Source organism: Arcticibacterium sp. GJ41-1, assembly GCF_055808875.1.
This window is the reverse complement of sequence record NZ_CM147888.1, coordinates 2,889,998-3,120,683: the sequence shown is the minus strand read 5'-3', so window position 1 is coordinate 3,120,683 and position 230,686 is coordinate 2,889,998. Positions and strand designations below refer to the sequence as shown.

Below are 230,686 nucleotides of genomic sequence, written 5' to 3'. Positions count from 1 at the left end.
TCAGGAAAATTTGCACGTTAGGGTCACCAACGATTTCTTCAAATATTAATCTCACTCAAAAAAAATCTTTGTACTTTAATATAAGCATTCAAAAATAGTAAATTTCATCAATTAGTCTAGGAAATAGTGCGAGCCATTACGTGAAAAGTTTATTATATGGTCAATACTTTATTCTATTATCCTCTTTCTAATGAAGATTGCAGGATTTCCTGACCATATCTCATTTGCTGGAACGTTTTTGCTTAATAAGGAAGCTGCTCCTAAAACAGCGTTTACTTGACAAATAACACCTGGTGCAACTAGACTTTTTGCACCAATCCACACACCATCAGCTAATGTTATTTTACCAACCATTAGGTCAAATGTTTGACTTTTATAGTCATGATTTCCAGTCAATAACATAACGCCTTGAGATAGACAAACGTTGGCTCCAATCTTAACATAATCCAAATTATCAATCCAGACCTGTTCTCCAATCCATGTATTATCACCCACTTCTAATAACCAAGGGTATTTGATATTTACCTTTGGTTTTATCATAATGTTATTACCAAGCTTGGCTCCAAAAAGCCTTAAAATACTCACCTTAAACTTTGCAGGAATAGGGAGATAGGTATTTATAATAATGCGACCAATGATAAGCCAAACAAGTCTTCTTAAAAATGGACCATGGTCATACCAAGAGTTGTCATATTTTGCTAAATCAACTTTACTCATTATTTAGTCTTTCAATTAACATACCACTTTTTAAACGACCCTCCTCTAATTTATCAGCCAAAAATGTTTTTGTTCTTTCAAAATGGCTTTCATAACCCACTTTGTCACCAATTTCTATAATGTGTGCCCATTCCTGAACAGAGGTGTGAAAAGCCAAATCGTCTTTTCTTATCGTTTTATCATAAAGAGCCGTTTGAATCGACTCTTCTAACAAATCCTCATTCATGAAAAGGTATTCTGCCATACCTACTCTTAGTTTAAACGGTGGGGTCTGAATTACAGTATTTTTATATGGATTAGTTCCTAATTTAGCCCATGTCAAAACCATGGAAGTAAGACTAAGGTGTGAATTAGGCTTATATTCGTCAGATTGATGTAGCGAGTATTCGTTCATCAGTGAATCGTTTAACATTAAATTTCCATCAAAATCAGCAAATACTTTTTCTTTTGCATCTTGAATTAAAGCTCTAAATGCTTCTTCTTCTTCAGAAATCATTAGACCAAAAAGCTGACTTTGAGATTCCGCATAAGCTCTTACATGATTTTTTCCGTAAGGATTCATGAGTGCCATACCTGCATAAACATGGTGCTTATAACTGTAAATACGAAGGGTCATTAACATCTTTAAGGTGTCTAAACCTCCAGAAAGAAGTGGATTTAACCACGGATAAACGCCTCTATGCATAAATGAGGTACCTATACTTTCAAAACCAATGTGCGTGACAACCTGCACATCGGCCATCATTTTGTCATGTTCTTCCGCGGAACTAAGGATTTCGATTTTTGAACCTGTATGATTTAGAAGGCTTAAGAGTTCTTTAAACTTTTCAGTATCGCACCTATGGTTAATGGCTATTAGTGTTTGCCCTTTAGGATTGACCGCAGGCCCATGCAGTGGATGAATAGTGGCAATATTTGTTTCAGGTTTTAAATATTTCTCAAACGCAGCTATTTCAGGAGCCTTAATAGAAGTTTGACCAGCTACTAGGGCTGTTTCGCTTATTGCAGGGGCTATTTGTTTAACTACGGAATCAATGTTTTCAGTTTCTACACAAAACAATATGAAGTCGGATTGCTGAGCAACCGAAAGACCATATTGTAACAATTCAATGTTGCTATCCTTTAGTTTCTCCTTAAGAATAGAGAAATTCTGTGGTAAGTCACATCCAGAAACTTGATAGGAGGCCTCAGAGAAAATTCTAGCATAAAGCAAGCCCATATCCCCCAAACCAATTATTCCTATTCTCATGTACTACATTTTGTGCTACAAAAGTATTGAATATAAAGAAACGGACTAAAGACTAATGAAAGAAAAGATAAATAGACCTAAAATTATCAGTCCACTTAAAATGGTGGCGGTTTTTGAATATAAGAAGCCACGCTTTGACGAATTAGAGTAGTAGTTATACTTGTTCATTATGAATTATTATTTATGGAAAGCATTAAGTATCACAAGTATATCGATAGAAATTGAATTTTCAAAAATAATTGAAACTTATTATTATTCTAATTAGAAAAAACTTTTGGCATAGGTCGATGGCTGCGTTACCTTTGTGGCACAAAACAGCAAGAGAAAATCTTAAATGAAAAAACTTAAAATTGCCATTCAAAAATCAGGAAGGCTGAGCGACGATTCTGTTAAACTTTTTAAAGCTTGTGGAATTAAGTTTGAAGTAGGAAAATCAAAGTTAATGTCGGAGTCTAAAAACTTTCCAGCAGAATTCCTTTTCTTAAGGGATGATGATATTCCTGGATATGTAGCTGATGGCGTAGCAGATGTAGGAATAGTAGGGGACAATGTTCTGGTGGAGCATGAATGTCATGTGAACAGGGTTAAAAGCTTAGGTTTTTCAAAATGTAGACTTTCTTTGGCGGTGGCTAGAGATGTAGACTATCCTGGTGTTTCTTATTTTGAGGGAAAGAGTATTGCTACATCTTATCCGAATATTTTAGGCAAGTTTTTGAAAGAGAACGGCGTTGATGCTCAAGTTCATTTCATTAGTGGTTCTGTGGAGATTGCTCCAGGAATTGGTTTGGCGGAAGGTGTTTGTGATATAGTAAGTACTGGTGGAACATTATTAAGCAATGGATTAAAGGAGGTAGAGCCTATTTTTAATTCTGAAGCGATACTAATTTCTAATAACTCGCTTTCTGAAGAGAAGCTAGAATTATTGGATAGAATTGTTTTCAGAATGAATGCTGTTCAAACTGCTGATACGCATAAATATGTTTTGTTGAATGCTCCAAATGATAAAATTGAGGCTATTATCAACATCATGCCAGGTATGAAAAGCCCTACCATTACGCCATTGGCTAAAGAAGGTTGGAGCTCTATTCACTCTGTTTTAAAGGAAAATGATTTTTGGGAGAATATTGAAGCTATGCGTAAAATGGGTGCTGAGGGAATCTTAGTGATACCTATTGAGAAAATGATATTCTAGATTTTCGGGTATTTTAAATACCAAATGAAAGCACAAATTATACTTGGTTATGAAGTTATTTGATAGACCAGAAAGGAAAGATTGGCAGGCTATTTTGGCTAGGCCAACAGCCGATATTTCTGAAATTGAGGGTAGGGTACAACCTATTTTAGAAGAAGTTAGAAATAATGGCGATGAGGCTTTGAGAAAGTTTGCTTTGGCATTTGACAATATACTTCTAAATGAATTTGAAGTTAGTTCTAGTGATTTAGATTCAGCTGAGGGAGAATTAAGTGAGGAATTAAAAGATGCTATCAAACTAGCTTATGCTAATGTTTATAAGTTTCATGAAGCTCAAAAATCAGAACCTGAGGTCATAGAAACTATGCCTGGCGTACAATGCTGGCGTAAATCTGTAGGGATAGAAAAAGTAGGAATCTATATTCCTGGTGGTACAGCCCCTTTGTTTTCTACGGTTTTAATGTTGGGAATTCCTGCTAAAATAGCTGGCTGTAAAGAGATTGTTCTTTGCTCGCCAAGTAATCACCCTGCCATACTTTTTGCGGCCAAATTGGTTGGCGTCACTAAAGTTTTTAGAATAGGTGGAGCTCAGGCTGTTGCTGCTTTAGCTTATGGTACGGAGTCTGTTCCGCAAGTTTCAAAGATTTTTGGGCCAGGAAATCAATATGTAACTGCTGCTAAGCAATTGGTTAGTAAAGAGGGTGTGGCTATTGATATGCCAGCTGGGCCTTCAGAAGTTGCGGTTTTTGCAGATGATTCGGCTGAGCCTTCATTTGTAGCGGCAGATTTGCTTTCTCAGGCAGAACATGGAATTGATAGCCAAGTTATTTTGGTTTCAACTTCATCAGAAATGATAGCTTCGGTACAAAAAGAGGTTTATAAACAACTGGAAGAACTTCCAAGGAAAGAATTGGCGGCAGCATCATTAGAAAATTCGAAATGTATTTTGGTGGCTTCTCAGGAAGAAGCCATTGATATTTTAAATGAATATGCGGCCGAACATTTGATTTTAGCGATAGAAAATGCGGAAGAAGTAGGAGAGCAGATAGTGAATGCAGGTTCAATATTCTTAGGTAATTATACGCCAGAATCATGTGGAGACTATGCTTCTGGTACAAATCATACACTGCCTACTAATGGTTTTGCAAAAGCTTACTCTGGTGTTTCTTTAGATAGTTTCGTAAAGAAAATTACTTTTCAGAAAATCACGAAGGCTGGTTTAGAAAAGCTCGGACCAGCGGTTCAGATTATGGCAGAAGCGGAATCGCTTCAAGGTCACTCAAACGCAGTAAAAGTTAGATTGAAATAGATATTAGCCTACATAATAGGGCATAAAAAAGTGCATCTGAATTATTTCGGATGCACTTTCTGATTTAATAGACTCTAATTTTCTTCCTTTAAGAAAGTTTTGAGTTTGTTTACCATATTACTACTACCTGTGAAAAAAGGTACTCTTTCATGAAGTTCTTTTGGCTTTATTTCCAATACGGACTGAAAGCCATCTGTCTCTTCTCCGCCGGCTTGTTTTGCCAGAAATGCTATTGGATTACACTCGTATAGTAAACGAAGTTTTCCTTTTGTGTCAATTTTAGTTTGTGGGTACATATAGATGCCACCTTTGATAAGGTTTCTGTGAAAATCGGCAACCAAAGAGCCTACATACCTTGCCTTATAGGCTGGCTTGTTATTTTGAGGTTGCTTACAGAAATCCAAATATTCATTTAGTCCTTTTGAGAAAAAGGCACTATTTCCTTCATTGATGGAATATATCTCGCCATCTTTTGGCTGTTGCATATTGGGATGTGACAGATAAAATGTCCCTATAGCTGGATTGAGGGTAAAACCATTTACTCCTTGCCCAGTGGTAAGAACTAGCATGGTAGAACTACCAAAAATGATGTAACCTGCGGCAATTTGTTTATTACCTTCTTGAAGAAAATCTTTCAATTCGACTGGCGTTCCAACAGGTGTAATTCGCTTATAAATAGAGAATATAGTACCTACTGAAACATTGACATCAATATTGCTAGAACCATCAAGTGGGTCAATTAATAGGACGTATTTGTTCTTGTTTTTTAAGTCGAGGCTATTGATATTGATAAAGCTTTCTTCTTCTTCTGAAGCTATACCACACACTATTTCACGCTTTGTTAAGGTGTCAATAAACGTTTGATTGGCCATTAAATCCAACTTTTGTTGGGCTTCGCCTTGAACATTAAAGTCACCTACGCCACCTAAAATGTCTACCAAACCAGCCTTGTTCACTTCATGGTTTACTAGCTTGGTTGCTAGCCCTATTCCGTTAAGGAGTTTTGACAGTTCGCCAGAGGAATAATTAGAATTCTTTTGATTTTCAATGATGAATTCTCCTAATGTTTGATGTTTAAGGTTCATTTGTAAGTTTTTGAAGTGCTGCGACTATCTTTTTATTCTTCCTGAAATATCTCCAGAAACTAAATTCTCTATTTCTTCTATGCTTGCCAGGTTAAAATCTCCTTCAATGGTATGCTTTAAGGCAGAAGCTGCTGTTCCAAAATTGATGGAATCTTGGTCGTTTTGAAGCACAATTTGACCGTAAATAAAGCCTCCTAAAAAGGCATCTCCCGCTCCAATTCTATCTACAATAAAGGTTATATCCTGTTTCTGAGATTTTATAAGTTTCTTGCCATTAAAGAGTTTTGAGCTAATGACATTATGATGACTGCTGTATTGTTTTCTCTTTGTGTCAACAACTTTCTTAATGTTTGGCATCAATTCCATGGTATTTTCAGATGCTTCTATAAAAGCATTGTCTCCCTCGGCATATTGTACGCCTAAAATGTCTTTCATATTGGCTTCATTTGCCAAAAGAATGGTGGAATAGGAGGCTATTTCTGGTAAAATGTCTTGTGGTGTTTTACCATATTTCCACTGGTCTTGTCGGTAATAAATATCTGATGAAACCGTAATCCCCATTTTGTGAGCTACTTTGACTGCTTCTAGACATGCTGTAGCTGCACTTTGGCTTAATGCTGCCGTAATACCACTCCAATGAAACCAGTTGGCATCTTTTAAGATTTCTTCCCAATTAAACCATGCTGGGTCTAAGTTTTGAAAAGCGGAGTCTTTTCTATCATAAATGATTTGACTTGCTCTCATAGAAGCTCCTTTTTCAAAGAGGTAAAGCCCCATTCGGTCACCAGAAAGGGTTATACCTGAAGTGTCAAGACCTAAAAGCCTCATATAAGCTGTTGCTTTTTTCCCCAATCTGTTTTTTGGAAAAACGGAAACATGTTTTGCCTCCAATCCAAAATTCCTTAGTGAAGCCGCCACATTCATTTCGGAACCTCCAAACGACACTTCTAAACTATTAACCTGTTCTATTTTTTGATAGTTTGGAGAAGATAATCTCATCATCACCTCTCCGAACGTAACTACTTTTTTAGTATCCATTTCCTCAATTTATTGCTTTAAACTAAGCAATACTATGTCGTTTTTTTGACTCTTCCTAAAAACTATTATAGTTCAATATCAATAAAGCCGTTAATTTAAAACATTGGAAATAAATGGTTTTATTTATGTAAGAAACCAATTTAGTTTTGACAAAGGCAGGTATAAAGAATGTCAATTACTGATAAGAGCGTTTCTTGTTTTTCCAATGCTTAATTCACGTAAGTGAAACTCTATTTAACTAAAGTTTCACTTACGATCTTATAGGTTTCTTATATTCCTAATGCTTGTCCGCCGCCAATTTGAACTGTTTCGGCAGTCATAAAAGAAGCGTCTTTGCTTGCTAAAAATGAAACTACAGAAGCCACTTCTTCAGGTTGACCTAATCTTCCTAACATGATGTTGTTTTTCCAAGAAGCAAAAACCTCAGGTTTGGTCGATTTGATTTGGGCGTGAAAAGGAGTATCAATAGTTCCGGGAGATACAGCATTTACTCTAATGCCATATTCCGCTAAATCTTTTGCTAAAGCTCGGGTAATAGCATGAACTCCAGCTTTAGAAGTGCCATATATTCCTGCACCTGGTCCACCAGCATTCCATCCTGCATTAGAGGTATAGTTTATGATGGTAGAGTTTTCTCCTTTTTTAAGGAAAGGTATAGCAGCTCTAGATGCAAAAAATACCGAGTCAAGATTTAAGGCCATTACTTTTCTGTAAAAGTCAGTAGTCATTTCTTCAAACCTAGCCCTTCCGCCAAGCCCACCGGCATTATTAACAAGAGCATCTATTCTTCCGTATTTCTCACCTATTTTGTTAATGTTTGAAGTTACTTCTTCTTCATTAGTAACATCAAAACCATAATATTCGGCTGTGATTCCTTCCTCTGTAAGTTGTTTTACTCGTGCAGCACCATCTTCATCGGAAATACCATTTAGAATGACGGTATAACCATCTTTTCCTAGTCTCTTTGCTACCTCAAATCCAATTCCACCGGTTGCTCCGGTTATTACTGCTACTTGTTTTTCTGATTTACTCATCTTGTATCTTAAAAATTTATTCTTCTTTAATTAAAGTATTCTTTTCAGTCGTTTAATATTTGGTATCAATACCCAAACACTTAACATTGTAATTAATGCGAGAGCTGCACCTATGATAAAAGCTGGTGTATAATTTCCACCACTGGTTAGCCAGGGTACTAAGTAGGTTAAGGCCGCCGCTCCCAATTTGGCCGCCATACCCGAAAATCCAGATAAAGTACCAACTGTTTTTCCGCTAAAAATGTCGCTAGGTATTGTTTGGATGTTTCCAATTGCGGTCTGGAATCCAAATAATATAACCGCCATTATTATTACTGCTGTAGTAGGTCCACCAGGGTTAGCCATGGCTAACAAAGCTGGCAACATGATAATACAACCTAGGGTTATTACCATTTTCCTTGTCTTATTAACTGTCCAGCCTTTCTTTAGTCTGTTTTGAGCTAATAAGCCTCCAAACCATGCACCGAGCATTGCACCTGCGTAAGGTACCCAACCATATAAACCTATTGATTTTACGTCCATTCCGTATACCTCATTTAGGTAAATGGGTATCCAGAATACAAATAACCACCAAATAGGGTCAAGGGCTGCCGATGCTAAGATTACGCCCCAGCTTTCTTTATGAGCTAATAATTCTTTTGTATTTGGATTATACTCATCAGTGTCAGTTTCAGGGTCTTTGTCATCATTGACTTGTCCGCTTAAAATATATTGTCTCTCACTTTCAGTTAACCAAGAGTGATTTTTTGGTGGTGCTTTTACCAAAATAAACCACGGGATTAACCAAAGCAATCCAACTAGACCTACTAAGATAAAAATATACTGCCAGCTAAAATAGATAGTCAGAACAGCAATTAAGGGTAAGGAAATGATACCACCAATGGCCGCACCAGAGTTAAATAAACCCTGTGCAAATGCCCGCTCATTAGTTGGAAACCATTCGGAATTGGCTTTTGCGGCTCCTGGCCAGTTTCCTGCTTCCGCTACACCCAAGATAGACCTGAATAATGCGAATAAGCCAAAAGAGGTAGCCAGAGCGTGAAGAGCAGTAGCCAATGACCAAACGCCAATGGACAGTGCAAAACCTAAACGGGTTCCTATCCAGTCAAATATTTTACCGAAAATAGCCTGTCCGAAAGCGTAAGAGAATACAAAAATTATTGAGATATAAGAGTAAATCTCTTTTCTTTCGTCGCTTGACTTATCAGGATATAATTCATCTGCAATATCGGGCCAAAGCACACTTAGTGTTTGTCTATCGATATAGTTAATTATTGTTGCAAATGCGATAAGGCCTATAACCCACCAGCGTAATCCTTTTAATTTCATGTTTTTCTGTTTAGAGACAATGTTTTCCTATTATAAGGAGAGAGAATAAAGGAGGAATTTATAAAAAATCTTCCCTCACTGGAGAGAAAAAGTCTAATAAAACCCCTTCTTCAACACAAACTGCACCATGTGGAGCATGTGGTTTGATATAAAAAACATCACCTGTTTTAAGAAGAGAGGTTTCGCCATCAATGGTTACTTCAAAAGCTCCACTTTCTACATACGTAGTTTGGCTATGGAAATGGTCATGAATAGGGCCTATTCCACCTTTTTTAAAGTGAACTTTAACTAACATAAGACTTTCGTCATATGACATTATTTTTCTTTTAACAGAGTCGTTTAAAACGTCCCACTCCATTGAATTGTCTTTAACAAATGCTTCCTGCAATTTTTTTATCATTGTATTATATGTTTATTTATTTTGAAAAGGTCATACCTCCGTTGATGTCAATATTGTTATAAAAGAAGAAGCCTTGGAGCTAGATATGTTACTTCTTTCGGTCTTCTTAATGGCGATCTAATCGCTACTTTACTTTTTAAATCTGTCATTCTTACTTTTCTATTAAATTGAAATTGAACGGCCCTTCCCATATAAGATTGGAGCCCTCAAAATTGATTGTATGTTTACTGTTAAAATCTGTATTAGCTATGGCTAGAATGCCTTCTTTTCTGTCAGTCTTAATTTTAAGTACTGTGTATTCTTCAGTGTCTAATTCAATATTGATAGACCTTATGTTTCCGTAAGGATTTATTGATTTCTCATTTATGGGAGAGTATGAACCATGTGTTTCGGTAACACTAGCAAAAGAAGTGGTCTTGCTACTTTTTCTTCTTTGAATTAACATTGGGTCTCTTCTCAAATTGAAATTTGGGTCGGTAGCACCTAATCTTCCGGCTATAACTTCATCACCTTTATAACTGGCAGCTGTATACGTATAAAACGTACCGTGGTTTAACCAAGTGAATTGGATATTAGAACCATCTAGATCAGCCTCTGCTTCTTTCCATATATGTTGATACCCATTTGACGAACCTAGCTTGACTAAATTTTCAGGAGTTTGGTATTCAAAATTTGTCGATATCCATTGACCTTTATAGTAGAGTGGTAGGTCGTATTGATTTGGTTTCTCACTGTTTACTTTGAACAAATCGATGGTAATAGGATTGTCAAAAAACGAATCGTCAAGCATAAATAGCGTTCTGGTCATTTTAATACCATCATATGCATTGCTGTCAGATGCTGAAATAACCTGAATTTTAGCATCAGAAATGTTTTTGAAATTAAGATAGGGGGCATGTAATTCACCTTTGTCGGTACTTCCTCCGAAATGTGACGTTTCATTAATTACCAGCGTATTATGAGCTATGCTTTGCTTCGCAAACGTTGTGTTTTCTTTGAGATAACCACCACCATGCTTCTGTTCAATGTTTACAAAACGAGCCATGCCGTAGTCTTGAACAATCTCATTTCCATTGTTATAGAAAGAATAGGAGAGCTTGTCAAAATGACCATGTCCCATACCTTGCGAGCCAAATTTGAAAACGAGTTCTTTTCCATTGCCTGACCTCAGTATTCCCAAGGCTCCCATATCTCCGTTTTTACCATCCTTAATTACCATGGATTGACGAATCATTGGTTCAGCTTTTGACAGATTTAAAGCTACCGCCATACCTGAAGCATCTAGCTTGATAGCATCTTGGGTTTTAGCTATGGAAAGTAAACCTGGATTTTTATTCCCATAATAGTAAGAAATGTCTACTGCTGAAATTAGTGAGGAATTATAAATGGACATTCCTTTCTGAGCATCGTTTAAAGGGAAAAAATCACCTTTTTCATTACTTTCTCCCAATAAAGTATTGACAGACTTTAATAATGAACCGACTCTATATTTGAAGATTTCTAACTCTGGTTTTGCGTTTTCAATCCCAACGGCAAACAGCAAAAAAGGATAAATGGCATAGCGGTGATAGTAAGGACCTTCAGAGTATAAACCATCAGGAGAAAACAAACCATCAATTTGAGCTAAGAAACCTTTTGTTTCAGATTTGATAAGTGCACCATCGTTATCATAAGCATTAGCCTTTATACCATCATTTTCTAAACCGTAAAGAGCATTCTTGACTAATTGCTCATCGCCAATAGCAAGACCTGTTAGCCCTACAGCGGCACAAGCCCAAGTGCTATGGTTATGAATTCTGTTAAAAAACTGCGGGTTCCCGGTGGAAAGGAACTCTGCATAAGGTTTTAAAAGTTGTGCTTCAATTAGTAAACGATCACCATTATTCAACCATTCATAAATATTATCATAGGCTTGGCTAACACTTACTAGCCAGTTTGCGTCATTTAGACATTGCCAAAAAAGTTTTCCTCTTGAGTAAGATTTTGTGGCTGGATGCAGCCCTAAAGTAGGGAAGAGCTCTACATATTTTAACAACATGTCTCTAACAAATGAGGCATATTTTTCATCTTCCGTAATTCTATATACCGCACCGGCTTGCTCCATTAAGACGTAATTCTTCTTATGGGTTTCGTGCGTGTAACCACCGGCTAAATCTTTAGGAACAGGTACATCAAAACCAGCGGCTATTTCCGCATCTAGATTCGCTTTAACTTCTGCTAAAGTTTTATCAAATAATGGAGCTTTCCCCAAGTTCTCTTTGATAAAAGAAAGCTGTGCCTTATTAATAATGATGTGCTCATGATTATTTTGACCTATGGCTTTGCAACTAGCCAATAGGAAAAGAAGAGAAATGTTATATATGAGTTTTTTTATCATCGTAATTCTAGTTGAATTTTAGATTTGAACTAGAGTAACCTTCTCCAGTGATGTTGATTTCCTGCGTTTTTTCAATCACACAGTCATGAATCATATTATGAGGCTCACCTACTGTTAGATTGATATTAAAAGCTCCAGTGTTCTTGAAAACACAGTTTTTAATATCCGCTACCTGAACACCGAATAGGTTTATAGACCCTTTTTTTAGACCTACATTTTCAAAAAATGACTTGTTAACTGTAAGAACTCCTGCTGTGGTACTTTCGTCTCTTCCACCACGGTACATGTTAATAGCAGAGCCTTTTACATCTTTAAAGCTGCAGTTTTCTATAATTACAGCCTCGGCATTGTAAATTCCGATGTCGTCTGTTTCTTTATTTAGGGCAAGTACATCGCCTGAGATAGTCCTGAAAGTAGAGTTTGTAAATGCGATGCTATCTGCAAAAGTGGAAGGTGCTACATAAAGCACGTTAAAGAAATTATTTACATCAAGGTTATGGAAGTCACAGTTGTCAACTATCAGTTTATAGTTTTTATTCATCGAATATTTGCTAGTAGCTATCACCGCGTTTAATGGGCCATCAGGGGCTTCTTCACCATCAATAGAAAGACCTTCCAATTTAAGGCTACCACCATTTTCTATTTTGAATAGATACTTTGTTTCAAAAAGTAAATTAGCTTTTTCAGCTCCGTTACTTTTGATGGTTATAGGGTGATGAATAAGGATGTTTTTAGATGTGTTGTAAGCTTTAGATGATTCTAATAAGAGTATGTCACCAGGAGCTGAATTTTCAATGGCTTCTTGAAGTGAATTAAGACCAATGCTAACGGGTATTACTTTTCCTGAATTAAAAGCAACGTCCACAGTTTCTGTTTTATACCAATTAGCACCAGTATTTATTCTATTTGCGAAGTCGTGGGTGATATTGGCTCCTATATTGGTAGTTCCGTTTTGCGGTACTAGTAAACCATTTTTGGCTCTTTCGAACTGTAGTTTCTTGGCTTCAAAGCCTTTTTTGGTAGGTTTCTTTACTTCTGGAGAAACAAGATTATTTCTGAAATCTATGCCTGAGATATCATCAAAAATTCCGAAAATATCAGAAGATTTAGAGGAGATGATATTATTAGAAAATGAGGTGGTAGTAGGAATGGCACTTCTTTCAGAATCACTTCCTGCACATAGTTCTATATGCTCGCAGTTGATAACAGTATTGTTAGAGACCTTTGACTCTTTTACAGAAACATACCTGTTTAGTGGAGAATTCGGCACTCCGTTCATTATAGTAAGAGACCCTCTAAACCTGTTTCCTGTAAGACCTTCTAGGTAATTGTTTATTACGGTTTGTTTCTCATTGATAACTCTAATGCCACCGGTGTTGGCTACGCCATTACCAATTAAAACATTTCCTTCTACGAGTGTTTCATTACCATGACGGATGGTTAAAGTACCTTTGCTTTCAAAAAAAGTGTTGTATCGGTACGTGTTTTGACCAGATTTATTTGAAATAATTTCAATCTCACCATCGCATCTGTCAAAGTGGTTGTATTCCACAATTGACCTTGAGTTCATCATTGAAAAGTGGCTTGTCCCTATTCTCAAGGTTTCGCCACCATTAGAACCTAAGTTTTGACGTGGTCCAAAATAGTTATGGTCAATCTGATGGTTGTTTTCTACACTTTCGGGTGTATTTAATCTTACTATAAGCGTTACGCCTTGTGTTCTTTTATTTATAAAACTGCAATGGTCTACTCTATTGTTTTTGCCATAAAGTACAGTCCATGCTTGTACATCATACCTTTCAGAACCATTAAAATTGTCAATTACTACTTCGGTAAGGCGACAGTTATTTGCTAATGTTTTGGAGTCTTTTTTAAACGAAATTACTTCAGAAGTAGGGGAGAACCCGTTTTTGAAAACTAAACCTTCTACCAATAAATATTCACCAGCAATGCGAAGGTTTGATTTTCCTGTTAGTATTACTTTTCCTTTTTCTTCTGCATTAAGAGTAATGTGTTTTTCTGAAGTTCCTGATGTTTCAAAAAGGATTTCAGTGTTATCCCAAGTACCATTTGCCATAGTTATGACGGAACCTGGTTTGGCCGCGGCTATAGCTAGCTGTAACTCCGATGGATTATTTACCATTTGAGCAGTGCCAACACAACTTGTCATTAGACCTATAAAGACCAATAGGGAAGTTTGAATGGCTTTTTTGCAAGCTAAGCTTGTCTCCATTATGTGATTACCCACTAGTTTGGTTTCTGAATTAACAAAGTCAATAGCTTTAATTAAATTTACTTTCTTCATGTTAGGGTTTTGTGATTGCATTATGTGTTTTTAGCCATTCTTCACCTTTTTTATCTAAAAAGAAATCCATCCATATGTAGTACATTTCTTTACCTTCGTCCACTTTTACTGAGTGGCTAGAACCTAATGGAATATGCAATAATGAATAAGATGGAAGGTTTGTTTGAGCCTCATCGGCGTAAACAACAATATCGTTTCCTTCAAGTCCTAAAAACAATTGCTCTAGCATTCCATGCTCATGTGGAGCTACTTTGTCTGGGCCTGAGGCTTGTACTGTCCCCATGGCTATTCTTGGTATATATTTGTTAGGGAAAATTGTTCTACTTACGGTGTTAGGGCTTTTAATAGGTTCTGTATAAGCTTGGCAGTCTGTGAATTTTTTAAAGTAAACTTCTTGTGTGTTTTCTTTTGGGAATTCTAACAAGTCTAGCTTGTCTTGTTTTGTTAAAAGGCTCGATATTTTTAAAAAATGGAGTGTATCGTTTTTTTCTGCCTTTAAGGCTATGTCTTTTATTGCGTTTTGAACAAGTACTGTTTCTGGTACTATGTCAAAGCTTTTTTCTTTGGCTATTAGCTTTCCGTTTCCTTTTACAAAAACGTATATGTCTCTGTAGTTTTCATCTTGAAGTTCCTTCTTTGTTACATCCCCAGTAATAGAGAATTGAGTAACTGTAATTCCACCAATTTCATTCTCAAGTATCGTTTTACTGTATTCTTTGGTGCTTGCTGGTAAAGTAGTGACTAGGTTTTCTACTTGAATTTCCTGAGCTGAACAAAACGCAGAAGACAAAAGGGCTATGGAAATAGCGATTAAAGTTATTTTACTTTTCATTGATTCCGATTTCTTGATTTTGGTTTCCTTTTGGAACTCTAGAAGCTTTTTTCATCCATTCCTTGGTGGGACTCGCATTGTATCTTTTCAAATACTTTGAAAGCCCCACCTTAGGTATGGATTTCGTTAAAATTAATTATCCAATATTAATCCTTTAAAAAACTTAGTACCCTGGGTTTTGAGTTAGATTAGGGTTTCTTTCTATCTCATCTGCAGGTAATGGTAATAAGTAATCATCTGCACTAAAGTTTGGTTTTTCTCCTTCTAAACCAGAAGCACTAAATACCTCTCCACCTATTTTTCTTCTTGCAATGTCGTACCATCTTTTACACTCAAAAGCAAGTTCTAATCTACGTTCTTCTAAAACATCAGAAACAGTAACGGTTCCTGTAATGTTGGCAGGAACATCACTAGGAGCAACGGTAACTGAAGTACCAGCACCAGTTCCAACAGAACCACCCATTCTAGCTCTAGCTCTTACTTGATTTAAATATGAAGAAGCTGAAGCATTGTCTCCAATTTCTACTGCTGCTTCTGCCGCAATTAATAATACCTCTGCATAACGTAACATAGAGTAGTTATGACTAGTGGCTCTAGCGTTTCCACGAGCAAATGCACCAGGGAAACGTGTATACTTGGCATTGTAAGGTCTGTTCTTAGCAAACTGATGTCCACTGATATCAAAGTTTTCGTAAGTAACTACAGTGCCGCCAATTGATGCTTGGTCGTCTAAGCTAACTGCTCTTCTATAATCGCCAGCAGCCCATGTCTCATATACTGCAAGAGAGGGAACCGTTACAGACCAACCGCCACCTGAATTTCTATCGTCTCCTCTGATACCAGTCATTGGAGCAATTTGGTCATAAGCATTATTAGGAGCTTCAAAATTATTATAGTCTAATGCAAATATTGGTTCTTTAGAAGCATCAATTTTAGTCGCATTGAATAAGTTTTGAAAATTCGACTCTAAAGCTAAATCATAAGTTCCAGCATTGTCAATTACCTCTTTTGCTTCGTTAAAAGCATTTTGATAATTACCCATAGTTAAATGTACCAGTGCTAAATACGAACTAGCTGCTGATTTAGCAGGTATAGCCCTAGAAGGTTGTGTATTTGGCAACCATTTTTTTGCATATTCTAGGTCTTTAATTATGTTGGCATACACTTCTGAAGCTGGAGTTCTACTGATACTTGCTGCTGCAGCTGCATCGCTTATAGGTGCATCAATGTATGGTACATCTCCAAAAAGTCTTACTAAATGGAAGTAATAAAATGCTCTGATGAAATGAGCTTGAGCAGTCACGGCGTTTTTAACATCTTCCGCTGCATTTACAGATTCAGCACCTGCTATTGCTTGGTTAGCTGCTGCAATTCCTTGATATGTTTTTGGCCAAAACTCGCTTATCATTCCATTACTAGCCAAGGTAGTGAAGTCGTTATTTTCAACTCTTCTTGTCTCGTTAGAGGCAAGATCTACCATGTCAGAGCGTAACATCAGGGCTATTGAAAGCTTTCTTCCCCAAAACTTTTCATTGATAGCATGTGTAAATGCACCGTCTACTGCAGTTTGGATATCGTTTGTGGTTTTAAAGAAACCATCTGGAGCTAATAAACCTACAGGATCTTCTTTTAAGTCTGAACATCCTACCATCGAAACTCCTATTACAAGGAGTATATATTTTAAGTTTTTCATATTTCTAATTAAATTTTCACATTAAGGTTAAAGCTGAATGATTTTACTGTTGGATAGTTACCAAAGTCAAATCCTTGAATTGTATTACTAGAGGTGTTATTATCACCATCAGCTCCGAAGTAGTTAACCTCAGGATCTAAACCAGAATACTTTGTAAACGTTAATAGATTTTGAGCACTGAATGATAATCTAACTCCACCAACTTTTAACTTATCAGTAATTCTTGTAGGTAAATTATATCCTAAGGCCACGTTCTTCAATCTTAGGTAGCTACCATCTTCTACAAATCGAGAAGAAATTTCTCTGTTAGAGTTATTTCCTACACGCGGTTGGTCTGTGTCTGTATTTGAACTTGACCAAGCATTATTAAAATAGTCTCTAGTGGTATTTGCATCACCATTGTTCAATTGAACATTAGTCATATTGAAAATATCTCCGCCTTGAGAACCTTGGAAAAAGACGTTTAAATCAAAGTTTTTATAAGAGAAGTTATTTGTAAATCCGTAAGTGAAGTTTGCATTAGGATTACCTATAATTGTTCTGTCTGCTTCAGTGATTTCACCATTACCATCTGTATCAGTAAATAATGGGTCACCAGCTACACCGCCTGTTAAAGTTTGTGTACCTGCTGGTAAGTCACCACCTTGGTAAACACCTGCATATTGATATCCCCAGAAAAGACCAACTTCTTCACCTACTCTTAAGACATAGCTACGGTCATGACTAAAATAACTTGGAGCTGCATTACCAAATAGGTCAGCATCATTAATTAAGCTTACAACTTTGTTTTTGTTTTTAGACAAGTTAAAGTCTGTACTCCATGTAAAGTCACCTTCAACTATGTTTCTTGAGTTTAAGGAAATTTCAAATCCTCTGTTGTTAATCTCTCCAAGGTTGGTTAAGATTTCATCATTTGAAAATCCAAAGTATTCAGGAATACCATTGTTACCTAGAATTAAGTCTTTGGTGTCAATGTTATAATAATCTAAAGATAGATTGATTCTATTATTAATTAGACCCATATCCAAACCTACGTTTGCTTGATAAGAAGACTCCCATTTTAAGTCTGGGTTAGCAGGTTGGTCTGGCGTAATTGCAAAAACTGTTTGTCCATTTCTAGAAGCGTAAAGACTTGCAACCCTAGCTAAAGACTGGTAAGGGCTAATTGATGGATTACCTGTTACACCATAACTAGCTCTTAGTTTCAAATTAGAAATTTTGCTGTCTGGGTTAAAAAAGCCTTCATTAGAAATTCTCCAACCAATAGCCGCTGAAGGGAAAATTGCATATTTTCTATTTGCCGCAAAATTTGATGCTCCATCTCTTCTTACAGTGGCAGTTAATAAGTATCTGTCGTCAAAATCGTAATTCACTCTACCAAATTGAGATTGAATTTCTACTACTGATAATGATGAAGAAGGTTGTAAAATACCTGTAGCAGTTCCTAAAGCATAGTAAGAAAAAGCATCTGAAAGAAAACCTGTACCAGCTGAAGAAAATGCTTTTGTTGTATTTTTTTGATATGAATAACCAGCTAATAAAGTTAAATCTCCTTTTCCTATTTCGTTAGTATAAGTCAAGTAGTTTTCACTCAAAATAGTAGCTCTTTGAGCATCTGTAATTCTCGCTCTTCCGCCTACTCCTGAAGCTGTGATTTTCAATGTTGAAGGTTGATAAACTCCTCTGGTCAAGTTTTGACTACTTAAACCTAAAGTAGTTTTGAAAGTAAGGTTGTCTAAAATGTCATAATTGGCATAAACATTTGACCTAAAGTTATTAATAGTAGTTTCGTCTACCCTTGCTGTAGCTACAGCGAACGGATTATCTACTTCATCTCCAATAGCATCATTTGTAGTAAAATTACCATTTGAATCTTGAACAGGTTTGTCTGGTGCAAATCTCATAGCTAAAGAAATTACATCATCTCCACCTACTGTTACAGAACCATCTGATTGCGTTGTAACACCATCTTTAGTACCTCTGCTTCCAAAAAGATTAACTCCTAGTTTTAATTTTTTGGTAGCTTGTGCGTCAATATTTGTTAAGAAGGTAGCTCTTTCGAAACCAGAATTAACTACAATACCATCTTGGTTAAAATAGTTACCAGAAGCATAAAAATTCATTTTATCAGAACCTCCAGAAAATGAAACCTGATGATTCTGTGTGCTACCTGATTTATAGATTTGGTCTTGCCAGTCTGTATCTGCTGTTCCTTGAGGATAAGGTGTAGAGATATCATTGTTAGCTCTTATCTGATTTTGATAACTTGCAAATTCGTCTGCGTTTAACAAATCAAGTCTGTTTGCTACATCTTGAATAGAATAAGTAGAATTAAGTTCAACAGTTAGTTTACCGTTTCTCCCTTTCTTAGTTGTAACCAATACAACACCATTTGAACCTCTTGAACCATAAATGGCCGTTGCAGATGCATCTTTAAGAACTTCTAAAGATTGAATATCATTAGGTTGTGGCATTGTTCCACCCACAAAACCGTCTACTACTATAAGCGGGGAACTATTTGCACTAATAGATGTATTACCTCTAATTTTTATATTAATAGGTGCTCCAGGCTCCCCACCATTATTAGATTGAACTACTACTCCAGCTGCACGACCTTGAAGTGCTTGTGCTGCGTCTAATACAGGAAATGCAGTTAACTCTTCAGACTTAACAGATGATACAGCCCCGGTAATGTCACTTTTTCTTCGGGCACCATAACCAACAACTACAATTTCGTCTAAAGCTTCAGAATCTGAGTCAAGACTTACATTAATCAAAGTTTGATTTCCAATGGCTACTTCTTTAGTAGTGTAACCAATAAAACTAAAAACCAATGTACCATTGTCAGGAGAGTTAAGGCTGTACTTACCGTCAATATCTGTTATTGTACCGTTAGTAGTACCTTTTATGGTTACACTTACCCCAACCATTGGAGTGTTATCTTCAGACGCAGTAACTACTCCAGTTATACTTCGGTCAAACGCAAGCGATACCGTAGAAATCCCGAGAGCCAGAAAAAGCAGTGCTGCCTGCTTTAGTCCTTTCTTTCTCTTTTGTAAAAATGTTAATTTCATAGAGTTAATATTTAGGTTTTGATATTAGAATATTACTAGTTTTTGTAAGTTTTTAGGTTTGTTGTTTCCCTCGATTACATCATAAAGTTAGGAGGCTAAATGATAATTGCGATAAAAAAACTCAAAGAAAAACACGATAAAATGCAATAAAAGCTATGAAAACGTTTCCGGTAACGTTTGTATTTTTAAATAAATTTATTGGAAGTAATATTGAAAAATTGCAATTATGTTTCTAATATTGAAAAGAATCACCAAATCACTAAAACTGGCATTATTCTATGATTAGGTAATACAGTTTCCTGATTCTGTTAATAATACAATTTTTCATTTTCCTTTTAGACTAGTCCAATGAAAAGCAAAGCACCCACTATCAAGCTTATAGCCAAAGAGCTTGGTGTTTCTATATCTACTGTTTCAAGAGCACTTAGAGATATGCCTGAGGTAAATCCTGAAACACGAGAGCGTATAATTAAGTATGCAGAAGAGGTGGATTACCAGCCAAACATGGTGGCTACAAGTTTGGTGAAACAAAATTCTCACTTGATAGGCGTGGTGGTACCAAACATGGATTACTTCTTTGCTTCTGCCGTGAAAGGTATTGACGAGGCTGCCATGGAAGCTGGCTATACAGTAGTAATAAGTCAATCAAATGAATCTTATGGGAGAGAGCTGGCTAACACGCAGCGAATAATGAATAGCCAGGTGGAAGGCTTAATAGTTTCATTAAGTAGTGAAACTCAAAATATAGATCATATTAAGAAGATTCTTAAAAGGAATATGCCCGTTGTGTTTTTTGACAGGGATACTCCAGACATAAAAGCTTCTAAAGTAGTTTTGGATAATGAGCTCGGTGCTTATAAAGCCGTAAAGCATTTGATAAGCAAGGGTTGTAAAAGAATAGCTTATTTAGGTGCAGAAAAAAACCTTGAAATAAGTAACTCTAGAGAGAATGGATACTTAAAGGCTCTAAAAGAAGCTGGAATGAGTTTAGACGAGTCTTTAATAGTGCATGGTAAATTTGATAAAGACAATGCCTATTTGAAAACTATGGAATTGCTGAGGTTGAAAAATCTTCCTGACGCTATTTTTGCCATTAGCGACAGATTGGCTCTGGGAGCCTATATGGCAATTAAAGATAAAGGATTAAGAATGCCAGAAGACATTGCTTTAGTTGGTTTTAATGATGAGCCTATTATGAGTTTGCTTTCTCCTTCTATTTCAAGTGTATCTCAACCTGCATTTGAAATGGGGAAAATGGCAGCTAGGCTGTTTATTGAGGAGTTAAATGCTGAGGGAGAATATGAGCCACGAACCGAGGTTTTTCAACCTGAACTTAAGATTCGTGACTCATCTACTTTTTAAAATAATTATTGTTGGCTTGCTAGCCTATAAACTTTAGCGTCGTTCATTGAGAATAAATAGATGTCTCCATTGGCATCTATTCCTAGTCTTAACTTTGCATGCCCGTTGTTAGTCATTTCTAACAAAGTCGTTTCTTTTCCATCTAATGCAATTCTCATTTCTTGGAAATCGATGGCTTTCCCAGCCTCCATTTTGCTTTCGTCAGCAAAGAATAGGCGACCTTTTAAAATATCGCCAAATATATACTTTCCAGTTAAAGAAGGAATATCTGTGCCATAGTATACAAAACCACCACATACTGCATTGCCTTCGTCATGGTCATATTCTAAAGTAGGGTAGGTAACTCCGTCTTGCATTTCTTCTTCACTTAGTTTATAAAGCTTATGCATACTTTCTTGACTGTTTATACCAAAAGAACCCTCCCTTCTTGGCCACCCGTGATTGGCTCCAGGCTTAACTACATAGACGTCTTCCATGTTATGTTGACCTATATTAGCACTTAGCATTTTACCTTCTTTGGTCCACGTAAATCTATGTGGATTTCTAAAACCATTGGCGTAAACTTCTTTCACTACTTTCTCACCAGTGATGTTCACAAAAGGATTATCAGACGGAATGCCATATTTTCCATTAGCACTGTTATTTCCCGATGGGTCAATTCTTAAGATACTTCCCCATGGTGAATGTTTACCATTAGCCACATAAGGGAATTTTCTTTCTACCGAACCACCATCTCCAATACCTATATATAGATTACCATAGTCTTTATCTCCCTTTTTGGCAGTGGGGTTGAAAGAAATATTTTGCATCCCATGAGCTCGCGTAGCCATGTCCATTCTAAAAAGTTCTCGGTTGGTACCATTGAAAGGCATTCCTTTCGGATTGTTTGTTTTCCATTCTTGAACAATCCACTGAAGCTGTGATGAGACCTCTTCAGGAAGTGGAAAATCTGCTTTTTGAGTATCCGTTGGCTCAGTGTGCGAAGTATACATCAAACCATTGTTTTCGAAATCAGGATGAAAAGCATAGCTTCCAAAACCTGTAGCCCAGCCAGATTTCTGTTTGAAGTTAGGCATCAGAGCCTGAACGTCCATATATAATTCAGGCTTATTATTCTTCACACGATAGAGTTTTCCATTGATATCACAAACATAAACATCACCCGTATTAGGGTGCGGCTCCATTTTAGTGATTCTGGTAAGAGGTAATTCCTCACTAGAGGCGGGTATTTGAAAGGCATATTCAAGATTGACCACAAAATCAGCTTTTTCAATCTTCTTTGGAATTGGGTCTTCAATAATTCCTTCTTCATCAATTTCAAAAGGTTTCACCAAATCTCTGTAAGTATCTAGGTAAGCCACTAAACTGGCAATTTTTTCCTTACCTAGAATAAAGTAAGAAGGCATTACCGATTTGTACTTTTTCTGTAGTTTAACTGCTCTTTCATTACCGGAGTCAATGACTTTTTTCGGATTTGAAATAAAAGCTATGACCTCATCTCTGCTGAGTTCTCTTGTAACTCCAGCCAAACTTGGACCAATGCCGTTACTTTCAAAATTATGACAAGCGGCACAGCTATTTTCAAATACACTTTTTCCCTGTGCTATTGCAGCTGCTGTTGATGTTACTTTATCAGATGTATTACTTTTTGGTCCTGTTTTACAAGCTTGAAAAACGAGTGTACTTGCTGTTAAAAGACCGAAACTTAATAGGATTGTTTTTTTCAAGGGTATTTTCTTTTTACTATTTTATTATTTCAGGCTTCATTCCATGTTTGAATTTATCGCCCATCCCAGAATTATTAGGTTCATACGTATCTACAAACTCGGCATTAACTCCATTCTCTGGAATATTTGCTTCTTTTCCTAAAGCCCAATAAATACCATTAAGAGCAAGTTTTCGCATAGACTCATTTTTGAAATCATAAGGATGCCCTAAAGTGGTGAAAAATACTCTAGCAGGCGTACTAGTCTGTCCTGCGTAAGTTTTAGTCCAGGCCACAGGATTAGTTAGTGGAAATTTATCCAATTGTCCTTTGGCTTCGTGATTTGATTTTAACGAAAGACCTTCCAATAAAGGTTTACTGTCACCATATAATTTCCAATCTCCTCCATCTACATGGTAAAGCCATGAAAATGCGTCAAAAGGTTTAACACCATTAAGAATAGGTGATTCAACATCTGGTAATAAACTTACAGATGTAAGTTCCCCATGACCATCAGCAAAATGCCCATGATGGGTTATCCATTGTTGGCCAAAAACTTTTGTAGTCCATTCATTATTAAGATGCTGCATGGTAGAATCTGTCTTATACATAAACGCATGCGTAGCAGTTCTAAAGCCCACCATTGGTTTTCCTGATTCCGCGTAGTCTGTAATGTATTTTGCCTCTTCTTTCGGCAAAGCCCTAAATCTGGTAAACATTACCATTAAATCGGCAGTTTCTAATGCTTCTAAACCTTCAATATGGTCTAGTCTGTTAGGGTCTATGGTACCCGTGCTGTCCACAGAATAACATAGGCTAATATCAGCATTTAACTCTCTTTTAAGAATTTTAGCCAACATAGGCATTGATTCTTCTGAGCGATATTCTTCATCACCAATGACAAAAACGATATGCGGTGGTTTTTCCGTTTTAGTTTCGGTGCTAGTACATGAGCTGACACCTATAAATAGGAGTGCAGCAAAACTTAAAATTCTTGAAAACATGTTTTATTCGGTTATAGGGTGTTCTTTCAGTAATTCTTCTGGCGTGTAAAAGCCTTCTTTAGATGCTATTTTCTTACGAATAGCGGCTACATGTTCTGGGTAAATGGCTTCTGCATTGTTTCCAAAAGACTTTCTTACATAGGTAAGTACCGAAGCTAGTTCATCATCAGTAAGCATTCCTCCAAAAGGCGTCATAGGAACTTGACCAGGATATTTTTTGCCACTGACTGTAATAGGCCCATAAATTCCTTTCATCACTAATTTAACTAAACGTTCCGGACTTCCAGAAACCCATTCGTTTTTAGTTAAAGGAGGGAAACCAGAAGATTCTAAACCTTTTCCATCCGTTTGATGACAGGTAGCACAGAATCCGTCTCTTTCAAAAATCTCTTTTCCGTTAAGAATCACTTCTCTTTTTATCACGCTCTCCACCAAAGGTGCTACATCATCAGGGTTGGCTACTGGGTCAAAAGGTATCATATGAGCTAAAGCTGCATCATATGTTTTTTGCATCCAGTCGTCTAAAGGATTTTGTCCTACTATGGCTAAAACTTCTTTAGCAGAAGCATCATCAAGCCAAGTTCCAGCCGCCAAAGCCTCCAAACGCACTCTGCCATGTGGGTCGGCTGCCGCTACTTTTAATAGAGCTAGTTGGTCTGGTATTTCTTGTCCTACATACCTAAGTACTTTGACAGCTGCTGCTCTTACTTTATGGTCATTGGCCGATAGGCACTGCTTAAGTAAGTTCTCATCTATATTATTTAGTCCCCAAGATGTCCAAAGAGCCTCTAATAAATTATGTTCATATCGCTCATCAGCTTTATCTAAGTCGCTTACCCATTTAGATAGTGCGGTAAGCACTTCTTGACTGTTTCTTTCTCTTAGCTCTCTTCTTGTTCTGTATCTAGTACGGTATTCCGGAAGTTTAAGATTATCTAAAAGCTCCGTGATACTTGCTCCAGCTACTTTGGCAGGTGTTAGCAATGGTCTAGATGGATAAGTTATTCTGTAAATTTTTCCATGAACATGGTCACGCAATGGGTCTCTAGCATTATGCTGCATATGGCCTACTAGCACATTATGCCAGTCTGCAAGATATAAAGAGCCATCAGGAGCAAACTCCATGTCTACTGGTCTGAAATTAGTATCAGTACTCTTCACCAAGTCCATTCTATGTTTTGATGTGTAGCCAGTACCGTCATCTACCATAGTGTGCATTTTGGTTCCCAAGAAACCAATGGTATTATTGATAAGGAAGTCTCCCTGCACATTGTCTGGGAAATGTCTGCTATGAATAAATTCTAAACCAGAAGTTGGTCTAACACGGTGTGCATCTTCAATCAAGTTTCTGGACCCAGGATTTGATAATCCGTATTTAGATTTGATAGTACCTGGCATCATCCAGTTCATGTCAGGACCGGAGGTATGTGCAAAGAAGTTTTGTCCCCATTCGTCAAACGCTATTCCCCAAGGATTTGGAATTGACAGCTGAGCTGTTCTTTCTAGTTTATGTTTTTGAGGTGAATATCTGTAAAAGCCACCGTTAGTAGCTCTAACTGTTCCGTAAGGAGTTTCCACATTAGTATGTAAGAAAACACCTTCACCCATATATAATGCACCAGATGGGTCTGCACAGAAAGCACTGATTACGTGGTGTGTGTCATGGTCGTCAAAACCGCTTAATACTATTTCAGACTTATCGGCTACATCGTCACCATCAGTATCAGTATATAGTTTAAGGTTAGTTCCTTGAGAAATGTAAACACCTTCCGGTGCAAATTCAAATCCAGCAGGAATATGAAGTTTATCCGCAAAAACGGTCAATTTATCAGCCTTAAAATCACCATCTGTATCTTCTAAAATTATCAATTTGTCATTTGGCTTTGCATCGCCTGGCTTATAATGTGGGTAGGTAGGCATTACTGCTACCCAAAGTCTACCTTTATTGTCAAATGCTATTTGAGAAGGATTAGCTAATTCAGGAAACTCTGCTTCGGAAGCAAAAAGGTCAATTTTATAACCTGGAGCCATGGTAAAGGCGTCCATTATTTCGTCTTGGTTAAGGTAACGGGTCTTATCCTTTAATTTAAAATTTGTTTCAATAGGGTGTAAGTCTTGTGTTTTAGCATCTGCAGCAGCTAAATCATAAGGTTTCTCATTGACAGTATTCCATATCAAAGTGTCTCTGATAACCGTCATTTGACGCACTTTGATTAATTCTTCAGGATAGTTGTCGTTTCCAAAAGGATTATACCTTCTACCAAAAACGTGAACACCATTCGGAATTTTATAGTCATTGTGCCAAAACCAATTTTTCTCTAAAACGGCTTCTTTGACTTCTGCTCGTAAATCTTCATTTTTTACAGAAGATTCTCCAAAAACGCCATCAACTAGTAATTCAGAGAATTTTTGATATCCAGCATCATTCAGCTGCTGCCCGTTGGTTGTAAATTGTAATCCAGTGTCAAACCAATCTTTGCTCGGTCCGAAGGCATCAAGAAAAAGAACTTCATATTTAGCAGCGACTTCTTCAATGGCAGATGCGTATAAAGCTAAATTCTCGTTTTCGGTTTTGCCATTTGGCAAATCAAGTTTATCAGAAAGGTCTTGAAATGCGATAGGTGAGACCAAAGCTAGCTGAGGAGCCAAGGTGTCGTTATATTTTTGAGCTAAGGTATGTTCAATGAAAGCAGAAAGCTCTCCCTTGAAATTATCTAAGCCAGCTGGGCCAGCATAAGATTCAGAAAAACCGAAGCATGCAATTATAATATCTGTTTTATGTTTTCCAATCCACTCGTCAGGTGTTTCAAAATGCCCTTGGCTATTAGACTTTTGAGCTAAATCTGTTTGAAACTTTTCGGCTCCGGGAAATGCCCATGGAGAAACTCTACCAGAATGTGGTCTGAAACCTGGCGTGTCGCCACCATCGCACATATTTCTTATGTACAGATTTTTTTCAGGGTTTCTGAGATGCATTTCTGTCTCAAAATAGCCATAGTTCATCATGCTAGAACATAGGTTATTTCCTATAAGTGTAATGTGACTGTTTTGGGAAAGTTTAAGATAGTTTTTGTCTGGCTTACAGCCAATAAAAACAGTAGCCGCTAAGAGGCAAAGGCTAAGGTTTCGAATGAAAGAATTTAACATTCAGGTTTAAGTATTTATAAGGTTGGTTGAAATTTTGAATCAATTTATAATTTTTTTTAACAAATAAAGATTCTTGAATACGCCAATTTACATTTAAACGACATAATTGGGCTATTTATAGTTTATAGGGCGACGTTAGGGCTTTTTGGTTCTTGATTTTTAGCTTTTAATGAATATTTGATTAATGTAACTAAAGACCATTTGAAGAAGCCGAAAAGGAGAATTATATTCATAGAATCATTTAGAATAAGGTATTCGCTTTTATAACAAAGAATTCTGTTTTAGGAAAATGAGTGATAAGTTTCAAAACAGATATAGGATACCTTCAGCAAGGTTAGAAGGCTGGAATTATTCAAATAATGCCGCATATTTCATTACAATTTGTACGGAGAATATGGAGCATCATTTTGGTGAGGTTGTTAATGGTGAGATGGAGTTAAATAAGATTGGGAAACTAGCTTATAATTTTGGGAAGAAATTCCGCAACACTTCCCGTTTGTGGTATTGGATGAATTTATAGTTATGCCGAACCATGTACAGGGAATTTTGCTAATTGAAAACAACAAAGGTGGAGATAACATGCACGGAAAAGTAGTTTCTAAAAAGAAGGAGATGATATCAAATGATTTTGAAAAACCATCACTTGGGTTTATTCAAAAGAGGATGGGTGAAATTTCGCCGAAGGCAGGGTCAATTTCTGTGGTTATTAGGTCTTTTAAATCTATAACCACCAAAATGGCAAGAAAAATCAATGCAGATTTTAAATGGCAATCCCGATTTTATGACCATATCATTCGGAATGATGAGTCATTCTATCGAATAGCGGAATACATCAAAAATAACCCCAAGAAATGGCAGGAGGATAGGTTTTATGAATAATTGACCAATGAACGACGTAGAGACGTTGCATCGCAACGTCTTATTACTAGTTGCATCGCAACGTCTTATTACTAAAAGGAAAACCAAAAATAACAAATAGCACAACGTTGAAATTCGCGGTGTAGAGACGTAGCATTGCTACGTCTCTACGATTACGCGGCGAATAATCATCAATTACATCCTCTTAGTTAATTTAATATTAGCTATTGCCAATAAATAGAGGATTCCAATACGGGAATGTCTATAATTTGCGGAATAATTATACTTCTAAACAATATTGTTTCATTGTGAAAGTGAAACCTATGAAATGGTGGTATAATATTGTTATGTTCAAGGCTTTTGCATTAAAGTGCTGGGTGTTTGATTCAAATCATGAGTTATAAATTCTATTGAAATAAAAATATGAGCAAATTTAATTCAGTTTTTCGGGGTTTAAGTTTAGCGTTAGCATTTTGCTGCTATGCCTTAATTGGATTAGGTCAAAAGAAACCTAATATCATTTATATAATGAGCGACGACCACACCAGTCAGGCTATTGGAATTTATGGTGGGGCATTAGCTTCTGTTAATCCTACGCCTGTAATTGACGAGTTTGCTAAAGAGGGAATGGTGTTTGAAAACGCCTTCTGTACCAATTCCATTTGTACGCCAAGTAGGGCAAATGTGATGACTGGGCAATACAGCCAAACCAACGGAGTACTAGATTTAGATGGGGATTTGCCACCAGACAGGCAGTATTTACCTATTGAAATGAAAAAGCTAGGCTACCAAACGGCTATGATTGGTAAGTGGCATTTAAAGGAGGAGCCAGCGGCATTTGATTATTATAATGTTTTGCCTGGTCAAGGAAATTACTTTGACCCAAGTTTTAGAGTCAGTACTGTAGGAACTTGGCCAAATAATATGGAGTCTTATAAAGGTTACGTTTCTGATATTATTACGGATGTTACTTTAGAATACCTTGAAAAAAGAGATAAAAACAAGCCTTTCTTTTTGATGCACCATCACAAAGCACCACATGATGATTTTGAATATCCTGAAAGATATCAACCATACTTAGCCGATGTCGATATTCCAGAACCTGCGAGCATGTATTCACAGCCATTTTTTGGTTCAGAAGGTACTTTGGGTAGAAATAACACATTAAGAGATAGAATAGGAACTTCAGTATCTTCAAGGCATCCATATAGAAATTATTCGCACCAATATGGTTTAGACAGCATTGCAGATAAAGATGAACGTACACATCAAGCCTATCAGGAGTACACAAAACGTTATTTGAGATGCGTAAAAGGCGTTGATGATAATTTGGGAAGGCTTTTCAAATATTTGAAGGAAAACGGACTTTGGGATAATACCATTATAGTATATACGAGTGACCAAGGCATGATGCTGGGAGAGCATGATTATATGGATAAAAGATGGATGTATGAGGAGTCTATGAGAATGCCATTTATTATTAAGTATCCTAAATTAATTAAGCCAAATAGCAGAACCAAGGCTATTATCAATAACACCGATTATGCTCCTACATTGATAGAATTAGCAGGCGGGAAAGTTCCTGCTTATATGCAAGGTGAAAGTTTTAAGAGTGTGCTGTCAAAACCATCGGAGGAGTTTAGAGAGTCTACTTATTATAGATATTGGATGCATTTAACGCACCATGATATTCCTGCTCATTTTGGTGTAAGAACAGCTAAATCTAAACTTATATTTTATTATGGCGAGCATTATAATACGGAGCTTTATGGTAAGAATACTTTTACATGGGTAAATGACCCTAGTGATTCATATCATTTTGAACCAACACCAGTGGCGTGGGAATTCTATGATTTAACAATAGACCCTAAAGAAGTGGTTAATAGGTACAAAGACCCAAGATATAAGGCTGAAATAGAGAAATTAAAGGCAGAGATTTTGGCTCAAAGAGAAAAGTACAATGAAGGTGATAGTGATTATCCTAATATTCAAGGTGCTATAGATGCACACTGGAACGATTGATTTCTATTTCGGATTTTGTTGTCAAATCATTTAAAATAACAAAATTTAGAGTATCTAGCGTCAAAATCTAAATTATAGCTATGAGAAAAATACTTGTTTTACTTTCTGTTTTGTCTCTTGTTTCCTGCAAAAATGTATCGGAAAGTTCGCTGGAGCGTGAAAAGCCTAATGTGGTCTTTATTCTCACAGATGACCAAGGTTACGGTGATTTAGGCTGTAATGGAAACGAATGGATTCAAACACCAAATATTGACTCCTTATATAATGAAAGCGTGTCATTTTCAGATTACCATGTAGGTACCACTTGTGCTCCTAGTCGTGGTGGTTTAATGACAGGTAAATTCAGCAATAACGTAGGTGTGTGGCATACCATTATGGGTAGAGAGATATTGAACGAGGGTGAAGCTACCATGGCCGAATTCTTTAAAGCGAATGCTTATAGAACGTCGATGTTTGGTAAGTGGCATTTAGGAGACAATTATCCTTTCAGGCCACAGGATAGAGGTTTTGATGAATCTGTGATTCACAAAGGTGGTGGCGTAGGTCAGCAGCCAGATTACTGGAATAATGACTATTTCTCTGATACATATTTTAGAAATGGCGTGGCTGAAAAGTTTGATGGTTACTGCACGGATGTTTGGTTTTCCGAAGCTCAAAAGTTCATTGAAAAAAGTAAAGACGAACCATTTTTCTGCTACATAGCTCTAAATGCTCCTCATAGCCCTTATAATGTACCTTCAAAGTATAGTGATTTATATAAAAGACAAGAAAATATTCCCAATCCTGAGTTTTATGGAATGATTACTAACATTGATGAAAATGTGGGTAAACTCAGAGCATTTTTGGCAGAAAAAGGCTTGGCAGAGAATACTATTTTCATTTATATGTCGGATAATGGAACTGCTGCGGGAGTTTCATTTGATAAAAACGGTGATGTGAAAAAGGGTTTTAATGCCGGAATGAGAGGGACTAAAGGCTCAGAATATGAAGGAGGGCATCGTGTACCTTTTATTATGCACTGGCCTCAAGGCGAACTTAGCCAAAGAAGGGATATTGACGTATTAACTTCTTATGTAGATTTCTTTCCAACATTGGCAGATTTATGTGGTTTATCTGCTCCATCTAACAAATTAGACGGTATTTCGCTTAAAAATGTAATTTATAACAATGAGAATCCTGATAGGGTTTTGGTGGTAGATACTCAGCGAGAAGACGATTTAATTAAGTGGAAACAGCCATCTATTATGAAGGATAAATGGAGAATGATAGGTGGAAACGAGCTGTATAATATTAAAAGTGACCCAGGACAAAGAGACAATTTAGCAGAGCAGCATCCAGCATTGATGGATAGCCTGAAAGCAGCTTATGAATTATGGTGGAAAGGTACAGAGGCAGCAGCTGCACACATGACTTATATTCCTGTTGGTAATGATATTCCAGAATTGGTGCAATTAAATAGCCATGATTTACATACTCCAGTAGGGCATCCAACCTGGAATCAAGCTCAGGTTAGAAGTGGTAGCGGAGCCATGGGTTATTGGCCAATTGAAGTTAAAAATGATGGTAAATACGAAGTAGAACTTTGTAGATGGCCAAAAGAATCAGGCTTGGGTTTAAGAGATGCGGCTCCAGTAGGAGATGAAATTCCAGGAAAAAATCAATATAAAGAAGGCGAGCAATGGCTCATTAATGGTGCCGAGCTAATTATTGATGAAAATACGCACGTTTTAGTTGCTCCTAAAATGGGAGAAAGGGCGGTGTTTACGCTCGATTTGAAAAAGGGAAAACAAATAATGAAGGCCTCGTTTAAGGTTGATTCTGGTGATAAAAGACAAGTTTTTTATGCTTATGTCAAACCTTTAAATCAATAAAAAACGTTAAGCACTAAACGGCGTGTGCGGCAGACTTTTTATTCGCATTCTTTAGGTATTCGGTTGGTGTCTTTTGGACAAACTTCTTAAAATACCTATTGAAATTTGAGAGGTTGTTGAAGCCACATTCAAAGCATATTTGAGAGATGTTTAAATCTGTTTCTAACAATAGTTTGCAGGCGTGACCTATCCTTATTTCTAGTAAGAAATTGGTGAAGGTTTTGTTAGTCTTTGTCTTGAAATATCTGCAAAATGAATTGACGCTTAGGTTCGCCACATTCGAAATTTCTTCTAAGCTAATCTCTCTGTCAAAGTTACTTAAAACGTATTGGTAAATATTGTCAAGTCGCTCACTATCAATAGAGTCATAGGTTTGAGAAAAGCCCAGAGAACTTAACAAAGTATTGTCGTCATTCTCCGTAATGTGAGACATTACATTGAATAATTTGATAATTCTGTGAAAGCCTTCTGATTCATGAAGTGATTCAAAAAGGAAGTTATTTTGAATAGGGTCGTTGTTCTTTATTTGAATGCCTCTAGTCGCTTTTGAAATAATTTCTTTTACAGATTTCATCTCAGGAAAAGAAAGGAATTCGGAGCTAAAAAATGTAGGCAAAAAGTGAATCACATAAGCATCTGAATAGTTCTGTTCTTCAGTGGTGTCATACCTAAAAAGATGTGGCAAATTAGAGCCGAGCATGAAAATGTCGTTTTCTTCAAAAGGAGCCACGGCATCTCCAATAATAAAAGTGCCTTTACCTTTTCGTATTAGTATAATCTCTATTTCAGGATGATAATGCCAGCGATTATGATACACAGGTACTTCATCATGTCTTATGCTAAAAGACTGCTCTATTTTGTTCGAAATCTTGAGTAATTGAGCTTTCATATTTCAGTTTTTTACGACTTGCTTATATAGTATTACCTATTGCTAAAATTTTTACGATTTGTTGTCTTTTTCTGTGGTTATTTTGTTTATATCTAATAGCGAGACAAATAAAGTAATATTTAATTGTAATTCTAGAAGATGTGATAAATTTTCTTAGTTAAAGGAAGTTTTCAGAATTAATGAGCAGTTTAAGACATAAAAATATACCACATTGAGAGCAATCATTCTTAAGGAACCAGGACAGTTTGACTTTATAGAACAGGAAGATATTAAAGCCGAAAAAGGTAAGGCAATTGTAAAAATAAAAAGAATAGGAATCTGCGGAACAGACTATCATGCATTCAAAGGAGATCAGCCTTTTTTTACATACCCTAGAGTTTTAGGCCATGAATTAGGCGGCGAAATAGTTTCGATATCAGAAAATGGCATAAAGCATAGTTTAAAAATAGGAGATAAGGTGGCTATAGAGCCTTATTTGAACTGTGGGGCTTGTCAAGCCTGCGATGCGGGTCATATAAATTGCTGTGAAAATATCCAGGTAATTGGGGTTCATTCGGATGGTGGAATGGCAGAGTATATCTCTATTCCTATAAACAAAATTCATAAATCTGAGCGTCTAAGTTTTGACCAATTAGCTTTGGTAGAAACACTAGGAATAGGCCTGCATGCAGTAAATAGAGCCAATGTAAAATCAGGCGAAAAAGTACTTATAATAGGAGCAGGGCCTATTGGTCTTGGTGTAGCTCAGTTTTCAAAGCTAAAAGGTGCTACGGTTTGCATGGCAGATATTTCAAAAAGTCGTTTAGATTTTATTGAGAAAATAGGTCTTTCAGATAAAAGTATTCAGGTAACTGGTAAATTAGAAGAAGCCGATTTGAAAAACGTTTTGGATGGAGATTTGCCAAGTGTAGTGATTGACGCTACCGGAAATAAAAACTCCATGCTAAATACTTTTAATCTACTAGCTCATGGTGGTAGATTGGTTTTTGTTGGTCTTTTTCAAGGCGATGTGACGTTTTTTGACCCTAATTTCCATAAAAGAGAGCTTACGCTTTTGGCAAGTAGAAATTGTCTTCCAGGTGATTTTAAAGAGATAATTTCACTCATAGAAGAAGGTGTAATTGATACTAATCCATGGCTGTCTCACAGAACTAGTTTTGAAGATATGCCAAATAAATTTGAGACTTTTTTAGAGCCTGGTCAAGAGGTTATAAAAGCTATTATTGAACTTTAATCTTTGATTTTATGCGGTTTAAACTTAACTCGTTTTTCATTCTCCTAACTTGTCTTTTGGCAGGCTGGGGCTGTAGTGATAAAAGTAAAACGGGTGAGTTAAGATTTACGCAAATTGACACTAGTCATTCAGGCATTGACTTTAATAATGAAATTATAGAAGACGATTCGCTCAATTTTTACCACAATGAGTACATCTATATTGGCTCCGGTGTAGGAGTTGGCGATTTTAATAAAGATGGGCTTCAAGATGTGTTTTTTGGAGGAAGTCAGGTAGAAAGTAAGCTGTATATCAATAAGGGAAATTTTGAGTTTGAAGATGTAACGCTGGCCGCTGGAATTACCAATACCGAATGGATAACCGGAGTCACGGTAGAAGATGTCAATCAAGATGGTTGGGATGATATTTATCTATGTGTTTCACACTTCAGGAATCCTAATCAAAGGAAAAACCTCCTTTTCATAAATCAAGGCACTTCAGAACTAAAGTTTGAAGAAAGTGCAGAAGCATATGGTTTAGCTGATACTGGTTTTTCTACCAATGCAGCATTTTTTGACTACGATAAAGATGGCGACTTGGATATGTATTTGCTTAATCATAAGCTTTTTGACCCACAGCCTAATAGAATAGTTAGAATTGATACTTCAGGGCTCGCTTCCTCTTCAGATAAGCTTTTCCGGAACGAAGGCGGAGCAGTGCATCCTGTTTTTAAAGACGTTTCTTTGGAGGCTGGTATTAGGGAAGATGGCTATGGTTTAGGTATAGTAATTTCGGATATCAATCAAGACAACTTTCCTGATATTTATGTTGCCAACGATTATTTGAGCAATGATTACCTCTGGATAAATAATGGTAAAGGAGGTTTTGAAAACCAAATTGCTGCTGCCACCCGACATCAAAGTTTTAGCAGCATGGGCGTAGATATTGCTGATATTAACAACGATTTACTACCCGATATTGGCGTCTTAGATATGATGCCAAACACCAACGAACGCAAAAAGATGATGACTTTGGGCTTTAGCCCAGACAAATATGACATGCAAAGAAGGGCTGGCTATCATCATCAATACAGTAGAAATGTGTTGCAGGTAAACCAAGGAAGCCCTACGGGCAATAATCCTGTTTTTTCGGAGATAGGGCAATTGGCCAATATTTCAGAAACAGATTGGAGTTGGAGTATCCTTTTTGCTGATTTTGACAATGACCGCTGGAAAGACATTCATATTTCAAACGGTTTAGGGAAAGATTTGACTAATAGCGACTTTATTTCTTTCACCAGTGAAGAGCTTTCTAAACAATCTTTTTTTGGTGGTTCTTTTGAAAATAGTGTGTCTCAAGAAGAGGTGGTCAACTGGACCAAAGAGTTAGATAAGTTTGGTTCTGTAAGCAAAGAGAACTTCCTCTTTGTCAATGATAAAAACTTAAACTTTTTAGACAAGTCTGACCTGTTAGGGAATGGTGAAAAATCTGTTTCGCAGGGAGCTGCTTATGCCGATTTTGATAATGATGGCGACCTAGATTTGGTGGTAAATAACATGAATCAAAAGGCCTTTATCTACAGAAATGAACTGCGAGGAAGTGCCCAAGATTCTACCAATAATTTCCTTAAAGTTAGCTTAGAAGGCTTGGAGGGTAATGTTAATGGAGTTGGTGCCAAAATAGTGGTATTCTCTGGCGATGATACGCAGATTTTTGAAGAAACATCTACCAGGGGTTATGCTTCTAGTGTAGATAAAAGGGTTCATGTCGGGCTAGGAGAGCTTCAAATGGTAGATTCTCTAAAAGTGCTTTGGAGTTCTGGTAAAGTAAGTGTTTTGACAGCTATTAAAGCGAATCAGGAATTACACATCAAAGAAAAAGAGGCAATTGACATAGAATTTGGACAAATATTAAAAGCGGCTTCGCCAATATTTAAGGCAATACCTTCGGAGCAATTTCAAGCACATCAAGAGAGCATATTTTCTGATTTCTCACGTAGAAGAATGCAACCACAGAAATATTCCCAGTTGGGACCAGCGATGGCAAAAGCCGATGTAAATGGAGATGGTTTAGACGATATATTTATTGGCGGAGCTAAAGGGCAGGAGTCTGCTATTTATATTCAAAATAGCAACAATGGATTTACCAAGAGTTCGCTGAGTGATAGTCAAGAAAACGAGGATTTAGATGCTGTCTTTATGGATATTGATAAAGATGGCGACCAAGACTTAATTACCGTAGGTGGCAGTACCGAATTACCAGCTTCTGGTCAGCAGTCGGTATTGGTTTATTTAAATGATGGGAATGGCAAATTTGAAATCTCTGAAAATCATTTTCCTAAAGATTTTAAGATATTCTCTTCCAGCATTACCGCGAATGACTTTGACAATGATGGCGACTACGACCTCTTTGTTGGTGGACGTTTAGATAATACTATTTTCCCGAGCAGTCCAGAGAGTTTTTTGTTTGAAAATGTAGATGGCAAATTTAAAGATGTAACCCCTGCTGACTTAAGCCGAATAGGTATGGTTACAGATGCAGTTTTTTTAGATTTTGACGAAGATGGTTTGCAAGACTTAGTAATCTGTGGGGATTATATGGAGCTTGAGTTTTTCAAAAACACAAAGGATGGCTTTAAGCGTTTTACCAAGGAAACAGAACTAACAGGAAATCATGGCTGGTGGCGTAGTTTAAAGCTTGCAGATATTGACCAAGACGGAGATTTGGATATAGTGGCAGGTAATTTTGGAGAGAACTCAAAGTATCATGTTACGGCAGAAAGACCAGCCTATTTGTTCGCTAAAGATTTAGATAATAACGGAACTCAGGAACTGATGCCAGCATATTTTATCAAAAATTTGAAAGGTGATTTTAAGCTTTTTCCAGATTTAAGTAGAGACCAGTTTGCGGAGCAAACACCCAAAATAAGGCAATACTACGCCAAGTATGCGGCATACTCTAATGCAAGTATGTCTGATATTATAGACCATTTTGGTAGAAATGAAATGCTAGAACTACGCTGCGATTATTTAGGTACAGCTTGGTTTGAAAATTTAGGTTCTGGCAAGTTTATTAGGCATGAATTGCCTAAAGAGGCACAGTTTGCACCTGTAAACGCCATAGAAATAGCTGATATTAATTTAGATGGTTTTCCAGATTTGATTTTAGCAGGAAACGAATACCATACAGAGGTGAGTACAGGCAGGTCTGATGCCTCTTATGGTACTGTATTGTTAAATGAAAATGGTAAAAGCTGGAATGCTGTTCCCTCTGGTTTGTATCTAATGGGAGATGTGCGGTCTATGCTCCTTCTAAATAATGGGAGCAATTTACTCTTTGGCGTCAATAATGTCTCACCTGCATACTTTTGTCTACCTGCTAATAAGTAAAGCTTGTTTCTGACCAAGTAGTCTATTATGGCATGCTAAAATCGTATTATGTTATGCTTAAATTGAGGTTTTGTGCTGCATCCTAATAGTATAATTTTGTTATAGTTTAATAATCAGCAAAGAAAATGTAGTGGCACTTTAGTTTTGGTGGTACTATCTTATAAGGCTGAAAGGGTTAAAGGAATGGTTTAGTAAATTTTAGTAAAAGATTACAAAAAGAGAGAATTTCTCTCTTTTTGTGTCTTAAGTTTTTAAAGAAAAGTATGAAAAAAATAACATTGACTCTTTTATTGGTGACGGGTTTTCTGTCGGCATTTTCACAAGAAAGATATCGTGAAGACTGGGACCAAATAGCTACAAAGTATGAGATTCCAGAATGGTTTAAAGATGCCAAATTCGGTATTTTCATTCATTGGGGGGTATATTCTGTACCTGGGTATGGTTCAGAGTGGTATGCTCGTAATATGTATATAGATGAAAACTCTAGCACTTCTTATCATGGAAATAAGGGCAAGCAGGGGCCATCAAATGATTATCTATATCATGTAAAGACTTTTGGACATCCTAGTAAGTTTGGTTACAAAGATTTTATACCCATGTTTAAGGCTGAGCATTTTGATGCTGCCGAATGGTTAGATGTTTTTGAGAAGTCTGGTGCAAAATATATTGTTCCTGTGGCTGAGCATCATGATGCTTTTGCCATGTATAATTCTTCATATACCATTTGGAATTCGGTGGATATGGGTCCTAAAAGAGATATTATAGGCGAGCTTAAAAAAGAGACAGCCAAGAGAGGAATGAAGTTTGGCGTATCGTCGCATTTGGCCTTTAATCAAGACTTTTTTACTAAGAAGCCAGAATTGGGAAATACTGCTCCAAAGTATTCACAACTTTACGGCCCAATAATGAAAAGTAGCAATGAGGCTCCCACTGCCGAGTTTAAGGATATGTGGATGAAAAGAACTACCGAATTGATTGATAATTATCAGCCAGATATTTTATGGTTTGACTTTGGTTGGGACAGACCAGAGTATGCTCCTGAGCATTTGAAATTGACAACTCACTATTATAATAAAGCCCTTGACTGGAACAAAGAAGTAGTATTACAAGGGAAAAATCATAAGTATGAGTCGCTGGCAGAAGGGGCCTATGTGCACGACATGGAAAGAAGTAAATCTGCGGTAATTAGAGACTTTTTCTGGCAAACAGACACTTCAGTTGGTAAAAACTCATGGGGTTATGTGAGTAACTGGGAGTCAAAAGAAACTAATACGCTGATAGACGATTTAGTGGACATAGTAAGTAAAAACGGAAGTATGCTTTTAAATGTTGGACCAAAATCAGACGGAACTATTCCTTATGACCAGCAAAAGGTTTTACTTGAAATGGGCGACTGGTTGAAAATTAACGGAGAAGCCATTTACGGTAGCCGACCATTCAGTATCTACGGCGAAGGCCCTACTAAAATAGTAGAAGGACACCTTTCTGAAGGAAACAACAAAGACTTAGGAGCTGAAGATATCAGATACACCATGCAAGGGGAGCAGCTTTATGCTTTCTTAATGGAGTGGCCAAAAAGCAACGAAATTCTTATTAAAACTTTAGCAAAAGGCAACCCTAACTATACTGCAAAAATCAACACAATCACCATGATGGGTTCTGATGAAGTTATCAAGTTTAAGCAAACTAAGGAAGGATTAAAAGTGATTTTACCTTCTTACAGACCATGTAACTTTGCTTACGGTCTTAAGATTAATTAAAGAAACTTAGGAGTGAAAGAATTGATTGAATAATAATTTTCTCCGAGTAATGTGGGTTAAGTTGAAGAGGTTGTTTCACACTAGTGAAACAGCCTCTTTTTTATTTAAAGGCTATTCCAGTTTACGTTTTTCAATATCGTTTCCGCAATAACCCTATGCCCTGCTGGCAAAGGATGAATGCGGTCTTGGCCGAAAGAAATGGTGGCGTTTTCTAAAACTGGATGGTAGGTGTCTATTGTTTTGAGGACATTCTTATTGGTATAGGTAGAAATAAACGCCGCATAGCGACTAATCACCTCAGAATTATATTTGTAATAAGGCTCTTTATAGCTGTAACTATCCAATGGCAACCCGCCATTGGGTTTCATGTCAGTTTCCATAAAAGGAGTAGGAGTGAGCAGAATTACTTTGGCTCCTGTTTTGGCAATGATTTTAACAGCTTTCGCAATTCCCTTTTTGTAGGCTTTAAAGCGTTTCTTGTCAAATGGGCTATAAATAGCGTCATTTATACCGTAATAAAGAAAGCAAACATCAAAATGGTCTTCTGCTAAAATGCTGTCTAATCTATCAAAAAGATAAGGTCTTTTAGGGTCATGAAATGCTTCCGAAAGTCCAGAAACAGTTTCGCTGCTTTTCCCAAAGTTTACTAAATCAAAATGAGCTGAGATTTGAGGGTTTTCCCTCAAGAAATCTATATAGCCACCACTGGCAGTTATGCTATCGCCAATAAAGGCAATTTTCTTTTTATTTGAATTAGCGAAAGCAGGAATGCTAAGAGCAGCCAAACTGGCTAAAAGAAAGTCTCTTCTTTTCATAATTGTAGTTTACTTCCGTTTTAATGTATTGAAAAACAAGAGAAGTGATTTTTCATAATCTCAAAACGCAGATTACCTTTTTACTACGCTCACTTTCCACCTGCCTGTCGGCAGACTGGGTGGGAACTTCATTTTTGCGGGTCGCCGCACCGTTCGAAAAAAAACGAACGGCAGCGGCCGACCGTCAAAAAGAACCACACCCTGTAAACTCACACCAACAAAATTCTAAAATTGAGCAATTGTGAAATTACATTTGTCTTAAGAATTTTGTTGGTGCTCAAACAGTACAGGGCAATATTAGGAATAAAATTATTCTATTCATTTCTGCGAAATCCCATAAAATAGTTTACAAAACCACCTCTATGGTAGGGTTCTCTTCTGTAAATTTAGCAGCTTCCGCTTTATTTACTTGGCTACGCCAAACATAAATATGTTTTAGGTTTTCATGGCCTTTAAAAGAGCTTAAGCCTTTATTGGAAATTGGGGTGTCATTTAAATTAACGGCATTCAAGTATTTGAGCGAAGCCAATTTTGGTAGAAAAGCGTCTTCAATCTTGTTTCCATTCAGTTTGACTTTTTCTAGGTTCTCTAATTGGTTAATATCTTGAATCTCTGAACTTGAAAGGGCTGCATCTGCCAGGTTAAGCCAAACAATATTTTTGGCTAAAGGTAAAAGTCCTTTTACATCTATTTTATCAATCTGTCTGTTTCTGTCAATCGCAATATCAAGCATTAAAGGCTCGTGATTCATAACCCTAAAAGTAAAGCCACCTTTTTCGATTTCCGGTAATAAACTCAGGTCTGCATTTGCAGGAATATTAGGATTGTAGCTTTCTTGGCTAGCCAAATTGTTTTCACCACCATGAGTAGCTTTTTTAAAGCCTAAGTACACTTCCACATTGTCCAGCACTTCTTTATGGCTTTCTAGGCCTAAAAAGGCTACTTCTTTGTTCACAGCGTCATTTGTAATCCACCATTTTAAAATGGCTAGTTCTTCTTTAGTTAGTGGCGTTTTGCCATCCGTTGGCATAAATTCCTCATGCTCTTTCTCTAAAGTTACCCTTCTGATTATTTCGCTTTCGTCTATATTTCCTTGGCTGAGTATCGCACCATTCTTGCCGCCTTTGATGATGTCATCATAAGAGGTCAATACCAATTCACCTTTTTTCTTACCAGACTGGTGACATTGCGTACATTTTTTGTCCAAAATGGGCTGAACTAAATCTTCAAAAACCAACACATCTTCTAGCTTCTCTGGTATCTCTCTTTTGGTTTCGGTTAAAGTAGCTAAAGTCAAGTATTCCGTACCATGCGTAAGGTTTCCACCCTGATGTCCAGCATAACTCATTAGTCCAATAATAGAGAGGAAAAGAGCAGTTAATGCCGTTTTGGGCAAATCGAGGATAGTCTTTCCTTTATCCGTCATAAAGAAATATAGTAGTAAACTTAGAGCCGTTAGGCCTATTCCGCTGAGTTTATGGTTCTCTAATAATTGGTAAGAATAGTCTCCTGTATTTGACAAAAGCCAGCCTAAAACACAAGCGGCTACGCCCGAAAGTCCACCTAAAAGCAAGGCCAGTTCCGTGGCTTTGCCAAGATTATCATATTTAGGTAAGTAAGATGCTAAATGGAAAATACCGGCAATTAATAAAAAACCAATAGGCAAATGCACCACCAGTGGATGCATTCTACCAAGAAATGTACTTAAATCTAACAATACCATATTACACGCGAGTTAATTTCACTGGAGCCGTGTGTCTGGCATTCCATTGACAAACATAAATACTGTTGTCCTCATCTATGCACACGTCATGTCCATGAGCAAAAACAGGATTTTTCAAATTCGTGGTGGCTTGTAATTTACCTCCAGTGTATTTGGGTGCTTGCCCGCCAGGGTTACTAATGACCTTATTGTTTTGGTCTAGTATGGTTACAAATCCAGAGTCGCCCCAGTTGGTTTTACTTTCTTCGTCTTTGCTCCAACATACGCCAGCGTAAATGTTTTGATTATGTAAAACAGGTCTACAAACGTGCATCCCAGGCAAGTCAATTCTTTCAATAAATTGACCATCTAAAGTGAAAATCTTAAAGCAGTTTTCGTTTCTTGAGGTACAAATCAAAGTTGGCTTTGCAGGGTTTCTTGAGTCTATAGCCACACCATGTGCATTAGATAAATTATGCTCTTTGTTTTCATTATTATGACCACCAAAATGCCTGATGTATTGTCCTTTGCTGTCGTACTGAATAATGTAATCGCTGCCATATCCGTCTGCCACATAAATGTCTCCATTTGGTGCTACGGCGGTTTCTGTAGGCATAAAAGGTTCGTCTTCTCGGTAAATACCAATGGTTTTAGGATGCCCTAGAGCAAATTTAAGGCGGCCTTCTAAATCTGTTTTGACTACTTGACCGGCTTGTTTTTCATAGCCACCCGTTTTGTTTTGAAACCATCCGCAGTCCGTAATTAGCAAAAAATCTTCTCCTTGGTCTTTGCCTATAGAAAGTCCGTGACCACCAGGATATGCATGTCCCCAAGAGTCTAAGAGTTTACCAGATTTATCAAAAATCAAGATGTTATTATTGGTATGGTCGCCTATCATGATTAGACGGCCTTGGCTGTCTTGCACCATCTCATGGCAGTTTAAAAGAGGGTTATAGCTAACGCTCAATTTTGCCCAGCCTTTATCTACTTTATACTTATAATCGCCATGGCCTATAATGGTTTCATCTTCCAAATTTTGGTGTAAAATACCAAAGCTTTTTATAGGTGAACCTATGGCGGCTATTGCTCCTAGAAGCGTGGTGTTTTTTATGAAATTTCGTCTCTTTTGCATAGGGTTTAAATATTAGCTGAGTATGTCGTTAACTATTTTTCCGTGTACGTCGGTTAGTCTAAAACGCCTTCCTTGAGATTTGAAGGTCAGTCTTTCGTGGTCCATTCCGGTCAGCTTCATGAGCGTAGCATGGAAATCATGCACATGTACGGGGTCTTTGGTGATGTTATAACTAAAGTCGTCTGTTTCTCCGTAGGTGAAGCCTTTTTTGACACCCGCACCTGCCATCCACATGGTAAAGCATCTTGGGTGGTGGTCTCTACCGTAGTTGGTTTTTGTTAGTTTTCCCTGCGAGTAAGCCGTTCTGCCAAATTCGCCACCCCAAATCACTAAGGTATCTTCTAACAATCCTCGCTGCTTAAGGTCTTTGATAAATGCTGCCGTAGCTTGGTCTGTGTTTTTACATTGATGGGTCATTCCACCAGGAAGTCCGCCATGATGGTCCCAACCTTGGTGGTATAATTGAATAAACTTAACGTCCTTTTCTAAGAGTTTTCTGGCCAAAAGGCAATTGGCCGCATAAGAACCGGAGTCTCTACTGTCTGGTCCGTACATTTCAAAAGTTTCATCACTTTCTCCTGCGGTATCCATTACCTCGGGCACGGATGTTTGCATTCTAAATGCCATTTCGTACTGTGCTATTCTAGCATCAATCTCAGGGTCGTTTATGGCTTCGTTTTGAAAATTGTTTAGTTTTTTCAAGTAACCCAGCATTTCTTCTCTGTCTTTTCCGTCATAACCTTCAGGGTTGTTCAAGAATAAAACGGGGTCTTTTCCTGCTCTAAATTGCACGCCTTGGTGCTCGGTAGGTAAAAAGCCATTTCCCCACAATCTAGAATAAAGCGGTTGGTCTTTCCCTCCGTTTTTAGAAACCAAAACTATAAAAGAAGGTAGGTTCTCATTATCAGAACCTAAGCCATAACTCATCCAAGAGCCTATAGAAGGCCTTCCTGGTAGCTGATGCCCTGTTTGGAAAAAGGTGATGGCAGGGTCATGATTAATATGCTCAGTGTAAACAGATTTGACAATACAAAGCTCATCTACTATTTGTGCAGTATGTGGCAGCAAATCGCTCACCCAAGTTTGAGACTCTCCGTATTTATTAAAACCAGTGAAAGAAGGTGCCAAAGGCAAACTACTCTGAGAGGCACTCATGCCCGTAAGTCGCTGCCCACCTCTAACAGATTCAGGCAGGTCTTGCCCCATCATATCCACCAGTTTTGGTTTATAGTCAAAGGTTTCAAACTGTGAAGGTCCTCCGCTCATAAACATATAAACCACACGTTTTGCCTTTGGAGCAAAATGCGGAATACTGGCGAGAATCTGCTGCTGCATTTCTTCGTCGGAAATCACACCAGAACTAGCTTGTGGTTTTGAATTTAACTTATCAAAGCCGAATAAGGAGCCTAAAGCAAGCGTACCTAAGCCTAAGGAGGTTTTATTCAGGAAGTTTCTCCTGTCAATTTTTTTGTTCAATTCACCAAAATCTGGCGAATCAATTCTGAAATCTTTGTGATGATGATGACTCATTTTATCTTTTCATTAAGGTGGCGTCAGAATTCATTATAAGGTTTGCCACTACGGCATTAGAAGCTACTAAATAAGGAGCCACTGTTTTGTCAATTTGATAATATCCCGCTTCTAGCCAGCCTTTGGTTTTGGCAGGATTCTTCTTAAAGTTTGCTATTTCTTTAGTCCTTACGTCCAATAGGATTTCTAATTCTTCTGGCTGCGGCGTTTTGCCTGTTAGTTTTCTATAAGCACTAATAATCGCCTTTTTTGGGTCTGCTATTTTCGCCATTTCTTCGCCTAAAACTTTAGACGCTTCCACATAAGTAGGGTCGTTTAGGGTAACCAAAGCTTGTAAAGGCGTATTGGTTTTTTGACGTCTTATGACGCAATAGCTTCTGGAGTTTCCGTCAAAAGTAGCGAGCGTAGGATTAGGTACAGAACGTTTTATTAACACATACAAACTTCTTCGATACACCTCATCTGAAGTGTCGGCAGTGTAAGTAGTATTGTTTATTTCCCACAGTCCGGGCGGCTGATAAGGTTTTACACTTTTTCCGCCAATATCCTCTTTCAATAATCCAGATGCCGCTAAAGCATTGTCTCTCATCATTTCTGCGGTTAATCTGTTTGCTGGACCTCTGGCTAAAAATCTATTCTCTAAGTCTTTTTCTCTGTGCTCTTCTGTGGCTGTAGAGTTTTGCTGATAGGTGGCCGTCATCACCATGTCTTTCATTAGTTTTTTTACATCCCAGCCAGATTCCATGAAGTCTATCGCCAAATAATCTAGCAATTTAGGATGAGAGGGCATCTCCCCTTGGTTACCGAAATCTTCAGCTGTTCTTACTAAACCCGTACCGTAAATATTCTGCCACATTCTATTCACCGCTACTCTGGCAGTGAGTGGATGCTCAGGATGTGTAAGCCATTGGGCCAAACCATATCTGTTTTTAGGCAGGTTTTCAGGCATTGGCAATATGCTTTCAGGTGTATTCGGGAATACGTCTTCGCCTCTGGCATCATAGCTTCCACGTTCCATGATGAAACTCTGGCGTGGTTCTGCCATTTCTTTCATCACCATAAGTTCTTCCACGTTTTCTGTAGAGTCGGTCAATGCTCTTCTTTCACGCTGAATCTTAGCCAACTGCTCTAAAGCCGGTTTGTGAATAGCACCAAAAAAGTATTGACGCAATGTTTCTTTTTCTTGTTTAGAAAGGCTTGCATGGCTTTTACTGGCTATGCTAGCCCATTGATTAGTTTTGGAAATTACGCCAACTTCAAAAGGAATTAAAGCTCTTTTATAAACCAAGATGTCATCCACAAAACCATTCTTTAAACCATAACCTCTTCCCCAAGCACCAATTTGCAAAGGAGGTTCTTTACTGAAATCTTTAGTATTAAAAAGGATGCCTTTGGTGAGTTCATCCGTTTCAGTCTTCATATCTAGCTCCTTTCCGTCTAGAAAAACACGAAGCCCTTTAGCCTTTGATGAACCATCATAAGTCATGGTCAGGTTAATCCATTGCCCTTTAGGAATGAGCATTTTGCTCGACTTCATTATGGCGTTAGAAGGTGCTGTATGAGCAATGTTGGCTTCCAAAAGTCCATCTTTTCTAATGTAAATATGATAGCCACGGAAGTTATAAAGTCGCTCCGAAATGCCTTTATGAAAAATGACACCTTCTGTAAATTCTTTGGGAATAAGTGTATTTAAAGAAACAGTAAAAGCATCTGATTTTTCAAAAACACCCGCCCCACCTGTATTTAACCAAGTGTCGCCATTCATTTTTAAGCCCATACCATTGGGAGCTTTAGCAAAGCTAGGTTTTTCTCTGGCTCCCGACTCTATGCTCATAAAACCTTTTTGACTAGAATTGATGCTATTGTTCAGGTTTTGTTGGTCAAAAGTGTATTTGGCAGTAAGGCCCTTTAAAGGGATAGATTCATTTTTGAGTACTTTGTACTGCTCTTTTTCTATCCAATTATTAAAGTCTTTTTGACCTGCACTTATAACTTCCTTAAGTTTCGATTCCTCCGAGGTTAATTGGTTAGTAATAAAGCTAATAACCTTTTCTTGTTGTTCCGTAGGGAGTAACAATGTAGGTGTTGGCAGGGCGTCGTCCCATGATATTTGACCAGCCTCTTTTACATTATTAAAGAAGCTGAAAAGTTCGAAGTAGTTTTTCTGAGAAAATGGGTCGTATTTATGGTCATGGCATTTGGCACAGCCTACAGAAAGACCCAAAAAGGCATCTCCAAGGGTATTTGTTCTGTCCATTACATATTCAGCCTTAAACTCTTCTTCTATAATTCCGCCCTCCATATTTTGCTGATGGTTACGGTTAAATGCTGTTGCAATAAGCATTTCCTTCGTCGGGTTTGGCATTAAATCACCTGCCAGCTGCCAATGGACAAACTCGTCGTAAGCCTGATTTTTATTGAAAGCATTTATAACCCAATCTCTATAGGGAGACATATCTCTAACGCGGTCTACTGTATAGCCATGCGTGTCGGCAAATCTGGCTAGGTCAAGCCAATCGGTCGCCATTCTTTCACCATAATGTGGCGAATCAAGAAGCCTATCCACTACTTTTTCAAAAGCTTCGGGGCTTTCGTCTTTTTTGAAATTCTCAATTTCCTTTAAAGTAGGAGGTAAGCCCGTCAGGTCAAAAGTGACTCTTCTTATCAGTGTTTCTTTATCTGCAGGTGCAGAAGGTGTGAGTTTCTTTTCTTCTATTTTACTTAGAATGAAATTGTCAATTGGTGATTTTACCCAGTCATCATTTTTGACCGAAGGTACCTTATGCATTTCTGGTTTCACAAAAGCCCAATGCTCTTTGTATTCCGCTCCCTCATCTATCCACTTTATAAGCACAGCTTTTTCATAATCGGAGAGCGAAAGGTGAGAATCTGGCGTAGGCATAACCACATCAGGGTCTGTAGAGGTGATTCTATAGAAAATCTCACTTCCTTTTAAGCTGCCTGGGTTTATAGCCACTTTACCGGGGTTCTCAGGTAATTCACCATAAGAAGCTTCCGAGACATCTAATCTTAATCCGGCTTTTTGTTTGGCTTTATCTGGTCCATGACATGCAAAACACTTGTCGGAGAGTATAGGCTTTACATGTATATTATAGTCTAAATCTTCAGGCAGCTCGGCTATGGCTTGCTCCAGTTCCGGAGGAAGCTCCGGACCGCAGGCTACTAAAGTGCATAAGGATAATACTTTACACGTATTTTTAATATGCCGAATAAACATTTCAGTCATTCAAATAACAGTTTTACAATAGGTTTCAGAATTCAAGAATAAAGGTAGAAGCATTAAGATTAATGTAGTTTATCAAAAGAGACTTTGTAGTTAACAAATCCGACTTTTGTATTATTTTTATAAAAATTATACTCGACAAAGAAAAGCTTATTGAATTATGAATGAGTTAGTTTTATTAAACACAGCAAAGGTTAGTCTAGACCATAACTGGAATTATGTAAATGTAATAAGTCCATTTTACCGACTTTACTATATAAGTGAAGGGAATGCTGAAGTTACTTTTGATAATAAGGTAAGACCTTTGAGAGAAGGCTATATGTACCTAATACCGAGTTTTACGCTTTCTAACTATAGCTGCGATTTTTTCTTTGTGCAGCAGTATGTTCATATAGAAGAAATTTTGAAATCTGAGGCTTCTTTGAAGCAAAGGAATAAGCTACTTTTTGAAGTGAAAGTAACTAGTCTAGAGGTGGCATTATTTGAAAGATTACTGGGCATGAATCCAGATATGGCTTTGGTTAACTCTAATCCTAAAGTTGGGCTTGATTTAACTTTAAGTAGGCCTACAGCTCAATCTTTAGAGTCACGCTTAATGGAAACCAATGGCATTATTTTGCAGCTTATGTCTAGGTTTATTGACACGGAAAATAGGGTAGAGCGTACTGAGCTTAGCGGAATAAATAAGCTATCGGAAGTGTTGCTTTTTATTCATGAAAACTATGACAAAGACCTATCCGTAAAAAAACTGGCAGCCATAGTAAGTCACAATGAAGATTATTTTAGCCGACTTTTTCTCAAATATATTGGAGCTAGACCATTGGTTTATATTAATAGAATACGCATAGAGAAAGCCCAGCATTTATTATTGTTTTCAGACCTCACGGTCAATGAAATTGGCTATAAAGTTGGTTTTGAAAATAGAACCTACTTTTCTAAGGTTTTCAAAAAGTTATCAGGAAAATCTGCCACTGAATATAGGTTGGAGTCGAATCTGGTTTAGTTTTAATTTCTTTTAATGGGTTTATTATTATATAGTTAACTCTATTTTATTCTCACTTTGCTGATTTCTTTTTCTTGAAAAATAGATATCCCAAAATAATATCTATTAATGCCAAATATGCTGCAATTCACCTTTCCGAGGCTTTATAATTTTGCATTACCCTAAATAGTCTTGAATTAGGGTATACCTATTATATAATAAGAAAAGGGTCTATTTCGTAGGCTCATATTAGACAATATTGAATAATGACACCTACCTATTTAAAGGATATTAACGAAGAAAATTTCAATTTCACCCATGGCTCTAGATTAGTTTACGGCTGCTCAGGGCTTGGTGGCGTTTGGGGAGAAACTAATTATGACGAGTCTGTTGACTGTCTTTTATATGCTTTCGAGAACGGTATAAAATCGCTCGATACTTCTCCTTCTTATAACCAATCTGAAACGGTAGTGGGTAAAGCTTTGAAAGAATGGAAGGGTGAAAGGCCGTTTATTTCAACCAAAGTGGGCAGACTAAAAAGTGAAAGTGCTCATGATACTGTGGTAGATTATAGTGTATCCAGAATGAAGCAAAGTGTAGAAGAGAGTCTTGAAACTTTAGGGGTAGATTATGTAGACCTTTTATTTCTTCATGAGCCACATTTGGTGCCAATGGATAAGATTGAAGAAGTTTTGGACACATTGAAAAGCTTTGTAGCCGCAGGCTATGCACGTTCTTTAGGTGTTGGAGGAAACCCTACAGATGCGTTCAGACCTTATATTACTAGTAATAATTTCCAGGCAGTTTCAGGCTTTTTAAAGGTTGATGCTTGTAACCTAAATGGTTTTAAGAAGGATTTGCCACATAATCATGCCGAAGGTGTGGCTTATTATGCGGCTTCGGCTTTGCACTTTTCTTTACTAGGGAACAGATATGAACAGTACGTTTCAAATCCTCCAAATGACGAGTGGATTTCTGAGCAGGATGTAAAAAATGCTATAAAGGTGAAGGCTATTGCCGATAGAGAAGGCATGAAGATATCATCACTAGCCCAACGCTTTTTGTTTTCTATGGCAGAAGCCAATAGGGTAGTGATGGGTGCTAGAAAAATAGAGCAGATTAAATCAACAATTTCAGACTGGAAGTCCGGCGTTTTACCAGAATCACTTTTTAATGAAATTGTAAGTGTGATAGATTAAGGCTATAAAAGTATTTTAACTCAAAGAGTGAATCTCCAATGGGGCTTCGCTCTTTTTTTTGGTTTGGAGAATGGCTCACTTGTTTGATAAAAGTAAGGTCACGTGAATAAAGGATTTGACTAGTAAACTAGTTAGGATATTGAACCAAATGAGTAAAATCTAATACTAAATTGGCTCATACTGTTTCAGTTGATTTATAACTGGTACTATTTTATGAGGTAAAGGAGCTGAAAGGTGTCAAATTAATATTACCATTTTTTGTATTTTGAATTCAATATAATTCTACCCATTTTATAGACGGTTTAAGAATAAAGCATACTTTTTGCTATTTATGATATTTTTATAACGGTAAATAGTATAAAATTAACTTCTATGTGCCTTTTGGTCACTTTGACTAATAATAAAGGAGTTTTTCCTCCATTCCATGCCTACAGCAATGTACATATATAATGTACATTAACTTCTAGTTTAAGTTCAATTTGTCCTTCATCTACCTTGATGACAAAATAGTATTGCCTTATGCTTTTTCATGAATAGACTGATTCTTATAAATAATAGAATTTTGTATAGTTGATTCTTCTCCATAATACTGTATCTGCTTCTCATGCTTTGAGACAGATGATAAACAGTAGGAGAGTTGACTCAGATTTAAAAAACAACCAAAATATTCTTTACTATGCGTAGAAAATTACATGAATTTCGAAAGCTCTGGATGAAAGTGGTACCATTGACCGCTATTCTCATGAGTTTATTTATTGGACAGTCTTACGGGCAGTCTAGACAAGTTACTGGTAAGATTACATCTGCTACTGATAAGTCTGGTTTGCCTAGTGCTAGTGTGCTTCAGAGCGGAACTAGTAATGGTGTAATGACAGATTTAGAAGGGAACTTTAAAATTAGTGTGAGTGGCTCTGATGCCAAATTGATTTTTAGCTACATCGGTTTTATAGACCAAGAAATAGCGGTAGGAAATCAATCTATCATAAATGTAGTTCTTGCAGAAGATGCTAACGCTCTTAATGAAGTAGTAGTAATTGGTTATGGTAGTCAGAAAAAAAGTGACATGACCGGTTCTGTGAGTTCTGTAGATGCAGAGGAATTGGGCAAGTTTGCTACTTCAAACGCCGCAGGAACACTTCAAGGTAGAATGGCGGGTGTACAAGTTTCGCCTCAAGGTGGTTCTCCTGATTCTCCTATGAAAATTACGATTAGAGGTTCTGGAACACTTTCAGATGCAGGTCCTTTATATGTAATTGATGGAATGCTTACGGGCGGAATGGGTTCTTTGAATCCTCAGGATATAGAAAGTGTATCTGTACTTAAAGATGCCTCTGCTACAGCTATTTATGGTTCTAGAGCCGCTAATGGTGTTATAATCATTACTACTAAAAAGGGGAGAAGTGGCGATATGACTATCAATTTTAACGCAAGCACTGGCATTCAGAAAGCGGCTAATTTGATAGATTGGGCAAATGCTAGAGAGTATGCAGACATTGTAAATAGAGCTAGAGATAATGATGGAAATCCAAGATTCCCTTCAAATGATGCTCAGTTTAACCCTAATGTTGATTCTGATATTCAGCGTGAAAGCTTAAGAACTGCTCCAATGTCTAATATTGGTTTAAGTATAGGTGGTGGTTCTGAAAACACAACCATGAATTTCTCTATTAATCATATGGAGCAAGTGGGTATAGTAAAGGAGTCCGATTTTTCACGTACAAACCTTAGAGTTAACTCAAGTTATACAAAAGGAAGGTTCAAACTACAGCAAACGCTTGGTGTGAATCGTTCGGTAAATAACCCTAACAACTATTTCTCTCGTGAAAGAGACCAAATTCCTACTGTTCCTATTTATGATGAGAACGGCGAGTTCACTGGAACTAACGTACCAGCAGGACAAACTATAAGTTTAGGTAACTTTTCTGGAGTAGGAAATTTGATTAATTCATTAGGGCTAGCCACTATTGAAGATAGAACGGTAACAAGTAATGGTCTATTGGGTAACTTAGATGCTACTTTAGAAATAATAGATGGGCTTAAGTACAGGTTTAATGTAGGTGTAGATATGTCTAATTCAAACAATTATACATTTACACCGAAGTATAAATTCAATGAAACGCCATTAGGAAATAAGCCTTTTGCAGAGCTAAGCGAGAGTAATTCTAACTATTTATCTCTTTTGACAGAGCATACTTTAAATTACTTTAAGAATGTAGGTAAAGCTCAAGTTGACCTTCTGGCTGGTTATTCTTCGCAAGTAAGTAAAGGCCGTTCTCTAGGAATTGTGGCTAGAAATTTCCCAAGTAATGATATTCGCGTGGCATCTGCAGCATCTGACAGAGCTCAGGCTCCTTCTAATGCTTATGAAACCGGTCTTCTATCTTATTTTGGACGTGCCAACGTAACTATTGATGATAAGTATCTGCTTACTGCTACTTTAAGAAGAGATGGTTCTTCTTTATTTAGAGAAGATTTAAGATGGGGTACTTTCCCTTCTGCCGCATTAGGTTGGAATATTAGCAATGAGTCTTTCATGCAAAATGTAACGGCTATCAGTAATCTGAAATTAAGAGCTAGTTATGGTGCTATTGGTTCAAATAACGTGAATGCGTACGCTATTGACCCAGAATTAAACCTTAACTCTGACTATATCATTGGTGCAGGTCAAACACGTTATCAAGGATACTCTATCACAAAAGGTGTGAATCCAAATATTACCTGGGAAACTACGAAGACTACAGATATTGGTTTAGACTTTAATATGCTTCAAAACAAGCTTCAGTTTACAATGGATTATTTCATTAAGAACTCTGAAGACGTTTTAGTAGCTCTTTCTTTACCACTTTATACAGGTTTTGGAAATGCAGTTCCGTTTAATACAGCAAGTATTAAAAACAATGGTTTTGAATTTCAGGCTAATTATTATGACAACTTTGGTAAAGACTTTAAATACTCTGTAAGTGCCAACTTTACTACGCTGAAAAATGAGGTTACGGCTTTAGGTAGAGCTACGCCAATTATTCAAGGTCAGTTTACTTCAAATGGTTTAAAATCTACTAAAACAGACGTAGGACATCCTATTGGAGCGTTTTTTGGATTTTTAACGGATGGTATTTATCAGACAGATGAGGAAGCCTTAGCGGCCAATGATTTTAACCAGCCAAGAGCAGGAGATTTGAAGTTCCAAGACATTAACGGTGATGGCAAAGTGGATAATGATGACCAAACTTATATTGGAAATCCTTCACCAGGTGTGATATATGGTTTGAACTTTAATGGGGAGTATAAAAACTTTGACATGACGTTCCTTTTTGACGGTGTAGCCGGAAACGAAATATTGAATGGAACAAGATACAGAGGTTATTTTGATACAGAAGGTAACTATTTGGCAAATGCCTTAAACGGATGGACACCATCAAATACCAATACTGATATACCAAGAAATACGCAAACTGACCCAGGTTTTAACAGAAGATTTTCTGACTACTATTTAGAGGATGGTTCTTTCTTTAGACTTAAAAATGTTCAAGTAGGTTATAGAATTTCTAATGATGCATTGGCAAAAATAGGAATGACAAGTGCCAGACTTTATGTAACAGCTCAAAACCTATTTACTCTAACGAAATACACCGGATATTATCCTGAGGTTGGTAGTAACTCTAGAAGTAACCCAAGGTTATTTAATGCAGGAGTAGATGAAGGAGCCTATCCTATGCCGAAAAATTATCAAATAGGACTACAGGTTAATTTTTAATAAAGAATTGAAAAATAAGATTATGAAAATAAATTGGAAAATAACATCAGCAATGTTTATGCTGCTCAGTACGGGAATTTTCTACTCCTGTAATGAAGATATATTAGAGCAAAGTAACCCTAACGCCATTACGCCAAAGTCGTTTTGGAAAACATCAGAAGATGCTACAAAGGGGATTTTAGGAGCGTATAGCCCATTTACACACATTTGGAACTACTCACGATTTGAGATTTTTGTTTCAGATTATCGTGATGATGTGGTAAACGCATACGGAACTTCAGAAAGAACTGCTGTAGGTGCATTTAATGGTGTGTCTACTAGTAATGGTACTTTTTGGGTGTGGAGTACACATTATCAGGCCATAACTAGAGCAAATGAGGTAATTTTTAATGTGCCAAACATAGAAATGGACCAGTCAATGAAGGATGCTATCATAGGGGAGGCTCATTTTTTAAGAGGATATCATTATTTCCAATTGGTTAATAATTGGAGAAATGTACCTTTAATTACACTTCCTTTCTCAGAAATAGCAGACCCAGAAGCTATTTCTCAAGCGGCTCCAGAAGAAACTTGGAATCAAGTAGTTTCTGATTTTAAAGCAGCACAAGGTTTGTTACCAAAGGATTGGGATTCGGCTAATTTAGGAAGAGCTACTTGGGGTGCAGCTACATCTTTCTTAGGCAAAGCTTATTTGTACCTAGAAGATTATAATAATGCCAAAGTAGAACTTAAAAAAGTGATAGACAGTGGTGAATATACACTAACAGAAGACTATGGAGATAACTTTTCAGAAGATACAGAGAATAATTCTGAGTCAATTTTTGAAATTCAGTTTATAGCAGACGGAAACCAAGGTTGGGGTGGAGATGCAGCTGGAACAGGTAAAGGAGCAGCCTTTCATCCAGATTTATCGCCAGCAGGATTTACTGGTCAAGATGGAATGCAAATCAACAAATGGACATTGGACCTTTTCTTAGATGAGAAAACAGTGGATGGGCAAGTAGACCCACGTGCGTTTGAAACTTTGTTTTGGGATACAGACGAAACCACTACATATAGAGGTAGAGAGTTAAAGTCAAGCACTTATTTGGACAAATCTTATAAGGATGTTTATAATGATGGTAGAAACACCATTTATGCTAGCAAGCACCTTGATGTGAAAAAAGGTTATACTGGTTCTCAAGCTGAAGGATGGCACCAGTCTGGAAACAATTTAAGATTAATGCGTTACGCGGATGTTCTTCTAATGTATGCAGAGGCAGAAATAGGTGGCTGGAATGGTGGAGCAGCTACGCAAGCGGCTGTAGATGCAGTGAATTTGGTAAGAGCACGTGCAAATATGCCAGCACTTGACTTGTCAATGACCATGAAAGACATAGAAGATGAGCGTGTAAAAGAGCTTTCTTTAGAAAGAACTAGATATCACGATTTATTAAGATGGGGATTAGTCAAAGAAAGACTAGTAGACCATCCAGAACTTAAATCTTCTAGCAGTGGAACTGGTGCATATCAGCCAGGTAGAGAATACATTGATGTTCCTCAAAATGAAATTGATGCTAATCCGAATTTTAAACACAATCCGGGTTACAACTAAAAAATAGGTTTACCTAACCTATCTAAATGGCCTTAGAATCCATCTCTTTTCGAGATGGATTCTTTTTTTGTTTTAATAGCTTATTAATCAGTTTTTTGATATGCTCAAACCTTTGATTTTGCCAGCACTTGGTAAATCATTCTAACGCTAAAACTGGTATTTAGGCAAAAGCGACTTTAAAGAAAATAAATCCAGAGCAGCCGAATTTTCGTTCTTTTAGTTCCAGCAAGCCGAAAGTGATTCACTTTTTGTTGTACCGCTAAATTTCGGTATTATGGGTAACATTAATTTTATAGACATGAAAAAAGTAAAACTCTGCCTTTTAAGCGATTTGACCGATAGAACGCCCGTTCATAAAGAGGTCAATGGTTTAGACCTAGTGCTAACCAAATTCGACGATAAAATTTCATTATTATATGGACGTTGCCTTCACAGAGGTGCTTTAATGTCAGATGGTTATGTGGACGGTCATAACTTAATGTGTGGGCTTCATGGCTGGGATTATAGATTAGATACAGGAGTTAGTGAGTATAATAATGAAGAAGCCCTTCATAGTTTTCAAACAGAAATAAGCGAAGGTTGGGTATGTGCAGATGAAGGAGAAATCAATGATTATTTAACCAAATATCCTCAACCTTTTAATAGAGATGCCTATTTAGGAGAGTATGCCGATACGCATCCAGAATCCACCGAGCCCTATACTGGCTACATACAAGACCTAGCTAAAAACGGACTTTCAAAACATGGACATCATGGGCCGTCGGCCTCAATGGGCGTTGATAGAAATCTGTTGCCTAAATGGGAGAATATTCAGTTTCTTCCTGCTCAATTGGCTAAGAGACCACTTCTTGACGAAGAGGACGTGCGTACCAAAGTAGTGATAGGAAAAAAAGCAAAGAAACCTTTAAGGCTTGATAAGCCCATTTTTGTTTCTGATATGAGTTTTGGAGCCTTGTCAAAGGAAGCAAAAATTGCCTTAGCAAAAGGTGCAGAAATGGCAGGAACGGGAATCTGTAGTGGTGAAGGTGGAATGCTGGAAGAGGAGCAAGAAAGCAATTCTAGATACTTTTATGAGTTAGCCTCGGCCAAATTTGGTTTTTCATGGGAAAAGGTCAAAAAAGCCCAAGCTTTCCACTTTAAAGGTGGTCAGGGTGCTAAAACAGGCACAGGAGGTCATTTGCCAGGAAATAAAGTGACCAAAGATATAGCAAGAGTGAGAGGGCTAAAAGAAGGAGAAACGGCTATTTCTCCAGCGGCATTTCCAGATATGTTTACCGTACAAGATTTTAGAGATTTTGCCAATGAAGTTCGCGTTAGAACGGGCGGCATTCCAGTAGGTTTTAAAATAGCGGCTAGTAGGGTAGAAGAGGACATTAAATTTGCTCTAGATGTAGGTGTTGATTACATCATTTTGGACGGACGAGGTGGTGGAACGGGTTCTGCCCCCAAAGTTCTTCGAGATAATATTAATGTGCCTACCATCCCTGCATTGGCTAGGGCTAGAAAGTTTTTAGATGAGTCTGGTGCTACCGATGTGACCTTAATAATAACAGGCGGTTTGCGTGTGGCGGAAGACTTTGCCAAGGCATTAATGATGGGGGCCGATGCTGTGGCTGTTTCAAATTCTGCTCTTCAAGCCATTGGTTGTTTGGGTATGAGAGCTTGCGGTACTAATAATTGTCCCGTAGGTATAGCTACGCAAAAAGAGAATCTTAGAAGTAGGCTAATTATTCAAAGTTCAGCCAAGCAACTTTATAACTTCTTTACAGCCACAAACGACCTCATGAAGGTGATAGCTCGCTCTTGTGGTCATGATGATATTGGGAAGTTTGAAAAAGAGGATTTGAGCACCTTAGATTATGAAATGCACAAGTTAACAGGTATTAAATATGCTGGTTTAGGATAAAAATAACTTGTTATATCGAAAAATAGCCTAGATTTTAAAAATTAGAATGATGAAAGAAAGTATTAAGAATATTCATTTAGCAGCTCAGTATTTATCTGCCGCTGGCAAGAGTTTTTTACCAACTAAAGATGATGATAGCCAATCTAATTTAGCTTGGAATGAGGAAAGGAATAGCTTGGAGACGAGAGATTTGGGCAGTGGGAGTACGCTAACGCTCAATTTTGAGACAGGCAATTTGACATGGGATGGAACCCCAGAAATAATTGATGTGAGAAAGCATACGCATCAAGAAATATTGATGTGGCTTACAGCCACAAGCAAGAAGATAGGTTTGGCGAAGCCTTATGTTTTCTCTTACAGCTATGAGTTGGATTATCCGCAAATAGAACCTAGTTATCAATATGTCTTTGATTTGAACGAAATGAAAGAGGTTGCTGCCAAGTTTACTTTGGCTCAAAATGCTATGAGTTCATTTTTGAAGGAGAATCAATTGACCTCTGAAATTAGAGTCTGGCCACATCACTTTGATATTGGTATTTATACTAAACTAAGCGACGCTCTCTTTTTGGGAGCAGGTTTGGCTATTCCAGATTCCTTGGAAAATGAGCTTTACTTTTATGTGGCTGGCTATAAAGATGGAAGTGCCATTGAGGCTAAAAACTTACCAAAATTGACAGTAGGTTCATGGCATTCAGATTGGAATGGAGGTACATTGAAATCAACTGGTGTTGCAGAAGAGGATGTAGAAAGTTTCCTTAATCAAGCTAAAACTGCATTTAAAGAGAATGTTTAGGTTCAATGTCAGTATAGATTGAAGTCTTTAAAATCCTAGTGTAGCGTAAATGCGTTTATTAGGGAAACTAAAAGAAACAGCAAAATGAAAACAGCTAAATGGAATAATGTGGTCATAGCAGAAAGCGATGAAACGGTAGTAATAGAAGGAAACCATTATTTTCCGCCGAGCTCCATCAAAAAAGAGTTTTTCAAAGAAAATGAAACGCACACCACATGTCACTGGAAAGGTGTAGCTTCTTATTACGATTTGGAAGTAAACGGAAAAACGAATAATGACGCCGCTTGGTATTACCCAGAAACTTCAGAATTGGCCAAAGGCATAAAAGGCTATGTGGCTTTTTGGAGAGGAGTAGAGGTCGTTTAAAATAAGAAAAACCGCCCGAAAGGCGGTTTTTCTTAAAATCTAGAAAGCCTAAAATAGCTTATTCGAAATCACATGGTTTACCTAAGCTTTCAAACTTAGCTAACTCTGCTATTAAGCCGTTATTCACATTCCCGAAAACATCATAAGCTATTTTCCCTAATGGTAAATGCACAGGAGCCTCTTCTAGCTGAGCTAATTTATAAATAGCCGCTGCTGCTTTAGCTGGGTCGCCAGGCTGATTTCCATTCAAACCTTGTAAACCTCTTATACGCTCGCCTACCGTGCTTTCGTAATCTTCAATCTTAGTATTATCATAAGCAGCTGAACTTCCTGCCCATTCTGTTCTAAACGGACCAGGCTCTACATTGGTTACCTTAATGTTTAGTGGCTTTAACTCTGCTGCCAAAGCTTCACCAATACCTTCTAAAGCAAACTTAGAACCGTTGTAAATTCCTAAACCTTGAGAGCCTATACGCCCTGCTATAGAAGTTATATTGATAATATGACCAGAACGTTGCTTACGCATTTCAGGCAATACCGCTCTAATAGTGGTTAAAACACCAAAAACGTTTACTTCAAATTGTCTTCTAACTTCTTCGTCAGAAATCTCTTCAATACTGCCCATAACGCCATAACCGGCATTATTGACCACTACATCAATCTTCCCAAATTTGTCAAAAATGGTTTTAACACCATCAATAATCATTTCTGTAGAAGCCACATCTATAAGTACTCCAAAAGAACTTCCTGGGTTTTCATTATTAAACGCCTCTACTTGAGCTTGTTTTCTAAAAGTTCCTACCACAATTTGCCCTTGTGATAACACCTCTTTAGCCAACTGTTTTCCTAATCCTGATGATACACCAGTAATAAACCATACTTTTTTTTCTGTACTCATTTTTGTTTTATTGATATCGTGTAAAAGAAACTGAAACATTTGTTTTTACAAGTTACTAAAAGATTTGCTCTTATTTGGGGCATTAGAGCCCTATAAAGGGGCTAAATCTATATAAAATGATAGCTTTAATTTATTTTGTTCTTTTCTTAAATTTAAACTATACCTAATAATAAGGTTCTAATGAAACAATTAAGCCCGTCGTTAAAACCTAAAATTGATCATTATCAATAGGAATAACGAAAATTATCCTGTTTGCGATCAAGCAGCTTCTATCGATATTAAACATTTGAATGTTGCTTCCGAGTAAACCTACCTACAAGTCACGGATATTTGCACTGATTTACGCCAAAACAAAATCTCTGAGAATATACTGGCAAGAAAATATCCACAATTTACACTCATGTTTCTGCTATATGATTTTAAGGCAATTAAAAATCTCTTAGCTTAGAGTCACGCAAAAACGTGATATTTTAAATTCAACCATATTGAAGCATTAAAAACAAATTGTAAATGAAACTCAAATTCTTTTTATCAGTATTATTAGCACTAGCATTTTATAGTCATGCAGATGCACAACCCCGTGAACAACTAGTTAAGGTAATTGTAACACCGAACCATGCCGACTGGACCTATGAAGTGGGAGAAAGGGCAGAATTTACCATTACGGCTTTAAGAAATAACGTGCCACTTGAGGGAGTTGAAATTAAGTATACAGTACAACCCGACCCAGGCTATCGGATAGTTGAGATATGGGATGAAGGGAGTTTTGTACTTAGTAATAAAACAACCAAAATAAAGGCCAAAAAATTTAAAGAACCCGGCTTTCTTCGCTGCACGGCAACTGTAGAAGTTGATGGAAAGACGTACTCCTCTTTTGCAACGGCGGGTTTTTCTCCAGAGAAAATTCAACCAACCACTACCTTGCCTGCAGACTTTGAAGCGTTTTGGAATAAAGGAAAAAAAGACTTGGCAAACGTACCTGTTAATCCAATATTGACATTAATGCCAGAAAGGTGTACCGCCAAAGTCAATGTTTACCACGTAGAATTAGACAACATTCATGGCAAAATTTATGGTATTTTATGTACTCCGAAAAGGGAAGGTAAATATCCAGCAATCTTGCATGTTCCTGGTGCTGGAGTTCGTCCATATTATGGTGTGGTATCAGAAGCAGAGAAAGGCTTCATTTCCTTTACTATTGGTATTCATGGCATACCGGTAAATCTTGACCCGAGTGTTTATGATAATCTAAAGCAAGGTGCATTGAAAGACTATTGGGGCATCAATCTGGATGATAAAGATAAAGCCTATTACAAGCGTGTTTATCTTGGCTGTGTAAGGGCGGTAGATTTCATGTTTGGGCTTGATAGTTTTGATGGGGTAAATATTGGGGTTACTGGAGGAAGCCAAGGCGGAGCACTTTCAATCATTACTGCAAGTTTAGACAGTCGCATCAGTTATTTGGCAGCTTTTTACCCTGCACTGTCAGATATGACAGGCTTTTTGCACAATAGAGCGGGAGGTTGGCCACAAATATTCACAGACGATTTCACCAATAGACCAGAAAAGGTAGAGACATCAAAATACTTTGATGTGGTAAATTTCGCTCGATTTGTGAAAGTGCCAGGATGGTACAGCTGGGGCTATAACGACAATGTTTGCCCTCCAACTTCAACTTATTCTGCATATAATGTCCTCAAGTCTGAAAAAGAACTTCATGTATTTCAAGAAACATTGCATTGGACATTTCCAGAACAAAATGAAATGAGAGACAAATGGCTTTTCGGAAAACTCAAGCTGGTAAAATAGTATAAAGTGAATATATGTTATCCGCTCACTTAGCCATTTATCTAACCGCCGTTGAGAATATATTTATCGAGACGGCGGTTTTTCTTTATGCGTTCTAGCCTGTTAAGTTGTACACTAAGGCTCTACGGGAGGAGAGATTGTTACCTCATTGCTGTATAAGAAGTGCGTTTGCTGTTTTTTAGAGAGCGATATTTGTAGCTAATCAGCTACCCTTAATGTTGAGTATGGTAATTTTTTTTAAGCTCTTGGTTTTCTTTAAAAGGCTTAGTCATTATCATTTATGGGCTAAATACGGGCTAAATAGCAAATAAAAAACCTCAACTACTTAGTAATAAGTTAATTGAGGTTTTATCTTGTGGAGCTGCAGGGATTCGAACCCTGGTCCGAACATGGCCGATGTCGAGCCTTCTACATGTTTATTCGGTCTTGTTTTTCGAGATTGAGAAGCCGTCCGACATACCAAATTCAATCCTTATTTCCTCCGATACTATTTAATGGTAAGAAAACCGCCATTAAACGCCTCTACGTGTCGACACCTCTGATTCCCCCGCGGCAGAGGTTAGCAGGAGAGAGATGTGGCGAATGGTTAATCTATACTAGATTAAGCAGCCATGGCATACTGAGTATTGCCTCTTGTTGTTTAGAAGAATTTTTAAATGGAGGTTCTACCAACTCCATACATGCTTATACTCGCATGAGCTTCACGCCGTCAAAACCAGTCAGCCCCATTGCGTTGCAACCTATTAACGATAAAACGCTTTTAAAGTTCCCACTTATAAAGAAATTATTAAATAGTGGGCTAATATTCCTAAAAGGATAATAGGAGTGATGCTCACAATTGTACCTATTAGTACATATTCCATTTACTTGGTTTCGGTGTCTTTGAATTGTAAGGATAGCCTTATTCATACTGCTGATGTATTTTCTGAATAATTTGTACAGCTATTTGAGGATTCCTTTTTCATTTAGGGCACTGCTTTAGGACTAGTTGTGTTGAAATGTTTATTTTTATAATTCTCTACAATCATTAAACATTCTTAAAGATTAAAACCCAATTCAACCATGAATCTATCAATATTCAATACTCCAGAAGAAATGGGAGTATCAGCTGGAAAAAGAGCCGCAGAAATCCTTAGAAATACAATTGCCGAACGGGGTGAAGCAAATATTATCCTGGCAACTGGTGCAAGTCAGTTTGATGTGCTTAAGCAAGTACTTTCAGAAAAAGATATTGCTTGGGATAAAGTAACCATGTTCCATCTTGATGAATATTTAGGTTTGCCACTTTCACACCCAGCAAGTTTTAGAAAGTACCTTTTAGATAGAGTTATTAATGTGATTAAACCAAGCTTTAAAAAAGTAGTATTAATTGATGGAGAAGTGGATGGTGAAAAAGAATGTCAGCGACTTGGTGAATTAATTGAACAACATCCTATTGATTTAGCATTCGTAGGCTTTGGTGAAAATGGACATTTGGCCTTTAATGATCCCCCAGCTGACTTTGAGACAGAAGAGTCTTACATCGTTGTCGATTTGGACGATGCTTGTCGTCAGCAGCAGTTTGGCGAAGGTTGGTTTGAAAGCTTTGATGCTGTGCCAAAACAAGCAATTAGTATGTCTATTAAGCAAATAATGAAAACGAAGCATCTAATTTGTTCCGTTCCTGATACTAGAAAAGCAGAAGCAGTTAAAGATTGCTTGAATGGAGAAGTTAGTAATCTTCATCCCGCTAGCATTTTACTCACTCACGCTAATTGTGAGTATTTCTTAGATAAGAATGCTGCGAGTCTTTTGCCTGAAAGTATTTTAGCAAAATCAAAAATAGCATAGCATGTCGTCAAGAATAAAAATAGTTAACGGCAAAGTAATCACGCCAGAAGCAATTTTAGAACAAGCATCTGTTCTTGTTTCTGATGGTAAAATAATTGGAATAGAACAGGGCAATCCAGAATTTCCAGAGGCCATGGAAATTGATGCCAAAGGCCAATACATTTCTCCTGGATTTATTGATATACACGTCCATGGTGGCGGTGGCAGTGACTTTATGGATGGTACGCCAGAAGCCTTTTTAACTGTTGCCGAAACCCATGCCAGATTTGGCACAACAGCCATGTTCCCAACTACCTTGACTGCTGAGCCAGAAGACTTGGAAGCTACTTTAAATTCATTTGAAAAAGCGAAGGAGCAAAACAAGAAAGGAGCATCTCTATTGGGAATCCATTTAGAAGGGCCATATTTCGCTATGAGTCAAAGGGGAGCTCAAGACCCACGATTTATCCGAAATCCTGATGAAAAAGAGTACAAAGAACTTATTGCAAACTATAAGAGTATCAAAAGATGGAGTGCTGCTCCTGAATTACCTGGTGCAATGGAGTTTGGGAAATACTTGACAGAAAACAATATTCTTGCGGCTATAGCACATACAGATGCCATTTATGAAGAAGCTGAAGAAGCATTTCATAATGGTTATACGTTGGCAACTCACTTTTATTCTGCCATGCTTGGGGTTACACGTCGTAATACATACCGCTATGCTGGTGTGGTAGAAGCTGGATACCTAATAGATGATATGGATGTGGAGATTATTGCTGATGGCTCACATTTACCGGCTCCACTACTTAAGCTTATTTACAAGATTAAAGGCCCAAAAAGAACAGCACTTATAACAGACAGTATGCGTGCTGCAGCTATGCCTGAGGGTAATTCTTTACTAGGCGGTTACAAAAACGGTGTCGAAGTTCTGGTAGAGGAAGGCGTGGCCAAAATGCCCGATAGAAGTTCATTTGCAGGTAGTGTGTCTACGTTTGATAGATTGGTAAGAACAATGCTCAACATGGCTGAAGTACCTATGCTGGAAACCATAGAAATGGCAAGCCTTACCCCAGCAAGAATTATGAAAGTTAATGCTCAAAAAGGCTCTTTAGAAGTTGGTAAAGATGCCGATATTCTAATTTTTGATGAAGAAATTAATATCAAAATGACCATGGTAGAAGGAAGCGTGGTTTATAGTTTATAAACCAACTTCTTTCAAACTAACCGCTGCTCCTCCTTTTTTCTTGCTTTCGTCTGCCGCCATCATGAATGCACACATTTCAAGTGTCTCATTTTTGTCTACAGGAGATATTCCAGTTTCGAAGAAATTAATAATTTCTATTAAAAGTGGGTCATAACCGTTATACGGCCCAAGTGGGCTTATGCCAGTTTCGCCAAAGGCGGTACCACCATAACTTTGTTTCCCTTTTTTTATGCCTCTAAATGTACCTATACGGCCATCTTTCCAGATTCCGGTAACTACTTCTTGGTCTTCGCCAATGGTTCTTTGTACGCTTTTACAGCCAGTTCCCATGACCGTAAATAGCATTTCTACCCCATGTATTCCATACCAAAATAAGTCTGGGTGAGTCTTCTCAAACTTCATTGGACTAAAGGTATCTGCTCCAGAAATCTTACCAATTGACCCATTTTTTATTTCCATCATTCCTGTGGCAAACCTTAATGATGATGCCGAAAAAGTAGGAACACCATATTTGTCAGCAGCCTTAAAAATTGCCTGTGCATCTTTTAATGATGCCGCAATTGGTTTGTCAATAAATGTTCTTTTTCCACTTTTGAATACTTCTACAGCTTGCTCCAAGTGCCTTCTTCCATCGTTTGTTTCTAACAAAACTACGTCGACTTTTTTCAATAGTTCGCTTATTGAGCTTACAATTTCAACGCCCATTTTCTTGACATCTTCTATGTAGCCAGGGATTCTTTCTGTGCTAGAAACTATATCCAAACTACCTTGTGGATAGGCCGCAACCACTTTATAGCCCTTAAAAGCTGTATCTCCTCTATGTAGTGATTTGGTAAACGCCACCGAATGAGAAGTGTCAAGACCAATAATTCCGACACGCTTACTCTTCATACTAGTATTGGCCTTTTTTACAAATGATAAGCCAACACTTGCAGCTAAAACAGGTGCAAAAAAATCACGTCTTGTAAGTTTATTCATTTTGAAATTTTCCATGTTCTAAATTGATGCCCTTTTATAGCGTAAAAAACTAAGTAAAGATAAGCAGGGAAGAGTACCCAATAGGCTGACTTCACATCATAAATATCAGCGAAATGCCCGTAAACCAGTGGCATAATAGCATTTCCGCAAAGCATCATTATTAAAATTGACGAGCCAAGTTTGGTGAATTTACCTAAACCATCTAATGCTAGTGGCCAAATACCTGCCCAAATTAAAGAATTGGCTAAGCCCATTAAAACCAAAAACCAGATAGATATATCAGCGTTCATTCCTAAAAAACTAACCTCACCATGAGTAAAAATCACTAAAAGCGTTAAAATCAAGCCTAATACAGTACAAAACCTAAGTGCAGTAACTTGAGATATAATTTTGGGCATTAATACTATTCCTAAAAGGTAACCACATATAGTGGTAGCCAGGGTATAAGATGGAAACACTTTGGCCTCCATTAATTGAATGTTCATGGACGCTGCATAACCAATAATAGTGTCTATTGCGATTACTTGTGTACCCACGTGCATGAAAATTGCGACCGCTCCAAGTATCAAATGCGGGAATTGGAAAATACTTGTTTTAGCCGTTTTGTTATCATTAGGTTCATCTGTGTCTCCATCGGTGTCAATCTCCGGTAAAGGTGAAAAACGAATACCCAAACCCAGTAAAAAGAGCACAATTCCCACTATCAAATAAGGCGTAACTACACGTTGAATGAGTTCGTCTAATGCCGTAGCTTTATCTATCTCATTCATGCTCGCCAAATTTTGAAATAGGTCGCTATCGGTTGCTCTTAAAACTACAGCAGCAAAGATTAAAGGTGCAAGTATACCTGCTGCTTTATTACAAATCCCCATAATACTAATTCGCTGAGCAGCTCGTTCTTTTGGACCTAAAATAGTGATATAAGGGTTTGCGGCAGTTTGTAAAATGGCCAAACCGGCACCAAGGGTAAATAAACCAATCAAAAAGATATAATAAGTACGACTATAAGCGGCAGGAATAAAGATGAATGCTCCTATCGACATGATCCAAAAACCGAGCATTATCCCTTTTTTAAACCCGACTCTTTGTAATAAAAAAGAAGCGGGAACTGAGATTAAGAAATAAGAGATATAAAATGCAAATGCTACAAGGTATGCCTGAAAATTAGTGAGTTCGCAAGCTATTTTAAAATAGGGAATCAAAATAGCATTAATCCAAGAAACAAATCCAAATATGAAAAACATTACTGCGACTATTGCAATAGATATACGGGTTTCGTTTTTGCTCAAAGAGCTTACTGCAACGGCTTCAGGCATTTATTAAGATTTACATGGTTAAATAATAAGTTTAAATATAGCCTAAAATGTTTAGTTTATTATCGGATATTCTTTAGCTATCCTGCTTTAACAGTTAATTAAGGCAGTATTTAATTTTAGACTTCTCTTTTTCAAAGAGAGAAAAAGTTTCTATGAAGAGGGGATTTAGGACTAATTATAGGATGAAGTTCGAATCTCAATTATTTAGTAAGTCAATTGAGGATTTACTCTGTGGATTATATGGTAAAATGCTTATAAAGAAATAATTAAATAGTGAGCTAATATTCCTAAAAGAATGGTAGGAGTGATGCTCATTAATGTACCTATGAGTACATATTCCATTTGTTTAGTTTCGGTGTCTTTAAACCTCAAAATGGCCTTTGTCGCTATCAAGAAGCCCATTGCCGAAAACTGATTGGTTAATATAAAAGTCAAAATAAGCACACGTTCAAAAACACCAATCCATAATCCTGCTTTCTGCAAAGATTCTTGTCTATCGGGGTCTAATTGCGACCGCCATCTGTCTGTGAAAATATTGATAACCACACTTAACGGAAAAGTGATGACGCCATAGGCAAAAACAAGAATCCAAGTTTGTGGTGTATCTACCAGCCAAATAGTAGATTCTTTTAGCCAATGCCAGCCATCAATTAATAATAGCCAGGTTATAAGGAGAATTAAGGTATGCAGTGCTTGGTCAATAATGAATAGGACAAACCTGTTCATTTTGAGGTAGATTTTACCAAGGTCTATGAGGTAGTGCGTTACACCTATAAATAGAGCGGCCCAAAAGCTTCCAGAAAAGAGCAAAGCAGCTAAGAATGTGATTAGAATATGTAAATAGAGCTTTTTAGAGCGTATTTTGTTGATTTCTTTGTCTTTACTCCATGAGCTGAACTGCAAGAAATAGTCAGACACCATGTGGGCTGTAAACAGTTTTAGCAATAGACTTATTTCTGAATTCGTGAGACTCATAAAGTTTGATTAAAATGACTTACAATGTTTTCAATCAAATTCCAACCAGAGTTTTTTATACGTCGGTTTACCGAGGACTGGCGAATACCTATTTCTTCAGCTATTTCTTGCTGCGTATTATCCAGCAATAGCCAGTAATGCACCTCTATTTGGTTTAGCGTATTCGTCTTTTCCAAATAGTCTAAAGTGGCAGAATGAAGCTTCCATTCAGCATTTTTGGTATCATCAGATGTATGAATGCTAATGAGTGTCTTTTCCTCTTTCATGGCATCTAAACCCTGTCCAGATAGCCAAAAAGCAGGTCCATCAGAATTTGAGAGGCGTTCTTCTAAAATGTTAACTTCTCCTATGCCTATAGAAATTCTGACAGAAAAACCAGTTTTCAACTTTAAAAGGTACTTGATTTTTAAAGCCTCCGTGAGTCCATCGGTTTCTAACATTACTTGAAAAGAGTCGCCACGTATAAAGAAATCATATTGCCCTTTGGAGCTTTGGGCAAGGCTTTCCAGAATAGCGGCTATAGCCTTCCTTTCAGCATTGCTGAGCTTTGTAGAATCTATAATGTCGCCTGTTAAAACCTGCATTTATTTAAATTATGTACAAATATATACATAATTATCAATTATGCACTCCTGTGTGCATATTTATGATTTATGCACTCTCGTATGCATATTTTGAATTTATACAATTGAAAGTGCATAATTGCCACATATTACGCTTTAAGGGGCAAGTGAATTTCCGCCAACATACACCTCGCCGAGCCACCACCAAGGGTTTCTATTAGGCCTAATTCTGCTCTTAAAATAGAAGTACTTTCTTCTAAAAATGCAATTTGACTCTTATTTAAACTTTGATATGCTCTTTCGGACATTACCAAAATACGTTCTCCGTCTATGTTTTCCACCTGCAGCATATTTCCAGCAAATTCATTCATTTGTGTCAGACTGATTTCTAAAGGTTCTTTTCCGCTTTCTTTGAGCTTGTTCAGAACATGATTTCTCTGTGTGACATCTCTTATGCTTTCAGCACAAATTACAGAGAAATCGGCTCCTATATTCATCATAACATTGGTATGGTAAATAGAAACCCCAGCATCATCAAGTGCATCAAAAGTCACTATTTCATAGTCCGGAAAATGCGTAGCCCAGTCCTTAATTACCATTTCATGCGTTCTGCTAGAAAGGCAAGCATAAGTTACTTTTTTAGACCTATCTAAAACCAAACTACCCGTGCCTTCTAAGTAATGTCCATTATTTTCATGCTTCTCTAAGTGGTTGATACTTTCGATATGGAAATTATTTTTAAGCAAATTGAGAAACTTTACTTCTCGCTCAACTCTTCTGTTTTTAGCTTCCATAGGGTAGAGGAATACTCTGCCATCGGAATGGAAGGAGACCCAGTTATTTGGAAAAATACTGTCTGGGGTACGCGGTTCGGGAGTATCGTCTATTACCGTAACATTAACTTTAGCCTTTCTTAGCTTTGCCACAAATTCATCAAAGTGCTTTAAAGCATCTTCTTGCGGATGCTGATTTGGCTCCGCCTCGTGCATAAATGCATTACTCTCCGCTGTTTGTTCGTTAAAACCGAAGCAAACAGGACGCACCATCATTAGGTGAGAACAACATTGTTTTCCCATCAAACAGAAGCTCTTAAGATAGGTAAACTCATACAATGTGAGCCACCTCTGGCTCTTGAAAGTTCTGCCGAAGGCAAAAGAATAATGGTGTTTTCTAATGTTTCGGGAGATTTGATATTCTTCTCAAAGTCTAATAATAGGTCTTTGACATTTACCACTTCAAAACCAGCATTTTCAAAAGCTTCCGAAGTCTTATTGTTTCTATCGTAGCCTACTGCCACACCTTCTTTTAAAACTAAAAGATTACATGAATCAGTCCATTGCTCACGAGCTCCATAGGGAAATACATTGTTTCCAGAATAAACAAATTTGACTGGTTCTTTACATTTTAGGTCAACCTCCGAGATATCGATTAGTAAGTCTTCTAAGTTTTCAAATGACCTTGACTTCTCTAAGCCATTTTCCACATAAAACTGCTTAATCATCAGTTCTTCAGCCTTATTTCTTTGACCCAACTCTTCCCAAATTAAATCTCTTTTATGTTTTTCCGCCGCACGGCCAATGGAAGCTAAAAGCACCCACACATTCTTTTTGATTTGTGTAAAAACAGTGTCAATGTGCATATAATCACGTTTGGCAGGTATTTTTACCAAAGTCACTTTAGTCAAAACTTTTTTGTCAAAAAGCTTACGCATGACCTGTCTGGCAGCTTCTACACTTGTTCGCTCACTAATTCCTATTAATAGATGATTTGGAGCCACCATCATCACATCGCCACCTTCTAGCGTCTCTTCTTTGTCACCTTGCTCATTTTCTGGCATCAGAAACTGCTCATCATTTTCTTCTATTTCAACTAGCTTGCTTCTTAAATCTTTGAACATAGCATGATTGAAGAAAACATACTTTGCTAATAACGATTCTCTTCTTCTTGCCAGTTTTGCTGGTTTATTAAGTAGAAAGTGGTCATTAATCATTATGCCAATATCTCTAGTAAAAATAAGGTTGGGAATAGGGGAGAAGTACATATCTCCAGTACTCGTCATTCCTGTAATTAACAGTCGGGTTAGCTCTAGGTCAGAAAAGGAAAGAAATAGCTCCATTTCTCTGAATGAGCACTCCTCTATAGCACAAACTGCGGCTAAAAGCTGACTTTTGATAGCGATATTCGCCAAAACTTCTTTTAAAAGTACTTCAAACTCTATGACTTTGTCAGACTTAAAATAGTCTTTATGCCCAGGAATAAAGAAACCTCTATCGGCAGCATTGTCAATGCTGTTTAGCTTGCCTTTTATCTTATCTGTATCTAAAAAGTAGAGTAAAAGTTTCACATAGTAATCATACTCATCTTTACGCATTGTTTCTAGATGTACAATGTCCTCAAAAAGCCAATCTTGAGCTTTAGAAGGTACTACTTTGCCCAAACCGCTGTCTGGGCTGTGAATGATGAGTTTTTGTAAGGAAGCCACCTCACTATTTACTTGAAAGTCCATTTTGTTGATTTTAGTATGTAATACACAATTTTAACTAGCGAAGTCAAAAGTGCATTACATAAAACCAAAGTTAGCAATGTAATAGAGTATCAAACTCTTAATTTTTAAAAAAAAGGACGTCATAATTGATGAAGATTTCGTTACAAGAAACCAATGGATTCAAAGTTAATAATAAGTTTCTAATGATTAATTACATTTTCTCGAACGGATTTTCCTGAATCTAGGTTTATAAGGTGAAATATGATATTGCAAAGAAAAAAGCTATCTTTGCAGCCCAATTTAAGACCAAATAATTGTTTAGAATGCTGAAAATCAGTAACTTACACGCTAGTATTGAAGATAAAGAGATTTTAAGAGGTATAAACCTTGAGGTTAAACCAGGCGAAGTGCACGCTATCATGGGTCCCAATGGCTCAGGAAAAAGCACGCTTGCATCTGTTTTAGCTGGTAGAGAGGATTATGAAGTCACAGAAGGTTCTGTGGAGTTCATGAATAAAGACCTACTTGATTTAGCTCCTGAAGAAAGAGCGGCAGAAGGTATCTTCTTGGCGTTCCAATACCCAGTAGAGATTCCAGGTGTTACTACCATCAACTTCTTAAAAACAGCCATAAATCAAATCAAGAAATATAGAGGGGAAGAGCCAATGAACGCGGCTACCTTTTTGAAATTGATGAAAGAGAAGGCTAAATTGGTTAAGATTGACGACCAATTACTTAGACGTTCTCTTAACGAAGGTTTTTCTGGAGGAGAAAAGAAAAGGAACGAAATATTCCAAATGGCTATGTTAGAGCCTGTTTTGGGTCTTTTAGATGAAACAGATTCTGGTTTAGATATTGACGCCCTTAGAATTGTAGCTGATGGAGTAAATCAGTTGAAAAACAAGAACCGTTCATTTGTGGTTATTACCCACTATCAGCGTTTGCTTGATTATATTGTACCTGATTACGTACACGTATTATACAAGGGTAGAATAGTGAAGTCTGGAACTAAAGAGTTAGCTCTAGAATTAGAAGAAAAAGGGTACGATTGGATTACTGAGTCTATTGACGCCAACGAAACAGTAGCATAAATTATCAAAGAGTTTCCGAATGTCTGAAAATAACTTACAAAGTCAGTTAACAGAAGTATATAATGATTTGCAGTCCTCTTTAAATGGGAGTGCGTCAGAAGCATATAATCAAAGGCGTATTACCGCTATTGATAGCTTCAATAAATTAGGGTTTCCTACTACTAAACACGAGGAATGGAAATATTCCAATGTGAAAAACTTGGTCAAAGGAACCTATAACTTAAAGGCAAAGAAAAGCCTGCAATCTGAAGATTTGAAAAGCCTTGAGATACCTGGTTTAAAAGGTATTATACTATATTTTGTGAATGGTTACTTTCAGAAAGAACTTTCAGATTTAAGTTTGGCCGAAGGCAAAATTTCAGTAGAAACTTTTCAAGAGGCTCAAGCCAATAATCCTGAGATTCTTAATAAGCACTTCTCAAAATATTCAAAGGATAATGAAGAAGCTTTCACTGCTATAAACACTGCTTTAGCTAATGATGGCGTGGTGGTAAATGTAGAAGCTAATGCTACTATAGAACATCCAATTATTTTAAGAATGATTACGGATGTTACACAAGAAAATGTGGGTAGCAATATCAGAAACTTGGTAGTAGTAGGAGAAAACGCTGAAGTTAAGATTGCTGAAGTTTTTAGAACTTTAGGTGAGCACTCTTCTTTTGTCAATGCTGTAACAGAAATAGTGGTAGCAAAATCTGCAAGAGCAGATTACTATAAGATTCAAGATGACAATGATGCATCTTATCATGTAGGAACTACCAATGTTTACCAAGAAGATAAAAGTTATTTCTATGCCGCTACCATTACTTTAAATGGTGGTTTTACTAGAAATAATTTAAACCTTGATTTAAACGGAGAGTATTTAGAAAGCTTCATGTATGGTCTTTATATTCCAAATGAGAAGCAGCACGTTGATAATCATACCGTAGCAGACCACAGAAAACCTAATTCAGTTTCAAACGAGCTTTATAAAGGTGTTTTGATGGATAAATCTACAGGGGTTTTTAATGGTAAAATCTTTGTAAGACAAGAAGCTCAGCAAACCAACGCATATCAAAACTGCAGAAACGTCATAACTTCTGACAGTGCTACCATGAATACCAAGCCTCAATTAGAAATTTGGGCTGACGATGTAAAATGTTCTCACGGAGCTACCACGGGTATGCTTAATGATGAAGCTATTTTTTACATGCAGTCTAGGGGTATTCCTAAAGAAGAAGCTATTAAAATGCAGCTTTTAGCTTTTGCTGATGATGTAGTTTCACAAATTAAAATTGAAACAATCAAAGAATACCTAACAGAGATTATTCACGAGAAATTAGGCTAATTAAAGCATCAATTGGTAAAAAACGCAGTCTAACCATTCTCCGTTTTTAAAGCCAATCTCTTTGAAAGTTCCTACTTCTCGGAATCCAAATCTTATGTGAAAGTCAATACTTCCTTGATTACGAGTGTCAATACCGGCCGTCATACTATGATGGCCGTCTTTTTTTGCCCTTTCTATTAAAGTGGTCATCAGTTTCTTACCAAATCCCTTTCCTTGTAAATTAGGATAAAGGTAAACTCCGTGTTCCAAACTGTGTTTATAACCAGAACGGGCTCTAAATTGACCATAAGTGGCATAACCTACTACTTTTCCATCATCTTCTGCCACAAAAATGGGATAAGCGTTTTTCTCTTTTTCAAGAAAGAAATCCTCAAAGAAAGCCATGTCTTTAGGCTCATTATCGTAATTATATGAGCTATTGATGATGTAATGATTCCAGATTTCTGAAATAGGAATTAAGTCTTGTTGAGTAGCCTCTCTAATCATTTTTTTAATAGATGTCTAATGCTTACTAAATGGGAAAATAATACTGTTGGAACTATAAAACATGGTAGCCATATGAAAGGGAAAAGTAAAACACCCTTATTTGGGATATGAAAAGACATCGTTTGAAATGGACCTTCTACTGATAAGATAGCCATCACCACAATGTTAAGGAGCAAGAATAGACAAAGGACATTCCATAAAAGGAGTCTGTTTTTATCAATTATAGGTTTCCTTATCCCGTAAAATATAATCAATGGGACCGTTAAGCCCGCTATAATGTCATAATTACGCCCTTCGAAGGTCATTATTTGCGGAATGAGTGAAGAAGCGAAAAGCATCCATAAAACTATTTCAACAGGAACTCTAACGGTATGAATCCAGTATAGGGATTCTGGGTCTAGTTTATCCATAAACTTTTTACCCTTGGCAGAAAGGAATATATAGGCAATTAAGATAAGTGCGGGAATAAGTGCTAAACCAAATTTAGGAGGTAAGGAGGTGGTATCTTGATAGAATCCGGAACTTGCTAAATAGCCCTGTAAACCCAGCCATGCATATAAAATGACTAGAGTAGTTTGACTTGGTTTAAACGCACGTTTAAAAAGCCAAATAGTGGTTAAAGTGGTTAGTATAAAAAGTATACTGATATATTGAGGTATTTCTGGGCTCATATTCTTAAAGTTTTGCTAAAGATACTGCTCAATCAGTTTCATTTTTAACATTTAAGTCTATATCATCATAAAACCCTAATGGCTGGTCTTTTATCATTTTTGTATAAAAAGCTATTTGACCAGTATGGTAAGAAAGATGCTCTACTACATGAATAATAATCCCAACTCCAGTAAAACTAAAACCCTGTATGCTTCTTGTTTTTAGCCAATCCGAGTCATTTGTCTCCTGAATTGTAGTTTTTGCCTCGTCAATGGTTTTATTAAATAAGACAAGCAGCTCTTCTTTAGTATAACCACCTATTGCCTCAAATTCTTCATTTCTTTGTCTAATATCAGGTAAGTTCCCTAAAGATGAAATAGCATATTGTCTCACATTGCCGCACAGGTGTAGTATGAGATTACCAATACTGTTAGAAGAGTCGCCTGGCTTTTGCCACACTTCAGATTCGGTTAATAAATCCAGACACTTTTTTATTCTTGGTGGGTTTTCATCTATTCGGAAAATACTTTGGGAAATAAATTCGGATTGAAAAGAGGTCATGGTTTCTAAAGTCAATAATTAGATACAAGCAGTAAATTATTTAGATTTTTTCCAAACTAATTAATATCTATGCTTGTTGGAACATAGAATAATAGAATAGAAGCTTTGAATACGTTAAATATAGATAAAATACGGGCAGATTTTCCAATTTTAGACCAAGATGTGAATGGTAAAAAGTTGGTGTATTTTGACAATGCCGCTACTACCCAAAAACCTAATGTGGTTATTGACGCTGTCAGTAATTATTATAAAGGTTACAATTCCAATATTCACAGAGGAATTCATCATTTGGCAGAAAAAGCTACATCAGCTTTTGAGTTATCCAGAACTACCATTAAGGATTTTATTAATGCTGAGAGCACTGATGAAGTGATTTTTACTTACGGTACTACAGATGGTATAAACTTAGTAGCTCAAACATACGGAAGGAGTTTTTTGACCGAAGGTGACGAAATTATCATCAGTACCATGGAGCATCACTCTAACATTGTGCCTTGGCAAATGTTATGTGAAGAAAAAGGCTGTGTGCTGAAAGTTATTCCTATCAATGATGATGGTGATATTCTATTTGACGAATACAAAAAACTGCTTTCAGAGAAAACGAAGATAGTTTCGGTGGTTTATGCTTCTAATGCTTTAGGAACAGTAAATCCGATAGCCGAGATTATAGAAGAAGCTCACAAAGTAGGAGCTGTTACACTAGTAGATGCGGCTCAGGCCATGTCTCATATTGATATTGATGTGCAAGCTCTAGATGTTGATTTCTTATGTTTTTCTGCTCATAAGCTTTACGGACCTACTGGAATGGGAGCTTTATATGGCAAAAGAGAGCTATTAGATAAAATGCCGCCGTGGCGTGGGGGAGGAGAAATGATTAAGGATGTTACATTTGAAAAGACAACCTATAATGAGCTTCCGTATAAATTTGAGGCAGGTACACCAAACATTGCTGACGTAATCGGAATTACTACCGCCATTGAGTATGTAAATACACTAGGTAAAAAGAATATAGCGGATTATGAAAACGAGCTTTTAGAATACGCTACAGAGCGTTTTGAAGCTATTTCTGGTTTGAAAATTATAGGAAAGGCTAAAGAAAAGGTGAGTGTACTTTCTTTTGTGATGGATGGTATTCATCCTCAAGATATTGGCGTTTTACTAGACCAGCAAGGTATAGCCATTAGAACAGGACATCACTGTACGCAGCCGCTCATGCAGCGTTTGGGTCTGGTAGGAACTTCTAGGGCCTCTTTTGCCGTTTATAATACTAAAGAAGAGATTGACAGGATGGTAGAGGGAATTGAAAAAGCTAAGCGGTTTTTATTGTAAATTGCCATCTGAAAGACAAAAAAGAATGACGATAAAAGAATTACAGGAAGAAATAATAGAGGATTTTGGACTCTTTGACGATTGGGAAGGCAAATATGAGTATATCATAGACTTAGGAAAGAGCTTACCAAAAATGGCGGATGAGCATAAGACAGAGGAGAATGTTATAAAGGGATGTCAATCATTAGTTTGGTTAAACGCTTATACAAAAGAAGGTAAAGTTTATTTTGAGGCAGACAGTGAAGCTATCATTGTAAAAGGATTAGTAAGTATGCTTTTGAAAGTTTTATCAGGACATAAAGCTGATGAAATATTAAATGCAGACCTTTATTTTATTGAAAAAGTAGGTCTTGCTGGGCATTTAGCTCAAACTAGATCAAATGGACTGGCCTCTATGGTTAAACAAATGAAAATGTACGCCCTGGCGTTTACAAGTCAAGAATTGAAGATATGACAGTAGAAGAAACAGAATTAAAAGATAAAGTGGTAGCGGCTATAAAGGAAGTTTATGACCCGGAAATACCAGTAGATGTTTTTGAGTTAGGATTGATTTACGAAGTAAAGATTTTCCCAGTCAATAACGTTTATATTTTAATGACACTTACTTCGCCATCTTGTCCATCTGCTGAGGCTATACCAGCCGAAATAGAGCAAAAGGCAAGGGAAGTGGAAGGTGTAAGTGATGTAACGGTCGAACTAACATTTGACCCACCTTATAGCCAAGATATGATGTCTGAAGAGGCAAAGTTGGAACTTGGTTTTATGTAATTTATTAATAATTGAACAGAATAATTTAAACAAATAAAGATATGTATCCTCCTCATTTAGTGGCACCTATGAAAGCTCAGTTAACCGATGCTGGTTTTACCGAACTTCTTACGGCTGCTGACGTAGATAATTTTATGGAAAACCAAAAAGGTACGGCCGTAATAGTGATAAACTCTGTTTGTGGTTGTGCTGCAGGTACATGCCGCCCAGGCGTTTTAGCTTCTTTAGCAAATGCTGAAAATAAGCCTGACCAGTTGGTAACCGTTTTTGCTGGTGTAGACACTGAAGCTACGCAGCGTATGCGTGAGCATATACCAATGCCTCCATCTTCACCATCTATCGCATTGTATAAAAATGGTGAGCTAGCTCATTTTGTAGAAAGACATCATATTGAGGGTCGTTCTGCTGAGATGATTGCTCAGCATTTAGGAATGGTCTATGACGAACTTTGTGCTGCTGAAGCATAAATTCACTTAAGATCATATACTGATACACGGTATTTTGGAGGCTATCTCAATATGAGGTAGCCTCTTTTTTTTGTTTTTTTTCTAAATAGGGAAGTTTAAAGTTTGTTCATATATCTAATACTTAAACTTGTCCCGAATAAGCTTCTAGGTCTCATTTATGGCTTAGGATGGCATAAAGTTTGCCTAAAAGTATATGGGTAAGTAGCTCAAATGATTCATCGTTTATTAAGAGTCCCACTCTAATGACCGATTTATTACTTCGGTGCTTTACAGTTTAGAAAAACTCGATATGTCAGAAAGAAAAAACAAATTTCAACATGGTATTGATAAAATACTTCGTGATATTTCACAAGAAATACCATGCGAAGCTTTATTATTATGTTCAAATCTTACTGGTTATAAAAACTGTCAAGTTTTTAAGGAGAACTTCAATAAAAAAGATTTTAGAGGTATTGATTTAAAAGAATTACAGCAATTTAACTCATGTCAAAAGAAAGAAATAAGCTTTTTAGAATCTAAAAAACTGTTCAAACCTTTTTCATTTCTATCAAAATATAACTCTATTAAAAATACTTTATTAATAAATATTTTTAATGAAGAGTCTAGTCAAGTAGGGCAATTATTAATATTTACAAGTACCGTAGAAATAGATTTAGTTAAGATAAAAACGCATTTAGCTCTTTTAGCTTTGGAGTTGGAAGGTTGTCATAAGACTTCCAACCTTTCTTCATATGAAAATATTTTTAAGATATCATCAGACATGGTGGTGGTGTTAGGTATGGATGGTTTTTTTAAAAAAGTTAATCCTGCTTTTAGGAGAGCTTTGTTATGGTCGGAAGAGGAACTTCTTAAGATTTCAGCAAGTGAACTAATCCATACAGATGACCTAGAACTTTTAACGAACAAAATAAAGGAGTTAAATAAGAAGAGCCATAATTTCAGTTTAAATACTAGGTTAAAGGTTAAGAATGGAGATTATAAAAAAATGGAATGGGTTATTTCTTTAGACCATTCCAATCAACTTGTTTATGGAATTGGACGTGATATAACGAAAGCTGAAGAAACTAACTTTGAGCTTCTGAGGGCAAAAGAAATGCTGGAGGGAACCAATAGAGTAGCCAAGATAGGTGGTTGGGAGTATAAAGTTAGTACGCAAGAACTTTACTGGACGTCTATTACAAAAGAGATTCATGAAGTTGGTCAGGATTATGACGTAAATGTAAACCAAGGAATTTCTTTTTATAAGGAAGGCGAAAGTCTAGAAAAAATATCTAAAGCCTTTGGACTCGCTTTAGAGCAAGGGATTTCTTTTGATATAGAAGCGGAAATATGCACCCTTAAGGGGAATGATAAATGGGTAAGAGCTATTGGTAATCCAATTTTTGTCAATGGAAATTGTGTTAAAGTAAGCGGTACTTTTCAGGATATTTCAAAAGAAAAGAATACTCGATTAGCTCTAGAAGCCATTAATAATAAGATGGAGGCCGTACTAAATGCAAGTACGGAAACTTGTATAATAGCGACCGACTTAAGTGGTAGAATTACCCATTTTAACTCAGGCTCTGAAATTTTATTAGGCTATACTGCTAATGAGATTGTAGGAATTTATACTCCCATTGTTTTTTATGATCCTAAAGAACTTGAACATCAAGCTCAGCAGCTATCAAAGGATTATGGTCTTAATGTAAACTCAGGAATTGATGCTTTTAGGCTAAAATCTAAACTAGGCTTACCTGATAATGGTGAGTTTACATACATTACAAGAGATAATGAGCGAGTAGACGTTAAAATTTCTGTCACACCAATTCGAGATAAAAAAGAGGAGATAGTAGGGTATTTAAGTGTAGCTGATGACATAACGGAGAAAAAACTTTGGGAAAAGAAGATTCTTGAGAGTGAAAAGAGGTATCGAATATTTTTCGATAACTCCGAGGTTATTATGTATACACACGATTTAAAAGGAAACTTCAGTTCAATAAATTCTAGAGGTGCTCATATTCTTGGGATTTCGAATGAAGAAATTCGTCATAAGAGTATACTTGATATTGTCCCTTTTAAATCAAAAGCAAGCTTTCCTTACTACATAAAGGAACTGGAAGAAAAAGGTAAGTCTAAAGGACTTATGCAGGTTATTAATAACTCTGGTAGGGAAGTAACCTGGATGTATAATAATGTGGTGGTAGAATCTGCAAAGGGCCATAAGTACGTCTTAGGAAGTGTAATGGATATTACGGACAGAATAGAGCTAGAAAGAGATCTAAATGAATCAAAGAAATTGGCAGAATATAATGCTAAAATGAAGGATTTATTCTTGGCTAATATGAGCCATGAAATTAGAACTCCTATGAATGCTATAACTGGGTTCACCAAACTATTAAGTGACACTCGACTAGATTTAGAACAAGATGATTATTTAAAATCCATAGCAACAGCATCTTCAAATTTATTAAATATTATAAACGATATTTTAGATTTCTCTAAGATTGAATCTGGGCAAGTTAATATTGAAAGTATTCGTTTTGACTTAAAGGAGAATATATCAAATGTTGAGCGTCTTTTAATTGCAAATGCTACGGATAAACATTTGCACCTATCATTCAATATTGAACCTAATGTACCAAGATTCTTAGTAGGTGACCCTACTAGGCTAAATCAGATTTTGACCAACTTAATTAGTAACGCCATTAAGTTTACAGAGAAAGGATTTGTAAAGGTGGAAGTCAAACTAGTAAATGATGATGATGACACTACGGAATTACAATTTGATATAACAGACTCTGGAATAGGGATTCCGAAAGATAAGATTCAAGTAATTTTTGAAAGGTTTACTCAGGCTAATACTAATACTACAAGAAAATATGGGGGTACTGGATTAGGCTTAAGTATTTCTAAATCATTAGTAGAACTTCAGAAAGGCATTTTCTTAGTAGAAAGTGAAGTAGGTATAGGCTCTTGTTTTGGTTTTAGAATTCCATTTAAAAAGGCTGTGGAGCGTTCAGAACGAAGTTCTATTGTTGAAAAATCTATTTTTAAGCATTCAGGTTTAAAGATTCTTTTGGTTGAGGATAATATTTTGAATCAAAAGCTGGCAATGAAAGTGCTAGAGAAACAAGGTTTTGAAGCCAAAATGGCAGAGAATGGCAAAGTTGCAGTAGACATCCTTTCCCGTGAAATTTTTGATTTGGTTTTGATGGATTTACAGATGCCAGAAATGGATGGATATCAAGCCACGGAGTATATAAGAAATACACTCAAATTAAATGTACCTATAATTTCAATGACCGCCCATTCTTTGGTGGGAGAGAAAGAGAAATGTATTAAGATAGGAATGAATGATTACCTCCCGAAACCTTTTAGCCAAGAAGAACTATATGAAAAGATTATTACACTAACAGAAAACAGAGAAATGGAAGAAGAAAATAAGCCTTCAAAGCCTACATATGATTTAAACTATCTCAGAACCATGGCTGAAGGAAACAAGGAGTTTGAAAAAGAGATTATAAATACGTCTTTAATTCATATTCCTGATAATTTAAAACTGCTCCTTAATGCTATAAGGCTTTTAGATTTAAAGGAAATCAGTGCTGTAGCACATCGTTTGAAATCTTCTTTTAATGTAATGGGAATAGATGACCAGTCTCTTCTAAAAGATTTTGAATTGAGCGGTATTACCGATTTAAGTACACTTGAAAACATGTATTTAAAACTTGATGGAATCTTTAATGAAACCAGAGAGTGTCTAGAATTAGAGTTAGAGGAGCATTACGCTTAAAAAAAAGAAAACCCCTTAATGAATATATTTTTAATTGAAGATGATGAACTGTTACTGAAAACAGTGGAGTATAAACTCAAGAAAAATGGCTTTTCCGTGGAAACAGCAAAAAATGGCTATGATGCTATTGAATATTTAAAAGTTAATAAACCAGACCTTATTGTAACCGATATTATGATGCCGTTTATTAATGGTTTAGAGATTGTCAGTCATGTCCGGAATGTTCTGAAAAGTAATACACCTATCATAATGCTAAGTTGTGCAGGTTTAGAAAAAACTGTTTTAGAGGCGTTTGAACTAGGTGCTGATGATTTTATAACAAAGCCATTTAGCCCAAATGAATTGATTATTAGGATAAATAAAAACTTAGCTAGTAGAAAAATAACTGCCAATACATAAGTAATGAACTGGGCCAATATCATATTGTTAAGTTTAGAATTCCAAGGTATTCCTACCTTGGAAACGCTTTATGGTATGAGCTTTTTCCTAGTCCTTTTAAGCTTGTTTTTCTTCTGGGTTGTGATGTCTAGCAGGAAATCTAAAGAACGCTTGGCACATGAAAAGAGTATTTTGGTGGAAAGATGCCGAGAGTTTATTTCAGAATTAGTTTTCGAAGAAAGTCTTTGTAAAGAGTCTAAAAAACTGGAGCATTATCTTTTGTCATCAGAGTTTAGAAGCCAGATTCTACTGGAAGAACTAATTACTCTTCATAAAAGCCTTAAAGGAGAGTTGGCATATTTTTTAGAAGGTTATTTTATAAATAAGAAACTATATAAGCTTAGTTTTTCAAAAGTTAAGAGTCAGAATAATTATGACATTATAGAAGGTTTGTACGAATTATCTGAGCTAAACGCCAAGGTAGCAATACCAATGGTAATTAAGATTTATAAAAAGCAGCAGGAGTCAGAAATGAAGAATTACTTCTTAGAGTTTTTAATAAATCAAAGCCCTAAAGAAGGTATTGAAGAACTTATAAAAGCATCTACATTTTTATCAGACTGGTTTCAAATTAAGGTTATCAATATACTTAAAGATAGAAACTTTATAGACGTACCAAAATTATCAAAGTGGTTAGAAAGGGGAGGAAGCCACGCTATTTTTGGATGTAGGTTAATTGCTTATGCAAAGAAACATTCAGAAGAAGAAGAGCTGATAGGAATTCTTTCCTCTAGTAATGAAAGTTTGAAAATTGAAGCTTTAAAGACTTTGGTGGCTTTAGAAGCAAAACAAACTGATGAACTCTTAATTCAAAATTATTTTAACCAGTCGGACTTGGTGCAAAGGGAAATATTAATGACTTTAATGCAGTTTGAGTCTGACTTGAATATATCCTTTCTAAATAAATGTAAAGTTTCAAAAGAAAGCGATATTAGGTTATTCGCTAAAAACGCCATTAGAAAACTAAACAAAGCAAAGAAATACTTTGAAGTACAGCCGCAGCCTACTTTAGCATATAACATGAGTAAGGGTTTAAAAAGAGTATCATAATCATGGAGGCTTTTTTAGAATACCTTTCTTATTTTGCTCAAAGGATACTTTTCACCTATTCAGTGGTTTTGATGTCTTCGTATATCATACTGGGTTATATCTCTATTAAAGCTCTGAAGAAATATCTTTTAGTCAATAGAAATACTGATTATCATGAGCTTCTTCCTTCAAATCAAGTTCCAGCTATTTCGCTAATTGCTCCAGCTTATAATGAAGGCTTAACTATCGTTGAAAATATTCGTTCATTGGTTTCACTTCACTATTCTAATTTTGAGGTAATTATTGTGAACGATGGAAGTAAGGATGACACGCTTCAGAAAGCTATTATTGCTTATGACATGGAGCCAATAGATTATAAGTTCAAACAGCACATAGATACTAAAAAGATTCGCCAAATATATCGTTCTAGTTTACCAGCCTTTAAAAACCTGATTCTTATTGATAAGGAAAACGGGGGTAAATCAGATGCATTAAACACTGGTGTTAATATTTCAAATAGCAAATATGTAGCTTGTATTGATGTTGACTGTATTTTGGAGCAAGACTCTCTTTTAAAGCTAGTTAAACCATTTTTAGATTCAGAAGAACGGGTGATAGCTACAGGTGGTGTCATTAGAATTATCAATTCATGTAAAATTAAAAATGGCTCTATTACTGAGGTAAAAGTTCCTGAATCCTGGATAGCCAGAATGCAAGTGCTAGAGTATTTAAGGGCATTTCTTTTAGGAAGAATGGCTTGGGGTAAAATAACGGGATTGCTAATTATTTCTGGTGCTTTCGGTATGTTTGACAAAGAAGTGGTAATAGCCTGCGGTGGTTATAAAACTACTACGGTAGGAGAAGACATGGAATTACTGGTTAGAATGAGGCGATATATGGCAGAGCGTAAGATTCCGTATAGCGTAAAATTTATTCCAGATCCACTTTGCTGGACAGAAGCTCCGGAAGATACTCAGATATTGGGTAGACAAAGAAATCGTTGGACCAGAGGTACTATAGAAACTTTATGGATTCATAGAGTTATGTTCTTTAACCCCAAATATGGGGTTGTAGGCATGCTTAGTTTCCCTTATTGGTTCTTTTTTGAGCTATTAGCACCCATAGTTGAAACTTTAGGTCTGCTTTTCTGCATTTTGGCAGGCTTTATGGGATGGATTAACTGGCAGTTCTTTTTTGCCATAAGTTTAATGGTTTATGCTTTTGTCATAATGATTAGCATGTTGGCCATTTTTGCCGAAGAGTACAGCTACAGTCAGTACAAAGACCGGCAAGATATTATGAAATTAATAGGTAGTGCTTTGATAGAGCCTTTTGTCTATCACCCATTCTTAGTGTATTCTGCTTTGCTTGGTTATGTTGACAAAATAAAGGGGAAACACACTTGGGGCGAAATGACAAGGAAAGGGCTTAAAACGACTTAATTGAGATAGAATGGAAAAAATGATAAGCAAGTACAATCTAAAATACCTTATTCAAGTAAGTTTCACTTTGAGTTTTTTGTTAATTCTCAATGACACGCTTACTGTATTACTATCTGGCTATAATGTCTCTGGGGCTTCCAATATCATAATTGATATTGTTCAAACTATTATTATAGATTTAGCTGTAGGTGGTATTTTCGCTTTAATTTTTGCTATTCCTTATGTGCTAATAAAAAGACTCAGCCGTCTGATCGCTGAGCTTTCTATTATATTTTTCGGACTGATAATATTATTGGCCAATTTAGGTCTGAATCGATATTTTGATACCACACACTTATCGCTTGGAAGTGATTTATTTGGATATTCTTTTTCAGATATTCTTATGGTGATTAATACTTCCACGGAGTTTAGCTTGATGGGTTTAATGCCGTTTTTAGTATTTCCAACAGTTTTCGTTTTGTTAAACCATTATATGGTTTTTATGAATCTAAACAGAAAGGTCATAGTATGGTCTTTCTTAGGAAGCATTATCTGTTTATTCACAGGAAAGGCCTTTAATGCTAAAATGGATACGAATTTAACCTATTTCATTTCTGACAGTATTAATTATAAACTAGATAATAGAGAGCTAGCCAGTCAAGACTGGGATATAGATAAAAAAGAATACCCTTTACTTCATAAGGTTAATCTTGAAAAAGACGTATTGGGGCAATACCTTAACTTAAATCAAAAGAAACCAAACATTGTAATGGTGGTGGTAGAGGGTTTAGGAAGTGATTTTACTGGCGACGGTGCTCAGTACCCCGGTTTCACACCCTATTTAGATTCACTTGCTAAGCAATCCCTCTATTGGTCAAATTTTCTTAGTAACACGGGGCGTTCTTTTGGAGCTTTGCCATCTATTATAGGTTCCGCTCCTTTCGGAGATAAAGGCTTTCTAGATATAGAGGACACACCAAATCATTTATCCTTAATATCCATTTTAAAACAAAATGGATATAAGACGTCTTATTACGAAGGTGGAAATTCCAACTTCGATAATAAACTGAAGTATTTGAAAAATGAGGGAATTGATTTTGTTTTAGACGACGCCAATTTTGGCCCAGGTTATAATAAATTTTCAGAAGATGAAGGTGGTTTTAGTTGGGGTTATCCTGACGGCGAAATTTATAGAAAAACCTTATCTCTTTTAAAGCTTGAAGAAAAGCCAAGACTAGACTTGATTTTAACAATATCTAATCATGAACCTTTCAATTTTCCTAATAGAGACGAATATCAAACGAAAGCAGAAAGAATAAAAAATGCTTCTAATTTCAGTGAGTCGAGAAAAAACACCATAGCTGAGCATATCAATGTTTTCTCCAGTCTTCTTTATACGGACGCTACTTTGAAAGAATTTATGGAAGCTTATAAAAATAAGGCTGATTATGAGAATACTATTTTCATCATTACCGGCGACCATAGATTGATTCCTGTTCCACAAAAAGATGTGATGTGTAGGTATCATGTTCCTTTGATTGTTTACAGCCCTATGCAGAAAATAGCTCAAGAATTTAAAGGTATAAGCTCACACATGGATATTACTCCAAGTATTATGACCATGCTTAAGAATAGCTATCAAGCAACAGTGCCAGACCAAGTTCCGTGGTTAGGGCAAAGTCTTAGTGCATCTACCACGTTTATGAATGACCGCGAAATTCCATTGATGCAATACAAAGGCGGCTTTAAAGATTACATAGTGAATGACCTTTATCTGGCTGGCGACTCATTCTTTAAAATTGGAGATAATCTTAGCCTAAGTTCCTTAAATAAGGAGGAACAAAAGACGCTATTAAAAGAGAGGTTTAATCAGCATAGAAAACTGAATGCTTATGTTACGGCAGAGAATAAGATATTTCCAGGTGAAATGAATCTCAATAAGGCTACTAAACCAAGCTTCACCTTAGCTCAGCAAAATATAATAGATAAAAACACGAAGGGGTTAAACCTTAGTTTGGAGCAAATTTATTTTATAGCAAGAGAAATGGCTTTTGATAAAAATTATGAAGACGCACACACATTAATTTCTTATATAGAATCAAAAAGCCCTTTGCATTTTGACGCTTTAACTTTGAGGGGTAGAATTTATGGTTGGAATGGAGAATTTGAAAAGGCTCAAAAACAATTACTTTTTATAATCAATAGAGCACCCTTATATTCAGATGCTTATAGTGCTATTCTTGACCTCTATTGGTGGAATGATAAACCAACAATGGCTGCTGGAATTGCAAAAAAAATTGAGAAGAATTTTGCTGACGATGAGAAATTTATGTTCCAAAGCAGAATTTCTATGTCCAGATTTGATTCAGAAGAATTAAAAGCGGGCTTGACCGAAGAAGATGAACGTTTGTTAGAAAATGAGTTTCTATCTATAATGGAGGAAAGAAATGAATAAAATTATTTTACTTCTTTCTTTTCTATTTCTAAGCCAATTTTCCATGGCTCAAGAAGGTAGCTTTGACCCTGACGATGAATTTGCCAAGGCAAGAGAAATGGCATTTAATGGAAAGAGAAACGAGGCTATTGAAACCTTGAAAAAGGTAGTTGCTAAATACCCTACTTATGGTGATGTTAGATTATTCTTAGCATCCGTTTATGGATGGGAAGATAAATATAAATTAGCCCGAGAAGAATATGAGATTTTGCTAGAACAAGATAATGCTGACAGAAATTACTGGATAGGTTATATAAAAAATGAGCTTTATTCTGAGCAGGCCATGTCGGCTCTTGATTTGGCAAGGCAAGCTTTAATACTTTTACCAAATGATGTAGATTTGGTTTTACTCAAAGCGAGAGCAGAAAAAAATAATAACAATTTAAGCGAAGCTAGCGAGACTGTTAAAGAGTTTTTAAAAATTGAACCTGATAATGTAGCTGCTAAAGAGTTCCTTTCTTCTTTAAAAGAAGACATGGCTACTAACACCATTAGTATTAGTTTTTCAGGAAATCACTTCAGCGAAATTTACGACCCAATGCTTTATTCGAGTCTTTCTTACAGTAAAGACACTAAAATAGGTGGAATAGTAGGTCGTTTAAATGTCAATAGGAAATTTGATACCTATGGTTCTCAAATTGAAATAGATGCCTATCCAAGCATTACAGAAGGACTTTATGCCTATTTAAATGTGGGATATTCTAAATCTACCATTTTTCCAACTTTTCGCTATGGTGCACAGCTTTATAAGTCCTTACCTAAAAGTTTTGAGGTATCTGTGGGTATAAGAAGTTTAAAATATACGGAGTATACTAACATTTATACGGGGTCGATTGGCAAGTACTTTGGCAACTCATTTATCACATTTGTACCTTATTTTATACCTTCTGATGAAGGCTGGAGTAAATCAGGAACTTTGACATATAGAAGCTATGGTGCCAATGGCGACCAATTTTTAGCGGTATCAGTTGGTTTAGGTTTTTCTCCCGAAATCAATCGTTTTGGATTAGATCCCTTAAATGAGCCAACGATTGACCTGAAATCTCAAAAATTAGGAATAAGCAAGAGCTTTAGAATTAAGAATAACAATAATGTAGCGGGAATAGGCATTTCTGCATCACGTCAAGAGAGTATTTTTGACCCCGGAGAATTTATCTTTATTACCTCTTTAACGCTCAGTTATTCACTGAGCTACTAAAAGAAAAGTTCAGAAGCCACATAATCAGCCTTGAGCTTTCCGGCTTTTGTCAATCTTAAAATACCTTGTTCCTCTCTAATCAGTTCGCCTTTTCTAAACCTAATTAAAGTCTCTCTAAAAGCTTTTGATGATAGAGGTAGTATCTTATTCAGTTTCCCTAAATCTACGCCCCATTTGGTACGTAAACCCGTCATCAAGTATTCGTTTGCTTTGTCTGTTTGACTTAAAGTTTCAAATTCATTAGGAACGCTATCGAGTGCAATAGCTTTAAGATACTTTGCATTATTAGAGACGTTCCAAAATCGCTTATTTCCATCAAAAGAATGGGCAGACGGACCTAAACCTAAATATTGGTCTCCTTGCCAGTAAGAAGTATTATGAACGGCATAAGCTGTGTTTTTGGCAAAATTAGAAATCTCATATTGTTCAAAGCTGTTCTTTGACATTTCTTCCAGAAGAATATCAAATTGATTAGAAGCAAAATCGTCATCAATAGGTTTCATCACCTTTTCTTTTAGACGATGTCCAAAAACAGTCTTTTCTTCAATAGTAAGACAGTAAGACGATATGTGGTTTACATCAAAAGAGAATGCCTTTTCAAGGTCAGCCTTCCATATTTCATTAGATATTGACGGAATTGCGTAAATAAGGTCAATGCTTAAATTGTCAAAACCAGTTTTCTGAGCATCTGAAATACATTGCATAGAGTGACTAGCAGAATGTGCTCTATTGAGAAATTTAAGATGATTTTCATCAAAACTCTGCACACCAATACTAAGTCGGTTTATACCCAAACTTCGCCATTCGGTCAATCTTTGAATAGTGATATCATCTGGATTACACTCAAAGGTTATTTCAGCCTTAGGCTGGATAGTGAAATGCTGAGCTATTTTGTCAAGAATTTGACCAATCTGTTCAAAAGAAAGTAGGGAAGGGGTTCCGCCGCCAAAGTAGATAGTTTCCAGATTATTCGTATCTAAAAAGCCCTTTTGTAATTCTATTTCCTTGCAAATAGCTCGTACCATAGCATGACTCTGACTGCTGTTAGTAGAGAAATGAAAATCGCAATAATGACAAGCTTGTTTACAAAAAGGAATATGAAGGTATAGGTGCATTATTTAGTGCCTACAAAATAGAAATCAATGCACTTATCTGGTTCAACGCATAAAAAATGGTCGTCCCAGTTAATTTCTGCCGCTAAGCCTCCCGTTACATTCATTAGCTTTTCACGGTTTCTTCGGTTCATAAATTCATAAGGAATTCTTAGCATCCAAGCCGGTAATCTATGTTGAAGGTTTAGAACATCCCATTTCATGGTTTTATTCACCGAAACTTTATTCTCTTCATAATATTCCCAGACTTTTTCATTACCACCTACACCCATGGTGTCAACAGTTTTGAAGTATTTAGCCATTAAATCTTTCAATTCTTTGGTATAATACTCGCGAATGTGCCACGGATTTCTGCTTAAGGAATAAGTTTTATTTACCGTAGTAAGAATGATTTTTCCGCCAGGTTTAAGAACTCTATGAGCTTCTTCTAGAAATTTATGATCGTCTTGAATATGCTCTATTACCTGAAATGTAATTACAAAGTCAAAAGTATTATCCTCAAACTCTGATAAATCTGGAAAATCAGCTGTATTAAAGTAATGCTCAGGGTATTTTTCTTGAAGTGCTTTAATTAGGCCTTCATTTTTGTCTAAACCTGTGTAATGTTCAGATGCTGATATGAGCTTCTCTACGCCACGTCCCCAGCCACAGCCTAGTTCCAAAACCTTACCACTAATGACCTTTGCAGCCTCTTCATAAGGGAAATACAATCTTTGGTGCACCGGATTATCGGATACTATTTCGGCACTGGTTATTTCAGTAGTAGCGTATGACATTCTTTTTATCAGGAAATTTTAGTAAAAATAAAGCTTTGAAAGGGATTAATCCAAAATAATGCCACTCTATACCAGTTTCGGGCTAAAGCCAAAAGAAAAACCCACATCTTGCGATGCGGGTTTTCAAAATTTAATCGAAACTTCTATTTAAGCAGTTTCAGAGTTCATTACTTCAGTCTGTTTTCTAATAGACTCCATATGAATCAATTTGAAAAGCTCTTCAACTGTTTCAGGATATAAGTTCAACGCCTTACCCCATTTAGCACGAGAATCATGAACCTGATTCCATCTGTCTAACTGAAGTACTGCAGTGTTGTTTTCTCTTTTATAATCTCCTAATTGCTCTACCACAGCCATTCTAGAAGCTAATACTTCTAAAAGTTCTCTGTCAATATTATCTAATCTACCTCTAAGAGCTTCCAATTGGTCTTGAAAATCTGCACCGTAAGTAGCATTTCTGAATTCAATACCTTTAAGCATTTCTCCTAGAGCTGCTGGTGTAAGCTGCTGCGACGCATCAGACCATGCTTCATCAGGATTTCTATGAGACTCAATGATTAAGCCATCATAGTTAAGATCCATAGAACGCTGCGTTATTTCAGCTAATAAGTCACGCTTACCTGCGATGTGACTTGGGTCACCTATCATAGGAATAGTAGGGAAGATAGACTTAAATTCTACCGCTATTTGCCACATTGGAGAGTTTCTATACTTAGTTTCCTGAGCATTAGAAAAACCTCTGTGAATAGCACCTAATTTAGTAATACCAGCACCAGCAATACGCTCAAATGCTCCAACCCATAAAGCTAAATCTGGGTTTATTGGGTTTTTGATTAATACTGGAACATCAACTCCTTTTAAAGCATCAGCTAAAGCCTGTACGTTAAATGGGTTTACTGTAGTTCTGGCACCTAACCATAAAATATCTACATCATATTTAAGAGCTAACTCAATGTGCTCAGGTGTAGCTACCTCAATAGCGGTTTTCATTCCAGTTTCTTTCTTGGCTTGTTGTAACCAAGGCAAAGCCGGCTCACCAACACCTTCAAAAGAACCAGGACGCGTACGTGGTTTCCATACCCCAGCTCTTAAAACGTGGGCATATCCTTCTTTAGCTATTTCTCTAGCCGTCTGAAGATACTGCTCTTCGGTTTCTGCACTACAAGGTCCAGCAATGATTAATGGTTTTCCTCCAGTGTCAATCCAACTTTCTAGAGGCTCGGTGTTTAATTTTACGTTCATTTTGTTAAAAGCTTTCGCTTATCTAGATTCCTATAACGATGCGACAGGGTTGTTTTTCGCCACTGTCAATTTTGAGGTCGTAAAGATAGGCTATTAAAACCAAAATAAATCCTATTGCAATTCAAAAAACTATGTTCCTAGCAGGAAAAACATTTATTTTGCATCAGATTTTAAATAAAACGGTGATTTTTTTGATAATTAGCATTTAATGAAGACAGCTTTAAAATATTTTCTGTTCGCAATTTTTCTAATAATCATAGATCAGGCCATTAAATTATGGATGCATTTCGAGGTTATTCCAAATCACTTTGGAGAAATTGACCTTATTCCAGGCTTTTTCAAACTACATTATATTACTAATAAAGGCATGGCTTTTGGAATGGAGCTTGGAGGAGATTATGGAAAATTAATCCTTACTTTATTTAGGTTAGTAGCTATGGGCGTTATAGCTTGGTATTTGACCAAACTATCAAAAAGGGGAGCTCATCAAGGTTTATTATGGTGCTTAGCTGCCATACTTGCAGGAGCTATAGGAAATGTAATTGACAGTACTTTTTATGGTGTTTTCTTAAACAATGCACCTTTTGATTCTAGTACACCTTGGTTTCACGGTCAAGTAATTGACATGTTTTATGCCTATGGATTGGATGGCTACTGGCCAGACTGGGTTCCCGTTTTAGGTGGAACTTATAATAATACACCTATCTTTAATTTTGCCGATGCTTGTATTTTCTGTGGTGTAGTTGCCATATTGATTTTCCAAAAGTCTTTCATTGATGAAAGGGTAGAAGGTGGTTTAGAAGAAAGCACGAGTGAGGTAGAAGACCCAGATATTGATAATTCTGAAATAGTAGATTCTTTAACAGATAAGTAATGACATTAGAAAAAAGAACCAAGGTACTTAGTGCCGCCATTGTAATATTAACTTTCGTGATGGTTTTTTTACCAGCACAAATAGCGTTCCTGTTGATGCAAAAGATAATTATTGGAGTTACTGGCTCTTTGTCAGTTTTACTTCAATTGTACTTACTAACGCAAATAGTAGACAAGAAAAAAAGGCTACAAGGAATTGTCCTTCTAGCCTTTACTCTTATTACCATCGTTTTAATGGTAGTAGTTTACTCGTCTAAATAATTATTGCTTATCCTTAAACGGGATAAGTAATTTTTCTCCTCTTTCAGCAAAGTTCTTTGTTTTTCCGTTGGCTGCCATAATAGCTTTAACGGTAACGCCGTATTTTCCGCCCACCACTCTAAGTATGTCACCAGGACCTACTGTGTGAATGGCTAATACTGGTACGGTCAATTTAGAGCCCTGCTTGAGGTTTTGAGCAGTTACATTAGGGTTAGCTGCCTGTAGCGTACTTAAAGAAATATTAAACTTGTTAGCTATCGCAAACAAGGTTTCTCCTTTAGCCACAGTGTGATAACCTGTTTTACCTCCAGAAGGTATTTCAACTTTCTTTGTAGTTACTGGAGCTGCAGGTTTGGCTTCAACTTCATCTCCTGTAGCTACTGCTACGTCCTCAGAAGTTTCCGCATCACTTAATATCATGTCTTCCGCAGTAATTTCCTGTGGTTCAGTTATAATGCTTGTTTCTGGCGTGAGGTCACTTACGTTTGACGCATCGTCAGATATCATTTGCCAGCCTACATAAAGTAAAAGGCAAACTACACCAACTAAGGTGATTAACACAGCCATCGGGAGATTTTTAGCTGGTTCTTCTGGTTTTTTGTTTCTGTCTTCGAATTCCATAATTTTTATTGTTTAGCACGTACATCGTGGCTCATTTTTGCCACTTTTTCTTTTAAATTCTCTTTATAGGTATCAAGTTTCTTGGCAATTGCTTCATCAGATGTCCCTAAAATCTGAATAGCCAAAAGACCTGCATTTTGACTAGCGTTAAGTGCCACAGTAGCTACAGGAACTCCATTTGGCATTTGTAGTATAGAAAGGATAGAATCCCATCCATCAATAGAGTTACTAGATTTCACAGGAACACCAATCACAGGTAATGAGGTGCAAGATGCCACCATACCAGGTAAATGAGCGGCTCCACCAGCCCCAGCAATAATCACCTTAATACCATTTGCTCTGGCATTTTCGGCATATTCAATCATTTTTTGTGGTGTTCGATGTGCCGAAACTACATCAACATCACATTTTATTTGAAATTCTTCTAAAACGTCTATAGCTCCTTGCATGACCTTCAGGTCAGAACTGGAACCCATAATTATGCCTATCATATTTGGGGTTTTAGGCTTGATTTGATTTTACAATCAAGCTCTTTTTTACAAAATTCACCTTTTCTATCAATTTATCAAAATCCTTTTCAATTACCGTAACATGTCCCATTTTTCTGAATGGTTTGGTAATGGCTTTTCCATATAAAAATGGATGTACACCGCTTACAGCAAGCAGCTTCTCCATTCCTTCATAAGATGCAGGCCCAGTATATCCTTCCGCTCCTAAAATGTTCACCATGGCAGCAGGACCTATTTGTGCTGTATCTCCTAATGGAAGATTCATAATAGCCCTCAAATGCTGTTCAAACTGCGAAACCAAATTTGCCTTAATAGTATGGTGTCCACTATTATGAGGTCTTGGAGCTACTTCATTAATTAAAATATCTCCGTCTTTTGTTAAAAACATTTCAACGGCTAGTAATCCTACTATGTCAAAACATTCGGCTGTTCTTTCTGCCAGTTCAAAAGCTTTTTTAGCAGTTTCTTCGCTGATATTAGCAGGAGAAAAAAGGTATTCTACCAAATTAGCCTCTGGATGAAAAACCATTTCAACTACTGGGAAGCATCTAACTTCCCCATTTTCGGAGCGTGCCACCACCACAGCCAGCTCTTTTTCAAAGTCAATTAGTTCTTCTAAAAGCGATGGCTCAGTAAATGATTTATCAATATCTGCTGTAGTTCTAATTATTTGAACCCCTTTTCCATCATAACCTCCTTCGCCTAATTTATTTACATAAGGCGGCTCCCAATCAGAGTTTCTTATGGCATCTTGATTATCTGTCAGTAAAAACTTGGCAGTAGGAAGATTATTGTCAATGAAAAACTGTTTTTGAATACGCTTATTTTTAATTTTCCTGAGAATAGCTGGTTGAGGGAAAACCTTCTTTCCTTGTTTTTCTAGAGCTTCTAAGGCTTCAAGATTAACGTTTTCTATTTCAATGGTTATGATATCGCAGTCTTGACCAAACTTTAAAACAGTTTCATAGTCTTTGAAGTCGCCATGCTCAAAACTGTGAGAAATGGCCTTACAAGGTGCATTTTCATCAGGGTCGATGGTTTTTATTTTAATATCAAAGTCAATAGCCGACTGTATAAGCATTCTGCCCAATTGTCCGCCACCTAAAATTCCTATCTTTATTTCTGAACTGTACGCCATCCTTTTTCTATTTTGACTGCAAAAATATAAAGGATGCAAGATAATGACTTATAAACTGCATTAATGTTCTGAATTTTGAGAAAACTCAGATATTTGATTTCAGAAACCATCAAGAAATATAGAAAAGGCTATATTGAAAAATATTCAAAACCATATAATGACAAGTTTCCTTTCCGAATCCGCAGAATCAGTATTTAAAGCTAATAAACTAAACGAACTAAAAGATGTTTGTGTGGTCTTACCAAGTAGGAGGGCCACGTTCTTCTTTAAAAAGGAATTGGCTAATTTATCCGAAACACCTTTTATATCGCCAAAAGTATTTGCGATAGATGATTTTGTCTGTAATCTATCAGGTCTCCAAATCTCCGACCAAGTATCGCTTATCTTTGATTTGTTTGAGTGCTATAAATTATTTGACAAGTCTGTAAAGTTTGAGGAATTCATCACTTGGGCACCCACCGTTTTAAAAGACTTTGATATTATTGACCAGTATTTGGTACAGGATGTAGAGGGGCTCTTTGATTACATGAGCGAGGCTGAAGCTTTGAATCGTTGGCAACCCGATAGTGAAAAGGCGATTGAAACCACGGCTCAAACGCATGCTTATTTTGAACTATATGATAACCTTAAAAAAGTCTATTTTGAGTTTAGAAAACGACTTAATAAAAAGGCATATAGAGGCATGGCTTACAGGTTAGTAGCGGAAGATTTAGAGCAGATAGTGGACGCCGATTTGGGATATCGACATTTCTATTTTATTGGCTTAAATGCCTTAAGTAAATCGGAAGAGAAAATCATAAGCACGCTTGTAGATAACAAGATGGCGACTTGCTTCTGGGATACTGATGAATGGTTTATGAACACTAAACATCAAGCTGGCGATGTTTTAAGAAATTATAGAAAGAACAAACCTTTTGGTGAATGGAATGAGCCAAAAAAGTTACTGCAAACCACCGAGAAAGAGATTAATATTTTTGAGTCTCCATTTAACTCTTTACAAGCAAAAGTGGGAGCCGAGTTTTTGACAGACCAAAACACGGTCTTTGTAGTTCCTGACGAAAATCTTATTCAGCCTTTACTGTTTTCCATGGGAAATGAGGTAGAGGAGTATAACATTACCATGGGTTTGGGTATGGGCCAATCCAAGCTTTCTGCTTTAATTAATACCATATTTGAACTTCAAGGTATTGGTGCTTTTCAATCAAATACTGGTACCAGGTTTAGTCATGCCTTTATTCAACGCATTCTCACCGACCCACTTATTAAAAGATATGAGGTCAAAGTTTTTGATTCGAAAAATCCATTTTCGGCAAAAAAGCAGGACATCATAAATAAAAATCAGGTATACGTTTCGGAAAGGGAAATGAGCACTTTTGTGAAAGACGAAGGGCTACTTAAAGCTCTTTTTACCTCGTGGAATAATGATGCACAAAAGGCAATTCAAGGTCTTAAAAGTATTACAGAACATCTCAGAGAACAGATTTTTGAAGATTTAGACAGTATGGAGAAAGAATTCTTCATGTTGTTTTATTCGGTTTTAAATAGGCTTCAAGATGAATTAGGAAAACATGCAGACCTTAGTATCCTTTCCATCAAACTTTTGCTCAAAGAGCTTTCTAAGTTAGAGCGAGTTCCTTTTACGGGTGAACCCATTGCTCCTTTACAAATCATGAGTTTGCTGGAGACTCGTTGTTTGGATTTTGACCATGTAGTGCTTTTTTCATTTAATGAAGGAATTATTCCAGCGTCAAGCAAAAACAACTCATTGATTCCTTATGAAGCTTGTATCGCTCACGGAATGCCTGTTTTTAATGACCAAGATTCTATCATGGCTTATCACTTTTATCGTTTGCTTATGCGGGCTAAAAAAGTGGATATAATATTTACCAATGCCAAGTCCACAGGCATAGGAGGGAGTAAAGACCCCAGTAGATTTGTACTACAGTTAATGGAAAACCTTGCAAAAGAGAATCCATTGATTAAAATAGAGAAGAAGCTAGTAGAGTTTAAGAAGGCTGAAAATGAAGAGGGTATACCTTCCATAAGTATTCAGAAAAATGAAACTACTAGAGAGTTAATCAAAGCTTATCTAGCTAAGAAGGGCTTATCGGTTTCTTCCATATCCCAGTATTATAGCTGCTCGCTGATGTTTTACTACTCTAAAATTCTAGGACTAGAAGAATCGGATGAGATTGAAGAGACTTTTGCGGCTAATGCTTTTGGAAACTGGATACATGAGAGTATTGAGATTATCTCAGAAGAGGTAATTCAATTAAAAACATTAATACCAGCTGAGCTAAAGCCAAAGGTAAAAGCAGCTATCCCTTGGGTCTTAGATAGGGTTTTCAAAAAGCATTTTGAAGGATACCAAGTAGAAACTGGTATTAACCTCATATATAGGAAGATGGCTGAGAACTTGTTACTTCAATATTATGAGAAGTGTATTTTTGATGGAAAAGACCGTTTGGTTTTATCTGTTGAAGATAAGTTTGTTCATAACCTCAATCTCAAGATAGGAGATGAACTCATATCTTATTTTATCAATGGTAAAATTGACAGCATAGAATTGGAGGATAATAGCCTTATGCTTATTGATTTTAAAACTGGAGGGATTAAATCTGGAGAATTAAATCTAAAGGCAAAGAGCTCACTTCTAGAAACTTTCCAGCATCCTGATAGGTCAAAATTCAGACAGTTGGTAGTATATAAATATTTGATTTATAAAGAACTAGAGCGAGTGTCGTCAATAAATGGTTTCGCCATTCCTGCCAATACAGAAATTAGCCCTGGAATGTATTCTTTTAGAGATTTAGGGAATTTTCAAGGCTTAAAAGAATTTGAGAAGGGAGAAATTATTAAGGCCACGGAGACGGCTTTTGAAGAATTGGTAGAAGAGTTATTGAATTCAGATGTGCCTTTTGAACAAACATCTGACCTTAAAGTATGCGAGTATTGCTCGTTCAAAACCATTTGTCATAGGTAAGTGAAAAACTTTAAAATTTATTTTATGAGTCAATATATTATTTATCAATTAGATAGGTTAAAATGTTGAAATATTTAAGAAAAAACTTCTTCATAACACTTGACAATGTCAAATTGAAAAAATACCTTTGCACCTCAATTCTGAATAACCGAAAGATTCAGAGTTAAAACAGAGAGATGGCAGAGCGGTCGAATGCGGTAGTCTTGAAAACTATTGACTGTTACAGGTCCGGGGGTTCGAATCCCTCTCTCTCTGCTTCGAAAGCCTTTTCAGGAAACTGGAAAGGCTTTTTTTTTGTATTTTCGTTTCTATAAATAAACAACAGTTATTATGTGGGAAGAGAAAGATGATAAACTTAGCAGGTCATTTACATTTAAAGACTTTAGTGAGGCTTTTGCGTTTATGGCAAGGGTGGCTTTGGCTGCTGAAAAAATGGGCCATCATCCAACATGGGATAACGAATGGAATAAAGTGAATATAAGTCTTTCTACACACAGTGCAGGCAATAAAGTGACTGAGAAAGACCATGAATTGGCAAAAGAAATTGATAACATTTTATAAGTTAAAATGTTGATAACCAATATACGAAAAAGAGGAAAGTGGATTAAATGTTAAAAGTCGCTGGAGAGCGACTTTTAATTTCGGGAGAAAAACATCTTGAAGTTATGTCTTCAAGAGTGTTATAATAGTGGTTTATCTCAGAAAAGACACAGTAATGTAGCCCTAAAGGTGCTTTCCACACAGTTGAGCTAAGTGTATTTAGTAATTTGAAGACCTTGGCCTTGTTCTTAACTTTGTTACATAGCTCTTAGGAGCGGTAAGTCCTTGTTCTCCTTTTAACTTAGTAAGAAGTAAAATGATAAGGCCTAAAGTGGTTAGTGTTAAAATGATCATGTTATTGGCTATTATGGTTAGAATATCTAGCTTATTTCAAAAACTTTGCCTAAAACATTGAAAACTATAGAATTGTATAAAAAAAGTTTAATTTACTTCTTAAAGCAGGATATATGCCACTAAAAATTGTGCCTACACCAATAGGTAATTTGGAAGACATAACCCTTAGAGCCATTAAAGTGCTAGAAAGCTCTGATTTGATTTTGGCCGAGGATACTCGCAAGTCGGGCATTCTCTTGAAACACTTGGAGATTAAAAGACCCATGCAGAGCTTTCATATCTTTAATGAGCATAAGCAACTTGATAATGTCATTAAGAATTTAAAAGAGGGTAATACCATTTCTTTAATTTCTGATGCGGGTACGCCAGCCATATCAGACCCAGGCTTTTTATTAGTGAGAGCTTGTATTGAAAATGATATTACGGTAGAGTGTCTGCCAGGTGCTACAGCATTTGTTCCAGCCCTTGTTAATTCTGGTTTACCTTCTGATTCTTTTGTGTTTGAAGGTTTTCTTCCTCCTAAAAAAGGGAGAAAAACTAAATTAGACAGTTTAGCGGAAGAGCCTAGAACCATGATATTCTATGAATCTCCACACCGACTTCTAAAGTGTTTGAATGAATTTATTGCCCTATTTGGCTCTGAAAGAAGAGCTTGCGTTTCTCGGGAATTGACAAAAATTCATGAAGAGAATGTACGTGGAACATTATCCGAAATTCTTGCTAATTTTGCTGACCGCTCCATAAAAGGAGAGATTGTTATAATTGTAGAAGGTTTAAACAGAAAAAAATCTAAATGAGCTTATTAAAAGGTAAAGTAGCCCTAATTACTGGTGCATCAAGAGGAATTGGTAATAGCATTGCCAGAGAATTTGTAAAACAAGGTGCCGATGTGGCGTTTACTTATTTATCTAGTGTAGAAAAAGGTGAAGCTCTTGAAAAAGAATTGGCTGTAGAAGGTGTAAAAGTGAAAGGCTACCGTTCAGATGCTTCTGATTTTAAAGCTGCCGAAGAGCTAATAGCTAACGTAATTGCAGATTTTGGAAAAATAGATGTCCTAATCAATAATGCGGGAATCACCAGAGATAACCTTCTTATGAGAATGACTGAAGATCACTGGGATGATGTTATACGAGTTAATTTGAAATCTATTTTCAATTTAACAAAGGCCATCACCAGACCTATGTTGAAGGCTAGAAGTGGTTCTATTATCAATATGACATCGGTAGTAGGTCTTACGGGTAATGCTGGACAGGTAAACTATTCTGCTTCTAAAGCAGGTATTTTAGGTTTAACCAAGTCTGTAGCCAAAGAACTAGGTTCTAGAGGAGTAAGGTGTAATGCTATTGCCCCAGGTTTTATAGAAACAGAAATGACAGACGCCCTTGACCCAGAAAGTCTTAAAACATGGCTCGCAGGTATTCCGCTTAAAAGAGCAGGACAAGGCAGCGACATAGCAAATGCATGTGTCTTCTTAGCATCAGATATGTCAACATACATTACCGGTCAAACCTTAGTGGTAGATGGCGGAATGGTTATGTAATAATCGCTAATTAATGAATTCAAAGCTCGTTTTTCAGGATCCTTTTTGGTTTGTTTTAGTATGCTTAGCTGTGGGTATTGCCTACGCTTGGCTCTTATATTCTAAGAAAACTACTTTAAGTAAAAATGCTAATTGGGCATTATCTGCAGGACGAGCTTTGTTGGTTTCATTAATTTGCTTTCTGCTTTTAAATCCGCTTTTGCGGTCAAATGCCACCAGAACACTCAAACCTATTTTAGTTTTAGGAATTGATGATTCTGGTTCCATGAAAGATTTGGGAAAAGAGGCTTTAGAGACTTTAAAGCAGAGTTTAGAAAACCTTTATGATGGTTTGTCAGATTCTAACTATGATACAGAAGTAAGGCTATTGAGCTCTTCTGAACGCCTAAATGCTTTTGATTCATTAAATTTTAATGCTAAAAAAACCGACTTTGGTAGTTTCTTCAGAAGCATCAATGAAGAGTTTAGCGGACAGAACCTTAAAAAAGTAGTTTTAGTATCCGACGGAATAGCCAATGCTGGTTTATCTCCATTGGCAAGACCTTTTCCTTTTCAAGTGGACGCTTTGGGTTTAGGAGACAGTACTGTAAAGCGAGATTTAGCCATCAAAGGGCTAAAAGCTAATAAACTAGCCTACCTCGGAAATTCATTTCCTATTGAGATTGATATTCAGGCTAATCTTTTTAGTGGCAGAAGCACCACACTTTTAATTAGAAAAGACCAAGAGATTCTAGAAAGGAAAATTGTTGCTTTTAATTCAGATGATGATTTTAAGACCATCTCATTTAAAATAAATGCCTCTGATATAGGTAAACAGCGTTATTCGCTCCAACTTTTACCTTTAGAAGGCGAAAGCAATACAAGGAACAATTACCGAGATGTCATTATTGACGTAGTTGATGGTAAAGAAAAAGTACTTTTAGTAGGACTCACCCCACATCCCGACATTAAGGCTCTTAAAGCTATTATTGAGAAAAATTCACTTTTTGAATTGACTGTGGCCTTGACTCAAACAACAACTCCTGCAGAAATTTTAAGTAAAGAGTTTGATATTCTGATATTGCATCAGATGCCTGACACCAAAGGTTTATCAAATGACATAGCCACTAGGTTATTATCAAAAATGAAACCGACCTTCTTTATTTTAGGTGCTCAAAGTGATTTAAGTCGCTTTAATGGTATGCAAGAAGTTGTTGGAATTTCTGGGCAATCTGGTAAAACGGATAAGGTAACTGCATCCTTTAACAATTCTTTTGGAAGGTTTATTTCAGAAGAATCTAAAAGAGAAGTCATTTCAAAATTGCCGCCTGTTATCACTCCTTTTGGGGACTATAGAACATTCCCTGGAGTAGACATTATACTTTATCAAAAAGTGGGTAGTGTCTTAACTGATAGACCGTTATTAATGGTAAATACAAATGTCAATAGAAAGGCAGCCGTATTAGCAGCAGAAGGAATTTGGCAGTGGCGTATGGAAGAGTATTTCATGAATGAAAATCATGAAGCAGTAGATGATTATATCCTTAAGACCTTACAGCTTATTTCAGTAAAAGAAGATAGAGCAAAGTTGAGAGTATATAGTTCTCAAAACGAAGTTGACATTGACGAATCAGCCGTTTTTGTAACAGAAGCGTATGATGATTTGTACGAGAAAATCTACGACGTTGAAGTGAATTTAAACATTAAAGGGCCTGGATATGCTAAAAGTTTCAATTATCAAGTGACAGAGGATAATTCCACTTTTGAGCTCTCCGATTTAGAGCCAGGTGTTTATAATTTTGAAGCTGACGCTGTTATCTTAGGAAAAAGGAATACTAGCAAAGGACAGTTTGTGGTGAAAGACAAAGATTTAGAGTTTATCAATACCACGGCTGACTTTGATTTCTTACGCACTTTAGCCTCTAAAAATGGTGGGAAGTTTTATAAATCCGACCAAATTGGTGATTTATCCGCTGCTTTAAATAGCGACAAAGCCCCTTCCAAACTTATTAATACAGAAGACCTTCAAGAAATCATCAACCTCAAATGGCTTTTACCGCTATTATTACTGTTAGCTAGTTTAGAGTGGGGTTTCAGAAAGTATTTCGGTACATACTAAGACATGAATTATCAATTAGCAGAAATTAATGTTGGGCGTATAAAAGGCGTCGATATTAATGACCCTATTATGAAGGAATTTGTTGACAACTTAGATGCTGTCAACTTATTAGCTGAAGAAAGCAAGGGTTTTGTCTGGCGATTAAAAGATGAATCTAACAACGCCACAGCTTTAAATCCATTTAACGACGAGCAAGTTATTATCAATATTTCTGTTTGGGAAGATGTAGATTCTCTCATGAATTACGTTTATAAATCATTTCATACTGATTTTCTTAAAAGACGTAAAGAGTGGTTTAAGACATACGGAAAAGTTAATACGGCTATGTGGTGGATTAAAGAAGGAGAATTTCCAACAGTAGAAGAGGCTGTGGCCAAAATAAAGTACCTTCAAGAAAACGGTCCTTCGGATTTAGCTTTCGATTTTAGAAATCAATTTCCAAAACCGGAATCAAACAAAAATTAAACATGGCAACATTTAAGATAGGAGATAGGGTTAGAATGCTTCGCTCTTCAGAAGAGGGCATTGTAGTCAAAATCAAAGGTGATTTCATTGATATAGAGACTACCGATGGTTTTGAGTTGCCCACCATGGCTTCTGAGTTGGTTATAGTGGCAGAAGCAGAAAAAGAGTATTTCAATGTTTCTGAGACCAAAAAGTCTGAAGAAGCAATGGAGCGTATTATTGAAAGAAACAGGGTTTATAAAAATCAAGTTTCTATCGCTTTTGACCAAATTAACGACTTCCTGCTAAGGCCATATTTTATAAATGAAACTTCAAAAGAAATCTCATTTGTTCTTTCTTTGAGCAAGAATGGTGAGTTTTTAAATTTTGTTTCAGGAAATTGTGCTTCAGAATCTGAAACAAGAATCTATGAAGATTTGAAGAAAGAAGATTTTGAAAGTTGGTCAAAATGGAAAATGGACCTAGTTTTCTTTGAAAAGGAAAAACCAAATGAGCCATTAAGAACTATTGAGTTCAAACTAAAGGCTACTAATCTTTTCAAAAACAAGATGAACTTCCCGTTTTCAGAAAGAACTGGTTTTCTGAGAACTATCTCTTTGGCTCCTAAAGAAGAGCAAGTAGAGTTACCAAAGCCAGAAAGTCCTTTTTATGATGTTTATGCCTTTAATAAGACAGAGGTATTTGACCTTCATGCTGAAAAATTAGAAATCCAATCTGACAATCCTGACGTAATCTTTAATAAGCAGAAGAGTTATTTCACAAAGAAGATTGATATCGCAGTAGCAGAAAACTTAGTGGAATTAACTGTTATTCACGGTGTAGGAAACGGTCATCTTAAAAATTTTATACACAAACACTTAGCATCTCATGAACAAGTGGAATGGTTTAAAGAGGCACAAAAAGAGAAATTTGGATACGGGGCCACGTTGGTTCACTTTAAGCCATAGTCTTTTATTTATTAGCCTAGTATTATTAACGGCTTGTGGTAAAAAGCATACTGCAGAAGCCCCCTCAGAAACATATAGTTCTGCTGGTTTAGATAGTCTTAGCAATAAGGTATCTTATCTTACTGTGCCTTTAAACATAGATTTAAGGGAAGTGGAAAAGCAGGTGAATCAAAATTTCAAAGGCCTGATTTATGATGACGACTCTTTTTCGGAAGATGACCTCAAATATAAAATTTGGAAAAACGATGACTTAAAGTTCAAACATCGTGGTGATGGTGTTTTTGAGTTTAAGGTTCCTTTAAAGATTTGGGTTGAAAAGCGTGTCAAAATATTAGGTATGACTCAAACGCCAAGTACGGAGTTTGAAATAATAGCCAACTTCACGTCAAAACCTTTTATAGCAGCCGACTGGAAGCTCAAATCCGTCACTAATGCAGAAGGTTTTGAATGGGTAACTCAACCAAAATTAACTTTGGGAGGTTTTACAGTTCCTATTACTAGCATAGTAGGTGGTATTATTGATAATTATCAAGGAACCATAGCAAGACTTATTGATACCAAAATTTCTGAAGAAATTGATTTAGTGAGCCCAGTACTTAAAGTTTGGAATAATATAAAGGCACCTGTCAATCTTTCTTCGGAGTATAACCTATGGTTACAAGTAATTCCTCAGGATGTGCTCATGACGGCTCTTAATTTTGATAATAATAGCATAAATACTTCTGTAGCCATAAAGGCAATTGTAAATTCCAGTGTTGGTAAGGCTAATAAATCTGTCAATGTTTCTACAGAGCTACCGCCAATCAAATTTGCTAAAACTTTACCAGAAGGTTTTGGAATTCATCTGTATAATTTGGTCACGTTTAATGAAGCTGAGAAAATTGCCAAAGGAATGTTCATTGGTAAAAAAATGACCATTTCTAGTGGAAAAGAAATTGAAATTACGGGCTTAAGAATTTATGGAGGAAAGGATAATAAGGTAATTATTCAGGTCAATACCATAGGAGATATGAAAGGAACTATCTTTTTAACTGGCGACCCTGTTTATGATGAAAAGAAGCGAGAAATTATCTTAAAGAATATTGATTTCGATATTAAAACGAAAAGTTTACTTGTCAAAACAGCATCTTGGTTAATGTCAGGAAGCTTTGCTAGGCAGATAGAAGACAGTTTCGGAATACCAGTTGACCCAATTTTTAATGGAGCCAAAAGCTCCATTAACGACCTCCTTAATTCTGAATTTAAGAGTGGTTTGAGTCTTAAAGGAAAATTGAAAGACATTTCGGCTGGTGCTGTATATTTAAAATCAGAAGGTTTGATGACTACTGTCACAGCATCTGGAAATTTAGAAGTAAAATTAACTAGCTTTGCACCGAAGAAATAAGCCGTCTTATCGCTGCCTAGAATAAGGGAGAGGAAAGTCCGAACAGCATAGAGCATCATGCTACCTAACAGGTAGGGGGTAAGTGGGCAACCGCTTATTTACAGCAAGTGCAGCAGAAAGTATACCGCCAAGCCTCGGTTTGGTAAGGGTGAAAAGGGGAGGTAAGAGCTCACCGCATTGGCAGTAATGTCCGTGGCAATGTAAACCTCATGAGCTGAAAGATTAAATAAGTTCTGAATTTCTACTGACTCGGTAGAATGCCTTCGGGCTGTCAGGATGGGTAAATCGTTAGAGGTTTGAAGCGATTCAAATCCTAGATAAATGATAAGAGTTTTGAGCAATCAAGATACAGAATTCGGCTTATAGGCTTATTTCTTTTTTTAGATTTTAATATTCACTTAAAATATTTGAGTGAATTTATTTTTATAGAATAATAATTTGTACTTTTGCAGTCCAAAAAATAACCGAGGGACGGGTTCCCTCACAAACATTTAAATATGGCTGTTAAAATCAGATTAGCTAGACACGGACGTAAGAAAAGAGCAATTTACGATATCGTAGTAGCGGATGCAAGAGCACCACGTGATGGTAAGTTCATTGAGAAATTGGGTCAGTATAACCCTAATGTTACTCCAGCAGGATTAGTATTAAACAACGAAAGAGCTTTACATTGGTTAATGGTAGGTGCTTTACCTACAGATACCACAAGAAAAATTCTTTCTGTAGAAGGATTGATGTACCAGAAACACCTTCAAGTAGGAGTTGAGAAAGGTGCTATATCTCAAGAAGATGCTGATGCAAAGCATACTGCTTGGGTTGAAGCAAAAGCTAAGTCAAGAGAAGAAAGAATAGCTAAGCTTGCAACAGGTAAGGCTGATATCAAGAAAGCTGCTCTAGCTGCTGAAACTAAGAAGAAAGAAGGTATTCTAGCAAAAAGAGCTGAAGCTGAGCAAGCACTTATAGCTGCTGCTGAAGCTGAAGCAGCTGCTAAATTAGCTGCTGCTGCCCCTAAGGTTGAAGAAGCTGTAGAAGAAACAGCTGAGGCTGCTACAGAAGAAGCACCTGCTGCAGAAGCTCCAGAAGCTGATAAAGAGTAATTCATAAAGAATTCTATTATTGAGAATCCTCGCCCCAAAAGCGAGGATTTTCTTTTTTTACAGGCATCAGGTATTTAATGCCTCTCTTAGTGCTAGGATGAAAAGAATAAATAATAGAAATTTACATTAGAAATCTTCCAATATAATTATGACAAAAGAAGAGTGCTATTTCCTCGGTAAAATCACCAAGCCGCATGGTTTGAAGGGTGAGGTAATATTATGGATGGATGTGGACGTACCAGAACTTTACGAAAACATGGAGTCTGTTTTTTTAGAAGAAAACGGAGAGCTGGTTCCTTACTTTTTTGAAAACTTACAAATTCGTGGGAAAAAATCCATTGCCAAGTTTGAGGATATGGAGACCATTGAAGAAACAGAAAGTATTATCAATTGTGAGGTTTACTTACCTATTGATAATTTACCGGTTTTGGATGACAAGACATTTTATTATCATGAATTGCCCGGATTTCAATTGAAAGAAGAAAAGACAGGTGAGATTATTGGTGTAATAACAAAGGTGTATGAAGGTGCTGGTCAAGATTTAATTGCTTTTGAAATTGAAGGAACTGAGGTCTTAGTACCAATATCTGATGATATTGTGAAAAAGATTGAACGAGATAATAATATCCTAAATGTCAATCTTCCAGAGGGGCTAATAGAGATATACACAGAGAATTAACATTCACACTCTATGAGAATTGATATAATTACCTGTTTACCAGCCTTATTAGAAGGCTTTTTTTCTACTTCTATTGTTAAGAGAGCAATGGATGCTGGAACTGTAAGTGTCAACATTGTAGATCTTAGAGATTTTGGCATTGGCAAAAGCCGTCAGATAGATGACTACGCTTTTGGTGGGGGTGCAGGTATGGTGATGATGATGGAGCCTCTTGTAGACGCCATTGAACACCTTAAGTCGGAAAGGAAATACGACGAAGTAATCTACATGACGCCAGATGGAGAATTGCTGCAACAGCAAATGACCAATACACTTTCCTTATCAGAAAACCTGATGATAGTCTGTGGACATTACAAAGGAATTGATGAAAGAGTAAGAGAAAAATACATTACCAGAGAAATCTCCATAGGGGACTATGTACTGAGTGGGGGAGAGATTCCGGCTGCAGTGCTTTCAGATGCAATAATTCGTTTAGTTCCTGGTGCTATGAATGACGAAACATCTGCACTGACAGACTCCTTTCAAGACGGTCTGTTATCGCCGCCAGTTTATACAAGACCTGCTGATTTTAAGGGAGTTAAAGTACCAGAAGTATTGCTTTCTGGTAACTTTAAATTGATTGAAGACTGGCGAACAGAAAAAGCTTTGGAAAGAACCAAAGAGCGACGTCCAGATTTGTATAAAAAAACATTGTAAAACAGGTCAAAAAAAGTTATTTTTGGAATTAGAAAAGAGTGAAAAATTCACTTCCAAGAATCTATTAACCTAATGTTCTTCACAAACTAATTTATGGCAGAGGAAAACGATAATCCAATTCCAGAATCAAGTCCGAAAGGAAATATTATTCCCATCAATATTGAAGACGAAATGCGAAGTGCATACATTGATTATTCAATGTCTGTAATTATTTCGCGAGCTCTTCCTGATGTAAGAGATGGTTTTAAGCCAGTTCACCGTCGTGTACTTTACGGTATGTCTGAACTAGGCGTTTATCATAATAGAGCTCATAAGAAATCTGCCCGTATTGTTGGGGAGGTTTTAGGAAAGTATCACCCACACGGTGACTCTTCCGTTTATGACACCATGGTTCGAATGGCCCAACCTTGGTCCTTAAGATATCCGTTGGTTGATGGGCAGGGTAACTTTGGCTCGGTGGATGGTGACTCTCCGGCAGCAATGCGTTATACGGAGGCTCGCTTAATGCGAATAGCCGAAGAAATGCTTGCTGATATCAACAAAGAAACCGTTGATTATCAAGGTAACTTCGATGACTCCTTAACAGAGCCATCTGTACTTCCGGCTAGAATTCCGAATTTATTATTAAACGGAACTTCTGGGATTGCGGTAGGTATGGCCACAAACATGGCACCTCATAATCTAACAGAGGTAGTTGATGGTATCAAGGCTTACATTGAAAATAAAGACATTGAAATTGAAGGTCTTATGGAGCACATAAAGGCTCCAGACTTTCCTACAGGTGGAATCATTTATGGTTACTCTGGGGTTAAATCAGCCTTTGAAACAGGACGTGGCCGAATTGTGATTCGTTCGGTTGCTAACTTTGAGCAAACTAAAACAGGTAAGGAGCAAATTGTTGTTACTGAAATTCCATATATGGTCAATAAGGCCAATATGATTGAAAAAACAGCGGCCCTTATCAATGACAAGAAAATTGAAGGTATTTCTGACATGCGTGACGAGTCTGATAGAGATGGTTTGCGTGTGGTTTATGATCTTAAAAGAGATGCCGTTCCCAACGTAGTTCTTAATAACCTTTATAAATACACTCAATTACAGTCTTCATTCAGTATTAATAACGTGGCTTTGGTAAAAGGCAGACCTTATACGCTGAATTTGAAAGACATGATTGTGCACTATGTGACACATAGAATTGAGGTAATTACTAGAAGAACTGAATATGAATTAAGAGAAGCTGAAAAGCGTGCTCACATCTTACAGGGATTACTTATTGCCTTAGACAATTTAGATGAGGTAATTGCTTTAATCAGAAAATCTAAAGATCCTGACGAAGCTAAAACTGGTTTGATTACTAAGTTTGAGCTTTCTGAGATTCAAGCGAAGGCTATCCTAGACATGCGTTTACAGCGTTTGACTGGTCTTGAAAGAGATAAGATCATAGCTGAGTACGAAGAAATCAAGAAATTGATGGATAGGCTTAATGAAATTCTTGCTTCTGAAACAGTGAAAGAAGAATTAGTTATTGAAGACTTAGAAGATATCAAAGCCAAATATGGTGATGAGCGTAGATCTAGAATTGAAATGGCAGGTGGCGATTTCAACATTGAGGATATGATTCCTGATGATGAAATGTTGGTGACTGTTTCTAATGAAGGTTACGTAAAAAGAACTGCTCTTCAAGAATATAGAACTCAAAATAGAGGAGGAGTAGGCTCTAGAGCTGTAAAGACTAAAGATACAGACTATACGGAGCACCTTTTCTCTGCCACTAATCATAATTACCTTTTATTCTTCACAGAGAAAGGAAAACTATATTGGTTAAGAGTATTTGAAGTGCCTGAAGGTAGCAAAACTGCAAAAGGTAGAGCTATTCAAAACTTGATTAATATTGAATCGGATGACAGAGTAAGGGCAGTTTTAAATGTCAAAACTCTTGTAGACGAAGATTATATCAAGAATAACTACATCATCATGTGTACTAAAAATGGTACCGTGAAGAAAACTTTATTGGAGCAATACTCTAGACCACGTGTCAATGGTATTATTGCGATAAATATTAAAGATGATGATCAGTTATTGGATGTTTCATTGACGAATGGTAACGATTACATTATTATTGCCGCTAGTGCTGGTAAAGCTGTAAGATTCCATGAGACTGCTGCCAGACCAATGGGTAGGGGAGCAAGCGGTGTTAGGGGTATCAAATTAGCCGAAGGCGATAGTGCTATAGGAATGGTAACGGTAAGCCGAGAAGATACTCAGTTAATGGTGGTATCTGAAAATGGTTACGGAAAGCGTTCTAATATTGATGAATACAGAATAACATCAAGAGGTGCTAAAGGTGTTAAAGCCTTGAACATTACAGAGAAAACAGGAAAACTTGTAGCAATTAAGGAGGTAACCGATGAGGATGACCTTATGATAATTACCGTTAAGGGAATTGCGATAAGAATGAGTGTTTCTGACCTAAGAGTAATGGGAAGAGCTACCCAAGGTGTTAGACTTATTAAGCTAAATGATAAAGATGCTATAGCATCCGTTACTCAAATAGTGAAAGAAGATGAGATTGAGGATGATGAGCTGAATCCTGAAGAAGGAGAGGGCACTGTAGAGACTCCTCCTACAGAAGAATAAATTGTTAAAATGGTGTTAAATCCCGATTAACATGTAAACTATTTGATGGGTTTCATGTCAAAAGGACAAATAAATAAAGTGATAAATTAAATAAACCTAGATGAAAAAAATAGTTTTTGCATTGTCATTCCTTGTAACTGCTCAGCTTTCTCAAGCACAGAGTGTAATGGACTTGGCAAATGACGCACAGTGTCAAACTCAAGAGAACCTTCTTAAGCCAATGTTGAAAAGTTCAGAACATGCTAAAAGAGGATTAAAACCAACTACATGGATTAGATTGGCAGAAGGATATGCTAATTATACTACGTCTTGTGGTAAAGACTCTACCTCTGCAAAAAAGGCTTGGGATGCCATCCATAAAGCACAAGAGCTAGATACAGATGGAGATAATACTGAAGACATTAAAGCTGTTATGACCGGCGATTTAATGTACAGTGCTGTTATGAATCAAGGAGTAGCCCACTATAATGTAGGGGCCTTGGAAAAGGCTGTTGAATTATTCCTAATTGGGATGGAAGTACAGCCAGCTGATACATTATCAACATTTTATGCTGGTATTGTTTCAAATCAACTTGGAAATTATGACGATGCTGTTAAGGCATTTACACAGTATATCGATGTTGCTAATGGTAGAGATGCAGCTTCTTATTACACATTAAGTGTAATTGAAAAAGAAAAAGGTAACCTTGAAGAAGCTATTAATTGGCTTAAAAGAGGTGTAGCAGATACTGGTGATAAAGACATTCAAGGTGAGCTTATCAATACTTACATCAAAAACGAAATGTTAGATGAGGCAGTAGGAGATATGGAGAACCTTGTAGCTTCAGACCCAACTAATACTAACAACCTTTTGAATCTTGGGATTCTTTATGACAATCAAGAAGAAAATCAGAAAGCCTTAGATATTTATTCAAAGGTATTGGAAATGGATCCGGATAACTATGACTGTAACTTTAACCTTGCAGTGTTTTACTTCAATGATGCCGTTGAGATTAAAAAGGAAGTAGATGCAATGGATATGAAAACTTATCAGAAAGAAGGTGCAGCTATTGAAGCTAAGGCTTGTGAGCAGTTTAGACAAGCTAAACCGTATTTTGATGCTTGCGATAGAATCAAACCTGGTACTGCTGAAATAGAGGAAAATCTAAAAAGCCTAAATAATGTACTTACACAGTGTAAATAGTTTGGGTTAGATTATTCATAATATCTTAGAGAGAAAAGGCTATACAAATATGTATAGCCTTTTCTCATATAACTCTATTTAACATAATATATATTATATAACTTTCATGAATAATTGAAAATATCGTATTTAGTATTATTCAATGGCAAAACTCGTTACACAAAAACTTAAGCCATTACATTAACTATAAGATTAGTTTTAAGTATAAAGAATTATCTATGTAAGTAAAAGTACACCTATGACTAGCATATATCTAAATCATACAAACGAAATCTATTCTAAGTATTTTAAGCAGGTTTAAACTCCTGTAAAGTGCCATCATTATAAAATACCATAATCTTATCTATAGGCTCACCAGAGGAATCTTTATGCGGCTCGCTGGCCATCAGGGCCTCACTTAGTCCAGCTGACTCATAATCGGTAAAAGTTTCCCCGGTATGACAGATTACAATTTTTACAATGCTTTTTTTAGGTACATTGTCGGCTATGGCATTAGAGTCAGAAGACACACTCCCTTGTTCTGCTATTTTATTTAGCAATTGTTTATCAAGATGATTACCATCAAAAGTCCAATCGATTCCTAGGTCTGGAAACTTTATAAGTATTCGTTGTATAATATCTAAGCTTGCTTTATTTCTACTAGCAAAAAGGTGGCTCATTACAGGTCTGCTAATGCCAGTATGATCAGCAAAGCGTGAACTCGTGTAGCCTAGGTGCTCTGCTATTTGCTTGATTTTTTCATTTAATTCTATACTTTTCTTTTCCATTTTTTACTCTTTGATTAACAATTAAAGGCTACATACTTCTCTATTTATTTACAAATGTAAAGCATAAAATTTACAAACCCAAACTATATAATTTACTATTGTTAATTATTTCGATTGTGCGTTGTTTACAATTGTTTAGTAAAGTTTCGACAGTGTGTATCTTAAAGCACAAAATTCATATTACACTCTTAAACAGTAGTTTATATTTTAATATTTTTCAGCTATATTCAAGAAATGTATCACTTCAGGGGTTGGCGATCTAGAATCAAGTCAGCATATTTTTCATTAAAAATTAAACTTATTTGTAATACATGCTTGGAAGTTAATATATAATTTACATATCTTTGTATCACAAACAGCAAGTCTTTTGGGGTTCCAATGACTTATAGTGCTTTCCTATAAATACAATAATTAAGGAGCTGAAGCTTTTTAATTTCGAGAAATAGAAAAACCCCGCTTATTACAGCGAGGTTTTTCTATTTATTACCCACCTAAGGGCTAGTACAATACACTTCGAACTTAAACAGCTATGTCGTTTTCTCTTAAAGCATCATTTAATGACGTTTTAAGGTCTGTACTTGCTTTACGCTTTCCTATTATTAAGGCACATGGTACTTGATATTCACCTGAAGGAAACGATTTAGGAATTGTCCCAGGTATTACTACAGAGTCATCAGGTACAAATCCTTTATAAACAACTGGCTCACTTCCTGTAACATCGATTATCTTTGAACTCTTGGTAATAGTTACACCAGCACCTAAAACGGCTCTTTTCCCAATATGTACACCTTCAACCACTATACACCTAGAACCTATAAAAGCCCCGTCTTCTATGATGACCGGAGATGCTTGAGCTGGCTCTAATACACCACCAATTCCAACTCCACCACTTAAATGTACATTTTTTCCAATTTGAGCACAGCTACCTACGGTTGCCCAAGTGTCTACCATTGTTCCCGCATCTACATATGCACCAATATTTACATAAGATGGCATAAGTATAGTTCCTGGAGCTAAATATGCACCATAGCGAGCTACAGCTGGAGGCACAACTCTAACACCTTGCTCAGCGTAATTAGTTTTCAAATCCATTTTATCATGGAATTCGAAAATGCCAACCTCTTGAGGGACCATTTTTCTTAAAGGGAAATACAAAATAATGGCTTTTTTGACCCATTCATTAGTAACCCAAGCTCCATCTACGGGCTCAGCCACTCTCAATCTACCTTTATCTACTTCTTCCACCACCCAATTGACGGCCTCTTTTACTTCTTCTTTCTTAAGTAACTCTCTATCATCCCAAGCACTTAAAATCAATTCTTTTTTTTCTGTCATTCTAATAGTTTCTATAATATTTCCTAATAAAGTAAAACTTAAACAATAAAACCTCAAAAAACTGTTTACTAGTCATTTACAATCCGTGAAACTGAGTAAAATTATTTTCTCGTTTTCGACTTATTTCTGACCAAAGAATATTTGGATTTCCTTAAAAACAAAACTAATAAGAAATTTGATAAATGAGATAGAATACGACAGAGATATGCTGAACGCGGATTAAGGAGGAGGGTCACTCCCCTAGCCCACATTAACAAAGCGGGATTACAGTTACGGATGCTATTTAAATTAGCATCATTGAGGGGTAGTTGATCAAGCCTAATAAATTGTACTATTTCACTAACTACTTGACACTTTTGGAGAACACTATTCTTATAGATTTAAAGTGCTATTTTTGTATATCATTTACCATAAAATTACGATAAGAAATGAATGACATTAAAGTTGCTATTAATGGTTTTGGAAGAATCGGAAGATTAGTCTATCGCCAGATTTATGACATGAAAGGGATTGACATCGTTGCGATAAACGATTTGACAGATCCTGCAAGTTTAGCACATTTGCTTAAGTATGACACAGCTCAGGGACGTTTTGGACAAGAGGTTACTGCTACAGATAAAAGTATCATCGTTAACGGTGACGAAATAAACATATATTCTCAAAGAGACCCGTCTCAAATTCCATGGGCTAACCATGATGTAGACGTAGTTTTAGAGTGTACAGGTTTCTTTGCTTCTGATGAAAAAGCTTCTGCTCACATTAAAGCAGGTGCTAAAAGAGTAGTTATTTCTGCTCCAGCTACTGGTGATGTTAAGATGATTGTTTTTGGTGTTAACCATAAAACACTTGACGGAACTGAGACTATTATTTCTGGTGCATCTTGTACTACTAACTGTCTTGCTCCTATGGCCAAAGCATTAAATGATGCTTTCGGAATCAAAACTGGTTTAATGACCACGATTCACGCCTATACAAACGACCAAAATACGCAAGATGGTCCTCATCCAAAAGATTTAAGAAGAGCAAGAGCTGCTGCTGAAAACATTGTTCCTAATACTACTGGAGCTGCAAAAGCAATTGGTAAAGTACTTCCTGAATTAAATGGTGTTTTAGATGGTGCTGCTCAGCGTGTACCTACTATCACAGGGTCTTTAACAGAATTATTTACAGTATTAGATAAGAAAGTAACAGCTGACGAAGTTAACGCTGTTATGAAAGCTGCTTCTGATGATAGCTACGGTTATACTGAAGACCCAATTGTAAGTTCTGATATCATCGGAATTAGCTACGGTTCTTTATTTGATGCTACGCAAACTAAGGTTCAAACTATTGGCGATACGCAATTAGTTAAAACTGTTAGCTGGTATGATAACGAAATGTCTTACGTTTCTCAATTAGTGAGAACTGTTCAATATTTCGCTGGTCTTATCCAGAAGTAAGAGATAAGCACTTAAATACTAAAAGCCCCATTGTTAATTTTAACGATGGGGCTTTTCTATGAATGCTAAGGTGCTAATTAAACTTTCAGCCTGGCAGTTATGTAGTTAATGGTATACCCTTTTTCTACCCAAAGCTGCTCATAATGAGTTTGAATACCATAATGCTCTTGTAATAATGGGGAATTGTATAGGTCATTGGTATAAGTCAATACCTCAAAATCAGGATCGTTCTTTAGCATCTCCAGGCTATACTCATACAGAAAAGGGCTGTCAGTCTTTAAACGAAATAAACCGTCTTTTCTTAAATACTTTTTATAAATATTAAGGAAGTGTTGATTAGTCAAACGCTTTTTCTCTTGCTTCTCACTAGGCTGAGGGTCAGGGTGTATAAGCCATATTTCATGAACCTCCTTATCTTCAAAAAACTCATCCAAATATTGAATCCCAGTTCTAAGGAAAGAGGCATTTGTCAATCCTTTATCTAGAGCTCTTTTACTTCCCCGAGCTATTCTATCACCCTTGATATCAATTCCGATAAAGTTTTTATCAGGAATATTTTCAGCCAAACCAACCGTGTATTCTCCCTTTCCGCATGCTAGCTCTAAGACTAAAGGCTGTGCTTTTTCAAAATGTACTTCATTCCACTTCCCTTTAATGGTATCATAAAGTGGTTTACCTTTTTCTATGACATTTCTGGCTTCCTGATTATGCTGAAATCGATGTCGTTTTCTTCTAGACACTGTTTATAAATTTTCTATTTCGGCAACTAAATATGTGCTGCCTCCTATATATATGAAATCTCCTGGTTTTGCTTTTACCGTGGCTGCCTGTATTGCTGCGTTAACATTGTCAAAACAAGCTACTTTAGTAATGTTAAAATAAATAGCAATGCTATTAAGTTCTTCTTTAGTCTTAGAACGCGGTGAATTAAAGGCGGATAAATAATAATTACACGATTTAGGCAGTATTCCAAGTGTCGTTTCTAAATCTTTATCTGCTGCGAAGCCCAATACAAAGTGAATATTAGAAGCGTTAAGTACTGATATATAATCCTTTAAAAAACTAAATGCATGGCCGTTATGGCCAGTATCACAAATTGTTAAAGGACTTTCAGAAAGCTTTTGCCATCTTCCTTTTAGACCAGTGTTGCTAATTACATTGTTAAGGCCATTGCTAATAGCACGTTTGCTAATGTTAAAAGATGTACTCTTGTTAATAACTTGAATAGCTGCTAAGACTCCTATTAAATTATTCTTTTGGTAAGTACCCCGTAAGTCCAAATCATACTCTTCTTTTGTAGAATTAGTAAAACACTCAACTAGGTATTTAGTTATTAATTCGAAGCCTTTCTCTTGGTATACCTGATATAGGTCTTGAGCATAGATAAGTTCGGAATTTCTGACTAAAGCTACGTCTTTAAAGACTGGACTTGTCTCTGCTTGTCTTTCCGAAATAACTACAGGCACTTGTTCTTTTATAATTCCTGCTTTTTCAAACGCTATTTTTTCTAAGGTGTCACCAAGTACATCTGTATGATCTAAGCCAATGTTGGTGATGAGTGATAAAATGGGATTGATAATATTAGTAGAATCTAAGCGACCACCTAAGCCGGTTTCAATGATAGCTATATCAACATCTTCCTTTGAAAAAAAATCAAAGGCCATGGCTACTGTTACTTCAAAAAATGAAGGCTTAAGATTTGAGATGTATTCTTGATGTTCTTCTACAAAATTTATGACAGACTTTTGACTAACTAAATCACCATTAATTCTAAAGCGTTCTCTAAAATCTTTTAAATGGGGCGAAGTATAAAGACCAGTTTTATAACCAGCTTCTTGAAATATCGATGCTAACATGTGAGATGAACTCCCTTTGCCGTTAGTTCCGGCCACATGAATAGCTTTGAAATTGTCTTGGGGATTACCCAAATAAGAACAGAAAGAAGTAATATTTGCTAAGGTTGGTTTTAAGGCTTTTGCCCCTGCATTTTGGAATGCAGGTAACTGGGCATACAAATATTGAACGGTTTCTTGGTAATTCATCTATGCGAAAAATGTTCGCAAAAATACTAAGCCTTTAACCTAATTGGTAATATTAATAGTAATTGTTCCGCTTGACCTTTTAGGAGGTGTTCCTTGAGGAGAAAGAGAACGGCTTAAACTACGCTGGATATATGACTTGTAATAGTTAGTAACACTAGGGCTCACAGTAGAGCGTTTTACCTGAATGGAAATAACATCACCTCTATCATCTACTGTTACACCAAATATGATTGTTCCTGTTTCTGAGGAAGAATCTTTAGGAGGATTTAAGGCTTTTTTGTTCCAGCCACTTAATCCAGAAATAGAACTTCCTGACCCACCTGAGCCTGGGTTTCCATAAAGGCTTTTGCCATCTGGTGTACCTCTTGGGTCTCCTTGGTCACCTACCGTTCCTGGTGCTCCATCTCCATTACTATTTCCTCCTATGCCGTCTCTAGTACCTGTAGTTCCATTAGAGTTACTACCCGAACCAGACTTTTTCATTACTGAACCTGTATCTACACTTCTGGCTGGAGCCGCTGGCTTAGCTGCTGGTGCTGGTCTTGAAGGAGCAGTACTAGCAGGTTTAGAAGTAGTTTTGGTAGGTGTCTTTTTCATTACCACCGGAGACTTCTCCGCCTCTGATGTAATAACTGGTGTTGCTTTTTGAGGTGTACTTTTAGGTGCCGGTTTAGTGGTAGGTTGCGGTGTAGCAGGCTGTGGTTTGCTTACAGCCTTTTGAGCATCTGCTTTATCAGCAGGTTTTACGTCGTAGTTATTTCTGGAGGCATTTGCCTTATTTGTAGTTTGAATATCGCCATAGCCTGTTAAATCTAAGCCATAGTTTAAATCTACACCCATAGCTATAGGCTCTTCAGCTGGCTCATACAAAATTTTAAAAAAAAGTAAGGCAGCTAAACATAAAATATAAAGTCCGCCACTGATCATCAGTGCTTTCTTTTGGTGTTCTTTATTATCTATTACTAATTCCATTCTCGTCAAAATAAACGGATTTATCTCCGGTAAATTGTTCTATTCTGTTTGACATCGCTTCAGCAGCCTCTATTCCATTAACGGGAACATATACTCTTCTCATGCCATTAACTAACTTTATTTCTGCATCAAACCCCGCATCTCCCATTCTCTTAACGAGTTTTTCGGCGTTTTCTTTTAAATCAAATAGACCAGCGGAAACTTCAAATCTTTTCAACCTAGCTGTTCCCTTTTGCTCTTCTAAGCCCTGTTTTATCTCATCTACTACGTCTTGAGGATTCACATTTTCATCAATTTCACCGTTGGCATCAATATATATAGAATCTGGTTTAGCCTCTGCCGATTGTTCTATTGCCAAATTTTCTTGCTGCCCCTCACCTGCTATAGTAGTTTTTGTCTCAAATGGTTTATAAAGAATAACGTAGTATAAGGCTCCAAAAATCAATAATAAAGGAAGCAAATAGAGTAAATATTTCAGCCATTTGTTATGATTTTCTTCCTCATATTCTAAATCACCTGTATATTCTGTGTTTTCTTCTTCTTCAGTAAGTTCTTCACCTTGTACTTGTGGATATTGACTTATCTCTTCCTGAATTTTTTGAGAAGTAGAAATTGGAACCACTGGTTCCGAAAAGCTTGGTTTGGTATAAAAGTTAAGCTCAGGATTAAATTTACCTTCTAAATATCCTTGGTCTGAAACTGTAATGGCACATACATCTGCCAAAATCATTTTGCCGTTATCGTTTAAACCACTTTTAAAACGTAACAAGTAGTTTTTCAATTGGTCTATGACCTCACCTTTGGATATATTTTCTTTCTCCTTTATATAATTTATAAACTTATCATTGTCGTCAGCATGTAAAAGTCCATTAAAGTCAAAAGACTTAGTCGGTTCTATCAACTGTCCCCCATCCGTAATTTCGGCTTGTGTAAAAGAGGCAATAAAGGCACCTAAGCTAGGAATTATGAAGAAATCTTCTTCATATAATAATTCTTTTAAGTGCTTATCAAAGTTTATCATTTATAGAAAGCCTAATTTTTATAAAGAGACATTAATTCCTACAAGAAAGTTTAAACCTTGCTGTGGGTAATTATAGAATCGCTGGTAATTTTTTCCAATTATATTATTCAGTTTTACAAAAAACGCAAATTGCTCGCTAAAAAGATAGGTAAATTCTGCATTTAAATCTGTAATGGCAGGTAGTTTAACATCTTCTTTGGTAAAAGGGTCTATTGCGAATGTACTTCCAATATAGTAAAAATCAATATTCGAGACTATTTTCTCTGAAATGACAAAAGTATTTCCTAATCGCCCTTCAAAAGATGGTCTATGGTAAGGCTTAGTATAATCTTCAGAAGTTTCGTAGTACCAATAATCAGCTGTTAAATTAGTTCTCCAAAATTCTTTTGGCTGGTAATTTAATTCCGCTGATATATTAACAAAGTCTGACTGGTTATTATCATAGGAAATATCATATTTGCTTAAAGCTTCGGTGTCATTGTTATCTGATGAAATATTAAAGTAATATAGCCCAGTAAACTTGCCATAAGAAGCTTTGAAATTATAATTCAAACCTGAAAATAAATCACCTCGGCTACCTATAAAATACTCTTGGTCTTTTGTGGTGTTTAATATAGATACCTCTGGTTTAAGCCAAGCATTTTCATCCAGCATAGATCCAAGGGTATTTCTAATAATATCACCATCATAACCTGCAAAGAAGTAATATAAACCAGGTGTTTTATACGTCAGGGTTACCGTCGGAAAGCCTTTAGTTTTATTGACTTCAGTAACTTGATCATATTCATTGACTGCTTTAAAGCCGAGCTTAGCATTAAATTGATTAAAGTCTAGATTAAAAGAAGGAGTTACTCTGAATAAATTTCTTTTTTTCACTTCACTTCCCCCCCAAGAATCTGTCCTATTAGTTAAATAAGCCTCTCCTTCTATCATGGCTGTTACCGTATTTTCAATTATAGGGAAAGTTGCATTGAACTGGGTTCCCCATTCTAGTTCCTTAGCCTCATAATTATCACTTAAGTTTCTAAGGTTAGTTTTTATCGAATAATCAATAATAGAATTTGCATTTGTATTTTGAAGTGTAACACCAAAATTTACAATATTTAAAGTTTGCTTAATTTGCTCTTTAAAGTCCTCCGGTCTGAAGTTAATAGTGGTATCATATCCAAAGAAATGGTACTTCCTAAACTCGTAACCTAAATTACCCTTAAGCTCAAAACCGTTTGAATTATATTTTCCATCTACTTTAATCTGGCTAACATTAATTCCAGAATTTTGACCGTCTATTGGTCCTCTTTTGGCAGAATTATGTAAACCATGAACGCCAAAAACTAAGTTTTGACTTTGGTCTGAATTAATAAAAGTCTCCGCATAGAATCTTCCAAAATTTCCAGCTCCCACCTTAAAATAATTAGGATAGCCAGAGCTTTGCGTTCTCCCTCTTTTATTGTCATCAACCGGAGAAACTATATTTGGCGTAAACTCTACTTCTTCTATGCCTACTGGCTTTTTTTCAAAAAAAGTATAAGCCATTTTCCTTTTGGTAGGTGTCTTTTCCTCTGTCGGAATCTTTTCAAAAACCCTATTTGCTTTTTGTAACTCAACGCTTCTTTCTTTGGTAATAGTGATTTCTTCATCACCTATTCCTTTGTTTTGAGACCAAGCAGGTATACTCAAAAGTATTAAAAGCACTATTTTATACGAATTAAACTTCATCTTTTTGCTTAAATTCTAATTATTTAGGAACGTTTTTAAGTTTGGCTTTAGCTATATCTACTGTTTCAGGATTACCTGAATTTTCTACAATAGAGTTCAGGGTAGCTTTTGCCATGAAATAATCCTTTTGGCCTACATAAGAGTCTGCTATTAATAAGAAGGCTTTCTCATACCAAGTCACATAATCACCAAAGTCTTGAGCCAAAGATTGCATCTCTTTGATGGCATCTTCATACTTACCTGACTCGTATAGTATCTCACCAAGTAAGTATTTGGCCTCTGCCCCATTTACGTCTTTATCCATGCCTATAACTTTTTCAAACTGTGCTTTGGCTGATGTAAAATCACGACGCTTTAAATGGCATTTACCTATATAAAGTTCCGCCTTATTTTTAATTCCAATAACTACACCGCCTCCATCTGAAATGGCATCACGACAGTATTTAATAGAGTTCTCATAGTCTCCTAAATAATAGTAAGACTGGAACAAACCTTCCCATGCTGCCACTTGGTCTCTTTTGCTATCACTAGAGCTTAATACATTTTGGAAGTCGCTCACGGCGTTTCTGTAGTCACCAGCATCAAACTGAATGTTGGCTGCTCTTACCGCAGCTTTGGCTGCCCACTGTGACTGACCATCTTCCGCTACGTCTTTAAAATATGGTAAGGCACTTTTATTGTCATCAGAAAAATAGTATGATTCTGCTATTAAATACCTCGCTTCTTTGACATTGGCGTTTGTAGGATTGTTTTGAATAAAACGTTTTAACGCTGGAATGGCTGCAGAATACTTTTCGGTATAATAAAGGTTCTTTGCAGCATCATACTGAAGTGCCACGGCAGAAGAGCTACCCGGGTTATTCTTTTGGTATTCATCAGCTATATCTGCAAAGTCTTCGCTTCTACCAGTAAGGTTCATGATATCTCTAAGGCCTATTAAAGCTTCGTTAGCGGTTTCATGGTTTCCAAATCTATTAATTAGAATTTTATAATCAGAAACGGCTTTATCATAATTTTCAACATTACCGTACGCCAAAGCTCTCTTTAATAAAGCAAATGGTACCAAAACAGACCTTGGTCGTTTTCTTAACATTTCAGAAAGCGTGGTGATGGCAGATAAATAGTCATTCTTTTCTAATTCAAGATTTCCTCTTTCAAAAAGAGCATCATCAAAAAGTCTTGAGTTCTCATGAATTCTAGCAAACTGGTCAAAAGTGCTTTGAGCTTCGCTTTTTCTTCCCATAAAGCTTAGTGTTATTCCTTTTTGGAATAAAGCATAGTCTTTATCTGCTCTGTTTTTCTCTAAAGCTTCATTATAGCTATTTAAGGCATTTCTGAAATCTTTACGGATTAAGTAACAGTCCGCTATTCGTAACTGTGCATCTTCCCTACTCTGTTGTGATTCGGCAGAGCTTGAAGAAGATAAAAAGTCTTTGAAATAATTTAAAGCCTGTCCGTACTGCTCATTATTATAATAGATGTAACCTAAACTGTAAAGGCTCTTGTTTTTTTGCTCTCTAGTACCACTAGAAGTAATTTCTTTATACAGCGACTCTACATTTGGTTTATCTGCCGCATAGGCTGATTCAGCTTTCCAAAACTTAGCATTTTGGACCAGGGTTCTATCAACAGGTTTACTTATTGCTTTTTCAAAGTAAGTGATTGCTTTTTCAAAATTCTCTCCGTTATAATCAATTACAGCTTGAGCGTAACAAAGTTTCTGATAAGCCTCATCAATTTTTGGTGTTGTTCTCTTTAGGTTTTCTATGTAACCAATAGCCTTTTCGTAATCATTGGTTTCAAAAAGAACTTCACTCATGAGTTCGTTGGCCTCATCAATGTATTTTCCGTTTGGATAAGCCGTCACATAGTCTCTTAATGAAGTGATCGCAGTCTCGTTATTATTCTGCTCTATTTGAACTTTGATATAGTTATAAGTAGCTTCCTCTTTAATTTCTAAATCGAAATCTGTCTTTCTTGCAAAATCAAAAGCAGCCATGGCAGAATTCAAATCGCCGGTACTTAATGCTGAAATTCCTAAATAATATGCGGCTTGCTGACCCAGTTCGTCTTCTCTGTCTGCAATTAGTTTGAAAACCTGAATGGCTTTCTCATGTTGTTCTGTTTTGTAAAGACTGTAACCATGACGGAAAGTTAGCTGTGGGTCTACAGTACCTCTTCTTAAAACCTTAAAACGGTCATAATACTGGGCTGCCTTCTCAAATTCGTCTTTAAAAAACAAAACTTCTGCAGCCACCATACAAATCTCATCCGTTTTTCTTCCATTCGGATTTGCGATTATAGGTTCGGCGTACGCCAAAAGTTCATCATACTTTTCTTGTCTGTAAAGAATTTGACCAATCCAGTTAGGAACCTCAATTTTATAAGGATTTACATTTTCAACTCTATGAAGGTCAACTAATGCATCGTCAAAGTTCTCATTTTGAAAATTTATAACCGCGGCATAGTATGCAGCATTAATGGCATTTTCGGCCACAGTTCTTTTGACATAGTTAAATTCTGTCAAAGCCTTATTGTAGTCTCCCATTTGATAATAAGCTACGCCAAGCTTAAACCTAAGCTCATAAATAGCAATGTTATCTTGCCTAAACTCAATAGCCTTTGACAAATATTCTACGGCTTTGGCATAATCACCTTTTTCGTAGAAATTTTCGCCCAAGTCGCTAAAAATGATTTTAGCCTTAGGATGCTCACTATGATTAAGCACAAACCTGTGCACCTCAATATCGGCATCAAGGGAATTAGTGTACAAAGCCGAAACAGCTGAGTAATACTCGGCATTGGCGATGTTGAATTTATTTGGATTAATAGAACCTGAAGATAGGTCGACGTAATTCTTGAACTCTTTTCTAGCTGCCGAGTAGGCCTTTTTCTCAAATAACTCAACCCCAGCATTATAATGGGCTTCAGTTTCTGTATAACTTAAAGTGTTTTGAGAAAAAACTAGAGGGGTGTATAGAATACAAGAAAAAGCAATCAAAAAGATTTTTTTCATTGAAAAGCGAATTCTGTGATAGTGTTAAAAACCAAATTTAGGAAAGATGTCTCTCAATATGCAGCTTTTTTTGGTTTTAAGTTTTCTTGCTGATATTACCGTTTTAACGTAAGCTTTTGCTTAAAATTGTAATCTTAATATTTCAACAATTAAAAATCAACTATATAATATTTATGAGGAGAAGAAAAATAGCCTTTAGTATGCTGATTGCGATAGTATTATCTGCAGTGAGTTTCATTTCAAATGCACAAGATACTAAGTCCATTTCTTATGAATTAAGAATGCCTGAGCCAGAAACTCACTTTTTTGAAGTGGGTATGACAATAAACAATGTTTTAACCAATCCGAAGATTATTGATAAAAGACGTCTTTTAGTAAAGATGCCTGTCTGGACTCCTGGTTCATATTTAGTAAGAGAGTATGCTGGAAATGTTGAAAATTTTCAAGCTACTGATGGTCAAAATAAACCTTTGAATTTTAGAAAGGTTAACAAAAACACTTGGGAGATTGATATTGACCAAATTGAAGATGTAAAAATCAGTTATAAGGTTTATGCCTTTGATTTGACCGTTAGGACTTCCTTTATTGACGCCAGTCATGGTTATTTAAATGGAGCTAGCATTTTTATGTTTGTTCCTGAATTAATGAAAAGTCAGGCAGACCTTAAAATTTATCCTTATGAGAAATGGTCTACTATTTCTACAGCTCTTCCAGAGACATCAAAAAACACTTTCTTAGTAAAGGATTTTGATACACTGGTAGATAGCCCAATTGAAATTGGGAACCATGAAGTTTTAGAGTTTGAAGCTCTAGGAATTCCTTACAGAATTGCCATGTATAGCTCTTCTCCATTAAATTATGACAAAGAAAAACTGATAAAGGATTATAAAAGCTTGGTTATAGCAGCGGAGACTGTAGTAGGAGAAACTCCTTTAGAAAACTATTTATTTATAGTGCATCATCAGCCAGGAATAGGTGGTGGTTTGGAGCATTTGCATTCTACTACTTGTCAAACTTCTCCTTTTGCTTATAGTTCTGAAAGAGCTTATATCGGTCTTTTTGGCCTGTTGGCTCATGAATATTTCCATTTATGGAATGTAAAAAGAATTAGACCGGTGGCTTTAGGACCGTTTGATTATGAAAATGAAAACTACACACACATGCTGTGGGTGGCAGAAGGTTTTACTAGTTTTTATGAGGAAATTATTCTGAATAGAGCTGGTCTTATAAATGATGAAGATGTAGTTAAAGCTGTGGCAGGTGCATTATCAAGTGCAGAAAGTACGCCGGGAAATAGAATACAAGCGGTAACGGAAGCTTCATGGGATGCTTGGATTAAATATTACAGACCAAGCGAGAACTCAAACAATACCAGAATTTCATATTATGGAAAAGGCGGTGTTTTAGCGGCTCTTTTAAATGCTAAGATTATAGCAAATACTAAAGCTGAAAAATCTTTAGATGATGTTATGAAGTTACTTTATAACAAATATTACAAAGCCTTAGGTCGTGGATATACTGATGCAGAGTTTCAAATGGCTGTAGAAGAAATTCATGGTGGTAGCTTAGATTATTTCTTTAAAAACTATGTTTCAGGAACTGAAAGACCAGATTATGAGCAAATTTATAAAGGAGTAGGTCTTAAGGTAATTGACAATAACGAGGATAGAGAAAAGCCATATTTAGGTATTACTGAACGAAGAGGCATGATTTACAGAATGAGTAGCGAAGGAAGTGCTTACCACTCTGGATTAAGTGTAAACGACCAAGTAGTAAGCATTGATGGTAATAAAGATATCAACTTTGCGAATGCTCTTCTATCTAAAAATGTGGGAGAGAAAATGGTAGTAGTGGTAAACAGACATGGGGTAGAAATGGAATTTACCATTGACCTTCAGAAAGACGAGAGAAAGTCTTACTCTTTAGAAAAAATGACCAAAATGAACAAAGAACAAGAAAAGGCGTATCAGAAATTTGTAGGAAAGTAATTTTCTAAATTCTTCATTCAAAAGGCTCGTGAATTAAGTTTCATGAGCCTTTTAATATTTTCAGGAATGGTTTAACTATGTTTTAAAATTAGACGATAAGAATTTTATTAATTTTCAAAGTCCGATTTGTTCAATTTTATAAACTCAATCAGTAGGGCGGGTAAATTATCTATATCAATTTCTTCAAAATCTTTATTTTGTCCATAAAAGATATAATCTAGTTTATTCCATTTTTCAGATGTCTCGTTACTAATTGAACCTAATATTTCTAATCTTTTGCCTCTTTCCTTTGGAACAATGCCATTCGGGAATTCATCATTGGCTTGTTTTACTATTTTAGCGGTTTTTATTGCTCCTATCTTATTTAAAATATCGACAGTTTCATTGGCATAGTCGCCACTTGAATTCAAGTAGAATTGGTCAAATCCACCGTTATTAATTTCGCTTTCTAGGTTCTCCACAATTATCAACATTCTTTGGGAAGGGTTAAGTTTTTCCATTTCTTCTCCATGGTTTGATTTTTGGTTTATATGGGCTGCAATTTTCATAACAACTATATAATCTGGCTCTGTTCTCAACATCTCATCCAAATCGAATTTGTTTTGAGAATTACAATTAGTAAAGAAAAACGTAGATATAATTAAGAGAAGTTTTTTCAAAGGTTTCTACTTTTTTAATGATTGGAATAAAGTGAATCAACAAATATATGCCTATTTCGATATCAAACTCACTTATGACCAAAATGCTATCGATTCGGTTTATTAGTATTCCAATAAATTACCAAAATCCTCTGCCATGTCTTTAAAACGCTGAATAACCTTTGCATAAAAGGCGTCGGTCATCATTTCTAAAACTTCTTCATCTCCACTTACATCCATTTCTGAAACTTTATAGACCTGTTCTAAAAGCCCTGCTTCAAACTTTATGATATATTTGTTGTTAAACATGTATAAGGACGTTTTACAGTAAGCATTAGGAATTTCTTTGACAAATCGCATAAGTATGAATATTATTGAAAAGAGCTTTAAAATGGCTTCTTTTATGGTTTTGGCATCTATAATTTTAGCCTGCGGCAACAAAAATAAGACAGAAGCAGCGGAGTTCTTTGAACGGGGCAACTTTCATTTCAAAAAAAATGAAACGGAAAGAGCCATGGAGCTTTTTACAGAGGCTATAGAAAAGGTGCCAGACTTTGCCGATGCTTATAATAACCGAGGTTTATGTTTTGAGAAATTAGGTAACATAGATAAGGCGAGAAACGATTATAGAAAAGCAGTGGAACTAGATGATAGTTTTGGTCAAGCGAAACTAAACTTAGCTCATGCCTCACTCCTACTTGGTGAAAATAAGACCTGCGAAAACTTATTAAATCAATTGGCTGAGGCTTATGCTGATTCTGCCCAGTTTCTAGATTTACGCGGCAAGTTCTACCTTCAAACTTTTAACCCAAGTAATGCTGTTGCTGATTTTGAAAGGTCGCTAAATATTGCTCCAAGTAACCTAGAAACTAAGACTAATTTAGGTTATGCTTTTTATCTGCAAAATAACTATGAAGAAGCCAAAGAAATGTTCTTAAGTGTCATTTCTGAGAAATCGAACTTTGCATTTGCTCTAAATAATTTAAGTGCCACTTATGCTCAGCTAGGTGAATGGAACGAAGCTTTGATATACTCTCAAAAGGCGATTAAGGAACAGCCAAATGAAATTACATTTATCAATACTCATGCTCTTAATCTCTTAGAAAACGGAGACAGCAAGCAGGCTTCAGAATATATAGAACAAGCTTTGAAACTGTTTCCTGAAAATCCGTACGCTTTACGGAATTCAGCTGTCTTGAAAATGAAAAACGAAGAAAACTCGGCCGCAATCAAGATTTTCAATAAGGTAGAAGAGAGCAATCCGGAAGTTGAGTTTATTTATTTTTACATAGGAAAGGCTCAACAGGCAGCAGGAAATACTCCTGCTGCTTGTAAGGCTTTTAAAAGAGGTTCTTTGCTAGGAGACGCTCGTAGTAAAAAGGAATCAGAAAACTGCTAGTTACTTAACTCCAGAGCTTTTTCATTTTCTAAAGTTCTTCTTAGCCATAGACAAAGCCCTATAGAGACTAAACCCATTACTGATATTAAAATAAAGTTTGCCTGATAGCCATAAAGAGCTATAAAATCTAAACCTAGTTTTGGACTCACAATATGGGCTAAAGCAAAGGCCATAGAATACAAGGCCATGTAACGTCCCTCGTTTCCTGACTTTGCCCTTTTCATGGCAAAAGCATTGGTATACGGAAAGCCCACCATTTCAGCCAAGGTTATGAGTACCATGCTAATGATTAGAATACCTACCCATGCTTGATATATAAGAACAGCAAAGCCCAGCATCATTAAAATAGAGCTGATATATATAAGTTTGACCTCAGGTATTTTCTTTTTCTCAATCCAGTTTACCATCGGCATTTCAAAAACGATTATTATAAAACCATTTAGAAAAAACAACAGGCCTGTCTGGAATTCGGTTAGCCCAAACTGCTCATGATGATAAATGGGTAACGTGGTGAAAATTTGAAAGAAAACGACGCCTATCAAAAAACTAATTGCTAAAAATATCCAGTAGGCTTTATCCTTAAATACAGCAGCACCAGCTTTTAGTAGTTTTATCTCTTCCTTGGTCTTGTTTGGAGCTTTACGCTCTTTTACTAATAATGTAAACAACAGAATAGAGACAATACAGGTTAAACCATCTATCCAAAATAACAAACTGTAACCCTGTGCAATGATAATTAGGCCTGCAACAGAAGGTCCAATAACAAAACCTAAGTTTATGGCAAGCCTTATTAATGTAAGCGACCTTGTTCTGTTTTCAGGCTTGCTGTAAGTATTTAAAGATACAAATATGGCTGGTCTAAACATATCTGCCAAAGTCATGGCAAGGAATATTACAAAACACAAGCCCCAAAAGCTCTGGACGTACTGAATCAAAACGAAAACTACACCAGCCGATAAAAAGCTCCAAATCATCACTTTATAAAAGCCTATTTTATCAGTTAATTTTCCGCCTAACCAAGCCCCCACAAAGGAACCCAGCCCAAAAAAGACCATAATCCAACCTACCTCACCGTATGTGAAGTGTAAATCTTCTTTCAAGTATTTTGAAAGAAAAGGTAAAACCATGGTTCCAGCCCTATTTATGAAAGTAACCAAAGCAAGCCACCAAACCTCTTTTGAAAGTCCTCTAAAAGCTTCTAAGTATAAGTCTACTGATTTTTTTAACATGGTCTAAAAACTAAGAAATCCAGCTGATGGGCTGGATTAAATAAAAACTATAACAATATTTTTATATCATCCTTACATACAATTGTTCCAAATATTCTTTACAGAATATGGCTTAGAGACAGTCGTATAAGATGATTTATTTTTCATGTTCCAAAACTAGAGGAATTTAATAAACTATTTGAAAGGTTTGCAATAAAATATTTGATAAGGTTTTAAAACACTTTTGCTTTGAACAAATAATGATGCTTCATTAGATTAAGTAAAAGGTATTTAAATTTTAGCTGGGTCTATTACTACGTATTTAATAGACTTATTATCATTTGGTAAATGATGCGAGTATGTAATGTGCAATAAACCATCAGATGATTGTATTAAGCTAGGATAAGAAAAGCCACCATTGTCTGGCTCTACATTTTCTAGGCTGGTTTTCCATTTCCATGTTTTGCCCTCATCGTCCGACAAAAACAGTACTAATCTATTTCTACCATCAGGTAAATCATTCCCAATAAAAGCCCAACGTCCATCAGATAGAGCAAGAATTTCTACACTTGCTGTATTTGGAATGTTAGTTTTTACACTCATAGACCAAGTCTCTCCAAGGTCTGAAGATTCACTAAGATGTACCCTAGGAGGATAATCACCACTGTCACGTAAAAAAGCCACCAAGTTTTTATTCTTTTTCTGAACCAAAGCAGGCTGAATAGGCCCGCGACCCACCAAAGGCAAACTTGGCCTCCATGTAGTGCCTTTGTCGTCAGAAATAGCCATCATAGACATATTGTAACCATCAGAGTACAAAGGCAGCACTATTCTGCCATTATCCATAACCAAAGGTTTGATTCTGGTCATCCAGCCAATACTCCTTTTAGTGATGTCTTCACTGGCTTCTATTATCATTTCATCGTATTTGGGTGCATATTCTGACCACCCCTTGCCCCCATCTGGTTGCTCTTTGAATTTGTTCACAACTTCTTTTGCAAAATCATCGCTAGGCTTTAGTAATATATTGTCTTGCCAAGTCCAATTTGGAGGTCCTGGTTTAAGGTAATCTATGGTGGTTTTATACCTTAATATAGACTGTTCCCATTTATTGGCCTGAACAGCTATCCAAACTAAGAATAGTTTTTTGTCTTGATTCAAAAAAAGTACGGGATTACAATCAGGAATATTTGGAGTGTCTGCCATTTTGAAAGGTTCGCTCCATTCCGTTTCACCTTTTATTAGCCTAGCCCCCATTAATTGTACATCGTCAGACTTACGTTCTCCACTTCCATAAAACCACACCGCTAAAAAATCGCCATTCGGTAAATCTACAATGCTGCTGCTATGTACATGCTTAGCCTGAGGAGTAAAAATTAGGTTTGAACTAACTAGTCCCTTTCCCTCAGTAATAACTTCCTGAGAAATAGCGACCCCAGAAGTCAAGAATAACAAGATTAAAATCCAACTTTTACTATAATTCATTTTGCTAAGGTTACGTCTACAAATATAAATTAATACTTCACTTATGAGATTTGGTACTATTCATTGATTATTTAATATGGATTTCGCTTAATTACATGTGGTTATAAAAGCTTAAAATGTTTTGACTAGGCTTCCATCAACACCATTAAGTTTTGATTCAGTTAAGATAATATCAAGAAATAGCTTCTTATATAAAGGAATCAATCTGGTTTCCTCGATAAAAGTTGATAGTTCAGGTCATTTGCGTAAAATGAGGAATTAATTACGCAATATGCGAATGTTTATTATCAGAAATGCTGCAAATTTATTACAGAATTTATCTAAGCATCATTTGAAAGTTTAGGAATTACATATAATTCTGTCATCAACAATATAATTTATTTGGTATTATAATATTGACAAAGAAGTAAAACTGTAAATTCTAGAATATTCATATTTGCTGTTTTTTTTAGATAATTCGAGTAAATCTTTACTATAATCTCTAGCTATCATGGAAACATTAAATGAAATAATTCAGAAAGTTGCCAAAGGCGATTCTAAGGCATTTACACAATTATATGATTACTACAGAGAACCTGGGTTACGGTTTATAACCTCTATTGTAAAAGACAATGAGGAAGCCGAAAACATGCTCCAAGAGGTATTTGTGAAGATTTGGCATCGGAGAGACCAAATCAATCCTGAATTAAACTTCAATGCCTACCTTTATACTTGCTTAAAAAACATGGCTTTTGATCATTTGAAAAAAATTGACAAAAACGAGCAAATGCTTGCCCAGTATTTGATAAAAGTAAAAGAAAGCCAGGAAACGGATGTTGATGTAGAAGAAATAAAAATAGACATGCTGCTTTCTGCAATAACTACGCTTCCCACAAAACGAAAAAGGATCTTACAGCTGATTTTAGAGGAAGGGAAATCATACAAGGAAATAGCTGAGATAATGCGAATTTCAAAGAATACGGTTAAAAATCAACTAGTTAAGGCAAAACAATATTTAAGATTAAATATTGACATGTCATCTGCCTATTAAAGGTTCCAAAACCTTTTTGTGATTAGACTATTATAAGCCTAAAAATAATAGGTCTTTAAACTTCTTAATGGTATTTGGAATAGAACATCTACACTGTACCGTTACTTCAAAATTTTGTTATAGCAACTCTGATTTTGAGTTATATCTAAAGTATTTTAATACTTCACTACAAGTACTTTGTGGCTCCTCTTCGCCTTTAAAGGCATAAATAACTGCGACTAATGACAAAATATGAATATTTATTATTTTTAAAATAATATTGAATAGCCTTTTTTTTTACTAGAAAAGTATTAAGAGTATAATCAATTCTAAAACATAAACAATATGGAACTACGCTCTACTTATCATCGTATGTTACGGCGTTTATTTATTACGACCGTAATAGTTGGACTTTGTTTTTCACCTGTTCTGGCACAGGCCCAGACAGTTACCGGTACAATTACAGCCGAAGAAGACGGCTCTATTATTCCTGGTGTAAACGTGGTGTTGAAAGGTACATTCAAAGGTACCACCTCAAATGCGAGCGGAACTTATTCGATTGACGTCGATAATGCCAACTCCGTTCTGATTTTTTCCTTTGTGGGTTATAATCCCATAGAGATACCGGTTGGAACTCGTAGCGTAATTAACGTTTCACTGTCGCAAAACTCTTCCACACTAAATGAGGTGGTGGTGACTGCTCTTGGAATCAAGAGAGAAGAAAAGTCTCTTGGTTATTCTGTTGCCAAAGTAGACGGAGAAGATATGAACCGAGTTACCACCGAGAATGTGCTAAATGGTATGTCTGGTAAAGTAGCTGGTGTTAGTATCAATTCCACAGGTGCTACTGGCTCATCTGTAAGTATGGTAATCCGTGGTGCCAAATCACTTTCTAGCGACAATCAACCTCTATTTGTGATTGATGGTGTTCCAATTATTAATACCCTTAATAATGTGAGCCAAATTGGTCAGGACAACAGAGTAGATTACGGAAATGCTATATCAGATTTAAACCCTGACAACATTGAGAGTATATCTGTTCTGAAAGGTCCTAGTGCTGCGGCATTATATGGCTCTAGAGCAGGTAATGGTGTGGTGATTATCACTACAAAAAATGGTTCAAAAAACGGTAAAATGACAGTTAATGTAACCACAAACACTGTTTTTGACAAGCCTTACAAGTTTTTGGATATGCATTCACAATTTGCTACAGGTATTTTACCTTTTACTCCGGACAATAACCCTTACCCAGGTGGTGTGCTATATATTGATGAAGGTTCTGCTGGAGGAGCAGGTCCTGAACTGGACATTGGAAATAATGCAATTCAATGGAATAGCCCTTTAGATGCCAACGGTAACCCTGTTCCGTCTCCTTTGGTTTCTTATCCTAATAATGTTGAAAATTTTGTTCAAACTGGGATTACAACTACAAACGGTATCTCGCTGGCGAATAGTAATGATGTGATGAATTATAGACTATCATATTCAAACATGGCCAACAGAGGAATTATTCCGAACTCAGATCTCTTCAAAAACTCATTGGCTTTGAATACTACCATAAATGTTAGTAAAAAGCTTCGTTTGAGCACTGCTTTGGATTTCAGCAGAAACAACTCAAACAATCGTCCAGCTAGTGAAAGAGGCTCTAATCCGCTCCAATGGGCTTATGCCGTATCGCCGCATATTAACATTTTAGAACTTAAAGATTATTGGGTTCCTGGGCAAGAGGGGCTTCAACAAAGATCACAGTCAATTGGCAACTTCAACAATCCTTACTTTTTGGCTAACGAAGTTAATAATGCATTTGAAAGGAATAGACTATTTGGTAATATGAAAATTGACTATCAATTAACATCAAATATCAACCTGATGGCTAGGTATGCTCTAGATACTTACAAAGAAACCAGAGAAACCAAAATTGGAGCTAGCTACACTGAAGAACAACGTGGAGCCTATGGATTGATAAACTTGGGCAGATACGAAAGAAATATTGACGTATTAGCAACTTACAATAAGAGCTTAGAGAATTTCTCACTATCAGTTTCGGCAGGGGGTAACGCTCGTAATTCTAAATTTACTGATGTAAGTAATGCCAGCAGAAACGAAACAGGATTGGTAATACCTGGGCTATATACATTGCAAAACATTGCACCATCTAACTTGACTTATGCGAGTAGTTTCTTGAATAAAGTGGTTTACAGTGCTTATGGAATTGCAAATTTTGGTTTCAAGGATATGATCTATTTGGATTTGACAGCTAGAAATGACTGGTCAAGTACACTACCGGTAGAAAACAGATCATATTTCTATCCATCGGCCTCATTGAGTGTACTTGTTAACGAACTCTTCCCTATTTCATCAAATGCCATAAATATGTTGAAACTGAGAGGTGGTGTGGCACAAGTAGGAAATGACACCAACCCATATGCTTTAATAAATACATTGGACAACAATGAAGCTTGGGGCGGTATTACTAGATTATCAAAATCAGGTACTATCCTTTTACCTGATTTGAAGCCTGAGATTTCTACTTCATATGAAGTTGGTGTAGATCTTACCATGTTTAGAAATAAACTTAGGTTCTCTGGAACGTACTATAGAGTAGATAACCGAAACCAGATTATCCCAACTAAACTACCTTCTTCAACGGGTTATACGTCTAAAAACATCAATGCCGGTTTATTAGTTAGTAAAGGTCTGGAGTTGACTTTAGGAGGTACTCCTTTTGAAAGAAATGGCTGGAGACTAGATTTGACAACCAATTTCTACAAAAACTCAACTACTATCAAGAGTCTTTCTGAAGGTTTAGATTTCTACACCTTATGGACAGATGCAAAAGGTGGAGCTTGGACTTATGTGGGTGAAGAAATAGGTGATATTTATGACCGTGAGTTAGTTACTGTTAAAGATAAGTCTTCTCCTTATTATGGTTACCCTATATTAGACTCAGATGGCTCATGGCAGGACATTAATGCCAATAATACTAAAACGAAAATCGGAAATTTCAATCCTGATTTCATTTTAGGAATGCAAACGTCATTGACATATAAGAAATTGAGTTTAAATATGACTTTTGACTGGAGAAGTGGTGGTGATTTTGTTTCTCAAACATATAGATACGGGGAATCAGATCTTAAATCTCAAAGATTCTTAGACAACCTTATTAATCCTAATGGTATGACGGGTGATGCTCTTCGTGACTATTTGGTTGCCAATGAAAATGACATGATTATAGTTAATGGTAATGATTTCAATATTGTAGGTGGGCCTACCGCAGAATACGGTGGTTTTCCATTCGAATATGGTGGAAACACTTATCCATATGCTGTATTCAATCCTGGTGTTTTGGCTACATATAACGAAAACGGTGAAATAGAGGGTTATACTGAAAACCTTGGGGGAGCTGGTACTAAATATATACCATATGGAGACAACTACCCATGGAGTTTTACAAAAGCTGCTTTGTTTGACGCTTCATTTGTCAAACTTAGAGAAATATCTTTTGCTTATGATATCACAGGAAGCGTAACTGAAAAGCTTGGTTTACAGAATGCTTCGTTCTCAATTTATAGCCGAAACATCATACTTTGGACGGCAGCTAATATAGGTATAGACCCAGAAATGGCTTTCCAACCTCAAGCGAACTCGCAAGCGGGTACTCAGTTTAAGCAAGGTATAGAAAGATACAATGTAACCCCTTGGGTAATTCCAGTTGGATTTAAACTGAATCTAACATTTTAAACATTAAATTTTAAAAATCATGAAAAATAAGAATCTTATAGTTCTATTTATTCTGGTGGGTTCGTTCTTTTCTTGTGAAGATCTCACAGAGGTAAATATAAACCCAAATGGTGTTCAGCCTGAGTTGGTGAATCCTAACCTGATAATGCCAACAATTTTGACTGAAACAGCTAAGCTTTACTTAAACTATGGCTATCAGGACATAGCTGGAGTGGTACAGCATACGCAGAAAGATGCTTGGTCATCAGGTCACAATGATTATGACTGGTCTAGCCAAAGTTGGAGTTCTAATTATGACATACTTAGAAACAATGCCTTGTTTTATGACAGAGCAGTGGCTTTAGACCTTGAGTTTCATCAGGGCGTAGCTTTGGTAATGAAGGCTTTCAATTTTGGTCTTATTACAGACCTTTGGTCTGATGCTCCTTATACTGATGCCTTAAAAGGAGAAATAGGTGGAACAGAAAATATCTTACCTGCATTTGATAGTCAAGAGGTTATTTATACCGGAATATTAGCCGATTTAGAAACAGCAAATACCTTACTTTCTAAGTCAAAAAGTGAATACTCAAGTATAGTTAGTGATGTGGATGTATTTTATAATGGAGACCCTGCCAAATGGAGAAAAATGGCCAACTCTTTAGCTTTAAGATACTATATGAGAATTTCTGAAAAAAAACCTGATGTGGCTAAAGCTGGAATCGAGAAAATAGTTGGAAACGCAGCCCAGTACCCAATCATTCTTTCAAATTCTGATGATGCCACAATGAGTTTCCCAGGAACAAGTAGCGGAACTTCATGGCCAGCAAATACAGTTTATGATGCGAGTGGAAGTAACTATCGTAGAATAAAAATGGCATCTACGTTAGTGGAGACCCTACAAAACCTTGAAGACCCAAGAATAGCCGTATGGGCCAATAAAGTGCAAGTACCTTTGGTAGTAGACGAAACCTTACCTGCAGGAACTGACGAAATAGTAGATGGAAAGCGATTACTTTCGCCAGATAAAGTTGGAAATACTATTTTAGATACCGACCCTGAATATGTTGGCTTGCCACCAAGTTTTTCGGCATTACCGTCGGCATATAATCTTAACCCAACGCCAGGTCAAACATCTTTCAACCCGCATGTATCCTTCCTAAACAGCATGTATGAGCAAGCGTCTGGCCCATTGTTAAAAGCTAGATTAATATCAGCTGCAGAGGTTAATTTTATCTTGGCAGAGGCTTCATTAAAAGGATGGGCTACTGGAGACACCAAGGCAATGTATGAAGCTGGTGTGAAAGCCTCAATGAACACTTGGGGTGTAGGAAACTCCTCTGATACTTACCTCGCAAATGAGGGTGTAGCCTATAATGGTTCTTTGGAGCAAATTATGGAACAAAAATGGATATCGAGTTGGACAGCGGCCACCGAAGCGTGGTTTGATTTTAGAAGAACAGGACTTCCTGCACTTAAGGCGGGTCCAGCTGCTAAAAGACAAGCTTTACCATTGCGTTTTTATTACATGCAAGATGAAATAAATATCAATAGTGCAAATGCCAGTGCTGCTTTAGATAAATTAGAGGTCACAAATTTCTCTCAAGCAGATGGAAAGAATAGTGCTTGGTCTAAACCTTGGCTTAATCAAGGGACAGGTAAACCTTGGTAATACCATGTTGTTACCTTTAAATCCGAAAATTTGATTGATTATAAAATTGGTAGTGGATATGATTGAAGCTACCAATTTTTAAAATCAAAGCTGTATTAAGTCAGAATACATTCCACCTTATTATTACTTTTCTATGTTTATCTATTTCCCTAAAAAAGCCGTTTTCTACGCTTTTTTGTTCGCCCTCACCTTTTTATCCTTCGGAGTATTTGCTCAATCACTTCAAGTAGGAGCTGCTAAGAGAATCATCACACCAAACCCATTATTGCCAGTATCTGGTGGAATTGGAAAACCCAAGCCCGCTACCGAAAAAAGAGGAGACCTTTTTGCAAGAGCCCTAGTGCTAGAAAACGGTAAAAACCGTATAGCGATTGTAAGTGTAGATAACCTAGGATGGGCTTCAGTATTAGGTGATAAATCTCGTGCTTTAATTAAAGACATCTTACCAGAAAATATAATCATAGCCGCAACTCATACACACAGTGCACCAGATGCTTATGGTTTTCCAGACGAAACAGGTACATCTTATGCTGATTTAGAATATCTGGACTGGTGTGTTACACAAATAGCGGATGCTGTAAATGAGGCCGTCAAGAATCTTGAACCCGCTTCTTTAAAAATTGCTGTAGGCGAAGCCAAAGGCAAAATTGCTTATAATTACTATGCTCCTGAACTTTATGATCCACGTTGTGGCGTAATTCAGGCCATTGCAACTACGGGCAAAAACAAAGGTCAAAAAATAGCAACTTTAGTAAATTATGCCATTCATCCAGAGGTATTAGGTTCAGGTAGAGGCATTCTCAGTCCTGACTTATGCGGTCCCCTTTATGATAGAATAGAGAGTAAAGGTGGTGGAATGGCCATATTCTTAAATGGAGCACAGGGCGGAATGGTAACTGCCGACACTCGTTTAGGAAATGGAAAAGAAGCCAATACTTGGCAAGAGTGCATTAGAATTGGTCAACTGTTAGCCGATGAGTCCCTCAGAATCGTTGAAGACGCAGCTCTCCTTGAAAACCCATCGCTATTTAGTGTCTCTAAACAATTAGAAATACCGATAGAGTCTGAAATAATGCAGTTTATTCTGAAGAACTCACCTCTGAATTACTCATTTGCCAAAGAAAACCATGTTCAAACCCAAGTAAATTTAATCAACATCGGTCCTGCTCAAATTCTCACCATACCTGGTGAGGCTTTACCTAACATTGGTTTTTATTTGAAACGTAAAATGCCGACCGAATATCCTTTTCTCTTTGGTTTGGCAAATGATGCATTTGGCTATATTCTGACAAAAGAAGATTTTAATAGTTTTAAAAGATATCAGTATGTCAGCAAAACAAGTTTGGGCGAAATGACTGGTGATATATACATCAATCAAGCCCTAGAGTTAATAAAAGAAAGTCCGAAACCTCAATCGAAATAATCTCTTAAAATCCTTATAAATGAAAAAGAGTGTTCTAAAACTTGTACTTAGTTTATTGCTAATAACAACTATTAGCAATACTATTTACGCCCAAATAATCACACCTGAAACAGCATTAAAAAGTTATATCAACAATGGTGACAAAACCTATGACTGGGAGTTAAAAGACTCTACTGTTTTAGGTAATGTGACAGCATATCATCTACTTCTAACCTCACAGAAATGGCGAGAATATACATGGCGACATCAGCTAACTATATTTATTCCTAAAGATAGACTTTACGACGGAGCCTTACTCTTTATTACTGGTGGCTCAAACAAAGAAGAACAACCGAACTGGACTAATTCAGATGGTCTCTGGATGCCTTTAGCACAAACTGCTTTAAAGAGCAAAGCGGTAGTAGCTCTTATTAGGCAAGTACCAAACCAACCACTTTATGGAAACTTGAAAGAAGATGCTCTAATTTCATACACCTTTCACCAGTTTAAAGAAGATAAAGATTACTCATGGCCACTATTGTTTCCTATGGTAAAATCTGCCACTAGGAGTATGGATGCAATACAGGAATTTTCGAAACAAAAAGTAAATTTTGATGTCAACAATTTTGTCATCGCAGGAGCTTCAAAAAGAGGCTGGACCACTTGGTTAACTTCCGCAATTGACGACAAACGCGTGAAAGCCATTGCTCCAATGGTGATAGATATGCTCAACATGCCAGCTACTTTAAATTATCAATACACCACTTATGGCGAATACAGTGCTGAAATTGAAGATTACGTGAAATTAGGAATTCCACAGGGAACCGAAACGGAAGATGGCAAGGCTCTTTCCACTATGATAGACCCTTTTTCTTACCGTAAAGACATGACAGTGCCAAAAATGATTTTCATTGGAACCAATGACCCTTATTGGACTGCGGATGCCATTAAACATTATTTTGGTGAAATTCCAGGCAAAAATATGATTCACTATGTGCCAAATGCCGGCCATGATCTTGGTGGTGGTAAACAAGCCTTTGAAGCTTTAAGAGCATTTTTTTCAAGCACAATTGTGGACAAAACATATCCTGTGAGCACATGGACCACAAACAATACAAGTAATGGTGTTGAATTATTGGTAAATCCAGCCCAAGATGACCTAGTTGGGGCAACACTGTGGCATACCACTTCAAGTGACCAAGACTTTAGAAATAATTTATGGATGAGCAAAAATATCAAGCTCAAAGAATTACCAAATATCCAGTTGACCCAAGCATATCCTAAAAAAGGATTTCAAGCATTTTATGTTGATATGAAATACAAAGGTCCAACTGGTGGTACCTATACGGTTAGCACGCGTGTGTTTGTAACTGATGGTAAGAAAGTTTTGTAACAGCCCTGTGAAGGCTTTTGAATAAAATACACAAGAAATGACACCGTCACGTCCAGCATATTTAATTGATAAACTCATCAAAAACAATATCTCTAAGGAGGAATTGAAAGAGTTGCTGGCCAATATTGGAGATACAGAAATGTCTGAAGAATATGCCGAAGTACTTGAAAAATATTTCAATCAACTTCTGGCTGAGAATATTACTAAAAAGTTTATTAACGACGAACTTCCAGAATAAACTTTTCAAACATGTCTCTCACATTATTAATTTAATCTGACCACCCTCCAATTAAAGCAGCATTAAGCCCCCAAATAAATAAGCTAGAGACCCGTAAAGATGTAAAAATACATTCTTACGGGTCTTTTATTTATAGAGGAAAATAGTACTTAAAACACGTCATCTAAACTTTGAAAGGTGTTTAATATATAAAGCGATAATATCTTTTTATTAGGGCTTATCCCCCATCTAATATTTGCTGTATGAAAATCTGTCTTAAATAAAATCAGGCTTTAAGCCATAATGTTTATTCAGATTTCACACTTGTTTCCACCTTTCCAAATCTCTTTTGAGAATGATCTAATTCCCCATGCGTATTTATAGCAACAACGGCCAGTAGGGCAATCAAAATGGTGACGCCAATAAGTCCGTAAAACCAACTTTTCACATTAATCATACTAAGCTGATTTGTATTGCTATTATCAAAAGAGACCGCAGCTCTGTTGATGAGTAAAACAATGACAACAAAATTGACCAAATAGAGGTATTGCTCTATCCGATAAGTACTCAGAAATGCTCCAGTGATAAGCCAAGAAAAGACAATATAAATGGCAAAAAGACCTACAAAGAAAATCTTGATTTCTGCGTACGGAAACTTGCCTGAATTTAAAGCTTTAATTCTTCTATAAGATAGCACCGAAAAGGCTAAAATCAAGACTAAAGAAAACCACAGAGTAATATTGACTCCTAAACTCAAATTTGAAAAATTGACTTTTTCAAGCATAGAACCGATACGGTCAGACGTAAAAGATTGTTGCCAAACTATAAATGGAATAAGCAACGATACACCTAATAATGATAGCAATTCAGTATTCCCAAGTTCCTCTTCTTCATTTGTTTCCCATGTAGCTGTAAAAGCTCCATAAGACATGCCTAGTCCACCAAAAAAGCCCAAGGAGTACTCCATTACATTCCAGAAATTAAAATCTATTTCTGATACACGACCTAACACATGAAGAAAATTACCAAAGGCGAAGCCAAAACCACCACCTAAACTAGCAAAAACCGCAACTCGCAATGGTGCATACTGCTTATTTCTGATGAGATGTGTACTAAGTGCAACAGCTAATCCGAAACAAATAGCCCAATGTTCTGCTCTTGGCGGTGTCATATTCCAGCCAAACTGTTCTATCATGAAAAAATAGAAAATAAGGCCACTTACCACCATTTCCACAATCAACCTAGGCCACTCTACCTTCGTTTTTTTAGGATTTAGAAGTGCAAAACCGAAAAATCCACCGCCTATAAAGCCATAAAGACCACCAATGACGAATAGCATCGATAGACCATAAAAGACATTAATAAAATCATTAGCACGTCCATAACCCACCACCATTCCGTAACTCATCATTCCTCCTAAACCCCAGCCTACAGCTCCAGCAAGTGTAACAGAGAAAGCTTTAGAAAGCCAATCTTCTCGTTTGGCTACCAACAAAATGCTTAAAGAACCAATAGCTCCTGCCCAGGCTGCACCTTGCTCATGTCCAAATTGACCTCGAATAGCCCATGCCGTTCCTAAGGACATGCCCACTAAAAGCATACTAAACCACAATTTCTTATCTTTCATCTGCTATAAATATTTACTAGTTTCCTATTCTTAATACTAGTTGACGTCGACTTTAGGCTATTCCCAAATTAAAAAAGCAGATTCAAATAGCCCATTGATAGTAGTTTAGAGTAATCTTCTATATTGCTATATACAATCATCATGAAAAATACACTTCGTTCACTTTCTCTACTCCTAATTAGTTTTGCCATTTTCAGTTGTAGTTCCAATAAAAAAATTGGGGAAACGATATTGAATCAAGGCTGGACTATAGCACCCACTACTGAAATATCAGCTAATGGCGAAACACTATCTTCAAGTACCATTGATGTAGAAAAGTGGACTAAAACTACCGTGCCTAATACCGTAATGGGAGCCTTGGTGGATGCTGGCAAATATCCTGATATTTTCATGGGTGATAATTTGGCTAAAGTGCCATCAAAACAATTTGAATCATCATGGTGGTTTAGAAACTTGTTTAACTTGGATGACTTTGACAATAAAACGGAACATTTAAAGCTGCTGATTGACGGGATAAACTATAGAGCCAATTTCTGGTTAAACGGTAAAGAAATAGCCCATAAAGACTCTCTATTTGGAGCATTTAGACAGTTTGAATTAGATATTTCTGGACAAGCTAAATCAGGTGAGAACATACTTTTAGTAGAAATATTCCCACCACAAGTACGCGATTTCTATATGGGTTTTGTAGACTGGGCTCCTACTCCACCGGACCATTACATGGGTATTTTCAGAGAAATAAGACTAAAACGCTCTGGAAAAGTATCTATTGATGCCAGCTTTGTGGCACCAGATGTAAACACCTCCGATTTAAGTAAAGCCTCTGTAACTATAAGTACAGAAGTTAGTAACCACAGCGATGAAATTAAAAAAGTAGAACTGCATGGTACAATTGAAAACATCTCGTTCAAAAAAGTATTAACACTTCAGCCGCATGAAAAAACTGAAATAAAGTTTAGTCCAGAAGAATTTGAACAACTAAACATAAGCAATCCGAGGCTTTGGTGGCCAAACGGACTTGGAGAGCCAAATATGTATGCTTTAGAAATGAAATTGACCGACAATGTCGTAACGCAAGATGTAGAAAACACCAAATTTGGCATTCGAAAAATAGAGACATATCTGAACGATAAAAATGTTCGTGGATATAAAGTAAATGGTAGAGAAGTACTCATAAAAAGCGGCGGCTGGGTAGATGATTTATTCCTAAGATACATGCCTGAAAAAGATGCTGCACAAATTAGGTATGTGAAAGAAATGAATCTAAACTCTCTTCGGTTTGAAGGAGTTTGGGGTAACAATCAGCACATCTATGACCTATGTGATGAAAATGGCATACTGTTAATGGTGGGCTGGAGCTGTCAGTGGGAATGGCCTGATTACCTTGGCGAAGTATTGGAGAAAAGCGAAGGCGACGAAAACTTGCCAATAAATGAAGATGTGGCCAAATATGGTGTCAAACTTAGCCCTGATGAAGAAACCTTACTATCAGACTATTTTAGAGACCAAGTAAAATGGCTACGAAATCACCCTAGTATATTTACTTGGGCAGGTGGAAGCGATGCCATGCCAGCACCTTCATTAGAGAAAAGGTACTTACAAACCTTAGAGCAATACGACCCAACAAGACCATTTTTGGTATCTGCAGGTGATTTTGACAGTGACCTTACCGGAAAATCTGGAATGAAAATGAATGGGCCTTACGAATATGTACCACCCGTATATTGGTACGAGGACAAAGAGCTCGGTGGAGCTTATGGCTTTAATTCTGAGGTTGGTCCTGGGCCACAAATCCCTCCTATTGATGCTATTAAGAAGATGATACCCGCAGATAAACTCTGGCCTGCAGAAAACGAAATCTGGAACTTCCATTCTGGACGAAAAGATTTCAATACCATGGGCGTTTATCTCAAAGCTCTTTATGCCAAACTTGGCGAACCAAAAGACCTTGAAGACCTTGCTTTTAAGGCACAGATAATGAATTATGAGGCCATTAGACCAATGTTTGAGTCGCATGTAATGAATAGACCTACCTCAACGGGTGTGGTGCAATGGATGTTAAACTCGCCATGGCCAGAATTCTATTGGCAGCTGTATGATTATTATTTAATGCCAACAGGAGCTTATTATGGCACCAAAAAGGCTGCAAATCCAGTGTCTGTTATGTATAATTATTTTGACCAGACTATACACCTGAGTAATGATACCCAAACGGATGTGCAAAATGTCACGGCTGATGTGAAACTTTTTGACTCAAATTCTAAAGTGGTTTTTGAAAAAACTATCACTGCAGATTTGGCTACTAATAGTACTTTAAACGCCCTCAAAATCCCTGAACTTGAAGGTGAAAATCAAGTGTATTTTTTAGATTTAAAACTTAAAAATGAATCAGGAGAACTGATTGCAGATAATTTCTATTGGCTGGCTACGAAAGGTGATGAAATGGACTGGAATCAGCGTTACTGGTTTTATACGCCGCAAAAGCAATATGCAGATTTCCGTGCACTTAATAATTTGACAAAAACTGAAATTGAAGCATCAAAAGAAGTTTCCATTATAGGAGATGAATATGAGGTAACGCTCAAACTAACAAACCCAAGCGATGATATTGCATTCTTTATAGAAGCTGAATTAATCAATGCTGATTCGCAAAGGGCTGTAACCCCAGTTTTTTGGTCAGACAATTATATATCTATTTTGCCAAAAGAAAGCAAAACGATAACGGTGAAATGCTATAAGAAGGACACTGGAGACAAAGAACCTAAAGTTAAAATCAAAGGATACAATCTGGAAAAAGTTATAGTCAAATAGGCTTTGACAAAGTATTAAGCCAAAAATTGAGTCCGATATTCGCTGGGAGTACAACCTTTGATTTGCTTAAATTGTCTTGCAATATTCTTGGTATCTGAAAAACCCAAGTCAAGAGCAATCTCAAAAACGCTTAAATCCGTTTCAAGCAATTTCTGGCTCAATTTCTCTATTCTCAAATTAAAGATGTATTTATAAACAGGGTAACCCGTCATAGCTAAAAAACGCTTTTCAAGAGCTCTTCTTGACAATGGAACCTGCCTTACAATATCATCTACCTGTAATTTCTTATCTATATTCTGATGAATATACATTAAGGAGGTAGCTATATGTTTATCGTTTGTAGAGTATATATCGGTTGATTGTCGCGTTATAACCTGTGTTGGTTTTACTATAATGTCATAGTGTTCTGCTATGTCATTTTCCATCATTCGGTGTAAAAGCCTCGCTGTATCATACCCACCTTTTTCTGTGTCTTGCCCAATACTAGAAAGTGGTGGATCGGAAAATGAACAAATCATTTCGTCATTATCAACCCCTAAAACAGCTACTTCTTCCGGAATTCTAATACCCGAATGACGACAAGCCTCTGTAATATGCTGTCCTTGATTATCATCACAGGCCATGAGTGCAATAGGTTTTGGTAGAGACTTGAGCCATTGACTTAGTGAACTAGGCTTGTAGTACCAAACTTCAGAAGAACGAGCCATGGCATGCTCAAAATAGTGCACTTTATGACCGCTTTTAACCACTTTTTCTTCAAAACCCTCAGCTCGCTCTCTTGACCAAACAATATCTTTAAAGCCATAAAAGGCAAAGTTTTTGAAACCCTTTTTTAGGAAATAATCGGCACCCATAATGCCCGCCTCTTTGTGTGCCCCTGTTATATTAGGAATTTCCTCAAATCGCTCCTTAAAATCTTGGGCAATAACTGGAATTCCAGCTTCTATAAACTTCTCGATACCAGGCTCGTTATAAAGCTGGCCGATGATGCCATTTGCCCCCCACTCTTTTGCCCACTCTAAAATGCCATCTAAGCCAATGGTTTCTCTCTGAAAAAGCGGCATTCGACAAAAAATCCATTGACCATTTTCTTTAGAATATTTAGCAATTCCTCTTAAAAGGTCTTTACTATATTCCTCAGCAAAATCAATCAATAGAATAATTTTATACATGAAAGAGTTCTTTCCAGTTTTTAATGGTTGAATTATTTACCAAAGGTTTGGCCCAAAAGCCAATACTTAAGATATAACCTAAAGTTACCAACAAAAATAACATAGCCATACGTAATCCAACAAGTTCGCCCAAACCGCCAATAATTAAAGGCACAAAGGCTCCTCCAGCAATTCCAGTACAAAGAATGCCTGACAAAGTACCATGGTGCTTAGCTACAGAATTAAGTGCCAACGACACAACAATAGACCACATGACAGAAGCAAAGAATCCAGTTAGTGGAAAACAAACCAATGCCCAATTAAGTGGCCCGAATAAGCCTAAAAGCAAAGCAATAATAGCACCTGAACTAAAGAATATCAACACTTTACGGCTATCAAAAATCTTTAGAAGTAAAAGGCCTAAAAAACAACCGATTGTGAGTAAACCCCAAAAATATGAAATAACACTGGCTCCCAAAGTAGCCGGATCTACACCATGATATTCTTGAAGAAATTTTGAGGTCCAATTTGCTATTCCTTGTTCAGTACCCACATAGCAAAAAATACCTATAAAAAACAAAATCACTTTTTTGTCTTTCAACAATTCACGAAAAGCCTTTCCTGTATCAATTCGCTCATCATCTGCCAACTCCACCTCTGGGAATTTTATGAATTTTATAATTAAAATCATCAATAATGCGATAATGGCAAATACCCAGTATAAAGAGATCCAAGTTAAATCTGGTGGCACTATCTTATTCATAGTTTCAATGATAAAATTGCTTGATTCTCCTGCATGTACATTTTTCACGAAATAAGAATAAAGCATAGGACTAAGAAAAGACGCTCCACCAAAAAACAACTGAGCCATAACCGAATTAAATGCAAAATTAACTCCGCCGCCAGCAACTCGTAAAAGTGGATTAATTACCACTTGAAGCATGGCCATACCTGTGCCTATAATGAATAAAGAGAGTAATGCCACAGGAAAAATAGGGACTAAAGCAAAAAACAAGGCTCCTATAAAAGCTAGAAAGAATGCCAACAACAGCACCTTCTTTTCCTTATATTTTTCAACCAAAACACCTGCAGGTATAGAGGCAACACCATAAGAAACAAAAAACGAAAAAGGTAGAAATCCTGCTAAACCAAGGCCAAGGTCAAAACTATTTAGAATATCAGGTATAATGGGTCCAAGAATATTACTCAGAAAAGAAATTACAAAAAATATAAAGAAGATAAGGACGACGATAAATGTGTTTTTTTGCATTCTGTTTTGAGCTTGATTTAAAGAGATTCAAAAAGTCTGATTACCTACTCAGTGCGGCAGCACCTAATAGAGCAATGTTCTCGTTATTAGATTTTAATATTTTAATGTTTTTCAAAGATTCTGGGAATTCAAAATCTTTTAAGCCTTCATGCATGGTATTTTCAAAAAATGAAAAGGCATGACTGATAGAGCCTCCTAATACTACCACTTCTGGGTCATAAGTGTACATGACAGCCTGAATTGCCGCCCCTAGATGCATTCCAAATTCAGCATAGGCGTCCAGTGCCCACTTATTACCATCTTGAGATGCTATAAATACCTCGCGTGCATTAAATCCGAAATTCCGCTCAAAAAATGAGCTACCTAGATAGTATTCGTAGTTTTTTTCAAGGTATTTCAAAAGCCCAATCTCACCTGCACCAGTATTGAAACCTTTATAGAGCTTATTATCAATGATTATTCCTGCCCCAAGACCAGTGCCAAGAGTTAGTCCTACTGCAGTATTGTAGCCCTTAGCTTGACCAAAAAGATGTTCACCAAGCGTAAAACAATTAACATCGTTATTGACAAAAGTCGGTAGATGAAATTCATCTTCAAGAATATCTTTTAAAGCCACTTTTTCCCAAGAGGGAATATTGGTCACATTATACACTATTCCTCTTTCTGTGTCTACTACAGATGGAACCCCAATCCCAATCTGATTGATATTCTTAGAAACATGCGGCCTTATTAGATCCTTTATTTGTTTCAGTGTGGAAGACAAGGAATCTTTTTGGAGCAAAAGGGCTGTATTCTGCTCAAGAATTAAACCTTCACTTGCTATTCCAACTTTTATTTTAGTCCCCCCTAAGTCAACCCCTATATTCATGGTCAAATTATTAGATTAGCAAAGTATTTCAAATCAAAACCCAACTGTATTACTTCGATTTTAATAAAAACTACTACTAGAAAATGTAAAACTTAAGAATCTCTTTCCATTGTTTAGTTCTTTAGCGAACATTATCCACAACCCGCTTTGTCTATAATTCGTATTTCTCGTAATTGCCAGCTTTAAAATCAACCTATTACTCTTTACAAAATGAAATACCTGAAAATTGCCCGTAAGGGAATCTTCCTTTTTGTTGGGCTAAGTACCGTCTTATTTACTTTTTCTTGTGAATCGGAAAAGAAGACAGAGAAACCAAACATTGTTTTTATAATGTCTGATGACCACGCCTATCAGGCAATATCAGCCTATGACAATAAACTAATAGAGACACCAAATATTGACAGAATTGCCCAGAAAGGAATGTTGTTTACCAATGCCAGTGTTACTAACTCTATCTGTGCACCTTCTAGAGCCACAATATTGACAGGTAAGCACTCACACATGAATGGAAAAGTAGATAATGTCAATCCTTTTGACACTACCAATGTCACTTTCCCACAATTATTGCAGGGTGCCGGATATCAAACTGCCATGTTTGGAAAACTTCATTTTGGCAACAATCCAAAAGGTTTTGACGAGTTTAAAATACTACCTGGTCAAGGAGACTATTACAATCCTGATTTCATCACTAAAAAGGAAGGTAAGGTTACCGTAAAAGGTTATGTAACGGATATCACTACTGATATGACGCTAGACTGGCTAGATAAAGAAAGAGAGGAAGAAAAACCGTTTATGCTCATGTATCTGCATAAAGCTCCGCACCGTTCATGGTTTATGGCAGAGCGTCATATGGAAGAATTTACCAACAAAACTTTCCCAGAGCCTGCCACACTTTTTGACAGCCATGAAGGTATGCCAGCAGCAAAGGCAGCCGAAATGAACATTAGTGGAAATATGGGTTGGGCTTATGATTTAAAGATATATCCTGAAACTATGGATGAAATAGGTTTAGAAGAAATGAGTTCCTTTGACAAATCGGGTTTTGACCGTTATTATAACCGACTAGATTCTTCTCAGAAGGTCAATTTTGACTTATTTTATAAAAAGAGAAGTACTGATTTAAAAGAACGTTATCCGTCAATGACTAAGGAAGATTTAACCAAATGGCGATATCAAGTTTATCTGCAAGACTATTTAGGTACCATAAAGTCTGTAGATGAGAATGTGGGGCGTGTCTTAGATTATTTAGAAGAAAACAACCTGATGGATAACACCATCATTGTTTATACGTCTGATCAAGGCTTTTACTTAGGTGAGCATGGTTGGTTTGACAAGCGTTTTGTTTATGACGAGAGTTTTAAAACACCTCTTTTGGTCTCATGGCCTAATCGGGTAAAAGCAGGTAGCGTATCTGATGAATTGGTTCAAAACCTTGATTTTGCTCAGACCTTCCTTGATGTAGCTGGTGTAGAACAACCAGCCGAAATGCAAGGAAAAAGTATGGTACCCGTATTAACTGGTGATACAGAAAACTGGGATAGAGATGCGGTTTATTATCATTATTACGAGCACCCGTCAGAGCATAATGTAAATCGACATTATGCTGCCGTAACCAAAGATTATAAGCTTATTCATTATTACTTTGACTTAGATTATTGGGAGCTAATTGATAGAAAAAAAGACCCATTAGAGCAGCATAATTATTATGACGACCCAGCCTACGCTGACATCCAGAAGGAAATGCATGCCAAATTAGATGAACTTAGGGAGCAATACGGCGACAATGAAACTATTAGTCAGAAATACATTGACGATTTTATGCCTCGAGCTAAAGCTGGTAATTCTTTTGGCGTTTCTGACGAAATCCTGAAAGGCATTGTGGACAAGTGGGAGAAATCGAAAGCTAAGTAATGTTCGTTTTAAACCTTTTCTGAAGAGCCACGGAATGAAGAATCAATTTGTGGCTCTTTTTCTTTGCCTGAGCAAGACGAAGCAGTGTGAAGATTAAGTTTATTCTAAATATTTAGTATTTCTAAACCAACTTTTTTTAGCTTTTCAGCATCTTACTAAAAATGAATACACGCATGAAAGCATTAATTCTCCTATTCTTAGGAATCCTATCTATTTCATCTTTACATGCTCAAGAAGAGGTAGCTAAATATAAACCTACTCAAGTTTTAAGTTTACAGCCAATAGTCATTGGACCTTATGCCCAAGAAGGCGTAATGGGCATTGGTGTTTCTTATGAAAAAGAAATTAGTAATAAAATGGCTTGGCAGCTCCCCGTTCAGTATTTCTTTGAAGGAATTGGCTATGAAGGTTTTGGCATCTCTCCTACGCTTAAACTATATCCTTTTGGAATGGATAGAACAGTAACTTGGAGCTTGGGGCCGGGTTTGCGTTATTCTTTGCTCAAAGATGTTTACTATTATTATTCTCATGACAACTTCTACAGTTCTGCTCGCTATGACAATACTGAGTATGAAAGTGTTTTCGGCTTTGAACTTCAAAGTGGTTTAGGAATCAATATTGAGCGTTTTAATTTTGGTATTAACTCATCTTTAGGGCTTAATTATACGCAAGGAGTCACGGGAACGTTTATTAATACCATGTCTGTGGGAATTAGATTTTAAATAAAAAAACATGAAATCAATAATTGTATTATTAGGAATCCTTTCTACTTCGGCTTTATATGCTCAGGAGGAAGTGGCTAAAGAAAAACCAACTCAAATTTTAAGTTTACAACCTATTGTGATTGGAGCTTATTCTGAAAGTAGCGTTATGGGAATTGGTGTTTCTTACGAAAGAGAGATTAGTAATAAAATGGCTTGGCAGCTACCTGCTCAATACTATTTTGAGGCAAATGGTTATGAAGGCTTTGGGATCTCCCCCACGCTTAAATTATATCCTTTCGGAATGGATAGAACGGTAACTTGGAGTGTTGGACCTGCCTTGAGATATTCTTACGTAAAAGACGACTACTATTATTACTATTATGACAGTTACTACGACCCAGAAAGAGTTGACATGGAAAATGACTTTGAGAGCGTATTCGGTTTTGAGGTTCAGAGTGGCTTAGGAATCAATATTGACCGTTTTAACTTTGGTATAAATTCCTCGATAGGGCTTAATTATACGCAGGGAGTAACGGGAACGTTTATTAATACCATGACCATAGGTATGAAGTTTTAACAGAATTCTTTCAAATATTTAATGTAGCCATCTAGGAAACTAGATGGCTTTTTTTGTTTCTATTATTTGACAGAAACGGACTTTACATTTTCTGTAATAAGCCATTCCCTTGCGTCTTTATCTTCTGTAGTGATGCTACAGTTTATAAACTTCACTTCATCAGTGTGTCTTATGAAAAAGCCATGAGCGTTGGTATTGCCAAAATAACTTCCTTCAGGATATTTTCCGTCGTATTCCATCACCGTCTGATTAGTTTCTGAAATACCACCTTTCAGTTTTAAATGAACGTTTTCAAAACTAACATTCTGAATATTATGCCCTTTTACGCCAGTAATTATGGACGGGTACTGCTGCGTAAAATTGTCTCCTGTGATGTTTTTGAAACTTATGTTTGATATGCTACCTATTCGTGGATTTCGTACAGGAACAGTTCTTTTTCTATCTGCTAAGAGCAAAAAGAATGCTTGCCCGCAATTAGAAATGGTACAATCTTCAAAATTTAGATTGTCAATTACCGCACCGTCCATAGACTCAATGGTGATGGCCGAGTTTTGATAGGCATTTTTCATTTCTAAACCAGAAACTTGGAAGTTCATAAAACTGCCTAAACCATCCGTACCGAGTTTGAAACAATTTCCTGCTCTTACATTAAGCTTATCAATTTTACAATCTTTTACTACCACGTTTTTAACGCCAAATTCACTTCCGCTTTTAAAGCAAATTCCATCATCTTCTGAGCTTATGTCACAGTTTTCAATCAAAACATTATGACAATCTACAATGTCAATACCATCTCTATTTGGTGTTAAATTACCTGTGTGCACATAAACGCCAGAAATAACAACGCTGTCACATTCTATGTAAACTTGGGTCCAACAGGCTGGATTTATCATACGAATTCCTGCCACTTGAATATTTTTAGAAGCAACAAAAGCTAAAATGGAAGGTCTGTCTTTCTCTGTTCCCAGTTCTTTTACATTCATCCAAGGCTCATAAAAACCCTGTCCGTCAATGGTCCCTTTACCGTAAATGGTGACATTTTCAACGTGATTTCCATAAATTAACCTCCGTTGGCAATCTTGCAACATTCTATTTGGATAAACTGTTTCTATCAAATGATGCGGATAAACAGACTCTTCATCAGACATCATACCCAAAATAGTGGCACTTTCGGCTATCGCCAAATTCATATCACTTCCTAAAACCAACTGCCCTGTTAAAAACTTACCTTCTTTAAAAACTACAGTTCCACCAGTACCAGCACATTGGTTTATGGCTTTTTGAATAGCTACTTGGTCATTGGTTACTCCATCTCCTACGGCTCCAAAATCTTTAACATCGAAAATTTTAAGAGATTGGGCGTTTGATTGGTTACTAAAGAAGAAGGCTGATAAGAGCGTTAATAGTTGTGTAAGTTTGAACATTTTATATTTCGTTAAGGGTGAGATTGATTATAAAAAGGGTCTTAGAAAAACGCTTTAAAGGCCTTTACATTATTATCATAGTCCGTAAAAATCTCCAAAATACATTTCTCTTTCATTTGAAAGAATTCTGAAACGCTAGATTCTACTTGAGACTCATCTTTAATGCTTAAATAGACTAAACCATATTCTTGAGCTAGTAAATCTGCTTTGTTTGGTTGTTCCGTTCGGAAAAAGTCTTGGAAGGCATCTTGTTTCTTTGGCCCGTCAATCATTTTGAAGATAATGCCTCCAGCATTATTTAAGATGATAATTTTAAGATTATTAGGCAAATACCTATTCCAAAGAGCATTTTTATCGTACTGAAAGCTCAAATCTCCCAAAATACAATAAACAGTTTTATCTGTGGCTAATGCCTGCCCTACTGCGGTACTTAAAGAGCCGTCTATGCCGCTGGTTCCTCTATTACAGTAAAGTAATAAACTCGGGTCTGTATAAGCTTGTAAAGCGTTCAAATAGCGTATACTCATACTGTTTCCGGAATGGATGATGCTGTGAGCAGGAATTTGTTCCAGAATAGTTTTCAGAATATGAAACTCTGAGAAAACAGGCTTAGAAAAAAAGGTATTCATGGCCTCCGTAGCCCTATTTTCTAAATCATTCCAAGCTTTTTGATAAGCTACATCAATTTCTACAGCCGAACTCTCAGAAACTTGTTTTAAAAAGTACTGTGGTTCTACTTCTACTTTCTTTGTCAAGGACCTAAAAGGGTCTATGAAAGCTGGATTTTCCTGAATATGCCAGTGTTCTTTAATATCGCCATTGCGTAACATCAATTTTAATGACTTTGATATCACCGACATATCCGTACTAATTAGAAAGTCAGGTACTAATACATTCTTTTCCGCATTTTTCAAGAATTGGTCATGATTTTGGATAGCTCCATCCGTATTGGCAATGTTATCTGCCACTAAAACAAAACCAAACTTTTCTGCAAAGTCTTTTGCTCTCGACTTTACATATTCATTATGCTGTTGCCCTATTACCAAAAGTCGCTTTGGATACTTTTCTAAAGCTGATTTAAAAGAAGCTAAATCAACAGTTTGAGTAGTTTCTTTTTGCTCTATAATGCCCCATTCTTCTTGAATATCGTTGACCGTTTCAGGATAAAATGGCTCACGAATTGGAATATTGATATGAACTGGCCCTAATGGTTGGCTTTGGCAGCTATTTAAAGCATCATTGCTGATTTTAGCTGCTGCTTCAATGTCTTCTATATTTTGGTTTGGAGACCATGAAAAAGTATTTTTTACATGTTTCCCATAAAGGTTTTCCTGAAAAATAGTTTGTCCATCATATTGATGTACCCATTCAGGCGGTCTGTCGGCTGTTAAAACTAATAATGGAATTTCTTGGAAGTAAGCTTCCGCCACAGCCGGAGCAAAATTTAATGCAGCTGTACCAGAGGTACAAATGATAATACTGGTTTTACCGGTTTGCAAAGCCATTCCTAAAGCTATATAGCCAGCCGAACGCTCATCAGAAATGCTGTAGCAGTTAAGTCCTTTTTGCTGGGTAAATGCCACGGTAAGGGCAGCATTTCTGCTTCCTGGGCATATAATTACATTTTCTACGCCTTTATGAAGGCATAAGCGAGCAAGCTGCTGGAAAGGTTCTAGTCGGGTCATAAAAAAAGGCACTCGGTTAGGAGTGCCTTCAAATTTAGCCAATAAATATTTTAACCCAAATAGGCTTTTAAAGCTTTACTTCTAGAAGTCTGTCTTAAACGTCTGATGGCCTTCTCTTTGATTTGACGAACACGCTCACGAGTTAAATTGAATTTTTCTCCAATTTCCTCTAGCGTCATCGCTTGCTCTCCATTCAGTCCGAAATAATACATAATTACTTCTGCTTCTCTCTGCGTAAGTGTAGAAAGAGCTCTTAAAACCTCTCTTCTTAGAGAATCTGCCATTAAATCAGAATCTGGCTTTTGCTCACCGTCATTCTCCAAAACATCCAAAAGGCTATTTTCTTCCCCTTGAACAAACGGAGCATCCACGGATACGTGTCTACCAGAAATCTTCATGGTATCTACCACTTCTTTAGCAGTAATCTCTAAAACTTCAGCTAATTCTTCAGGAGATGGCTCTCTTTCGAAGTGTTGCTCTAATTCAGAGTACTTCTTAGAAATTTTGTTCAATGAACCTACTCGGTTCAAAGGCAAACGAACAATACGAGACTGTTCTGCCAAAGCTTGAAGGATAGACTGACGAATCCACCATACAGCGTACGAAATAAATTTGAAACCTCTTGTTTCATCGAATCTTTGGGCTGCTTTTATTAAGCCTAAGTTACCTTCATTGATCAAATCTCCTAGTGAAAGGCCTTGATTTTGGTACTGTTTTGCCACTGAGACAACGAAACGTAAGTTTGCTTTTGTAAGCCTTTCGAGAGACAGCTGATCACCTTCACGAATTTTCTGAGCCAAGGTTACCTCTTCATCAGGGGTAAGCAAGTCCACTTTACCAATCTCTTGTAAGTACTTATCAAGAGATTGACTCTCGCGATTGGTAATCTGTTTACTGATTTTTAGTTGTCTCATATTGCTTTATTTGTTTCGATCCTGCTTAAAATACTTAGCGAACAATAAAAGAACAACACATGTTGTCCTTTTATTGTTCGCTTAATTCTGTTATTTAGATGCTGGTCTTTCAGGTCTAGGAAGTAAAACCTTTCTAGAAAGTCTGAATTTACCAGTTTTTCTATCTACTTCAGTCAATTTGATTTGAACGATTTCGCCCGATTCAAAAACACCATCCATAGATTCAAGGCGTTCCCAAGAAATCTCAGAAATGTGTAATAGACCTTCCTTACCAGGTAAGAACTCTAAAAATGCACCAAATGGCTGAATAGACTTAACTTTTGCATCATAAACAGTTCCTACTTCAGGAACAGCTACTATACCTTTAATTCTATTGACAGCATCGTTCATGCTATCTCCGCTTGTAGCGAAAATAGAAATAACACCTTGGTTACCTACTTCTTCAATATTGATAGTAGCACCAGTTTCACGCTGCATTTCTTGAATAACTTTTCCACCAGGTCCAATAATTGCACCAATGAACTCTCTATCGATAGTCATTTTGTGTGCTCTTGGAGCGTGAGACTTCATCTCTGTTCTCACTGTTGGAAGAGCTGCAGTCATTTTACCTAAAATATGTAGTCTACCTTCTTTGGCTTGTTCCAAAGCTTTCTCTACTATCTCAAACGATAAACCTTCTACTTTAATATCCATTTGACAAGCTACTATACCTTTTTCAGTACCTGTAACTTTAAAGTCCATGTCTCCTAAATGATCTTCATCACCTAAGATGTCAGATAACACAGCCCATTTTCCAGACTCAGAATCTGTGATAAGACCCATTGCTATTCCTGAAACAGGAGCTTTAATAGGAATACCAGCATCCATTAATGATAAACAACCTGCACAAACAGTAGCCATAGACGAAGAACCGTTAGATTCTAAGATGTCTGACACTATTCTTACTGTGTATGGGTTTTCTTCTTCAGATGGCATCACTTTAGCAAGCGAACGCTGAGCCAAGTTACCATGACCAATTTCTCTTCTAGAAGCTCCTCTGTTAGGTTTTACTTCACCTGTAGAAAAACCTGGGAAGTTATAATGTAGGTAAAACTTAGAGTAACCATTGAACATAGGTTGGTCAATAAGCTGCTCATCTAATTTTGTTCCTACCGTAGTAGTAGAAAGAGATTGTGTCTCTCCTCTTGTAAACAAAGCAGAACCGTGAGCACCAGGAAGGTAATCAACCTCACACTCAATTGGTCTAATCTCTGTCAATTGCCTTCCGTCTAAACGCTTACGCTCATTAAGAACTAAGTCTCTAGATGCCTTATATTTTACACTTGAGAAGTATTTACGAACTAAACCTAAGTCAGTCTCGTCATCTTCGTTTTCTTCGAATTTAGCTAGATAAGCATCAAGAATAGCTGCATAGCCTTCTTTTCTACCATCTTTTCCAGAACCTTTTGCTCCAACAGCGTAAACCTCATCATAAAGGTCTGCTATTACTTTAGCTTCTAAAGCTTCGTCGTTAGTTTCGTGAGAATATTCTCTTTTAGTAGTAGAACCAACTGCTGCTTCTAATGCTTTTTGAGATGCACAATGTAACTTAATAGCTTCGTGACCTACTTTAATAGCTTCAATCATTTCAAGCTCAGAAACTTCGTCAGCTTCCCCTTCTACCATGTTGATATTTTCGGCAGTACCGGCAATAATCAAGTCAAGGCTAGCTCCAGCAATAAGTGATTTATCAGGATTGATAACATACTCACCATTGATTTTAGCCACTCTCACTTCTGAAACTGGACCATTAAATGGAATATCTGAAACGGCTAGTGCTGCAGAAGCTGCTAATGCTGCAAGTGCATCAGGAGAAACTTCTGGGTCCGAAGATATCATCGAGATCATTACTTGAACGTCTGCGTGATAATCTTTCGGGAAAATTGGGCGTAAAGCCCTATCAACTAATCTACAAATTAAAATTTCGTTATCTGAAAGTCTTCCTTCTCTTCTTTGGAAACTACCAGGGATTTTACCGGCCGCGGCAAATTTCTCTTGATAATCAACTGATAATGGAAGAAAGTCAACGCCTTCTTTAGCCTCAGTTCTTGCTACTACTGTAGCCAATAACATGGCGTTACCACAACGTAAAACTACGGAACCGTCTGCTTGACGAGCTAGTTTCCCAGTTTCAATCGTGATGTCTTTACTACCCGGTACTTGGATAGTTTGTGAATGTACTTTAAACATCTATTAATTTTTATATCGCATTTTCCGCTTTCTGATGCGATTATTTTATCCTATTCTTATTCCGCGGGGATACATAACACGTTTTAAAACAAAAATGGGGAACTCCATCAAATGAAGCCCCCTTTTCTTTCTATTACTTACGAATTCCTAATTCAGCAATGATAGCTCTGTAACGAGTAATATCTTTTTTCATTAGATATTTTAACAAGCTACGACGCTTACCTACTAATTTTAACAGGCCTAATTGCGTTGAGTAATCTTTTTTATGCTTTTTCAGATGCTCAGTTAAATGAGCAATTCTGTAAGTGAATAATGCGATTTGTGATTCTGCTGAACCTGTATCGCTGTCTTTCTTTTGGAAGCCTTTTGAAGAGAATATCTCTTGCTTCTTCTCCGAAGTTAAATACATAAGATGTTAACCTAGATTTATGGTAATAAATAAAACAGCTGCAAAAGTACAAAAAATACTTTTATTACACTGATTCGGCTGCATTTATTTTACTTTTCTTAAAGTTGAAATAGGGTTTAATTTTGTCCCAAAATTGACTGTAAATATCGGTGTCAAAAAGTCGAGCATCTTTGGTAGCTTTACTCAGTAAATAAATGCCTATGGTCAATAACACAGCTATGGGCGTCCAAACGGCTACAAAAACCGGCAATAAGCCCTCTTTGGCGTTTTTATCTGTCACTTGCATCATAACATAATAAAAGATAAAAAAGCTTATGGCTATAAGAACAGGAACTCCAAAGCCCCCTTTCTTAATAATAGTACCGAGTGATGCTCCTATTAAAAACATGGCCAAACAAGCCATGGCATAAGTATAATTATGCCACCTTTCCACATCAGCACTATACATGTCTCGCCTTTTTGAGGTGAGCATTGCAAAATTGGTACTCATCTGGCTTTTATAACTTCGAGCAGAAGATTTAGCTACCGACCAAATTTCATTTATTCTATCGCCTTCCTCTAAAAGTTTTATTTTCTCATCTACCCAAGGGCCTGGAGCGATATATTTTGCCGTGCTATCGCCTGTTAAAGAATCAATATCATATTTGACAGGGATTTCCTTAAATTGATAGCTGCTCATATTTTTCACAGCCTTTACCTGTGTTAGGCTTTGCTTTTCAATCAATATTTTACTGGAATCAATTTGAGCTTCCAGCTCCTTCACGTTTTTCATGTAGGCATGGTACTTAAACTGATTCTCACTGGTTCTTTTTAAATCAAAAGACGCCATGGAAAAGACCATCCTATTTTTCTTAAACTTATTACGCATAAAAGGCGTATCGTTTAAAACCTGATTATTCTTTTGATTAGAATAATTATAACCGTTGTAGAGCTCCAATACCAAATAGGAATCATTATGCATCATATACATTCTTCCAGAATCGGCCGTGGTGACATTTTTATTTCCGTTTCTATCGGTATGATTGTAAATAATTAAACCCTTCATGGTTTCATTATCTGGCAGCTTTTCTTTTGCCTTAATGCTATAGCCTGGTATTTGTCTATAAAACACACCTTCCTGAATATTCAGAGCTACTTTGGTGGTTCTTACATCCCATAAAAGCGAATAGCCCTTAAGATTAGCCCATGGGGTTAGCCGGTCATTATAAAAATAAGAGAAAATAGAAATACCTATGGTGAATATAAAAACGGGTAAAATTATCCTAGAAACAGGTATACCTGCCGATTTCATAGCGGTAAGCTCTGTATGCTCGCCAAGGTTACCAAAGCTCATTAAGGAAGCCAAAAGTGTAGAAAGCGGAAGTGCTACCGGTACGGTAATTAAAGAGAAGTAGGTGAAAAGTTTCGCAAAAGTGCTTAAATCTAGGTCTTTACCTACGAAGTCTTCAAAATAAAGCATCAAAAACCTCAGCAAAAAAATAAACACCACAACAAAGGTGGTGAGTATAAATGGCCCTATAAAGTTCTTTATTACTAATTTATCTATCCTGTTCATTAAAACTATGGAGTATTCAAATCCTATTTTAGACAAAAAGTGTTAACCACCAACGATGTCTTTCAAGTCTGCTATTAAACCATCCCAAAGGTCTTGAAGTTCATCATCATCATCATTATCTGATATATCTGTAACTTCTAGATAAGTAGAGCCGTCTAGCTCTCCTAAAACGAGTTTTAGTTCTAAAGAATTGCCTTCGTCTTCTCCTTGGAAATCATAACGAGCAGATTTGTTGAGCTTCTTAGTCACTACAGCTAAATGCTTGCCTCCATCCCATTCTATCACAAAGTTATGATTAGAGTCAACAGATACTTGCGTAGCAAACCACTGCTGCAAACCTCCAGGACTACTGATATAGTTATAAATAACTTTCGGAGAGGTTTTAAAAGAGAACTCGCTGACAAACTTATGTTTTGACATATTTACACTCAGTTTTAATTTTTGACTAGTTAGCTTTTTAACCTTAAGAATACAAATTTCAATGCTTTTTTTTCAAAATGAGATTTCTTTCAAATTCTTTTTGGATCGGAAAAAATCATTTAATACATTTGCAGCCTGTTAAGAAAAGGCGGGGTAGCTCAGTTGGTTAGAGCGTCGGATTCATAACCCGGAGGTCAGGAGTTCAACTCTCCTTCCCGCTACAAAAAAAGCTTCCAATTTGGAAGCTTTTTCTTTTTTAGTATAGTACGTTATTAATCAAATCTTTGTACATATCATCGGGGACTTTAGTGCCTGTTTCTATTCCCTTAGAATGCTTATCTGCGGTTCTTAAAGCACTAATAATATTCATCAATTTCCAGACTGGGTAGTTTTGTGCAGCTTTCGTGTAGTCTTTCACAAAAAAAGGATTAACCTTTAAAATAGATGCAAGATTTGCACCTGGGTCACTTTTACTACCGTGAACCAAAAGAACTTTGGCGAAAAAATTATAAAGAATTAGTATAACTGGCTGTATAGGATGGTCTTTTGTATTGGCAGCAAAATAATTGACAATCTGAAAACTCTTACGCACATCTTTAATAGTTAAGGCTTTCTGAAGCTCAAAAACGTTATAATCTTTACTAATCCCAACGTATTTTTCAATAGCATTGCCATCAATTTCGGCTCCTGCAGGAAGATTGATGAGCATTTTCTCAATCTCCTTTACAATAGCTTCCAGATTATTCCCGATATGTTCAAAGAGTAATTGGGCTGCCTTTGGCGATATTTTATGCTTTTTCTCCTGACAAATACCCATAATAAAATCGGGCACCTGGTTGTCGTAAAGTTTTTTAGCATTAATCATTACACCTTTCTTGTCAAAAGCTTTGACAAAGGCCTTTCTGACGTCCATGGCCTTACCAAAAACCAAAACAAGGATAGTACTTTGTAGGGGCTCATTGGCATAGCTGGCCAAAAGGTTCTGAGCTTCTTTAGTTCCTATGTCTTGAATCTGCTCTGCATCTTTAACTAGCACCAGTTGTTTTTCTGCCATCATAGGAAACCTACGGGCATTATTTAAAACAGCTCCTACGGTTAATTCTTTACCAAAAAGGATAAACTCATTAAAGCCCTTTTCGTGCTCTGGAATAGCCAATTCTGCTATTTTCTTAGCTATGGCATTAGGATAGTATGATTCGGCCCCATGCAAAAAATACAGAGGCTGTAAGTTATCTGCTGAAATAGCAGCAAGTTCTTGTGATAATGATTTCGCCAAGGTTATTTATGACTTAGTATATAATTCTGACTGTACAACTGCATGATTACAAAGAATTCATTGAACTTTTGGTTCAATAAATCATAGTTTTCATGCATGAGCGGAATGCTTTTTAGCATATCTGGCCCATTTTTTATTTTATTATTTAATCCCGTAAATGCTTTCTCCAAACCATAATCAAACTCATAGGCTTTTAACCAATCATGGTGTATCATGGAATTGACAAGCAAATCTAACTTGGGTGGCATTAAACTTCTATATTTCTCTAAACTTTGGTAAACCCTTTGTCTGAAAGAATCAAATTCTTCATCAGTATAGGTAGCCCAATTTTTAATAAGAAAATGGTCAAAAAGCACATCGACCACAATAGAGGCATACTTGCCAAATTCAGGGTAGAACACTTGTTTACAGTGCTTTACTATGACATGTTGGTCTGTAAGGGTATCAATTCGCCTATGCAGTTTTATGCCAAGTTTAATGCCTTCTGAAAGGTGACTATTACGAGGATGATCTACCCTACCATGCATGAAATCTTCTAAAAGATTACCGAAAAGAATATCTTCATTATCTTCAGAAAGAAACAAGTGGGCTAGGTAATTCATGCTACATTTTGAGTGTACTTAACTACTTCTACACCAAAACTTCTCAAAAACTCAACACCTTCATCCTTTTCAATTCCTTTATATTCTGCATAAGAATTAAGGAAGAATACCTTTTTGATTTTCATAGAAAAAATTACCCTAGCACAAGCTATACATGGCGAAAGTGTAACATACATGGTAGCACCTTCTACTTTTCCACCGTTTTTAGCGGCATAGAGAATAGCATTTTGTTCGGCATGTAAAGCCAAAGAACAGCTCCCTTTAGAGTCTCGAGGACAGCCTTCAACACCAAAATCTACATCACAGTTATGCGTGCCGCTTGGTGGCCCGTTATAACCTATGGAAATAATTCTAGTCTCGCTGGTTAGTACTGCTCCTACTTGAGCTTTTACACAATGTGACCTTTTTGCTAAATTAATGGCCAGCTCCATGAAAATATCGTCAAAATCCGGTTTATCCTTATTCATAAAATCAATTCCTTAAAACATCATAACTCTCTTAACTACAGATAATCCTTCTGTTTGCATTCTTACTATTAACATGCCTGTGGGAATATCTAAATCGGCAGCCCGGACCACAGTACTGGGGTAATCTTTAAATTCCTTATACCCTACTGGCCTACCCAAAACATCATAAAAACTTAGACTAAAATCTTGGAATTTAGGTAACAGTATTTGAAAAGCTACATCGTCTTTTGTGCCTGGGTTACTAATTATTTTTAAGTCGGCCACGTCATTTGTGGGAAGTAAAAATTGGCTATTTAAAACCAAACGTCGCCTTCTTGGGCTTAATTCTAAAACTGTTCTTACCCTTGCTTTTTGGTCTTCCGTAAATACATTCATACAGGAGTCAGGCGAATAATCCATATAGTTTTCAATCATATTACGAGAAACTGTACCTGTACACCTTGAAAATACTTCTCGACATCTTTCAGAATCGTTTTCCCTTTCTGCCTGAGGGGTATCCTCACAAAAATCATCCCCACAGCGTTCGTCACCCCAAGTGTGTATCAAACCAAGCCAATGACCTATTTCGTGCGTTAAAGTTCGCCCATAAGAATATATACCCCTACTGGCAGTTCCTGTTCTTCGTCCAAAAACTTGATAATCTACAAATATACCATCTGTAGCCGCAGGTGGATCTGTTAATTCTAAGCCGTCTATAGCAGCTCCAGGAAATTCGCCAAAGCCAAGGTAAAGTCCACCTAAGTTTAAAACCCAAATATTAAGGTATTTATTGGCATCCCAATAGGACAGACTAGACACAAAACCTAAATCGGAAAAAATATTGTAAGAAGGTCTGTTTTGATAAGTTCTAGTAATTCCTGAGCTTGGATTTCCGAATTCATCTTCTTGAGCTAAGAAAAACTCAATTTCCAAATCGGCACCTTCTTCTAAGTTATTGAAGCCTGGTGTGCCTACTGCTTTTCTGAAGTCTTCGTTTAATACTTTTATTTGGCTAAAAATCTGTTGGTCTGAAATATTGGTACTTCCATCATTCCCTATTTCTCCTGAAAACTCATCATGAATTACATGAACAACCACAGGAATCTTGATAATTCCCTCCTGAATTCTAGCATTTTTAACACCTTTCCCTTTGTAGTTTTCTATAATCTTTTGCATTTGCAAATGCCTTGATTTCAACTCATCACTTGCTGTAACCCCAAGCCCACACCGCTGTGCGGAAGAAGAAAAAACCACTAAAAGGAAAAATATACTATTTATCAGCTTCATCGTAAGCTTTTAAGATGTCTACTACCAAAGGATGACGCACCACATCGCGTCCGTCTAACTCTATAAACTTAATTCCTTTGATTTTATTTAATTTTTGAATGGCATCTGCCAAACCTGATTTTTGCCTTGGTGGTAAATCTATCTGTGTTACATCGCCTGTAATAACTATTTTAGACTTCGGTCCCATTCGGGTCAAAAACATCTTTAACTGCATGGTGGTAGTGTTCTGAGCTTCGTCTAAAATGATAAAAGCATCATTTAAGGTTCTGCCACGCATGTATGCTAAAGGTGCTATCTCTATAACATTCCGTTCTAAATACTCTTTCATCTTTTCAGAATGAACCATATCATTCAATGCATCATAAATAGGCATTAAATATGGGTCAATCTTCTCTTTCAAATCGCCCGGAAGAAAACCTAGGTTCTCCCCTGCTTCTACAGCAGGTCTGGTGATTATAATCTTTTTTATCTGCTTTTCTTTTAGAGCTTTAACAGCTAATGCCACAGCAGTATATGTTTTTCCTGTCCCGGCAGGGCCCACAGCAAAAACTATATCATGCTTATAGCTCGCCTGCACCAATTTCTTCTGATTGGTAGTTTTGGCTTTTACTATTAAACCTCTGTTCCCATGAACAATTACGTCATCTGGCAAAGAAAGGCTGTCTTTAATCTCCTTTTCGTTTTCAAGATAGTTTTTTACCACGGCTGGTGTCAGCGTGCTAAATTTTTGATAATGAGCTTGTAAATCATTAAGAAAAGTCTCTAAACGGGTCACTTCTTTACTAGGACCTTTTATATGGATTTCATTCCCTCTAGAGATTATCTTACAAGTTGGGAAGAACTTAGACACTTCTTTGATGTTTCGGTTTTGAACACCTAGAAAATCTAATAATGAAACCCCTTCTAAAGCAATAATTTTTTCCGTCAAACGCCTTTATTTTTTATGTCTTTCAAAAATCAAGAAAATTATTCACAACTTCATTCATTTAGTGCACAAAAAGATAGAATACTGTTCACATTTGATTGACAAATACTTCTACGATTGCTTTTAAACGGACTTAAAAATCTAGACCTTTGTAGCACGTTTTTTAATGTCAATTTTGAGTGGTAGCATTGTACTCTGTTTACTCAAAACATGACGAAAGTATAAAACCCCTGAATGAATCTTAATCAAACACTTGTAAGACCTAATGTTTCCTCGCTATCTGGCGAAAATGGAAAGATATTACCATACTCCACAGAAATGGAGGCTGCGGTATTAGGAGCAATTTTGATTGACAAAGAAGCACTAGCTAAAATTAAAGATTTAATTAAGCCAAAGTCTTTCTATTCAAAGTCTCATCAGATTATATATGCTGCGATGATGAGCATGTATGAATCATCAGAACTTATTGATTTGATGACTATTACGAGGTATTTGAGAAACCAAAACTCTATTAGAGAAGCTGGAGGAACCAAGTACATTGCAGAGCTTATGGGTCGGGTCAATTCGGCGGCAAATATTGAGTATCACGCCTTAATCACTTCGCAGTTAAGCATTAAGCGAGAAATGATTACTGCTTCAGAAAAGCTAATGGCCGAAGCTTTTGAAGAGTCCAATGATATCTTCAGTGTTTTAGATAGTACAGAGCAATATTTCTTTGAAATTTCAGAGCAAAGTATAAAAAAGAACTACCAAAATGCTGGTGAAATAATGCGTCTAACTTTAGACGAATTAGAGCACAAAAAACTTCACAATGAGGACGGTATTACAGGGGTTCCAAGTGGTTTTAAAGATTTAGACGAGTTGACCGGTGGATGGCAAAAAACGGAATTAACCATTATTGCCGCAAGACCTGGTATGGGAAAGACGGCTTTTGTGGTATCTGCCATGAGAAATGCCGCTGTTGACCACAATTCTGCTGTAGCTATTTTTTCTCTAGAGATGGGGGCTACACAGTTAATGCTTCGTATGATTTCTGCAGAGGTGGAGATTGAAAGTAAAAAACTACGTAAAGGAATATTAGAACCACATGAGTGGCAACAACTTCATACGCGTTTAGATAAATTATCTGCAGCTCCTATTTTTATTGATGATACACCCGCTCTTTCTGTACTAGAATTAAGAGCAAAATGCCGTCGTTTAAAGGCTCAGCATAATATTCAGATGGTAATCATTGATTACTTGCAATTAATGAGTGGTGATGATGGCTCTGGTGTAAATACCAACAGAGAGCAGGAGATTGCGACCATTTCTAGGTCTTTGAAAAACTTATCTAAAGAGCTAGATGTGCCTGTAATTGCACTATCTCAGTTATCTAGAGCGGTAGAGACACGTGGTGGAGATAAAAAACCTCAACTATCCGATTTGAGAGAATCTGGGTCTATTGAGCAGGATGCCGATATGGTTATGTTCTTATACAGGCCAGAGTATTATAAAATTACGGAAGATGAAAGTGGTAACTCTACAGAAGGTTTAGGCGAACTTATAATTGCCAAAAACCGTGCAGGTACCTTAAAGTCTATCATGCTGCAGTTTCATGGTGCTTTTACCAAATTTACCGATGTAGGCTCAGGAATAGGAGGAAGTTTGACCGATTACGGTAAAATAACACTTCCTGGTGGTGCTGGAGACACTAGTCATTTTGATAGCTGGTCGCCGCCTACTATGCTTAGCAAGGCAAATGACCTTTCTAAAGATGACGACTTAAAGAAAGTGGACCCGAATGACGAGGTTCCTTTCTAAAAACCTTCATGAAGCGAAATTGAAAAGAGAATTAATAACAGGTATGATATTAAAAGAGACAGGCAAAACCCGTCTCTTTTTTTTGATAAAACAGTTTAAGGATTACTCTAAATGTGAAAGAACAGGATTTTGTTCACATTACAATCCTCTGGGCTATCTCTAAGGACACTTCCCTATAAACTTACGACCTTAATTTAAGCTTAACGATGTTTTCAACGTGGTGCGTATGCGGAAACATATCTACAGGCTGAACTTCTACTACATCGTATTTTTCTAGCAATAAAGCTACGTCACGAGCTTGCGTGGCAGCATTACAACTTACGTAGACTATTCTGTCTGCCGCAATTCTTAACAAGGTATCCACCACTTCTTTATCCATTCCTGCTCTAGGCGGGTCGGTGATAATGACACTTGGTAAGCCTTCTTTTTCTATAAAAGCGTCGTTCAAGACATCTTTCATGTTTCCAGCGTAAAAAGACGTGTTCTCTATGCCATTGACTTCAGAGTTAATCTTTGCGTCTTTTATGGCATCTTCTACATACTCCACGCCTACCACTTTCTTAGCTTGATGAGCTACAAAATTAGCAATAGTACCTGTTCCCGTATATAAATCATAAACTACATCGTCTTTGCTTATTTCAGCTAATTGACGAGTTGCTTTATATAGTTCGTAGGCTTGCTCAGAGTTGGTTTGATAAAAAGACTTTACGCCTATTCTAAACCTCAAACCTTCCATTTCTTCTTCAATGAATGGTTTACCCGAAAAGAAGAAGGACTCTAAATCTTGGTAACTATCGTTTTTCTTCTGATTGATGAAGTAATTGACAGATGTTATGTCCGGAAATTTCTCAACAAAAGCACTCAAACATGCTTCTATAAGTTCTTTATTATCTTTGGCAAACTGCACCACCACCATTACATCTCCAGTAGAAGACGTTCTTATCATTAAGGTTCTGAAAAAACCTTCATGCTTTACGTGGTTATAAAATGTCTGGTCGCTATTTCTGGCGTATTCATCAAAGAAACGTCTGATGTCATTTGATGGGTCATCTTGAAGATAACAGGTGTCAATAGGTAAAACCTTGTCAAATCGCTTTGGTATATGGAAACCCAATGCGTTTCTGTCTCCTAAATCATTGCTAGACGATATTTCGTCTGCTGTAAGCCATCTTGTACTAGAAAAAGTAAACTCTAGCTTATTTCTGTAGAATTGCGTCTTCTTAGAAGCCAAAATAGGCTTCATGTTGCTAATATCTATTTTACCAAGTCTTACCAATTGGTCTCTGACTTGCTTTTCTTTTTGAGCTAATTGGTCTGGATAAGAAATGTGCTGCCATTTACAGCCACCACACACGCCAAAATGACTACAGAAGGGTTCTACCCTATCTGGAGAGTCTTTTATTCGCTCTAGCACAATAGCCTCAGAGAAACTTTTACGTTTTCTATTGATTTGGAGTTTGACAATGTCTCCAGGGGCTACATTTGGGGTAGTAATAAATATAACTTCTCCGTCCTGTTTTGTGAGGCATTTTCCTTCTGCCGCAAAATCTAGAACTTCTATTTCGTCAATGACCTTTCTTGTTTTTCTTCTTGCCATAATATGAATAGCTGTATAACAAAAAAAGCCACCGAATTCGGTGGCTTTTGTGATCCCGCTGGGGCTCGAACCCAGGACCCATACATTAAAAGTGTATTGCTCTACCAACTGAGCTACGGAATCAAAAATCTCTTTACATTTGCGGAACATTTAAACCTTCGTCCCGATTGCGAGTGCAAAAGTAGAGTAAACTTTTTGAAATGAAAAGACACCTGACAAAAATATTTATAGTTTTTTTCGCTTTCATGATACAAAGCCTTGATATTCAATCGCAAGACCTGTTTCAGAAAAAAGCAGATTCTTTATTTACCGAGAAGAAATACGGCGAAGCGAGCGATTTATATCTCGAACTATTGGATAAACATTCTATAAATAGAAGTAATGCTTACCTAAAACTAGCCTTTATTAGCGAACAAAAAGGAGATTTTTCTAAGGCAATTTACTTTTTGAGCGAATATTTCAACTTAAATCCATCAGAAAGTACATTTACTAAAATAAATAAAATGGCCGAAGAAAACTCTTTCATTGGCTATGGTAGAAGTGACTTTAATTTTCTACTGTTGGTCTATGAGCGATTTTATTTATGGATATGCTTAATCTTTTTTTTAATAGTTGGTTTTAGCTTTTACCTGCTCCTACTAAAGAAAATCAAACGAGAACCCACCGCCTTAAGGCATAAAGTGAGTTTTGTTTTTCTGGTGCTTTTTAGTCTAGTCTTTTTAAACTTTGGCGATTATTATAGCCAAGGAATAGTCAAAAGCGAAACCGTTTATGTTAGACAGGCTCCTTCTTCGGCTTCTAAGGTTATTGGAAATTTGGGGGAAGGCAGCAGGGTAAATATTATAGGCGAAAAAGATATATGGCTCAGGCTTCTGATTAACGGAGAAATTCAATTTGCCAAAAAGAGCGATTTTTGGATAATTGATTAAAGAAATCAAATCTGATTAATTAGTTTTGCGAGCCCATGGCGATGTGGTGGAATTGGTAGACACGCTACCTTGAGGGGGTAGTGGGCTTAGCCCATAGGAGTTCGACTCTCCTCATCGTCACAAAAGCCCGTATCTTCCTGTATATCAGGAGGTACGGGTAAATTGATACAAATAACTGATACACCTGTCAAAGCGACCCTACATGATTACGAAGGTGACACCACGAAAAGGTGGTTCATAGATTATTATATTGGAAAGGTTCGTTATAGGGAGTGGATACCATCTAAACCACTGAATACAAGAGCAGAACGAGCAGCTGCCTTGTTGCAAGGCATAAAGGACGGACTGCTTGTAGGTAGGCAGGCCGATATTTACAAACGGCTAGATAGTATTATTGAAAATCTCGATTTAAGAAAACGAACAAAAGACACCTATCGAACCTCTGCTAGGTTACTTGCAAAGCATTTTGAAGGTAGAAAGCTTAGTACAATTACAGAAAAGGAAGCAAATGACTTTGTAGACGCTTTAAAGTTAAAATACGCTGACACTACCGTTAAAAACAATATAAGCCATTTAAAGGCTATCCTAAAGCATACAGAGTCCAAAGCTTTCACTAACCTTAGAAGCACTTACAATATACAGGAATCAGATTTTAACTATCCTTTTGCCGACTATGAACGAGAAATACTAGAGGAGCATTTAAAATCAAAGTACCCTACTCTATTTATTTTTACTAGGTTCATTTATTACGGCTTTATCAGACCAGCGGAATTGAGAAAAATAAAAGTCTCTGATATTGATTTAAAAACGCGATCTATTAAAATATCGGGAAGTATAGCTAAAACGAAAATATCGGCTGTGGTTCCTATAATAGACCCTTTATTAAAAATAATTATTAACGAAGGCCTAACAAGACACCCCGGCGGAAAGTATCTATTTGGAAAGGGCTTAAAGCCTAGTTTTGAAATGTCTTCACCAAACGAAGCAACAAACTTGCATAATAAAGCCTGTAAAGAGATAGAAATTTATAGGGAAAGGAAGACAGTACTTTATAGCTGGAAGCATACTGGAAACATTCAAGCCTTTCTCGCAGGTATGAACATTAGACTAATTCAAATGGTAAATAGGCATAAATCGATCCAGACAACTGAAATTTACTTACGCAAACTTGGGGTGTTCTTAGACAAAAAAGTGTTTGACATTAATTATTAGAACCAAACAATATTCGGTACATCAGGCGGACGGATAGAGACGGACGGACGGGTGGGCATCTAGGGTTTCGTCCGTCCGTCCGTTTTTCGTGCAGAATAATATTTGGCAAAACTTCACATTTATGGAATTTTACCAAATATTATCAAAACGGATATGGGCTAATAATTCTTCTATCGTTTTTTTCTGTCTAAAATATTGAAATAGGATAACGAATATGACTTTATATAGCTTATTTTCTTAATATAATACAAATAGTCTAAAAACGGACGGACGGATTTGACCCTATATAGAAATATATCCGTCCGTCCGTCTCTGTATAGGGACGGAAACGGACATTAATATTTATAGGAATAAAACATATTTTGTAAATGAGGTTGTGCCATTATACCCCTACTGAACCAGAAGTGATTCAATAAAAAAATAACGGTAAGGTATTCTGCTGAAAATCTGTCTGTATTCTGCTTAGATTCTGCCTGTATTCTCTTAAAGCAAAGCTCCGCATAGTAGTATTATAGCATTACTCCTACAGAACTTGGAAGTCAAGCAGTTACTAAGTTATAGTTCAAGATTTACCTAGCTTTTGTTTATGTTTATTCCTTTACCTAGGAGCTTTTGAGTTAATTATACTTAGCCTGCTCAAGAATAAATTTATCTACGAATAGTGGATTCGTTTTTTTATTTTCATAACCTTTAAACAATTTAGATTTAAACGCTCTGTATTTTTAATATTCGACCCCTAGATATTAAGCAAAACCATACCACTGAAATGAATTTAAAATTTAAAGGAAAATATAAATCAATTGAGAACTTAGATTGGGAAAACATACCACTATTTTCAGTTATCACTGGCAAGAATGGAACTGGAAAATCTCAATTATTGGACTTAATTCAGGCTTCTATTTCAAGGGCTTGGCCACTCGGAACCGACCCGGCAACACCATTTCCTAGGATTACAGACGTAAAATATCGCATTGAAGATGTTGTGTTTCTTAGGGGGGAATGGGAATTAAAAGATTTGAATTCTATAGGACTACATAATATTCAGGAGGAAAGAGATGAAATATACCGATTGTTTAATGAGAGATTAGCCAGTTATACAAATTTAAATGCAGGACAATTTAAGCATTTGAGCCTACAAAATAGAAGAAGACCTGACTATACAGAATTGAATATTTTTTTTGATAGTTTAATAGAAAAATTTGAATTATATCAGAACAAACCTTTACCTAAAGATGTCTTTTTTAATATTGTTCCATACACAATTTTACCTGATTTAAGACAACTCGCTACAAATGCTAACATTGGTAAAATTTTCTATAACTATAAGTTAGACCTAATTGAGGCAAAAGCAAAAGGAGAGAGCGAAGAAGAGTTTATCTTAAAAAATTCAGAAAAACCATGGATTAAAATTAATGAATTATTTCTTGACATTGGTTTACCTTTTGCCCTTAACTATCCTGAGGAAACAAATGTAAGGGACAGGTATACTCCTGTTTTGAGAAATACCCTCACATATGAACCAATTAATTTTTCAGATTTATCATCAGGAGAAAAGGTTTTGGTTTCTTTAGTGTTCTGGCTTTTTAACTCCACTGATAAAGGTATATTTCCTAAATTATTATTGCTTGATGAACCCGACGCTCATTTGCATCCGTCAATGACAAAACAGTTTATCCATGTATTAAAGGATATTTTATGCGACAAATATGATGTCAGGGTAATTATGACAACTCATTCCCCTTCTACCGTAGCAATTGCTCCAGAAAAATCTATATTTCTCATGAAAATTGAAGGGGATAGAATTGAGAAGGCAAATAAGGATAATGCTTTAGGAATACTAACCTCAGGAGTGCCTAGTTTTAGCGTAAACTATGAAAACAGAAGACAAGTTTTCGTGGAAAGCCATTATGATGTTTTTTTTTACGAAAAACTTTATCAAAAGTTAAGCCCATTTTTAACTCCAGAAATTTCATTAATGTTTATTTCCTCAGGTGAGAGTAAAACTGATAAGAATGGGCAAAAAGTAGCTAATTGCGAACAAGTAATTAATATTTGCAAAACGCTCCGACAAGGTGGAAATAATTTTATTTGGGGAATAATTGATTGGGATACTACAAATGAACCCGACCTGTATCCATACATAAAAGTATTAGGAGATAAAACTCGATATGCCATAGAAAGCTATTTGTTTGATCCAATTTTACTTGCTGCCATGCTACTTCGTGAAAAAAATATTGGAAAATCCGATTTAGGATTGGCTGAAACTGAAACCTACATAGACTTTAAAAGATTCTCAGAAGAAAGGTTGCAAGAAATTTCTTCTATAATTGTCAAGAAAGTTGCAGCTAAAATTAAGGAAGTTAAAAAATTGGATGAATTAAGTATATCATATGTAAATGGGAAAAGTATCAAAATCCCTATATGGTATTTGGAGCTTCATGGACACACTTTAGAAGAGAAAATATTAGAAACGTTTCCTGAATTGGCTAGAATAAAAAAAAACAAAGAGGAATTATTAAAATTTGAAATGATTGATAAAATTATTGATGATATTCCTGATTTTATTCCAAATGACATTTTAGAAGCTTTAAAATTTGTACAGCAAGATTAACATGTAGCAATAATTATTTACAATTGAATTTCAAGCCTTTCCATATGGAGTGGTTTTTTTTTGTGTATTTACACCTACCGAAAAATGTTTTTTCTAGGCTTAATGCATTAGATTCTACAAATTCACTATCTAAGAATGAAAGTTACCCAACAAAAAGCATTAACCATTAAAGCCAACTTATGAGAAACCCGTCATGGCACAGAGATGAAGTTATTTTAGCTTTGAATTTATATTATCAACTCGAACCCGGTCAAATTTCACCCAGAAATCCTAAAGTAATTGAATTGTCTGAAATCCTAAATAAACTTCCGATTCACAATGATAGTGCACAAAATAGTGACTTTAGGAACGCTAATGGAGTTGGGCTAAAGCTTAGTAACTTTCTTGCTATTGACCCTGAGTATCCCGGAAAAGGAATGGCTTCGTATAGCAAATTGGACAAACAAGTGTTTGACGAATTCCATTTAAACAAATCGGAACTTTCAAGGATTGCAAAAACCATTATACAAACAGCCAATAACACAGAATTAACTGTTAAATTATATAAAATCGGAGAGGATGAAGAGGATACTAAATTTTCAGTTCGAGAGGGTGAGACGATTTATAAGTTACATAAACTAAGTGAACGAAACCCGAAAATAAACAAGAAGAAAAAAGAAAGCTATTTTAAGAAGAATGGAAAATTAGACTGTGAGGTATGCGGATTTGATTTTTTAAAAAAATATGGTGAATTAGGTAAAGGATTCATTGAATGTCATCACAGGACACCATTAGCCCAATTTGATGGGGAAACGAAAACAACATTTAAAGATTTAGCTTTAGTCTGTGCAAACTGTCATCGAATGTTGCACCGAAATTTGAGCATTTTATCTATTGAAGAGTTGAAAAGAATAACTGTAACTAATTATTAGGCTCAAATGAAGCATAAGAAGCCTGTTCTATCCCCTAAAGGATATAAAACTTCCGCATGAGTTTTTTTATGTTATGGGCTTCTGAAACCATCGAAAAATACTTTTTCCTAGGCTTAGTGAATTAGTTTTGGGAATTTCACAGTATCAATAGTTAAGCCTATAATTAACTATATCCAATCGTTAGAAATAAAAATAGAATGACAGGAAAGAGGATCAAGACGAATAAAGTATTTGGGGTTTCGAATGAAAAAGTTGAATCTTATATTCAGAGAACGGATGTGGATAATCGTTTTTTGGAAGGGTTAAGCTCTAGTAAACATATTGTAGTTTATGGAGCGTCAAAACAAGGGAAAACAGCACTTACAAACAGGCATATGGCTCCTTCTCAGTTCGTGAGAATTGACTGTGCACCCAATTCTACAGCCTTGGATTTATATAAATCGATTTTAAGACAAGAAAATATTGAATTTCAAGAAACGAGGACTACAGAAAGAGGAACAGAACTAACCGGAACAATTGGTGCAAAGGCAATAGTGAAAATCCCCTGGCTTGTGGAAGCAGAAGTTGGAGGAGATGGCGAAGCAAAAAAAATAAAAGCTGAATCAGTTGAATATAAGTCAGTCGATTTCAATCTAAACCTAGCCCAAGATATTTCCGAAATTTTATCTAAAACAGGCTTTAAAAAGCGTATTATTTTAGAAAACTTTCACTATCTCGATGAGGAAGTTCAAAACGCACTAGCCTTTGATTTACGAATATTTGAGGATCACAAAATTCTTTTTATTGTACTTGGTATCTGGCGTGAAAAAAACAGGTTATCGCAGTTCAATGGTGACTTACTCGACAGAATGATAGAAGTGCCTGTGGAACCGTGGAAAAGAGATGATTTCCTTAAAGTTCTGAGAGAAGGAGAACCATTATTGAACGTTAGTTTTCGGAATGTTGAAATTGACTTAATAGAGTCAGCGTTTGATAGTATTGGTGTTTTTCAGGAATTATGTAAGTATTCTTGTTTTAAAGCTGGAGTAGAGGAAACGAACTCAGGCCAAACTGTTGTTTTAACTAAGGAGAATTTACAAAACGCTGAAGCCCAAAAATTGGAAGATTATTCAAGTCGACACATTAGATGTCTTGAATCCTTTATTGAACAGAAAGCAAAAACCTCAGATAAAACCCCCCTTTATTTGGCTTATTACTTCGTGAAAGGAATATTAGAATCAAACTTTGATGATATCACAAAGGGTTTTAAAAGAAAAGAGGTTCAAGGGTTAATTACTAATGATCATCACAGACCAGAAGACGTAAGGCCTTCTGACATGGGATATTTTTTGCATGATATAGTCAAGACTCAAGTAAAAAAAAATATAGTACCACCCATTTTTGATTACGATAGAAGCACCAGAACTTTAAAAGTAATTGATTCTACTTTTTATTTTTTTATTAAACACTGTGATAAAAAAGAACTGTTGGAAGAATTAGAAGCACCCGAAATTTAAATTGTATATCCTCTGAGAAACGTACCACACACAAACGCTTAGCTCCACCCATTTGTTTTTTTTTGTTCCTTCCGAGTGTAAACTCTAATTTTACACCGTAAACCCACAGTTTACGATAGCTTATACATCTAGGCTGAGTTCTATGCTTTGACCCTTGTGCATTCTTGTTCAAGGCGTATCAAGTGAATCCATAAATATTAAAAACTTGATACAAAATTAGTAAGACGCATTAAAGACCTAAAGAGAGCCTAACAAAGACCATTTTAAATATATAAATAGGGACGGACGAAGTTGATACAGGTATCAATCCGCCATAAATAATTGATTACATGAACTTTAAGAGACCCAAAGGGAGATTCTCCTCATCGTCACAAAAGCCCGTAATGCTTGTTTCAAGTGTTGCGGGTTTTGTTTTGTACAGCCCTTTACGTTTTCCGATGCTTCCAGGTCAGTTCCGTTATTTCAAACCTCTGGTTTGGTTGAATAATCCTTTGATTAATTCCCTGATTATTGCCATCGTGGGTAACTTTTTAGATTGTACCGACCGAAAAATAAGTTTTTCTAGACTAAGTGAATTAGTTTCTACAAATTCACAGCGGAGTACTTTTTCCGTTTATGCACAATGAATATACGTAACAATAATATTTGCAATTAATATAAACACTAACCATATAATGAGAATAACAAAAGTTGATATACCTAAGGAATATATAAAAAATGGGCTTGAACCAGTTAAGATGGCCAGTTAAGATGGATAGATTAGGTCAAATTGTTCTTTTAGCTGGAAAGAATGGTGCAGGTAAAACAAGATTACTAAACTTAATATTAAATACTATTCAGCGTAAACCTAGAAAAAGCAAATTTGATTACTCAGTAAAGGAAATCAAACAACGTCAAGAACAAATCAGAAAAGAAGAGACAGAAATTGAACGGTACTTAAAGGCTCTTGAAACGGAAATACGTCCTGAACAAAAAGAAAGGCATGAACGACAAATAGAAGTTCATAAAGCAAATATCGCTATACATCAAAAAAATATTATTGAGCACGAGAAAAAAACCAAGTGGAACATAATAGAAACTGACATACTTAAGGAGAACTATGCTATAATACCTTTCGTACCTAAAAGTATTGATTTAATAGATTCTAGTAATTTTAATAGGGTAAACATTCTTAAAAACGCATATAATCTAGATAATTTAGGTGTCAGTGAATTGGCAAATGGTACTCTTGCGAGAATACAAATAATCCAAGACCGTTGGTTCAATGCTTCACATCAACATTCGTTAATTGAAAAAGGAGAGAAAGATAAAGCTGTTTTAGAATACATGAAATTAAAAGACCTAATACTAACTTTTCTTGACACGACGATTGAAAGAAGTATTGATGGAGAACCAATCATATTTGGATTTCCAATAGGCCAATCAAATTTATCAGATGGACAAAAGATTTTACTTCAGTTATGTTTAGCAATTCATTGTCAAGAAGAAACGTTAGATAAACTTATTCTTTTCCTAGATGAACCCGAGAATCACCTTCATCCTTCAATTATTATTCAAACAATAGAGAGAATAATAGAAAAAAACCCAAATGGACAAATATGGATATCAACCCATTCAATTCCATTGCTTTCTTATTTCAATCCTTCGAATATTTGGTTTGTTGAAAATAATAAAGTGTCCTTTGCCGGAACAGCTTCTCAAAAAGTGCTTAAAAGTCTTTTAGGGGATGAAGACCAAATCGGAAAGCTACAAGACTTCATAAGTTTACTGGGGTATTCGCTCTTCATAGGCACGCATTCGAAAGTTTATTTCATCCTGAGGCAGTCACGACCAATAGTTCAGATCCTCAAACTTTGCAGATAAGAGATGAAATAAAAAAACATCTAAAAACATCTGATAAAATACGAGTTTTAGATTATGGTGCGGGTAAAGGAAGACTATTAGCGAATATTCTTGATGCAAATAAAGAACCCGTATCTAAGCTTATAGACTGGTTTGATTATGTAGCTTATGATAAGTTTAATTTTGATAAAATAGAATGTCTTTCAGTAATTGAAAGGATTTATACTTCTCCTCAAGACAGATATTTTAACAGCTTTTCAAGCTTATTTGGGAAGTATGATAAAGAAAGTTTTGACATTATTATAATGTGCAATGTTTTACATGAAATAGACCCAAACGAATGGTTGAGTTTATTTTCGTCAAGTGGAGTCATTTCTGAAACTCTTACAGATACAGGTATTTTGTTAATAGTAGAAGACCAAGAAATGCCAATTGGTGAAAAGGCGTACCAAAAAGGATTTATCGTTCTTAATACCGCTGAACTAAAAGATTTATTCAAAATTAAAGAAGAAGATAAAGATTTTGGCTTTTCTGATGCACGTGAAAATGGAAGATTAAAAGCTCATAGACTAAAAAAAGAGTATCTGCAAAGAATTGATTCAGAATCTCGATTAAAAGCCTTAGAATCATTGCATAAAACTGCATCTGAAAAAATTATAGATATTAGAAGTCAGGAAGTAAATTACAAAAATGGTAAGCTACACGGCTTTTGGGTTCAACAGTTTGCCAATACGGGACTTGCACTAAAAGAACTAAAGTAAAACAAGTTGCTACAATCTAACCTGCTATTTAAACCCGTTAAAAAACGAACCTAAATATGAATAGGCTTTACTATTTCATAAAGAGGTTTTATCATCCGCTCTCTGATGCTTCCAGGTCAGTTCCGTTATTTCAAACCTCTGGTTTGACAAATTATATTGAATGATTTTGAAGTAAAGTACTCAATATCAGCCAGAGGCTGATGAACACTCCTGCTAAGCTGAAAGCTTAGCAGAGCAGAGCAGACATTTTCGACTTTAAACGAGATAGTATATAACAAAAAAAGCCACCGAATTTCGGTGGCTTTTGTGATCCCGCTGGGGCTCGAACCCAGGACCCATACATTAAAAGTGTATTGCTCTACCAGCTGAGCTACGGAATCAGATTTCTCTGTTATTTCATCAGAACTTTCAAACCTTCGTTCCGATTGGGAGTGCAAAAGTAGAGTAAACATTTTGAAATAAAAAGACTGGAGAATAAATATCTGAAATTTGTATTTCGCCAAGCTAGTTCAATCTTCATCGGCAATGCCCCCAAAACACTGATTCCAATTAAATTAGGTCTTTTATTATTGGTTTATAAATAGCTGAAAAAATATTTAAAAAAATATTGATTGGCTTTTAAAAAGCTAATTAGTGCCCTATCTCCTCTTATTAAATAAACCCTTGAAGCTAAAGCTTCTTTTGGTTCTTTGAGGTTCTGGGCAGTCTAGCATTTCGTTTTCGGCTAGTTTATGGTCAAAACCCCATGATAAGCCTGCATGAACAGACAAACCTCTTGGGCTCCCTAGATTTATTAAACCTGTGATATTATCAAAACCAAGAAACAAAGGCCCTGCACGCATGGTGGCACCTAAATTGAAATTAGAATAATCTTGGTCTAATGAAACAGGAAAGCTAAACTCTATGTGCTTACGTTCAAAACGAGGAATAACAGAAATGCCTGAAAAACCAACTGGTCCTATTTTCTTTTTGCCCAAAACATACTGCCTAAGCACACCACTTACATAAAAGCCTTCTCTGACTAAATAATCGCCATGAATAACCAATGTGGCAGGCATAAAGACTCTAAAAGACCTTAGATAAGTAGACTGGTCTATATCATAAACTTCTTCAATATCGCCAATTAGCTCATCTGTAGAGGTAAGGTGATAAAAGGTGGCAGGCGGAATAAAGTCATTGGTACTTTCTACGGTACCTACTTTTACATTTTGTGGGTCGGCAAATTTCACAAAACCAATATCCTGTAAAGAAACGCCAAACTTATAGACGTATTTATTAATTCTAGGGTCTGGAACATAGCTTCCTTTATATTTGAAACGCTCTCTGGAGTAATTTGGCCGTTTTTCATACACAAAGCCTATATCGCCCCCAAAACCATTCCCTACTCCACTTATAGATGTCATTTGGTCTAACATCCATGAAAAAGAGGGCGGCGTATTTCCTGAAGCGTGAAAAAAAGTACCTGAAGTTTTAGCTACTTCTATATTCTGATATTCGTTTGTGGGCGGAATGGGGTCTATCAAATAATCTACTTCATCACCTCTCAGATTAAGATTTAAGTTACTGGTTATTCTTTTGACGGTAAAACCCACTTTTAGAAAGTCTTCGTTTTCTTCTCTAATCACTTTGGCAAGCGATAAATACATCTCATTATAAGCTCCCACATTAAGCATGAACGTTTCATCTTCAAAATCGGTGGAGTGTAAAATTGGATTTTTAGTACCTGTAAGAATGGCGGTACCGATATTTGGCGAAGTATTTCCAAAAGAATTTAAGAGTCTAAAACGAACTCCTGCCGCCACGCCAATTCCGAACCTAGGCGAACTAAACTGAATGGCTGGCCCTCTTACCTCTGAGTTTATATAGGCTTTTACTTTTGAAACTCCTGTACGTTTATAATATTCGGATTTCCAAAGTGGCAAACCCGTTATAGGCGAGCGGTATTTCTGTGCTACCGTACCTGCCGAAAGGCTTAAAAGTGAGAATGGAGCATTCCAGCGGGCATAATTGTTTTGAATCTCTACGCCTGCTGCCGCCAGGTTTATGTGTACTTTATAACGAGAATCTACGGCATTGGCAGGATTTAAGAGCACGCCATGTATTCCTCCATAGTTGCTAGAGCTTATACCCAAGAAGTTTTGAGCGTAGCTTTTTCCTGAAAATAAGAGCAATAAAAGGAAGACGTAATAAGGTTTCAACAAGCTTTTTTGTGATGCTTTGTCACAAATATAATTAAATGCCCTTTCCCGAAAGCTTGATTCCTTGATAGACAAATACTATTTTTGTGTCAAAGTGATAAAAATGAAAAACAAACAAATACTAATTCCTGTAATTCTCCTAGTTGCATTTGCTGCATTATCTAGGTTGGTATCTCATCCGATGAACTTTACGCCTATAACGGCACTTATCCTTTTTTCCGTATTCGTATTTGATGGAAAATGGAAAATAATAGTTCCTGCTATTGCAATAGTGTTGAGCGACTTGGTTCTTGAATTAAATTCAGGTACGGGATTTCACTCAGGTACTTTATTAGTCTATACTGCTTATGCTTTAATAGGTGTGATAGGATACTTCTTATTAAAGAAGGCTTCTTTTGTTAATATTTTAACAAGCTCGGTAGCTGGTTCTGTTTCTTTTTTCTTGTTGACCAACTTCGCTTTGTTTTACCCTAAAGCTGCCGCAGGTAGCGAATACGGTTATACACATGATTTAGCTGGAATTATGGCTTCTTATACTGCCGGAATTCCTTTCTTTAGAAACATGCTAATGGGTGATGTGTTTTATACTGCTCTTCTTTTTGGTGCGTATTTCACTATCAGACATTTTGTTTTAAAGCCTACTACAGCTAAATCTAAATAATTTGATTTTATCAAGCTTTACTTTCAGTATAGAGTATTCTCATGCTTTACTTTTTGAGAACACCCTAAACACAGAGATTGTGCCTTTTCTTAATACTTTAGAAGAGGTGAACGCCTCAAAACTCTATAAGCTCATTACAGATATAGAAACGGGCGGACAGAACATCTCTCTACAGTTATTCTTAGACAACCTGGATAGCCATAAAGCTATAGAGGCTAATCACAAGGCCAAAATATTAAGCATTTTGGATGCTAAGTATGCTGGGAAGTATGTTTACTTCCAATCGCTCTTAGAAGAAATTTAAGACGGTTTACGCTTTGGAGCATCGCATAGAGTCGCTTCTAATGTAATAATCAGACCTTTAAAGTAGTGTACACCATTCTGGTGACTGCGTTTAAATGCGTTGTTATCCTTATACCGCAGCATGCTTTTTTCAAGCAATATAGCTGTGGTATTTAATTTCTAATGACAAAGTGGCTTTAATCAAAAAGTGGCCAGTTCACCTTTATAAAGAAGGTTCTTGACATGGCTACATAATCAGGCGTAGTGTAAAATCCGCTGTAAGGCAGCCCCTGATTTAGGAAATTAAAACTAAAGGCTAGCTTAACCCGCTTAACCACAAAATTGGTATAAACATCTGCCACGGGTAATCCCCATACTGGCTGGGTATCTTGTAAGTGAAAACCTCTCAAGAGCGGCGAATATCCATCTGCTTTATAAGCCGACCTAAAATACACATCTGTTCCTATGTATAAATGCAACACCTTGGCGTAAAAAATGTGAAACTCCAAGTTTGTGTTATTCAATATCGTTGGAATTCTAAACACATCAGCATTATCTGCATGTGTTAGTACAAAACGGTTAGAGAACTTAAAATTCTTGAGCTGAACGCCTGTAAAGAGGTTAAGGTCATATAAAAACGCTTCGCTCGAAAGTTGCTGCGGAACCAGTTCCTGGTCAAAGTATAAATGATTACTCACCAGATTAATTCTAGCACTCGGTTCAAACCGAAATTTACCTAAATCGAAACGATACTTTCCAGAGGCTTCTGTATAAGTTACATTTCCAAAGTCATTAGCCCAATTAGCAACAGGACTAATGAAATTCTGATTAAACAAATACGGTGGTTTGGTTACAAATTTAAAACCTAAGTCAAACCCTTTATATTTCAATTTTGCATTCAAATACACATTAGGTTTGGTTCCAAAGCCAATGTAAAAGTCAGTATTCAAATAACTAGTGCTATCAGGAAGCCAATATCCTATATTTCCTCCTGCCAAAACCTCTACTAAATTATTTGGTTTTTGCAGGGCACTTTTGGCCGTAAAAGAGTAAATTCTATTGGTCAAACCTACATTATACTTAAAGCCTTTATAGAAACCCTTAAAGCCAAACCTATTCTGGATATTATTGAAAAGGTAGAAGTTTTTCATTTTCTCCGCATAATTAGAATAGGTAGTATCCGGATAAATGTTGTAAACATTATTAGTAGCAATAAGCGTATCAGAATGGAAGTATTTCTGACGCTGTAAATCAAACGTGTGAAAGACCTGAATCTCTTTTGAAAGCTGATATTGATGATATATATGGTAGTTATTCCATTTTTCTCTGGATTCTATGCCTTCTAAAAGCTGCTGATAGTTGGTATTATAATTTCCTGCCAAATCAGACTTACTTATAAAGTCTACGCCCTCTCTAGGTTCTATTCCACCCTGCTCAATCTGTTTATGATTAAAGTGTATCAGAGCTCCTAAAAAGGTGTATTTCCTGTTTTTTGAGGTAAAGTTACTACTGAAGGTAACATCCCAATGGTCTACCAATCTATCTTCGCTGGTACTCGCAGAATATTGTTTTGAAGAGGCTATTCTCCCCATATCCAAAGTCAAATTCCAATTTGGCTTTATATTTTGTGAATGTGTAAACCCTACATTCATCAAACCATTTGAACTTTGCCTATACGCCATGTTAGTAAATGGCGACTTAGTATTGAAATACTTAATTTCTGAAGTCTTTGGACCGTAAAAAGCACCAAACGAATTTAAGCCCGTTTCTGTAAAAGCATTATCTGGCGTTTGGAAGAGGATATTTTTAGCTGCTGTTCCTTCGTTTCCTAAATCTTGCCAAAACCAACCGTTAGCTTTATTGATAGTCATCAGCCTAAAACCTTGAATAAGCGTATCAGGATGAATAAGAATGGTGTCGTCTTCTAGAAAATTCTTTTCATATAAAAAACCAGTACTTGTAGGGCCGTAAACCTGTTTAGTGCTGTCGTCCAATATTTGGGCTTTGCCAAAGAAAGGAATAAGAATACCTATAAATAGTAGAAAGCGAATTTGCTTCATCAAATGCAGTTAATTTCAGGGGCAAATTTAGCCATTATTTAAAGAACCCTTTTGCTCTTCAAAGCTTTTAAAAACAGTCTTAAGATTTCTTAAAAATTCAGCTTCTTTTGAAATAAAGGCCGAATCTAGTTTAAGAACGTACACCTGCTTCTTTTCGTTTTCCGATAGCAGGTATTTTAGTTTGACATAATCCTTTTCTGTAGTCACCAGCGGGAGCTTTGGCATTTGCCTGAAAGCTTCATCCAGGTCTTTACGTGTGTAGGCGTGGTGGTCTGGATAAAAGTGCGTTTCCAGGCTTTTCCAGTTTCTATTTACTTCCTTTTCAAAAGAAGCATTATTGGCTATTCCGCTTATTAGTTTCACATTTTCGCCATTTCTCAATCCTTCCCCGAAGTTATTCAAGGGCGGAGAGAACACCTGTTTATTGAAAAATAGTGTTTCCTCTGTTTGGCCGTACTTACTTATTTCAGCAATAAAATGGCTTGGTACCTTAGCACTTTGCAAAGATTGTGCCTTGGTAATGATGACTGCGTCTGCTCTTTTGGCTCCATTTCTTGCCTCTCTTAATCTGCCCATAGGCAATAGATAGTCTTTAAAAAATGGCTTGTCGAAAGTGCTGAGCAAAACCAAAAAAGCTGGTTTCACTTTTCTGTGCTGATAGATATCGTCAAAAAGAATAAGGTCTGTTTCTGGATATTTAAGCAGTATATTTTCTATACCAAGTTTTCTGTTTTCAGAAACAAAGAACTTAACCGTGCTTTCATGCCTTTGATAAAGCATCAAAATTTCATCACCCACATTCTCAGTGGTGGCATCCTTATTAACCTCTATATAGCCTTTTGATTTTCGGCCATAGCCCCTACTCAGTACCGCTATTTTCTTGTCAGGAAAAGTTTTGATGAGATAACTGATGAATGGCGTTTTGCCAGTACCACCTACTGACAAATTTCCAACGCCAATGCTAAAGACCGGCGGCTCATAAACTTTAAAGATGCCTTTATCAAAAAGAAAGTTTCTGATTTTGGTGACAGCGTCATAAAGAATAGCAAATGGAAACAATAAAGTCTTTAAAAAACTTTTCAATTACGTAATTTCGTTTTTTGATAAAATATGCCTCTACAAGCCTCTTATTGCAAACATACGTTAAATTTTAAATTTGACGCCGGTACTTCCCGTGGTATTCTAAAAACCAAGGACTCATATTATATAAAGCTGCACGATAGCCAAACGCCTGAAACAATCGGAATTGGTGAAGCTGCTCCTTTAAAAGGGCTTTCTATTGATTATAAACCTGAATTTGAGCCTTTTGTTCAAGTTTTCTTAGAGAAGTTTAATACCGAGGGTTTAGAAATAGCCGATATTCAGGCTGCTCTCTCTTCTGAGCTATTTTTGGCTTGGCCCAGTATTCGTTTTGCTTTTGAAATGGCCTTGCTTGATTTACAAAATGGCGGAAAGCGAATCTATTTTGATAATGACTTCACCAATAAAAAGGACGCCATTGATATTAATGGGCTAATTTGGATGGGTGATGAGGCTTTTATGAGTCGTCAAATCATTGAAAAGCTTAAAGGTGGTTTCCGAACCTTGAAAATGAAGATTGGTGCTATTGATTTTGATACGGAGTATAAACTCCTTAAAAGCATCCGCTCAAATTTTCCTGCAGACGAACTGACGCTACGTGTAGATGCCAATGGGGCTTTTACTTTAGAGGAAGCCACTGCGGTGCTAAAAGAGTTGAAAAAACTGGATATTCACTCCATAGAACAGCCTATTAAAGCTAATCAGTGGGAAAACATGGCAAAGCTTTGTCAAGAAACGCCTGTGCCTATTGCTTTGGATGAAGAACTCATTGGTATTAATGGCTCCGAACAAATAAAGCTTTTGGATGCTATAAAACCGCAGTTTTTAATATTTAAACCTACCCTACTTGGTGGTTTTGCGGCTACTGATAATTGGATTGCTCTAGCGAAAGAAAGAAATATAGATTGGTGGATTACTTCTGCTTTGGAAGCGAATATTGGCTTGAGTGCCATCTGTCAATATACTTACTCAAAGAATAACCTATTGCCACAAGGACTTGGTACGGGGTCTCTTTTTGAGAATAATGTATCAAGTCCTTTGGATGTTTTTCAGGGTGCTATCAGCCAGAATGGGGAAAATGATTGGGATTTAGCTGGATTGGAGTTTTATTGATTACTCACGCTAACCAATCAATTCCTTTTTTTAAGGCGTCCAATGTTTTTTGTTCTTCGGAGCCAGCTTCGGGTTCAAAACAATACTCCCAATTAGCTTGAGGTGGCAAACTCATCAAAATTGATTCTGTTCTTCCGCCTGTTACTAAACCAAATTTGGTACCTCTATCCCAAACCAAATTAAACTCTACATACCGACCTCTTCGCAAAAACTGCCATTCTTTGTTTTTCTGCGTATAAGCTTTGTCTTTATTCATGGTCATTAAGTGACAATAGATAGGTGCAAAAATGTTTCCTACGTCTTTGACAAAGTCGAAAATTTGGTTTTTGCTTAAGTTTAAGCTCTTCTCATTTAAATGGTCAAAGAAAATTCCTCCTACTCCCCTAGTCTCCTCTCTGTGTGGTATGTAGAAATAGTCGTCGGCTCTCTTTTTGAAGGTTTGATAAAAATCGACGCCATGTTTGTCACAAACTACTTTTAGCTGCTCATGAAACCATTTGGCCTGTGCTTCATTAATATAATGTGGCGTAAGGTCAATACCGCCGCCAAACCAATAAGTGCCATTAGAAAGCTCAAAATAACGCACATTCATGTGAATAATGGGCACCATTGGGTTTCTTGGATGCTGCACAATAGACACGCCTGTGGCAAAAAAATCGGCGTCTTCGTTTATTTTTAAGGCCTTTTTCATGTCTTCGCCTAGTGGCCCTTCTACTGCCGAAAAATTGACCCCACCTTTTTCTAAAATATCACCATGCTGAATTAACCTTGTTCTTCCGCCACCGCCAGTTTTATGTTGCCATAAATCTTCTTGGAAAGTGGCTTTACCATCAGTTTGCTCTAGCTGAGCACAAATATCGTCTTGGAGGCTTTTGAAAAATTCCTCTATTTCGTTTCTCTCTATCATAGTTAATTAATTGCTTCACAAAATTAGGAAAAGATTTGGCAGGGCTTCGTAAGTTTGCGTTTGATGTTAATATTCAAACATGATGCGAAAAATCATATAATATGTCAATAATTAACGCTTTGGTAAGAGAACACTTACTAGCTTTAAAACCTTACAGCTCCGCTAGAGATGAATATACCGGAAAAGAAGGTGTTTTTTTAGATGCTAATGAAAACCCGTACGGGTCTGTGGCAGGAAAAGATTTAAACAGATACCCAGACCCGCATCAAAGGCAAATCAAGGATAAACTGGCTGTTTTAAAAGGCTGTTATCCTGAGCAAATATTCTTAGGAAACGGCTCAGATGAAGCTATAGATTTAATTATAAAGGCTGTTTGCGAGCCTAAAGTAGACAATATACTGCTGCTACCACCTACTTACGGCATGTATGAGGTGTGTGCTAATATTCAGCAAGTAGAAACCAGAAAGAGTGTTTTGACTGAAACGTATCAACCAGACTTGGTAGATATTAGTAAAAAAGTAGATACTCATACCAAGGCTATTTGGGTATGTTCGCCAAATAACCCAACGGGTAATTTGATAGATGGTGCCATTATTGAGATTTTGCTTAAGGCTTACCCTAATACGCTAATAGTGGTGGATGAGGCTTATATAGACTTTGCTGATGTACCGTCTTTTATAGGTAGAATGGGCGAATATGATAACCTGGTGGTGCTCCAAACTTTTTCAAAAGCTTGGGGAATGGCAGGCTTAAGAGTGGGAATGGCTTTTGCTCATGTGGATTTGATAAAAGTCTTGAATAAGATAAAGTATCCATATAACCTCAATTTAGAGTCGCAGCGACTAATACTGGAAGCTCTGGATAATGTGGAGAAGAAAGATAAATACGTAGAAAAGATATTGACAGAGCGTTTTCGTCTCTTTAAAAAGCTGATGGAGTTATCTATAGTGAGGCATATTTACCCATCTGACTCTAATCAGCTATTAGTAAAATTTCATGACGCCAAAGCTGTTTTTAACTACCTGATAGAGAAAAAGGTGATAGTAAGAGACCGAACCAATGTTACGTTATGCGACGACTGCCTAAGAATAAGCATAGGAAGAGGAAGAGAAAATAGAGCCTTGATGGCAGAATTAGAGGAGTTTCAGCCTTAGGCTTTCCTTCTTTGAGATTAATCTTTAAGCAGCTGCTCCTTTTTGAGAGTAGCTGTTTTTTTTGTTTGAGGTTACCTGAGACAAAGCAGGCACTAAATCACCTCCAATAATTTTAGCATTTTTTGCTCAATATTTACGAAAAGCACATCTTTGAGCCTATGGTAAAACAAGTGACATTGCAGGAGGCAAATGAGCTGCTAAAAGCAGGTAAAATTCTTAGGATGTTGGGCCCCGATTTAATAACTATCAGGAAGCTTGGAGCGGAATGTTATGTCTTTCATAACAATAACCAACGCGTGGCTTTTGTGATGGATGGTGCTAAAACGGTCAATATCTTAAATCAGAATACTTTTTATTTTGAGGATTGAGTCTTTCTTAAAATTATAGTTTGTTGATATAAGCGTAAACAAGCACTTCTCAGTATATTTACAGTGTCTGGGTAATTTTCAAAGACGCCATGAAAAGCAATAATCCACGACGGATAAGGACAATAAAAAGATATATCTTCCCTATCTTTTGGTCGAAACCCAAGTATTCTAAAGAACTAACCATTATATCTTAATAAAGTCTAATAATGAAGCCTAATCAAAAAAGCATATTCCTACTACTAGGGCCTCTACTGTTTATAATTTTACAGCTTTTTGAACCGCCTGCGGGTATGTCAGCCAGTGCCTACAGTTTACTTTCTATTACACTTTGGATGGCTATATGGTGGGTTACTGAAACTGTACCTATAGCGGTGACAGCTTTGCTTCCTATTATATTATTTCCATTAACAGGAGCTATTGATTTAGAAACCACCACAGCATCTTATGGGCATAAATATATTTTTCTTTATATGGGAGGATTCATCCTTGCTATTGCTATTGAAAAATGGAACTTACACAAACGTATAGCCCTTCACATTATTAAAATTATTGGTACTGATGTCTCCAAAATCATTTTAGGGTTTATGGTGGCCACAGCACTTTTATCTATGTGGATATCGAATACAGCTACTGCTGTCATGATGCTGCCTATAGGGATGTCTATTGTAGCTCAGTTACAAGACAACCCAAATACAGAAGAAAATGAAAACTTGATTTTTGGCAAAGCACTTATGCTAAGTATCGCATATAGTGCATCTATTGGTGGTATGGCCAGTCTTATTGGCACACCGCCCAATCTCGTGTTTGCGGGTTACGTAGAAGAAGTTTATCAAATCGAAATTACTTTTTTACAATGGTTGAAGTTTGGTTTACCTATCGCTATTCCGCTTTTGGTTATTGCATGGATATATTTAACTCAGTTTGCTTTTAAATTTAAGCAGAAAGAATTCCCTGGTGGAAAACAAGAAATCAATAGGCTTTTAGCGGCCATTGGCCCAATGAAACGTGAGGAAAAGCTAGTGTCTGTAATCTTTCTTTTAACTGCCTTTTCTTGGATAACACGGTCTTTCATTTTGCAGAAATTCTTCCCTGCTATTGATGACACCATTATAGCCATGATAGCTGGTGTGGTTTTATTTATGGTACCCGCTTCTGAGGGAAAAGGACGTTTAATTACTTGGGAAGATGCGGTAAAGCTACCTTGGGGTATTATTCTTCTTTTTGGAGGTGGTATGGCACTTGCAGCAGGCTTTCAAATTACGGGATTAGCAGCCTGGTTAGGGGCTCAAATGTCTATGCTTCAAGGCTTATCGTTAATTGTACTGGTATTGGTTATCATAACGCTGGTTAACTTTTTTACCGAATTCACTTCGAATTTGGCTACAACTGCCATGTTGTTACCAATTTTGGCTCCCATAGCTATTTCATTAAATGTGAATCCTTATATCTTGATGGTGTCTTGCACCATAGCCGCTTCTTGTGCGTTTATGATGCCTGTGGCCACACCGCCTAATGCCGTGGTGTTTGGCTCTGGTTATTTAAGAATTCCGGATATGATTAAAAGTGGTATCTGGATGAATATTCTATCCATTTTGTTCTTGACCATCATGGTATATTATCTCTTACCAGTGGTTTGGGGTTTTGATGTGGGTGATTTTACGGAGTTTGTTAAAGCTGAGTAAGACTGAATAACCACCACGAACTTTTAGTCTGTGGTGGTTTTATATCTTCTTGGAAGGCAAGCTAAAAAGCTGACTTTCTTAAATCTGAATGCTTTTGATTAATCCGTAGTATTAGTAAAGGTTCAAATCCTCCCTACTCCTCATAATACTCCTTCAAAACAATGTTCTTATTGGCTGTCAGCCTGTTTAATTCGCTCAGAATGTAGTATCTGTGCATAAAACCGCATAATACCACTATTCTTTTGCCTTGGTGCTGTTCAGCTACTTTCATAATGTTTTTTGCCATCGTTTGATTTCTTAAATCCCAAAAATCGCCCGCCAATCTAAAGCCCTCTCGATAGCTTATTTTTTCTCCATTAGATTTGGTATGAAATGTTGTAGCAAATTCCTCCCTCACATCCGTTATTTTACGCAGCATCTGATATTGATAATATTGTCTTTCGGCACAAATACTATCCGAAGTAGGGTTATTAAAATTTTCTGGTGACTTTGCGGCCAAAACTAACAAAGGTTCTAAAAGAGCTTGATATTTATTGACAATCTCAGCTTCTGAGGGTGTTAATAAATTGGCTTTATTCAAGCTGTCCAAAAGATTGATGGCAAGGCCATCTGTTGGGCGTGAGCCTATATTTATTCTGTATTCATTTCGCCCTTCAAATTCATAAGGCCTTAAAAGCGTAGCTGGATATTCCTTCTGGTATCTATCTGAAGCTTCTAGTTCGTTTTCTTTCACCTCTTTTAACTTGAAATCAGCAGTGAATTTGGCCGAGTCTAATTCTAGTAATATTAAATCGGGCTTAACTTCTTCTAAAATATTGAAAAGTATATCTGCATTGAAATTAGGCTCTGGTTGGTGCATTGCCCCCATTACCATTATTTCGGTGGGTGCTTCTTTTTGACAAGAGAACATAGTGGCTAAGGCAAAAAATAGCAGTATTGTTTTATTCATTTTTACTAACAATTTCATTCTTTAAAGCTCCATAAAACTTATTAAAAATCAAACTGGCGGTTAGGTCACCCGTCACGTTTACGGCTGTTCTAAACATTCCTAAAATTCTATCAATACCAATAATCACAATCAGCCCGTCTATCGGAATACCGACGCTTTGGAGCACTGATGCCAGAATGATAACGCCTCCCCCAGGAATGGCCGGCGTTCCTATGGATGCTGCCACCACGGTAAAAGTAATTAATACTAAATTTATAAGCGACAGTTCAATGCCATAAGCTTGTGCCATAAACAAAGTGGTGACGCACTGAAACAAGGCCGTGCCATCCATATTTATAGTGGCTCCTACAGGAATCACAAAATCACTTATATTAGAAGACACGCCAAGTTTTTGGTCGGCTGTTTTCATGGAAAGGGGCATTACTGCTGCAGAACTAGCGGTAGAAAAAGCCAAGAGTTGTGGCTCACGTATCAAACTCAAAAATGTAAAAGGGTTTCTTCGAGTAACCAAAAACACCATGAGTAAATAGAAAATGACCAAGAATGTTAAACCCAAAATGACAACGAGCATATAGTAGCCCAAGCCAAGAAATATTTCAATGCCAATTTTAGACAACAAAGCCGCCATTAAGCCAAATACAGCATAAGGCACCAGCATCATAGCCCATGAAACCACTATCATGCATATTTTCTGAATGGCTTCTACAAAACGAATTATAGGACTGGCAGTATCGGATTTTAACTGTGTGATGGCTACGCCAATAATGATGGTAAATATCACTACACCCAGCATTTCTCCCATTAAAATAGACTCCAATGGGTTGTTTGGAATAAGTTTAGAGATAGCTTCAGGAATATTGTCAATGATGTTGGGCTGCTGTTCTGCTGTTTCTAATATTTTTTCTCCGCTGTTAGGAAAGCCTCCAAGTTTGAAAATATACTGACCAGGTTTCATGATGAGCGTAACCACCAAACCAATGCTGATAGCAACGATGGTAGTAAATATGAAATACAGTAAAAGCCGTATACCGAAGGTTTTAAGGTTGTCTGAGGTGTTTCCGATAATCCCCGAAATGATGGAGGCAAATATCAAGGGAATCATAATCATCTGAACCAGTCGCATGAATATTTGCCCTGGCAGGTCGAGCCAATTAGCGAGGGATAGGCTCAGACTTTCAGAAACGAAGCCAGAAGAAGGGTTTATTAAAATACCAAGCCCAGCACCTAAAAACAGTCCTATGATTACTTTAAGCCATAAACGGCCTTTAATAAGTCTATCTAAATGAACGGATAAATTATTAAGAGGTCTTAGTTCTATCATTATAAATTTCGAGGAATATTTTACTGTCCGCTAGATAGAGAATAAGATCTATTCTTTTTATGTCTTAGGTCATAAAAGGGGGATTTGTTTGAAATGGCTATGTTTAAAGTGGGGAGAGATGTGAAAGGAGAGACAATAAAATCCCAATAGCAAATATCTGGGTGCTTGAGCTCAAATGAACCGAAGCCTTACTTCGCTGCATTCGAGCCTAATTGTTAGCCACAGTATTTTTCTTTTTAAGCTTTCTAATTTTTTTGTACCTCCCAGTCGTTTCGTATTTTGAATATTAATAAATTATTCTAGATGAAATCTAGTAAATGTATATTCCAAACTGTCTGCCTTGTAAATATTGTAATGATTCGGAATAAATAGATAGTCTTTATAAATGAGATAACGACTTCCATATTCGCCACTTATTTCTGTATCAAATATTTTATCATCAATTTTTCTGTGAATGCCGATATGATATATCCACGGAAAAAGCTTTTCTTGTCTTGTTCCCGAGAAGTACTTTCTAGGTTCGTTTAAGTCCTTAAAGTCTACCTCAAAAATCGTTTTTTTCACTTCGTCTGGTAGAGAACTATATCCGATTATTTCTTTGTCTAGGCAATTAATATTCCGAGAATTACAACTTATAAATAAAATTAATGATATGAATACTACTGTCTTTGTCATATTGTGGCTAACGATTGGATATAGTTCACGTTAACCATATCCGCCGTATATAGTTAACTACGTGGTTTATTTAGTGAATTTGTAGAAACTAATCCATTAAGCCTAGATAAATTTATTTTTCGGTAGGTGTAAATACACCAAAAAAGCCCCTCCATACGGAAGGGCTTTTACGTTCATTGGAAATAAAATAATTCTTTACTTCACTGCATTCGAGTCTAATCGTTGGCAATGATTTTATAATTTCCTGCTACAGATTTTAAAAGTTCAATGCCAAGCTCTGTGAAATGTCCATCGGAAGATATAATGTTAAATTTTAAAAATCTTTCGAAAAAAAGAGAATTCCTATTTATCTTTTCCGGTCGTAATTTTCTTCTAAGATATTCAGTAGGTGCATCGCAAATAAACGAACTATCTGCAAAGCTCATTTTTAGATAATCACCTGCTAATACTCTAATAGATCGAGGAATATTATTAATTAATTCATTGTTTAAACTTCTTTCTGCTCTATTAATATTTTTCTTTAAAAATCTTAATTCATTATTTAATATACTTAATTCTTCATCCTTGCTCTTAAGTTTTTCAGTAATTTCTCTTTGTTGTTCATCACTGAGTTTAGCCTTTTTCATTAAATTAGTTAGTATTTCGTCTTTTTCTTTAACCTCTTTTTCGATTTTCTTTTTCTCCTCTTCTAGCTCTTTTTTTGATGCTTCTATATCTTCTACCTGATTACTATAAGAACCTCCGTCAAATTTATCCTTAAGTCCAGAATACCCTTCATCAAGGTGCCTTAGTCTTTCCCCAAATCCTGCTTCAATACGACCCAATATTTCAGATATTTCTTTTGTAAATTTATAAGTGTTATCATAAAACTGATTACTTGTATCTGTCGCTTTGAAATAGAATGCAACTGATAGTCCTATAGAAAAAATTGCTAGTGTAAGAGAAAGAAGATCAGAGAAGTCAAATTTTGAAAAATCAAAATTAATTTCTGAAACAGCTAGTTTGTAAGCAAAAAGAGTAATGACAACTAAAGAAGCAATAATCTTAAACAAGCTTTCTCTTTCTTCTATTTTTGAGCGAATATCTTCAGGTATATTTTCTTTAGTTTTTTTGTCCATATGTTTTTTAAAGGGTTGTTAAGAAAGCCCCAAACATAAATATATTCATTTTATCCACACTTGTAAATGTTAGCTGTCCCAGGGTTTTATTTTTTCAGGAAGTGAATGTGTAAAAACTAATCCATTAAGCCTAGATAAATTTATTTTTCGGTATGCATAAAACACAAAAAAGACTCAATCCTTTCGAATTGAGTCTTTTGGTGGAGGATACAGGAATCGAACCTGCGACCTTTTGACTGCCAGTCAAACGCTCTAGCCAACTGAGCTAATCCCCCTTAACGGTGGCAAATATAATGGAAGTTTTAAAATTACCATCCTGGAATCATAAAGTTTACGCCAGTTACCACAGGTTTTTTGCCACCATTGTAAAAAGGTAAAGCAAAATATGGTTCTATTATCAAATAGCCTAGCACGTTAATTCTTAAACTAAGGCCGGTAGTGATGATTGGGTCTCTTTTAAACTCAATAGATGAATCACCAAAACTTGGGTACTCTTCTACCCCACCTATCTTCTTATCTGCCGACCAAACCATTCCTGCATCCACAAAGAAATTTAAGTCAGAAGGAACAAAATTGAACGGTATTAAAGCTATTTGCTCAGGCCCTGTAAAAGGTAATCTCACCTCAAAATTAGCTACTGCTAGTTGTTCGCCAGAAAGAGCCTCTTGCGTTATATAGCCAGAAGCTTGCTGTTTTTGGAAAGCACCTGAGTAAAAACCATGCATATACCAAGGGTAACCTAAGTAAAGCGGGTTTATTTGGTTTAAAAGCTCAAGATTGGTAGGATTTAAACGTGCATTGTACTGGAATTTTCCTGCCAAGGTAAAAGGCTTTAAGAAGAGGTATTTCCTGGCATCTACCAATACTTCAGTGAAATTAGTAGAACCAAAGTACTGTGCTACTTCAAACCTATATCTGTGCCCATTTAGCGGAGCTACGGTACCAAAAGTAGCATTATCACTCACAAAAGCACCATAGACTTTATTCAAATTAAAACGCTCAAACTGGAAGTTATCTGGGTATTCGGAGCGTTCTAGCTTTCTTGGTCTGTCTTGTCCGTAAGAAGTATAACTTACTAAGTTGCCAGAGGGGTCTTGCCCAATTTGAGCATAAGTCGGATACTCTTTCACACTAGCAGAATAAAAACTGGTAGATGCTCCAACTTCTATTCTTTTGGTTTTGCTCAATGGCGTAAAGGCAAATAAAGATAAGTCGTCTATAAAGATTCTGGCTATTTGCAGGTTTTCCTCGATATCAAAATAGCTTATTGCACCAATTGTTCTAAGTGTATCACTTTTTTCCGTACCATAACCTATTGGAAATTGATACGGAATGTGTGAAATAGAGACACCAAACTGTAAAGGATTCTTTTGATTTAGATAGAAAATTTGTCCCCCAAAATCTTGTATTTCTCCGTTCAGAGCTGCTGTAGCTGATAGTTGGTTATTATTCAGCATATCGCTAAACAGAGCGGTTATACCGCCTCCTACGCCAGTTCCAAACCTTGAAGTAGCCATGCCCAAACCAGAATTTGCTAGGTAGTCTAGTTTAAATCTCGCTTTGTATGATTTCTGTAATAAAGAGCTGGTTCTAGTTCTAGCGGCTAAACCTTGTTTTTTTAGGTTGGTTTGTACCAAATCTCTCCCATCTTTCCAGTCAAATGGAGCTAAACGCCCTCCTACTTTGTCTACCGTGTTTTCTACAGATTCATTTAGTAAGTCGAAAGTGTTTGCTTTAATGATGCTGTAAGCACCGTCTAAAAAGTAACTGTAAGCGATATCTCCCGTGGCTGATGCCATGCTTAATGCAGGCGAAAACATCGTAATTCCACTAACTCCCGTGTAATAATTGGTAAGTTGTGTTAAGCTTTTGCTGGCAATATTATACTTGTAAAGGTTTCTAAAACCGTCTCTGTCTGAAAGGAAAACAATGTTTTCTCCATTCGGGTCTGTTACAGGATTGAAATTATCTGCCCCTTTAAAGATGTTTAGGTTTTCTACTGTTTTGGTGGCTATGGCTAGTCTACTAATTGACAAATTAGCTTTCTCTAATCTTGCATAACCTCCTTCTCTATCAGACACAAAATAGATGTATTGACCATCGGCAGACCAACTTGGCTGAATGTCGGAATACTCGTCGTTTGTCAAATTTTCTACTTCTTTTGACTTTAGGTTAAATTGGTATAAATCAGAAACTCCTTCTACCAAACCAGAAACTACAATGGAATTGCCGTCAGGCGACCAAGTAGGGTTAGTAAAAGCATCTACCCCTTTAATGGCGTAAGTCTTTTTGCTCCCATTAGCGGTATTGATAATGCTAAGCTTGTTTTTTCCTTTTGACTGCACCACAATGGCTAAATTCTTACTATCTGGCGACCATGTTCCAGCGGTTTCTATAAAACTATACGAGTCTACGTGGCCTGCAAAAGAGTTTGAAGATATTTTCTTCACGGTTTTTCCCGTTTCGGCATCCACTATGTAGATGTCAAGCGATAGTACATTTTTTGATGAAATATAGGCTATGTATTTGCCGTCAGGACTAATGGTAGGCGAAACATTCATTTCACTTCCTGTTTCTTCCGAAGCCAGCACTTTTCCTCTTGTTTCTATTTCTTTTCCGTCTCTTAAAGGTGTGTAAGAGTCTATAAGCGATTGCTTGAATTTGGCAGAGAACCTATCCAAATCCATGCTGAAAGACCTTTTGAAAGCTGCCTGCACACCGTACAAGGCTGTTTCTTTAAAAAGCGGGCGAATAATATCGTCACCATAGGTAGCCGTCACATAAGCCCAGAAGGCCTGCCCCCATCTATATGGAAAGTATTTATACTGTTTGGTTACCAAATCTTCAATGGTCGGAATGTCGCCACTTTCTACCGCATCACGCATCCACATGGCTGTGTGTGAGTCTTCACGGCCTATTGACATATATTCTGCCAAACCTTCAACCATAAATAATGGTAAATTACCAATACTGGCTAAAGAAGTAGAATCAGAGCCATAAGTCATGGTTTTGTACTGAAAAGCGTGTACCAATTCGTGGCCTAAAACGTGGTCTGTTTGCCTATGCGTGTACATCATGGGCATTACTACCCTATTTCTTAAACCTTCCGTAACTCCGCCAGTTCCTTCTCCTATTTGACCGCCAATAGCGGTAGTTTCCTGAAAATCGGGATGATTTTTATAAATAATGAGTGGATTAGGCTCAATAAAGGCCAATTTGAAAACCTCTTGATGCAGTTTATACCAATGTTCCGAGTCAATCATCAGTTTGTTCGCCTGTTCTTTATCATCAAAATAATGATAGAGTTCGTAATGCGGACTCTGCAGTACTCGGAAATCTATTTTCTTATAACGTGGTTTGTTTTGACCAAAATATTGCGATTGAGCATATACCATAGGCATGCTTAATGCACATAAAATAGTGGTTACTAATATTTTCAATCTTTTATTCATTCCTTTTAATAGGTTCTTAAATATGAATATTGTTATCTGTGTTAAGTTATCTAAAAAACTTCTTATAGATATTTTCGCGATTCCGTTTATTTCGATCGCCTTCCGGCAGGGAGTTCATTTTTTTATTGTAAAAAAGCGAACCAAAAAAAGCAACACTCTGTAAACTCACACACTCAAAATTTATAATATTCGCAAGTAGATTCATTCCATTGAAGTCAAATTTTGACCGTGCTCAAACAGTACAGAGCGGTATAATGAATTCATTATCTTTATACTATTTCCTCGAACCCTTGGATTACAATACTATAAATGATATTTAGGCTTAATTGGTTGCTTAAACTCACCTAGAATATTCTATAGGTCGGGTTATTTTCACAAATCTTGCATTCCAGTAGTCAGATTTTAGGTTATCAATTCTTACTCCACCCGAGCTAGAAGCATGAAGAAACATCAGTTTCTTTTTACCTCTTTTCTTCACCACCACGCCAGTATGGTTAATTCGGCTTCCGGCAGTTTTAAAATACAGTAAATCTCCTTTTCTAGCTTTTTTCAACTTTATGGTTCTAAATACCTCGGCTTGCTGGTAAGAAACCCTAGGAAAAGAAACGTCCAAACTGGTGAAAGCATTGTGAATCACCCCTGAACAATCGATTCCTTTCTTGTCGTTTCCTCCAAACTTATAGGGTGTTCCTTTATATTTCTTACATGCTTTTACGAAAACACGCGGAGAATAGTTGGTTTGGCCATAACTTATAGTGGCACTTAGTATAGCGAATAGTAAAAGTGTTTTTTTTATTGTCATTCAACTAAATAATGATTTGCTAAAAGTAGCTCTCAAAACCTAAAAAGAGAACTTTTCCATTTATATTAAAAGGCTCTCACCCCTTTTATTTCGTTGGCCTTCCGGCCGGGATTTCATTTTTTTATTGTAAAAAAACGAACCAAAAAAAGCAACAGCCTGTAAACTCGCACACTCAAAATTCTTATTATCAATTAAGCTTATTTATTAAAATTGAGCAGGAATTTTGACCGTACTCATACAGTACAGGCTGATATATGGAAGTCATAAGATTTATACTTTACTCTGAGAACGGTATGTTTCTTCAATTTAGCACGTTTTATTAAATCCTAATTCTTAGAAAAAATAGTCTCTAGCTGCTTAATTAGGCCTCTCCCTTCATCAAAAGAAGCTTCAATTAGCTTATCTTCTAGCCAGTTTCCATTCTCGTCTAACAACACATAACTGGGCACCGTATGTATGCCGTAAGCTTTCAAAAACGCACTATTGGGGTCAATCCTTGCAGACTTGCTTGCTTGCTCTCCTTTTGAGACCACCATCGCAAAATCTTCAGGCGTATCCGTAGCGATATTCAAGATGTTTAAATTCTTGCTGTTTTTGAAGTAGTTGTTGACAATAGGTAAATAAGTGAGGTCTTTAAGGCATGGTTCGCACCAAGACGCCCAAAAGAATATCAAAAGCTTTTTACCCTTGAAATCTTTTAACGAAAAAGCTTGACCTTCCGTATCAGTCAAAGTAAAATTAGGTGCGGCTTCGCCCAAAGCTTTGCCTTTCAGCATAGCAAACTTTGATTCTAGAAAATTCAAATAGGCTTGATTTTTAGCAAAGCCAGCAAAATTCCTTAAAGCCGTTTCATTGTCAATGGTATAGCCATTCATATCTAAATCGGCACTTATCTTGTGCGAAATAAGCCTTTCGGCAATAGGCTTTCCAATCAAATCACGTGTAAAAGCATACTTTAAAAAGGTATAATCATCCAGAATACCTTCATCATCTACGGTGCCCACACTCGTTTTATAAGCATCTAACAGACTTTCTACGAAAAAACCGTACTCAAAGGACTTGTCTTGCAGTTTGGGATTGATGCTTTTCATTTCAAAATTATTCATGACCATGTTTAACATGTCATTCGAAATCAGAAAATCTAAATAGTATTGGTCTATTCTTCCTGTAATATCTGCACGGCGAAGTCTAAAAAAATCTTCGGAGACATTTCGCCTGTATTCGTCTAAAAGAGCTAGCTGTTCTCTTTGAAGAGCTTTAAGCTTTCCGCCATAAACTTCTGGTCCATCTTTTATGTATTTAAAAAGCTCACGCTCGGCATCCGTAACTAGTTCAAATCTTTTACGATGGCTCAAATAGTAAAGCCACTTCTCACTCCCCTTTCCAGATGGAAGAAAAGACTCGTAAAAATCATCAGTGTTAACATCAAGGAAGATATTATCTCCTGGCTCAATGATTTGAAAAAGCACGCCATTTAATCCATAATTAATGTCTAGGTAAGCTATTTCGTCTAGCGAAACCTCAAAAGAGAAGCGATTTGCACTGTCTAAAAACAAGTTATAATCCTCCGGTTCTTCCACCCAATTCTTATAGAGCGTAAGCACCAGTTTTTCTTCCGTAGGGTTTTTAATCTCTCCTTTAAACTTAAAAACCTCTTGGGCTTTAGCAGCAAAGGAAGATAAAAGAATAAGAACTAATAGAAATCTCATTTGGTATCTGTGGGCGTAAACTCAAAAGTAAAGTAATTACGTTTTAATATCCACCAAGATAGTACAGAAATGACAATACCGAAAGATAAGACTGGTACCTTAAACATGATTAACAGAAAAATAACGATAGCCCCAAAATAGATTCTTTTCAAATGAGCATCTTCAAAGGCTCTGGGAGCATAATTATAAGTGAGCCAAAAGAGCATGTTAGACCAAAGGAAGATGATAGAAGAAATCAAGTGAATTGCGTCAATTTTATCATACCAGTAATATCCTAAAAACACGCAATCAATAAAGACCAAGCTACTTGCTGTCCAAATTCTTTGCAATAGTAAGTTGGAAATTTTGAAAGGTATATTTCGCTCAAAAGGCATATAATTGGCTGAGAATAGCCCAAATTCTTTGCCTAAAGGGAATTGCCCTGCCACGGTGAATAAGCAGCAAATGAATAACAGCCTTTCGTCGTATTCATCTGTAAAGTATAGTTTGGCTCCGCCAACGATAAAGAACAAGCCATATAACTTAGTACTGAAAAACAAAATGGGTTGTTTCTGCAAAAGGTGTCTTAAAAAGTAAAGTACTGGCCAGTTAGGGAAAATACTTTTGCTGCTAGCGAGTGCATCTATCTTAAAGTCGAAACTGAAATGGTGTAATCTGTAATACTTGAGAATAATAGGCAGTATAAGCAATAGCAAATTTGCCACAGCTACACAAATAATTCCTAAAAAAGCTTCTTCTTTTATAGCTACAGCCACCATAAAGCAAGAATAGGCGATAAATGGAGCGTTTAGGTTTAACTGCAATATTGAAAGGTCAAAGAGTTGCTTAGACTTAGGTAAGAGGGTGAAATCCTGCAAAAAAGCGTATTCAGGAAGTTTTAAGGTACGATGAAAGAAAAGGCTGGTTTTAACCACATGGAGTAGCCAGAAAAGACCAGCCCATAAAAGTAAAATGGCATTGCCCATAAAGAGTTTGGCAAAAGCTACGTGCTCGGTTCCGCGTAAAAAACCGAAAGCAAAGAGCAAGATGAACAGATAGAATGCTATGTTCTGTGTGTAGTATTGTTTTGATATGGTTTTTAGGAGTATCAAATGTTTTTTTGTCTGGTGTTTGGTGTCGGTTGTTAGTTGCCTTTTGCTTAATGTCACAGCTCCATAGGAGCGATATGTTAATAATAGATGAATCTACCATTTGTTTTCGTTTGGCGGGATTTTGGATTTTCACAAAATCATGACAAAGGTTTATTTATAATTCTTAGGTTTTAATTACTAATTCTTCCGTTGCCCCTGCCGGGCGGGCATTACTTTTTCTTTTGGCAAAAAGTAATCAAAAGCCGTAACCAAAATAAACTTGCACAATGAAAACTCTTTATACTCTTGCAGTCGTATTATATCATTGTTTTTTGTGAGTTTTCACCGTGCTTCGGACAGTATTTTGGTGATAAGGAATTATCTACTTTTTAATTTCATGATTTAAAACTTTAAAAGGTTATAGCTCCATAGGAGCGATATGTTAATAATAGATGAATCTACCATTTGTTTTCGTTTGGCGGGATTTTGGATTTTGCCAAAATCAGGACAAACGTTTCTTTATAATCCTTAGTTTTTAATTCTTGTTCTTCCGTTGCCCCTGCCGGGCGGGCATTACTTTTTCTTTTGGCAAAAAGTAATCAAAAGCCGTAACCAAAATAAACTTGCACAATGAAAACTCTTTATACTCTTGCAGTCGTATTATATCACTGGTTTTTATGAGTTTTCATTGTGCTTCGGACAGTATTTTGGTGATAAGGAATTATGTTTCTTTATTCTTTAAATATATTATCGTTTGATTTTCTACTAGAAAATGATGCTCCACTTTAAGGTTACTTTCTGGCAATTCATGGTGGGAGGCTATCAGAATGTTGACTCCTTGGTTTACTTTTTTGGCTAGGATTTCTAATAATTTCTCCTGCGATTCTTTATCTATTGTTGTTAATGGCTCGTCTAGGGCTAAAATCTTGGCTTCGCCAATCATTGCAGCTATTAGGCTTATTTTCTTAAGCATGCCACTGGAATAGGTGGAAATGACTGTTTTATAAAAAACTGCGACGCCGAAAAGCTCTATTAATTCCTCTATCTCTCCTTTCTCGGTTTTATAAATAGCCTGATAATAATCTAAAATCTCTTTCCCTGACAAATAATCAGGAAAACGAGGTTCTGCGAAGCTGTAATTGATAATTCGACGGAATCCTACGGGTTCTTTCTGTAAATCTAAATGACCATCAAAAAGCACGGCTCCTTCAAAAGGAATAATACCCGAAATTGCCTTAAAAAAGGTTGACTTCCCAGAACCATTAACACCCTGAAACCAGGAAACACCTTTTGGAATGGCTAAACTTGGTATGTCAAGAATCAAATGACCCTGATATTCCTTCTTGAAGTTTTTGATTTGAAGCATGTGTAAAAATATGAAATCATATACGTATTTCTTTAAACCGCATTCTAATGCTTTAAAGCTTTTTTGGCACCACGGCTGCCGGTTGGAAATAAGATGCACTAGAATTGAAGAATTGGGCTCTTAAAAATATCATTTCCCATACCTCCTTTCATATATTTAGTCAGTACATTTATATTAATTAAAAATGAAATGAATGGCGAAGGATATAGAATATCAGATTAATGGAAATAATTATACTGTCTCAATTGAAGGCTCCCCTGTTCTTCAATTTGGTGAAGACGAAGTGCTTTCAAAAGCAGATTCAGATATCACTTTTGGACAAGCATGGTATGATGAAGGCTTTACGGAAGTGGACTTATTAAATGAAGAAGAGTTTACTGACCTTAAAAAGGGGCTAATTAATAGCATAGAAGAAATCATAAAAAAAGAACTTTCTATCCTTCCAGAGAATTTTAATCTTGAAAACTATCATCACTTTGTAAAAGATAATGCTAGCCATTATAAAATTGTTTCTAAAACAAGAGATTTATTTGAAGAGGATTTCAAATTTCCAATCACGCAATTAATTAGCCGTTTAGGAGATAAACTAGGTTTTAATTTAACAGATGTAGATCCTGCTACTAAAAAGAAGCTTCATATAATAGTACGAATTAATAGACCTCAGTCTAATGATTATAATCCACCTCATAAGGATATTTACGAAGGAGTAGATAATGATTCAATTATCCCTCAGTTCGTGAATTTTTGGATTCCTATTGCTGGTGTTACCAACAAATCATCTCTTCCATTGGCTCCTAAAAGCCATAAAGTAAATGAAAAGCTCATCAGCAGAACATTTGACGGAGGCATGATGGAAGGAAATAAATATAGAGTAAGAATGATTAAATCTTGGGATGGTGATAATAGCTTTATTAGATCCAATGTGCAGAGTGGGCAAGTTTTGATTTTTTCGAGTCATCTTATTCATGGTCTTGCAATTAACAATGAAGAAGATAAAACCAGAGTAGCCCTAGAGTTCAGACTTTTCAAAGACAATGCTTAAAAAAAGGCTTTGGCATGATTTGAATCGTGAAACTAATCCTATTGGATTTGGCTGCTGGCAAATAGCAGGGAATCATACCTCAAATGGGAAGCCAAACGGATGGGGTGACATAGACGAAAGAAAGGCTGTAGCGTTATTAACAAGAGCGATGTCGTCTGGAATAGACTTCTATGATACCGCTCAAGGATATAATAATGGTAATAGCGAAATGCTTTTAGGAAAGGCAATGGCAAACGCAAAGAAAAAGCCCTTGATTTGCTCCAAAATAGCTCTCACCAGTGATGAAATCACTAACTGCAATCTAAATAATGATTTCATTTTAAAGGTTGAACAGAGTCTAAAGCGTCTTCAATCAGAACAAATTGATGTTCTTTTACTTCATAATCCGCCTGACTCTATAGATTGGACTTCTTTTGACCAAAATATCCTTACAACATTAAAGGAGCAAGGAAAAATAGGAACTTTTGGCATTAGTAGTATTAGCATAAACGGGGCTAAAAATGCCGCTCAAGCTAATTTTGGCTCCACCATAGAATGGGTTTTCAATGTTTTTGAACGGAGACCTGTAACGGAACTCTTTCCTTTATTGAGAGAAAAGAAAATGAATTTCATTGCCAGAAGTCCACTTTCTAGAGGATTAATTAATTCCAAATATATTACAAGTGAACCCAAATTTGATGAAAACGATTTCCGCTCAACTTTACCCGACGATTGGATTAAATGGGTCATTAGCCAGTTAAGAAAAATCAACAGCAATGGTATTGAATTAAAAGATATAATTAGCTTTTCTCTTAACTATTGCTCCTTATTCAGAGAAGTTACTTCAACTATTGTTGGTATAAAAACAATGGAACAGTTAGATGCAATAAGTGAAATAATGAATGACTCCGCATCTCAAAAATATTTGAAAGAGAGCGTCTTAGCAAATATTCCTGAGTGTTATCCAAAGTGGAAATAATTAGAAAGCTATAAGCTTTGCAGAATTAACCGCATCTCTCCGAAAAGTCTATGGTACGCTAATTAACTATAGCCAGAAAAGAGCTAGTTTTGAAAACGACACCTTCCCCACTGGTTAGAAATCACAACAACAAAGCTGCAAGCTTTGCCGAGGCCGAGAGAAAGAGCTTATAGATAAAAAAGAGTACGAAGATGAAAAAGAATAGTTTAATGACTTTAGAAGACTTTAAAGAAAGGCATTTCGGCAAAGTTGGAACCACTAAACGCGTCGAACTCGAGGCTGGGAATGAAAATTTCAGAGTTGGAGCTATGCTATAAAAGGCAAGATCAGAAAAAGGACATACGCAAGAATAACTAAACTAAAAAGTGGTATATAATAATTAATCCATTTTTGCAGGTTTCGAACAAATGAAAAATAGCCTTTTACTAAGTATTTTCATACTAATATCCTTTCCGATTCTTGCTCAAATTGAACTGGAAGATAAGCTCATTGGTACTTGGAAAGTATTAGAAGTGCGTTATATCTCAGAAGGCTTTGATGATTTAGATGAAAAGGAAACAGAAGAGGTAAAAGCAGCACTAGAGGCCTTTGAAGGCAGTCAATTTCACTTTGATATCGATAATTCTTTTCACTTCGATATAGAATACCCTGACCTAAATAATCAAGAACTAAAATGGGAGTTGAATAAATTAAAGAATCGTATTATTATAGAAAGTGCAATTGACTTAAAGAACGGTATCTACTTAGAAATAGAATATTTGGAAAAAGGGGAAGACTTGTTTTTTAGAATTTTGGATACGCCAATTATCATGAGACTTCGGAAACAGCCAAATAATTAGCTCATTTACCAAAGAAACCTCTCCGCAAAAATTATACTTCGCAAAGAGGTCTCTATTTTTTTAAATTTTCCGAACCTACCTCACCCTCAAAATCCCCTGCATAAGCGTATAATGCCCAGGAAAAGTACATACGAAAGTATAATCGCCTTTTTCTAAAGGTGCTGTGAAATAGATACTTTCTGAGCTTTCTGGTTGCATTAAACCTGTATGGTAAAGTACATTGTCAGAGTCTGGGATGTATGCTTTATCCGCTCCATCAAGTCCCATATTTTGAGCACTTTGCCCCACTAAGTCCACGGTGTTTGGTTTCACTATCACCAAGTTGTGCAGCATGTCGTCATTATTATTGAATGTAATTTTGACTGTGCTTCCTGCTTTTACTTGAATTTTGGTTTTGTCAAACTTCAAACCTGGTTTTGTACCCAATGTGATATTTACATCGGCTTGGCCATTCCAGCTTTCAGGCATTGTATTTACGCGTTTCTCAGAAACTATATCAACCACCTTAGTCGTTGTCATATCCATTTTGTGATGCTCATGACTAGTAACGGCGTATTTGCTTAAATCTAAAGCAGCAACAGCCTTGTTTACAGAGTTAAGGGTAAAATAGCCCACATTATGCAAGAGTTCTTCTTGTTCTACGCTTTCTAAGCCAGCGGCAGTTATGCCAAATATGTAACCCAAACGCATAGAGTCTACAGCTACATGAACCGACTTACCATCATCAGCAAGTGAAATACCTTTAATATTTACCTGTCTTTGATTGATTATTGGGCTTCCGTATGTGTGATGATACTTATAATTAAAGCTTTTTATATCGTAAGAGGCAGGGTTTAAAGCTGCTGATTTATTGGCTTCTTTAGTGAATTCAATGATGAATCCGTCCGATGCAGACTTAATGGCTTTAATTTCAAAAGGTACCTCACCAGACCAAACTAGTCTTTGTAATCCAAATTTAGATTTCCCTGTGCTTGACCACCCACGGCTTGTCATTCCCACAAACATGGAATTATCTAGTCCCCATCGCATTCTTAATATACCCGACATAAAGCCCTCTACAAAAGGAAAACAAGCACCTTGATAGACGCCATTCACTTTTTCCATAGCTACTCGCATGATGGTAGAATGCCCTTGGTCACCCACAAAATATTGTCCTTCAAAGGGTCCAAATTTGCCTTTAGATACATCTTGAACAATGTCTGAAGTAGAAATACCCATCAATGTATGAGGAAACCAAACAGCCGGCGGTTTAATACCAGGCACACGCTGAGCTATATCAAATAATGGCTCTCCAGTATCAGGAATATCCTCTGGCTTCAATTTTACAGGAGAATTAGGCTCGCCAGACCAAACAAGGCTCTCTGGGTTACCCGCAAAGTCTCCTTTCGCTAAATGCGTCATTCTTCCAGAACCTACCCAGTCACCTTGATTTTCGGCATAAAAAACATCGCCAACATCATTTACCATGTAACCAGCAGGCGACCTTAATCCTGCAGCCCACGGTTCCATTTTTCCATTCTCATCTAATGTCAGCATCCAGCCTCTCCATTTAGATTGAGAAGAGCCATGTCCTATCCAGTCTAGGTTTAATGTGAAAAGTTTTTTGCCATCTGGCATCAAAACAGGACCGTAAGAATATTGATGATAATTTCCAGAAAGCGGCCATTGATAGTAAGATTGATACACATCTGCACGGTCGTCTCCGTCCACATCTTCCAAAACAGTCACTTCTCCTCTTTGTGTTACCCAAAGCTTATTATCAATAAAGTTGAGACCTAGAGGTTCGTGAAGACCTTCGGCATATTTGTTAAAAGTAGGACGCGTGTTATTAATCATATATGGATTGTTTATCATCCATACATCGCCTCTTCTGGTGGTGGTTGCCAATCTACCATCTGGTAAAACGGCCATCCCTCCTACTTCCATTTCTAATCCTTCTGGAGTAGGAATGTTTTCTATCCTGTAATAATCTTCTTCCGTTTTTAGAACTCCTTGAGCTATTGTTTCAGAAACAGAGCAAAAGAGCAGAAGAATTAAGCCTATATTTTTTATATACAATTTCATTTTTTACCAGATTAATTTGAATGATTCAATAGCATTTGCCTTTCCAGAAAGAGAACTAATCCCATTTTCTGTTTTAATTTCTAAGGCAACCTTCTTTGCCAATTGAATGTAATAGTCATCTATTCTATACAGGGTATCTCCAACTTTTTCGACTTTTTCACCCGTTCCCAGTAAGTAATTGACATCCTTGTCTTCAGCCGAAATAGTGTATTCAAAGCCATTTTTCACGGGTTCTATCTTTTGGCTTACCGCCGAACCATTTAGGGTATGTAGGTAAGTGGGTAGGTTTCTATCGTCAATAAAGTATTCTTTGAAAAGAACAACATCATTTTTACCCAAAAAGAAACTTGGCTTTCCTGATAAAGTAATTACCTGACCTAAAGGTTTTAATAATTGAGGTTCCCCTCTGTTAAACCACATTTCTGTTACATCGGCAAAGTCTCCTTTCCATGCATAAAGCATAGAAGCATCCGCCAAATCAATAGAATAGTTTTTCTTTTCTGCTGTACCAATGGAGAGTGTAGTGGTTTTCTTTTCTCCTTTAAAATCCATAAACGAGCGAATCATTTGAGCTCGTGTTCCAGTTGGGTTTTCAAAAATTCCTCCTGGTAATTCCGGTGCTGGAAGGCTTTTATAAGGATGAAGACCATAAGGTTTAAAATCGCTACCCGAAACATAAAGTCCGAAAGCTGGTTTTTGCCACATTCTTCTGTAAAAATACTCAAAGCTGTGTTTTCCTTTTTCCAGTTCCACTAAAGCCGTCAGAGGCTGACGATTTACCAAATCATCTGCTCCTAGCACCTTTTTTCCATCAATTTTCAAATACCCAAATCCTGAGTATTCTATCGTAATGGCATATTTGTCTGTTTGGGCTACATCTATATCGCCCGTATAGTTTATCGAAAACCATCTGAAATCATGAGGGATATCAATTCGTAATTCCTCCGATTTCCCTTTTATTGGTGCAGTTTCCGTAGCTGCCCACTCCTCTTGCCATCCATGTGTTTCTTGAAGCGTGTAATTCAAATTAGACAAGCTGATAGGAGTTCTGTATCCTAATTCTATGTATTTAATATTTTTGACTGCCAGCAAACCTTCAGAAACATCAAAAGCAATAGACGTAGGGTCTAAGATTGGATTTTGAACAATATAATTTTCAAAAACTATTACATCATTTAAAACTACTTTTTCGAGTACGGCTAAGCCACCATTTACAGGGGAAGTGTAGGCTAATTCCACTTTTTGCCATAGTCCGGGTAATTTACAAACTTCTTGTTTTGGCTTTTGCACTGCATTATTTGCAGTAACAATGCTACCAAACTTGCCATTCTTTTGGTTGGCAGACTGGTCCAGATTAAGTTTTAAGCCATTTCCTAATATAAAGGAAGCCTTTGTGTCTTTGTTTTGTAAAACCTCAAATTCAATTTTATAATCAGTGAATTTTTTCTTTGACTTCAAGACCGATTTACCATTCACAAATAAGATACCTGTGCCGTTGGTAAGTTCCATTTTATCTTCGAAAGGATGTACTGAAATGGAAAGTGCATCACGCCATTGAGCACCAGTAGCCTCCCAATCTGATTTATTCATGGAAGTGGCGGGGAAATCTTGAGCATGTAAACTCAAGAATGGAAGCAACAGTATTAAAGGCTTCCAAAAGGATAATTTCATATAATAAATAGGATTAATTCGTTCAAATTTATAGAAGTCTATTCGAGATTTCTATTTTTGCGTCACAATTTACGAAACGAAGAATGAGCAAACCAACTTTATTGATTTTAGCTGCTGGAATGGGTAGCAGGTATGGAGGAATTAAGCAATTAGACCAATTTGGACCTAATGGCGAAACTATTATAGATTATTCACTTTATGATGCCATCAGAGCTGGTTTTGGTAAAGTAGTCTTTATTATCAGAGAGGAACTAAGGGAAGATTTTGAGAAGACCTTCGGTCCAAAATTGACTGGTAAAATTGATTATGATTATGCCATTCAGGGCTTTCAAAGCTATGTTCCTGAGTCTTTAGGAAATATAGAAAGAGCCAAACCTTGGGGTACGGGTCATGCTATGCTTTGTGCATGGGAACAAACAGAAACGCCATTTGCAGTTATTAATGCAGATGATTTTTATGGTGCGGAAGCCTATAAAACTATGGCTAACTTCTTATCTACCAATACCGAACAAAACGTTCATGCCATGGTAGGATATCAAGTTAAAAATACGCTTTCTGAAAACGGAACAGTTTCTAGAGGTGTTTGTGAAAAAGACAATGATGGCTTCCTTACTTCTGTAGTAGAGCGTACTAAAATATTAAGAAACGAAGCTGGTCAAATAGAGTTCTTAGACAACGGAGAACCTGAACCTTTAGGAGAAAATACACCTGTTTCTATGAATTTCTGGGGTTTTATGCCGAGTGCATTTACCAAGACTAAGGAGTACTTTGAAACTTACGCAAAAGAGAATTATGATGCTCCAAAAGCTGAGTTTTATATCCCAACTATCATGAGTCAAATGATGGGCGAAGGCGTAGGAAAATGTAAAGTTTTTGATACATCGTCTGATTGGTTCGGAGTAACATATCCAGACGATAAACCAGACGTTCAGGCTTCTATTCAGAAATTAGTGAATGATGGAGCTTATCCTTTGAAACTTTGGGAATAGATTTTCTTCCTTTTGAATGGAACACGCCTGCCTGTCGGCAGACAGAGATTTATAGCCCGTCTGCCGACAGGCTGATATTAGACACGGATATTTTTATTCGTGTCTTTTTTGTTTTATTTCAACCCTTTCAGGGTTGTCATCATCGCTTACTTTTAAATTTCTATTCATTTTTAACCCCTCTGGGGTTACTCTAATTCCGACAATATCAAATTTATTATCTCACTCAAAACAGAAGCCTTAAGAGTTCCATATCGCCTTTTCCTTATTTCATATTCAAGCCTTTCGGGGTTGTGAACATTGCGACGATTACTCATTCTATTCATATTTAACCCCTCCAGGGTTACATTTCTTCCGACACTATCAAATTTATTAGCAAGCCAGAATGGGCTTGAATACAGAAAAAATTAGATAGCTCTCAGAAGCCTGACGAGCTTCAAGATACTTTTCATCGTATTTCACATCCCCCCCCCCTCCGGGGTTACTTTACTTCGGACAGTAATAAATTTATTAGCAAGCCCGAATGGGCTTGAAAACGAATAGAAATGTATTATGTCCTTAAAGCAGAAGCCTGGAGGGCTTCAAGATACTTTTTATCCTATTTCAAATTCAACCCTTTCAGGGCTCTCATCATCCATTACTTTTAAATTTCTATTCATATTTAACCCCTCCGAGGTTTCCGTACTTTAGATATTGTTACTTTTAGCAAGCCCGAATGGGCTTGAAGTTGAATAGAAATTAAATAGCTCTCCGAACTCAGAAGCCTGAAGGGCTTCAAGATTAAACCGACCTAACAAAATAAGACACGAATACTATTAATAATATCCGTGTCCAATCCGTGCTAATCCCTGTCTCTCGACAGGCAGGCGTGTTCTATGAGAATATTACCCCTTCTTGACTTCCTCAATAACCCTAATCTGCTCAGCTACTTCTTCAGGTTTGATGATAGGCTCAGCTCCGTTTAAGATTACATCAGCTAAGTTATTATAAAGCTGCATCCAGTCGCCAGCAAAAGTGTCTATTTCACCTTTCATTTCCATTCCAGCAAGATTCGCAGTTAATTGACCATTATTTTCAATAGCCTCAAAACCGAAGTCTGGATTAATACCAGGAAGCATTCCTGCCTTTAAATGGTCTTCTTGTGGGTCTAAACCATGTTTTATGAACGAACCATTGGTTCCGTGAACTACATACCTTGGTTCAAATTCCTTCACCATCAAGCTTGCACTCAACTTCACCTTAACTTTGCCATAATCCATCCTCATGTTAAAGGCATCGTCTATATTACTATTTTCTCTTTGAATGAAAACATCGCCATTTACGCTCTCTGGATTTCCAAATAAATAAATAACTTGGTCAATCAAATGAGCTCCTAAATCATAAATAATACCATTGGCAGGAGTAACCGCTTCTTTCCAAGGTTTTTTATTCAAAATTGGATTATATCGATGCCATCTAGCTTCATAAGAAAGTATTTCGCCTAAAACACCAGATTCTATTACTCTCTTAACCGTCATAAAATCTCCATCAAAACGTCTGTTTTGATAAATCATCAGTGTTTTATTCACTTTTTTACAAAGAGCCACTAATTCTTGAGCCTCTTCATAAGTAGCCGTCATTGGTTTTTCTACCAATACGTGCTTACCTGCATTTAAAGCTCTTTTACAATAGTCAAAATGTGTGCTACTCGGCGAACAAATAGAAATAAGGTCTATCTCAGGGTCGGCAAGAAGTTGGTCTAAATCAGCGGCTTTTTCCGTGCCTTTAAAAAGCTCCTGCCCAATGTTTTGAGAGGTAACAATGTACTTCAACTGGAAATTTGGGTTTAACACAAAATATGGTGCTTGTAACCATCTACCTGAGAGTCCGAATCCTACTAATCCTACTTTTATCATTTTAAATTGCTTAGGGCTATTAGCTTTGGGCCTTTAGCCTATTTTTGGTTGAATACTTTTAAAAAAATCTCTATTCCTAATAACATTTGAACGTTTCCCAGATGTTGGGTGCCTGATGTCAGAAGATTAAGGTGTTCAATAATCAACAAACTCCATCATCGTGCATCCAGCATCTAGACTAACTCCACCTCTATCTGATGCCTCAAAATATCTTCGAAAGTCTCTCTTTCTCTGATTAGATGAGTCTTTTCATTGTAAATTAACACTTCGGCAGGACGAACACGTGAATTATAATTTGATGCCATGCTAAAACAATAGGCTCCTGCATTTTTCATCGCTATAATATCACCAGGACTTACCACGGGCAATGTTCTGTCTTTTCCTAAAGTGTCTGTTTCACAAATATAACCAACTACATCATACGTTTCCAGTTTAGATGTATCTGTATTACTCACATTCAATATTTCTTGAAAAGCGTCATACATCATTGGTCTAATCAGGTGATTAAGGCCAGAATCTACATGAACAAAATTTCTTGCAGGGTTATGTTTAACCACATTACAGGTCATTAAGAATGTTCCGCTTTCGCTTACCAAATACTTCCCTGGCTCAAACCAAAGTTGCACTTTTTTGCCATATCTCTTTTCAAAAGCAGCGAACTCGCTCACTACTTCCTTTCCAATCTCGTTAATGTCGGTTATGACATCTTCATCGTGGTAAGCTACTTTAAATCCAGAACCCATGTCTATAAACTCAAGGTTCGGAAAATGCTGTTCTGCTAGTTCAAAAGACTTTTTCATGGCCTTTACTATCACAGAACCATCTTTAAAGTCAGAACCATTATGCTGATGAAGCCCAACTATTCTTAAATCATACGTTTTAACCAATTCAATAACTCTATCAATATGTTGAATTGGAATTCCAAACTTAGAATCGGCATGACCCGTAGAAATCTTAATGTTTCCTCCTGCCATTATTGCAGGATTTATGCGAATCGCTATTGGGTGAGCATTGCCATATTTTTGACCATACTCTTCTAATAAATTAAGACTATCAACATTCAGGCGGATGCCTAGTTTTAATGCTTCTTCAATTTCAGAGAAAGCCACACCACTGGGAGTATATTGAATTTGATTTGGTTCATAACCGGCTTTTAAAGCCAATTCAATCTCCTCAATAGATACTACATCAATGTCGACACCATTCTTAAGCATCAACTTCAAAATATTGATATTGGTCAAAGCCTTACAAGCATACTTTAATTTGACGGATACACCATCAAAAGCATTTCTCATTTTTGAGACTTGTTCTTCTATTTTATTTCCATCATAAACATATAATGGAGACCCAAATTCTTTAATCAACTCATTTGGTTGACGATTCTGAATGGTATAAATACCGTTTTCTGTAGTAATCAATGTGCCTTGAAATTAAATTTTGGCAAAGATATGGAAAGCATTGAAAACTGTTAGGCTATATGTTTTAACTTTGAATTACATTTTCAAAACCGTTCTTTTGACCGTTTTAAGGTCACGAAATACTTTAAATCATCGTAATTAAACTAAAATCATAATGTTAAAAAGACTTCTCCCCTTTCTTCTTCTCTGCTCTGTACTAAATTCCTTTGGCCAAATTGTGGCTGGGCCAATGCTTGGATATTCCGAAATGCGTGAAGTAATGCTGTGGGTGCAAACAGAAAAATCGGCAGTGGTTAAATACAACTATTGGGTGAAAGGCGGTGATGGCACCAAGTTTTCTACAGAGCCAATAGTGACGAAAAAAGACAACTATTTTATAGCTAAAGCAATTGCAGACGATGTTTTACCAGGCAATAAATATGAATACGAATTAGTAGTCAATGGTAAAACCCAAACTTTTGATTACCCGCTAGAGTTTCAAAGTCAAACACTATGGCAGTATAGAACAGACCCACCTGCATTTAAATTTGCGGTAGGAAGCTGTGTTTATACTAACGAACCTGAATTTGACAGACCTGGGCGTGGCTATGGTTATACTTTCGACATTTTCAATAAAATATATGAAGCCAAGCCAAATTTTATGGTTTGGGGTGGAGACAATATCTATTTAAGAGAAGTTGATTTTGGAACAAGAAGTGGTGTTTTTAAAAGATACATTGACTTTAAGAGACAACCAGAGCTTCAAAAACTATTTGCTAACACACACCACTACGCTACACTAGACGACCATGATTATGGACCAAATGATGCTGATAGGTCTTATTGGGGTAAGTCTTGGACTTTAGATGCTTTTGAGCAAAACTGGGGAAATCCTAATTATATATTCCCTGGAGAATCAGTTACGGGAACTTTCATGTGGGAAGATGTTCAATTCTTTATGATGGACAATCGCTCTTTCAGAGCTCCAAATTATTTAAATGATGACTCAAAAGATTACTTTGGCGAGAAACAATTAAACTGGCTTATTGATGCTTTAACTAATAGTAGAGCACCTTTCAAATTTGTAGTAACTGGCGGACAGGTAGTCAACAAAAATGCCCTTTTTGAAAATATGTCTGTATTTCCAGTTGAGCACAAGAAATTGTTAGACGCTATAGAACATAATAATATCAGCGGTGTGATTTTTATAACGGGTGACAGGCACCATACTTCATTAAGAAAAATGGACAGAGAAGGCACCTACCCTATTTATGATTTGACAGTTTCTTCTTTAACTTCTGGCATGGCTAAACCAATGGATATTGAAAGAACTGATGAAGATTTAATCCCAAATACCATTGTAGAAGACCTTCAGAATTTCGGCATCTTAGAAGTAGCTGGCGAAAGAACTGACCGTGTTTTGAAAATAAACATCATTGACAACACAGGAGCAGATAGATGGAATTATACAATTAAAGCTCGTGATTTAAGAAAGCCTAAGAAGTAATTTCTCGGTGCTATTTGCCTTTTCATTAAACCTCCTACTCAGCAATTTCGTATGTGTAATAAAATTATGAAAATATGAAAAATTTAATTCTGGTATTATTGGCTTTAGGTACTTTCAGCTGTTCATCTTCCGCTCAAAAAAACGTGTCAGATGACAAAGATTGTAACATTGAAAAAATAACAAAGAAGGATAAGGAGTGGAAAGCTCAGTTGACAGACATGCAATATAAGGTTGCTCGTAAATCTGGAACCGAGCGTGCTTTTACAGGCATTTATTGGGATAACAAGAAAGACGGCATCTATAAATGTATAGGCTGTGACCTACCACTTTACTCTTCTGAAACTAAATTTAAATCTGGTACAGGATGGCCTTCCTTTTATGAGGCCATAGACCCATGTAATGTAAAAGAGGTTAGGGACGTTTCTTTAGGAATGGTAAGAATAGAGGTAGTATGTGCCAGATGTGAATCACATTTAGGTCATGTTTTCAATGACGGCCCTAAACCTACCGGAATGAGACATTGTCTTAATTCTGCGAGTTTGAGCTTTGAAGAAAAGATATAGTAAATCGTAGTCGATTATCTAAACGGTCTTTTTAAACAAAATATTAAATAGGGTTTGGTTTTCTTCCTAGAAAGTCAAACCCTATTTTTGCTTTCATACACATATCCAAATTAATATCAAATGGAGAAAAACATAGAATTTCTTTACAAATACCTAAATAATGCTTCCCCTACAGGTTTTGAATACCCAGGACAGCAAATTTGGTTAGACTACATCAGACCTTTCATTGACGAAACTATCATTGATAATTACGGCACAGCTGTAGGCGTTATAAATCCGGGGCAAGATTACAGCGTGGCTATAGAAGCACATGCTGATGAGATATCTTGGTTTGTAAATTATATTACGCCAGAAGGATATATTTATGTAATAAGAAATGGTGGTTCTGACCATCAAATTGCCCCTTCAATGCGTGTAAACCTTCATACACGTAAAAACGGAATAGTTAAGGGTATCTTTGGCTGGCCTGCAATTCACGTAAGAAATGGACAAAAAGAAGAAGCACCATCTTTAAAGAATATTTTCATTGATGTGGGAGCTTCTACCGATGTGGAAGTAGCGGAAATGGGTATTCACGTAGGTACGGTTATTACGTTTGAAGATGGCTTAACTGAGCTAAACGACAAATATTACACAGGAAGAGCTTTGGATAATAGAATGGGCGGCTATATGATAGCTGAAGTGGCTCGTAAACTGCACGAAAACAAAGTTAAGCTTCCATTTACGCTGTACATTGTCAATGCCGTTCAAGAAGAAATTGGTCTGAGAGGTGCAGAAATGATTAGCAGAAAGCTAAAACCTGATGTGGCTATTGTTACTGATGTTACGCATGATACACAGTCGCCAATGTATGACAAAAAGAAGTCTGGTGATGTAGCTTGTGGTAAAGGTCCAACGGTTTGTTATGGTCCTGCAGTTCAAAATAACCTTCTTAACTTCATTATTGATACGGCTGAAGAAAAGGGTATTCCTATCCAGCGTCAGGCTACAAGCCGCTCTACAGGTACAGATACTGATGCCTTTGCTTATTCTGGCGAAGGTGTTCCATCGGCCTTAATGTCACTTCCTTTAAAGTACATGCATACTACGGTAGAAACAGTAGCAAAAGAGGATGTCCAGACTTGTATAGATTTGTTTTATGAGCTACTTCTAAAATTAGAAGCGGGTCAAGACTTTAAGTACATTAAGTAAATTCTTTTTCAAAGAATTACTCTTTTAAAAGCCTAAGAACATAAGTTCTTGGGCTTTCTTTTTATCTTGTAATCAATCTTTCTCTGGGAATTTTGATTAACCCAAACCCTTTTTGGGCATTCCTCGTATTTTAGTCAACGCCAACAAATTATTCAATGCATATAGCCATCATCGGAAACGGAATAAGTGGTATTACCGCTGCTAGACACATTAGAAAACTGTCTGACCATAAGATATCCGTCATTTCATCAGAAACCGAGCATTTCTATTCTAGAACAGCCCTCATGTACATTTACATGGGACACATGAAATATGAAAACACCAAAGGTTATGAAGATTGGTTTTGGGAAAAGAACAGGATTGGCCTCGTTTTTAATCACGTGGATGCCATTGATTTTGATAGCAAAACCTTAAGCTTTTCAAACAATTCTGGAGAGCTTACTTATGACAAACTAATTATTGCCACCGGTTCTGCTCCTAATAAATTTGGATGGCCAGGGCAAGACTTAAATGGTGTTCAAGGGCTTTATTCCATGCAAGACTTAGAGAAACTGGAAGAGTTATCTCCCAAAATAGAGCATGCCGTTATAATTGGTGGTGGTTTGATAGGCTTGGAATTAGCCGAGATGCTAAAGTCTAGAGATAAAGAGGTAACCATGCTGGTTAGGGAATCTTCTTTTTGGAATGGCGTTTTACCAGCGGCAGAATCTCAAATGCTCAATAAACATATTAAGGAGCACCACATTGATTTAAGGCTAGAATCTGAACTTGATGAGATTTTAGATGACGGAAGTGGTTCTGTTAAAGGATTAAAATCTAAGAGCGGAGAAATTATCGATTGTCAATTTGTAGGCCTTACCGTTGGTGTACACGCAAATGTAGGTTTCTTAAAAGAAACGGGTTTAGAGATTGACAGAGGAATACTGGTAAATGAATTTTTAGAAACCAATATCAAAGACGTTTATGCTATTGGCGACTGCTGCCAACATAAAAATCCACCTCCCGGAAGAAGACCAACGGAGCAAATCTGGTATACAGGTAAGATAATGGGTGAAACTTTGGCCAAAACTATATGTTCTGAGCCTACAAAATATGAACCAGGCGTATTTTACAACTCTGCCAAGTTTTTAGATATAGAATATCAAACCTATGGAACTGTGCTGGCAAATCCTGATAAAAATACTGAGAGTTTTTTCTGGAAACATCCTGAAAAGAACATTCTGGTTAGATTGAACTTCAATAAAACTAATAAATCAATTATCGGTGTAAACACCTTTGGAATTAGAATGCGACATGAAGTTTGGGACAAATGGCTCTCGAACAATATAAGTGTAGAAGACATATTGGTAGACTTATCAAAGGCCAATTTTGACCCAGAATTCTTCGCTAGCTACGAACAAGATATTATATCTCACTATAACACTACTTACGGCACAGATTTAAAGCAAAAATCCCCTAAGAAAAGCTTTTTCTCAAAATTATTTAACTAAGACAAATGAACATCAATCAGATAAAAAATATAGGAACGGTTATCATTCTTAGTGCTTTAGTGCTTTGGATAGGTGTTTTATTTAGCAATAGCTTTCAGCTCAATGAAGCTACTTTTAACGAAACAGTTGCCAGCGAGCATCGTTTTCTTCTAAAAGAAAAACTAGCTTCAGCATTTGAGTCAAAATCATCAAACGTTTTTTCTTTTACCAATCAAATTACCGCTGCCGAAACAGAAGTGAATAAGGCTTTAGAGGCCGAAGGAAAAGGAGACTTGAAAATCTCTAACTCTTATCAAATGGCTCTTACCAAAGCGTCAGGGGTCGGTTTTGTCTCTCAAAACAATACACTCATTTTCTTCATCGTTTTTGGCTTACTCATTTTAGGGACGCTATTATTCATTTTACCTGACCTCAAAAAACTACCAGGAATTAAAAATGACGGTATTTTTCACCATCCCGTCAATAGAGGAAAGGTTTTAGGAATTATTCTTGGCTCATTGCTTATCTCCTTCTACATATTGCTTTACTTTTTCCCGCAGTATATTATCAACTGGCTTATAGTTTTAGACCCATTAAGCAAAGTAATGAATGGTGGGCTGGCAAGTCAGTGGTTTTTATATGGTTTTCTATACACCGTAGCGGTATTAACCATGGGTATCAGAATGCTTATTAAATACCGTCATAATAAGTATCAAATGGTGAGAACTGGCTCTGTGATGTTCTTTCAGCTGATTTTTGCTTTTATGATTCCTGAAATTTTGACAAAACTTAATATGCCTTCGGCCGATTTGAAGAATATGTGGCCATTAGACTATTCTTTCTTCTTTGATTACCGAATTGACCAGAAAATAGAAGCAGGTACTTTAGGTACATTTATGTTTGTTTGGGGCATTGTACTCTTTGCGGTAGGCGTACCTGTATTAACCTATTTCTTTGGTAAAAGATGGTATTGTAGCTGGGTATGCGGTTGCGGTGGTTTGGCAGAAACTTTAGGCGACCCTTTCCGTCAACTATCTGACAAGTCCGTAAAGGCATGGAAATTTGAAAGGTATTCCATACACATTGTTATTGTGTTGGCTATAGTTATGACAGCCGGCGTCTTGTACACCTACTTTACAGGTGAACCTAAAGTAATGGGAGTTTTAGATACAGGAACACTACGCTATTATTATGGTTTTGGTATAGGCTCTATATTCTCTGGTGTGGTAGGTACAGGCTTCTATCCTATCTTGGGTAATAGAGTTTGGTGTAGGTTTGGTTGCCCTTTGGCAGCTTATTTAGGATTGGTACAACGTTTTAAAAGTAGATTTAGAATAACCACCAATGGCGGTCAATGTATCTCATGTGGAAATTGCTCAACCTACTGTGAGCAAGGAATTGATGTTAAAGCCTATGCTCAGCGTGGTCAAGACATCGTAAGATCTTCTTGCGTAGGTTGTGGAATCTGTTCGGCAGTATGCCCCAGAGGTGTATTAAATTTAGAAAACCTTGACGTTGAAACAAGAAAAATCTAATTCTTTAACCGTTTGTTTCTACTTTCTTTCCGTTTATAAATTATTTTGATATTGAGAGTGCCAAATCAAAACTAATAGGTTGATACATGCGTTTAGTTCGTGTTTCATTATAGTTCACAAACTAACCAGAATTGAAAAGGCCATTATACCTTATCGCCCTATTTTATTTCCTTTGTTTTAATGCATTTGGGCAAAACTTTGTTGTAAAAGGAAAAGTATTTGATAGTATTACGGAAGACCCAGTACCATTTGCTACGGTAAGCTTAAAAGGCTTTAATGTAGGAACCAATACAGATTTCGAGGGAAATTTCACATTAAACTTTGAAGACATGGCTCCTGACTCTATCATGGTTAGCAGCATGGGGTACGAGACCAAAGTTGTGGGGCTTGAGAAGGATTCTACTGGTTTGTTTGTAAATAAGCAGTTCCTTACGGTCAAAGTGAATCCAGGTACCATTCAACTCGCTGAAGTAGTGGTAAGAGGCGGTGAAAACCCTGCATGGAAAATCTTAAGAAAAGTAGTAGCAAACAGAGATGAAAGCAATTTCAAAAAACTGGATGGCTACGAACATCAAAGCTATAACAAAATCGAAGTGGATGTCAATAATGTCAATCCGAAGCTAGAGAAGCGAAAAATCACTCAAAAAATTAATGAAGCTATAGAGTCTGTAGGAACACTTACAGATGATGAAGGTGGGAAACTAATGCCTATGTTTATCTCAGAATCTATTTCTGACTATTATTTTTTAAACAAACCCAGATTATCAAAAGAAGTAATTCGTAAGACAAACGTAAAGGGAATAGCAGTTACAGATGGTAGTTTGACCTCACAGCTGATAGGTTCTACTTTTCAGCAGTATAATTTCTACGATAATCAAATCAACGTTTTACAGAAAAACTTCACCTCACCTATTGGGAATGATTGGAAATCGGCTTACGAATATTTCTTGGTAGACAGTTTTGAAGTAGAAAAAGGGGACTATTTCTACGAAATCCAGTTTGAACCTAAAAGAAAACAGGATTTGGTATTTACAGGTTGGATGTGGATTAGCAAGGATAAAAGTGCCTTAGCTATGATAGATGCCACCATTACCAAAGACGCGAACCTAAACTTTGTAGAAAGAATAAAAATCCAGCAGGAATTAGAAGCGGTAGATGATGTTTACTTCCCTACCAAAAACAGAGTGGTAGTTGATGTTTCTGAAATCACGGCTAAATCACCCGGCCTGCTTCTTAAATTCACTAATTACAATGACAGCATAAAAATAAACGCTCCCAGAGATTTAAACTTTTTCAAATCAGGAGCTATCCAGCTTTCTGATGACTACTTAGAAAGAGACGTGGATTATTGGCAGTCTGTAAGGCCTGAACCCTTTAGCCAAGATGAAAAAAAGGCTTACATGATGATTGACAGCATTAAAGCTGTGCCCGTGGTGAAAAGGATATCATCATTGATAGATATTGCAAGTTCTGGTCATATTAACCTGACTAAAGGCATTGATTTTGGACCCATAGTCAAAACTTTTGGTCTTAATGATTTAGAAGGTTTAAGACTACTATTGGGTTTTAGAACAGACATAGACTTTAGCAATAAATGGGTGCTGAAAGCATTTACAGCCTATGGGTTTAAAGACAAAGGCTGGAAAGGTGGAACTGATGTAACCCATATTTTCTCAAAAAGTCCCTGGACTACCTTAAATGTAGGGTATCAGCGAGATTTAGAACAAGTCGGCTTTAGTCCAGAAGAAATAGGCTCCAGCACCTTATATGGTGCAGCAGTTTGGTTTGGTACCTTATTCAGACCTTATTACCAGAGCAAAGCTAATCTTACTTTTCAAAGAGATATATCTAAAGGAGTAACCGCCAAAATTGGTTTTGAAAATAAAACCTTTGAACCTCTTTATAACTTCTCATTCACTCCAAATGGAGCGGATAACAATAGTGTTCAGCATGATTTTATCACATCCAGTATTAACACAGAACTAACCTTTGCAAGAGACCAGCTCTCTGTGGTGAGTGATAATGACAAATTGGATTTTGGTACCGTTAAATCTCCCACAGTCACACTTGCTTATAAATTAGGCCTAAAAGATGTACTAGGAAGTGATTTCAGCTACCATTCTCTAGCTTTACGATACAAACATAAATTGAATTTTGGCTATTTCGGTAAAACGTATTACCGAGTAGAAGCGGGTAAAATATTTGGCGATTTACCCTACCCCTTATTAAAAAATCACCTAGGAAACGAGACAATTATCTCCGTTTCTAATTCATTTAACTTAATGAATAACTCAGAGTTTTTGAGCGACCAATATGCTTATGCCCGCTTTTATCATGATTTTGAGGGCCTGTTCTTTAACAGATTTCCTTTGGTCAAAAAGTTAAAATTAAGGACTTTCGCTAGCGGGAAATTTTTAATGGGCTCTCTTAGTAATGCCAATTTTAATAATGCCAATCAAAACACCGAAGAAGGTTTTCTGCCTATAAAAAGGCTTGACGCATCTGTCCCTTATACAGAGTTAAGTTATGGTATTAGTAATATCTTTAGGTTTCTGAAAGTAGAAGCTGTACATAGATTAACCTATCTTGAGGGCGGTAATACTCGCAAATTTGGCGTCAAAGTGGCTGCGGAATTGAGTCTTTAAATACTACCTAATATGGCTAACACATTGGTTTATTTCGTTGGGTTTAGTTTATATTAGGTCATCCCTCTTTGCTAAAGCATAATTTCATTGATTAAAATACTTAATTGCCTTACAGTAATTAGGCTACGTGACTTCTCTCACAAAATAAAGGACTAAGAGCTGCTACATTTGTAATGAATCAAATACAAATATCATGACAGTTAAAGAACTCATAAAAAACAATTTAGGAACAATAGTAGACGTAAGAACAATAGGAGAATATCAGGGCGGCCATGTAGCTGGTTCTAAAAATATCCCCTTGAACGAAGTTCCATCAAGGCTAGAAGAAATCAAACAATTGCCTATGCCACTAATTTTATGTTGTGCATCTGGTAACAGAAGTGGGCAAGCCACAGGATATTTAAGTGCAAACGGCGTAGAATGCCAAAATGGAGGTTTATGGATGGATGTTAATTATCTGCAGTCAGAATGCTTGAGTAATTAAGTTTAGACGCAAATAAACTATTCCAGATAAAATGAATTATAGAAATAGGCTGCCTTTCGGCGGCTTTATTTTTTTAAATTTGACCTATGAATTTACATGTAATAGATGCTGGAAACTTCAAACTAGACGGAGGTGCCATGTTTGGCGTTGTTCCAAAAACGCTTTGGTCTAAAAAAGTACCTGCAGATGATATCAATCTTTGTAGTTGGAAAATGCGTTGTTTGCTTATAGAAGATGGCAAAAGGTTGACCTTGGTAGATACAGGTATGGGAGATAAACAACCTGAAAAGTGGCTTTCTTATTATTACAGACATGGTGAAGGTGACTTAATTCGCTCTATCAGAGCTAAAGGATTTCATGAAGACCAAATTACGGATGTTATTCTAAGTCATTTACATTTTGACCACGCAGGTGGTGCGGTCAAATGGAACAGCTCTAAAGATAAATTGAAATTAACTTTCCCAAACGCAAAGTATTGGACACACTCATCTCATTGGGATTGGGCTATGAATCCAAACGCAAGAGAAGCAGCTACCTTTTTGGAGGAGAACTTAAAACCCATTCAAGAGCTAGGGCATTTAAACTTTATTGATAAAAACCCTGAAGCCTTTAGCAATGATTACGAGTTTTTATATGCCGATGGCCATACAGAAAAAATGATTATGCCAGTGGTCAATATTAAAGGACAGAAAGTGGTTTTTATAGCAGATACCGTTCCTTCCCATGCTCATATTCATGTGCCATGGGTTATGGGATATGATGTAAGACCCTTAGAAACTATGAAAGAGAAAGCTAGTTTGCTCAAAAGAATTGCAGACGAAAACTGGTTGGCATATTTTGACCACGACCCATTTTATGAAGTGGCAAGCATCAAAGAAACCGAAAAGGGTTTTAAACCTGATTACTTAGGAACCATAAGCGAATATTTCTAATGAGTCATAAAAAGATAGGTTTATGCCTTTCTGGTGGTGGTGCCAGAGGATTTGCTCATTTAGGCGTTTTACAAGCCTTTGATGAGTTAAATATACCTATTGCTATGCTTTCAGGCTCTAGTGCAGGAGCTTTTGCGGCAGCATTATACGCTGAAGGCCATAAACCTCACTTTATTCAGGAGTATATTCTAAAAAAAAGCCTGTGGCGTTATTTGAGATTCTCTCCGGGCAGAATGGGATTAATGAATCTTAAGAATACAGAAAAAGTATTAAGAGAACTTCTGCCTCATGATTCCTTTGAGGCTTTAAAAGTCCCAATTTCCGTTTGTGCCACAAATATGAGCAAGGGTGAGCCAAATTACTTTTCAGAAGGAGAACTCATTAGACCATTACTAGCTTCCGTGGCTATTCCAGTGGCATTTAAGCCTATTATTATTAATGGCGACCAGTTTTTTGATGGTGGACTTAGTAATAATTTACCTCTGGAACCTCTAGAAAATACTGATTTTAAAATTGCGGTAAATGTCACCCCTTTTATCAAAAGATTACCCGTAAGGTCTTTTAAAGATGTGGTGCTTAAGTCTGTTTATATTTCTGTAGATAATCAAACACGTCAAAAAAGTTTGCAAGCCGACCTGACCATTGAGCCAGAAGGTATTATGAAGTTTGACGGTTTTAAGTTAAAAAACGCCGATAAGATGTTTGAAACTGGTTATAATTCGGCTTTAAAGGCTCTAAAAACATTGCCTTTTTGATAAGCCCAGCTGCCCCAAATAGATTTTAATCCAACATTCTCTCTTAATTGGCATTAAAATGGATAATTTTGATTTGAAATAAGCGTTTTTACTAAAAATTGACTTTAGCTTGAGAAAACTAATTCTCGTATTTTGTGTAGCACTAACTGCTCTTTCATGTTCGCAGTTTAGTAATTCCCCCACCAGCAAAGCTTGGCATAATATGAATGCCAAATTTAATGCGTCCATTGATGCCAATGATTACTTTGATTGGGCTATACACAAGATTGATTCTTCCAGAATAGAAGATTTTACGGCTCCCCTACCTATTCTTTACCGAATTGACTCTAACGAAACCATGGTTTCAAAACCAGAGTTGGATGAAGTTATTAGGTTGACATCTTTGGTGGCAGAAAGGCACTCCAACTCAAAATACTTAGACGGCTCTTACCTTTTGCTTGGTAAAGCGAGGCTTTTCAAAGGTGATTTTATTAACGCTTCTGAGGTTTTTAAATATGTTAATTCGAATCATAAATCGGAGGAGTATCGAAATAAGGCTTTGATATGGTTAATGCGGACGTATTTAGAGACCGGCGACCTTAACAAAACCGATGAAGTATCAAAAGCAATAGTAGGTTTAGACCTTTCAAAGAAAGATAAAGCCGATTTTTTTGAAGTTAAAGCAGCTTTCCACCAGCAAAAAGGTGAAATGGCATTGGCAGCAGTCTTTTTAGAAGAAGCTTTAAAGACCATGAAAAAGTCTACCCGAAAAGCTAGAGCCCATTTTATAGTTGGACAACTTTACGCTGATTTACAGCGAGGTTCTTTGGCCAGAAAAAACTGGAAAGCCGTAGTTAAAAACAAACCTACTTATGACCTAGAGTTTAACGCTGGTATTGAGCTTCTTATGCTTGGTAGTAGTTTAGGGGCTAATGCCAACGCCAATTTCTTAAAAATGCTGGAAGACAGAAAGAACGTAGATTTAAAAGACAAAATCTACTTCAAAATGGCGGAGTCAAAGGCTGAAAATGGTAATTACCAAAGTGCCATTAAAGATTATTCAAAGTCAATTCAACTAGCTACAAACAAAACTCAAAAGGCAGGTGCCTATCTTCAAATAGCGGAAATATACTACAGTAAGCTTCAGCAATACGAAATGGCTAGCAAGTATTATGACAGTACGTTATTTAATATGAACGAGCGTTCGCTCAATTTTAAGGAAATTTCAGAAAAGGCTAATTCACTGGCCGACTTTGTCAAATATCAGAACGTACTTCATATGGAAGACAGCCTTCAGGCTCTTGCGGTGATGAATCCACTGGCTTTAGAAAGTAAGGTGGAGAAGATGCTTAAAGAAGAAGAAGAGGAGAAACTAAGACTGTCAATAGAAGCAGAGAAACTTGCCCAAGAGCAAAGCAATAAAGCTATTTCTGGAAACTCAGGTTCTTCTAACCCAAACAAGTGGTTTTTCTACGACCAAGTATCGCTCACAAGGTCAAGAGCAACTTTTATTAGAACTTGGGGCGATAGACCTTTAGAAGATGACTGGCGAAGAAGACACAAAGAAATAGGCAGCATTAGCTTCAAAATAGAAAAAGGAATAGTAGGACAAGATGATGTAGAAGTAGATCAAGAAGCGGCTTTAAACGAGAAAGAGCAGGCTAGAAAAATGGCTGAGTTAGAAAGTCAGAAACAGGCCATGTTATCTAAAATACCAGATACACCTCAGAAATTAGCTCAGTCAAAAAGACGTCAAGAAGAAGCATATTACCAGTTAGGAAAGATTTATAGGCTGCAGTTTAATGAGATAGACAACGCTCAAAAAACTTTTACCACCTTACTTCAGAAATTCCCAAATACAGATTATGAGCAAGAGGTACTTTACTTCCTAGCTTTAATGGCGGATAATAAAAATACCAATCCTTATAAAACCGCTTTAATCTCCAAATTTCCGCTTTCTACCTACGCAAGACAGCTAAAGAGAGGGTCTGTAGAAATAAATGCTGACACAGAAAGCAACGCTGAGCGTGATTACGCAGTCTTATATGCAGAATTTAAAAATGGTAATGTGGCGGCGGCTTTAGAAAAAGCAGAAAAAGGATTATACGATTACACTGGAACAAGTTTGGAAGACAAATTTGCCATGCTTCGAATAATGCTTCTAGCAAAAACTGACAAAACCACTAATTACCGAATAGCTTTAATGGATTTCATGAGAAGTTACCCTTCCAGTAATTTACTTCCTCAGGTTTCCGGTATGCTATCAACCCTATCGAAAAATAAATAAAATGCCAGATAAAAAACCTCCTATTCTAGGTTCTTGGAAAAACCTCTACATGCTTGTAATAGGTGTTCTTTTTTTTCTAATTGTGCTTTTTTATTTTCTGACTAAAACCTTCTCATGAGTACTTTAGATTGGATTTTTCTTTCTGCCACGCTGGCATTTATTATCCTATATGGTATTTTCAAAAACAGGAAAAACACTAACCTCGATGGCTTTTTCTTAGGAAATAAATCGCTTCCCTGGTATAATGTGGGCCTTTCTGTAATGGCTACACAGGCCAGTGCCATTACGTTTTTATCAGCCCCTGGGCAAGCTTTTACAGATGGCATGGGCTTTATTCAGTTCTATTTCGGTTTGCCCTTAGCCATGGTGGTTTTGAGCATTACTTTTATTCCTATTTTCAATAGATTAAAGGTTTTTACCGCATACGAATACTTAGAAGGTCGATTTGATGGCAGGGTTAGAGTGTTTACCGCTATGCTATTTCTAGTTCAGCGAGGACTTTCTACCGGTATTTCCATTTATGCTCCTTCCATTATTCTTTCTACCATTTTTGGTTGGGATATTTTCTGGACCAATGCATTTATGGGTGGAACGGTGTTGACCTATACTTTAATAGGCGGAACTAAAGCTATTTCGCATACCCACATTCAGCAAATGATTATTGTGACCGCAGCCATGGTTTTTGCGGGTATTATGGTGGTTCAGCTCTTACCTGCTGATATTGGAGTTATTGACGCAGTCAAAGTAGCAGGAAAGGCAGGGAAGGTAAACCTTATCAATCTAGAATTTAATCCTAAAGAAAAATATAACGTTTGGTCAGGTATTTTGGCTGGTTTCTTTTTACAGCTCTCCTATTTCGGTACAGACCAATCGCAGGTTGGACGTTATTTGACAGCAAAAGATACCACACAAAGCAGGCTTGGCTTGCTTTTCAATGGTCTATTGAAAATACCAATGCAGTTCGGTATTCTATTTATTGGTGTTTTAGTGTTTGTCTTTTATCAATTCAACACCTCTCCTCTTTTCTTTAATCAGGTAGAAACAGACAAATTACTAGATAGCCAGTATGCCAATGAATACAGAGCTTTAGAGTTAAAGCACAAAGCTAACGCTGAAATCAAAAAAGTTGAGATTTATAAACTTCATGAGGCCATTCAGTCGGAAGATGAAGTTCAAATTTCAGCAGCACAAGAGGCAATCCAAATAGGAGAAGATAAATTCAAAGCCTTAAAAGCGAAAGTAAGTGATTTGATAAAAAAGAATAACCCAGAAGGAGATGCTGGCGATATAAACTACATTTTCATCCGATTCATTTTAGACCATTTGCCTCACGGTTTTATTGGTCTATTAATAGCCGTTATATTTTCTGCATCCATGGGTTCGGTGGCTTCTGCCTATAATTCCTTGGCAGCTTGTACAGTAATAGATGTACTTAAGAAAAGAAAGTCTTGGGACCATTCCGAGTCTAAAGAATTGATGATATCTAAGCTTATCACCGTTTTCTGGGCCATATTCTGTATCATAGTTGCCTTCTTTGCCAATAAACTGGGGAGCAGTATGATTGAACTGGTAAATGTACTAGGTTCATGGTTCTACGGAATTATTCTTGGTATATTCTTGGTAGCATTTTATTACAAAAAAATTGGTGGACAGGCCATCTTTTATAGTGCCGTAATTTCGCAGGTTCTAATTATTCTCATTTGGAAATTCGAATTAGTAGCCTACCTTTGGTTAAACCCAATAGGCTGTATCTTGGTATTTTCATTCGCTTGGGTTTTCCAGCAAATATTGAATCTTAGAAAGTGAAAAAAAGTATTTTAATAGTAGAAGACGACGAACGAATAGCCCGTACTATTAGTAAAGGGCTAGAAGAATTAGACTTTGAAACTACTATTGCTTTTGATGGTAAAATAGCTCTTAAACTAGCTCTAGCTAATACTTTTGACCTTTTTTTACTTGACCTTAACCTTCCTGAATTAAACGGTTATCAAGTCACTGAAGGCATTAGAGGAGCGGGCTTAGAAACACCTATTTTGATGCTTACAGCTTTAGGTGAAACCGATGACAAAATTGAAGGATTTGATAAAGGAGCCGACGATTATCTCGTTAAACCTTTTGATTTTAGAGAGCTGGTAGCCAGAATTAATGCCTTACTTAAAAGGAGTTCGCCCGTTTCTGAAATAATCTCAAATGAGCTTATTGTAGCAGATTTAAAAGTAGATTTAGACGAAAAATTAGTTTATCGCGGAGACCAAGCTATTCAGCTGACGCCAAAGGAGTTTGGACTTTTAGAATACCTTATCTTAAATAAAGGTAAGGTGGTTTCAAAAGAAGAGATTGCCGAAGCTATTTGGGACCAAAACCCAGGAAAAAGCCTAAACGTGATTGAGGTTTATATCAATTTCTTAAGAAAGAAAATTGATAAAGATTTTGAGCCTAAGCTCATCAAAACCAAGTCTGGAATGGGTTACGTACTTCGCGAAGAATAAGTTGTTTTGTTTTTCATACATCCTCAAGTATTTAATGTTCTAAAAATTGACAATCAGAACCAAAATAGCCTTACAGTTTTCCGTTATCGTGGCGGCTTTGCTTGCTGTTTTTTCTATTGGTATTTATTATTTATCTGAAAACTACAGGCAGCAAGAATTTTATAATAGCCTAAGAGACAGAGCAGTTACTACTGCTAGATTACTTATCAAGGAGCCTCAGATTGACAAACAACTGCTAAAGGTTATTGATAAAAACACATTATCAACCCTCTACCCTGCTCAGGTTCTGGTTTTTAATGATTCTAACGAGGTGGCTTATTATAATTATGAGGCAGACACCATTTACTACAGCCCTGAATTACTAAACAAAATTAGAAGCCAAAGGTATATCGAAACCACTTTTGGCAGCAATCAAGTGGTGGGAACTATGTATTCTGACACCCTGAATAAGAGTTATGCCGTACTGGCTCAAGCAGAGGATGTTTATGGTAAGGAAAAACTCATGAATATTAGAGAAGCCATGTACACTGGCTACTTCTCCGCCATAATCCTGACCATTATATTAGGTTTCGTTTTTGCGGGTCAAAGTCTAAAGCCTATTTCCAAAATCAACGAGGAAATTTCTCACATCACAGCAAGTAGTCTGAGGAAGAAGCTAGATACGGGGAACAATACTGATGAAATAGCCATATTAGCGGTCAATTTCAACAAAATGCTCTCTAGGCTAGATTCCTCTTTTGAGCTTCAAAAGAGCTTTGTTTCTAATGCCTCTCATGAATTAAGAACGCCGCTGGCCGCGGTCAAATCAGAAATTCAAGTGGCTCTTCAAAATGAGCGAACACCTGAAGAATACAAGACTATTTTAAATAGCCTTTTGAATGACAATCAGCGATTGATAAAACTGACCAATAGTCTACTACAATTGGCCAAATCAGAGGCTCAAGAAAATGCCGTTAATCTTCGACCAATTAGGATTGATGAAATTCTATTTAGCGTACAAGACGAAATTTTACATCTAAATCCCGACTATAAAATTCAGATAGATTTTGAAGACATTCCTGAAGACATCAATTGGGTGACTGTTAATGGTAAAGAAGCTTTACTAAAAACCTTATTTACAAACCTGATTGACAATGCTTGTAAGTACTCCAAAAATCAACAAGCCGACGTCAAAATTAAGGCCAATAATCAGAATTGTCTTATCTCTGTGAGTGACACAGGAATAGGGATTGACAAAGAGGAATTAGAGAAGGTTTTTGAGCCTTTTTATAGAACTAAAAGAGCTACATCCTATAAGGGTTCAGGTATTGGGCTTTCTATCTGTAAAAGGATAGTAGATTTACATCAAGGAAAGCTTTCTATTAAAAGTGAAGTGGACGTAGGAAGCCTTTTTGTGGTGGTACTTCCACATACTTAATCAGTCTTCTATATTAGGTTTAATGAAATTAACATTACGCCTAACACCTTCTAGTTTTGTACGTTTTATGGGAGAATGGCGAAACAATTCACGAAAAACCTCTTCTGTAATCTCTTCCCAATCGTTATTTGTAAAGCCTGCCAACTCTGGTTTAAGGCTAAAATCTGGGGTAGTATTTGGTTTTGAAAACCTGTTCCAAGGACATACATCTTGGCAAATATCACAACCAAAAATCCAGTTCTTCATTTTACCTTTTGCTTCCTCCGGAATGGCCTCTTTTAGCTCTATGGTGTAGTAAGAAATACATTTACTTCCATCTACCACATAAGGCTCTACAATGGCATCCGTGGGGCAGGCATCAATACAGGCAGTGCAGGTACCGCAATAATCTTTAACTGGACCGTCTTCTTCTAATACCAAATCACAAATTATCTCTCCTAAAAAGAAGAAAGAACCCATTTCTTTATTGAGTAAATTACTATGTTTTCCTACCCAACCTAAGCCACTTTTCTCGGCCCAAACTTTATCCATGACAGGTGCCGAATCCACAAAGATTCTCCCATCTACTTCGCCAATTTCATCATGAATAAAATTGAAAAGAGCTTTGAGTTTATCCTTTAAAACGTAGTGATAATCTTTGCCGTAAGCATACTTAGAAATCTTAATGTCATCATCCCCTTCTGGCAACCTTTTTTCTGGGTAGTAATTAAGCATGACAGATATGACCGACTTTGCTCCAGGAACTAGTTTAGTGGGGTCAAGTCTTTTGTCAAAATGATTGGCCATCCAGGCCATTTTCCCATTATAATTCTGGTCAAGCCATTTTTCAAGGCGAGGAGCCTCTTTTTCAAGGAAACCAGCTTTAGAAATACCACAAAAGTCAAAGCCTAGCTCGCGGGCTTTGTTTTTTATCTTTTCGGCGTTATTAAAAGCTCTTATTTCCATCTGTCGTAAAGTACTGGGTTTTCAAAGACAAAATTAGATTTGTGACAGGTCAATTCTTGAAAAATCTATTAATTCTGACATAATGACAGCCTTTACATGGATGGTTTAATTATTGATAATTTGAAGGTGGAGAAAAAAAATGATTTAAAATGTCTGAAAAGAATACAAAAGAAGAGAATATAGAAGAATTGTCAGAAGAAAACCTGACAAGTCAAGAGGAAACGGTAGAGTTGACAGAAGAAGAACGTCTGACACAAGAGCTTGCCGAACAAAAAGACAAGTTTGTTAGACTTTTCTCAGACTTCGAAAACTTTAGAAGAAGAACTGCTAAAGAAAAGATAGATAATGTTTTAAACGCAACTTCTGGCCTTATCAAAGAGTTACTTCCAGTTTTAGATGATTTTGAAAGAGCTCAAAATTCTTTTGAAACAGCTACTGAAATTGAACCCGTTAAAGAAGGTGTAGAATTGGTTTTTTCTAAGCTAAAGAAAACTTTAGAAGGTAAAGGCCTAAAGCCTATGGATTCTAAGGATACTGATTTTGATGCAGAACTTCACGAATGTATCACTCAGTTTGATGGTGGCGAAGAGAAAAAAGGTAAAGTGATTGACGTAGTAGAAAAAGGCTATTACCTAAATGACAAAGTAGTAAGATACGCTAAAGTGGTGGTTGGTAGCTAATTATTTTAAAAACTATCAATCTAAAACTTTAAAAAATTAAGCAGTAGCCAAGCAGTTTAGGAATAGGGCTAAAGAAAAGATATGGCAAATAAGAGAGATTTTTACGAGGTACTGGGAGTGTCAAAAGGTGCAACACCTGAAGAGCTAAAAAAAGCTTACAGAAAGTTAGCAATTAAGTATCACCCAGATAAAAACCCTGATGATAAAAGTGCAGAAGATAAATTCAAGGAAATAGCTGAGGCTTATTCTGTTTTATCTGATGACCAGAAAAAAGCTAGATATGACCAATATGGGCATGCAGGCATGGGTGGTGCTGCAGGCGGCGGCGGTCAAGGCGGTTTTACTGTTGATGATATTTTCAGCCAGTTTGGTGATATTTTTGGCGATGGTAGCCCGTTCGGTAGCTTCTTTGGTGGAAGCCAAGGTCGTGGTGGCGGTGGCCAGCGTGTGAGAAAAGGTTCTGATTTAAGAATTAAACTTACACTTACGCTTTCTGATATTGCCAAAGGCGTAGAAAAGAAAATCAAGGTAAAGCGTTACACATCATGCAACACATGCTCAGGAAACGGTTCTAAAAACGGTACTTCTTTAACTACGTGTGGTAGCTGTAATGGCCAAGGCCAAGTAAAAAGAGTACAGCAAACCATGCTGGGTCAAATGGTTTCTACCAGCACCTGCCCTACTTGTAATGGAGAAGGGAAAATGGTTTCTGAAAGATGTGAAGCTTGTTTTGGTGAAGGTCGTCAGTTAACAGAAGACCAAATTAATATCAAAATACCTGCGGGTGTATCAGAAGGTATGCAGCTTTCAATGAGTGGTAAAGGAAACGTTCCTGTAAGAGGTGGCGTTCCTGGTGACTTACTTATAGCTATTGAAGAGAAAGAGCATCCAGACTTAAAAAGAGATGGTCAGAACATCATTTTTGACCTTCCAGTCAATTTTGTTGACGCTGTTTTAGGGAAAGATTTAGAAATACCAACAGTAGATGGTAAAGTTAAAATCAAGCTTAAAACGGGAACCCAAGCCGGTGAGGTATTAAGATTAAGAGGAAAAGGGCTTCCAAGTGTGAATGGTTACGGAACAGGCGACCAGCTGGTTCATGTGAATATTTACACACCTAGTTCAGTATCATCTGAAGAGCAAACAATGCTTGAAAAACTTAGAGATTCGCCAAACTTTGCTCCAAGAAAAAATGCAAATAGCAAAACGATTTTCGATAAGA

180 protein-coding genes, 6 tRNA genes and 2 other RNA genes (2 of these 188 cut by a window edge) are annotated in these 230,686 nt (G+C 36.6%); 98 read left to right on the top strand and 90 right to left on the bottom strand.

What is annotated here, in order from left to right; genetic code table 11:
- The 3 genes from AC0L6O_RS12950 to AC0L6O_RS12940 form a co-directional block, all read right to left on the bottom strand.
- Nucleotides 1–55: the beginning of a glycosyltransferase family 4 protein gene (locus AC0L6O_RS12950; RefSeq protein ID WP_473302898.1), read on the bottom strand. 1,124 nt of this gene lie to the left of the window's left edge; only the first 55 of its 1,179 coding nucleotides appear in the window; the start codon lies at nucleotides 53–55; its stop codon lies off the left edge, out of view.
- 113 nt (nucleotides 56–168) lie between these two features.
- On the bottom strand, nucleotides 169–717 hold the full coding sequence (locus AC0L6O_RS12945) for a WcaF family extracellular polysaccharide biosynthesis acetyltransferase (protein ID WP_473302896.1): 549 nt from the start codon (nucleotides 715–717) through the stop codon (nucleotides 169–171).
- The gene (locus AC0L6O_RS12940; protein WP_473302895.1) at nucleotides 710–1,966 is read right to left on the bottom strand and encodes a prephenate dehydrogenase/arogenate dehydrogenase family protein; all 1,257 of its coding nucleotides are present in this window, start codon (nucleotides 1,964–1,966) and stop codon (nucleotides 710–712) included. The genes AC0L6O_RS12945 and AC0L6O_RS12940 overlap by 8 nt, the downstream gene beginning before the upstream one ends.
- 334 nt (nucleotides 1,967–2,300) lie before the next feature.
- On the opposite strand from AC0L6O_RS12940, the gene hisG reads away from it, so the two are divergent.
- A complete protein-coding gene (hisG, locus tag AC0L6O_RS12935; RefSeq protein WP_473302893.1) occupies nucleotides 2,301–3,158 on the top strand; it encodes an ATP phosphoribosyltransferase in 858 nt (285 codons plus the stop codon).
- Nucleotides 3,159–3,207: 49 nt separating this feature from the next.
- Entirely contained in the window at nucleotides 3,208–4,467 is a 1,260-nt protein-coding gene (hisD, locus tag AC0L6O_RS12930; RefSeq protein WP_473302892.1) for a histidinol dehydrogenase, read from the top strand.
- Nucleotides 4,468–4,541: 74 nt separating this feature from the next.
- Here hisD and fbp read toward each other — a convergent pair whose 3' ends face one another.
- The 10 genes from fbp to AC0L6O_RS12880 all read right to left on the bottom strand — a co-directional run bounded on the left by fbp (nucleotide 4,542) and on the right by AC0L6O_RS12880 (nucleotide 19,634).
- A complete protein-coding gene (fbp, locus tag AC0L6O_RS12925; protein ID WP_473302890.1) occupies nucleotides 4,542–5,552 on the bottom strand; it encodes a class 1 fructose-bisphosphatase in 1,011 nt (336 codons plus the stop codon).
- A gap of 24 nt (nucleotides 5,553–5,576) precedes the next feature.
- Entirely contained in the window at nucleotides 5,577–6,590 is a 1,014-nt protein-coding gene (locus tag AC0L6O_RS12920; RefSeq protein WP_473302889.1) for a PfkB family carbohydrate kinase, read from the bottom strand.
- Between the two features lie 269 nt (nucleotides 6,591–6,859).
- Nucleotides 6,860–7,624, bottom strand: a complete 765-nt coding sequence (locus tag AC0L6O_RS12915) for an SDR family NAD(P)-dependent oxidoreductase (RefSeq protein WP_473302887.1) — start codon at nucleotides 7,622–7,624, stop codon at nucleotides 6,860–6,862.
- A 30-nt stretch (nucleotides 7,625–7,654) separates the two neighbouring features.
- A complete protein-coding gene (locus tag AC0L6O_RS12910; RefSeq protein ID WP_473302885.1) occupies nucleotides 7,655–8,953 on the bottom strand; it encodes an MFS transporter in 1,299 nt (432 codons plus the stop codon).
- Between the two features lie 58 nt (nucleotides 8,954–9,011).
- On the bottom strand, nucleotides 9,012–9,353 hold the full coding sequence (locus AC0L6O_RS12905) for a cupin domain-containing protein (protein WP_473302884.1): 342 nt from the start codon (nucleotides 9,351–9,353) through the stop codon (nucleotides 9,012–9,014).
- A gap of 151 nt (nucleotides 9,354–9,504) precedes the next feature.
- On the bottom strand, nucleotides 9,505–11,730 hold the full coding sequence (locus AC0L6O_RS12900) for an alginate lyase family protein (RefSeq protein WP_473302883.1): 2,226 nt from the start codon (nucleotides 11,728–11,730) through the stop codon (nucleotides 9,505–9,507).
- Nucleotides 11,731–11,737: 7 nt separating this feature from the next.
- Nucleotides 11,738–14,035, bottom strand: a complete 2,298-nt coding sequence (locus AC0L6O_RS12895) for a polysaccharide lyase 6 family protein (protein WP_473302881.1) — start codon at nucleotides 14,033–14,035, stop codon at nucleotides 11,738–11,740.
- A 1-nt stretch (nucleotide 14,036) separates the two neighbouring features.
- Nucleotides 14,037–14,867, bottom strand: a complete 831-nt coding sequence (locus AC0L6O_RS12890) for a cupin domain-containing protein (protein WP_473302880.1) — start codon at nucleotides 14,865–14,867, stop codon at nucleotides 14,037–14,039.
- A gap of 163 nt (nucleotides 14,868–15,030) precedes the next feature.
- Nucleotides 15,031–16,560, bottom strand: coding sequence for a RagB/SusD family nutrient uptake outer membrane protein (locus AC0L6O_RS12885; RefSeq protein WP_473302878.1), 1,530 nt, complete (start codon nucleotides 16,558–16,560; stop codon nucleotides 15,031–15,033).
- Between the two features lie 8 nt (nucleotides 16,561–16,568).
- Nucleotides 16,569–19,634 carry a SusC/RagA family TonB-linked outer membrane protein gene (locus AC0L6O_RS12880; RefSeq protein WP_473302877.1) on the bottom strand — a complete coding sequence of 1,022 codons (3,066 nt, stop codon included), beginning with the start codon at nucleotides 19,632–19,634 and terminating at the stop codon, nucleotides 16,569–16,571.
- A gap of 348 nt (nucleotides 19,635–19,982) precedes the next feature.
- Between AC0L6O_RS12880 and AC0L6O_RS12875 the strand changes: the two genes are divergently transcribed.
- Nucleotides 19,983–20,996, top strand: coding sequence for a LacI family DNA-binding transcriptional regulator (locus tag AC0L6O_RS12875; protein ID WP_473302876.1), 1,014 nt, complete (start codon nucleotides 19,983–19,985; stop codon nucleotides 20,994–20,996).
- A gap of 5 nt (nucleotides 20,997–21,001) precedes the next feature.
- On the opposite strand, the gene AC0L6O_RS12870 is transcribed toward AC0L6O_RS12875, so the two are convergent.
- The 3 genes from AC0L6O_RS12870 to AC0L6O_RS12860 are packed head-to-tail and all read right to left on the bottom strand — an operon-like array spanning nucleotide 21,002 to nucleotide 26,852.
- Complete coding sequence (locus AC0L6O_RS12870; protein ID WP_473302874.1) at nucleotides 21,002–22,723, bottom strand: PQQ-dependent sugar dehydrogenase; 1,722 nt, start codon at nucleotides 22,721–22,723, stop codon at nucleotides 21,002–21,004.
- Between the two features lie 16 nt (nucleotides 22,724–22,739).
- Complete coding sequence (locus AC0L6O_RS12865; RefSeq protein ID WP_473302873.1) at nucleotides 22,740–23,705, bottom strand: ThuA domain-containing protein; 966 nt, start codon at nucleotides 23,703–23,705, stop codon at nucleotides 22,740–22,742.
- Between the two features lie 3 nt (nucleotides 23,706–23,708).
- Entirely contained in the window at nucleotides 23,709–26,852 is a 3,144-nt protein-coding gene (locus AC0L6O_RS12860; protein ID WP_473302872.1) for a PVC-type heme-binding CxxCH protein, read from the bottom strand.
- 289 nt (nucleotides 26,853–27,141) lie between these two features.
- Between AC0L6O_RS12860 and AC0L6O_RS12855 the strand changes: the two genes are divergently transcribed.
- The 4 genes from AC0L6O_RS12855 (at nucleotide 27,142) to AC0L6O_RS12840 (ending at nucleotide 31,603) form a co-directional block, all read left to right on the top strand.
- A complete protein-coding gene (locus tag AC0L6O_RS12855; RefSeq protein ID WP_473302870.1) occupies nucleotides 27,142–27,372 on the top strand; it encodes a hypothetical protein in 231 nt (76 codons plus the stop codon).
- Nucleotides 27,373–27,374: 2 nt separating this feature from the next.
- Entirely contained in the window at nucleotides 27,375–27,731 is a 357-nt protein-coding gene (locus AC0L6O_RS12850) for a transposase (protein WP_473302869.1), read from the top strand.
- A gap of 402 nt (nucleotides 27,732–28,133) precedes the next feature.
- Nucleotides 28,134–29,732 carry a sulfatase family protein gene (locus AC0L6O_RS12845; RefSeq protein WP_473302868.1) on the top strand — a complete coding sequence of 533 codons (1,599 nt, stop codon included), beginning with the start codon at nucleotides 28,134–28,136 and terminating at the stop codon, nucleotides 29,730–29,732.
- An 80-nt stretch (nucleotides 29,733–29,812) separates the two neighbouring features.
- On the top strand, nucleotides 29,813–31,603 hold the full coding sequence (locus AC0L6O_RS12840) for an arylsulfatase (protein ID WP_473302866.1): 1,791 nt from the start codon (nucleotides 29,813–29,815) through the stop codon (nucleotides 31,601–31,603).
- 13 nt (nucleotides 31,604–31,616) lie between these two features.
- Here AC0L6O_RS12840 and AC0L6O_RS12835 read toward each other — a convergent pair whose 3' ends face one another.
- Entirely contained in the window at nucleotides 31,617–32,492 is an 876-nt protein-coding gene (locus tag AC0L6O_RS12835; protein WP_473302864.1) for an AraC family transcriptional regulator, read from the bottom strand.
- Between the two features lie 211 nt (nucleotides 32,493–32,703).
- On the opposite strand from AC0L6O_RS12835, the gene AC0L6O_RS12830 reads away from it, so the two are divergent.
- The 3 genes from AC0L6O_RS12830 to AC0L6O_RS12820 all read left to right on the top strand — a co-directional run bounded on the left by AC0L6O_RS12830 (nucleotide 32,704) and on the right by AC0L6O_RS12820 (nucleotide 38,854).
- A complete protein-coding gene (locus AC0L6O_RS12830) occupies nucleotides 32,704–33,726 on the top strand; it encodes a zinc-binding alcohol dehydrogenase family protein (RefSeq protein ID WP_473302863.1) in 1,023 nt (340 codons plus the stop codon).
- A gap of 11 nt (nucleotides 33,727–33,737) precedes the next feature.
- Complete coding sequence (locus AC0L6O_RS12825; RefSeq protein WP_473302862.1) at nucleotides 33,738–37,094, top strand: VCBS repeat-containing protein; 3,357 nt, start codon at nucleotides 33,738–33,740, stop codon at nucleotides 37,092–37,094.
- Between the two features lie 263 nt (nucleotides 37,095–37,357).
- Nucleotides 37,358–38,854 carry an alpha-L-fucosidase gene (locus tag AC0L6O_RS12820; RefSeq protein ID WP_473302861.1) on the top strand — a complete coding sequence of 499 codons (1,497 nt, stop codon included), beginning with the start codon at nucleotides 37,358–37,360 and terminating at the stop codon, nucleotides 38,852–38,854.
- Nucleotides 38,855–38,958: 104 nt separating this feature from the next.
- Here the strand turns inward: AC0L6O_RS12820 and AC0L6O_RS12815 are convergent, their stop codons facing one another.
- The 5 genes from AC0L6O_RS12815 to AC0L6O_RS12795 form a co-directional block, all read right to left on the bottom strand.
- Nucleotides 38,959–39,669, bottom strand: a complete 711-nt coding sequence (locus AC0L6O_RS12815; protein ID WP_473302860.1) for a GDSL-type esterase/lipase family protein — start codon at nucleotides 39,667–39,669, stop codon at nucleotides 38,959–38,961.
- 346 nt (nucleotides 39,670–40,015) lie between these two features.
- Nucleotides 40,016–41,392 carry a c-type cytochrome domain-containing protein gene (locus tag AC0L6O_RS12810; RefSeq protein WP_473302858.1) on the bottom strand — a complete coding sequence of 459 codons (1,377 nt, stop codon included), beginning with the start codon at nucleotides 41,390–41,392 and terminating at the stop codon, nucleotides 40,016–40,018.
- Nucleotide 41,393: 1 nt separating this feature from the next.
- Nucleotides 41,394–42,503, bottom strand: coding sequence for an NHL repeat-containing protein (locus AC0L6O_RS12805; protein WP_473302857.1), 1,110 nt, complete (start codon nucleotides 42,501–42,503; stop codon nucleotides 41,394–41,396).
- A 12-nt stretch (nucleotides 42,504–42,515) separates the two neighbouring features.
- Nucleotides 42,516–44,033 (bottom strand): DUF1501 domain-containing protein, encoded by a 1,518-nt coding sequence (locus AC0L6O_RS12800; RefSeq protein ID WP_473302856.1) that lies wholly within the window; start codon nucleotides 44,031–44,033, stop codon nucleotides 42,516–42,518.
- Between the two features lies 1 nt (nucleotide 44,034).
- Complete coding sequence (locus tag AC0L6O_RS12795; protein ID WP_473302854.1) at nucleotides 44,035–47,280, bottom strand: DUF1553 domain-containing protein; 3,246 nt, start codon at nucleotides 47,278–47,280, stop codon at nucleotides 44,035–44,037.
- Nucleotides 47,281–47,437: 157 nt separating this feature from the next.
- Here AC0L6O_RS12795 and AC0L6O_RS12790 point away from each other — a divergent pair, with 157 nt between their 5' ends.
- From AC0L6O_RS12790 to AC0L6O_RS12760, 7 genes are all read left to right on the top strand, one after another.
- A complete protein-coding gene (locus AC0L6O_RS12790; protein ID WP_473302852.1) occupies nucleotides 47,438–48,280 on the top strand; it encodes a helix-turn-helix domain-containing protein in 843 nt (280 codons plus the stop codon).
- 245 nt (nucleotides 48,281–48,525) lie between these two features.
- Nucleotides 48,526–49,458 carry an aldo/keto reductase gene (locus tag AC0L6O_RS12785; protein ID WP_473302850.1) on the top strand — a complete coding sequence of 311 codons (933 nt, stop codon included), beginning with the start codon at nucleotides 48,526–48,528 and terminating at the stop codon, nucleotides 49,456–49,458.
- A 676-nt stretch (nucleotides 49,459–50,134) separates the two neighbouring features.
- Nucleotides 50,135–53,212, top strand: coding sequence for a SusC/RagA family TonB-linked outer membrane protein (locus AC0L6O_RS12780; protein ID WP_473302849.1), 3,078 nt, complete (start codon nucleotides 50,135–50,137; stop codon nucleotides 53,210–53,212).
- Between the two features lie 22 nt (nucleotides 53,213–53,234).
- Nucleotides 53,235–54,806 carry a RagB/SusD family nutrient uptake outer membrane protein gene (locus AC0L6O_RS12775; RefSeq protein ID WP_473302847.1) on the top strand — a complete coding sequence of 524 codons (1,572 nt, stop codon included), beginning with the start codon at nucleotides 53,235–53,237 and terminating at the stop codon, nucleotides 54,804–54,806.
- Between the two features lie 298 nt (nucleotides 54,807–55,104).
- On the top strand, nucleotides 55,105–56,712 hold the full coding sequence (locus tag AC0L6O_RS12770) for a glutamate synthase-related protein (protein ID WP_473302846.1): 1,608 nt from the start codon (nucleotides 55,105–55,107) through the stop codon (nucleotides 56,710–56,712).
- Between the two features lie 46 nt (nucleotides 56,713–56,758).
- Nucleotides 56,759–57,505, top strand: a complete 747-nt coding sequence (locus AC0L6O_RS12765) for a hypothetical protein (protein WP_473302844.1) — start codon at nucleotides 56,759–56,761, stop codon at nucleotides 57,503–57,505.
- 84 nt (nucleotides 57,506–57,589) lie between these two features.
- Complete coding sequence (locus tag AC0L6O_RS12760; protein ID WP_473302842.1) at nucleotides 57,590–57,871, top strand: DUF427 domain-containing protein; 282 nt, start codon at nucleotides 57,590–57,592, stop codon at nucleotides 57,869–57,871.
- Between the two features lie 58 nt (nucleotides 57,872–57,929).
- On the opposite strand, the gene AC0L6O_RS12755 is transcribed toward AC0L6O_RS12760, so the two are convergent.
- On the bottom strand, nucleotides 57,930–58,769 hold the full coding sequence (locus tag AC0L6O_RS12755; protein ID WP_473302840.1) for an oxidoreductase: 840 nt from the start codon (nucleotides 58,767–58,769) through the stop codon (nucleotides 57,930–57,932).
- A gap of 510 nt (nucleotides 58,770–59,279) precedes the next feature.
- On the opposite strand from AC0L6O_RS12755, the gene AC0L6O_RS12750 reads away from it, so the two are divergent.
- Nucleotides 59,280–60,578: an acetylxylan esterase gene (locus tag AC0L6O_RS12750; RefSeq protein WP_473302838.1), complete on the top strand. Its 1,299-nt coding sequence runs from the start codon at nucleotides 59,280–59,282 to the stop codon at nucleotides 60,576–60,578.
- A gap of 353 nt (nucleotides 60,579–60,931) precedes the next feature.
- Here the strand turns inward: AC0L6O_RS12750 and ssrA are convergent.
- Nucleotides 60,932–61,305: a transfer-messenger RNA gene (gene ssrA, locus AC0L6O_RS12745) on the bottom strand.
- Between the two features lie 335 nt (nucleotides 61,306–61,640).
- Between ssrA and AC0L6O_RS12740 the strand changes: the two genes are divergently transcribed.
- A complete protein-coding gene (locus AC0L6O_RS12740) occupies nucleotides 61,641–62,408 on the top strand; it encodes a glucosamine-6-phosphate deaminase (protein ID WP_473302836.1) in 768 nt (255 codons plus the stop codon).
- A 1-nt stretch (nucleotide 62,409) separates the two neighbouring features.
- Nucleotides 62,410–63,594, top strand: coding sequence for an N-acetylglucosamine-6-phosphate deacetylase (gene nagA, locus AC0L6O_RS12735; RefSeq protein ID WP_473302835.1), 1,185 nt, complete (start codon nucleotides 62,410–62,412; stop codon nucleotides 63,592–63,594).
- On the opposite strand, the gene AC0L6O_RS12730 is transcribed toward nagA, so the two are convergent.
- The 6 genes from AC0L6O_RS12730 to AC0L6O_RS12705 form a co-directional block, all read right to left on the bottom strand.
- A complete protein-coding gene (locus tag AC0L6O_RS12730) occupies nucleotides 63,589–64,572 on the bottom strand; it encodes a Gfo/Idh/MocA family protein (RefSeq protein WP_473302834.1) in 984 nt (327 codons plus the stop codon). The two genes, nagA and AC0L6O_RS12730, sit on opposite strands and share 6 nt — an antisense overlap.
- A complete protein-coding gene (locus AC0L6O_RS12725) occupies nucleotides 64,569–65,888 on the bottom strand; it encodes a sugar MFS transporter (protein WP_473302833.1) in 1,320 nt (439 codons plus the stop codon). Before AC0L6O_RS12725 ends, AC0L6O_RS12730 begins: the two co-directional genes overlap by 4 nt.
- Before the next feature lie 252 nt (nucleotides 65,889–66,140).
- Nucleotides 66,141–66,863 carry a DUF3307 domain-containing protein gene (locus AC0L6O_RS12720; protein WP_473302832.1) on the bottom strand — a complete coding sequence of 241 codons (723 nt, stop codon included), beginning with the start codon at nucleotides 66,861–66,863 and terminating at the stop codon, nucleotides 66,141–66,143.
- Nucleotides 66,860–67,447 (bottom strand): SatD family protein, encoded by a 588-nt coding sequence (locus AC0L6O_RS12715; RefSeq protein WP_473302830.1) that lies wholly within the window; start codon nucleotides 67,445–67,447, stop codon nucleotides 66,860–66,862. The genes AC0L6O_RS12720 and AC0L6O_RS12715 overlap by 4 nt, the downstream gene beginning before the upstream one ends.
- 128 nt (nucleotides 67,448–67,575) lie before the next feature.
- Complete coding sequence (gene ctlX / locus AC0L6O_RS12710) at nucleotides 67,576–68,502, bottom strand: citrulline utilization hydrolase CtlX (RefSeq protein ID WP_473302829.1); 927 nt, start codon at nucleotides 68,500–68,502, stop codon at nucleotides 67,576–67,578.
- Nucleotides 68,502–69,932: an arginine deiminase family protein gene (locus AC0L6O_RS12705; RefSeq protein ID WP_473302828.1), complete on the bottom strand. Its 1,431-nt coding sequence runs from the start codon at nucleotides 69,930–69,932 to the stop codon at nucleotides 68,502–68,504. Before AC0L6O_RS12705 ends, ctlX begins: the two co-directional genes overlap by 1 nt.
- Nucleotides 69,933–70,234: 302 nt before the next feature.
- Here AC0L6O_RS12705 and sufC point away from each other — a divergent pair, with 302 nt between their 5' ends.
- Entirely contained in the window at nucleotides 70,235–71,002 is a 768-nt protein-coding gene (sufC, locus tag AC0L6O_RS12700; RefSeq protein WP_473302826.1) for a Fe-S cluster assembly ATPase SufC, read from the top strand.
- A gap of 19 nt (nucleotides 71,003–71,021) precedes the next feature.
- On the top strand, nucleotides 71,022–72,329 hold the full coding sequence (gene sufD / locus AC0L6O_RS12695; protein WP_473302825.1) for a Fe-S cluster assembly protein SufD: 1,308 nt from the start codon (nucleotides 71,022–71,024) through the stop codon (nucleotides 72,327–72,329).
- Here sufD and AC0L6O_RS12690 read toward each other — a convergent pair whose 3' ends face one another.
- The 3 genes from AC0L6O_RS12690 to AC0L6O_RS12680 are packed head-to-tail and all read right to left on the bottom strand — an operon-like array spanning nucleotide 72,330 to nucleotide 74,027.
- Nucleotides 72,330–72,815 carry a GNAT family N-acetyltransferase gene (locus AC0L6O_RS12690; protein WP_473302824.1) on the bottom strand — a complete coding sequence of 162 codons (486 nt, stop codon included), beginning with the start codon at nucleotides 72,813–72,815 and terminating at the stop codon, nucleotides 72,330–72,332.
- A complete protein-coding gene (locus tag AC0L6O_RS12685; RefSeq protein WP_473302822.1) occupies nucleotides 72,812–73,486 on the bottom strand; it encodes a hypothetical protein in 675 nt (224 codons plus the stop codon). Before AC0L6O_RS12685 ends, AC0L6O_RS12690 begins: the two co-directional genes overlap by 4 nt.
- Before the next feature lie 28 nt (nucleotides 73,487–73,514).
- Nucleotides 73,515–74,027: a DinB family protein gene (locus tag AC0L6O_RS12680; protein WP_473302821.1), complete on the bottom strand. Its 513-nt coding sequence runs from the start codon at nucleotides 74,025–74,027 to the stop codon at nucleotides 73,515–73,517.
- A 105-nt stretch (nucleotides 74,028–74,132) separates the two neighbouring features.
- Here AC0L6O_RS12680 and AC0L6O_RS12675 point away from each other — a divergent pair, with 105 nt between their 5' ends.
- The 10 genes from AC0L6O_RS12675 to AC0L6O_RS12630 all read left to right on the top strand — a co-directional run bounded on the left by AC0L6O_RS12675 (nucleotide 74,133) and on the right by AC0L6O_RS12630 (nucleotide 86,943).
- Nucleotides 74,133–75,356, top strand: a complete 1,224-nt coding sequence (locus AC0L6O_RS12675) for a SufS family cysteine desulfurase (RefSeq protein ID WP_473302820.1) — start codon at nucleotides 74,133–74,135, stop codon at nucleotides 75,354–75,356.
- A gap of 25 nt (nucleotides 75,357–75,381) precedes the next feature.
- Nucleotides 75,382–75,810, top strand: a complete 429-nt coding sequence (locus AC0L6O_RS12670; protein WP_473302818.1) for a SufE family protein — start codon at nucleotides 75,382–75,384, stop codon at nucleotides 75,808–75,810.
- A complete protein-coding gene (locus AC0L6O_RS12665; RefSeq protein WP_473302816.1) occupies nucleotides 75,807–76,124 on the top strand; it encodes a DUF59 domain-containing protein in 318 nt (105 codons plus the stop codon). Before AC0L6O_RS12670 ends, AC0L6O_RS12665 begins: the two co-directional genes overlap by 4 nt.
- 41 nt (nucleotides 76,125–76,165) lie before the next feature.
- A complete protein-coding gene (locus AC0L6O_RS12660) occupies nucleotides 76,166–76,591 on the top strand; it encodes a BrxA/BrxB family bacilliredoxin (RefSeq protein WP_473302815.1) in 426 nt (141 codons plus the stop codon).
- 289 nt (nucleotides 76,592–76,880) lie between these two features.
- Nucleotides 76,881–80,363 (top strand): PAS domain S-box protein, encoded by a 3,483-nt coding sequence (locus AC0L6O_RS12655; protein WP_473302814.1) that lies wholly within the window; start codon nucleotides 76,881–76,883, stop codon nucleotides 80,361–80,363.
- An 18-nt stretch (nucleotides 80,364–80,381) separates the two neighbouring features.
- A complete protein-coding gene (locus AC0L6O_RS12650; protein ID WP_473302813.1) occupies nucleotides 80,382–80,762 on the top strand; it encodes a response regulator transcription factor in 381 nt (126 codons plus the stop codon).
- A gap of 3 nt (nucleotides 80,763–80,765) precedes the next feature.
- Nucleotides 80,766–81,851 carry a HEAT repeat domain-containing protein gene (locus AC0L6O_RS12645; protein ID WP_473302812.1) on the top strand — a complete coding sequence of 362 codons (1,086 nt, stop codon included), beginning with the start codon at nucleotides 80,766–80,768 and terminating at the stop codon, nucleotides 81,849–81,851.
- A gap of 2 nt (nucleotides 81,852–81,853) precedes the next feature.
- On the top strand, nucleotides 81,854–83,272 hold the full coding sequence (locus AC0L6O_RS12640) for a glycosyltransferase family 2 protein (RefSeq protein WP_473302810.1): 1,419 nt from the start codon (nucleotides 81,854–81,856) through the stop codon (nucleotides 83,270–83,272).
- Nucleotides 83,273–83,282: 10 nt separating this feature from the next.
- Nucleotides 83,283–85,706 (top strand): sulfatase-like hydrolase/transferase, encoded by a 2,424-nt coding sequence (locus tag AC0L6O_RS12635; RefSeq protein ID WP_473302808.1) that lies wholly within the window; start codon nucleotides 83,283–83,285, stop codon nucleotides 85,704–85,706.
- Nucleotides 85,699–86,943, top strand: a complete 1,245-nt coding sequence (locus AC0L6O_RS12630; protein ID WP_473302807.1) for a YaiO family outer membrane beta-barrel protein — start codon at nucleotides 85,699–85,701, stop codon at nucleotides 86,941–86,943. Before AC0L6O_RS12635 ends, AC0L6O_RS12630 begins: the two co-directional genes overlap by 8 nt.
- Here the strand turns inward: AC0L6O_RS12630 and hemW are convergent.
- The 3 genes from hemW to AC0L6O_RS12615 form a co-directional block, all read right to left on the bottom strand.
- The gene (gene hemW, locus AC0L6O_RS12625; RefSeq protein ID WP_473302805.1) at nucleotides 86,940–88,058 is read right to left on the bottom strand and encodes a radical SAM family heme chaperone HemW; all 1,119 of its coding nucleotides are present in this window, start codon (nucleotides 88,056–88,058) and stop codon (nucleotides 86,940–86,942) included. The genes AC0L6O_RS12630 and hemW overlap by 4 nt on opposite strands.
- Nucleotides 88,058–88,831 (bottom strand): class I SAM-dependent methyltransferase, encoded by a 774-nt coding sequence (locus AC0L6O_RS12620; protein WP_473302803.1) that lies wholly within the window; start codon nucleotides 88,829–88,831, stop codon nucleotides 88,058–88,060. The genes hemW and AC0L6O_RS12620 overlap by 1 nt, the downstream gene beginning before the upstream one ends.
- A 147-nt stretch (nucleotides 88,832–88,978) precedes the next feature.
- Nucleotides 88,979–90,073, bottom strand: a complete 1,095-nt coding sequence (locus tag AC0L6O_RS12615; RefSeq protein WP_341225094.1) for a chorismate mutase — start codon at nucleotides 90,071–90,073, stop codon at nucleotides 88,979–88,981.
- Between the two features lie 280 nt (nucleotides 90,074–90,353).
- On the opposite strand from AC0L6O_RS12615, the gene AC0L6O_RS12610 reads away from it, so the two are divergent.
- Nucleotides 90,354–90,947, top strand: coding sequence for a lipoprotein signal peptidase (locus AC0L6O_RS12610; protein ID WP_473302801.1), 594 nt, complete (start codon nucleotides 90,354–90,356; stop codon nucleotides 90,945–90,947).
- Nucleotides 90,947–91,207 (top strand): hypothetical protein, encoded by a 261-nt coding sequence (locus AC0L6O_RS12605; RefSeq protein ID WP_473302800.1) that lies wholly within the window; start codon nucleotides 90,947–90,949, stop codon nucleotides 91,205–91,207. Before AC0L6O_RS12610 ends, AC0L6O_RS12605 begins: the two co-directional genes overlap by 1 nt.
- Here the strand turns inward: AC0L6O_RS12605 and AC0L6O_RS12600 are convergent, their stop codons facing one another.
- From AC0L6O_RS12600 to AC0L6O_RS12590, 3 genes are read right to left on the bottom strand one after another with little or no spacing between them, the layout of a single operon-like run.
- Nucleotides 91,208–91,828 carry a LysM peptidoglycan-binding domain-containing protein gene (locus AC0L6O_RS12600; protein WP_473302799.1) on the bottom strand — a complete coding sequence of 207 codons (621 nt, stop codon included), beginning with the start codon at nucleotides 91,826–91,828 and terminating at the stop codon, nucleotides 91,208–91,210.
- A gap of 5 nt (nucleotides 91,829–91,833) precedes the next feature.
- Complete coding sequence (purE, locus tag AC0L6O_RS12595) at nucleotides 91,834–92,319, bottom strand: 5-(carboxyamino)imidazole ribonucleotide mutase (RefSeq protein ID WP_473302798.1); 486 nt, start codon at nucleotides 92,317–92,319, stop codon at nucleotides 91,834–91,836.
- A 10-nt stretch (nucleotides 92,320–92,329) separates the two neighbouring features.
- A complete protein-coding gene (locus AC0L6O_RS12590) occupies nucleotides 92,330–93,475 on the bottom strand; it encodes a 5-(carboxyamino)imidazole ribonucleotide synthase (protein WP_473302796.1) in 1,146 nt (381 codons plus the stop codon).
- A gap of 157 nt (nucleotides 93,476–93,632) precedes the next feature.
- Between AC0L6O_RS12590 and AC0L6O_RS12585 the strand changes: the two genes are divergently transcribed.
- The 3 genes from AC0L6O_RS12585 to AC0L6O_RS12575 all read left to right on the top strand — a co-directional run bounded on the left by AC0L6O_RS12585 (nucleotide 93,633) and on the right by AC0L6O_RS12575 (nucleotide 97,019).
- Nucleotides 93,633–96,458, top strand: a complete 2,826-nt coding sequence (locus AC0L6O_RS12585; RefSeq protein ID WP_473302794.1) for a PD-(D/E)XK nuclease family protein — start codon at nucleotides 93,633–93,635, stop codon at nucleotides 96,456–96,458.
- Nucleotides 96,459–96,628: 170 nt separating this feature from the next.
- A tRNA-Ser gene (locus tag AC0L6O_RS12580) sits at nucleotides 96,629–96,713 on the top strand.
- 75 nt (nucleotides 96,714–96,788) lie between these two features.
- The gene (locus AC0L6O_RS12575; protein ID WP_473302792.1) at nucleotides 96,789–97,019 is read left to right on the top strand and encodes a 4a-hydroxytetrahydrobiopterin dehydratase; all 231 of its coding nucleotides are present in this window, start codon (nucleotides 96,789–96,791) and stop codon (nucleotides 97,017–97,019) included.
- A gap of 198 nt (nucleotides 97,020–97,217) precedes the next feature.
- On the opposite strand, the gene AC0L6O_RS12570 is transcribed toward AC0L6O_RS12575, so the two are convergent.
- Nucleotides 97,218–97,352 (bottom strand): hypothetical protein, encoded by a 135-nt coding sequence (locus tag AC0L6O_RS12570; RefSeq protein WP_473302791.1) that lies wholly within the window; start codon nucleotides 97,350–97,352, stop codon nucleotides 97,218–97,220.
- Nucleotides 97,353–97,465: 113 nt separating this feature from the next.
- Here AC0L6O_RS12570 and rsmI point away from each other — a divergent pair, with 113 nt between their 5' ends.
- From rsmI to AC0L6O_RS12510, 12 genes are all read left to right on the top strand, one after another.
- Nucleotides 97,466–98,149, top strand: a complete 684-nt coding sequence (gene rsmI / locus AC0L6O_RS12565) for a 16S rRNA (cytidine(1402)-2'-O)-methyltransferase (protein WP_473302789.1) — start codon at nucleotides 97,466–97,468, stop codon at nucleotides 98,147–98,149.
- Nucleotides 98,146–98,892, top strand: a complete 747-nt coding sequence (gene fabG, locus AC0L6O_RS12560) for a 3-oxoacyl-[acyl-carrier-protein] reductase (RefSeq protein WP_473302788.1) — start codon at nucleotides 98,146–98,148, stop codon at nucleotides 98,890–98,892. Before rsmI ends, fabG begins: the two co-directional genes overlap by 4 nt.
- Before the next feature lie 13 nt (nucleotides 98,893–98,905).
- Nucleotides 98,906–100,990 carry a vWA domain-containing protein gene (locus tag AC0L6O_RS12555; RefSeq protein ID WP_473302786.1) on the top strand — a complete coding sequence of 695 codons (2,085 nt, stop codon included), beginning with the start codon at nucleotides 98,906–98,908 and terminating at the stop codon, nucleotides 100,988–100,990.
- Between the two features lie 3 nt (nucleotides 100,991–100,993).
- Complete coding sequence (locus AC0L6O_RS12550) at nucleotides 100,994–101,455, top strand: DUF3291 domain-containing protein (RefSeq protein WP_473302784.1); 462 nt, start codon at nucleotides 100,994–100,996, stop codon at nucleotides 101,453–101,455.
- A gap of 2 nt (nucleotides 101,456–101,457) precedes the next feature.
- The gene (locus AC0L6O_RS12545) at nucleotides 101,458–102,402 is read left to right on the top strand and encodes a Smr/MutS family protein (RefSeq protein WP_473302783.1); all 945 of its coding nucleotides are present in this window, start codon (nucleotides 101,458–101,460) and stop codon (nucleotides 102,400–102,402) included.
- Nucleotides 102,323–103,786, top strand: a complete 1,464-nt coding sequence (locus tag AC0L6O_RS12540) for a DUF4403 family protein (protein ID WP_473302781.1) — start codon at nucleotides 102,323–102,325, stop codon at nucleotides 103,784–103,786. Before AC0L6O_RS12545 ends, AC0L6O_RS12540 begins: the two co-directional genes overlap by 80 nt.
- Nucleotides 103,780–104,165: RNase P RNA component class A (gene rnpB / locus AC0L6O_RS12535), an RNA gene on the top strand. Before AC0L6O_RS12540 ends, rnpB begins: the two co-directional genes overlap by 7 nt.
- 118 nt (nucleotides 104,166–104,283) lie before the next feature.
- Nucleotides 104,284–104,883 carry a 30S ribosomal protein S16 gene (locus AC0L6O_RS12530; protein ID WP_473302780.1) on the top strand — a complete coding sequence of 200 codons (600 nt, stop codon included), beginning with the start codon at nucleotides 104,284–104,286 and terminating at the stop codon, nucleotides 104,881–104,883.
- 148 nt (nucleotides 104,884–105,031) lie between these two features.
- Nucleotides 105,032–105,562 (top strand): ribosome maturation factor RimM, encoded by a 531-nt coding sequence (gene rimM, locus AC0L6O_RS12525; protein WP_473302778.1) that lies wholly within the window; start codon nucleotides 105,032–105,034, stop codon nucleotides 105,560–105,562.
- 12 nt (nucleotides 105,563–105,574) lie between these two features.
- Entirely contained in the window at nucleotides 105,575–106,258 is a 684-nt protein-coding gene (trmD, locus tag AC0L6O_RS12520; protein WP_341225110.1) for a tRNA (guanosine(37)-N1)-methyltransferase TrmD, read from the top strand.
- A 93-nt stretch (nucleotides 106,259–106,351) separates the two neighbouring features.
- A complete protein-coding gene (gene gyrA, locus AC0L6O_RS12515; RefSeq protein ID WP_473302776.1) occupies nucleotides 106,352–108,895 on the top strand; it encodes a DNA gyrase subunit A in 2,544 nt (847 codons plus the stop codon).
- A gap of 100 nt (nucleotides 108,896–108,995) precedes the next feature.
- On the top strand, nucleotides 108,996–110,078 hold the full coding sequence (locus AC0L6O_RS12510; protein WP_473302774.1) for a tetratricopeptide repeat protein: 1,083 nt from the start codon (nucleotides 108,996–108,998) through the stop codon (nucleotides 110,076–110,078).
- 287 nt (nucleotides 110,079–110,365) lie between these two features.
- Here AC0L6O_RS12510 and AC0L6O_RS12505 read toward each other — a convergent pair whose 3' ends face one another.
- Together AC0L6O_RS12505 and AC0L6O_RS12500 are read right to left on the bottom strand one after the other, a co-directional pair.
- A complete protein-coding gene (locus AC0L6O_RS12505) occupies nucleotides 110,366–110,845 on the bottom strand; it encodes a helix-turn-helix domain-containing protein (protein ID WP_473302772.1) in 480 nt (159 codons plus the stop codon).
- A gap of 519 nt (nucleotides 110,846–111,364) precedes the next feature.
- Entirely contained in the window at nucleotides 111,365–112,180 is an 816-nt protein-coding gene (locus AC0L6O_RS12500) for a 2,3,4,5-tetrahydropyridine-2,6-dicarboxylate N-succinyltransferase (RefSeq protein ID WP_473302770.1), read from the bottom strand.
- 428 nt (nucleotides 112,181–112,608) lie between these two features.
- Between AC0L6O_RS12500 and gap the strand changes: the two genes are divergently transcribed.
- A complete protein-coding gene (gene gap, locus AC0L6O_RS12495; protein WP_473302769.1) occupies nucleotides 112,609–113,619 on the top strand; it encodes a type I glyceraldehyde-3-phosphate dehydrogenase in 1,011 nt (336 codons plus the stop codon).
- 77 nt (nucleotides 113,620–113,696) lie between these two features.
- Here the strand turns inward: gap and trmB are convergent, their stop codons facing one another.
- From trmB to AC0L6O_RS12465, 6 genes are read right to left on the bottom strand one after another with little or no spacing between them, the layout of a single operon-like run.
- The gene (gene trmB / locus AC0L6O_RS12490; protein ID WP_473302768.1) at nucleotides 113,697–114,359 is read right to left on the bottom strand and encodes a tRNA (guanosine(46)-N7)-methyltransferase TrmB; all 663 of its coding nucleotides are present in this window, start codon (nucleotides 114,357–114,359) and stop codon (nucleotides 113,697–113,699) included.
- A 3-nt stretch (nucleotides 114,360–114,362) separates the two neighbouring features.
- Nucleotides 114,363–115,661, bottom strand: coding sequence for a bifunctional folylpolyglutamate synthase/dihydrofolate synthase (locus tag AC0L6O_RS12485; protein WP_473302767.1), 1,299 nt, complete (start codon nucleotides 115,659–115,661; stop codon nucleotides 114,363–114,365).
- A 39-nt stretch (nucleotides 115,662–115,700) separates the two neighbouring features.
- Nucleotides 115,701–116,633 (bottom strand): hypothetical protein, encoded by a 933-nt coding sequence (locus AC0L6O_RS12480; RefSeq protein WP_473302765.1) that lies wholly within the window; start codon nucleotides 116,631–116,633, stop codon nucleotides 115,701–115,703.
- The gene (locus AC0L6O_RS12475) at nucleotides 116,614–117,654 is read right to left on the bottom strand and encodes an HU domain-containing protein (RefSeq protein WP_473302763.1); all 1,041 of its coding nucleotides are present in this window, start codon (nucleotides 117,652–117,654) and stop codon (nucleotides 116,614–116,616) included. Before AC0L6O_RS12475 ends, AC0L6O_RS12480 begins: the two co-directional genes overlap by 20 nt.
- A gap of 18 nt (nucleotides 117,655–117,672) precedes the next feature.
- A complete protein-coding gene (locus AC0L6O_RS12470; protein ID WP_473302762.1) occupies nucleotides 117,673–119,370 on the bottom strand; it encodes a TonB-dependent receptor in 1,698 nt (565 codons plus the stop codon).
- A gap of 19 nt (nucleotides 119,371–119,389) precedes the next feature.
- Nucleotides 119,390–122,386: a tetratricopeptide repeat protein gene (locus AC0L6O_RS12465; protein WP_473302761.1), complete on the bottom strand. Its 2,997-nt coding sequence runs from the start codon at nucleotides 122,384–122,386 to the stop codon at nucleotides 119,390–119,392.
- A 173-nt stretch (nucleotides 122,387–122,559) separates the two neighbouring features.
- On the opposite strand from AC0L6O_RS12465, the gene AC0L6O_RS12460 reads away from it, so the two are divergent.
- Nucleotides 122,560–124,374, top strand: coding sequence for a M61 family metallopeptidase (locus tag AC0L6O_RS12460; RefSeq protein ID WP_473302760.1), 1,815 nt, complete (start codon nucleotides 122,560–122,562; stop codon nucleotides 124,372–124,374).
- Nucleotides 124,375–124,481: 107 nt separating this feature from the next.
- Here the strand turns inward: AC0L6O_RS12460 and AC0L6O_RS12455 are convergent, their stop codons facing one another.
- Both AC0L6O_RS12455 and AC0L6O_RS12450 read right to left on the bottom strand, forming a co-directional pair.
- Entirely contained in the window at nucleotides 124,482–125,033 is a 552-nt protein-coding gene (locus AC0L6O_RS12455; RefSeq protein WP_473302759.1) for a DMP19 family protein, read from the bottom strand.
- A 102-nt stretch (nucleotides 125,034–125,135) separates the two neighbouring features.
- Entirely contained in the window at nucleotides 125,136–125,372 is a 237-nt protein-coding gene (locus AC0L6O_RS12450) for a hypothetical protein (RefSeq protein ID WP_473302757.1), read from the bottom strand.
- A 4-nt stretch (nucleotides 125,373–125,376) separates the two neighbouring features.
- Between AC0L6O_RS12450 and AC0L6O_RS12445 the strand changes: the two genes are divergently transcribed.
- On the top strand, nucleotides 125,377–126,411 hold the full coding sequence (locus AC0L6O_RS12445; protein ID WP_473302755.1) for a tetratricopeptide repeat protein: 1,035 nt from the start codon (nucleotides 125,377–125,379) through the stop codon (nucleotides 126,409–126,411).
- Here the strand turns inward: AC0L6O_RS12445 and AC0L6O_RS12440 are convergent.
- Both AC0L6O_RS12440 and AC0L6O_RS12435 read right to left on the bottom strand, forming a co-directional pair.
- Entirely contained in the window at nucleotides 126,408–127,640 is a 1,233-nt protein-coding gene (locus AC0L6O_RS12440; protein ID WP_473302753.1) for an MDR family MFS transporter, read from the bottom strand. The two genes, AC0L6O_RS12445 and AC0L6O_RS12440, sit on opposite strands and share 4 nt — an antisense overlap.
- A 270-nt stretch (nucleotides 127,641–127,910) precedes the next feature.
- Entirely contained in the window at nucleotides 127,911–129,104 is a 1,194-nt protein-coding gene (locus tag AC0L6O_RS12435) for a sialidase family protein (RefSeq protein ID WP_473302751.1), read from the bottom strand.
- Between the two features lie 490 nt (nucleotides 129,105–129,594).
- On the opposite strand from AC0L6O_RS12435, the gene AC0L6O_RS12430 reads away from it, so the two are divergent.
- From AC0L6O_RS12430 to AC0L6O_RS12405, 6 genes are all read left to right on the top strand, one after another.
- Nucleotides 129,595–130,134, top strand: coding sequence for an RNA polymerase sigma factor (locus AC0L6O_RS12430; protein WP_473302749.1), 540 nt, complete (start codon nucleotides 129,595–129,597; stop codon nucleotides 130,132–130,134).
- A gap of 324 nt (nucleotides 130,135–130,458) precedes the next feature.
- On the top strand, nucleotides 130,459–133,854 hold the full coding sequence (locus tag AC0L6O_RS12425) for a SusC/RagA family TonB-linked outer membrane protein (RefSeq protein ID WP_473302747.1): 3,396 nt from the start codon (nucleotides 130,459–130,461) through the stop codon (nucleotides 133,852–133,854).
- 19 nt (nucleotides 133,855–133,873) lie between these two features.
- Nucleotides 133,874–135,505, top strand: coding sequence for a SusD/RagB family nutrient-binding outer membrane lipoprotein (locus AC0L6O_RS12420; RefSeq protein ID WP_473302746.1), 1,632 nt, complete (start codon nucleotides 133,874–133,876; stop codon nucleotides 135,503–135,505).
- A 133-nt stretch (nucleotides 135,506–135,638) separates the two neighbouring features.
- On the top strand, nucleotides 135,639–136,928 hold the full coding sequence (locus AC0L6O_RS12415) for a hypothetical protein (RefSeq protein ID WP_473302745.1): 1,290 nt from the start codon (nucleotides 135,639–135,641) through the stop codon (nucleotides 136,926–136,928).
- Between the two features lie 19 nt (nucleotides 136,929–136,947).
- Nucleotides 136,948–138,300: a PhoPQ-activated pathogenicity-related family protein gene (locus AC0L6O_RS12410; RefSeq protein WP_473302744.1), complete on the top strand. Its 1,353-nt coding sequence runs from the start codon at nucleotides 136,948–136,950 to the stop codon at nucleotides 138,298–138,300.
- A 37-nt stretch (nucleotides 138,301–138,337) separates the two neighbouring features.
- Nucleotides 138,338–138,538: a hypothetical protein gene (locus tag AC0L6O_RS12405; protein WP_473302743.1), complete on the top strand. Its 201-nt coding sequence runs from the start codon at nucleotides 138,338–138,340 to the stop codon at nucleotides 138,536–138,538.
- A 286-nt stretch (nucleotides 138,539–138,824) separates the two neighbouring features.
- On the opposite strand, the gene AC0L6O_RS12400 is transcribed toward AC0L6O_RS12405, so the two are convergent.
- Nucleotides 138,825–140,144, bottom strand: a complete 1,320-nt coding sequence (locus AC0L6O_RS12400; RefSeq protein WP_473302742.1) for a hypothetical protein — start codon at nucleotides 140,142–140,144, stop codon at nucleotides 138,825–138,827.
- A gap of 141 nt (nucleotides 140,145–140,285) precedes the next feature.
- On the opposite strand from AC0L6O_RS12400, the gene AC0L6O_RS12395 reads away from it, so the two are divergent.
- Nucleotides 140,286–142,955, top strand: coding sequence for a glycosyl hydrolase 2 galactose-binding domain-containing protein (locus tag AC0L6O_RS12395; RefSeq protein WP_473302740.1), 2,670 nt, complete (start codon nucleotides 140,286–140,288; stop codon nucleotides 142,953–142,955).
- A gap of 14 nt (nucleotides 142,956–142,969) precedes the next feature.
- Here the strand turns inward: AC0L6O_RS12395 and AC0L6O_RS12390 are convergent, their stop codons facing one another.
- From AC0L6O_RS12390 to AC0L6O_RS12380, 3 genes are read right to left on the bottom strand one after another with little or no spacing between them, the layout of a single operon-like run.
- Entirely contained in the window at nucleotides 142,970–144,127 is a 1,158-nt protein-coding gene (locus tag AC0L6O_RS12390) for a XylR family transcriptional regulator (RefSeq protein ID WP_473302738.1), read from the bottom strand.
- Nucleotides 144,120–145,376 carry an MFS transporter gene (locus AC0L6O_RS12385; RefSeq protein WP_473302737.1) on the bottom strand — a complete coding sequence of 419 codons (1,257 nt, stop codon included), beginning with the start codon at nucleotides 145,374–145,376 and terminating at the stop codon, nucleotides 144,120–144,122. Before AC0L6O_RS12385 ends, AC0L6O_RS12390 begins: the two co-directional genes overlap by 8 nt.
- Nucleotides 145,377–145,416: 40 nt before the next feature.
- Nucleotides 145,417–146,244, bottom strand: coding sequence for an ROK family protein (locus AC0L6O_RS12380; RefSeq protein ID WP_473302735.1), 828 nt, complete (start codon nucleotides 146,242–146,244; stop codon nucleotides 145,417–145,419).
- A gap of 210 nt (nucleotides 146,245–146,454) precedes the next feature.
- Here AC0L6O_RS12380 and AC0L6O_RS12375 point away from each other — a divergent pair, with 210 nt between their 5' ends.
- The 3 genes from AC0L6O_RS12375 to AC0L6O_RS12365 all read left to right on the top strand — a co-directional run bounded on the left by AC0L6O_RS12375 (nucleotide 146,455) and on the right by AC0L6O_RS12365 (nucleotide 149,436).
- On the top strand, nucleotides 146,455–148,155 hold the full coding sequence (locus AC0L6O_RS12375; protein WP_473302733.1) for a sulfatase family protein: 1,701 nt from the start codon (nucleotides 146,455–146,457) through the stop codon (nucleotides 148,153–148,155).
- Nucleotides 148,156–148,328: 173 nt separating this feature from the next.
- Nucleotides 148,329–148,877 carry a hypothetical protein gene (locus AC0L6O_RS12370; protein ID WP_473302731.1) on the top strand — a complete coding sequence of 183 codons (549 nt, stop codon included), beginning with the start codon at nucleotides 148,329–148,331 and terminating at the stop codon, nucleotides 148,875–148,877.
- 10 nt (nucleotides 148,878–148,887) lie between these two features.
- Nucleotides 148,888–149,436: a hypothetical protein gene (locus tag AC0L6O_RS12365; protein ID WP_473302729.1), complete on the top strand. Its 549-nt coding sequence runs from the start codon at nucleotides 148,888–148,890 to the stop codon at nucleotides 149,434–149,436.
- Between the two features lie 62 nt (nucleotides 149,437–149,498).
- Here the strand turns inward: AC0L6O_RS12365 and AC0L6O_RS12360 are convergent, their stop codons facing one another.
- From AC0L6O_RS12360 to AC0L6O_RS12330, 7 genes are all read right to left on the bottom strand, one after another.
- Nucleotides 149,499–150,860 carry a glycoside hydrolase family 28 protein gene (locus AC0L6O_RS12360; RefSeq protein WP_473302728.1) on the bottom strand — a complete coding sequence of 454 codons (1,362 nt, stop codon included), beginning with the start codon at nucleotides 150,858–150,860 and terminating at the stop codon, nucleotides 149,499–149,501.
- Between the two features lie 41 nt (nucleotides 150,861–150,901).
- Entirely contained in the window at nucleotides 150,902–152,587 is a 1,686-nt protein-coding gene (gene menD, locus AC0L6O_RS12355; RefSeq protein WP_473302726.1) for a 2-succinyl-5-enolpyruvyl-6-hydroxy-3-cyclohexene-1-carboxylic-acid synthase, read from the bottom strand.
- Between the two features lie 8 nt (nucleotides 152,588–152,595).
- Nucleotides 152,596–153,459: a sigma-70 family RNA polymerase sigma factor gene (locus tag AC0L6O_RS12350; protein WP_473302724.1), complete on the bottom strand. Its 864-nt coding sequence runs from the start codon at nucleotides 153,457–153,459 to the stop codon at nucleotides 152,596–152,598.
- 90 nt (nucleotides 153,460–153,549) lie between these two features.
- Nucleotides 153,550–155,688, bottom strand: coding sequence for a polyribonucleotide nucleotidyltransferase (pnp, locus tag AC0L6O_RS12345; protein ID WP_473302722.1), 2,139 nt, complete (start codon nucleotides 155,686–155,688; stop codon nucleotides 153,550–153,552).
- A gap of 133 nt (nucleotides 155,689–155,821) precedes the next feature.
- Nucleotides 155,822–156,097 carry a 30S ribosomal protein S15 gene (rpsO, locus tag AC0L6O_RS12340; protein WP_111369983.1) on the bottom strand — a complete coding sequence of 92 codons (276 nt, stop codon included), beginning with the start codon at nucleotides 156,095–156,097 and terminating at the stop codon, nucleotides 155,822–155,824.
- A 64-nt stretch (nucleotides 156,098–156,161) separates the two neighbouring features.
- A complete protein-coding gene (locus AC0L6O_RS12335; RefSeq protein WP_473302720.1) occupies nucleotides 156,162–157,652 on the bottom strand; it encodes an LptF/LptG family permease in 1,491 nt (496 codons plus the stop codon).
- A 42-nt stretch (nucleotides 157,653–157,694) separates the two neighbouring features.
- On the bottom strand, nucleotides 157,695–158,072 hold the full coding sequence (locus AC0L6O_RS12330; protein WP_341225154.1) for an START-like domain-containing protein: 378 nt from the start codon (nucleotides 158,070–158,072) through the stop codon (nucleotides 157,695–157,697).
- Nucleotides 158,073–158,219: 147 nt separating this feature from the next.
- Between AC0L6O_RS12330 and AC0L6O_RS12325 the strand changes: the two genes are divergently transcribed.
- A tRNA-Met gene (locus AC0L6O_RS12325) sits at nucleotides 158,220–158,293 on the top strand.
- Nucleotides 158,294–158,328: 35 nt separating this feature from the next.
- On the opposite strand, the gene holA is transcribed toward AC0L6O_RS12325, so the two are convergent.
- The 5 genes from holA to AC0L6O_RS12300 are packed head-to-tail and all read right to left on the bottom strand — an operon-like array spanning nucleotide 158,329 to nucleotide 162,611.
- Nucleotides 158,329–159,348: a DNA polymerase III subunit delta gene (gene holA / locus AC0L6O_RS12320; RefSeq protein WP_473302719.1), complete on the bottom strand. Its 1,020-nt coding sequence runs from the start codon at nucleotides 159,346–159,348 to the stop codon at nucleotides 158,329–158,331.
- Nucleotides 159,349–159,350: 2 nt separating this feature from the next.
- Nucleotides 159,351–159,950: an acyl carrier protein phosphodiesterase gene (locus AC0L6O_RS12315; protein WP_473302718.1), complete on the bottom strand. Its 600-nt coding sequence runs from the start codon at nucleotides 159,948–159,950 to the stop codon at nucleotides 159,351–159,353.
- Nucleotides 159,947–160,417 (bottom strand): deoxycytidylate deaminase, encoded by a 471-nt coding sequence (locus AC0L6O_RS12310; protein ID WP_473302717.1) that lies wholly within the window; start codon nucleotides 160,415–160,417, stop codon nucleotides 159,947–159,949. Before AC0L6O_RS12310 ends, AC0L6O_RS12315 begins: the two co-directional genes overlap by 4 nt.
- A 12-nt stretch (nucleotides 160,418–160,429) precedes the next feature.
- Nucleotides 160,430–161,683: a M43 family zinc metalloprotease gene (locus AC0L6O_RS12305; protein ID WP_473302715.1), complete on the bottom strand. Its 1,254-nt coding sequence runs from the start codon at nucleotides 161,681–161,683 to the stop codon at nucleotides 160,430–160,432.
- Entirely contained in the window at nucleotides 161,667–162,611 is a 945-nt protein-coding gene (locus AC0L6O_RS12300) for a PhoH family protein (protein ID WP_473302714.1), read from the bottom strand. Before AC0L6O_RS12300 ends, AC0L6O_RS12305 begins: the two co-directional genes overlap by 17 nt.
- Nucleotides 162,612–162,842: 231 nt before the next feature.
- Here AC0L6O_RS12300 and dnaB point away from each other — a divergent pair, with 231 nt between their 5' ends.
- A complete protein-coding gene (gene dnaB, locus AC0L6O_RS12295) occupies nucleotides 162,843–164,408 on the top strand; it encodes a replicative DNA helicase (protein WP_473302713.1) in 1,566 nt (521 codons plus the stop codon).
- Between the two features lie 181 nt (nucleotides 164,409–164,589).
- Here the strand turns inward: dnaB and rlmD are convergent, their stop codons facing one another.
- Nucleotides 164,590–166,005 carry a 23S rRNA (uracil(1939)-C(5))-methyltransferase RlmD gene (gene rlmD / locus AC0L6O_RS12290; protein ID WP_473302711.1) on the bottom strand — a complete coding sequence of 472 codons (1,416 nt, stop codon included), beginning with the start codon at nucleotides 166,003–166,005 and terminating at the stop codon, nucleotides 164,590–164,592.
- Nucleotides 166,006–166,055: 50 nt separating this feature from the next.
- Nucleotides 166,056–166,128: transfer RNA gene (locus tag AC0L6O_RS12285), tRNA-Lys, on the bottom strand.
- 77 nt (nucleotides 166,129–166,205) lie between these two features.
- On the opposite strand from AC0L6O_RS12285, the gene AC0L6O_RS12280 reads away from it, so the two are divergent.
- The 8 genes from AC0L6O_RS12280 to AC0L6O_RS12245 all read left to right on the top strand — a co-directional run bounded on the left by AC0L6O_RS12280 (nucleotide 166,206) and on the right by AC0L6O_RS12245 (nucleotide 175,767).
- Complete coding sequence (locus tag AC0L6O_RS12280; protein WP_473302709.1) at nucleotides 166,206–166,934, top strand: SH3 domain-containing protein; 729 nt, start codon at nucleotides 166,206–166,208, stop codon at nucleotides 166,932–166,934.
- Between the two features lie 37 nt (nucleotides 166,935–166,971).
- Nucleotides 166,972–167,054 (top strand) — tRNA-Leu (locus AC0L6O_RS12275).
- 42 nt (nucleotides 167,055–167,096) lie between these two features.
- Nucleotides 167,097–168,146 (top strand): tyrosine-type recombinase/integrase, encoded by a 1,050-nt coding sequence (locus tag AC0L6O_RS12270; protein ID WP_473302707.1) that lies wholly within the window; start codon nucleotides 167,097–167,099, stop codon nucleotides 168,144–168,146.
- 766 nt (nucleotides 168,147–168,912) lie between these two features.
- On the top strand, nucleotides 168,913–170,757 hold the full coding sequence (locus AC0L6O_RS12265; RefSeq protein ID WP_473302706.1) for an AAA family ATPase: 1,845 nt from the start codon (nucleotides 168,913–168,915) through the stop codon (nucleotides 170,755–170,757).
- Nucleotides 170,758–170,936: 179 nt separating this feature from the next.
- Entirely contained in the window at nucleotides 170,937–171,668 is a 732-nt protein-coding gene (locus tag AC0L6O_RS12260) for an HNH endonuclease (protein ID WP_473302704.1), read from the top strand.
- A gap of 197 nt (nucleotides 171,669–171,865) precedes the next feature.
- On the top strand, nucleotides 171,866–173,164 hold the full coding sequence (locus AC0L6O_RS12255) for a P-loop NTPase family protein (RefSeq protein ID WP_473302702.1): 1,299 nt from the start codon (nucleotides 171,866–171,868) through the stop codon (nucleotides 173,162–173,164).
- Between the two features lie 750 nt (nucleotides 173,165–173,914).
- A complete protein-coding gene (locus AC0L6O_RS12250) occupies nucleotides 173,915–175,027 on the top strand; it encodes an AAA family ATPase (protein ID WP_473302700.1) in 1,113 nt (370 codons plus the stop codon).
- Nucleotides 175,018–175,767 (top strand): methyltransferase domain-containing protein, encoded by a 750-nt coding sequence (locus AC0L6O_RS12245; protein ID WP_473302698.1) that lies wholly within the window; start codon nucleotides 175,018–175,020, stop codon nucleotides 175,765–175,767. Before AC0L6O_RS12250 ends, AC0L6O_RS12245 begins: the two co-directional genes overlap by 10 nt.
- Nucleotides 175,768–176,074: 307 nt before the next feature.
- Here AC0L6O_RS12245 and AC0L6O_RS12240 read toward each other — a convergent pair.
- Both AC0L6O_RS12240 and AC0L6O_RS12235 read right to left on the bottom strand, forming a co-directional pair.
- Nucleotides 176,075–176,147 (bottom strand) — tRNA-Lys (locus AC0L6O_RS12240).
- Between the two features lie 258 nt (nucleotides 176,148–176,405).
- Nucleotides 176,406–177,965 carry a DUF5723 family protein gene (locus tag AC0L6O_RS12235; protein WP_473302697.1) on the bottom strand — a complete coding sequence of 520 codons (1,560 nt, stop codon included), beginning with the start codon at nucleotides 177,963–177,965 and terminating at the stop codon, nucleotides 176,406–176,408.
- 103 nt (nucleotides 177,966–178,068) lie between these two features.
- On the opposite strand from AC0L6O_RS12235, the gene AC0L6O_RS12230 reads away from it, so the two are divergent.
- Together AC0L6O_RS12230 and AC0L6O_RS12225 are read left to right on the top strand one after the other, a co-directional pair.
- Complete coding sequence (locus tag AC0L6O_RS12230; RefSeq protein WP_473302696.1) at nucleotides 178,069–178,626, top strand: DUF6580 family putative transport protein; 558 nt, start codon at nucleotides 178,069–178,071, stop codon at nucleotides 178,624–178,626.
- A 1-nt stretch (nucleotide 178,627) separates the two neighbouring features.
- Nucleotides 178,628–178,930, top strand: a complete 303-nt coding sequence (locus AC0L6O_RS12225; protein WP_473302694.1) for a DUF4286 family protein — start codon at nucleotides 178,628–178,630, stop codon at nucleotides 178,928–178,930.
- A 175-nt stretch (nucleotides 178,931–179,105) separates the two neighbouring features.
- Here AC0L6O_RS12225 and AC0L6O_RS12220 read toward each other — a convergent pair whose 3' ends face one another.
- Together AC0L6O_RS12220 and lpxK are read right to left on the bottom strand one after the other, a co-directional pair.
- Entirely contained in the window at nucleotides 179,106–180,968 is a 1,863-nt protein-coding gene (locus tag AC0L6O_RS12220) for a putative porin (RefSeq protein WP_473302692.1), read from the bottom strand.
- Between the two features lie 27 nt (nucleotides 180,969–180,995).
- The gene (gene lpxK, locus AC0L6O_RS12215) at nucleotides 180,996–182,051 is read right to left on the bottom strand and encodes a tetraacyldisaccharide 4'-kinase (protein WP_473302690.1); all 1,056 of its coding nucleotides are present in this window, start codon (nucleotides 182,049–182,051) and stop codon (nucleotides 180,996–180,998) included.
- A 27-nt stretch (nucleotides 182,052–182,078) separates the two neighbouring features.
- Here lpxK and AC0L6O_RS12210 point away from each other — a divergent pair, with 27 nt between their 5' ends.
- A complete protein-coding gene (locus tag AC0L6O_RS12210; protein WP_473302688.1) occupies nucleotides 182,079–183,161 on the top strand; it encodes an o-succinylbenzoate synthase in 1,083 nt (360 codons plus the stop codon).
- 4 nt (nucleotides 183,162–183,165) lie between these two features.
- Here AC0L6O_RS12210 and hemF read toward each other — a convergent pair whose 3' ends face one another.
- Nucleotides 183,166–184,068 carry an oxygen-dependent coproporphyrinogen oxidase gene (hemF, locus tag AC0L6O_RS12205; protein ID WP_473302687.1) on the bottom strand — a complete coding sequence of 301 codons (903 nt, stop codon included), beginning with the start codon at nucleotides 184,066–184,068 and terminating at the stop codon, nucleotides 183,166–183,168.
- Between the two features lie 101 nt (nucleotides 184,069–184,169).
- Between hemF and hisC the strand changes: the two genes are divergently transcribed.
- The 3 genes from hisC (at nucleotide 184,170) to AC0L6O_RS12190 (ending at nucleotide 187,272) form a co-directional block, all read left to right on the top strand.
- The gene (gene hisC, locus AC0L6O_RS12200; RefSeq protein ID WP_473302685.1) at nucleotides 184,170–185,222 is read left to right on the top strand and encodes a histidinol-phosphate transaminase; all 1,053 of its coding nucleotides are present in this window, start codon (nucleotides 184,170–184,172) and stop codon (nucleotides 185,220–185,222) included.
- A 122-nt stretch (nucleotides 185,223–185,344) separates the two neighbouring features.
- On the top strand, nucleotides 185,345–185,590 hold the full coding sequence (locus AC0L6O_RS12195; RefSeq protein ID WP_473302683.1) for a hypothetical protein: 246 nt from the start codon (nucleotides 185,345–185,347) through the stop codon (nucleotides 185,588–185,590).
- A gap of 206 nt (nucleotides 185,591–185,796) precedes the next feature.
- Entirely contained in the window at nucleotides 185,797–187,272 is a 1,476-nt protein-coding gene (locus tag AC0L6O_RS12190; RefSeq protein WP_473302682.1) for an SLC13 family permease, read from the top strand.
- Between the two features lie 133 nt (nucleotides 187,273–187,405).
- On the opposite strand, the gene AC0L6O_RS12185 is transcribed toward AC0L6O_RS12190, so the two are convergent.
- The 10 genes from AC0L6O_RS12185 to AC0L6O_RS12140 form a co-directional block, all read right to left on the bottom strand.
- Nucleotides 187,406–188,221, bottom strand: a complete 816-nt coding sequence (locus tag AC0L6O_RS12185; protein ID WP_473302681.1) for a hypothetical protein — start codon at nucleotides 188,219–188,221, stop codon at nucleotides 187,406–187,408.
- Nucleotides 188,214–189,542, bottom strand: a complete 1,329-nt coding sequence (locus AC0L6O_RS12180) for a dicarboxylate/amino acid:cation symporter (RefSeq protein WP_473302679.1) — start codon at nucleotides 189,540–189,542, stop codon at nucleotides 188,214–188,216. The genes AC0L6O_RS12185 and AC0L6O_RS12180 overlap by 8 nt, the downstream gene beginning before the upstream one ends.
- 294 nt (nucleotides 189,543–189,836) lie before the next feature.
- On the bottom strand, nucleotides 189,837–190,106 hold the full coding sequence (locus AC0L6O_RS12175) for a hypothetical protein (protein WP_473302677.1): 270 nt from the start codon (nucleotides 190,104–190,106) through the stop codon (nucleotides 189,837–189,839).
- A 326-nt stretch (nucleotides 190,107–190,432) separates the two neighbouring features.
- Nucleotides 190,433–191,335, bottom strand: a complete 903-nt coding sequence (locus AC0L6O_RS12170) for a hypothetical protein (RefSeq protein ID WP_473302675.1) — start codon at nucleotides 191,333–191,335, stop codon at nucleotides 190,433–190,435.
- A 198-nt stretch (nucleotides 191,336–191,533) separates the two neighbouring features.
- Nucleotides 191,534–191,610 (bottom strand) — tRNA-Ala (locus tag AC0L6O_RS12165).
- A 33-nt stretch (nucleotides 191,611–191,643) separates the two neighbouring features.
- Nucleotides 191,644–194,787, bottom strand: coding sequence for a tolB protein precursor (locus tag AC0L6O_RS12160; protein WP_473302673.1), 3,144 nt, complete (start codon nucleotides 194,785–194,787; stop codon nucleotides 191,644–191,646).
- A 340-nt stretch (nucleotides 194,788–195,127) separates the two neighbouring features.
- Nucleotides 195,128–195,589 carry a C40 family peptidase gene (locus AC0L6O_RS12155; RefSeq protein WP_473302671.1) on the bottom strand — a complete coding sequence of 154 codons (462 nt, stop codon included), beginning with the start codon at nucleotides 195,587–195,589 and terminating at the stop codon, nucleotides 195,128–195,130.
- 326 nt (nucleotides 195,590–195,915) lie between these two features.
- Complete coding sequence (locus AC0L6O_RS12150) at nucleotides 195,916–197,298, bottom strand: TlpA family protein disulfide reductase (RefSeq protein WP_473302670.1); 1,383 nt, start codon at nucleotides 197,296–197,298, stop codon at nucleotides 195,916–195,918.
- Nucleotides 197,295–198,389, bottom strand: a complete 1,095-nt coding sequence (locus AC0L6O_RS12145; RefSeq protein WP_473302668.1) for a hypothetical protein — start codon at nucleotides 198,387–198,389, stop codon at nucleotides 197,295–197,297. Before AC0L6O_RS12145 ends, AC0L6O_RS12150 begins: the two co-directional genes overlap by 4 nt.
- A gap of 700 nt (nucleotides 198,390–199,089) precedes the next feature.
- The gene (locus AC0L6O_RS12140; RefSeq protein WP_473302667.1) at nucleotides 199,090–199,734 is read right to left on the bottom strand and encodes an ABC transporter ATP-binding protein; all 645 of its coding nucleotides are present in this window, start codon (nucleotides 199,732–199,734) and stop codon (nucleotides 199,090–199,092) included.
- A 193-nt stretch (nucleotides 199,735–199,927) separates the two neighbouring features.
- Here AC0L6O_RS12140 and AC0L6O_RS12135 point away from each other — a divergent pair, with 193 nt between their 5' ends.
- The 4 genes from AC0L6O_RS12135 (at nucleotide 199,928) to AC0L6O_RS12120 (ending at nucleotide 202,573) form a co-directional block, all read left to right on the top strand.
- Nucleotides 199,928–200,776: a phytanoyl-CoA dioxygenase family protein gene (locus AC0L6O_RS12135; RefSeq protein ID WP_473302666.1), complete on the top strand. Its 849-nt coding sequence runs from the start codon at nucleotides 199,928–199,930 to the stop codon at nucleotides 200,774–200,776.
- A complete protein-coding gene (locus AC0L6O_RS12130; protein WP_473302664.1) occupies nucleotides 200,769–201,734 on the top strand; it encodes an aldo/keto reductase in 966 nt (321 codons plus the stop codon). Before AC0L6O_RS12135 ends, AC0L6O_RS12130 begins: the two co-directional genes overlap by 8 nt.
- Nucleotides 201,735–201,925: 191 nt before the next feature.
- On the top strand, nucleotides 201,926–202,051 hold the full coding sequence (locus AC0L6O_RS12125; RefSeq protein ID WP_473302663.1) for a hypothetical protein: 126 nt from the start codon (nucleotides 201,926–201,928) through the stop codon (nucleotides 202,049–202,051).
- Nucleotides 202,052–202,141: 90 nt separating this feature from the next.
- A complete protein-coding gene (locus AC0L6O_RS12120) occupies nucleotides 202,142–202,573 on the top strand; it encodes a hypothetical protein (RefSeq protein WP_473302662.1) in 432 nt (143 codons plus the stop codon).
- 75 nt (nucleotides 202,574–202,648) lie between these two features.
- Here AC0L6O_RS12120 and AC0L6O_RS12115 read toward each other — a convergent pair whose 3' ends face one another.
- Together AC0L6O_RS12115 and AC0L6O_RS12110 are read right to left on the bottom strand one after the other, a co-directional pair.
- Nucleotides 202,649–204,637 carry a plastocyanin/azurin family copper-binding protein gene (locus AC0L6O_RS12115; RefSeq protein WP_473302660.1) on the bottom strand — a complete coding sequence of 663 codons (1,989 nt, stop codon included), beginning with the start codon at nucleotides 204,635–204,637 and terminating at the stop codon, nucleotides 202,649–202,651.
- 3 nt (nucleotides 204,638–204,640) lie between these two features.
- The gene (locus AC0L6O_RS12110) at nucleotides 204,641–206,308 is read right to left on the bottom strand and encodes a 3-keto-alpha-glucoside-1,2-lyase-like domain-containing protein (protein ID WP_473302659.1); all 1,668 of its coding nucleotides are present in this window, start codon (nucleotides 206,306–206,308) and stop codon (nucleotides 204,641–204,643) included.
- An 83-nt stretch (nucleotides 206,309–206,391) separates the two neighbouring features.
- On the opposite strand from AC0L6O_RS12110, the gene AC0L6O_RS12105 reads away from it, so the two are divergent.
- Nucleotides 206,392–207,297, top strand: a complete 906-nt coding sequence (locus tag AC0L6O_RS12105) for a nucleotidyltransferase family protein (RefSeq protein WP_473302658.1) — start codon at nucleotides 206,392–206,394, stop codon at nucleotides 207,295–207,297.
- Between the two features lie 881 nt (nucleotides 207,298–208,178).
- On the opposite strand, the gene AC0L6O_RS12100 is transcribed toward AC0L6O_RS12105, so the two are convergent.
- Entirely contained in the window at nucleotides 208,179–209,189 is a 1,011-nt protein-coding gene (locus AC0L6O_RS12100) for a Gfo/Idh/MocA family oxidoreductase (protein WP_473302657.1), read from the bottom strand.
- A gap of 173 nt (nucleotides 209,190–209,362) precedes the next feature.
- Entirely contained in the window at nucleotides 209,363–210,607 is a 1,245-nt protein-coding gene (gene lysA, locus AC0L6O_RS12095) for a diaminopimelate decarboxylase (RefSeq protein ID WP_473302656.1), read from the bottom strand.
- 154 nt (nucleotides 210,608–210,761) lie between these two features.
- Between lysA and AC0L6O_RS12090 the strand changes: the two genes are divergently transcribed.
- The 13 genes from AC0L6O_RS12090 to AC0L6O_RS12030 all read left to right on the top strand — a co-directional run bounded on the left by AC0L6O_RS12090 (nucleotide 210,762) and on the right by AC0L6O_RS12030 (nucleotide 227,839).
- Complete coding sequence (locus AC0L6O_RS12090; RefSeq protein ID WP_473302655.1) at nucleotides 210,762–212,093, top strand: alkaline phosphatase D family protein; 1,332 nt, start codon at nucleotides 210,762–210,764, stop codon at nucleotides 212,091–212,093.
- Nucleotides 212,094–212,167: 74 nt separating this feature from the next.
- The gene (msrB, locus tag AC0L6O_RS12085; protein ID WP_473302653.1) at nucleotides 212,168–212,656 is read left to right on the top strand and encodes a peptide-methionine (R)-S-oxide reductase MsrB; all 489 of its coding nucleotides are present in this window, start codon (nucleotides 212,168–212,170) and stop codon (nucleotides 212,654–212,656) included.
- A gap of 120 nt (nucleotides 212,657–212,776) precedes the next feature.
- Nucleotides 212,777–213,847 (top strand): M42 family metallopeptidase, encoded by a 1,071-nt coding sequence (locus AC0L6O_RS12080; protein WP_473302652.1) that lies wholly within the window; start codon nucleotides 212,777–212,779, stop codon nucleotides 213,845–213,847.
- A 155-nt stretch (nucleotides 213,848–214,002) separates the two neighbouring features.
- A complete protein-coding gene (locus AC0L6O_RS12075) occupies nucleotides 214,003–215,337 on the top strand; it encodes an NAD(P)/FAD-dependent oxidoreductase (protein ID WP_473302651.1) in 1,335 nt (444 codons plus the stop codon).
- 5 nt (nucleotides 215,338–215,342) lie between these two features.
- Nucleotides 215,343–216,851 (top strand): 4Fe-4S binding protein, encoded by a 1,509-nt coding sequence (locus AC0L6O_RS12070; RefSeq protein ID WP_473302650.1) that lies wholly within the window; start codon nucleotides 215,343–215,345, stop codon nucleotides 216,849–216,851.
- 131 nt (nucleotides 216,852–216,982) lie between these two features.
- Complete coding sequence (locus AC0L6O_RS12065) at nucleotides 216,983–219,496, top strand: DUF5686 and carboxypeptidase-like regulatory domain-containing protein (protein ID WP_473302649.1); 2,514 nt, start codon at nucleotides 216,983–216,985, stop codon at nucleotides 219,494–219,496.
- A 193-nt stretch (nucleotides 219,497–219,689) separates the two neighbouring features.
- Nucleotides 219,690–219,980 carry a rhodanese-like domain-containing protein gene (locus AC0L6O_RS12060; RefSeq protein WP_473302647.1) on the top strand — a complete coding sequence of 97 codons (291 nt, stop codon included), beginning with the start codon at nucleotides 219,690–219,692 and terminating at the stop codon, nucleotides 219,978–219,980.
- An 86-nt stretch (nucleotides 219,981–220,066) separates the two neighbouring features.
- Complete coding sequence (locus AC0L6O_RS12055; protein WP_473302646.1) at nucleotides 220,067–220,912, top strand: MBL fold metallo-hydrolase; 846 nt, start codon at nucleotides 220,067–220,069, stop codon at nucleotides 220,910–220,912.
- Entirely contained in the window at nucleotides 220,912–221,667 is a 756-nt protein-coding gene (locus tag AC0L6O_RS12050) for a patatin-like phospholipase family protein (protein WP_473302645.1), read from the top strand. Before AC0L6O_RS12055 ends, AC0L6O_RS12050 begins: the two co-directional genes overlap by 1 nt.
- A gap of 109 nt (nucleotides 221,668–221,776) precedes the next feature.
- Nucleotides 221,777–223,933 carry a type IX secretion system periplasmic lipoprotein PorW/SprE gene (gene porW, locus AC0L6O_RS12045; protein ID WP_473302644.1) on the top strand — a complete coding sequence of 719 codons (2,157 nt, stop codon included), beginning with the start codon at nucleotides 221,777–221,779 and terminating at the stop codon, nucleotides 223,931–223,933.
- A 114-nt stretch (nucleotides 223,934–224,047) separates the two neighbouring features.
- Complete coding sequence (locus tag AC0L6O_RS12040; protein WP_473302643.1) at nucleotides 224,048–225,739, top strand: sodium:solute symporter family protein; 1,692 nt, start codon at nucleotides 224,048–224,050, stop codon at nucleotides 225,737–225,739.
- Nucleotides 225,736–226,422, top strand: a complete 687-nt coding sequence (locus tag AC0L6O_RS12035) for a response regulator transcription factor (protein ID WP_473302641.1) — start codon at nucleotides 225,736–225,738, stop codon at nucleotides 226,420–226,422. The genes AC0L6O_RS12040 and AC0L6O_RS12035 overlap by 4 nt, the downstream gene beginning before the upstream one ends.
- Nucleotides 226,423–226,468: 46 nt before the next feature.
- Nucleotides 226,469–227,839 carry a sensor histidine kinase gene (locus AC0L6O_RS12030; protein WP_473302640.1) on the top strand — a complete coding sequence of 457 codons (1,371 nt, stop codon included), beginning with the start codon at nucleotides 226,469–226,471 and terminating at the stop codon, nucleotides 227,837–227,839.
- On the opposite strand, the gene queG is transcribed toward AC0L6O_RS12030, so the two are convergent.
- Entirely contained in the window at nucleotides 227,840–228,784 is a 945-nt protein-coding gene (queG, locus tag AC0L6O_RS12025; RefSeq protein WP_473302638.1) for a tRNA epoxyqueuosine(34) reductase QueG, read from the bottom strand.
- Between the two features lie 149 nt (nucleotides 228,785–228,933).
- On the opposite strand from queG, the gene AC0L6O_RS12020 reads away from it, so the two are divergent.
- On the top strand, nucleotides 228,934–229,464 hold the full coding sequence (locus AC0L6O_RS12020) for a nucleotide exchange factor GrpE (RefSeq protein ID WP_473302636.1): 531 nt from the start codon (nucleotides 228,934–228,936) through the stop codon (nucleotides 229,462–229,464).
- An 81-nt stretch (nucleotides 229,465–229,545) separates the two neighbouring features.
- Nucleotides 229,546–230,686, top strand: the 5' portion of a protein-coding gene (dnaJ, locus tag AC0L6O_RS12015; protein WP_473302635.1) for a molecular chaperone DnaJ. Its footprint extends 23 nt past the window's final position; only the first 1,141 of its 1,164 coding nucleotides appear in the window; the start codon lies at nucleotides 229,546–229,548; the stop codon falls past the right edge of the window.

What these genes read in the sequence shown, in the direction of transcription:
- AC0L6O_RS12865 (WP_473302873.1), bottom strand. Translation starts at nt 23,705, where the DNA reads ATGTTTTCAAGAATTTTAAGTTTTGCTGCACTCCTATTTATAGGTGTC.
- fabG (WP_473302788.1), top strand. Translation starts at nt 98,146, where the DNA reads ATGAGCTTATTAAAAGGTAAAGTAGCCCTAATTACTGGTGCATCAAGA.
- AC0L6O_RS12635 (WP_473302808.1), top strand. Translation starts at nt 83,283, where the DNA reads ATGGAAAAAATGATAAGCAAGTACAATCTAAAATACCTTATTCAAGTA.
- hisG (WP_473302893.1), top strand. Translation starts at nt 2,301, where the DNA reads ATGAAAAAACTTAAAATTGCCATTCAAAAATCAGGAAGGCTGAGCGAC.
- AC0L6O_RS12415 (WP_473302745.1), top strand. Translation starts at nt 135,639, where the DNA reads ATGTTTATCTATTTCCCTAAAAAAGCCGTTTTCTACGCTTTTTTGTTC.
- AC0L6O_RS12775 (WP_473302847.1), top strand. Translation starts at nt 53,235, where the DNA reads ATGAAAATAAATTGGAAAATAACATCAGCAATGTTTATGCTGCTCAGT.
- AC0L6O_RS12645 (WP_473302812.1), top strand. Translation starts at nt 80,766, where the DNA reads ATGAACTGGGCCAATATCATATTGTTAAGTTTAGAATTCCAAGGTATT.
- AC0L6O_RS12465 (WP_473302761.1), bottom strand. Translation starts at nt 122,386, where the DNA reads ATGAAAAAAATCTTTTTGATTGCTTTTTCTTGTATTCTATACACCCCT.
- AC0L6O_RS12110 (WP_473302659.1), bottom strand. Translation starts at nt 206,308, where the DNA reads ATGAAATTATCCTTTTGGAAGCCTTTAATACTGTTGCTTCCATTCTTG.
- AC0L6O_RS12540 (WP_473302781.1), top strand. Translation starts at nt 102,323, where the DNA reads ATGAACAAGTGGAATGGTTTAAAGAGGCACAAAAAGAGAAATTTGGAT.
- AC0L6O_RS12945 (WP_473302896.1), bottom strand. Translation starts at nt 717, where the DNA reads ATGAGTAAAGTTGATTTAGCAAAATATGACAACTCTTGGTATGACCAT.
- ctlX (WP_473302829.1), bottom strand. Translation starts at nt 68,502, where the DNA reads ATGGGAAAACAATGTTGTTCTCACCTAATGATGGTGCGTCCTGTTTGC.
- AC0L6O_RS12425 (WP_473302747.1), top strand. Translation starts at nt 130,459, where the DNA reads ATGGAACTACGCTCTACTTATCATCGTATGTTACGGCGTTTATTTATT.
- AC0L6O_RS12740 (WP_473302836.1), top strand. Translation starts at nt 61,641, where the DNA reads ATGAATCTATCAATATTCAATACTCCAGAAGAAATGGGAGTATCAGCT.
- AC0L6O_RS12760 (WP_473302842.1), top strand. Translation starts at nt 57,590, where the DNA reads ATGAAAACAGCTAAATGGAATAATGTGGTCATAGCAGAAAGCGATGAA.
- AC0L6O_RS12620 (WP_473302803.1), bottom strand. Translation starts at nt 88,831, where the DNA reads ATGTCATACGCTACTACTGAAATAACCAGTGCCGAAATAGTATCCGAT.
- AC0L6O_RS12875 (WP_473302876.1), top strand. Translation starts at nt 19,983, where the DNA reads ATGAAAAGCAAAGCACCCACTATCAAGCTTATAGCCAAAGAGCTTGGT.
- AC0L6O_RS12835 (WP_473302864.1), bottom strand. Translation starts at nt 32,492, where the DNA reads ATGAAAGCTCAATTACTCAAGATTTCGAACAAAATAGAGCAGTCTTTT.
- AC0L6O_RS12150 (WP_473302670.1), bottom strand. Translation starts at nt 197,298, where the DNA reads ATGAGATTTCTATTAGTTCTTATTCTTTTATCTTCCTTTGCTGCTAAA.
- hemW (WP_473302805.1), bottom strand. Translation starts at nt 88,058, where the DNA reads ATGCACCTATACCTTCATATTCCTTTTTGTAAACAAGCTTGTCATTAT.
- AC0L6O_RS12585 (WP_473302794.1), top strand. Translation starts at nt 93,633, where the DNA reads ATGACAAGTTTCCTTTCCGAATCCGCAGAATCAGTATTTAAAGCTAAT.
- AC0L6O_RS12130 (WP_473302664.1), top strand. Translation starts at nt 200,769, where the DNA reads ATGCTTAAAAAAAGGCTTTGGCATGATTTGAATCGTGAAACTAATCCT.
- AC0L6O_RS12140 (WP_473302667.1), bottom strand. Translation starts at nt 199,734, where the DNA reads ATGCTTCAAATCAAAAACTTCAAGAAGGAATATCAGGGTCATTTGATT.
- AC0L6O_RS12940 (WP_473302895.1), bottom strand. Translation starts at nt 1,966, where the DNA reads ATGAGAATAGGAATAATTGGTTTGGGGGATATGGGCTTGCTTTATGCT.
- AC0L6O_RS12910 (WP_473302885.1), bottom strand. Translation starts at nt 8,953, where the DNA reads ATGAAATTAAAAGGATTACGCTGGTGGGTTATAGGCCTTATCGCATTT.
- AC0L6O_RS12545 (WP_473302783.1), top strand. Translation starts at nt 101,458, where the DNA reads ATGGCAACATTTAAGATAGGAGATAGGGTTAGAATGCTTCGCTCTTCA.
- nagA (WP_473302835.1), top strand. Translation starts at nt 62,410, where the DNA reads ATGTCGTCAAGAATAAAAATAGTTAACGGCAAAGTAATCACGCCAGAA.
- AC0L6O_RS12410 (WP_473302744.1), top strand. Translation starts at nt 136,948, where the DNA reads ATGAAAAAGAGTGTTCTAAAACTTGTACTTAGTTTATTGCTAATAACA.
- AC0L6O_RS12795 (WP_473302854.1), bottom strand. Translation starts at nt 47,280, where the DNA reads ATGACTGAAATGTTTATTCGGCATATTAAAAATACGTGTAAAGTATTA.
- AC0L6O_RS12855 (WP_473302870.1), top strand. Translation starts at nt 27,142, where the DNA reads ATGAGTGATAAGTTTCAAAACAGATATAGGATACCTTCAGCAAGGTTA.
- AC0L6O_RS12880 (WP_473302877.1), bottom strand. Translation starts at nt 19,634, where the DNA reads ATGAAATTAACATTTTTACAAAAGAGAAAGAAAGGACTAAAGCAGGCA.
- AC0L6O_RS12860 (WP_473302872.1), bottom strand. Translation starts at nt 26,852, where the DNA reads ATGTTAAATTCTTTCATTCGAAACCTTAGCCTTTGCCTCTTAGCGGCT.
- AC0L6O_RS12185 (WP_473302681.1), bottom strand. Translation starts at nt 188,221, where the DNA reads ATGAATAAAACAATACTGCTATTTTTTGCCTTAGCCACTATGTTCTCT.
- AC0L6O_RS12210 (WP_473302688.1), top strand. Translation starts at nt 182,079, where the DNA reads ATGCCTCTACAAGCCTCTTATTGCAAACATACGTTAAATTTTAAATTT.
- AC0L6O_RS12845 (WP_473302868.1), top strand. Translation starts at nt 28,134, where the DNA reads ATGAGCAAATTTAATTCAGTTTTTCGGGGTTTAAGTTTAGCGTTAGCA.
- AC0L6O_RS12690 (WP_473302824.1), bottom strand. Translation starts at nt 72,815, where the DNA reads ATGATTAGAGAGGCTACTCAACAAGACTTAATTCCTATTTCAGAAATC.
- rlmD (WP_473302711.1), bottom strand. Translation starts at nt 166,005, where the DNA reads ATGGCAAGAAGAAAAACAAGAAAGGTCATTGACGAAATAGAAGTTCTA.
- AC0L6O_RS12100 (WP_473302657.1), bottom strand. Translation starts at nt 209,189, where the DNA reads ATGATAAAAGTAGGATTAGTAGGATTCGGACTCTCAGGTAGATGGTTA.
- AC0L6O_RS12790 (WP_473302852.1), top strand. Translation starts at nt 47,438, where the DNA reads ATGAATGAGTTAGTTTTATTAAACACAGCAAAGGTTAGTCTAGACCAT.
- AC0L6O_RS12070 (WP_473302650.1), top strand. Translation starts at nt 215,343, where the DNA reads ATGAACATCAATCAGATAAAAAATATAGGAACGGTTATCATTCTTAGT.
- rsmI (WP_473302789.1), top strand. Translation starts at nt 97,466, where the DNA reads ATGCCACTAAAAATTGTGCCTACACCAATAGGTAATTTGGAAGACATA.
- hisD (WP_473302892.1), top strand. Translation starts at nt 3,208, where the DNA reads ATGAAGTTATTTGATAGACCAGAAAGGAAAGATTGGCAGGCTATTTTG.
- queG (WP_473302638.1), bottom strand. Translation starts at nt 228,784, where the DNA reads ATGGAAATAAGAGCTTTTAATAACGCCGAAAAGATAAAAAACAAAGCC.
- AC0L6O_RS12370 (WP_473302731.1), top strand. Translation starts at nt 148,329, where the DNA reads ATGAAAGCATTAATTCTCCTATTCTTAGGAATCCTATCTATTTCATCT.
- AC0L6O_RS12380 (WP_473302735.1), bottom strand. Translation starts at nt 146,244, where the DNA reads ATGAATATAGGGGTTGACTTAGGGGGGACTAAAATAAAAGTTGGAATA.
- AC0L6O_RS12445 (WP_473302755.1), top strand. Translation starts at nt 125,377, where the DNA reads ATGAATATTATTGAAAAGAGCTTTAAAATGGCTTCTTTTATGGTTTTG.
- AC0L6O_RS12800 (WP_473302856.1), bottom strand. Translation starts at nt 44,033, where the DNA reads ATGAGTCATCATCATCACAAAGATTTCAGAATTGATTCGCCAGATTTT.
- AC0L6O_RS12265 (WP_473302706.1), top strand. Translation starts at nt 168,913, where the DNA reads ATGAATTTAAAATTTAAAGGAAAATATAAATCAATTGAGAACTTAGAT.
- AC0L6O_RS12575 (WP_473302792.1), top strand. Translation starts at nt 96,789, where the DNA reads ATGTGGGAAGAGAAAGATGATAAACTTAGCAGGTCATTTACATTTAAA.
- AC0L6O_RS12680 (WP_473302821.1), bottom strand. Translation starts at nt 74,027, where the DNA reads ATGACCTCTTTTCAATCCGAATTTATTTCCCAAAGTATTTTCCGAATA.
- AC0L6O_RS12785 (WP_473302850.1), top strand. Translation starts at nt 48,526, where the DNA reads ATGACACCTACCTATTTAAAGGATATTAACGAAGAAAATTTCAATTTC.
- AC0L6O_RS12630 (WP_473302807.1), top strand. Translation starts at nt 85,699, where the DNA reads ATGAATAAAATTATTTTACTTCTTTCTTTTCTATTTCTAAGCCAATTT.
- AC0L6O_RS12510 (WP_473302774.1), top strand. Translation starts at nt 108,996, where the DNA reads ATGAAAAAAATAGTTTTTGCATTGTCATTCCTTGTAACTGCTCAGCTT.
- AC0L6O_RS12050 (WP_473302645.1), top strand. Translation starts at nt 220,912, where the DNA reads ATGAGTCATAAAAAGATAGGTTTATGCCTTTCTGGTGGTGGTGCCAGA.
- rpsO (WP_111369983.1), bottom strand. Translation starts at nt 156,097, where the DNA reads ATGTATTTAACTTCGGAGAAGAAGCAAGAGATATTCTCTTCAAAAGGC.
- AC0L6O_RS12780 (WP_473302849.1), top strand. Translation starts at nt 50,135, where the DNA reads ATGCGTAGAAAATTACATGAATTTCGAAAGCTCTGGATGAAAGTGGTA.
- AC0L6O_RS12665 (WP_473302816.1), top strand. Translation starts at nt 75,807, where the DNA reads ATGACAGTAGAAGAAACAGAATTAAAAGATAAAGTGGTAGCGGCTATA.
- AC0L6O_RS12155 (WP_473302671.1), bottom strand. Translation starts at nt 195,589, where the DNA reads ATGACAATAAAAAAAACACTTTTACTATTCGCTATACTAAGTGCCACT.
- AC0L6O_RS12895 (WP_473302881.1), bottom strand. Translation starts at nt 14,035, where the DNA reads ATGAAGAAAGTAAATTTAATTAAAGCTATTGACTTTGTTAATTCAGAA.
- AC0L6O_RS12730 (WP_473302834.1), bottom strand. Translation starts at nt 64,572, where the DNA reads ATGAATAAACTTACAAGACGTGATTTTTTTGCACCTGTTTTAGCTGCA.
- AC0L6O_RS12460 (WP_473302760.1), top strand. Translation starts at nt 122,560, where the DNA reads ATGAGGAGAAGAAAAATAGCCTTTAGTATGCTGATTGCGATAGTATTA.
- AC0L6O_RS12820 (WP_473302861.1), top strand. Translation starts at nt 37,358, where the DNA reads ATGAAAAAAATAACATTGACTCTTTTATTGGTGACGGGTTTTCTGTCG.
- AC0L6O_RS12230 (WP_473302696.1), top strand. Translation starts at nt 178,069, where the DNA reads ATGAAAAACAAACAAATACTAATTCCTGTAATTCTCCTAGTTGCATTT.
- AC0L6O_RS12310 (WP_473302717.1), bottom strand. Translation starts at nt 160,417, where the DNA reads ATGAATAAGGATAAACCGGATTTTGACGATATTTTCATGGAGCTGGCC.
- fbp (WP_473302890.1), bottom strand. Translation starts at nt 5,552, where the DNA reads ATGAACCTTAAACATCAAACATTAGGAGAATTCATCATTGAAAATCAA.
- sufD (WP_473302825.1), top strand. Translation starts at nt 71,022, where the DNA reads ATGTCTGAAAATAACTTACAAAGTCAGTTAACAGAAGTATATAATGAT.
- AC0L6O_RS12885 (WP_473302878.1), bottom strand. Translation starts at nt 16,560, where the DNA reads ATGAAAAACTTAAAATATATACTCCTTGTAATAGGAGTTTCGATGGTA.
- AC0L6O_RS12330 (WP_341225154.1), bottom strand. Translation starts at nt 158,072, where the DNA reads ATGTCAAAACATAAGTTTGTCAGCGAGTTCTCTTTTAAAACCTCTCCG.
- msrB (WP_473302653.1), top strand. Translation starts at nt 212,168, where the DNA reads ATGAAAAATTTAATTCTGGTATTATTGGCTTTAGGTACTTTCAGCTGT.
- AC0L6O_RS12600 (WP_473302799.1), bottom strand. Translation starts at nt 91,828, where the DNA reads ATGGAATTCGAAGACAGAAACAAAAAACCAGAAGAACCAGCTAAAAAT.
- AC0L6O_RS12430 (WP_473302749.1), top strand. Translation starts at nt 129,595, where the DNA reads ATGGAAACATTAAATGAAATAATTCAGAAAGTTGCCAAAGGCGATTCT.
- AC0L6O_RS12810 (WP_473302858.1), bottom strand. Translation starts at nt 41,392, where the DNA reads ATGGTATTGTTAGATTTAAGTACATTTCTTGGTAGAATGCATCCACTG.
- AC0L6O_RS12505 (WP_473302772.1), bottom strand. Translation starts at nt 110,845, where the DNA reads ATGGAAAAGAAAAGTATAGAATTAAATGAAAAAATCAAGCAAATAGCA.
- AC0L6O_RS12405 (WP_473302743.1), top strand. Translation starts at nt 138,338, where the DNA reads ATGACACCGTCACGTCCAGCATATTTAATTGATAAACTCATCAAAAAC.
- AC0L6O_RS12475 (WP_473302763.1), bottom strand. Translation starts at nt 117,654, where the DNA reads ATGATAAACTTTGATAAGCACTTAAAAGAATTATTATATGAAGAAGAT.
- AC0L6O_RS12550 (WP_473302784.1), top strand. Translation starts at nt 100,994, where the DNA reads ATGAATTATCAATTAGCAGAAATTAATGTTGGGCGTATAAAAGGCGTC.
- AC0L6O_RS12020 (WP_473302636.1), top strand. Translation starts at nt 228,934, where the DNA reads ATGTCTGAAAAGAATACAAAAGAAGAGAATATAGAAGAATTGTCAGAA.
- AC0L6O_RS12375 (WP_473302733.1), top strand. Translation starts at nt 146,455, where the DNA reads ATGAAATACCTGAAAATTGCCCGTAAGGGAATCTTCCTTTTTGTTGGG.
- AC0L6O_RS12105 (WP_473302658.1), top strand. Translation starts at nt 206,392, where the DNA reads ATGAGCAAACCAACTTTATTGATTTTAGCTGCTGGAATGGGTAGCAGG.
- AC0L6O_RS12115 (WP_473302660.1), bottom strand. Translation starts at nt 204,637, where the DNA reads ATGAAATTGTATATAAAAAATATAGGCTTAATTCTTCTGCTCTTTTGC.
- pnp (WP_473302722.1), bottom strand. Translation starts at nt 155,688, where the DNA reads ATGTTTAAAGTACATTCACAAACTATCCAAGTACCGGGTAGTAAAGAC.
- hisC (WP_473302685.1), top strand. Translation starts at nt 184,170, where the DNA reads ATGTCAATAATTAACGCTTTGGTAAGAGAACACTTACTAGCTTTAAAA.
- AC0L6O_RS12555 (WP_473302786.1), top strand. Translation starts at nt 98,906, where the DNA reads ATGAATTCAAAGCTCGTTTTTCAGGATCCTTTTTGGTTTGTTTTAGTA.
- AC0L6O_RS12450 (WP_473302757.1), bottom strand. Translation starts at nt 125,372, where the DNA reads ATGCGATTTGTCAAAGAAATTCCTAATGCTTACTGTAAAACGTCCTTA.
- AC0L6O_RS12125 (WP_473302663.1), top strand. Translation starts at nt 201,926, where the DNA reads ATGAAAAAGAATAGTTTAATGACTTTAGAAGACTTTAAAGAAAGGCAT.
- gap (WP_473302769.1), top strand. Translation starts at nt 112,609, where the DNA reads ATGAATGACATTAAAGTTGCTATTAATGGTTTTGGAAGAATCGGAAGA.
- AC0L6O_RS12220 (WP_473302692.1), bottom strand. Translation starts at nt 180,968, where the DNA reads ATGAAGCAAATTCGCTTTCTACTATTTATAGGTATTCTTATTCCTTTC.
- AC0L6O_RS12720 (WP_473302832.1), bottom strand. Translation starts at nt 66,863, where the DNA reads ATGAGTCTCACGAATTCAGAAATAAGTCTATTGCTAAAACTGTTTACA.
- dnaB (WP_473302713.1), top strand. Translation starts at nt 162,843, where the DNA reads ATGAATCTTAATCAAACACTTGTAAGACCTAATGTTTCCTCGCTATCT.
- AC0L6O_RS12360 (WP_473302728.1), bottom strand. Translation starts at nt 150,860, where the DNA reads ATGTTCAAACTTACACAACTATTAACGCTCTTATCAGCCTTCTTCTTT.
- AC0L6O_RS12915 (WP_473302887.1), bottom strand. Translation starts at nt 7,624, where the DNA reads ATGAGTAAATCAGAAAAACAAGTAGCAGTAATAACCGGAGCAACCGGT.
- AC0L6O_RS12770 (WP_473302846.1), top strand. Translation starts at nt 55,105, where the DNA reads ATGAAAAAAGTAAAACTCTGCCTTTTAAGCGATTTGACCGATAGAACG.
- AC0L6O_RS12385 (WP_473302737.1), bottom strand. Translation starts at nt 145,376, where the DNA reads ATGCAAAAAAACACATTTATCGTCGTCCTTATCTTCTTTATATTTTTT.
- AC0L6O_RS12075 (WP_473302651.1), top strand. Translation starts at nt 214,003, where the DNA reads ATGCATATAGCCATCATCGGAAACGGAATAAGTGGTATTACCGCTGCT.
- AC0L6O_RS12315 (WP_473302718.1), bottom strand. Translation starts at nt 159,950, where the DNA reads ATGAATTACCTAGCCCACTTGTTTCTTTCTGAAGATAATGAAGATATT.
- AC0L6O_RS12890 (WP_473302880.1), bottom strand. Translation starts at nt 14,867, where the DNA reads ATGAAAAGTAAAATAACTTTAATCGCTATTTCCATAGCCCTTTTGTCT.
- AC0L6O_RS12705 (WP_473302828.1), bottom strand. Translation starts at nt 69,932, where the DNA reads ATGGACTTTCAAGTAAATAGTGAGGTGGCTTCCTTACAAAAACTCATC.
- AC0L6O_RS12255 (WP_473302702.1), top strand. Translation starts at nt 171,866, where the DNA reads ATGACAGGAAAGAGGATCAAGACGAATAAAGTATTTGGGGTTTCGAAT.
- AC0L6O_RS12390 (WP_473302738.1), bottom strand. Translation starts at nt 144,127, where the DNA reads ATGTATAAAATTATTCTATTGATTGATTTTGCTGAGGAATATAGTAAA.
- gyrA (WP_473302776.1), top strand. Translation starts at nt 106,352, where the DNA reads ATGGCAGAGGAAAACGATAATCCAATTCCAGAATCAAGTCCGAAAGGA.
- AC0L6O_RS12280 (WP_473302709.1), top strand. Translation starts at nt 166,206, where the DNA reads ATGAAAAGACACCTGACAAAAATATTTATAGTTTTTTTCGCTTTCATG.
- AC0L6O_RS12715 (WP_473302830.1), bottom strand. Translation starts at nt 67,447, where the DNA reads ATGCAGGTTTTAACAGGCGACATTATAGATTCTACAAAGCTCAGCAAT.
- purE (WP_473302798.1), bottom strand. Translation starts at nt 92,319, where the DNA reads ATGATAGGCATAATTATGGGTTCCAGTTCTGACCTGAAGGTCATGCAA.
- AC0L6O_RS12840 (WP_473302866.1), top strand. Translation starts at nt 29,813, where the DNA reads ATGAGAAAAATACTTGTTTTACTTTCTGTTTTGTCTCTTGTTTCCTGC.
- AC0L6O_RS12530 (WP_473302780.1), top strand. Translation starts at nt 104,284, where the DNA reads ATGGCTGTTAAAATCAGATTAGCTAGACACGGACGTAAGAAAAGAGCA.
- AC0L6O_RS12090 (WP_473302655.1), top strand. Translation starts at nt 210,762, where the DNA reads ATGTTAAAAAGACTTCTCCCCTTTCTTCTTCTCTGCTCTGTACTAAAT.
- AC0L6O_RS12825 (WP_473302862.1), top strand. Translation starts at nt 33,738, where the DNA reads ATGCGGTTTAAACTTAACTCGTTTTTCATTCTCCTAACTTGTCTTTTG.
- AC0L6O_RS12135 (WP_473302666.1), top strand. Translation starts at nt 199,928, where the DNA reads ATGGCGAAGGATATAGAATATCAGATTAATGGAAATAATTATACTGTC.
- AC0L6O_RS12420 (WP_473302746.1), top strand. Translation starts at nt 133,874, where the DNA reads ATGAAAAATAAGAATCTTATAGTTCTATTTATTCTGGTGGGTTCGTTC.
- AC0L6O_RS12055 (WP_473302646.1), top strand. Translation starts at nt 220,067, where the DNA reads ATGAATTTACATGTAATAGATGCTGGAAACTTCAAACTAGACGGAGGT.
- sufC (WP_473302826.1), top strand. Translation starts at nt 70,235, where the DNA reads ATGCTGAAAATCAGTAACTTACACGCTAGTATTGAAGATAAAGAGATT.
- AC0L6O_RS12660 (WP_473302815.1), top strand. Translation starts at nt 76,166, where the DNA reads ATGTATCCTCCTCATTTAGTGGCACCTATGAAAGCTCAGTTAACCGAT.
- AC0L6O_RS12160 (WP_473302673.1), bottom strand. Translation starts at nt 194,787, where the DNA reads ATGAATAAAAGATTGAAAATATTAGTAACCACTATTTTATGTGCATTA.
- AC0L6O_RS12655 (WP_473302814.1), top strand. Translation starts at nt 76,881, where the DNA reads ATGTCAGAAAGAAAAAACAAATTTCAACATGGTATTGATAAAATACTT.
- AC0L6O_RS12920 (WP_473302889.1), bottom strand. Translation starts at nt 6,590, where the DNA reads ATGGATACTAAAAAAGTAGTTACGTTCGGAGAGGTGATGATGAGATTA.
- AC0L6O_RS12640 (WP_473302810.1), top strand. Translation starts at nt 81,854, where the DNA reads ATGGAGGCTTTTTTAGAATACCTTTCTTATTTTGCTCAAAGGATACTT.
- AC0L6O_RS12610 (WP_473302801.1), top strand. Translation starts at nt 90,354, where the DNA reads ATGCATTTCGAGGTTATTCCAAATCACTTTGGAGAAATTGACCTTATT.
- AC0L6O_RS12670 (WP_473302818.1), top strand. Translation starts at nt 75,382, where the DNA reads ATGACGATAAAAGAATTACAGGAAGAAATAATAGAGGATTTTGGACTC.
- hemF (WP_473302687.1), bottom strand. Translation starts at nt 184,068, where the DNA reads ATGATAGAGAGAAACGAAATAGAGGAATTTTTCAAAAGCCTCCAAGAC.
- AC0L6O_RS12615 (WP_341225094.1), bottom strand. Translation starts at nt 90,073, where the DNA reads ATGAACGTAAAATTAAACACCGAGCCTCTAGAAAGTTGGATTGACACT.
- AC0L6O_RS12400 (WP_473302742.1), bottom strand. Translation starts at nt 140,144, where the DNA reads ATGAAAGATAAGAAATTGTGGTTTAGTATGCTTTTAGTGGGCATGTCC.
- AC0L6O_RS12900 (WP_473302883.1), bottom strand. Translation starts at nt 11,730, where the DNA reads ATGATAAAAAAACTCATATATAACATTTCTCTTCTTTTCCTATTGGCT.
- AC0L6O_RS12805 (WP_473302857.1), bottom strand. Translation starts at nt 42,503, where the DNA reads ATGCAAAAGAGACGAAATTTCATAAAAAACACCACGCTTCTAGGAGCA.
- AC0L6O_RS12500 (WP_473302770.1), bottom strand. Translation starts at nt 112,180, where the DNA reads ATGACAGAAAAAAAAGAATTGATTTTAAGTGCTTGGGATGATAGAGAG.
- AC0L6O_RS12570 (WP_473302791.1), bottom strand. Translation starts at nt 97,352, where the DNA reads ATGATCATTTTAACACTAACCACTTTAGGCCTTATCATTTTACTTCTT.
- AC0L6O_RS12435 (WP_473302751.1), bottom strand. Translation starts at nt 129,104, where the DNA reads ATGAATTATAGTAAAAGTTGGATTTTAATCTTGTTATTCTTGACTTCT.
- AC0L6O_RS12685 (WP_473302822.1), bottom strand. Translation starts at nt 73,486, where the DNA reads ATGAGCCCAGAAATACCTCAATATATCAGTATACTTTTTATACTAACC.
- AC0L6O_RS12755 (WP_473302840.1), bottom strand. Translation starts at nt 58,769, where the DNA reads ATGAGTACAGAAAAAAAAGTATGGTTTATTACTGGTGTATCATCAGGA.
- AC0L6O_RS12725 (WP_473302833.1), bottom strand. Translation starts at nt 65,888, where the DNA reads ATGCCTGAAGCCGTTGCAGTAAGCTCTTTGAGCAAAAACGAAACCCGT.
- AC0L6O_RS12650 (WP_473302813.1), top strand. Translation starts at nt 80,382, where the DNA reads ATGAATATATTTTTAATTGAAGATGATGAACTGTTACTGAAAACAGTG.
- AC0L6O_RS12060 (WP_473302647.1), top strand. Translation starts at nt 219,690, where the DNA reads ATGACAGTTAAAGAACTCATAAAAAACAATTTAGGAACAATAGTAGAC.
- AC0L6O_RS12590 (WP_473302796.1), bottom strand. Translation starts at nt 93,475, where the DNA reads ATGGCGTACAGTTCAGAAATAAAGATAGGAATTTTAGGTGGCGGACAA.
- AC0L6O_RS12605 (WP_473302800.1), top strand. Translation starts at nt 90,947, where the DNA reads ATGACATTAGAAAAAAGAACCAAGGTACTTAGTGCCGCCATTGTAATA.
- AC0L6O_RS12170 (WP_473302675.1), bottom strand. Translation starts at nt 191,335, where the DNA reads ATGGACAAAAAAACTAAAGAAAATATACCTGAAGATATTCGCTCAAAA.
- AC0L6O_RS12080 (WP_473302652.1), top strand. Translation starts at nt 212,777, where the DNA reads ATGGAGAAAAACATAGAATTTCTTTACAAATACCTAAATAATGCTTCC.
- AC0L6O_RS12335 (WP_473302720.1), bottom strand. Translation starts at nt 157,652, where the DNA reads ATGAACAGGATAGATAAATTAGTAATAAAGAACTTTATAGGGCCATTT.
- AC0L6O_RS12395 (WP_473302740.1), top strand. Translation starts at nt 140,286, where the DNA reads ATGAAAAATACACTTCGTTCACTTTCTCTACTCCTAATTAGTTTTGCC.
- AC0L6O_RS12850 (WP_473302869.1), top strand. Translation starts at nt 27,375, where the DNA reads ATGCCGAACCATGTACAGGGAATTTTGCTAATTGAAAACAACAAAGGT.
- AC0L6O_RS12350 (WP_473302724.1), bottom strand. Translation starts at nt 153,459, where the DNA reads ATGAGACAACTAAAAATCAGTAAACAGATTACCAATCGCGAGAGTCAA.
- AC0L6O_RS12250 (WP_473302700.1), top strand. Translation starts at nt 173,915, where the DNA reads ATGGATAGATTAGGTCAAATTGTTCTTTTAGCTGGAAAGAATGGTGCA.
- AC0L6O_RS12040 (WP_473302643.1), top strand. Translation starts at nt 224,048, where the DNA reads ATGAGTACTTTAGATTGGATTTTTCTTTCTGCCACGCTGGCATTTATT.
- AC0L6O_RS12190 (WP_473302682.1), top strand. Translation starts at nt 185,797, where the DNA reads ATGAAGCCTAATCAAAAAAGCATATTCCTACTACTAGGGCCTCTACTG.
- AC0L6O_RS12260 (WP_473302704.1), top strand. Translation starts at nt 170,937, where the DNA reads ATGAGAAACCCGTCATGGCACAGAGATGAAGTTATTTTAGCTTTGAAT.
- AC0L6O_RS12485 (WP_473302767.1), bottom strand. Translation starts at nt 115,661, where the DNA reads ATGAATTACCAAGAAACCGTTCAATATTTGTATGCCCAGTTACCTGCA.
- AC0L6O_RS12120 (WP_473302662.1), top strand. Translation starts at nt 202,142, where the DNA reads ATGAAAAATAGCCTTTTACTAAGTATTTTCATACTAATATCCTTTCCG.
- trmD (WP_341225110.1), top strand. Translation starts at nt 105,575, where the DNA reads ATGAGAATTGATATAATTACCTGTTTACCAGCCTTATTAGAAGGCTTT.
- AC0L6O_RS12440 (WP_473302753.1), bottom strand. Translation starts at nt 127,640, where the DNA reads ATGTTAAAAAAATCAGTAGACTTATACTTAGAAGCTTTTAGAGGACTT.
- AC0L6O_RS12480 (WP_473302765.1), bottom strand. Translation starts at nt 116,633, where the DNA reads ATGGAATTAGTAATAGATAATAAAGAACACCAAAAGAAAGCACTGATG.
- AC0L6O_RS12180 (WP_473302679.1), bottom strand. Translation starts at nt 189,542, where the DNA reads ATGATAGAACTAAGACCTCTTAATAATTTATCCGTTCATTTAGATAGA.
- AC0L6O_RS12305 (WP_473302715.1), bottom strand. Translation starts at nt 161,683, where the DNA reads ATGAAGCTGATAAATAGTATATTTTTCCTTTTAGTGGTTTTTTCTTCT.
- AC0L6O_RS12365 (WP_473302729.1), top strand. Translation starts at nt 148,888, where the DNA reads ATGAAATCAATAATTGTATTATTAGGAATCCTTTCTACTTCGGCTTTA.
- AC0L6O_RS12815 (WP_473302860.1), bottom strand. Translation starts at nt 39,669, where the DNA reads ATGAAAAGAAGAGACTTTCTTTTAGCCAGTTTGGCTGCTCTTAGCATT.
- AC0L6O_RS12470 (WP_473302762.1), bottom strand. Translation starts at nt 119,370, where the DNA reads ATGAAGTTTAATTCGTATAAAATAGTGCTTTTAATACTTTTGAGTATA.
- AC0L6O_RS12905 (WP_473302884.1), bottom strand. Translation starts at nt 9,353, where the DNA reads ATGATAAAAAAATTGCAGGAAGCATTTGTTAAAGACAATTCAATGGAG.
- AC0L6O_RS12765 (WP_473302844.1), top strand. Translation starts at nt 56,759, where the DNA reads ATGATGAAAGAAAGTATTAAGAATATTCATTTAGCAGCTCAGTATTTA.
- AC0L6O_RS12750 (WP_473302838.1), top strand. Translation starts at nt 59,280, where the DNA reads ATGAAACTCAAATTCTTTTTATCAGTATTATTAGCACTAGCATTTTAT.
- rimM (WP_473302778.1), top strand. Translation starts at nt 105,032, where the DNA reads ATGACAAAAGAAGAGTGCTATTTCCTCGGTAAAATCACCAAGCCGCAT.